The organism is Lentibacillus halophilus (assembly GCF_055395055.1).
Map to the genome: position 1 here is coordinate 57,672 of NZ_AP043750.1, position 230,686 is coordinate 288,357.

205 protein-coding genes, 1 tRNA gene, 2 pseudogenes and 4 riboswitches (2 of these 212 only partly in view) are annotated in these 230,686 nt (G+C 43.8%); of the genes and pseudogenes, 51 read left to right on the top strand and 157 right to left on the bottom strand.

The features are described 5' to 3' along the window. The 3 genes from ACZ5Q7_RS00265 to ACZ5Q7_RS00275 all read left to right on the top strand — a co-directional run. A protein-coding gene (locus ACZ5Q7_RS00265; RefSeq protein WP_343754055.1) for a metal ABC transporter solute-binding protein, Zn/Mn family crosses the window boundary here: on the top strand, positions 1-250 show its end. It extends 692 nt beyond the left edge of the window; only the last 250 of its 942 coding nucleotides appear in the window; its start codon lies beyond the left edge, outside the window; it ends in the stop codon at positions 248-250. Between the two features lie 162 nt (positions 251-412). Further along, entirely contained in the window at positions 413-1,459 is a 1,047-nt protein-coding gene (locus tag ACZ5Q7_RS00270) for an LLM class flavin-dependent oxidoreductase (protein ID WP_343754058.1), read from the top strand. 15 nt (positions 1,460-1,474) lie between these two features. Further along, complete coding sequence (locus tag ACZ5Q7_RS00275; RefSeq protein ID WP_343754060.1) at positions 1,475-2,398, top strand: NADP-dependent oxidoreductase; 924 nt, start codon at positions 1,475-1,477, stop codon at positions 2,396-2,398. A gap of 85 nt (positions 2,399-2,483) precedes the next feature. Here the strand turns inward: ACZ5Q7_RS00275 and htpG are convergent, their stop codons facing one another. Continuing rightward, entirely contained in the window at positions 2,484-4,367 is a 1,884-nt protein-coding gene (htpG, locus tag ACZ5Q7_RS00280) for a molecular chaperone HtpG (protein ID WP_343754062.1), read from the bottom strand. 286 nt (positions 4,368-4,653) lie between these two features. Here htpG and ACZ5Q7_RS00285 point away from each other — a divergent pair, with 286 nt between their 5' ends. Both ACZ5Q7_RS00285 and ACZ5Q7_RS00290 read left to right on the top strand, forming a co-directional pair. Further along, positions 4,654-4,980 (top strand): nucleoside triphosphate pyrophosphohydrolase, encoded by a 327-nt coding sequence (locus ACZ5Q7_RS00285; RefSeq protein WP_343754064.1) that lies wholly within the window; start codon positions 4,654-4,656, stop codon positions 4,978-4,980. Next, on the top strand, positions 4,977-7,403 hold the full coding sequence (locus tag ACZ5Q7_RS00290; protein ID WP_343754066.1) for a DEAD/DEAH box helicase family protein: 2,427 nt from the start codon (positions 4,977-4,979) through the stop codon (positions 7,401-7,403). The genes ACZ5Q7_RS00285 and ACZ5Q7_RS00290 overlap by 4 nt, the downstream gene beginning before the upstream one ends. A gap of 75 nt (positions 7,404-7,478) precedes the next feature. Here the strand turns inward: ACZ5Q7_RS00290 and ACZ5Q7_RS00295 are convergent, their stop codons facing one another. Further along, positions 7,479-9,659, bottom strand: coding sequence for a malate synthase G (locus ACZ5Q7_RS00295; protein ID WP_343754068.1), 2,181 nt, complete (start codon positions 9,657-9,659; stop codon positions 7,479-7,481). A 261-nt stretch (positions 9,660-9,920) separates the two neighbouring features. On the opposite strand from ACZ5Q7_RS00295, the gene ACZ5Q7_RS00300 reads away from it, so the two are divergent. The 4 genes from ACZ5Q7_RS00300 to msrA all read left to right on the top strand — a co-directional run bounded on the left by ACZ5Q7_RS00300 (position 9,921) and on the right by msrA (position 12,667). Further along, the gene (locus ACZ5Q7_RS00300; protein ID WP_343754071.1) at positions 9,921-10,802 is read left to right on the top strand and encodes a LysR family transcriptional regulator; all 882 of its coding nucleotides are present in this window, start codon (positions 9,921-9,923) and stop codon (positions 10,800-10,802) included. A 97-nt stretch (positions 10,803-10,899) separates the two neighbouring features. Beyond that, positions 10,900-11,229, top strand: coding sequence for a hypothetical protein (locus ACZ5Q7_RS00305; protein WP_343754078.1), 330 nt, complete (start codon positions 10,900-10,902; stop codon positions 11,227-11,229). Between the two features lie 37 nt (positions 11,230-11,266). Then, positions 11,267-11,911 (top strand): hypothetical protein, encoded by a 645-nt coding sequence (locus ACZ5Q7_RS00310; protein ID WP_343754080.1) that lies wholly within the window; start codon positions 11,267-11,269, stop codon positions 11,909-11,911. Positions 11,912-11,929: 18 nt separating this feature from the next. After that, positions 11,930-12,667 (top strand): peptide-methionine (S)-S-oxide reductase MsrA, encoded by a 738-nt coding sequence (gene msrA / locus ACZ5Q7_RS00315; protein WP_343754082.1) that lies wholly within the window; start codon positions 11,930-11,932, stop codon positions 12,665-12,667. A gap of 108 nt (positions 12,668-12,775) precedes the next feature. On the opposite strand, the gene uvsE is transcribed toward msrA, so the two are convergent. Both uvsE and ACZ5Q7_RS00325 read right to left on the bottom strand, forming a co-directional pair. Continuing rightward, on the bottom strand, positions 12,776-13,744 hold the full coding sequence (uvsE, locus tag ACZ5Q7_RS00320) for a UV DNA damage repair endonuclease UvsE (protein WP_343754084.1): 969 nt from the start codon (positions 13,742-13,744) through the stop codon (positions 12,776-12,778). A 119-nt stretch (positions 13,745-13,863) separates the two neighbouring features. Continuing rightward, positions 13,864-14,877, bottom strand: a complete 1,014-nt coding sequence (locus ACZ5Q7_RS00325; protein WP_343754086.1) for an NADP-dependent oxidoreductase — start codon at positions 14,875-14,877, stop codon at positions 13,864-13,866. A 197-nt stretch (positions 14,878-15,074) separates the two neighbouring features. On the opposite strand from ACZ5Q7_RS00325, the gene ACZ5Q7_RS00330 reads away from it, so the two are divergent. After that, complete coding sequence (locus ACZ5Q7_RS00330; RefSeq protein ID WP_343754088.1) at positions 15,075-15,521, top strand: hypothetical protein; 447 nt, start codon at positions 15,075-15,077, stop codon at positions 15,519-15,521. A gap of 97 nt (positions 15,522-15,618) precedes the next feature. On the opposite strand, the gene ACZ5Q7_RS00335 is transcribed toward ACZ5Q7_RS00330, so the two are convergent. Both ACZ5Q7_RS00335 and ACZ5Q7_RS00340 read right to left on the bottom strand, forming a co-directional pair. Continuing rightward, on the bottom strand, positions 15,619-15,999 hold the full coding sequence (locus ACZ5Q7_RS00335; RefSeq protein WP_343754090.1) for a VOC family protein: 381 nt from the start codon (positions 15,997-15,999) through the stop codon (positions 15,619-15,621). 100 nt (positions 16,000-16,099) lie between these two features. Next, entirely contained in the window at positions 16,100-16,531 is a 432-nt protein-coding gene (locus ACZ5Q7_RS00340) for an Lrp/AsnC family transcriptional regulator (protein ID WP_343754092.1), read from the bottom strand. A 117-nt stretch (positions 16,532-16,648) separates the two neighbouring features. Here ACZ5Q7_RS00340 and ACZ5Q7_RS00345 point away from each other — a divergent pair, with 117 nt between their 5' ends. After that, a complete protein-coding gene (locus ACZ5Q7_RS00345) occupies positions 16,649-17,221 on the top strand; it encodes a cysteine hydrolase family protein (protein WP_343754094.1) in 573 nt (190 codons plus the stop codon). A 288-nt stretch (positions 17,222-17,509) separates the two neighbouring features. Here the strand turns inward: ACZ5Q7_RS00345 and ACZ5Q7_RS00350 are convergent, their stop codons facing one another. The 4 genes from ACZ5Q7_RS00350 to ACZ5Q7_RS00365 all read right to left on the bottom strand — a co-directional run bounded on the left by ACZ5Q7_RS00350 (position 17,510) and on the right by ACZ5Q7_RS00365 (position 21,680). Beyond that, positions 17,510-19,183: an ABC1 kinase family protein gene (locus ACZ5Q7_RS00350; protein WP_343754096.1), complete on the bottom strand. Its 1,674-nt coding sequence runs from the start codon at positions 19,181-19,183 to the stop codon at positions 17,510-17,512. Between the two features lie 104 nt (positions 19,184-19,287). Next, on the bottom strand, positions 19,288-20,154 hold the full coding sequence (locus ACZ5Q7_RS00355; RefSeq protein ID WP_464432974.1) for an EamA family transporter: 867 nt from the start codon (positions 20,152-20,154) through the stop codon (positions 19,288-19,290). A 182-nt stretch (positions 20,155-20,336) separates the two neighbouring features. After that, the gene (locus ACZ5Q7_RS00360; protein ID WP_343754100.1) at positions 20,337-20,756 is read right to left on the bottom strand and encodes a hypothetical protein; all 420 of its coding nucleotides are present in this window, start codon (positions 20,754-20,756) and stop codon (positions 20,337-20,339) included. A 144-nt stretch (positions 20,757-20,900) separates the two neighbouring features. After that, on the bottom strand, positions 20,901-21,680 hold the full coding sequence (locus ACZ5Q7_RS00365; protein WP_343754102.1) for a Cof-type HAD-IIB family hydrolase: 780 nt from the start codon (positions 21,678-21,680) through the stop codon (positions 20,901-20,903). A 195-nt stretch (positions 21,681-21,875) separates the two neighbouring features. Here ACZ5Q7_RS00365 and ACZ5Q7_RS00370 point away from each other — a divergent pair, with 195 nt between their 5' ends. Further along, positions 21,876-22,703, top strand: coding sequence for a metallophosphoesterase (locus ACZ5Q7_RS00370; protein WP_343754104.1), 828 nt, complete (start codon positions 21,876-21,878; stop codon positions 22,701-22,703). A gap of 578 nt (positions 22,704-23,281) precedes the next feature. Continuing rightward, the gene (locus ACZ5Q7_RS00375; RefSeq protein ID WP_343754106.1) at positions 23,282-24,166 is read left to right on the top strand and encodes a fructose bisphosphate aldolase; all 885 of its coding nucleotides are present in this window, start codon (positions 23,282-23,284) and stop codon (positions 24,164-24,166) included. Positions 24,167-24,264: 98 nt separating this feature from the next. Here the strand turns inward: ACZ5Q7_RS00375 and ACZ5Q7_RS00380 are convergent, their stop codons facing one another. The 4 genes from ACZ5Q7_RS00380 to ACZ5Q7_RS00395 form a co-directional block, all read right to left on the bottom strand. Beyond that, a complete protein-coding gene (locus ACZ5Q7_RS00380; protein WP_343754108.1) occupies positions 24,265-25,653 on the bottom strand; it encodes an ABC transporter ATP-binding protein in 1,389 nt (462 codons plus the stop codon). Then, positions 25,653-26,720, bottom strand: a complete 1,068-nt coding sequence (locus tag ACZ5Q7_RS00385; RefSeq protein WP_425542390.1) for a FecCD family ABC transporter permease — start codon at positions 26,718-26,720, stop codon at positions 25,653-25,655. Before ACZ5Q7_RS00385 ends, ACZ5Q7_RS00380 begins: the two co-directional genes overlap by 1 nt. Continuing rightward, positions 26,683-27,681, bottom strand: coding sequence for an ABC transporter substrate-binding protein (locus ACZ5Q7_RS00390; protein WP_343754112.1), 999 nt, complete (start codon positions 27,679-27,681; stop codon positions 26,683-26,685). Before ACZ5Q7_RS00390 ends, ACZ5Q7_RS00385 begins: the two co-directional genes overlap by 38 nt. A 193-nt stretch (positions 27,682-27,874) precedes the next feature. Next, a riboswitch (cobalamin riboswitch) is annotated at positions 27,875-28,058 on the bottom strand. Positions 28,059-28,266: 208 nt separating this feature from the next. Further along, positions 28,267-29,214 (bottom strand): LCP family glycopolymer transferase, encoded by a 948-nt coding sequence (locus ACZ5Q7_RS00395; RefSeq protein ID WP_464432976.1) that lies wholly within the window; start codon positions 29,212-29,214, stop codon positions 28,267-28,269. A gap of 197 nt (positions 29,215-29,411) precedes the next feature. Here ACZ5Q7_RS00395 and ACZ5Q7_RS00400 point away from each other — a divergent pair, with 197 nt between their 5' ends. After that, positions 29,412-30,566, top strand: a complete 1,155-nt coding sequence (locus tag ACZ5Q7_RS00400) for an MFS transporter (protein WP_343754116.1) — start codon at positions 29,412-29,414, stop codon at positions 30,564-30,566. Between the two features lie 41 nt (positions 30,567-30,607). Here ACZ5Q7_RS00400 and ACZ5Q7_RS00405 read toward each other — a convergent pair whose 3' ends face one another. Next, positions 30,608-31,126 carry a YcxB family protein gene (locus ACZ5Q7_RS00405; protein WP_343754118.1) on the bottom strand — a complete coding sequence of 173 codons (519 nt, stop codon included), beginning with the start codon at positions 31,124-31,126 and terminating at the stop codon, positions 30,608-30,610. Between the two features lie 176 nt (positions 31,127-31,302). Here ACZ5Q7_RS00405 and ACZ5Q7_RS00410 point away from each other — a divergent pair, with 176 nt between their 5' ends. Further along, positions 31,303-31,917 (top strand): RraA family protein, encoded by a 615-nt coding sequence (locus tag ACZ5Q7_RS00410; RefSeq protein WP_343754120.1) that lies wholly within the window; start codon positions 31,303-31,305, stop codon positions 31,915-31,917. 278 nt (positions 31,918-32,195) lie between these two features. Here the strand turns inward: ACZ5Q7_RS00410 and ACZ5Q7_RS00415 are convergent, their stop codons facing one another. From ACZ5Q7_RS00415 to ACZ5Q7_RS00480, 14 genes are all read right to left on the bottom strand, one after another. Further along, positions 32,196-32,873: an ABC transporter ATP-binding protein gene (locus ACZ5Q7_RS00415; RefSeq protein ID WP_343754122.1), complete on the bottom strand. Its 678-nt coding sequence runs from the start codon at positions 32,871-32,873 to the stop codon at positions 32,196-32,198. A 2-nt stretch (positions 32,874-32,875) separates the two neighbouring features. Further along, positions 32,876-33,925 (bottom strand): ABC transporter permease, encoded by a 1,050-nt coding sequence (locus ACZ5Q7_RS00420; RefSeq protein ID WP_343754124.1) that lies wholly within the window; start codon positions 33,923-33,925, stop codon positions 32,876-32,878. Positions 33,926-33,999: 74 nt separating this feature from the next. Then, positions 34,000-35,382, bottom strand: a complete 1,383-nt coding sequence (locus tag ACZ5Q7_RS00425) for a sensor histidine kinase (RefSeq protein ID WP_343754125.1) — start codon at positions 35,380-35,382, stop codon at positions 34,000-34,002. Between the two features lie 17 nt (positions 35,383-35,399). Then, complete coding sequence (locus ACZ5Q7_RS00430; RefSeq protein WP_343754127.1) at positions 35,400-36,077, bottom strand: response regulator transcription factor; 678 nt, start codon at positions 36,075-36,077, stop codon at positions 35,400-35,402. 39 nt (positions 36,078-36,116) lie between these two features. Then, complete coding sequence (locus ACZ5Q7_RS00435) at positions 36,117-38,405, bottom strand: YhgE/Pip domain-containing protein (protein WP_343754129.1); 2,289 nt, start codon at positions 38,403-38,405, stop codon at positions 36,117-36,119. A 549-nt stretch (positions 38,406-38,954) separates the two neighbouring features. After that, positions 38,955-39,467, bottom strand: a complete 513-nt coding sequence (gene pilO, locus ACZ5Q7_RS00440; RefSeq protein WP_343754131.1) for a type 4a pilus biogenesis protein PilO — start codon at positions 39,465-39,467, stop codon at positions 38,955-38,957. Continuing rightward, a complete protein-coding gene (locus tag ACZ5Q7_RS00445; RefSeq protein WP_343754133.1) occupies positions 39,457-40,002 on the bottom strand; it encodes a hypothetical protein in 546 nt (181 codons plus the stop codon). The genes pilO and ACZ5Q7_RS00445 overlap by 11 nt, the downstream gene beginning before the upstream one ends. 13 nt (positions 40,003-40,015) lie before the next feature. Then, the gene (pilM, locus tag ACZ5Q7_RS00450) at positions 40,016-40,921 is read right to left on the bottom strand and encodes a type IV pilus biogenesis protein PilM (RefSeq protein WP_343754135.1); all 906 of its coding nucleotides are present in this window, start codon (positions 40,919-40,921) and stop codon (positions 40,016-40,018) included. Between the two features lie 388 nt (positions 40,922-41,309). Then, positions 41,310-41,789, bottom strand: a complete 480-nt coding sequence (locus ACZ5Q7_RS00455; protein ID WP_343754137.1) for a competence type IV pilus major pilin ComGC — start codon at positions 41,787-41,789, stop codon at positions 41,310-41,312. A gap of 28 nt (positions 41,790-41,817) precedes the next feature. Then, positions 41,818-41,901: riboswitch (cyclic di-GMP riboswitch) on the bottom strand. 55 nt (positions 41,902-41,956) lie between these two features. Continuing rightward, complete coding sequence (locus tag ACZ5Q7_RS00460; protein ID WP_343754139.1) at positions 41,957-43,156, bottom strand: type II secretion system F family protein; 1,200 nt, start codon at positions 43,154-43,156, stop codon at positions 41,957-41,959. Positions 43,157-43,222: 66 nt separating this feature from the next. Further along, a complete protein-coding gene (locus ACZ5Q7_RS00465) occupies positions 43,223-44,263 on the bottom strand; it encodes a type IV pilus twitching motility protein PilT (RefSeq protein WP_343754142.1) in 1,041 nt (346 codons plus the stop codon). A 15-nt stretch (positions 44,264-44,278) separates the two neighbouring features. Continuing rightward, positions 44,279-45,901 carry a GspE/PulE family protein gene (locus ACZ5Q7_RS00470; protein ID WP_343754144.1) on the bottom strand — a complete coding sequence of 541 codons (1,623 nt, stop codon included), beginning with the start codon at positions 45,899-45,901 and terminating at the stop codon, positions 44,279-44,281. 54 nt (positions 45,902-45,955) lie between these two features. Further along, a complete protein-coding gene (locus ACZ5Q7_RS00475) occupies positions 45,956-46,369 on the bottom strand; it encodes a hypothetical protein (RefSeq protein WP_343754146.1) in 414 nt (137 codons plus the stop codon). After that, positions 46,366-46,785, bottom strand: coding sequence for a type II secretion system protein (locus ACZ5Q7_RS00480; protein ID WP_343754148.1), 420 nt, complete (start codon positions 46,783-46,785; stop codon positions 46,366-46,368). The genes ACZ5Q7_RS00475 and ACZ5Q7_RS00480 overlap by 4 nt, the downstream gene beginning before the upstream one ends. A gap of 101 nt (positions 46,786-46,886) precedes the next feature. Between ACZ5Q7_RS00480 and ACZ5Q7_RS00485 the strand changes: the two genes are divergently transcribed. From ACZ5Q7_RS00485 to ACZ5Q7_RS00495, 3 genes are all read left to right on the top strand, one after another. Next, the gene (locus ACZ5Q7_RS00485; protein ID WP_343754150.1) at positions 46,887-47,900 is read left to right on the top strand and encodes a prepilin-type N-terminal cleavage/methylation domain-containing protein; all 1,014 of its coding nucleotides are present in this window, start codon (positions 46,887-46,889) and stop codon (positions 47,898-47,900) included. Between the two features lie 305 nt (positions 47,901-48,205). Next, complete coding sequence (locus ACZ5Q7_RS00490) at positions 48,206-48,544, top strand: DMT family transporter (protein WP_343754152.1); 339 nt, start codon at positions 48,206-48,208, stop codon at positions 48,542-48,544. Positions 48,545-48,546: 2 nt separating this feature from the next. Further along, positions 48,547-48,861, top strand: coding sequence for a DMT family transporter (locus tag ACZ5Q7_RS00495; RefSeq protein WP_343754154.1), 315 nt, complete (start codon positions 48,547-48,549; stop codon positions 48,859-48,861). A gap of 63 nt (positions 48,862-48,924) precedes the next feature. Here ACZ5Q7_RS00495 and ACZ5Q7_RS00500 read toward each other — a convergent pair whose 3' ends face one another. From ACZ5Q7_RS00500 to gabR, 7 genes are all read right to left on the bottom strand, one after another. Then, positions 48,925-49,374 (bottom strand): small multi-drug export protein, encoded by a 450-nt coding sequence (locus tag ACZ5Q7_RS00500; RefSeq protein ID WP_343754155.1) that lies wholly within the window; start codon positions 49,372-49,374, stop codon positions 48,925-48,927. Between the two features lie 141 nt (positions 49,375-49,515). Further along, positions 49,516-50,868, bottom strand: a complete 1,353-nt coding sequence (locus ACZ5Q7_RS00505; RefSeq protein ID WP_343754157.1) for a YjiH family protein — start codon at positions 50,866-50,868, stop codon at positions 49,516-49,518. 331 nt (positions 50,869-51,199) lie between these two features. Then, the gene (locus ACZ5Q7_RS00510) at positions 51,200-52,312 is read right to left on the bottom strand and encodes a class II histone deacetylase (RefSeq protein ID WP_343754159.1); all 1,113 of its coding nucleotides are present in this window, start codon (positions 52,310-52,312) and stop codon (positions 51,200-51,202) included. 224 nt (positions 52,313-52,536) lie between these two features. Beyond that, a complete protein-coding gene (locus ACZ5Q7_RS00515; RefSeq protein WP_343754161.1) occupies positions 52,537-53,343 on the bottom strand; it encodes a carbon-nitrogen hydrolase family protein in 807 nt (268 codons plus the stop codon). Positions 53,344-53,383: 40 nt separating this feature from the next. Beyond that, the gene (locus tag ACZ5Q7_RS00520) at positions 53,384-54,715 is read right to left on the bottom strand and encodes an APC family permease (protein ID WP_343754163.1); all 1,332 of its coding nucleotides are present in this window, start codon (positions 54,713-54,715) and stop codon (positions 53,384-53,386) included. A gap of 75 nt (positions 54,716-54,790) precedes the next feature. Beyond that, positions 54,791-56,125, bottom strand: coding sequence for an aminotransferase family protein (locus ACZ5Q7_RS00525; RefSeq protein WP_343754165.1), 1,335 nt, complete (start codon positions 56,123-56,125; stop codon positions 54,791-54,793). A gap of 214 nt (positions 56,126-56,339) precedes the next feature. Then, on the bottom strand, positions 56,340-57,743 hold the full coding sequence (gene gabR / locus ACZ5Q7_RS00530) for a MocR-like transcriptional regulator GabR (protein WP_343754167.1): 1,404 nt from the start codon (positions 57,741-57,743) through the stop codon (positions 56,340-56,342). Positions 57,744-57,932: 189 nt separating this feature from the next. Between gabR and ACZ5Q7_RS00535 the strand changes: the two genes are divergently transcribed. Then, complete coding sequence (locus ACZ5Q7_RS00535; protein ID WP_343754169.1) at positions 57,933-59,363, top strand: APC family permease; 1,431 nt, start codon at positions 57,933-57,935, stop codon at positions 59,361-59,363. After that, a complete protein-coding gene (locus ACZ5Q7_RS00540) occupies positions 59,299-60,690 on the top strand; it encodes an NAD-dependent succinate-semialdehyde dehydrogenase (RefSeq protein ID WP_343754171.1) in 1,392 nt (463 codons plus the stop codon). Before ACZ5Q7_RS00535 ends, ACZ5Q7_RS00540 begins: the two co-directional genes overlap by 65 nt. Before the next feature lie 397 nt (positions 60,691-61,087). Here the strand turns inward: ACZ5Q7_RS00540 and ACZ5Q7_RS00545 are convergent, their stop codons facing one another. From ACZ5Q7_RS00545 to mmgD, 4 genes are all read right to left on the bottom strand, one after another. Next, a complete protein-coding gene (locus tag ACZ5Q7_RS00545; RefSeq protein WP_343754173.1) occupies positions 61,088-62,413 on the bottom strand; it encodes an Rpn family recombination-promoting nuclease/putative transposase in 1,326 nt (441 codons plus the stop codon). Positions 62,414-62,580: 167 nt separating this feature from the next. Beyond that, complete coding sequence (gene prpB, locus ACZ5Q7_RS00550; RefSeq protein ID WP_343754175.1) at positions 62,581-63,492, bottom strand: methylisocitrate lyase; 912 nt, start codon at positions 63,490-63,492, stop codon at positions 62,581-62,583. A 15-nt stretch (positions 63,493-63,507) separates the two neighbouring features. Continuing rightward, positions 63,508-64,944, bottom strand: a complete 1,437-nt coding sequence (locus tag ACZ5Q7_RS00555) for a bifunctional 2-methylcitrate dehydratase/aconitate hydratase (RefSeq protein ID WP_343754177.1) — start codon at positions 64,942-64,944, stop codon at positions 63,508-63,510. Positions 64,945-65,035: 91 nt separating this feature from the next. Further along, a complete protein-coding gene (gene mmgD, locus ACZ5Q7_RS00560; RefSeq protein WP_343754179.1) occupies positions 65,036-66,142 on the bottom strand; it encodes a citrate synthase in 1,107 nt (368 codons plus the stop codon). Positions 66,143-66,319: 177 nt separating this feature from the next. Here mmgD and ACZ5Q7_RS00565 point away from each other — a divergent pair, with 177 nt between their 5' ends. Further along, a complete protein-coding gene (locus ACZ5Q7_RS00565) occupies positions 66,320-67,189 on the top strand; it encodes a LysR family transcriptional regulator (RefSeq protein ID WP_343754181.1) in 870 nt (289 codons plus the stop codon). An 80-nt stretch (positions 67,190-67,269) separates the two neighbouring features. Here ACZ5Q7_RS00565 and pdxR read toward each other — a convergent pair whose 3' ends face one another. Continuing rightward, positions 67,270-68,679: a MocR-like pyridoxine biosynthesis transcription factor PdxR gene (pdxR, locus tag ACZ5Q7_RS00570; protein WP_343754183.1), complete on the bottom strand. Its 1,410-nt coding sequence runs from the start codon at positions 68,677-68,679 to the stop codon at positions 67,270-67,272. Between the two features lie 126 nt (positions 68,680-68,805). On the opposite strand from pdxR, the gene ACZ5Q7_RS00575 reads away from it, so the two are divergent. Further along, positions 68,806-69,717 carry a DMT family transporter gene (locus ACZ5Q7_RS00575; protein ID WP_343754185.1) on the top strand — a complete coding sequence of 304 codons (912 nt, stop codon included), beginning with the start codon at positions 68,806-68,808 and terminating at the stop codon, positions 69,715-69,717. Positions 69,718-69,919: 202 nt separating this feature from the next. Here ACZ5Q7_RS00575 and ACZ5Q7_RS00580 read toward each other — a convergent pair whose 3' ends face one another. The 3 genes from ACZ5Q7_RS00580 to ACZ5Q7_RS00590 all read right to left on the bottom strand — a co-directional run bounded on the left by ACZ5Q7_RS00580 (position 69,920) and on the right by ACZ5Q7_RS00590 (position 73,112). Then, positions 69,920-71,035 carry an NAD(P)/FAD-dependent oxidoreductase gene (locus ACZ5Q7_RS00580; RefSeq protein ID WP_343754187.1) on the bottom strand — a complete coding sequence of 372 codons (1,116 nt, stop codon included), beginning with the start codon at positions 71,033-71,035 and terminating at the stop codon, positions 69,920-69,922. 214 nt (positions 71,036-71,249) lie between these two features. Continuing rightward, on the bottom strand, positions 71,250-71,840 hold the full coding sequence (locus ACZ5Q7_RS00585) for a ribonuclease H family protein (RefSeq protein ID WP_343754189.1): 591 nt from the start codon (positions 71,838-71,840) through the stop codon (positions 71,250-71,252). A 339-nt stretch (positions 71,841-72,179) separates the two neighbouring features. Next, positions 72,180-73,112 (bottom strand): aldo/keto reductase, encoded by a 933-nt coding sequence (locus tag ACZ5Q7_RS00590; RefSeq protein ID WP_343754191.1) that lies wholly within the window; start codon positions 73,110-73,112, stop codon positions 72,180-72,182. A gap of 267 nt (positions 73,113-73,379) precedes the next feature. Here ACZ5Q7_RS00590 and htpX point away from each other — a divergent pair, with 267 nt between their 5' ends. From htpX to ACZ5Q7_RS00605, 3 genes are all read left to right on the top strand, one after another. Then, the gene (gene htpX, locus ACZ5Q7_RS00595) at positions 73,380-74,297 is read left to right on the top strand and encodes a protease HtpX (protein WP_343754193.1); all 918 of its coding nucleotides are present in this window, start codon (positions 73,380-73,382) and stop codon (positions 74,295-74,297) included. An 88-nt stretch (positions 74,298-74,385) separates the two neighbouring features. After that, positions 74,386-75,840: an aryl-sulfate sulfotransferase gene (locus ACZ5Q7_RS00600; protein WP_343754195.1), complete on the top strand. Its 1,455-nt coding sequence runs from the start codon at positions 74,386-74,388 to the stop codon at positions 75,838-75,840. A 36-nt stretch (positions 75,841-75,876) separates the two neighbouring features. After that, positions 75,877-76,002, top strand: coding sequence for a hypothetical protein (locus ACZ5Q7_RS00605; protein ID WP_343754197.1), 126 nt, complete (start codon positions 75,877-75,879; stop codon positions 76,000-76,002). Positions 76,003-76,161: 159 nt separating this feature from the next. Here the strand turns inward: ACZ5Q7_RS00605 and ACZ5Q7_RS00610 are convergent, their stop codons facing one another. From ACZ5Q7_RS00610 to ACZ5Q7_RS00670, 13 genes are all read right to left on the bottom strand, one after another. Beyond that, a complete protein-coding gene (locus ACZ5Q7_RS00610) occupies positions 76,162-76,899 on the bottom strand; it encodes an IclR family transcriptional regulator (protein ID WP_343754199.1) in 738 nt (245 codons plus the stop codon). A 251-nt stretch (positions 76,900-77,150) separates the two neighbouring features. Then, complete coding sequence (locus ACZ5Q7_RS00615) at positions 77,151-78,713, bottom strand: BCCT family transporter (RefSeq protein WP_343754201.1); 1,563 nt, start codon at positions 78,711-78,713, stop codon at positions 77,151-77,153. A gap of 345 nt (positions 78,714-79,058) precedes the next feature. Next, positions 79,059-80,522 carry an aldehyde dehydrogenase family protein gene (locus ACZ5Q7_RS00620; RefSeq protein ID WP_343754202.1) on the bottom strand — a complete coding sequence of 488 codons (1,464 nt, stop codon included), beginning with the start codon at positions 80,520-80,522 and terminating at the stop codon, positions 79,059-79,061. A 36-nt stretch (positions 80,523-80,558) separates the two neighbouring features. Beyond that, complete coding sequence (locus tag ACZ5Q7_RS00625) at positions 80,559-81,365, bottom strand: DUF3726 domain-containing protein (protein ID WP_343754204.1); 807 nt, start codon at positions 81,363-81,365, stop codon at positions 80,559-80,561. Continuing rightward, a complete protein-coding gene (locus tag ACZ5Q7_RS00630) occupies positions 81,347-82,366 on the bottom strand; it encodes a membrane dipeptidase (protein WP_343754206.1) in 1,020 nt (339 codons plus the stop codon). The genes ACZ5Q7_RS00625 and ACZ5Q7_RS00630 overlap by 19 nt, the downstream gene beginning before the upstream one ends. Continuing rightward, entirely contained in the window at positions 82,363-84,078 is a 1,716-nt protein-coding gene (locus tag ACZ5Q7_RS00635) for a hypothetical protein (RefSeq protein WP_343754208.1), read from the bottom strand. Before ACZ5Q7_RS00635 ends, ACZ5Q7_RS00630 begins: the two co-directional genes overlap by 4 nt. A gap of 585 nt (positions 84,079-84,663) precedes the next feature. Further along, entirely contained in the window at positions 84,664-86,070 is a 1,407-nt protein-coding gene (locus ACZ5Q7_RS00640; protein ID WP_464432720.1) for an IS4 family transposase, read from the bottom strand. 116 nt (positions 86,071-86,186) lie between these two features. Then, positions 86,187-87,251, bottom strand: coding sequence for a M24 family metallopeptidase (locus tag ACZ5Q7_RS00645; protein WP_343752551.1), 1,065 nt, complete (start codon positions 87,249-87,251; stop codon positions 86,187-86,189). Positions 87,252-87,269: 18 nt separating this feature from the next. After that, positions 87,270-88,487: a diaminopropionate ammonia-lyase gene (gene dpaL / locus ACZ5Q7_RS00650; RefSeq protein ID WP_343752552.1), complete on the bottom strand. Its 1,218-nt coding sequence runs from the start codon at positions 88,485-88,487 to the stop codon at positions 87,270-87,272. A gap of 294 nt (positions 88,488-88,781) precedes the next feature. After that, positions 88,782-90,389 (bottom strand): sodium:solute symporter family protein, encoded by a 1,608-nt coding sequence (locus ACZ5Q7_RS00655; RefSeq protein WP_343752553.1) that lies wholly within the window; start codon positions 90,387-90,389, stop codon positions 88,782-88,784. A gap of 126 nt (positions 90,390-90,515) precedes the next feature. Further along, positions 90,516-90,618: riboswitch (SAM riboswitch) on the bottom strand. A 109-nt stretch (positions 90,619-90,727) separates the two neighbouring features. Continuing rightward, complete coding sequence (locus ACZ5Q7_RS00660; RefSeq protein ID WP_343752554.1) at positions 90,728-92,083, bottom strand: MFS transporter; 1,356 nt, start codon at positions 92,081-92,083, stop codon at positions 90,728-90,730. A gap of 526 nt (positions 92,084-92,609) precedes the next feature. Then, positions 92,610-93,566 carry an alpha/beta hydrolase gene (locus ACZ5Q7_RS00665; RefSeq protein WP_343752555.1) on the bottom strand — a complete coding sequence of 319 codons (957 nt, stop codon included), beginning with the start codon at positions 93,564-93,566 and terminating at the stop codon, positions 92,610-92,612. A gap of 281 nt (positions 93,567-93,847) precedes the next feature. After that, a complete protein-coding gene (locus ACZ5Q7_RS00670; protein ID WP_343752556.1) occupies positions 93,848-94,801 on the bottom strand; it encodes a hydroxyacid dehydrogenase in 954 nt (317 codons plus the stop codon). A 644-nt stretch (positions 94,802-95,445) separates the two neighbouring features. On the opposite strand from ACZ5Q7_RS00670, the gene ltaS reads away from it, so the two are divergent. Then, complete coding sequence (ltaS, locus tag ACZ5Q7_RS00675; protein ID WP_343752557.1) at positions 95,446-97,506, top strand: lipoteichoic acid synthase; 2,061 nt, start codon at positions 95,446-95,448, stop codon at positions 97,504-97,506. Positions 97,507-97,715: 209 nt separating this feature from the next. Here the strand turns inward: ltaS and purU are convergent, their stop codons facing one another. After that, positions 97,716-98,588 (bottom strand): formyltetrahydrofolate deformylase, encoded by an 873-nt coding sequence (gene purU, locus ACZ5Q7_RS00680; RefSeq protein ID WP_343752558.1) that lies wholly within the window; start codon positions 98,586-98,588, stop codon positions 97,716-97,718. Positions 98,589-98,903: 315 nt separating this feature from the next. On the opposite strand from purU, the gene ACZ5Q7_RS00685 reads away from it, so the two are divergent. Beyond that, positions 98,904-99,830, top strand: a complete 927-nt coding sequence (locus ACZ5Q7_RS00685) for an AEC family transporter (RefSeq protein ID WP_343752559.1) — start codon at positions 98,904-98,906, stop codon at positions 99,828-99,830. A 107-nt stretch (positions 99,831-99,937) separates the two neighbouring features. Beyond that, positions 99,938-100,225 carry a 2TM domain-containing protein gene (locus tag ACZ5Q7_RS00690; RefSeq protein ID WP_343752560.1) on the top strand — a complete coding sequence of 96 codons (288 nt, stop codon included), beginning with the start codon at positions 99,938-99,940 and terminating at the stop codon, positions 100,223-100,225. Between the two features lie 466 nt (positions 100,226-100,691). On the opposite strand, the gene ACZ5Q7_RS00695 is transcribed toward ACZ5Q7_RS00690, so the two are convergent. Together ACZ5Q7_RS00695 and queF are read right to left on the bottom strand one after the other, a co-directional pair. Continuing rightward, positions 100,692-101,318: a queuosine precursor transporter gene (locus ACZ5Q7_RS00695; RefSeq protein WP_343752561.1), complete on the bottom strand. Its 627-nt coding sequence runs from the start codon at positions 101,316-101,318 to the stop codon at positions 100,692-100,694. A 98-nt stretch (positions 101,319-101,416) separates the two neighbouring features. Then, on the bottom strand, positions 101,417-101,911 hold the full coding sequence (queF, locus tag ACZ5Q7_RS00700; protein WP_343752562.1) for a preQ(1) synthase: 495 nt from the start codon (positions 101,909-101,911) through the stop codon (positions 101,417-101,419). A gap of 65 nt (positions 101,912-101,976) precedes the next feature. Beyond that, positions 101,977-102,023, bottom strand: a riboswitch (PreQ1 riboswitch). A gap of 303 nt (positions 102,024-102,326) precedes the next feature. Between queF and ACZ5Q7_RS00705 the strand changes: the two genes are divergently transcribed. Further along, positions 102,327-103,832: an IS5 family transposase gene (locus tag ACZ5Q7_RS00705; RefSeq protein ID WP_464432985.1), complete on the top strand. Its 1,506-nt coding sequence runs from the start codon at positions 102,327-102,329 to the stop codon at positions 103,830-103,832. A gap of 15 nt (positions 103,833-103,847) precedes the next feature. On the opposite strand, the gene ACZ5Q7_RS00710 is transcribed toward ACZ5Q7_RS00705, so the two are convergent. From ACZ5Q7_RS00710 to ACZ5Q7_RS00855, 30 genes are all read right to left on the bottom strand, one after another. After that, positions 103,848-105,629: an L-lactate permease gene (locus ACZ5Q7_RS00710; RefSeq protein WP_343752257.1), complete on the bottom strand. Its 1,782-nt coding sequence runs from the start codon at positions 105,627-105,629 to the stop codon at positions 103,848-103,850. A gap of 273 nt (positions 105,630-105,902) precedes the next feature. After that, positions 105,903-106,439, bottom strand: a complete 537-nt coding sequence (locus ACZ5Q7_RS00715; RefSeq protein WP_343752258.1) for a cupin domain-containing protein — start codon at positions 106,437-106,439, stop codon at positions 105,903-105,905. An 80-nt stretch (positions 106,440-106,519) separates the two neighbouring features. Then, complete coding sequence (locus ACZ5Q7_RS00720) at positions 106,520-107,287, bottom strand: IclR family transcriptional regulator (RefSeq protein WP_343752260.1); 768 nt, start codon at positions 107,285-107,287, stop codon at positions 106,520-106,522. 236 nt (positions 107,288-107,523) lie between these two features. Then, on the bottom strand, positions 107,524-108,165 hold the full coding sequence (locus ACZ5Q7_RS00725; RefSeq protein ID WP_343752261.1) for a hypothetical protein: 642 nt from the start codon (positions 108,163-108,165) through the stop codon (positions 107,524-107,526). 551 nt (positions 108,166-108,716) lie between these two features. Next, a complete protein-coding gene (locus tag ACZ5Q7_RS00730; protein ID WP_343752263.1) occupies positions 108,717-110,453 on the bottom strand; it encodes a GMC family oxidoreductase in 1,737 nt (578 codons plus the stop codon). Positions 110,454-110,468: 15 nt separating this feature from the next. Next, positions 110,469-111,293 carry a gluconate 2-dehydrogenase subunit 3 family protein gene (locus ACZ5Q7_RS00735; protein ID WP_343752264.1) on the bottom strand — a complete coding sequence of 275 codons (825 nt, stop codon included), beginning with the start codon at positions 111,291-111,293 and terminating at the stop codon, positions 110,469-110,471. Positions 111,294-111,516: 223 nt separating this feature from the next. Further along, complete coding sequence (locus ACZ5Q7_RS00740; RefSeq protein ID WP_343752265.1) at positions 111,517-112,257, bottom strand: amino acid ABC transporter ATP-binding protein; 741 nt, start codon at positions 112,255-112,257, stop codon at positions 111,517-111,519. A 401-nt stretch (positions 112,258-112,658) separates the two neighbouring features. Next, the gene (locus ACZ5Q7_RS00745; RefSeq protein ID WP_464432921.1) at positions 112,659-113,945 is read right to left on the bottom strand and encodes an IS110 family RNA-guided transposase; all 1,287 of its coding nucleotides are present in this window, start codon (positions 113,943-113,945) and stop codon (positions 112,659-112,661) included. Positions 113,946-114,087: 142 nt separating this feature from the next. Beyond that, entirely contained in the window at positions 114,088-114,783 is a 696-nt protein-coding gene (locus tag ACZ5Q7_RS00750) for an amino acid ABC transporter permease (protein ID WP_425542343.1), read from the bottom strand. 29 nt (positions 114,784-114,812) lie between these two features. Then, entirely contained in the window at positions 114,813-115,634 is an 822-nt protein-coding gene (locus ACZ5Q7_RS00755; RefSeq protein ID WP_343751320.1) for a transporter substrate-binding domain-containing protein, read from the bottom strand. Between the two features lie 268 nt (positions 115,635-115,902). Beyond that, positions 115,903-117,060 (bottom strand): aminotransferase A, encoded by a 1,158-nt coding sequence (locus tag ACZ5Q7_RS00760; RefSeq protein WP_343751381.1) that lies wholly within the window; start codon positions 117,058-117,060, stop codon positions 115,903-115,905. A gap of 111 nt (positions 117,061-117,171) precedes the next feature. Continuing rightward, entirely contained in the window at positions 117,172-118,140 is a 969-nt protein-coding gene (locus tag ACZ5Q7_RS00765; RefSeq protein ID WP_343751321.1) for a hydroxyacid dehydrogenase, read from the bottom strand. Between the two features lie 133 nt (positions 118,141-118,273). Beyond that, a complete protein-coding gene (locus tag ACZ5Q7_RS00770) occupies positions 118,274-119,695 on the bottom strand; it encodes an NAD-dependent succinate-semialdehyde dehydrogenase (RefSeq protein WP_343751322.1) in 1,422 nt (473 codons plus the stop codon). Positions 119,696-120,093: 398 nt separating this feature from the next. Next, positions 120,094-121,446, bottom strand: a complete 1,353-nt coding sequence (locus tag ACZ5Q7_RS00775) for an aminotransferase family protein (RefSeq protein ID WP_343751323.1) — start codon at positions 121,444-121,446, stop codon at positions 120,094-120,096. Continuing rightward, positions 121,415-123,040, bottom strand: coding sequence for an amidohydrolase (locus tag ACZ5Q7_RS00780; RefSeq protein WP_343751324.1), 1,626 nt, complete (start codon positions 123,038-123,040; stop codon positions 121,415-121,417). Before ACZ5Q7_RS00780 ends, ACZ5Q7_RS00775 begins: the two co-directional genes overlap by 32 nt. 20 nt (positions 123,041-123,060) lie before the next feature. Next, complete coding sequence (locus ACZ5Q7_RS00785; RefSeq protein WP_343751325.1) at positions 123,061-124,350, bottom strand: TRAP transporter large permease; 1,290 nt, start codon at positions 124,348-124,350, stop codon at positions 123,061-123,063. Position 124,351: 1 nt separating this feature from the next. Then, positions 124,352-124,843: a TRAP transporter small permease gene (locus tag ACZ5Q7_RS00790; RefSeq protein ID WP_343751326.1), complete on the bottom strand. Its 492-nt coding sequence runs from the start codon at positions 124,841-124,843 to the stop codon at positions 124,352-124,354. 114 nt (positions 124,844-124,957) lie between these two features. After that, positions 124,958-126,010, bottom strand: a complete 1,053-nt coding sequence (locus ACZ5Q7_RS00795) for a TRAP transporter substrate-binding protein (protein WP_343751328.1) — start codon at positions 126,008-126,010, stop codon at positions 124,958-124,960. A gap of 20 nt (positions 126,011-126,030) precedes the next feature. Next, positions 126,031-126,978, bottom strand: a complete 948-nt coding sequence (locus ACZ5Q7_RS00800) for a D-2-hydroxyacid dehydrogenase (RefSeq protein WP_343751329.1) — start codon at positions 126,976-126,978, stop codon at positions 126,031-126,033. A gap of 15 nt (positions 126,979-126,993) precedes the next feature. After that, positions 126,994-128,619, bottom strand: coding sequence for a M20/M25/M40 family metallo-hydrolase (locus tag ACZ5Q7_RS00805; RefSeq protein ID WP_343751330.1), 1,626 nt, complete (start codon positions 128,617-128,619; stop codon positions 126,994-126,996). Positions 128,620-128,878: 259 nt separating this feature from the next. Next, on the bottom strand, positions 128,879-129,832 hold the full coding sequence (locus ACZ5Q7_RS00810) for a hydroxyacid dehydrogenase (protein WP_343751331.1): 954 nt from the start codon (positions 129,830-129,832) through the stop codon (positions 128,879-128,881). 27 nt (positions 129,833-129,859) lie between these two features. Then, a complete protein-coding gene (locus tag ACZ5Q7_RS00815; RefSeq protein WP_343751332.1) occupies positions 129,860-130,552 on the bottom strand; it encodes a FadR/GntR family transcriptional regulator in 693 nt (230 codons plus the stop codon). 169 nt (positions 130,553-130,721) lie between these two features. Beyond that, positions 130,722-130,931, bottom strand: a complete 210-nt coding sequence (locus tag ACZ5Q7_RS00820) for a hypothetical protein (protein ID WP_343751333.1) — start codon at positions 130,929-130,931, stop codon at positions 130,722-130,724. Between the two features lie 69 nt (positions 130,932-131,000). Next, a complete protein-coding gene (locus ACZ5Q7_RS00825) occupies positions 131,001-131,930 on the bottom strand; it encodes an NADP-dependent oxidoreductase (protein WP_343751334.1) in 930 nt (309 codons plus the stop codon). 292 nt (positions 131,931-132,222) lie between these two features. After that, positions 132,223-132,819, bottom strand: coding sequence for a hypothetical protein (locus tag ACZ5Q7_RS00830; RefSeq protein WP_343751335.1), 597 nt, complete (start codon positions 132,817-132,819; stop codon positions 132,223-132,225). 554 nt (positions 132,820-133,373) lie between these two features. Next, positions 133,374-133,447, bottom strand: a tRNA-Pro gene (locus ACZ5Q7_RS00835). A 74-nt stretch (positions 133,448-133,521) separates the two neighbouring features. Continuing rightward, positions 133,522-134,928 carry an MDR family MFS transporter gene (locus tag ACZ5Q7_RS00840; RefSeq protein WP_343751336.1) on the bottom strand — a complete coding sequence of 469 codons (1,407 nt, stop codon included), beginning with the start codon at positions 134,926-134,928 and terminating at the stop codon, positions 133,522-133,524. Positions 134,929-135,021: 93 nt separating this feature from the next. Then, the gene (locus tag ACZ5Q7_RS00845; protein ID WP_343751337.1) at positions 135,022-135,882 is read right to left on the bottom strand and encodes a hypothetical protein; all 861 of its coding nucleotides are present in this window, start codon (positions 135,880-135,882) and stop codon (positions 135,022-135,024) included. 12 nt (positions 135,883-135,894) lie between these two features. Further along, on the bottom strand, positions 135,895-137,016 hold the full coding sequence (locus ACZ5Q7_RS00850) for a hypothetical protein (RefSeq protein WP_343751339.1): 1,122 nt from the start codon (positions 137,014-137,016) through the stop codon (positions 135,895-135,897). 145 nt (positions 137,017-137,161) lie between these two features. Next, positions 137,162-138,292: an FAD-dependent monooxygenase gene (locus tag ACZ5Q7_RS00855; RefSeq protein ID WP_343751340.1), complete on the bottom strand. Its 1,131-nt coding sequence runs from the start codon at positions 138,290-138,292 to the stop codon at positions 137,162-137,164. 325 nt (positions 138,293-138,617) lie between these two features. Here ACZ5Q7_RS00855 and ACZ5Q7_RS00860 point away from each other — a divergent pair, with 325 nt between their 5' ends. The 5 genes from ACZ5Q7_RS00860 to ACZ5Q7_RS00880 all read left to right on the top strand — a co-directional run bounded on the left by ACZ5Q7_RS00860 (position 138,618) and on the right by ACZ5Q7_RS00880 (position 144,027). Further along, complete coding sequence (locus tag ACZ5Q7_RS00860) at positions 138,618-139,319, top strand: DUF4396 domain-containing protein (protein ID WP_343751342.1); 702 nt, start codon at positions 138,618-138,620, stop codon at positions 139,317-139,319. Positions 139,320-139,855: 536 nt separating this feature from the next. Then, entirely contained in the window at positions 139,856-141,262 is a 1,407-nt protein-coding gene (locus ACZ5Q7_RS00865) for an APC family permease (protein ID WP_343751344.1), read from the top strand. Positions 141,263-141,811: 549 nt separating this feature from the next. After that, positions 141,812-142,402 carry a GbsR/MarR family transcriptional regulator gene (locus ACZ5Q7_RS00870; protein ID WP_343751347.1) on the top strand — a complete coding sequence of 197 codons (591 nt, stop codon included), beginning with the start codon at positions 141,812-141,814 and terminating at the stop codon, positions 142,400-142,402. Next, positions 142,362-143,045: a cysteine hydrolase family protein gene (locus ACZ5Q7_RS00875; protein ID WP_343751349.1), complete on the top strand. Its 684-nt coding sequence runs from the start codon at positions 142,362-142,364 to the stop codon at positions 143,043-143,045. The genes ACZ5Q7_RS00870 and ACZ5Q7_RS00875 overlap by 41 nt, the downstream gene beginning before the upstream one ends. 28 nt (positions 143,046-143,073) lie before the next feature. Further along, a complete protein-coding gene (locus ACZ5Q7_RS00880; RefSeq protein WP_343751350.1) occupies positions 143,074-144,027 on the top strand; it encodes a glycine betaine ABC transporter substrate-binding protein in 954 nt (317 codons plus the stop codon). A 254-nt stretch (positions 144,028-144,281) separates the two neighbouring features. Here the strand turns inward: ACZ5Q7_RS00880 and ACZ5Q7_RS00885 are convergent, their stop codons facing one another. The 8 genes from ACZ5Q7_RS00885 to ACZ5Q7_RS00920 form a co-directional block, all read right to left on the bottom strand. Then, a complete protein-coding gene (locus tag ACZ5Q7_RS00885) occupies positions 144,282-144,911 on the bottom strand; it encodes a class II aldolase/adducin family protein (protein WP_343751352.1) in 630 nt (209 codons plus the stop codon). Between the two features lie 25 nt (positions 144,912-144,936). Beyond that, positions 144,937-146,217: an NCS2 family permease gene (locus ACZ5Q7_RS00890; protein ID WP_343751353.1), complete on the bottom strand. Its 1,281-nt coding sequence runs from the start codon at positions 146,215-146,217 to the stop codon at positions 144,937-144,939. A 36-nt stretch (positions 146,218-146,253) separates the two neighbouring features. Then, positions 146,254-147,546 (bottom strand): amidohydrolase, encoded by a 1,293-nt coding sequence (locus ACZ5Q7_RS00895; RefSeq protein ID WP_343751354.1) that lies wholly within the window; start codon positions 147,544-147,546, stop codon positions 146,254-146,256. An 18-nt stretch (positions 147,547-147,564) separates the two neighbouring features. Next, on the bottom strand, positions 147,565-148,293 hold the full coding sequence (locus ACZ5Q7_RS00900; RefSeq protein ID WP_343751356.1) for a GntR family transcriptional regulator: 729 nt from the start codon (positions 148,291-148,293) through the stop codon (positions 147,565-147,567). 71 nt (positions 148,294-148,364) lie between these two features. Continuing rightward, on the bottom strand, positions 148,365-149,414 hold the full coding sequence (locus ACZ5Q7_RS00905; RefSeq protein ID WP_343751357.1) for a s-methyl-5-thioribose-1-phosphate isomerase: 1,050 nt from the start codon (positions 149,412-149,414) through the stop codon (positions 148,365-148,367). Positions 149,415-149,444: 30 nt separating this feature from the next. Then, positions 149,445-150,674 (bottom strand): NupC/NupG family nucleoside CNT transporter, encoded by a 1,230-nt coding sequence (locus tag ACZ5Q7_RS00910; RefSeq protein WP_343751358.1) that lies wholly within the window; start codon positions 150,672-150,674, stop codon positions 149,445-149,447. Positions 150,675-150,707: 33 nt separating this feature from the next. Continuing rightward, a complete protein-coding gene (locus ACZ5Q7_RS00915; protein WP_425542344.1) occupies positions 150,708-151,442 on the bottom strand; it encodes a nucleoside phosphorylase in 735 nt (244 codons plus the stop codon). Positions 151,443-151,999: 557 nt separating this feature from the next. Next, positions 152,000-152,881 carry a LysR family transcriptional regulator gene (locus ACZ5Q7_RS00920; protein ID WP_343751359.1) on the bottom strand — a complete coding sequence of 294 codons (882 nt, stop codon included), beginning with the start codon at positions 152,879-152,881 and terminating at the stop codon, positions 152,000-152,002. 171 nt (positions 152,882-153,052) lie between these two features. Here ACZ5Q7_RS00920 and ACZ5Q7_RS00925 point away from each other — a divergent pair, with 171 nt between their 5' ends. Beyond that, complete coding sequence (locus ACZ5Q7_RS00925) at positions 153,053-153,826, top strand: sulfite exporter TauE/SafE family protein (RefSeq protein ID WP_343751360.1); 774 nt, start codon at positions 153,053-153,055, stop codon at positions 153,824-153,826. Positions 153,827-154,011: 185 nt separating this feature from the next. Here the strand turns inward: ACZ5Q7_RS00925 and ACZ5Q7_RS00930 are convergent, their stop codons facing one another. The 6 genes from ACZ5Q7_RS00930 to ACZ5Q7_RS00955 all read right to left on the bottom strand — a co-directional run bounded on the left by ACZ5Q7_RS00930 (position 154,012) and on the right by ACZ5Q7_RS00955 (position 160,579). After that, positions 154,012-154,326, bottom strand: a complete 315-nt coding sequence (locus ACZ5Q7_RS00930; protein ID WP_343751362.1) for a hypothetical protein — start codon at positions 154,324-154,326, stop codon at positions 154,012-154,014. Then, entirely contained in the window at positions 154,298-155,746 is a 1,449-nt protein-coding gene (locus ACZ5Q7_RS00935; RefSeq protein WP_343751363.1) for a polysaccharide deacetylase family protein, read from the bottom strand. The genes ACZ5Q7_RS00930 and ACZ5Q7_RS00935 overlap by 29 nt, the downstream gene beginning before the upstream one ends. Positions 155,747-156,037: 291 nt before the next feature. After that, positions 156,038-157,273 carry an NAD(P)/FAD-dependent oxidoreductase gene (locus ACZ5Q7_RS00940; RefSeq protein WP_343751364.1) on the bottom strand — a complete coding sequence of 412 codons (1,236 nt, stop codon included), beginning with the start codon at positions 157,271-157,273 and terminating at the stop codon, positions 156,038-156,040. A gap of 1 nt (position 157,274) precedes the next feature. Then, entirely contained in the window at positions 157,275-157,628 is a 354-nt protein-coding gene (locus ACZ5Q7_RS00945) for a Rieske (2Fe-2S) protein (protein ID WP_343751365.1), read from the bottom strand. Positions 157,629-157,670: 42 nt separating this feature from the next. Continuing rightward, positions 157,671-159,134: a betaine-aldehyde dehydrogenase gene (betB, locus tag ACZ5Q7_RS00950; protein WP_343751366.1), complete on the bottom strand. Its 1,464-nt coding sequence runs from the start codon at positions 159,132-159,134 to the stop codon at positions 157,671-157,673. A 1,034-nt stretch (positions 159,135-160,168) separates the two neighbouring features. After that, positions 160,169-160,579 (bottom strand): nuclear transport factor 2 family protein, encoded by a 411-nt coding sequence (locus ACZ5Q7_RS00955; RefSeq protein ID WP_343751367.1) that lies wholly within the window; start codon positions 160,577-160,579, stop codon positions 160,169-160,171. A gap of 151 nt (positions 160,580-160,730) precedes the next feature. Between ACZ5Q7_RS00955 and ACZ5Q7_RS00960 the strand changes: the two genes are divergently transcribed. Then, positions 160,731-161,300: a CGNR zinc finger domain-containing protein gene (locus ACZ5Q7_RS00960; protein ID WP_343751368.1), complete on the top strand. Its 570-nt coding sequence runs from the start codon at positions 160,731-160,733 to the stop codon at positions 161,298-161,300. 391 nt (positions 161,301-161,691) lie between these two features. Here the strand turns inward: ACZ5Q7_RS00960 and ACZ5Q7_RS00965 are convergent, their stop codons facing one another. Both ACZ5Q7_RS00965 and solA read right to left on the bottom strand, forming a co-directional pair. After that, complete coding sequence (locus ACZ5Q7_RS00965) at positions 161,692-162,180, bottom strand: hypothetical protein (protein ID WP_343751369.1); 489 nt, start codon at positions 162,178-162,180, stop codon at positions 161,692-161,694. 482 nt (positions 162,181-162,662) lie between these two features. Further along, entirely contained in the window at positions 162,663-163,823 is a 1,161-nt protein-coding gene (gene solA, locus ACZ5Q7_RS00970) for an N-methyl-L-tryptophan oxidase (RefSeq protein WP_343751370.1), read from the bottom strand. A 525-nt stretch (positions 163,824-164,348) separates the two neighbouring features. On the opposite strand from solA, the gene ACZ5Q7_RS00975 reads away from it, so the two are divergent. The 3 genes from ACZ5Q7_RS00975 to ACZ5Q7_RS00985 all read left to right on the top strand — a co-directional run bounded on the left by ACZ5Q7_RS00975 (position 164,349) and on the right by ACZ5Q7_RS00985 (position 169,435). Beyond that, the gene (locus ACZ5Q7_RS00975) at positions 164,349-166,343 is read left to right on the top strand and encodes an FAD-dependent oxidoreductase (protein WP_343751371.1); all 1,995 of its coding nucleotides are present in this window, start codon (positions 164,349-164,351) and stop codon (positions 166,341-166,343) included. A gap of 788 nt (positions 166,344-167,131) precedes the next feature. Beyond that, the gene (locus ACZ5Q7_RS00980; RefSeq protein ID WP_343751372.1) at positions 167,132-168,433 is read left to right on the top strand and encodes a glycine cleavage T C-terminal barrel domain-containing protein; all 1,302 of its coding nucleotides are present in this window, start codon (positions 167,132-167,134) and stop codon (positions 168,431-168,433) included. 180 nt (positions 168,434-168,613) lie between these two features. Continuing rightward, positions 168,614-169,435 (top strand): methylenetetrahydrofolate reductase, encoded by an 822-nt coding sequence (locus ACZ5Q7_RS00985; protein WP_343751374.1) that lies wholly within the window; start codon positions 168,614-168,616, stop codon positions 169,433-169,435. Between the two features lie 202 nt (positions 169,436-169,637). Here the strand turns inward: ACZ5Q7_RS00985 and ACZ5Q7_RS00990 are convergent, their stop codons facing one another. The 8 genes from ACZ5Q7_RS00990 to ACZ5Q7_RS01025 form a co-directional block, all read right to left on the bottom strand. Continuing rightward, positions 169,638-171,308, bottom strand: a complete 1,671-nt coding sequence (locus ACZ5Q7_RS00990) for a formate--tetrahydrofolate ligase (RefSeq protein WP_343751375.1) — start codon at positions 171,306-171,308, stop codon at positions 169,638-169,640. Positions 171,309-171,588: 280 nt separating this feature from the next. Next, positions 171,589-172,290, bottom strand: a complete 702-nt coding sequence (locus tag ACZ5Q7_RS00995; RefSeq protein WP_343751376.1) for a LutC/YkgG family protein — start codon at positions 172,288-172,290, stop codon at positions 171,589-171,591. Next, on the bottom strand, positions 172,283-173,722 hold the full coding sequence (locus ACZ5Q7_RS01000; RefSeq protein ID WP_343751377.1) for a LutB/LldF family L-lactate oxidation iron-sulfur protein: 1,440 nt from the start codon (positions 173,720-173,722) through the stop codon (positions 172,283-172,285). Before ACZ5Q7_RS01000 ends, ACZ5Q7_RS00995 begins: the two co-directional genes overlap by 8 nt. Before the next feature lie 14 nt (positions 173,723-173,736). Next, positions 173,737-174,456 carry a (Fe-S)-binding protein gene (locus ACZ5Q7_RS01005; RefSeq protein WP_343751378.1) on the bottom strand — a complete coding sequence of 240 codons (720 nt, stop codon included), beginning with the start codon at positions 174,454-174,456 and terminating at the stop codon, positions 173,737-173,739. A gap of 31 nt (positions 174,457-174,487) precedes the next feature. Beyond that, positions 174,488-175,207 (bottom strand): FadR/GntR family transcriptional regulator, encoded by a 720-nt coding sequence (locus tag ACZ5Q7_RS01010; RefSeq protein ID WP_343751379.1) that lies wholly within the window; start codon positions 175,205-175,207, stop codon positions 174,488-174,490. Between the two features lie 84 nt (positions 175,208-175,291). Further along, entirely contained in the window at positions 175,292-176,872 is a 1,581-nt protein-coding gene (locus ACZ5Q7_RS01015) for an L-lactate permease (RefSeq protein WP_343751380.1), read from the bottom strand. 342 nt (positions 176,873-177,214) lie between these two features. Beyond that, positions 177,215-178,669: a group II intron reverse transcriptase/maturase gene (ltrA, locus tag ACZ5Q7_RS01020; RefSeq protein WP_464432992.1), complete on the bottom strand. Its 1,455-nt coding sequence runs from the start codon at positions 178,667-178,669 to the stop codon at positions 177,215-177,217. A 420-nt stretch (positions 178,670-179,089) separates the two neighbouring features. Continuing rightward, positions 179,090-180,007, bottom strand: coding sequence for a YitT family protein (locus ACZ5Q7_RS01025; protein WP_343752468.1), 918 nt, complete (start codon positions 180,005-180,007; stop codon positions 179,090-179,092). A 336-nt stretch (positions 180,008-180,343) separates the two neighbouring features. Here ACZ5Q7_RS01025 and ACZ5Q7_RS01030 point away from each other — a divergent pair, with 336 nt between their 5' ends. Beyond that, a complete protein-coding gene (locus ACZ5Q7_RS01030) occupies positions 180,344-181,363 on the top strand; it encodes a DUF3231 family protein (protein WP_343752470.1) in 1,020 nt (339 codons plus the stop codon). Positions 181,364-181,485: 122 nt separating this feature from the next. Here ACZ5Q7_RS01030 and ACZ5Q7_RS01035 read toward each other — a convergent pair whose 3' ends face one another. The 3 genes from ACZ5Q7_RS01035 to ACZ5Q7_RS01045 all read right to left on the bottom strand — a co-directional run bounded on the left by ACZ5Q7_RS01035 (position 181,486) and on the right by ACZ5Q7_RS01045 (position 183,451). Then, positions 181,486-182,283, bottom strand: a complete 798-nt coding sequence (locus ACZ5Q7_RS01035) for a VLRF1 family aeRF1-type release factor (RefSeq protein WP_343752467.1) — start codon at positions 182,281-182,283, stop codon at positions 181,486-181,488. 329 nt (positions 182,284-182,612) lie between these two features. Continuing rightward, positions 182,613-183,137, bottom strand: coding sequence for a hypothetical protein (locus ACZ5Q7_RS01040; RefSeq protein ID WP_464432993.1), 525 nt, complete (start codon positions 183,135-183,137; stop codon positions 182,613-182,615). A gap of 29 nt (positions 183,138-183,166) precedes the next feature. Beyond that, positions 183,167-183,451: a hypothetical protein gene (locus ACZ5Q7_RS01045; RefSeq protein WP_343752464.1), complete on the bottom strand. Its 285-nt coding sequence runs from the start codon at positions 183,449-183,451 to the stop codon at positions 183,167-183,169. Positions 183,452-183,661: 210 nt separating this feature from the next. On the opposite strand from ACZ5Q7_RS01045, the gene ACZ5Q7_RS01050 reads away from it, so the two are divergent. After that, complete coding sequence (locus ACZ5Q7_RS01050; RefSeq protein ID WP_343752463.1) at positions 183,662-184,033, top strand: winged helix-turn-helix transcriptional regulator; 372 nt, start codon at positions 183,662-183,664, stop codon at positions 184,031-184,033. A 188-nt stretch (positions 184,034-184,221) separates the two neighbouring features. On the opposite strand, the gene ACZ5Q7_RS01055 is transcribed toward ACZ5Q7_RS01050, so the two are convergent. The 11 genes from ACZ5Q7_RS01055 to ACZ5Q7_RS01105 form a co-directional block, all read right to left on the bottom strand. Then, positions 184,222-184,569, bottom strand: a complete 348-nt coding sequence (locus ACZ5Q7_RS01055; RefSeq protein ID WP_343752462.1) for a hypothetical protein — start codon at positions 184,567-184,569, stop codon at positions 184,222-184,224. Between the two features lie 345 nt (positions 184,570-184,914). After that, entirely contained in the window at positions 184,915-185,229 is a 315-nt protein-coding gene (locus ACZ5Q7_RS01060) for a phosphatase (protein WP_343752461.1), read from the bottom strand. Between the two features lie 77 nt (positions 185,230-185,306). Then, positions 185,307-185,456 carry a hypothetical protein gene (locus ACZ5Q7_RS01065; RefSeq protein ID WP_343752460.1) on the bottom strand — a complete coding sequence of 50 codons (150 nt, stop codon included), beginning with the start codon at positions 185,454-185,456 and terminating at the stop codon, positions 185,307-185,309. 37 nt (positions 185,457-185,493) lie between these two features. Next, positions 185,494-185,955 carry a hypothetical protein gene (locus ACZ5Q7_RS01070; RefSeq protein WP_343752459.1) on the bottom strand — a complete coding sequence of 154 codons (462 nt, stop codon included), beginning with the start codon at positions 185,953-185,955 and terminating at the stop codon, positions 185,494-185,496. A gap of 164 nt (positions 185,956-186,119) precedes the next feature. Then, positions 186,120-186,710, bottom strand: coding sequence for a hypothetical protein (locus ACZ5Q7_RS01075; RefSeq protein WP_343752458.1), 591 nt, complete (start codon positions 186,708-186,710; stop codon positions 186,120-186,122). A 335-nt stretch (positions 186,711-187,045) separates the two neighbouring features. Beyond that, a complete protein-coding gene (locus ACZ5Q7_RS01080) occupies positions 187,046-187,366 on the bottom strand; it encodes a YbjQ family protein (protein WP_343752457.1) in 321 nt (106 codons plus the stop codon). A gap of 358 nt (positions 187,367-187,724) precedes the next feature. Further along, positions 187,725-188,363, bottom strand: coding sequence for a DUF4064 domain-containing protein (locus tag ACZ5Q7_RS01085; RefSeq protein WP_343752456.1), 639 nt, complete (start codon positions 188,361-188,363; stop codon positions 187,725-187,727). Next, positions 188,356-188,685: a PadR family transcriptional regulator gene (locus ACZ5Q7_RS01090; protein ID WP_343752455.1), complete on the bottom strand. Its 330-nt coding sequence runs from the start codon at positions 188,683-188,685 to the stop codon at positions 188,356-188,358. The genes ACZ5Q7_RS01085 and ACZ5Q7_RS01090 overlap by 8 nt, the downstream gene beginning before the upstream one ends. A 264-nt stretch (positions 188,686-188,949) precedes the next feature. After that, a complete protein-coding gene (locus tag ACZ5Q7_RS01095) occupies positions 188,950-189,588 on the bottom strand; it encodes a lysozyme inhibitor LprI family protein (protein WP_343752454.1) in 639 nt (212 codons plus the stop codon). 21 nt (positions 189,589-189,609) lie between these two features. After that, on the bottom strand, positions 189,610-190,692 hold the full coding sequence (locus ACZ5Q7_RS01100) for a hypothetical protein (RefSeq protein ID WP_343752453.1): 1,083 nt from the start codon (positions 190,690-190,692) through the stop codon (positions 189,610-189,612). After that, entirely contained in the window at positions 190,679-191,239 is a 561-nt protein-coding gene (locus ACZ5Q7_RS01105) for an RNA polymerase sigma factor (protein ID WP_343752452.1), read from the bottom strand. Before ACZ5Q7_RS01105 ends, ACZ5Q7_RS01100 begins: the two co-directional genes overlap by 14 nt. Positions 191,240-191,424: 185 nt before the next feature. On the opposite strand from ACZ5Q7_RS01105, the gene ACZ5Q7_RS01110 reads away from it, so the two are divergent. Continuing rightward, positions 191,425-192,423, top strand: a complete 999-nt coding sequence (locus ACZ5Q7_RS01110; RefSeq protein ID WP_343752469.1) for an LLM class flavin-dependent oxidoreductase — start codon at positions 191,425-191,427, stop codon at positions 192,421-192,423. Positions 192,424-192,822: 399 nt separating this feature from the next. Here ACZ5Q7_RS01110 and ACZ5Q7_RS01115 read toward each other — a convergent pair whose 3' ends face one another. Both ACZ5Q7_RS01115 and ACZ5Q7_RS01120 read right to left on the bottom strand, forming a co-directional pair. Then, the gene (locus ACZ5Q7_RS01115) at positions 192,823-193,956 is read right to left on the bottom strand and encodes a 5,10-methylene-tetrahydrofolate dehydrogenase (RefSeq protein ID WP_343752451.1); all 1,134 of its coding nucleotides are present in this window, start codon (positions 193,954-193,956) and stop codon (positions 192,823-192,825) included. Further along, entirely contained in the window at positions 193,953-195,143 is a 1,191-nt protein-coding gene (locus tag ACZ5Q7_RS01120) for a hypothetical protein (protein WP_343752450.1), read from the bottom strand. The genes ACZ5Q7_RS01115 and ACZ5Q7_RS01120 overlap by 4 nt, the downstream gene beginning before the upstream one ends. Before the next feature lie 169 nt (positions 195,144-195,312). Between ACZ5Q7_RS01120 and ACZ5Q7_RS01125 the strand changes: the two genes are divergently transcribed. Continuing rightward, the gene (locus ACZ5Q7_RS01125) at positions 195,313-195,510 is read left to right on the top strand and encodes a DUF2188 domain-containing protein (protein ID WP_343752449.1); all 198 of its coding nucleotides are present in this window, start codon (positions 195,313-195,315) and stop codon (positions 195,508-195,510) included. 732 nt (positions 195,511-196,242) lie between these two features. Here the strand turns inward: ACZ5Q7_RS01125 and ACZ5Q7_RS01130 are convergent. The 5 genes from ACZ5Q7_RS01130 to ACZ5Q7_RS01150 form a co-directional block, all read right to left on the bottom strand. Next, positions 196,243-197,040 carry a sugar phosphate isomerase/epimerase family protein gene (locus ACZ5Q7_RS01130; RefSeq protein ID WP_343752448.1) on the bottom strand — a complete coding sequence of 266 codons (798 nt, stop codon included), beginning with the start codon at positions 197,038-197,040 and terminating at the stop codon, positions 196,243-196,245. 66 nt (positions 197,041-197,106) lie between these two features. Then, entirely contained in the window at positions 197,107-199,374 is a 2,268-nt protein-coding gene (locus ACZ5Q7_RS01135; protein WP_343752447.1) for an ATP-binding cassette domain-containing protein, read from the bottom strand. A 297-nt stretch (positions 199,375-199,671) separates the two neighbouring features. After that, a complete protein-coding gene (locus ACZ5Q7_RS01140) occupies positions 199,672-200,094 on the bottom strand; it encodes a pyridoxamine 5'-phosphate oxidase family protein (RefSeq protein ID WP_343752446.1) in 423 nt (140 codons plus the stop codon). 206 nt (positions 200,095-200,300) lie between these two features. Then, positions 200,301-200,423: a hypothetical protein gene (locus ACZ5Q7_RS01145; protein WP_343752445.1), complete on the bottom strand. Its 123-nt coding sequence runs from the start codon at positions 200,421-200,423 to the stop codon at positions 200,301-200,303. A 106-nt stretch (positions 200,424-200,529) separates the two neighbouring features. Next, positions 200,530-200,994 carry a DUF2306 domain-containing protein gene (locus ACZ5Q7_RS01150; protein WP_343752444.1) on the bottom strand — a complete coding sequence of 155 codons (465 nt, stop codon included), beginning with the start codon at positions 200,992-200,994 and terminating at the stop codon, positions 200,530-200,532. Positions 200,995-201,786: 792 nt separating this feature from the next. On the opposite strand from ACZ5Q7_RS01150, the gene ACZ5Q7_RS01155 reads away from it, so the two are divergent. After that, positions 201,787-202,212 carry a DUF3888 domain-containing protein gene (locus ACZ5Q7_RS01155; RefSeq protein WP_343752443.1) on the top strand — a complete coding sequence of 142 codons (426 nt, stop codon included), beginning with the start codon at positions 201,787-201,789 and terminating at the stop codon, positions 202,210-202,212. Between the two features lie 379 nt (positions 202,213-202,591). Here the strand turns inward: ACZ5Q7_RS01155 and ACZ5Q7_RS01160 are convergent, their stop codons facing one another. Beyond that, positions 202,592-204,040, bottom strand: coding sequence for a DHA2 family efflux MFS transporter permease subunit (locus ACZ5Q7_RS01160; RefSeq protein ID WP_343752442.1), 1,449 nt, complete (start codon positions 204,038-204,040; stop codon positions 202,592-202,594). Between the two features lie 166 nt (positions 204,041-204,206). Here ACZ5Q7_RS01160 and ACZ5Q7_RS01165 point away from each other — a divergent pair, with 166 nt between their 5' ends. Then, a complete protein-coding gene (locus tag ACZ5Q7_RS01165) occupies positions 204,207-205,514 on the top strand; it encodes a TolB family protein (RefSeq protein WP_343752441.1) in 1,308 nt (435 codons plus the stop codon). Positions 205,515-205,820: 306 nt separating this feature from the next. Here ACZ5Q7_RS01165 and ACZ5Q7_RS01170 read toward each other — a convergent pair. From ACZ5Q7_RS01170 to ACZ5Q7_RS01210, 9 genes and pseudogenes are all read right to left on the bottom strand, one after another. Then, positions 205,821-206,739: pseudogene (locus tag ACZ5Q7_RS01170) on the bottom strand (IS110 family transposase). Positions 206,740-207,075: 336 nt separating this feature from the next. Beyond that, the gene (locus tag ACZ5Q7_RS01175; protein WP_343752440.1) at positions 207,076-207,282 is read right to left on the bottom strand and encodes a helix-turn-helix domain-containing protein; all 207 of its coding nucleotides are present in this window, start codon (positions 207,280-207,282) and stop codon (positions 207,076-207,078) included. 9 nt (positions 207,283-207,291) lie between these two features. After that, positions 207,292-207,765, bottom strand: coding sequence for a DUF2975 domain-containing protein (locus tag ACZ5Q7_RS01180; RefSeq protein ID WP_343752439.1), 474 nt, complete (start codon positions 207,763-207,765; stop codon positions 207,292-207,294). A 262-nt stretch (positions 207,766-208,027) separates the two neighbouring features. Further along, positions 208,028-208,213, bottom strand: a complete 186-nt coding sequence (locus tag ACZ5Q7_RS01185; protein WP_343752438.1) for a hypothetical protein — start codon at positions 208,211-208,213, stop codon at positions 208,028-208,030. 161 nt (positions 208,214-208,374) lie between these two features. Beyond that, positions 208,375-208,545 carry a hypothetical protein gene (locus ACZ5Q7_RS01190; protein ID WP_343752437.1) on the bottom strand — a complete coding sequence of 57 codons (171 nt, stop codon included), beginning with the start codon at positions 208,543-208,545 and terminating at the stop codon, positions 208,375-208,377. A gap of 858 nt (positions 208,546-209,403) precedes the next feature. Then, complete coding sequence (locus ACZ5Q7_RS01195) at positions 209,404-209,481, bottom strand: putative holin-like toxin (protein WP_425542366.1); 78 nt, start codon at positions 209,479-209,481, stop codon at positions 209,404-209,406. Between the two features lie 175 nt (positions 209,482-209,656). Then, positions 209,657-210,187, bottom strand: coding sequence for a hypothetical protein (locus tag ACZ5Q7_RS01200; protein WP_343752436.1), 531 nt, complete (start codon positions 210,185-210,187; stop codon positions 209,657-209,659). Positions 210,188-210,292: 105 nt separating this feature from the next. Continuing rightward, positions 210,293-210,751 (bottom strand): hypothetical protein, encoded by a 459-nt coding sequence (locus ACZ5Q7_RS01205; RefSeq protein WP_343752435.1) that lies wholly within the window; start codon positions 210,749-210,751, stop codon positions 210,293-210,295. A gap of 75 nt (positions 210,752-210,826) precedes the next feature. Beyond that, positions 210,827-211,330, bottom strand: a complete 504-nt coding sequence (locus ACZ5Q7_RS01210; protein WP_343752434.1) for a hypothetical protein — start codon at positions 211,328-211,330, stop codon at positions 210,827-210,829. Positions 211,331-211,465: 135 nt separating this feature from the next. Here ACZ5Q7_RS01210 and ACZ5Q7_RS01215 point away from each other — a divergent pair, with 135 nt between their 5' ends. Further along, a complete protein-coding gene (locus tag ACZ5Q7_RS01215; RefSeq protein ID WP_464432995.1) occupies positions 211,466-212,872 on the top strand; it encodes an IS110 family RNA-guided transposase in 1,407 nt (468 codons plus the stop codon). 775 nt (positions 212,873-213,647) lie between these two features. On the opposite strand, the pseudogene ACZ5Q7_RS01220 reads toward ACZ5Q7_RS01215, so the two are convergent. The 5 genes and pseudogenes from ACZ5Q7_RS01220 to fdhA all read right to left on the bottom strand — a co-directional run. Then, positions 213,648-213,771, bottom strand: a pseudogene (locus ACZ5Q7_RS01220) (tyrosine-type recombinase/integrase); the annotation flags it as partial. Positions 213,772-214,350: 579 nt separating this feature from the next. After that, complete coding sequence (locus tag ACZ5Q7_RS01225) at positions 214,351-215,388, bottom strand: hypothetical protein (RefSeq protein WP_343751311.1); 1,038 nt, start codon at positions 215,386-215,388, stop codon at positions 214,351-214,353. Positions 215,389-215,462: 74 nt separating this feature from the next. After that, entirely contained in the window at positions 215,463-216,053 is a 591-nt protein-coding gene (locus ACZ5Q7_RS01230) for a hypothetical protein (RefSeq protein WP_343751312.1), read from the bottom strand. Positions 216,054-216,207: 154 nt separating this feature from the next. Further along, positions 216,208-216,399 (bottom strand): hypothetical protein, encoded by a 192-nt coding sequence (locus ACZ5Q7_RS01235; RefSeq protein ID WP_343751314.1) that lies wholly within the window; start codon positions 216,397-216,399, stop codon positions 216,208-216,210. 261 nt (positions 216,400-216,660) lie between these two features. Then, positions 216,661-217,878, bottom strand: a complete 1,218-nt coding sequence (fdhA, locus tag ACZ5Q7_RS01240) for a formaldehyde dehydrogenase, glutathione-independent (RefSeq protein WP_343751315.1) — start codon at positions 217,876-217,878, stop codon at positions 216,661-216,663. 647 nt (positions 217,879-218,525) lie between these two features. Between fdhA and ACZ5Q7_RS01245 the strand changes: the two genes are divergently transcribed. Then, positions 218,526-218,660 (top strand): hypothetical protein, encoded by a 135-nt coding sequence (locus ACZ5Q7_RS01245; RefSeq protein ID WP_343751318.1) that lies wholly within the window; start codon positions 218,526-218,528, stop codon positions 218,658-218,660. A 33-nt stretch (positions 218,661-218,693) separates the two neighbouring features. On the opposite strand, the gene ACZ5Q7_RS01250 is transcribed toward ACZ5Q7_RS01245, so the two are convergent. Together ACZ5Q7_RS01250 and ACZ5Q7_RS01255 are read right to left on the bottom strand one after the other, a co-directional pair. Beyond that, entirely contained in the window at positions 218,694-218,993 is a 300-nt protein-coding gene (locus tag ACZ5Q7_RS01250; protein WP_343751316.1) for a hypothetical protein, read from the bottom strand. A gap of 600 nt (positions 218,994-219,593) precedes the next feature. Further along, positions 219,594-220,713, bottom strand: a protein-coding gene (locus ACZ5Q7_RS01255; protein ID WP_464432998.1) for an IS3 family transposase whose coding sequence is annotated in 2 segments (ribosomal slippage) — positions 219,594-220,445 and positions 220,447-220,713 — 1,119 coding nt in all. Because the reading frame shifts where the segments join, the coding sequence is not laid out codon by codon here. A gap of 357 nt (positions 220,714-221,070) precedes the next feature. On the opposite strand from ACZ5Q7_RS01255, the gene ACZ5Q7_RS01260 reads away from it, so the two are divergent. Then, positions 221,071-221,136, top strand: a complete 66-nt coding sequence (locus tag ACZ5Q7_RS01260; RefSeq protein ID WP_464433193.1) for a hypothetical protein — start codon at positions 221,071-221,073, stop codon at positions 221,134-221,136. Positions 221,137-221,531: 395 nt separating this feature from the next. Here the strand turns inward: ACZ5Q7_RS01260 and ACZ5Q7_RS01265 are convergent, their stop codons facing one another. From ACZ5Q7_RS01265 to ACZ5Q7_RS01275, 3 genes are all read right to left on the bottom strand, one after another. Beyond that, positions 221,532-222,518, bottom strand: a complete 987-nt coding sequence (locus ACZ5Q7_RS01265) for an ABC transporter substrate-binding protein (RefSeq protein WP_343752568.1) — start codon at positions 222,516-222,518, stop codon at positions 221,532-221,534. A 114-nt stretch (positions 222,519-222,632) separates the two neighbouring features. Further along, positions 222,633-223,841, bottom strand: coding sequence for a quaternary amine ABC transporter ATP-binding protein (locus tag ACZ5Q7_RS01270; protein WP_343752569.1), 1,209 nt, complete (start codon positions 223,839-223,841; stop codon positions 222,633-222,635). Further along, positions 223,841-224,698 (bottom strand): ABC transporter permease, encoded by an 858-nt coding sequence (locus ACZ5Q7_RS01275; RefSeq protein ID WP_343752570.1) that lies wholly within the window; start codon positions 224,696-224,698, stop codon positions 223,841-223,843. The genes ACZ5Q7_RS01270 and ACZ5Q7_RS01275 overlap by 1 nt, the downstream gene beginning before the upstream one ends. 553 nt (positions 224,699-225,251) lie before the next feature. On the opposite strand from ACZ5Q7_RS01275, the gene ACZ5Q7_RS01280 reads away from it, so the two are divergent. Next, positions 225,252-225,806, top strand: a complete 555-nt coding sequence (locus ACZ5Q7_RS01280) for a TetR/AcrR family transcriptional regulator (RefSeq protein ID WP_343752571.1) — start codon at positions 225,252-225,254, stop codon at positions 225,804-225,806. Positions 225,807-225,867: 61 nt separating this feature from the next. Further along, the gene (locus ACZ5Q7_RS01285; RefSeq protein ID WP_343752572.1) at positions 225,868-226,527 is read left to right on the top strand and encodes an MFS transporter; all 660 of its coding nucleotides are present in this window, start codon (positions 225,868-225,870) and stop codon (positions 226,525-226,527) included. Between the two features lie 57 nt (positions 226,528-226,584). On the opposite strand, the gene ACZ5Q7_RS01290 is transcribed toward ACZ5Q7_RS01285, so the two are convergent. After that, positions 226,585-228,327 (bottom strand): GMC family oxidoreductase, encoded by a 1,743-nt coding sequence (locus tag ACZ5Q7_RS01290; RefSeq protein ID WP_343752573.1) that lies wholly within the window; start codon positions 228,325-228,327, stop codon positions 226,585-226,587. Further along, positions 228,328-229,131, bottom strand: a complete 804-nt coding sequence (locus tag ACZ5Q7_RS01295) for a gluconate 2-dehydrogenase subunit 3 family protein (RefSeq protein ID WP_343752574.1) — start codon at positions 229,129-229,131, stop codon at positions 228,328-228,330. Between the two features lie 251 nt (positions 229,132-229,382). Here ACZ5Q7_RS01295 and ACZ5Q7_RS01300 point away from each other — a divergent pair, with 251 nt between their 5' ends. Beyond that, positions 229,383-230,686 carry the 5' portion of an amidase gene (locus ACZ5Q7_RS01300; RefSeq protein WP_343752575.1) on the top strand. Its footprint extends 31 nt past the window's final position, so only the first 1,304 of its 1,335 coding nucleotides appear in the window; its start codon is at positions 229,383-229,385; its stop codon lies beyond the right edge, outside the window.

A 230,686-nucleotide genomic window follows, 5' to 3' on the forward strand; every position in this document is an offset into this window, starting at 1 on the left:
GGAGAACGGAACACCCGAGCAAATTAAAAATCTCGTATCCTTTGTTGAAGACAATGATGCACCGGCGTTATTTGTCGAATCGAACGTTGACCCAAGACCGATGGAAACCGTGTCCCAGGAATCAGGCATCCCGATTTACGACAAACCCATCTATTCCGATGAGATTGAGGAAGAAGGCGGAGAAGTGGACACGTACGTTAAATATTTGAACTATAATCTCGACATTCTCTATGATGGCTTGACCCGGTAAGACATCGACGCCTCTTTGCTGTTGGTATGCAGAGAGGCGTTTTTTAGTTGTTGGATGCGATCATTCTATGCACCAACTGAAACCATTTCTTTGACATTGTTCGGTGTGTTCTCTTTAATAGAACGTATCCTTATTTACATCCATTCCCAAGGAGGCCATCTTATGCGTGGACATACAAACGAGAATGGTTTAAAACTGTCCGTTCTCGACTTGGCAACGATTTACAACGCCGAATCGGTAACGCAAACATTAAATAACTCGGCAGAACTTGTTCAATTGGCAGACAAGCTTGGATACACGCGTTACTGGTTCGCGGAACATCATAATACAAAACACCAGATAAGTACATCACCGGACTTGCTGGCAGCGCACACAGCGGCATTGACCGAACATATCCGTATCGGTTCCGGCGGTGTTATGCTACCGAATCACAGCCCGCTTAAAGTCGTCGAAAACTTCTCTTTATTGGAGGGGTTGCACCCGGGACGAATTGATCTCGGAATGGGGCGTGCGCCGGGGACCGACGGAATGACCGCTCTAGCATTGCGTCGCTCCCGTGAGGCCGTCAACAGCGATCAATCCGGCGAACTTTTAAACGAGTTGCTCGCCTATTTTACAGGAGATTTTCGGGATGATCACCCATTTGCCAACATTACACCAACGCCTGATCGTTCACTGCAACCGGAGCTATTTATGCTTGGCTCGAGTGACGGTGGAAGGCAAATCGCTTCTCAGTTCGGACTTGGCTATGCGTTTGCCGGCCAGATCAATCCGGATTGGGCCGTTCCGGTTCTGCAAAACTATCGGAAACAGTTTCAACCGTCCAAATTCATGAGTGAGCCGTACAGCATCTTGTCCATTATCGTCGTATGCGCTGAAACGGATGAAGAAGCGGCTTACTATGCAGCACCGGCTGAGCTGCAATGGGTGCGTTGGGGAACCGGCCAATTTCAATATGCCCCACCAACGCTGGAAGAAGCTGCAGCTCATACGTACACGCAGGAAGAAGAGATGGTGCGCCAGCAAAATAAAGGACGGTTTATCATTGGTAGCGTGGATACAGTGAAAGAACAAATTATGCAGTTGCAAGAAGACGCACAAATCGACGAACTAATGGTTTTGAATATGATTACCGATAAAGAAGCGCGGCACCAATCGTTCTCCCTGCTTGCCGACGCTTTTCAATTGAGCAGCAACACATCCAACTGAAGGAGGCATACAACTATGCAAACGATGCAAGCATTCGTACGAACCAATGCCAGCAGCAATGACGTAGAAATCGCTGACGTTCCGATACCATCCGTTAACGATGATGAGGTCCTTATAAAAGTGGAAGCATTCGGTGTCGGTATTCACGATCGATATTTTATTCCGAGAGATATAGACTTTCCTTATCCAATCGGCACAGAGGGATCAGGCACCATTGTGCAAACAGGTCATTGTGTGAACGATTTTACCGTCGGGGACCGGGTCATTTTTACAACAACCCTGCAACCAAAAGGCGGTGCGTGGGCTGAGTATGCTGTTGCCCGTCCGGCGGCACTCATTCCCATGCCCGACCATCTCACCTTCCAGCAAGGGGCAGCGGTTCCTGTTGCCGGAAAAACAGCACTGGAAAGTATGCGCGCACTGGACCTTAACAAAGGCGATCACCTTTTTATCGCTGGTGCGTCCGGAGCGATTGGTACCTTTGTCATCCAGCTGGCAGCAGCCAAAGGCATTCATGTGGCCGGTTCCGCTTCCGCAAGAAATCATGATTATATGACATCGCTCGGCGCGGAAAAAACGGTCGATTACCATGATCCGGACTGGCAAAAGCAAGTCAATGAATGGGGAGATGGCGGTGTCACAGCAGCCTTAGCCATTCAACCAGGGACAGGAAAAGACAGTATGCCCGTTGTGAAAGACCGTGGGAAAATCATTACCGTATCAGGTGATCAACTCGACGGCGAACGAGGTATTACGGTTCAGCAAATGGGCCACCATGCCGATACCCAAAACGATGTCGTCAAGCTTGCACACGACATTGCAAATGAAAAAATCACGCTTGTTATTGAAAAGGAATACCCATTTGAACAAGGGTTGGAGGCACTTCAAAAAACCGAAACAAGGCATGCAAGAGGGAAATTAGTGGTAACAACGCCTTAAATTCAGACCAGGCGCCTTTTCCCCACCTTCCAACAAAAATGGGAACGGCAGCCGCTTAATTAGCTCCGTTCCCATCTCACATGATTTATGAAACCATGACTTTACATATATCGTTGGTAAAGGTGACCGGATCGTTTACCGGCAATCCTTCAATCAGGAGGGCCTGGTTGTACAATAAATTTGTGTACAATTTGAACGTCTCCTCATCCTGATTATATACCTGCTTTAATGAGTCGAATATATCGTGGTTGACGTTTATTTCCAACACTTTTTCCGCGTTTATTTGCTGGTTGTTCGGCATCATGTTCAACGTTTTTTCCATGTCCAACGAGATGTCGCCATCCGCTGTCAGACAGACGGGATGAGATTTCAATCGCTTGGAAACACGGACTTCTTTTACTTTGTCAGAAAGAATCGTTTTCATTTCGTCAAACAGCGCTTTATTCGCATCGGCTTCTTCGGTAGCTTGCTGATCGTCTTCGTCCAAATCAATGCCCAAATCACCACTGGACACCGAGCGGAATTCGATATCGTTATAGTTTGCCATCATGGTAATGGCAAATTCATCCACTTCATCCGTGAAATATAAAATTTCATACCCTTTATCTGCCACCAGTTCGGTTTGCGGCAGCTTTTCAATTCGATCGCGAGACTCCCCTGCAGCATAATAGATATACGGCTGATCCTCTTTCATTCGTGAAACATAGTCATCCAGTGTGACCAATTTCTTTTCCGTGGATGAATAGAACATTAACAGATCCTGCAACGTCTCTTTGTTGGCACCAAAATCACTGTATACGCCAATCTTTAACTGACGGCCAAAGGAGTCATAAAATCGTTCGTATGCCTCACGGTCATTCTGCTGCAGCTGCAGAAGCTGTTGTTTAACTTTTTTATTGATGTTTTTCTCAATCAGTTTAAGCTGTCTGTCATGCTGAAGCATCTCGCGTGAAATATTTAACGATAAATCCTCAGAGTCCACCATACCTTTTACAAAACTGAAGTGATCCGGCAGCAAGTCCGCGCATTTTTCCATAATCAGTACGCCATTTGAGTACAGCTGCAACCCTTTTTCATACTCTTGTGTGTAAAAGTCAAATGGTGCGGTTTCCGGAATGAACAAAATAGCGTTATAACGAACGTTGCCGTCCACTTGAAGATGCACATGCTTCAGTGGTTTATCATGGCCAAAACATTGTTCCTGATAAAATTGTTCATAATCCTCATCGGTCAATTCGTTTTTATTTTTTCGCCAAATCGGCACCATGCTGTTGACCGTTTCTTCCTCGGTATATTCAACGTATTCATCGCTTTCCTCGTCTTTCGGCTCGCTTTTTGTCACGTTCATCTTAATCGGATAACGGATGAAATCGGAATATTTCTTAATGATGGTTTGCAGCGTCTGCTCGTCCAGGTACTGGTCATAATCTTCATCATCCGTGCTTTCCTTCATTTTAATATAAATTTCCGTACCTGCTTCAGCTTTTTCGTACGGCTCAATCGTATAACCGTCCGTGCCTTGTGACTCCCATTTATAGGCATCATCACTGCCGTACGCCTTGGTGATGACGGTGACAGCATCGGCAACCATAAACGCAGCGTAAAACCCGACACCAAATTGCCCGATAATGTCGTGGCCATCCTTCATTTCATTTTCATTCTTAAATGACAATGATCCGCTTTGGGCAATAACGCCAAGATTGGATTCCAGTTCGTCTTGAGTCATACCAATTCCGGTATCGATGACTTTTAAGATCCGATTATCTTTATCAGCCTCAATCTTAATATAGTAATCGGCCGGGTCAAATTGGATAGAGTCATCGGTCAGCGCCTTATAATAAACTTTGTCGATGGCATCACTCGCATTGGAAATCAACTCCCGCAGGAACACTTCCCGTTGTGAATAAATAGAGTTAATCATCAGTTCCAATAACCGTTTCGATTCCGCTTTAAATTGTTTCTCAGCCATCCGTGATCACTCCTTTTGAAAATTATGTAATAAAAATGATTGCTTATATTGTACGCTCGTTTTCTGTTTCTGCTATTTAGCACTCTCCTTTTCCGAGTGATAATTCCCAATCTATTAAATACCATGTGAACTCTTCTATGTCAAATGACAGATCAAAACGGATAGTGAATGGTAATTATTGTCACGTCATAAACGTTGAGCCCAGAAAATTTCTCTTCCCCCCTACTTGCCCGCCCTCCGCCTTTTCTATACAATAAACTCAGAAATACCGGAAAGGATGTTTCTCATGCCGACTTACAATAAACTCGTACGCGACCGCATCCCGGAGATTATCAAAAGGGACGGAAAACAAGCTACAACTGACATTTTGGATAGCAATCATTACATAGCCGAATTGAAATCAAAATTACACGAGGAAGTGGCTGAATATCAGGATGCTTCAACCGATGCGGACTCCTTGGAGGAACTGGCGGATATTCTGGAGATTATGCATGCTCTTTCAAAAACGCATGGCGCTTCGATAGAAAACGTAGAAGCTATTCGTCAAGAAAAGGCTCGCAAACGAGGAGGCTTTGACGATAAAATTTATTTAATTGAGGTTGACGATACATGAGCGATATTTCCCTGCATACCAAACAGCTCCACCAACAGTTAAAACAAGATATTCAGAACTCATCCACCATTTATATTATCAGTTCCTTTATAATGAAAACCGGTGTCGATGTTTTATATGAAGCCCTTCAGGATGCGCTTGCTAACGGAGCTGATATCAAATTATTAACCGGAGATTATTTGTATGTCACACAGCCTGAAGCACTCAGCAAATTGCTGGAATTAGAAGGCGATACCATTGAAATCAGACTATGGCGCAGCAACGGCATCGCTTTTCATCCAAAAACATACATATTCAAGCATCGGGAAGAAGGCGCACTTATCGTTGGTTCATCCAATATGTCCCGTTCAGCTTTCACAAATGGTATGGAATGGAATTTGCGTATGCAGCGCAATGCATCTTTTGAGACATTTGAAACTGCGATGAATACATTTATCGAATCATTTTACGCCAGCCAAACCACTCGTGTTAATGCAGAGTCATTTAAAATATATAAACAGGAATATGATCAATTCCACGCCAATCATGCGAATCTTATCTCTAACTGGACCAGACAGGAAGAAATTGAACTTACTCTTCCTGATATGGATACAAGCGAGCAGCCGGATTACATACAGGAAACGTCCCCAGCTTACGAAACAAGGGTTGTTCCGCGGCAGGCACAAAAAGAAGCATTGGAAGCACTCCAGAATACAATCGAGGAAGAATACAATAAAGCCATGGTTGTCATGGCAACAGGACTCGGCAAAACATACATGGCAGCATTTTTAGCTAAGCAATTTAACAAAGTATTGTTTGTAGCTCATCGAGAGGAAATTTTATTGCAGGCAAAAAAGAGCTTTGAACGTATCCTCGGAAAATCCGGCGGCCTGTTTTACGGAGCAGAAAAAGAACTAAACCACGATATGCTGTTTGCATCTATTTTCACCTTGAGTATGCAAGAACAGCTACACCGGTTTGACTCAGATGAATTCGACTTAATAATCGTGGATGAATTTCATCATGCCGCAGCTAAAAGCTATCAGAACATCATAAACTATTTCGAACCCGCATTTTTACTTGGATTGACAGCGACACCTGAGCGGACAGACGGTCAGGATGTGTTTGCTCTTTGTAATGGGAATGTTGCCTATGAGATGTCATTTATCGAAGCCATACAACGTGGTTGGCTTTCCCCTTTTACCTATTACGGTGTAAAAGACACGGTTGACTATTCCGACATACGCTGGCTTGGCAACCATTATGATCAGCATGAACTAATGATGAGTCAATTAAAGACAGAACAGGCTAGCTACATTTATCATCAATGGATACAGTACAAACAATCACGCACACTGGTATTTTGCTCGTCCATCCAGCAGGCGGTTTTTTTAGCCAACTATTTTGAGGGTCAAGGAACACGGTCAATCGCACTAACGTCGGAAACGAAAACTATATCACGCAACCAAGCGATAAACATGCTGGAATCAAGAGCGATTGATATCATCTTTACAGTTGACCTTTTTAATGAAGGTGTGGATATTCCATCCGTGGATACCTTATTATTTGTCCGACCAACCGAATCCCTTGTTGTCTTCACCCAGCAAATTGGGCGCGGGTTGCGACACTTTCCCGGTAAAGACTCCTGCGTGATCATTGATCTTATCGGAAATTACCGGCACGCGGATACCAAACTTCAAGTCCTGGACCAAAACCAAACATCAAAAACGTCATCAGCCCGGAAAAATGTTGTACCGATTGTACCAGAGACATGCGGCATTCATTTAGAAACGGATGTTATTCACCTGCTGGAAGAGCTACGAAAAAAACGCAGTCCCCGGAAAGAAAGGGTCTTCAACGATTATATCGACGTCAAGGAACAACTGGGAAGACGTCCGACATACACAGAAGCCCACCTGAATGGCACCGTGAATGCTAAGGAGTATAATCAGGCTTTCGGCGGTTTTTTTGCATTTTTAAAGCAATATGGCGAACTGACAGAACACGAAACTAATGTGTACCAAAAACATTATGCTTGGCTAAAAAAAGTGGAAAAAGAACCCATGACCAAATCCTATAAAATGGTCATCCTGATGTATTTACTAGAAAAGGGCTCGGCTGAGTGGCTAAAACCCATTACACCAGTGGAAGTGGCGCCTTACTTTCACCGCTTTTTCATGACAAAAGAATACCGCAAGCATATAGACTTTTCCAGCAACAATACAAAAAAACTGTGGAATTATGATGAGAAAGGTGTTGCTCGCTTAATTGCTACCATGCCCATGGAAAAATGGGTAGGAAACGATGGGCTTTTATTCTTTGACGGCGAACAATTTGGTATTAATTTCAGCGTTAACGAAGCTGATCAGGAAATACTTCATGAAATGACAGAACAAATATGTACCTATAAGTTGCATGTCTATTTTGAACGGAAGAAGCGATAAGAAAGATAGTTCAATAGGAAACGTCTTAAATTAGGGAGAGGAGTTCTTCACCCCTCCCCTCCTTCGTTCTGATCATTATTTTTTAGTTGCAATGAGTGATTTCACTTCTTGACGACGACGGTGCAGGATTGGCTCTGTGTAACCATTCGGTTGCTCGGCCCCTTTGAAAACCAGGTCGCGAGCAGCCTGGAAAGCGACCGACTGATCGTAGTTATCAGACATAGCCCTGTAATTAGGGTCGCCTTCGTTTTGTTTATCGACCACTTTGGCCATACGTTTCAACGTCTCTTCCACTTGATCTTTGGAACAAATGCCGTGATGGAGCCAGTTTGCCATATGCTGACTGGAAATACGCAATGTCGCACGGTCTTCCATAAGCGCAACGTCATTGATATCCGGCACTTTTGAGGAACCGACGCCTTGTTCCACCCAGCGTACAACGTACCCCAGTATGCCTTGCGCATTGTTATCGAGCTCCTGCTGGATGTCTTCATTGCTCCATGCTGGATTTTCAACAATTGGAATCTGAAGCATCTTGTCTACGTAATGATCGGTTTCTCCTTTTAACTGTTCCTGGACCCCTCCTATATCAACTTGATGATAATGGAGGGCGTGCAACGTGGCTGCAGTAGGCGACGGGACCCATGCCGTGTTGGCGCCAGCTTTTAGATGGCCAATCTTCTGCTCCATCATTTCCTTCATAAGATCAGGCATTGCCCACATACCTTTTCCGATCTGGGCACGATTTTGAAAGCCACTGTCCAAGCCAGCCTTGACGTTTGATTTTTCATAGCTATCCAGCCATTGCGATGATTTCATATCTTTTTTCCGGATCATCGGACCGGCTTCCATAGAGGTATGGATTTCGTCACCGGTTCTATCCAGAAATCCAGTGTTTATAAATACAACACGATCTTTGACTTCCCGGATACAATTTTCTAAGTTTAATGACGTACGGCGCTCCTCATCCATCACACCGACCTTCAATGTATGTCTGTCCAGATCCAGCATATCTTCTACTTTCGAAAAGAATTCATTCGTAAAAGCCACTTCTTTTGACCCGTGCATTTTTGGCTTTACTATATAGATCGATCCTTCTGATGAGTTTTGATACGTCCCATTTTGAAGAAGGTCGTGTTTAGCAATTAAGCTTGTCATAATACCATCAAGGAGGCCTTCAGGTATTTCCTTGCCGTTTTCATCGATGACGGCGTCTGTCGTCATTAAATGCCCCACGTTACGGATAAGCATTAATGAACGGCCGGATAACGAGAAATGACTACCATGGGGGTCTTGATATGTGCGGTCCGGGTTAAGTGTTCGTGTTACCGTTTTACCGTCTTTCGTAAAGGTTTCACTTAAATCTCCTTTCATTAAGCCCAACCAGTTCCGGTAGACCTGCACTTTATCTTCGGCATCAACAGCGGTTACGGAATCTTCACAGTCTATTATGGTCGTTATAGCGGATTCGACGAGAATGTCTTTTACACCAGCTTTATCGGTTTTGCCGATGGGATCATCATAGTCAATTTGAATCTCCAGATGCAGATGATTATTTTTTAGCAAAAATGCGGTTGCATTGTCCGCATCACCTTGAAACCCGATAAATTGGGACGGATCGTTAAGACCAGTCGTTTCACCGTTACTCAATGCGGCCGACAATTGACCATTAACAATCGTGTATGCGTCAACGTCCTTGTGAGAAGCATCCTTCAAAGGAACGGCACGATCAAGGTAGTCTTTCGCCGTTGCGATAACCTTGTCACCACGTACCGGGTTGTATTGATTTTGAATGTCGGCCCCATCTTCTTCGCTAATGATATTGGTTCCATAAAGGGCATCATATAAACTGCCCCAACGCGCATTCGCTGCGTTCAGTGCATAGCGTGCATTCGTAAGTGGAACGACCAATTGCGGGCCAGCCTGTAATGCCATTTCTTCATCAATATTTTTGGTATTGATGGTGAAATCCTCTGTTTGCGATTCAATATAACCAATGTCTTCCAAAAAGGTCTTATACTGATTAATATTAAAGCTTCCCTTACTCGCTTTATGCCACGTGTCAATTTGCTCCTGTAATTTCTTTCGTTGTGTTAATAATTGCTCATTTTCCGGGACGAACGAACGAATGGTATATTCAAAGTCCTTCCAGAATTGGTCACTTTTTAAGCCGGTTCCGGGGAGGACGTCTTGATTAACAAACTCATACAATTCTTGAGACACCTGATAGTTATTCAATGTTACGAATTTTTCCATTGCGATGAACCTCCTATCAAATTGAAATGATGATAAGAATACAAAGACGAATGACCACGAAATAAGAACCATTATTCGATCGAGATATCTGAAATATGCCCCTCTTCTCGTGCCACCTTTCAAAATACATTTAAAAGTCTTCATATTCTGTTATTATTAGTGTACAATACATCCATGGCATAAATGAAATACATATATTGAATGTTTGTTATGCATTCAAGTTATAATAAACGGTTATTGGTTAAGGAGAGGGGAATCAGAATGGATATTCGTCATTTGGAATATTTTTTTGAAGTGGCCAAACATTTAAACTTTACGAAGGCCGCACAATCTTTACACGTGTCACAGCCATCGCTGAGTAAAACAATAAAGAATCTTGAAAATGAACTTGACGTTTCCTTAATCTATCGTTCAGCCAAACAAATTAAATTAACGGACGCCGGGGAAGCCTTTTTCATTAACACGAAACATGTGCTGGGCGCATTCAATAACCTGACGTCGGAAATAAATGAATTGATGCAGTTAAAAAAGGGAGAAATTAAAATTGGTATCCCCCCGATCATTGGGGCATCGTTCTTTTCAAAATTGATCAGTCACTTTAAAGACGCGTATCCATTAGTTGATATAAAATTGAGAGAAGTGGGTACAAAAACGATTAAACAAGAAGTTAAGAACGAATCGTTAGACATTGGTTTAATTTGTAATTTGCCTGCTGATACGGATGAATTCGGTCTTATAGAAATGGACAGGGATCCATTAATGGTTATTATTAATTGTGACAATCCTTTAGCTTCCAATAAAACAATGAAACTGTCGTATCTGAAAAACGAATCATTTATTTTGTATCGAAATGACTTTTCTTTATATGATCGGATTATAAGCGAGTGTTTGCAAAACCAATTCACCCCTGACATTGTCTGTGAAAGTTCACAAAAAGAATTTATGGTAGAAATGACCGGTGCCAAACTAGGAATAGCCTTATTACCGAGCAGAATATGTCAAGATATTACTCACCCTAACATCGTTTCCCTTCCTTTGGAAAATTCCGATCTTCACTTGGATCTCGGGATGATATGGAAAAAAGATAGATATTTGTCTTTCGCTGTACGTGAATTTATTTCCAAGTCAAAAGAAATCGTATAGATTGGATTTAAAGACCCATAAGAAAATAAAAACTGGATGAATCGGTATCAAATATGTAAAAATGACTATTAATGATTCATATCTTGGAGGAAAAATAATGGAAGAAACGGTTTCGTTACATGCCTTAAAGGCTTTAGTGGAAAAGAAAACAAAGAAGAAGATTCTCATTAAAGTGATCTGGAATGATCAGGAAAAAATGACGCTGTTCATTACACCTAATATGAACATCCATTCGTTTATTTTCGACAAAAACGATGGTTACATTTTTTACGATCAGGAAGGCAATCCTTTGACACGCGATATTCCCCTTGTCATTCCGGAGAAAAATTTAGAGGACGGGAAAGTGCTGTTGAGCGAGTCTTTATTACTAAACCATCAGCCCTTGTCCCATGAAGATCGATTATTTCTAAAAAACGATGCGTTATAGTAACATGAACAGAGATCAGTCATTTAAGGGGGGGCTTATGTTGCGTTTTCGATCTTTAGCTATAATGGTATATTTATCAGTATTTATGTTAGCCGCATGCACGGACACGGGTGAAAAGAAAGGCGATGCGGCGATTGCCCAAGCTGATTTAACGGATTTTGAAGAACAATTAATGGATCTGTCCAACGAGACATCATTTGCCTATGACATTAATCTCCATAACGAAAAAGCGAGACAGCTTGAAGTGATGGTGGAACACTATGAAGACGGCGAAAAAGTCAATGAGGTGGTCCATTTTGCATCCGACTTAAAAGGAACAAAACCATCCGATGACCTGAGAGTCGTATTCTTGCGGCAAATGATCGGTCAAGGAAAAGAAAAATGGGTGGCCTCGATTATGACGGAGAATGGACGAGCGAGTACTGAAAACATCGTGAAAACGCCGTCCGATGATTATACGAGCGTCTCATCAGGCGGTGTCGGTTCCAAAATACCCTTTAACATAGGGGAACAAAAGTATGCAGCAACCATTAAACATACGAATAAAACGAGTGTCACGCAGCGGACCAACATGGAAACAGAAGAAGCCATCAAAAAAGCAACGGATTATGAACACGTTTATCTGATGTCGGTGCAATTGAATGAACAGTTCGAGAAGCTGGAGGAAAAGAACGATAAATAAATGCGAGGGGGGTCACAGATGCAGCTCACATACAAATTGATTGTTGTTGTGCTGTGCAGTCTATTTCTTGCTGCGTGCGGCGGGCAGCCTCAGGGGACGTCCAACGATTCGAACAATAACCATCCCGATCCATCATCCGCTGCAAAAGAAGACGGATATATGCTGAAGTCAGACGTCGACAATATTAATGATCATCTTGATTACAGCGATCGCAAGCTGGACAAAATTTATTTCGCAGGCGGCTGTTTCTGGGGAGTAGAAGCGTATATGAGCCGCATTTACGGCGTGGCCGACGTTGTCTCTGGTTATGCCAACGGTGAAGGCAAAAATCCAAGTTACGCCGATGTGATCAAGGGAGACAAGCACTTTGCCGAAACGGTCGAAGTAACCTATGATCCCGAACGTGTATCACTCGATACACTCATCGACCGACTGTTTCAGGTCATCGATCCGACATCTGAAAACAAGCAAGGCAATGATGTTGGCGTACAATACCGAACAGGCATTTATTACACGAATAAAGCAGACAAAAAAACAGTGACATCAGCCGTGAAGAACGAGCAAACGTATTATGATGAGGAAATAGCTACCGAGGCCAAGCCGCTGAAAAACTTCTACACAGCTGAAGAGGAACATCAGGATTATTTGGAGAAAAATCCGAATGGTTACTGTCATATCAATTTAAATACCGCTAATACGTTTGCCATTGATCCGATTGAGATGGATGAGGAAATCGTGAAGAAGCTGAGTAAATGATCTGGTACCGTATTGAAGCGTTAGGTCCATTCGACGGTCCCAACGCTTCTTTTTCGTTGTCTGGGCTGTTTGAAAAGTTTGGACGACCATTCAGCTAAAATGTCGCGCTCATACATAAAAACGTGCGCCATCCATGATGGTTACTTCTGGATATTCTTGCAAATCCTTCATTAAGGTAAATAACGCATCATCCTTTTGCTTTGCTTCGATCATGCAGTCTATTTGGGCCACACTCCCTTTTACCGACCTTAAAAAATCCATCAGCATGCTGCTATCCACATAATCGGCATGCGCGCGAAATTTCTCTTCTGACCGCGGGCTTGAGATATGTACTTTCACAGGTAGTGTTGATTGTTTCCACGTATTAACCATTCGCGTCCATTCATCTTTCCAATTTTCATTGTCATCATGGTTTGCCAAATAATGATGGTAATCAAACACCATTGGTATAGCCAGTTTTTCACATAGATATAACGTATCTGCCGGTGTAAATATTTTGTCATCATTTTCAAGCATAATCATCTGTTGCAAATCGGTTGGCACATAAGCCCAATTATGAATGAAACTCTCAAGCGCCTTTTCTTTATCGCCATATCCTCCGCCAACATGCAGGACACATCGGTGTTTCGGATCTATTCCCATTCCTTTCAACAGTCTATAATGCATGCGCAGTGTATGAATCGCTTGCTGCAAGACTTCTTTTTTTGGTGAATTTAGCAACACAAAATGATCCGGATGAAAATCAATACGTTGTTCCGGATGATGCATTAGAAAATCTCCAATCTCCTCTAGCGGTTCTTGGATTGAACTCATATAATTCCATTCGTGAAGATCCGGATGTGTGGCAAGTGGAACAAGTTTGGACGAGAACCGGAAAAAGGAAATATCGTGCGCAACATTATGTTTTAGCAACCTAAGACAATTATGTAGGTTTGTTTGAGCGATTCGTTCCAGTTTATGAATGGCGGCTTCTTGATCCTCCATTTTAGAAAACGTCGCATAGGTCATCGTTTTAGACGGTGATGCATTCTGTAAGTGCACACTCATCGCAACATAACCAAGACGCACCAATGTCATGGACTGACCCTCCCTTTTTTTGCTTGTTTTAGGTTGCACATAATCATGATCGTTACTCTCAGACATCCAAAACCCTCACTGAGATAAAATCCGCCGATATTCCTTAAGGCATTAGCCGATCAGTCCGATAATTTCACCAATTGCTTGCCAAAGCTTTTACTTTTAAAAAGATCCATAAATGCTTGTGGAGCATTTTCCAATCCCTCAACAATATGCTCTTCATACGTTAATTCACCTTCATTCATTAAACGTGCCAAATATGACACAGCCTCGTCATTTCTATCGGCATAATCGTATACAACAAACCCTTTCATAAGTGCGCTCTTCTTGATAAGAAAATCAAAGTTACCCGGTATCATTGGGGGATGCTCCAAGTTGTACTGAGATGTCTGCCCACAAATGATAATCCGTGCATGATAATTTATTAGTGTTAGTGCAGCGTGAGTGATTTCACCGCCAACATTATCAAAATAAATATCAATGCCTTCGGGACAGGCTTCCTGCAGTGCCATTCCCATGTCCGTTGTTGTTTTATAATTAATGGTCGCATCAAAACCCAGTTCTTCTTTGAGGTAATGATTTTTTTCATTTGATCCGGCAATACCTATTACACGGCAGCCTTGATGTTTAGCTAGTTGCCCCGCTGCCATGCCCACAGCTCCAGACGCACCCGAGACGACAACCGTTTCCCCTTTTTTTGGCTGTCCTATTTCGAACAAGCCGAAATACGCACATAAACCAGGAACCCCCAGAACGCCAAGATAGCTCGAGATGGGCGTCAGATTCTGATCAACTTTTTGTGCGTTCTCTCCATCAGAAATCGAATAATCCTGCCAACCAAGCCGCTCATATACCATATCACCTATCGCAAAATTTTCATTTTTAGAATCGATGACACGGCCAATGGAACGGCCAGTTAACACATCATTCAATGAAAAAGGAGGGGTATACGATTCTTTATCTTCCATCATTCCCCGCATGCCGGGGTCAACGGATAAATATAAAGTTTGGATTAACATTTGGCCATTATTTAATGGTGGTACCGATGTTTCAGCCATCTTGAAATCATCTGGACTTGGTTCGCCTTTAGGTCTTTTATTCAAACGAATTTGTCGGTTTATTAATTCACTCATCAAAATCCATCCTTTTTTATCTAGTGTTACTTATGTTCCCCCTACATAAAGAGAATAAAACACAAACATGACATAAAAGCGCTTCTTTGATCTTCGCTACATGGCTTTAATGACACTTTCCAATTCTGTTATACAAACCAACCGGCAAGTGATACAATATAAATTAAATCTTAAATCACATCTGTCTTGGAGGTCTCATGCTTACATTTGAAGAAAAACTAGCTATTATTGAATCGTTTCCTGAATTGAAACGTAACGACATCTCGCTTGGTCGTGTCAACTTCCATTTTGAAGAAAGCGTCAAAGACAAAAAAATTGTCGTATATCGTCTTCATCCAAACGGCAATGGGTTTGTCTACGCTGAACAAATAGAAAATCGCAATTATGCAACGGATTCAAAAGGAATGGTCAACATACGTCATTTTACCGAAGATGAGCTCCGTGATGTCATACAACAATCCATAGCATCCTTATCCGAGTCCGAGCCTATTGCTGAAACATGGACGAATCGTGAAGGAGAGAAGCTTCACTTGGTGGAGGAATCGGGTGTTTGGAATATTTATACAGGCAACGTCTTGGAAGCAACACATGCTACGTATCACGCGGCCGCGGATTATCTGTATCAAGAAGGATTTCGGCTTTAATAAAAATGACCCTTACCTTTAAGGGACGTTGGCTTTAGCAAACAAAAACGCTCAGACATTAAAGACACCTGAGCGTTTTTTTAATTATACAACATAATTAAACTTCATTGGTCATGATCTCAAAAAGACAACCATCCACGTTAGTCCAGAACAACCCACGAGGCACAAAGTCATGGTCCGTGCGTTGATTATTTGTTTCATAAGGGCTACTCCCGAAAGCCATTTTCTTTTTTTTGAGACGTTTGAGAATATGGTCAAAAGAAGACCCGTCAACGTTGAAGGCGACATGTTGCTCTAAATTATTTTCATCCCTATCCATAAAATATATGGAGAGTTCAACATTAATACGAACCACTGTAAATTCATAGCCTACTCCTGCCACTCTTCCAAGTGGCAGATCCATCACATCGGCAAATTCGTGTGCAGCTTTATTATGATCTTTAGCATATACCACTAGATGATCAAGCTTAATCGTCATTTTAAATCTCCTTTCGTTTCTGTATAAGTAGTGGGCCGTTTCACATCTACGTCGATACAAGTATCTAATCGGTCATTGTATTGGCGGGTTCCGATAACTGTCATATGTATGTCGTCTGTTTAATCTTCTGGATTGATAGATTTAACGTGTAGTTGCCATGTTCAAGAAGTTGATTAAGAAAACGATTTAATTCATTTTGCGAGGAAATGGTTATTTTTAAATGATAACAGCCTTCCCCAGATACCCGATGAGCTTCGACGACCGCTTGATGATCGTTAATAAAACGAATAAACGCATCGTGATTGGCTGTTTTCATATGAACCATGACAAATGCAGTATACGAAAGCCCCAGTTTTGTTTCGTCGATAATGATGGAATAGGCTTGAATAACACCATTGTCCTCAAGTTTTTTAATACGATTTCCGACTGCTTGCCCCGTCATATGAATATGTCTACCCAAATCCCTCCATTGAATTCGTGAATTTTCAGTTAGTAACCGAAGAATCTGAAAATCAATGTGATCCATTTCCATAATAACCCCCCTTTCGCCGTGAAAATAATCGATATAAAAATGTTTCACCAAAGCATCGATAAAAATCAAATAATTATTTATCATTTATAATAATCCATTTTTTATGAGGTGATAAATATGAGTACAGCTTTAATCATGATCGACATTCAAAATGACTATTTTCCGAATGGAAGGATGGAATTAAGTAACCCAGGACAGGCAGCTGATAATGCAGCTAACGTTCTTGACTGGTTCAGACAAAATAACAAAGAGAATATTTTTCATGTCCACCATATCGCGAATGATTCGAGTTTAGGCTTCTTTCTCCCAAATACGGAAGGTGTTAACGTCCATGAAACGGTTTTACCATCAGAAGACGAACAGACGATCACAAAACGGGCTCCCAACAGTTTTTTCAATACCGAATTAGAAAGCAAATTAAAAGAAAAGGGAATAACCAAATTGGTCGTTGTAGGTATGATGACACATATGTGCATTGATGCCACAGTCCGCAATGCTGTGGAGCTGGGCTTTGACACAACTCTTATTGAAGATGCATGTGCGACAAGAAGCTTATCTTACAGGGATAAGGTCGTGCCGGCAGACGAGGTTCACTATGCGTTTGTCAGTGCACTTAATGATATGTATGCCAACGCCATTACCACCGAGGATTTCCTGCAACAAGAAGCTGACACCATCTTGAATAACTAATTATGCACTATTAATTATAAGGAAACGCCTGAGCTAACCAGACGTTATCGTTGTGCTCCGACACCATATGTCACACACTTTAAGGTGGATGGTGAGTCTCCTTGTGATCGTCACGTTGAAGGCTTTCCGGTAAAGCCTATCCCCTTCCACCCCGCAATCGTGGCTTATCGAAACGTTTTACGTTGTTACGGGCACACTGTGGAGCCTCACCTAGCCTTAAGTAAATCGGAGTTTCGATCTCGTTGTAAAATAAATAGACGGACGTTTCTTTCACCATGCATTGGCTGGCTACATGCGGCCGGAGCGGATAATGGTGATCACCATGAGAATGAACATGAGTGTTGCAACCACGGCGCCAATTTCAATGATCGGAAGTTTCCATATCACCGTGCTCTGGTCGGTTATGGCTGAGCCGATGATCAAACCGGCCATCAAAATGCTGAAAGCGAGCATAATGATACTGAAGGAAAGCCGGTTGCTGATTTTATCGAAACGATTTAAAAACCGCTCCGCCTGCTTTACATTAATGTCAAGACCGACTCTTCCCCGCTGCAGCGTCGACATCACTTCCTTCACATCCCGCGGCAGGTCCGATATAATCTCCAAATTTTCGGCTATGTCATTCATGGACCGTCGCAAAATCCGGCGCGGGCTATACCGCCGTTTCATCACCTTACGAGCATATGGCTCCGCCGCACGCATAATGCTGAATTCCGGATCAAGCCGGCTGATCACACCTTCCAGAGTCAAAATTGTTTTACTGAGCATCGCCATTTCAGACGGTATATCGATATAATGGTGGTACGCAACCTGAAAAATCTCGATAATAATTTTCCCGAGGCTCATATCTTTCATCATGACATTGGAATAACTTTCGTGCAGGGCTTCCAGGTCACGACGAAACGCATCCATATTGGTTTTTTCCCCAATCAGATCCATTTTCGAAAACGTCTTAATGAGCGCCTCGGCATTGCCGTTATGTAGATTGACAACAATAGATGCGAAATGATGCGTCATATCATCGCTGATCCGTCCGACCTCCCCAAAGTCAAGAAACGTTATCGTTGTTTTGGGCAAAATATACACGTTGCCTGAATGCGGATCAGCATGAAAAAATCCTTTATCCAAAATTTGGGTGAACATCGCATCCGCCAATCGTTTGGCAATAACGTTCCGATCGTACCCAGCCTGATCGAGCTTATTGACGTGAGATATTTTAATGCCATCGACTTTTTCCATAGTCAATACTTTTTTTGCTGTATATTCCCAATAAATAGCTGGGACATGGACAAATGCTTGTTGCTCAAATTGTTTGGCGATCCGTTCACCACTGCGTCCTTCGATCAGATAATCCAATTCACTTCGTAACGAAAGCGATAATTCATGAATAATATCCAGCACGCGGTACCGTTTTGCCCAATCCGTACGTTCTTCAAGTATTTGTCCAATCCTTTCAAGTATTTCCATATCTGTTTCCATAACAGGCTTCAGACCGGGACGCTGAATTTTCACTACAACCTCTTCTCCAGTAAAAAGCCTAGCGATGTGCACTTGCCCGATGGAGGCTGTTGCCATCGGTTCCGGATCCACATCGTCGAAAATATTTTCAAGTTCATCATCCAATTCCGTCTCAATCGTCTGTCGTACGTGGTCAAACGACAGAACTGTCACATGATCTTGCAACTTTTCCAATTCTGAAATAATCTCGCGTGGAAGAATGTCGTGCCTCGTGCTGGCAATCTGTCCAAGTTTGATAAACGTCGGGCCAAGTTCCTGCAACGTATAACGCAATCGGCGCCCGATACTCTGCATATTGATATTCGTATCGGACTGCTCATCTTTTTTGGATAAATCCCGGTCCGTCAGCCCGACCCGAAAAAGAACATACCCGAATCCATATCTGATAAACGTATTGACAATTTCACGGTATCGTTTTGTATGTCGAAATCGCCGTTCAAACACCCAATCAGCTCCTCCAAACTACAAGGGACTGGTTTATTGTCCAGTCACTCTTTCGTTTCAGCATAGTAAATGTGTCTCTTCCATTTAAGGATGACGATATGATTCTATTCGCCTGACAATGCCACTATTATCACACCTATAACCATAGTGCCAGCTGCCGCCATTCTTCGTAAACCAAATCCTTCTGAAAGCATCCGGCTACCAATAAACGCTCCGATGACTATGCTCATTTCCCGAACCGGAGCCACGTGACTGACTTGAGTAAATGTCATAGCGGTCAGTACCAGTATGTAGGCAAGTTGATTCAAAACACCGACACCGATGGCTTCGTTTCGATGCTGCCGCCATTCCCGACGTACATCCCGCCAGTTCCGTATTGCCAGTGGTGTCAACAACAGCACCTGGCCAATCATACTGCCGTATGTCAGTACTATCGGCGGTATCAGCACGACACTGACAGCGCCTTTATCAAGCAATGTATACGATGCAATCATGACGCCAATCAGCAAACCATACAAAAGCGGAACAAACGTGTCTGCATGTCTTATCGCCTGCAACCCGCCAGTAATGACGAAAATACTGATAGTGATCAAGCCTATTCCGACCACGCTGAGCCCTGTCAAACGTTCATCATAGATAAATATAGCCGCCACTGCCACAATTAAAGGACCTGTCCCGCGGCATACTGGGTATACAAGCGAGAGATCACCAACCGTGTATCCTTTCTGCAGTAACAACGAATAAGTCAGGTGTATCAGTGCGCTTCCACCCATAAACCCCAATTCCACCCATCCCAGCGATATGGGATTAATGAGCAGAACGCCAACAACAACCGGTGCATAAACAGCAATGCTGACCACCATATAAAGCCACACAAACGCAAAACCGCCTTCCGACCGCTTGGCTAAGTAATTCCACGTTGCATGCATAAACGCTGAAACGATAATGAGGATAAGTGCCACGATTGACATAAAAAGTCTCCTTCAGCAACGTTCCATAGGCTCTTGCTTATATAAGTTAACGTTATAGAATCTCGGAACAGCTTTCAACCGATAAACCACTGACATACGAACGGGCATATTACCAAGCAAAAAAGGAGCCCTTGTCAGTCAAAAGCTCCTTTTCGGGTCGGAATGATTATTTTTTGCATCAATCAGGAGGCCCTGTTTTTATCACCGATTGAATTGGAGTCATGCACATATTTAAATACGTTGACGATGAATATGATGACAGCAATCGTTACCATCGTTCCGCCGCCAAATATGAGCGTCTTTGTAAGGGCGCCCCATCCCGGAAATGGACCCGGGCGAACTTGAATCATAAACATGCTCAAAAGCAAAATCGGCAGTCCGATGTTATACAGCCAAAAATGCCATATGCCAAGTGTACTGTTGGCTGCTTTCGGATAAAGTGTATAAACGACTCCAATAATTCCGATGGATGCCCATCCGGCCAGGTTAACGTGTGCGTGTGCCGCAGCCCACTGAAGTTGAAGCGTTGATGACATGAACATGCCGACAACAATACCTAAAATAAAATAAATAACTGCAATTTTAATCCATTTAGCTCCCATTGCTCACACCCCCTGCATAATAATTATTCAAAATTTCAATGTTTATGACTTATATGAAAATTACCATGTTTTGGAGTGTCCGTCAATTTAACGACTTGACGTGTGGAACAATGATAAGCTAATCGTCAAAAGGCGATATAGGTGTTATTTTAACAGCCCGACCATGCGCAGTCCGTGCCAGAGACCATCATCATTGACATGCCTTGTTACTGCGCCGGCTGCTTTTTTTACCGTATCCGGTGCATTACCCATAGCGACGCTGTTTTTCACCGATTGCAACATGGCCATGTCATTCAGGCCGTCTCCAAAGGCGTAGATATGGTCGCTGGGCAGTTGCAAATGTTGAACCAATTGATCAATCCCCGTCGCCTTGGACGCGCTGGCAGGAATCACGTCCACAGAGTAGTCATGCCAGCGGATAAACTCCAAGTGATCAAAGGCACGCTTGTAATCCGCTTCGCCGCCATGCGGACAAAACAGCAGCGCCTGATAAACATCACCTACACGATAAAAGGCAGGGTCATACATCATTTCCCGCTTTATCTTGAGCGAATCAATCGCTTTTTGAATATATGGATGGTGTGTCGTATTGGAAAACCAATTATCGTGCCCAAGATAGATGAGCGGATGATCCCCGGCATCGGCATGGCGTTCCAGTTCATCCAACACATCCATATGCAGCGGACGTTGGTATACCACATCGTCACGGTAGACCACATATTGACCGTTGAGGCTGACATACGTGTTCATATCCAGTTCTTGCTGCAATTTCTTAAATGTGAATGGGGCTCGCCCAGTTGCAAAGGCCACGATATGTCCCGCCTGCTGTAATTCTGCCACCGCTTGCCTCGCCGACTCCGGCACGTGCTTTTCGTCATTAAAAAGTGTCCCGTCAATATCAAGTAAAATTAATTTTTGTTCCAATAACCATCCTCCCTATGAAGAGATGTCTTGAATACTATTATAGCACATATATCGGATTGAAAGGTGGGTTTTATCCGGCTTGTAATGGGGTCGTTATACTATAATGGACGAACGAACAAAGTGTTGCGGTATTTCCTCCGCTATGGAAACGTGCTACACTAAGCCTGTATAAAATTACTTATTGGACGGTGCATCATGAAAAAACGTTTGGTTGCTGTTATGACATTTATTGTAGGGTTGATAGCGGTTTTCACGAATATTTATCGTGATACATATGTATTTAAATGTAAAAAAAATACATTTCAAAGTCCGAAACTGCCAACAAACATGTCGCTGACCATTTTACAAATCAGCGACCTGCACAATCATGTGTTTGGAGCGAACAATGAGCGCCTACTCAGCGCTGTCACAGCTGCACAAGCGGATATTCTGGTGCTGACCGGTGACCTCATCGACCGGAAAACACAATCGTTTAACCAAGTCTTTTATTTGATTGAGAGGCTGACGGCGAGTCATTCCCATGTTTATTTTATAACCGGCAATCATGAAATAGGCAACAGTCAGACGAGTGCATTTCTACACGGATTGCACAGGCGGCATGTCACCATTCTGAACAATCGCAACGCAACAATCACGATTAATGGGCTGACGATAAACCTTGCGGGAGTGGCCGATGCCTCCTCGGGTTACGATCATCCTGAGGCGGCATTCCGAGCGTTAGACACCGATGATTTCACGATTCTTCTGTCACACACACCTGAAATTGTTGAATTGTACGCGCCTGAATCCATACCTGCCGATCTCATTTTGAGCGGACATACCCATGGCGGTCAGGTGCGTCTACCACTGATCGGTGCTATCCTGTCAGCCGACCACACGCTTTTTCCAAAATTGGTGAAAGGAACCTATTTGCTCGGACCGGATCGGTATCTTTACATCGACAGCGGCCTCGGAACGACCCGATTGCCTATTCGCTTTCTAAACCAAAGCCAGTTCAGCCTGTTGACGATAACCGGGAAATAGGTGTTGACATTAGGCGGAGTTGCGCGCGTTTCGGGGTGGGCTGCGCAAGTTTTGCTTTACGCTGCGCGGGTTTCGATCGCATCGCGCGAGTTTCACTATTATTGCGCGACTCTCGCTCTGAGTTACGCGACCTTACCCCATGACTGCGCGAGTTCCGGGCGGAGTTGCGCGAGTTGTATGGTTATTACGCGAGTTTCTACATGAACTGCGCGACCCATCTGAATTATCGCGCGAGTGGAGTGTGCAGTCGTTTTTATGGAATCGTTTACGACACAACAAACCGCATCACTGTAACTATTTCGACGTTATTTCCCGGGAAATACAATTTTTCTTGTCTTCTCCCCTTTTTTCATACTATGGCTATGGAACTTGCCAGTCCCCGACTACGCCTAGCGAAAAAATGGTACAAGCAACATGGCCAATAACTATAAATTCATCTCAAATCATGTGCAAGGCTATAGCCTTTTTTCCATTCATGCTACAATATAGCTAAGATAGGTCTTTTTGACTTTTGTAATGTACATTCCTTCCCCAACTTATGGGGGAACCTAATATTATGACGAAAAGGAGTGGAACTGTTGAATCAACATCAATTGGACAGAATGAAAAACGGCAAAGGATTTATCGCGGCATTGGATCAAAGTGGCGGAAGCACGCCAAAAGCACTGGCTGATTACGGTATAACAGAAGATGCTTATAACAATAAGGATGAAATGTTTGATTTGGTCCATCAGATGCGGACACGAATTATTACATCACCTGCTTTCGATGCCAATCATATCTTGGGCGCTATTCTATTTGAACAAACGATGGATCGCAGCATAGAAGGTATGTACACTGGGGATTACTTGGCCGAGCAGAAAGATGTGGTGCCTTTTCTAAAAGTGGACAAAGGCTTGGCCGAACAAACTGATGGCGTGCAACTTATGAAGCCGATTCCGGATTTGAACGATTTGTTGACACGTGCGAACGAACGAAACATTTTCGGCACCAAAATGCGTTCGGTTATTAAAGAAGCTAACTCGGAAGGCGTCAAGGCCATCGTCAACCAACAGTTTGAAATGGCCAAACAGATTATCCATGCTGACTTGGTGCCGATCATCGAACCGGAAGTGGACATTAACAGTCCGGAAAAAACCAAATGCGAAGAGCTGTTAAAAGCGGAAATCCGCAAGCATTTGGACAGCCTGAAAGACGATGAACTCGTCATGTTGAAGCTGTCTATCCCGACGGTTACCAACATGTATAAAGAATTGATTGATCATCCGAATGTCGTTCGTGTCGTTGCGTTGTCCGGCGGTTATGCACGCGATGAAGCCAATGAATTGCTGAAGCTAAACGACGAACTGATTGCCAGCTTTTCCCGAGCGCTGTTACAGGATCTTTACGCCAGCCAGAGCGACGAAGAATTTAATGCCGCTCTTCAACAAACCGTCGAATCCGTATATAACGCGTCCGTTTAATATCCGATCGGCGTGAGGACGAGTTTCTCCAACGCTGATGCACGACCGGTATGGTATATCAAACACCCGCGGGAACCATCCAGGCTTCCGCGGGTGTTTTAATCATCATTTGATTGCATTCGTTTCCAGAGCGCTTTACACACACAGTCATGAATCAGCTGTCCGAGATCTATTGTCATCCCTGCACCGGGCAGATTCGGCCCGTATTGCAACGCCGCGACGACGATACGGTCTTCAGGATACGGGCCAATGCTCGGGGTCCTGGTTACTCCAAGCTCCCGTAACGTTTGGGTTTTGGCTTCGGCGGCTGTCATCATGGCCTGCATAAACGCCTCGTCCGTCATTATGCCATTGATGAACAGCCACACTGAGATGGTTCCCTCCTGTCCGACAGTCACCACCGTCAAAAGCGACGCTGCTTCGTTTTCCCCAAAATAATAAACGGTATTGTCGATCGATCCGGCCGTCACCATGCCGATAGTTTGCGCAGGATCAAACCCGTCCCGGGCCAGATAATCACCCATAGTCTCTATATCAGCGGAACACGTCGCGTCAAACCATTGGACAACATAACGATTCCAGCCAATACCGGATCCCCAACCATGCGATGCAAACGTCCGGAGCGGCGCTGGGGAAATAAAAGTCACCCGCTCCGGCTGCACATCCAACATAGACGCATCCAACCGGAAGCCTTTCGTCACAGACGGATAGTCGCTCGGAATTAAATGCATTTGCGGCTTGGCCATAGACGGGTGCGGGTTCTTTTTCACTCCGGTCTGATATACATCGTTCACCACCGATTCTGTCAAAACACCATCCGGACGACCAAGTGCCTTCACTTGGCCGCCATGCATCAGTAACAGCCTATCCCCATACAAACTTGCCAGATTAACATCATGAAAAATAGCCACGACGGTAAGATGTTGTTCCCGTACCATGCGCTTCAACAAATCAAGCAAATCTTTTTGATATGCCAAATCGAGATGATTGGTCGGCTCATCCAACAGCAACACAGCCGGTTCCTGAGCCAACGCCTGTGCGAGAAACACTCGCTGCTGTTCCCCGCCGGAAAGTTCTTGAAGCAAATGATGCTGAAAGCCGGTAATATGTGTCTGCTCCATCACTGTCTCAACGACGCGCTCATCCTCGGCTGTCCACGTTTGAAACACCCCTTGCAAATGCGCATACCTGCCCAGTGCCACGGTATCTCTGACGGTATAAGGAAACGCATGCGACGTCAGCTGCGGCAAGACGGCCATTTTTCGCGCGAGCGCTTTTGTGGAAAATTGCTGGAGATCTTGATTATCCAGCTGAATCGATCCGTCCGAACACGGCAACAATCCGCTGATCAGTTTCAGAAGCGTTGTTTTCCCGCTCCCATTCGGCCCCAGAATACCAAAAAACTCCCCCGGGAAAACGGAAAAATTCATATCCTGAATGACTTGCTTATCGTCATATCCGCCTGCCACGCTTTTCAGTGTCAACATTACAAACCGCCTCGCATTCCTTTACGCTGTTTCATTAAAATTAAAGCAAACACGGGGGCACCAATTAACGCCGTGATCACGCCAATAGGCAGAACGGACGGCGAAATAATTGTTCGCGATACCAAATCCGTCAACATTAAAAAGCCGGCCCCCGTTATGATCGAAAGCGGCAACAAATGTCGATGGTCCGGACCCCATAGCCGCCTCATCATATGCGGAATCACCAGGCCGACAAATCCAATCGCTCCGGATACGGCCACCGCAGCACCTGTCAAGATCGATCCGGCAACAAGAATGATGATTTTTCGTTTTTGCACATCAACACCCAAATGCTTCGCCCGTGCTTCGCCAAACACGAGCGCATTTAATTCTTTGCTGTTCATAAGCAGAATCAGTGTGCCTATGATAAAAAATGGAAGAATAATACCGATATAATCCCATCCTCGCATCGACACACTCCCGAGCAGCCAACCCATAATTTGCTGCAACCGGTCGTCGGTAAGCGCAATAATCAGCGAAATAAACGATCCTAAAAACGAACTGAAAATAACGCCGGTTAAAATAATCGTCTCGACCCGCATGGCCCGGTCTGCCTGCCGCGCAAAAAACAGCACCACAAACATCGTCAGTAACGCAGTGACAATGCTAAGAACCGGCAAGGTATAAAGACCGAGGAGTGGGATGGATATATTAAAAAACAACGTGGCCACAGCCCCGACCGATGCACCGGAAGAAACACCCAAAATGTATGGATCCGCGAGCGGGTTTTGCAGCAATCCTTGAAAGACCGCTCCGGAAATAGCCAGCGAGCCACCGACAAGACCAGCCAACAGCACGCGGGGCAATCGGATATCAACGATAATATTGGTATGCATCGCTCCGATGTGGTCATCGATCGATAAATGAAACAACTGGCCACCGATAATATTCACGGTTTCAACCAGAGGAATGGATACAGTGCCGATGGAGACGGCCGTCAGCATCGAAAGGAAGAAAAACGCCACTGTCACCCCATAAGCGAGCACATATTTATTCGTCAAAGACGTCTGGGTAGACAACGTTTGCAAGCTCCTTTGCACCCTGTGTCAACCGTGGTCCCGGGCGGCTGACCAGATCGGAATCCACATTGTACACATTCTCGTTGGCTACCGCATTGATATCACCCCAGCCATCTCGATTTAAAACGTTGTCGACGGGATTGTCTTCCGCTGTTCCATACGTTGTAACAATCACATCCGGATTCATGTCGAGCACGGCTTCCGGGTCAATCGGGGTCCAACCATCCATGTCGGCAGCGGCATTATCGGCATGAATGACCTGCAACAAAGCATCGAAGAAAGTGTTCGTTCCCGCTGTCGACAGCTTAGGAGCCGGTGACACTTCAAAAAAGACCGATTTTCGCTCATCGTTATCAACTTCGTCCAATTGATCACGGATTGAAGCGAAGTCGTCTTTCATATCACTGATTACGTCGTCTGCCTTATCACTGGTACCTGTCACGTTACCAATCTGTTTGATCGTTTGATACGTCCCCTCGATATCCTTCGCTTCCGAGACAACAAACACCGGAACACCCGCATCGCGAATCTGCTGCAGACCTTCACCGGAACTTTCCGCACTGGAGGCATGAGCCAACACGAGGTCCGGTTTCAAATCGATGATCGCTTCTATATTCAATTCCAAACCACCGACCCGTTTTTTGTCCTCTACCTCTTTTGGATAATTATCATGGTCAGAAACACCAACTAATTTTTCACCCAATCCAAGTTTGAAAGCAATTTCCGTATTGCTCGGAATAACTGACACAATGCGTTCCGGCTTTTTCTCCAACGTCATTTCATTATCAAGCGCATCCGTTACCGTCACCGGAAATGACGACGCTTCTGATTCGCCATTATCCTCTGTCTTTTCCGTCTGATCATCGGTGCCATCATTTGCTCCGCCGGAATCCGATCCGCCTGCACCGCATCCGATTAACAGCCCTGCAGACAGCATAACCGCCAGTAACAGCAAAATGAGTCGTTTCATGTTTATCATTAACCTCCTATTTTCGATCGTTTTGAAACATAAAAAAACATCTCCACGACCAATGAAGATGTGTATGTAAAACAGCACTGCTCATCTGGATTGTATTTGGCATCAATCCGGAACAGACCCGTCCAATAAGTCGACTCTGTTCAATGGCATAGCCTTTTACACCATCCTATTTCCCGTAGGTTTGGTGCATCGATGGTATCAGGCAGGTCTCCTGGCTTATGGTCGACACGTCCTGCCCCTTCCCATACGAAACACGTACAGTGGCCTCGGCAGACCGCTCGCACATACAGTGACGGGATCGCGCTGGACTTGCACCAGCTTCCCTATTATGATTTCTCATTTGAAATCACCTGAACCATAGACACTATAAACTTATCACGACAATGAAAGTATACAAAATTCCGCATACATTGTCACCCATTATATAAAAAAGCAGACGCCGTATCTTATCAATACGATTGGCGTCTGTCTGAATCCCGGTATATGTTGTCTCACATACCAATAACCTCTTTGGCATGATATTCCTCGGTTTTTGAAGCACTCATGAACCATGTACCGATAACAGCCCAGGAGACATCATGATTCATTGTCCCTGGACCCAAATTCGGTTATCATGTCATGGGCTTTGGTTACTTCGTCATCGGACATGATCTGATAATACGTACCATCAATCATGGTGCCTCGGCCGGCCATTTGATACGTGCTGATATCGTTGCGGGCACTGCGGTAGTTGGATGCCAAATCACGCATATCGGCAAATGTCATATTAGTAGCCATATTATTGCCGAGAACGTCCATAATGCCCCCGATCTTATTCACCACATTCAAGCTGGCACCTTCTCTGATAATGCCTTCAATTACTTGGCGCTGCCGTTCGTTGCGGCCCAGATCACCTTGTGGATCCTCCTTGCGCATCCGGGCATAAGCGAGCGCTTCATCGCCGTTCAGCTGCAGCTCACCGGTTGGAAAGGTATGCCCGCCCTGGTCGAATGCCTGGTCGTTGTTCGTAACAGTAATACCACCGACAGCGCCAACTAACTGCTGCAGGCCTTGCATATTCATGCGCACATAATAATCCATATCAATATCCAAAAAGCTCTCCACTGTCGCAACCGCCATCTCACTATCTCCAAAAGCGTAGGAATGATTGATTTTATCCACGGTTCCATGGCCGATAATGTCTGTACGGGTGTCACGCGGAATACTTAACAGCTGCATTTGATTATGAGCTGGGTCAAGCGTCATAACGATCATAGTGTCGGAGCGCCCTTTGTCATACGCGCGTTCATCGACCCCGAGCAGAAGAATGTTAATGGGTTCTTCCTTTTCCACCTTTTTCTTGGTGAATTCGGGATCAATGCCTTCGATGGGCTTATGCAGTTCGTTGTCCACCGTGTTTTGAACGTTATGGAGGACGGAATAGGCATAAGGACTCCCGCCGCCAATGACAAGCAGGATCATCGCCATCGTTATCCATAGCCACTTTTTCTTCTTTTTCTTATGGACATCTCGCCTTTTCGCCACGACCTTCACTCCCACTATGGCTGCATCAGGGTACTACGGTTAAGCACTCCGACAAACCGTCCACGTTTCGTCTTCACAAACGATATTATAACATGTATTGTCCATTATTCTCTATGGACGTTTATGAGTCAAGCAACTTGTGAATAGGATTGTAAGTGAACAGATACGTCTTTCTATAACGTACAAGGGGGTTTGCCATGTCGCTGCTTGCAAGAGTAAAAGGGGAAGTTCCGCTGATTTCAATGGTGGGTTTGCTGGCGATGTCCATTGTATTCGGCTGGGTCCGATACGGCTATGGTCTGCTGCTTCCCGACTTTCAAGCGGACTTCCATTTATCAAAAACAACGCTCGGTATGATTTCTAGTCTTTCCTTTTTATCATTTCTCGTCGGTGCATTATTGGTCACCTTTTTTATTGCAAAATGGGGTCCGAAAATGTTTATCGTGAGCGGCCTTGCAGCGGCGTCGGTTGGTTTGTTGACGGCCGCTTTCGCACAAAGCGGGCTGTTGTTTTCGATTGGCTGTGTGATTGCCGGGCTATGTCCAGGGCTATGCTGGGCACCGTTTTCCGAGAGTGTCAGCAATTATGTCAGAGAGAGATTGCAAAAACGATCGTTAGCCGTTATTAGTACGGGGTCATCCATTGGTCTGGTGGTTATTTGCGCGCTGTATTTGGTTTTTCCCGAAGGAAGCTGGCGCTTGTTATGGATCATTGGTGGGATTATCGGTCTGGTTTTGCTGCTCGTCGTTCTCAAAACCGTTCCGTCTGGTGCTGAGTCGCCGTCGCCACACGACATTAAGCGCCCGAGGCTTCCATCTTTCCATAAACATTCGGTGCATTTGTTTACCGCGGCGATTATTTTTGGCGTCACGGAGGCTACGTATTGGACGTATGCTGCTGATTTTGCGGAGCAGTCATTTCATATGGATGCCTCGAATGCCCTATTTTTCCTGATTACAGGCGTTGGAGGCATTGCGGGATTATGGGCCGGCGAACTCATTAACTACTTGGGATTTCGCAAAAGCTTTTTTCTCACAGTACTGGTATATGCGTTAAGCATGTTCATCCTGTTTGTATCGCAGTCATGGGCGGCGATCGGTCTGTCCGGTTTTTTGTTTGGTCTCACGTTTATGATGTACGCAGCCTTTCTGCCGATTTGGAGCGCGGAAGTATTTCCGAATGCACCCGCTCAAGGATTCAGCATCAGCGTCGTCATTTTAAACATGGGGACGATTATCGGACCGGCATTCTTTGGCGGGATGCTTACAGTCACCGGATATAAATGGATATTTCTGCTCGCGGCTATGGTGGCCTGCAGCAAACTCTTTCTGGCCCCTACGGAGGAACGCTGACACGGCGTTTGCGGGACGCGTTCATCGAAACTAGTTGCACGTCAGTCAGGCAGATGGACGTGAGTTTGAATGTATGCTTGATAAGCAGCTACGTCTTCCGGGTGTTTATCAGACGGCCGCTTGGGCAGAATCAACCCCTGCAAGTCCGATTCATATAAAAAATAATGGTTACTGTCCTCGCCGCGTTTCATAAACTGTTCCCAAGTAAAATACGTGATCGTACCGTTGATATCGCGTTTTATCCCGTCCTCTGAGAACGTCATCTCAGTTGGACCGAGTATATGCGAATAATCTTGCTTTTGCATCCGGCTGTTGGCACGTGACAAGGCTACTTTCGCATATAAAGCCGGAAAAGTAAAAAAGTAGATAACCGTTATGACGGCACTCACCGCCGCAGAAAGCCAGGACAGCTGAAACAAATACAAGATGGCCAAAAAAAGGAGAATGGCCGTTATCCATTTCGTATACATTCGTTTAATATGATGTGTATTTGAGTGTTGGATAACATCTCTTTGCAGTGCGAGCACATCGTCATAGACAAGTTGGTAATGAATCGTCATAGATGTACCTCCCTTTCATCCTATGTTTCTGTATTATAGCACGTCTATCATAGCGATTGCTTTTCATCACTTTAAAAAAGCAAATCGTTTTTGATAAAAAATTGTTATTATACACAGTTCGAGCGATCATGTATACTGAATGCAAAAACTATCAATTTTCAAAAAAGGATGATTGTATGGATGATATGTTGCAGGCGTTTCAAAACATACCGACAACAAGCGCCTCGGATGCTTCGAATGGGTTGAATAATCTCGATCCGTCTATCAAGCCATTAAAGGAAACCTACCAAATGGCAGGACGGGCCTTCACCGTTAAACTGCCAGCCGGCGATAACCTGGCTGTGTTAAAGGCCATCAAAGAAGCGCAACCCGGGGATATATTGGTCGTCGATGCACAAGGCGAACAATACCGCGCCATTGCCGGGGATTTTGTAGCCGGCATGATGCAGACGATGGGACTGGGTGGTTTGGTCGTTGATGGGGTTATTCGCGATATTTCCGATATAAAAGCACTGGATTTTCCGGTGTTTTGTAAAGGTACGACGGTAGCCTCCAGCGGAAAAACCGGCGTGGGCGACGTTAATGAGACGATTGCCTGTGGCGGGGTATCCGTTCAGCCCGGTGATCTGATCATCGGGGATGCCGATGGTGTCGTCGTTGTGCCGCAATCGACGGAACAAGACGTGCTCGATAAGGCGACGGAGAAAATAGCTAAAGACAATGATCGTGATGAAAAGGTGTCCGGAAAGCCAGAGGAAATCCACGCTTATATCGACCGCATGCTTAAATGATAGAAAGGCGGACACATTGGGGTGTCCGCCTTTTATAGGGCGGATTTTCGGCGGCTGGCCGAAAATCGTCTTTTTGATATAGACAAACAGTGCGAGTTGACCATACTATTGCGCGAGTTTTGACCCGGATTGCGCAACATTACCCCATTATCGCGCGCGTTGGGTTTTGAGCTACGCGAGTTGACAGATGAGCTGCGCAACTTCCCGTTCGAACTGCGCGACTTGACACTCGAACCGCGCGCGTTGGACGACGTGCTCCTCGTCGTTCAATGAGCTGTTTAATGAACAGCTTCAGCTTCCATTAATTGACCGTCTTTCATCTCCAAAACCCGGTCACATAAGTCCAATACGCGTTCGTCGTGGGTTACCATCACCCCCGCTTTTCCGCGGTCATGAATTTCATTTGCAAGCAGTTCGACAACGTCCCTGCCTCGTGCGGAATCAAGACTCGCGGTCGGCTCATCAGCCAAAATAAGCTCAGGATCATGGACTAAAGCACGCGCAATAGCCACCCGCTGGCGTTCCCCGCCGGAAAGCTCACTCGGAAAATTTTTCATACGGTGTCCCAGTCCAAAGTGCTTTAGCAATTCTGCCTCATTGCCCGTGTGTTGATCATTTTTCGCTGCGACATAAATCATACGCAGCTGATCGGTTACGTTCAAATAAGGAATGAGATTGGCCGTCTGGAACACAAACCCTATCTTGTCTAAACGCAATGTCGTTTTTTCTTTGTTGGACAAATCCCCTACATTTTTTCCGTCCATTTCAATCGTTCCGGTGGTTGGTGACAATAGCGCACCAGCTGTTGATAAAAAGGTGCTCTTGCCAGATCCCGAAGGACCAATGACAGCAACAAATTCGCCGCTTTTCACGTCCATGGACACATCGTCGAGCGCTTTGAATTCATGGGGACCGTCTTTAAAAACTTTGGATACATGCGTCATCGTCAATGGCATGATTATTCGCCTCCTTCAATGGCTTGGATCGGATCAACTTTGACAACCTGGAACAGCGATATGAGCGAGCCGAGCACCGATACAACCAGCAATAAAGATGATACCTTAAGCATGTTGAGTGTGTTCATGATAAATGGCATGTCATCCGGAAGTATGAGTTTTACACCATACGTAATGCCTATGGCAACACCGATACAAACAATGGAAATAGCGACCATCTGGAACATGAGATTGCGAATGATATACGACGTCTGTATACCCAATGCTTTCAAAATACCGAACTGGGATTTTTTTTGCATGGTAATGACATAGAAGAACACTGCAAGAACGAATGCTGCAATCACAAACAGGAAGACAATCATCATGTTGAGTGATGCCTGCTCCTGGGAATAACTCGGTATCCCTTGCAGTACTTCACCCTTTGACAACACATCATACGATGCATTCAGGCCTTCTCCTGTATCGCCGTCTGTCCGAATGGCCACGGCTGTTATCTTGTCACGATTAATGGTCCGGTAAATCACCGGTGCATGGCTGAATCGCTGGTTTTGCGCAAAGCCTGCAATCGTATAGGCCGTATCATTCCCATTGAAAACGATGCGATCGCCCACATCGAAACCTTTCTGCTGCAATGATTCATCTGCCAGGACGTCATCCGGATCAGTCGGCTTGGTCCCTTGAATCACTTCGGGGATAAGCATCCCCTGTAAATCCGTGCCGAAAACCGCCACATCCGTTTGCTGATCCGTTCCTTGCTGAGACACGCCCGACATCCGGACAGTCAGTGGAGCGGCTTCGATAACACCGTCCGCCTGCTTCACGTCATCAGTGGCTGACTCCGGCAAAAATGATTTGGTCAATTGTTGCTCCACATCTTTTTCAATGACTAGTCGATCAGTGTGCATCGTTTGAATGGATCCTGCATTATCGGCCGACAATCCGTTCGCAAGTCCTGAGATGATGAAAATGAGCATGGCTATTAGAACCATGATTAAACCAATTAACATATACCGCAACTTCGTATGAAGCAATTCTCTTATCGCCAGAAACATAATAATCGTTCACTCCCTTTCCTTATCCAACGTCCAGTTTAACGATGGTATATGAACAGAGAATGAACGATTCGTTACATTTTCGGCAGCATCACGTGAAATTTAGACCCTTCGCCAATGGTGCTTTCTACCGTAATGGTACCGTCGTGCAATTCGATAATTTTTTTAACAATGGATAGGCCGAGTCCTGAGCTTTTTTCCGTTCTGGTTCGTGCTTTATCCGATTTATAAAACCGTTCGAACAAATGCGGAATATCGGTTTCCCGGATGCCGGCGCCGGTATCTTCCACAGTGACGACGACCGCGTTTTTATCCGTTTTTCCATGAATTTGAATCGTGCCTCCGGATTCGGTATAACGAATGGCATTCGTCAGCAAGTTGGTCCAGACTTGATGCAGCAGTTTAGGATAGCCATAAATACGTCCCGGCACGTGCTCAAGTTCCACAGCAACACCCTTCTCCCGCCAAAGCCATTCAGAGGCGGCAACAACATCCTTCAGTTGTTCGTTCAACGGAATGGATGTTTTCTCCGACGCTTTTGCATCGTCATCGAGAGAAGAAAGCGTCAGAAGCTGCCGACTTAGTTGTGACAGACGTCGGCTTTCGTTTTCAATGATGGATAAATACCGCTTACGTTCCTCTTCGGTCATCTCTTCTTCACGCAAAAGTTGGGAAAACCCTTGTATGGACGACAATGGCGACTGAATCTCGTGGGATACATTGGAGACAAATTCCTGCCGTTTCTCTTCCGTTTGTTCGAGATTATCACTCATTTGTTGAAAATCACGAGCAAGACGGCCAATTTCATCACGGCGACTCACATTCAACTTAATATGGTAATTACCACCTGAAATCTTTCGGGTTGCCTTGGTCAGCTTATCAATCGGCTTAACGAGAAAACGTGTACTGACGAGAACCATCAAAAAGCTTAATACAATCATCAAGACCAGCATAACCGATAAGAATAGACGCATCTCGCCAAACTGCTGTTGTGTGTTCTGTCGGAGAAATAACGCATAGGACGTGTCATTATTCGCCTGAATCGGAACACCGATTGTATTTGTCAATTTGTTATCAAAAAAACCGGTAATAAACGGTCTCCATGGAAACGTTTTAATGCCGTGATACGTGTTGCCGTTTAAAACATGATCAACGGTGTCCGGCGGTATATCCGTTGAATCAAACGGTTTACCGAATAACTGGGTGTTCCCCGAGCCATCCGCTAAATAAAACTGGTAACCCAGTTCGGTCATGTCATTTAAAAAACTCCCAATCGACTGCGACGCATTTTTTTCATAAATGGTCACAATATCATTGGCAATCCCCGTCACTTTTTCATCGTTCACCGGTTTTAAATAAAATTGATAATACCCATTCGTCACCAAAAATGCTGCCATACCGCTTAAAATCATGATCAACATGGTCACGACGATAATCCGCATATAAAGAGTCCGCATCAGTCACTGCCTCCAGATTATTGATCAGCGACGGTCAATTTATATCCTTTACCCCGCATCGTTTGTATACTGAAATCTTCCCCATTGCCGGCAAAACGTTCGCGCAACCGTTTAATGTGGACATCAACGGTTCGGTCGTAGCCGGCAAAATCGTAGCCCCAAACCAGTTCAATTAGTTCCTCGCGTGTGAAAATCCGGTCAGGGAAACTTGCCAATTGGGCCAGCAACTCAAACTCTTTTAACGGAAGAATGACCGTTTTGCCATGGGTACTGACTTCGTAATTTCGACGGTTGATCACCGTATGGCCCAGCTGAATCATGTCCTCGCTCGCAATATGAAACCGTCGCAATAAGGCCTTGATCCGGTAGAGAATTTCTTTCGGTTCAAAGGGTTTAACAATATAATCATCTGTACCGGCGTTAAACGCTTTTTCTTTATCGGTAATATGACCCTTGGCCGTCACCATCATGACGGGAATATCGTAATCGGTCCGGACGTCGTTGCAAAGCTCATACCCATCGACATGCGGCATCATAATGTCAACGATCGCCAACTGTACATGATCGGTTTCCAGTATCGTGGAAGCCTCTTCGCCATCAGCAGCTTCCAGCGTACGATACCCCTCTTTCTGCAAATAGAACCGTAACAGCTCACGAATATGTGGATCATCATCAACAACCAAAATCGTAACCAATCGTATGACACCTCTTCCTTGCGGGGAGAGATTTGAAACTTAATGAAACAGGCCGGTTTCTCTGGATTTTTTCATCATTTTTTCCGTTTGTTTATTAACGATATTTTTAAACAGCAGTCCGAACAGTAAACATCCAACCCCGATACATGTCAGTACCATGATATCATATATGGTTGATTCCCAAATAATGCCACCTACTGCTTCACGCATTAAATCAATCGCATAGGTGAACGGAAGGAATGGGTTGATGACTTGGAAAAACTCAGGAAGCAACGCCACTGGATAAGTACCACCTGATCCGGCAATCTGCAGAACAAGCAAAACAATCACTCCAGCCTTGCCGACATCACCAAAAAGAGAAACGAGCGTATAGATAATCAGCATGAACACGATACTGATCAATAACCCAAATATAACCAACCATACAGGATGCGCTGCGTAAACATCAACGAGAAATAGGTTTCCAAATGTTACAATGAATGTCTGCAGCAGGCCAAACGTCACAAATGTGAATAGCTTACCGGTGTATCGCTCCCTGCCTGTCAACCCTTCCCCTTGATGAACATCTGAGGCCAGCAACGAAATGAGGAGCAATCCACCAACCCATATGGCAAGAACCGTATAGAATGGTGTCATACCGGAACCATAATTCGGAATGGGAAAAACATCATTCTTATTGAGTTGAACAGGCTCGGAGAAAAAACCGCGCTCAGCTTCAGGATTATTTTTCAGCAGTTCAATCATCTCGTTGATGTCCGTTTCACCCTGAATATCACGTATCCTATCAGCAAGTTGATTGACTTTGTCATGGACATATGGATATTCTCCCAAGACTTTATTCAGCATTTCCTGTCCCTGGCCAATATGATCGTCTGTAGTGGCCAACACCCGTTTTACCTCGGGGATGGTTGATTGAATGCCGTTTAATATGTCCTTAGCATTGGCTAATGTTCCCTGTGCCTGATTAATATGTTGTTTCACTTCAGGGGCTATCGTTTCCTTATAGTCTTTCAGAAAATCCCCGATTCGGTTTGCCGTATCGCCGGACAGTTCCTTCATATCTGCAATGATAGAATCGACTTTCTGTTGCTTATTCGCAATGAAGAACGTTATCGTATTGCCGTTTTCCTTCGTTTCTTCCAGTGCCCCCCGCAGCGTTTCCAGTCGTTGGATCGCCGCATGAATCACTTGATCTTTTACGCTGTTACTTGGATCGGACGAGTTGTTACTTCCGTCTTGTTCCGTTTCGTTTGCGGCATCGCCATGATCATCCGATTCATTTCCGGTGCTGTCATCCCCATTTTCATTTTCGGATGGCACTCCAGGCTGTTGTTGCTGACTCATCTTTTGAAGCTTTTTCAATTTTTCTTCTATACCATTAATCCGACTGATGGCATCATTCAATGAAGCATTGATCGCCTCTTGAAGTTGCTTGCCTTTGCTGAAATCGATGTCCTGATTCTGCGCATCTTCCATCAGCTGATGAATATCCTTGGCCGTGCCCTGCGCTTTCTTCAAATCGTCTTTTACCTTTGGTGCCAGCTCATTCAGGCGATTTTGCGCTTTTGATAATAATTCAGCGGTATCGTTCACAGTGGAAAGCCCGTTCGCTGTTGTGCGCTCGGCCTTCGGAAGTTTCTTTTGTGCTTTATTGATAATGGACTGGGCATCGTTCGCATCCTGCATGCCATTTTTCAGTAAGTCATGAATTTCCGGCAGTTTGTCCTCCATAGTAAAGACGTATTCCTCAAACGTCTTAATGTCAGGCAAGTGTTTGTTCAGTTCCACACCGATGTCATTGAACATATCAAAAATAACGCCATTCACAGTGGAGGTGAACTCACTGCTGACCTGCTCCACTATCCTGCTTGCACCTTTATCGGTAATTTTCGGTGATATAGCGTTTATTTTTTCGTTGACGTAATAGTCGATCTTGCTTTTTTCAGGACTGCCGGATACAACGGTCGCCAATTTTGCCGAAAAATCTTCCGGAATGACAATAACAGCAAAATAATCACCATGTTTCAGTTTATTCATGGCGTCGTCACGGTTGGTAAAATGCCAGTCCATGGCATCACTTTGCTTGAGAGTATCCACCAAGTCACTGCCGACATCTATGTCATCTCCTCTGACTTGGGAGCCGGAGTCTTCATTCACGACTCCAATAGGCATTTGATCCGTCTGACCATACGGATTCCATGAAGCTTCAATATTGAACCAAGCGTATAATGATGGCAGAAGAATCAGACCACCGATTAATAGGATGGTTACCCAATTGCGTGTGATATTTTTCATGTCCTGAGAATAAATGTACCAACTGTTTTTCATGGCTGTGCTCCTTGTGATGCTACATGATATGTATAACAAACGCCTCTTTATTGACGTATGATATCATACCGTTACTGAAAAAGAAAAAACAACATATTGCACCATCAAACAGGAATAACTATACAAGTTGAAAAAATGAGGCTATCGCATGGCAGATAATGCTGATCAAAAATAGAGATCGAGAAGAACGGAGGAGGGATGCTGGTGTATGGAAAGTAAGAAACCAAATATCGGGTCGCGCGAATTTGGTGTAGCGTTGCGCGCGTTTGGCCCTAAGCTGCGCGACTCTGGCCTGGATCGCGCGAGTTGGGCCTTGGATCGCGCGACATCCCCCCTGAGTTGCGCGAGTTTTTACCCAAGTTGCGCGATATTTGCCCTGAGCTGCGCGCGTTTCTGCTCAAACTGAGCGATCTCCTCGTCTCGTTTTTTAATGGGGGTTGATTTTCGGCGGCTGCCGAAAATTGGCATTTTGATATGGGTGGGCTACTCGAGTTGAGGCGGTTCTTGCTCGGGTCGGGTATGCCGTCGCTCAAGTTCACCCCTCCTTTTTCACCCGCTATAAAACGTCGATAACGCAAGTGAGAGGTCTGCTGAGCCGTCCTGCTCAATCGAAATAGAGTCAATTCTCATGAAACGATCGCCCTTTTGAACGGCGTCGAGAAACGCATTGACGTCTTGAATGTTGGCGCCGGTCACGTCGAGGTTGTATCCGGCACTGTTCAGGTCACTATCATTATCACCACCGGCACCTGAGGAGGAGATCGAATCAATGTCGACATTCGTCTTGTCAGCCATTTGGCGAAGCTCGTTCAACACTGCGTCAGGCTTTTTGTCAGCCGGCACCTGTTCGGTGATTTGCTGCAACGATTCGTCCAAGCGCCCGTCCTGATTTTTGAGCTGTTTTACTTGTTGTTCGTATAAATCAACTTGTTCTTCGGTGGAGGCGAGATCACTCTGCATCGGCTGAATCATTGTCCGATAACCGGCCAAATAGATTAAAGCAGCAAGAGCAACGAATACAATAAGGATTAACGTATGGCTTCGGTTCCAGTTAGTCGGCATCGGTACTCATCTCCTCCCGCAACACATCCGCGTCAATAGTCACCGCGAACGACGCGTCATACCCATCGCCAGCCTTTGAAACATCCGCAAGTTTCACATTGAGCAAATAGGGTTGCTGCAGCATTTTATCCGTATAATCCGATACAGACGATAGCGAATCAAACGCCACCTCCAGCTGAAATAACTCGCCGCTCTCATATGTAAACGACTCCAGCTGCCCCGAGTCACCCAGCATGCCAAGCATCTGCTTATACAAGGCAACACGCGGAACCGTCCGGGTCTCGATCGATGCCAACGCTTCCTTCGTCTGTTTCAGCTGTTGCATATGACCGGTGTCCTCTTCCAGCTTTGCCATTTGATCTTCAAGCGCCGTCATCGTCGCTTTTTCCTGATCGATCGCACTCGCCAGCCCACCCCGCTGTATCAGCAGAACAGCAGCTACAGCGATAAGCAGCAGCAGGAACACCAACAAGAGAAAGAGCGGTATGCTCATACGCTTCGTTTCTTTTTCCAAAAAATTGATTTCCGTATTCATTGCACACCCACCTTCATCCGCCATTCTTTAAGCCCAGTCCCATCAAATCAACATACGTGGGGGACATATTTTCGTCGGGAAATTCATAAATCGGCAGCTCCAAACGGTCAGCGAGATGACGTTTAGCCGTGGACAAATAGGGAAAATCCCCGGATACAATCAGCTGCTCGATGCGCGATTCCCCCTTGGTGATCGAATACTGGTAAAAGTCGACCATCCGATTGATCTCTGTCATATAATGATCGATCATGCCCTCAGCCGTCTCCTGCGCCGGTTCGTCATCCATGGCGATTTTTATATGTCTATTGAACACGGCTTTATGGTGTTGAAAGGCGGTCAAAAACAGCGCGTCATGATTCCAATGAATGAGCAGTGTATGGTCGGATGCTGTTTCGGCTGTTTGAACATAATAACGGTACACCGACAAGGCCGTCAAATCGGCGATGATCGGATGAAGCCCCGCCGCTGAAAAAACGTGCTTAAACTGATCGATTTTTTCTTTCGGATACGCATACAACCGGACATCGGTCGTTTCCTCATCGTTTCTCAGCACATCAATAGCGAGCGCTGGATTGTCGAACGGCAAATAAAACGAATGGCCGATCTGCGTGCGGATGTAACCAATTGCCTCATCCTTCGATAGTGTTCCCGGAATGGACAAATCCCGGATAACGACCGTATCGTCCACCAAGCAGAAAGCGATTTTTTTCCGTCGCCAGCGGTTTTCCTGCACCAATTGCCGAATGACACGTTGAAACGCCTGTGCATCCGCTATGGTGCCGTTCTGCATCGTACCCACCGGCAGTTCGACGTCGCCATAAGTGACAATGCTATTAGGGGATGTATTTTTGTGAAAGGCATAGCGGATCACCCGGTTCGTGATCACCATATTGACCCTGCCGTTGTTGAGAATGTTCACACGACCACCTGCTTAGGTAAAAAGTTATGAATCTGATTGAATTTCAAAATTAGATATCTGCCTTTAAAATACGAACGATAGGTTATTGCTTTTGATTTCCACTTCAGGCGGACGCTTTCCGCGGGCGGCTGATGAGCCTCCTCAGGCTGACGCCTTGTGGGGTCTCATCTAGGCCTCTTATCCCGCAGGAGTCGTCCGCCTTCCGTTCCAATCTTCTAAGTTGAAGTATATATTCAACGAATGATTAAGTGTATTACAAGTTACATGTTCATATTAAACAGAAAAGCATTTAGCATTTATGAAATTCATTCGTAAAAACGCCCTGCAGCAAAAACGTGCAAGGCGTTTAGTTAGTGATTATGTTTAGCTCGGTTAGTTATTTTTATTATTAGTCCTTATTACCAGAGCCACCGGTTCCGTCATCGCCGCCTCCAGATTCACCACCGTCACTGGTGTCATCACTAATTTCTTCTTCCCCGTCACCAGGTACGTATTTAAACGTATAATCATCTACTTTAGAATCATCATCAGCCGCATTTGTCACTTTAACAGTACCATTGTAATCATTATCTGTATTAGGATTAGTAGGTTTTTCTTCAAGAAAACCCTCACTAACTAGATTGTCTAACGAATAAGTATCACCATTCTCACCTTTTGGATCAATGTCACTTGCATTCGCCAACCTGGCCGCATTCTCCATCAATTCTCTATTCGACTCATCAGCGTCGTCTTCCGAGCTACTTATAACACCCGAAACACTGGGAACGGCAATCGCCAACACTATCCCCAGAATGGCCAAGACAGCCAGCAACTCAACCAGTGTGAACCCTTCCTGTTGTTTAAACTTCCTTTTCATACGTTCCAACATAAGACCCTCTCCTTTTTAGTTAAATAAGGTAATAGAGCGTCGGTTGCACTAATTGCTCCTGACTGTCCAAGTGCCCATATACAGACAGACGTTCATCACACCACTGCTTTTCTTCTGGTACTAGTATACTAGATAATAGGTACCAATACCACATGTTACCAAAATGGTCACTGAATGTTTTCAAATAATGAGAACATCGGCAAAACCACAGATACAATAACACTTCCAACAATTACCGTCAATAGAATAATCATGATTGGTTCAATTAATGTTTGAATCCGATTTGCCATCTGATCAAGGTCTTCTTCGTAAAATTTGGCCGCTTTTTGCAGCATATGGTCGAGTGTCCCGGTTTTTTCGCCGATCTGTACCATCTGTACTACCAGCGGCGGGAAAGCCCAGTGATCCTCCATCGCCCGGGTCATCGATTCCCCGGATTCGAGCGACTCACGGGCGTCTGCTAAAACGTGTTGCATCACTTTATTGCCGACAACCCTCTCAGTGATTTCCAACGCCTGAAGAATCGGAACGGAGCTGTTGACGAGTGTAGAGAGCGTCTGTGTCATGCGAACGAGTACAGCTTTGTGTGCCAGCCTGCCGAGAAACGGACATTTCATTTTAAAATAATCCATCCGGTAGACGACAGCCGGAAACTGCACGGCATATTTGTACACGAGCACGCCTACAACCACGAGAACGAGCAACATCCACCAATAGGCACTCACCCAATCACTCAAGGACAGGACCAATTGCGTATAAGCCGGGATATCTTCCCCGAACGATTCAAACATACTGACAAATTGCGGCACGACGAACATGAGCAAAAACATTGTTAACAACAAAGTAATGATCCCGACAATGCTGGGATACATTAAGGCGGAGACGAGCTTGCGCCGGTTTGAGTGTTCTTTTTCATAGTAGTCGGCCATTTCGTTCAAAATCTCATCCAACTTACCGCTCGCTTCCCCGGCATGAATCATGTTGACAAGCAGCTCCGGAAAAACATCCGGATGACGATCGGCTGCCACAGACAGACCTTCCCCCCGTTCTAACTGCTTATCAATGTCTTCCAGCGCGGATTGGAGCGTCGCATTTCCCGTTTGCCGCCCCATCGTTTTCGTCGCTTCTGAAATAGAAATGCCGGCGTGAATCAGCGTCGCATATTGCCGGAGAAATACAACGAAGTCTTTGTTTTTCAACCGTCGATTCCATGAAATATCTTTGTTCCACGGTTTCGTCTCGGTAATGGAAACAACGATGATGCCGCCTTGTTCCAACTCATTCAGTGCTTCGTTTTTCGTTTCCGCCTCCATTTGCCCCTTCACCCGTTCACCGGAAAACCGTTTACCGCTATAGTCAAAATTCACAGGATGCCTCCTTTCATGCCGGTCCACAGCGGATCAAAAAGCGCCATGATGCGTGCGGCTTAGACGTTAGATTTCTCTCATTTCCAAAAATGGTGCAACGGTCTCATACGCTACAACATCCTCTCGAAGCAGCTTTTTTAAATCCATATCCATCGTGTGCATGCCTTGTGCTTTGGACGTCTGCAACACGTTCTGAATCTGGTGCAGTTTTTCATTGGTGATGAGATTTTTAACAGCCGGTGTGTTAATCAGCACTTCTGTGGCCGCACGCCGGCTCGTCCCGTCTTTCGTTGGAAGCAGCTGCTGGGCAATGACCGCCTTTAACATCGACGACAATTGAATACGGATTTGTGTCTGCTGCTGGGGTGGGAACACGTCGATTATACGCTCAATCGTAGAAACCGCGCTGCTCGTGTGCAGTGTGCCAAGGACGAGATGCCCGGTTTCTGCCGCTGTTATCGCCGTGGATATCGTTTCGAGATCACGCAGTTCCCCAACCAAAATGACATCCGGATCCTGGCGAAGACTTGCCCGCAGTCCGGTAAGAAAACTGGTCGTATCGAGGCCAACCTCACGTTGATCAATGATCGAATGATGGTGCGTATGTACATACTCAATCGGGTCTTCCAGCGTGATCATATGTCGGCGCATCGTTTGGTTCATAAAATCAAGCATTGCCGCCAAGATCGTGCTTTTCCCGCTCCCGGTCGGTCCGGTAACAAGCATCAGCCCCTGCCGTTCAGTCGTCAACTCGTGGGTAATGGGCGGCAAATGAAGCTCCTCAATCGATGGAATATGCCTCGGTACAATCCGAAAGGCAAGCGACAACGCCCCACGTTGGTAAAACAGATTGACACGAAATCGGGATACGCCGCTGATACCACAGGAAAGATCCATTTCCCGCTTATCATTCAACACGTGCCAATCGTGATCATTTAACAACGAACGGCTCATCCGCTCGGTATCAGACGGCTGCAAGACCGGCCAATCCTGTTCGAGAAGCAACCCATTAATACGACATACGGGAGGTTTGCCGACGGTTAAATGCACATCGGACGCTTGTTGATGAACCGCTTCTGTCAGCCATTGCTGCAATGTATCATCCAATATCTGTTTCCTCCTTTACAACGCAATTGACAGCTGCATCACTTCTTGAAGCGTTGTTTCGCCATTTTTCACTTTTTCCAACCCGTCATGAATGAGAAACGACGTCCCCTTATCGGCAGCATGTGTGTGTAAATCGGCCATCGACCCTTGGTTCAACAACAAGTGTTTCATCCCTTCATCCATCGTGACCACTTCATGCACAGCCAGTCGACCGCGGTAACCCAAGTAATGACAGCTGTCACATCCGTTTCCTTCATAGATATGATCGACGCTTACGTCATGGTTATGGAAAATATCCCGTTCCATCGGTGTCGGTTCGCGGCCTACCTTGCAATCCGGGCAAATTTTCCGGACGAGGCGTTGGGCTACCACACCTTTCAGGGAGGAGACGACGAGATACGGCTCAATGCCCATATCGATCAGGCGCGGGATGGCATCGACCGCACTGTTCGTATGCAACGTACTGAACACCAAATGCCCGGTGAGCGAGGCTCGGATAGCAATTTCCGCCGTTTCCTGATCACGGACTTCCCCGACCATGATGGTATTCGGATCCTGTCGCAAAATCGAGCGCAGTCCGGTTGCAAAGGTGAGGCCAACATTCGCATTCACTTGCACTTGGTTGACCCCTTCCATTTGAAACTCAACCGGATCCTCAATGGTCACCATATTAATATGGTCCTGGTTCAGATGATGGATCGACCCGTATAGGGTGGACGTTTTTCCCGACCCAGTCGGACCCGTAAGCAACACCAAACCAGACGGCCGATTCAGCAAATCCACGTATTTTTGCCTATTCTCCTCGGAAAATCCGAGATCATTTATTTTACGAAGCGCATTGGCCAAATTTAACACCCGGATGACGATTTTTTCGCCATTTACTGTGGGCAAACAGGAGATACGCAAGTCCACCGGTGTCACACCGATCGTCGTTTTAATCCGCCCGTCCTGGGGCAGGCGCGTCTGCGTGATATCCAAATCGGCAAGAATTTTGATACGGGCTACCAGCGGGTTCTGCAACTCTTTCGCGAGCGTTTTATCTTTGCGGAGCTGTCCGTCAATCCGGTAGCGCACATCGACATGTGTTTCCTGGGGATCCAGATGAACGTCACTTGCTTTCAATTGAATCCCGGTTGTCAAAAGTTGATCAAGCAGACTGACGACTGACGCTCCTGTTCCCTCCTCCGTTGTCGCCGCGTATTCATCTCCCTGTTTAAAATAATGTTTATTGATCGCATATAAAATATCATCTCTTGTAGCAATCACCGGATAAATGGTGAAGCCTGTCGACAGCTCCAAATCATCAATAACATAATAATCCATCGGGTCCTGCATTGCGACGACCAGTTCATGATCCTTGATTTGCAGCGGCATAACGTATTTATTCTGAGCAAATGCATGCGACACATAACCAAGCACCCGCTCCTCAATCGGATACTGATACAGTGACACATGTGCAATGCCGAGCTGATATTCCAGTACGTCGATCAGCTGTTTTTCCGTAATAAATCCGTGATCGAGCAGTGCGTCTCCTAATTTTTGATCCGGTTTTTTATGAGCAAGTACGTCTTCCACTTGCGCTTCTGTTATGATTCCTGCATCCTTCAGTAAATCACCCAGCCGTTTGCGTGGTGCCATAATATCCCCCTCCGCCTTTCGCTTAATAAGCTTCCATTCAGGAAATCTATATAACTATTCCAGCGTTATCGTTATGCTTTGTTCTATCGTCTCTGTGCGGCCGTGCGCCTTTCCTTCGCTGGTAAATTCAATCTCCGTTTTTTCCTTATTAGTATTATCCCGTTGGTCAATTTTAATTGAGAAAGTTCGATTGTCATCAATTGGGTAGTTCGTCGGTGTCTCCGGCCAGTCAATGTCCTGCACCTTTTCGACAGCCTGACCTTTGACGCGTTCATGCACGAGCGTCTGGTAGTAATCAACGCCCATCTCTGCCACCAAATGCGCGTCTATATTTTCATCCATTGTCGTTATTTGCCTGGTCGTATTGGTCACTTGATAAAGCAGAGTCAGCACGAATAAGAGAATGAGCGTAATCATCATCAGGGTCAGAACAAGTGCTGCGCCGCGTTCATTCCTCAGACGGTTCATCCGGACCCACCTGCCTCAATATAGGTGTAGGATTCAGCCAATTGGTCGTTGTCAGAAAGAATCTGAATGTTCGTTCGATATAAATCAACGGTCTCTTCTTTGCACACATTCAGTTTTACGCTATATGTATAGGATGGAAGGGCATTTAAATTTTTCGCCGGAAGTATTTTTTTACCGTCGGAACAAACGGGAACGTCGTCGAGCGGCAATCTTCCGGCATTTTCTTGCGCATCACTGGCTACGCGGCCTAATAGATTACTTGCGGTCAAATTCTCCTCCGACTGGGACGACCAGTTTAAAATCTGCGGAAAAATGGGTAACATCACAGCAATAATCATGGTCAAAAGCGCAATGGATGTTATAATTTCAATAAGCGTGAAACCATTTTTTTCATTAGATGACATTTGTTCAGGCATCGATCTCACTCCTGGCAAAAGAACGTTAGTAAAGAACGTCGGCGGGACTTTTTTCCATACTGGCTTTAAACTTATTATACCATGATAACGGACGTGATGATATGTTTCCATACCGATTCAACCATGAACAAGGCGTAACACTCGTTGAACTCCTCGCGACACTCGCCCTGCTTTCACTTATGATCGCACTGTCGACCGGTCTGATCGTTTCCATGGGACAGAACCAACAAGCCGCCAGCAATGACATCTCTCTCCAGCAAAACACGAACGTCCTGATCAGCGAGATGCGGCAGGCGTATTACGAACGATCGGGAGAGGGGGATCTGCCTTTTCAGGTGGACACGGATAAACTAAACATTGAAAAAATGACGGTGACGAATGATGGGGACAAGAACGATAGTGATGTTTCCCCTATCAGGGACGTTAATTTCGATAAACCCCTGACTATCCAGATGACCACCGAGTCCGATGACGGTCAGACTGTGAGCCTGGAAACAACGTGGCGGCCTACGGAGGGGGAGGAGATTGTGTTGGAGAAATGGGAAGAAGATGATGACGACGAGGAAGACGACGAGGAAGACGACGAGGAAGACGGCGAGGATGATGAAGAAGATTATGAATGGCCGGTAGAAGTTGACGTACTTCCTTGTTACAGTGATGGAAATGTTAAGTGGACTGGGGAAAAATACGAAAAAAAATGTGATGAAGATAACTATGACATTCAAGGCGCGCTGTGGATTACAGGGGAGATGGATCAGAAGGGTAAACAGAACGATTATTCCGTGCAAGTCGAACAGGATTTATTTGCTGACGAAAACGTTGCACTTGCAAATGGTGCTTCGATAGACATTGAAGAAACCGGAATTTTTAAAGGCAGCGTTGGTTTTAAGAATAGTGCTTCTATAACTATAGAAGGGAATGGAATGTTTGAAGGTGAAGTTGATGAATTAAAGAATTCAGCTTTTATATCGATAGAAGGGGATGGCACATTTGAGCGTAACGTTGTTTTGAAAAATAAATCATACATAAACATAGTGGGCGATGGCACTTTTAAAAGCACAGTTAAAAATAAGGGAACCATAAGCATTGAGGGAGATGAATCTTTTGAGAACTAGGTTACTTCGTGATTGTTAGACACGTTATTGATTATTCCTTGCTAATTGCTTCCGTTATTGTTTTTTAGCCGATTTAGTGTAAGACAGTCAAAAGTATACATTAACTAGGATGATTTTCGGCGGCTGCCGAAAATCGTCTTTTAGGTATGGGGGTGCTGCTTCTCGAGTTGAGGGTTGTCGCTCGAGTTCCCACCACCCCTCCCACAAATCGAAAACTGACAGACAACACAAAATATATGCTACAATCGAATGGATGATTTTAAACGGAGAAACTATTTCACATAAGTAGAAGGAGGCCATTTGGATTGGGTTGGCTTTACGTACTGTTTGCAGCGATTGTGGAAGTGTTTTGGGTCGTTGGCTTGAAATATTCCAATACTGTGTTGGAATGGAGCGGCACAACTATTGCCATCGTGTTCAGTTTCATTTTAGTCGTCAAGGCGTGTGAGATGATCCCATCCGGCACCGTGTATGCTGTCTTCACCGGGTCAGGTGCTGCCGCCATTGTATTGATTGATTTTCTCATATTCGGGGCTGGATTTTCAGTGATGAAAGCATTGTTTATCGCATTAATAATTGCCGGTGTGATCGGAATCAAAATGACGGATGACACAGAGGAAGCGGCTGAAGAAGGAGGGAAATGAGCATGGCGTGGGTATTTTTAGTCATTGCCAGTTTTGGGGAGATATTCGGCATGATGAGCATCAACCTGTTTCTCCGCCAAAAACATATCATCCGGGTCATCCCGATTGTACTCTCATTTGCAGGCGGATTTATATTTTTATCACTCGCCATGCGCGACATTCCGCTCGGGACCGCTTATGCCATTTGGACTGGTCTGGGAGCAGCCGGTGCCGTTCTCATCGGCATCCTATTTTTCAACGAATCGGCCGGTTGGAAACGAATCGCCTTTTTGCTGTGCATTATTGCCGGGGCGGTGGGCTTGAAGGCAATTGAATAAAATCGCTCTTGCCTATCAATGGGCGCGTCCTGTACTCTAATTTTCAATCAGACGACGAAACCCCTATATATTTTTCTTGAAAAAATCAAACCCGAGTGCGGTTGTCACGCCAAAAATAACGATCCATAAAGCAATGCTGATTCCAATCCAAACACTCATGGCCCGTTTCGATGCACCGAGTGCCATACCGATAAAAACGGCGATATGGGTACCGATTAGAACCGGACCCAAAAATGCCAGACCTATCAGCCCGTATTTGTGGAAAAACGTAACCGCTCGCCGGCTGCCTTTGGAAGGCTGTTTTCCTTTCGCTTCTCGCCGCCTGATATACCAACGCTTCAACTTATCGAACCCAACAATCACAACAAGTACGGACAGCATATTGCCCACAAACGCCACAACCATGACCCAGAACGGCGCCAGTCCCCAAACAATGCCTACGGGGACAACCGCCATCACTTCCAGCCACGGAATAGCTGCCCCCAAAAATACAAGCATATACTTATAAATCATCCAGCATCCCTCCTATTACAGCCATACGATGAGGATATTCCCTTTTGAGAATACACGATGTAAGAATGGTAAGGGAAGCCGACAAAACCTGAAATGGCAAACACACTTGATACAGATACGTGTGAAAATCATACGTCTGCGTCAAAATATCATATGTGCTATCAGCGCGATAATCGGCAGTGTAATCAACGTGCGCAATAGGAAAATAATAATTAAATCCTTCATATTTAATGGCAATTTGGAGCCTATTAATAAAGCCCCTACTTCCGACATATAAATTAATTGTGTAACAGATAAACACGCAATAATAAACCGGGTCATTTCACTTTCAATTCCACTTCCCAAAATAGCCGGCAGGAACATATCTGCAAAACCAACAACAACGGTTTGCGCAGCCTCGGTTGCTTCCGGAACTTGCAACACATTTAATAATGGAATAAATGGCGCTCCAAGCCAAGCAAAAATAGGCGTGTATTCGGCAATAATGGTCGCAATGGTACCAATGGCCATAACAACCGGTACAACTTCCAGCCACATTGTCAGCACATTTTGCGTTCCACCTCTTATGACCGGAACCACACTCGTCATACGTTTGGCACGATCAGCCGCTTGGTGCATCCCCCATTTAACCAACGACATATTCTCCGGATACGTCTCCTGTTCACGCGCTTCTGCTTCTTCATAAAAGGCATCCACTTTCCTGGATAATGGCGGAATACGAGGCATAATCAGGGCTGCAACGAGTCCTGCAATAATAATGGTCCCATAATATGGTAAAAACAAATGGCCTAAATCAAGTTCCAGTAAAACAACAATCGTAAAGTCGATCGATACGAGCGAAAATGTTGTCCCAATCACAGCCGCTTCCCGTTTTGTATAATAGCCTTCCTCATATTGATTGTTCGTCAACATAACGCCAATCGTCCCATCGCCCAACCAGGAAACGAGACTGTCCACCGTCGAACGACCCGGTAGCGTAAAAATAGGACGCATAATTTTTTTCATAATCGTCCCTATCAATTCCAATAATCCAAAGTCCAGCAATAACGGCAAAATATAACCAGCGAAAAAGAAGATGGCAACCAGGGTCGTCAGTAATCCAAATAAAATATTCCCGCCCGTAGCATCGGACCAAATCCATTCAGGTCCAATTTGAAAAAGAGTCAGTAACCCGAAAAACGTCGCTAGCCCTTTCGTCAAAAGGGCAATCGGACCAACGTAAAACAGCTTTCTTAGAAAATGATTCTGCAAAATAAATTGAGGACGTGTTGTAACAGTTATTAAAGCCATAACAAAAGACAGACTGATTAACGCTACTGCAATGGCGGGCATAGCAGTACCCAAATACGTTTGAATAAAATTATCCCAGACGGCAACAATTAACGTAACTTCCCCATTGACAGGTATTGGAACCATTAACAAAAAGGCACCCAACAACGATGGTATAATAAATTTTAAATAATTGCCGATGGTATATGAATGGTCATCGCTCATGGTTTCATCTCATCTCCTTCATAGTACAACGTCTTTCGTTGGTGAATTGATTGTTTAAAAGCATCTAAAAGTCTACCATTGTGACTGATTGATTGTAATTGATTACACTATCAAAACTATCCCCATTCCACGTTATCATACCAGATTCGGGCACATTTTTACATAGTCAAAATTGGTTTATAGCAGGCATAGGGGTTGTGTGGAATTGATATACATTTTTTCATCTTAACACAAAAAAATAACGGTTTAATGCATTAATCATTTCCAGCAATTAAACCGTTTTTACCATTTTACATTTCCTATTCAGAAACTATTAATCTATTGAACTTACTTACGCATTTCCAAGGTGCCAGTACGCTGATTGAACAGTGATGGCTTGATGAACAGCTTCCTTCTGATGCGGATAAATCGGTCCCTCGTGAAACCCTAAGTCGAACGGATCCTCGATTCGGCTTCTTTCTCCGCGCAGTGCTTCTATGATCCGCAATGTGCAAAACGGAACATAGGCTGTGCTGTATCCGCCTTCATGACAGGCAACTAGACGGCCATGACAATGCTTATCGGCTAACGATTTTATCTTGGTTGTCATGGTGTAGTAGCCTTCAGCAGTCACCAGCATCCGGCCCAACGGATCAAAGCGGCTAGCATCCTGACCCGCTGATATCAGAATCAACTCAGGCTGAAATTGGTCAATAATCGGCTCGATCACATGATCAAACGTGTAGAGGTAACCATCATCCCCGGTACCGGCGGGAAGCTCCACATTGACATTGTTTCCCTTGGCATCGCCTTCTCCAACATCTGTTATCACTCCGCGGCCTTTCGGAAAGATATTTTCTTGATGAATGGAAAGGAACAAAACGTCCGGATCATCATAAAAAGCGGTTTCGGTTCCATTGCCATGGTGTACGTCCCAATCTAAAATGGCGATGCGTTTCAAGCCAAATTGTTTACGGGCATAGTTAGCTGCAATCGCAACATTGTTGAACAGGCAAAAGCCAGACCCCTCATTCGGTTCAGCATGATGGCCCGGCGGACGAACCAATGCATAAGCGGTTTGCACCGTATCGTTCATTACCGCATCAACAGCGGTTATGGCCCCTCCTGCTGACTTCATGGCAATTTCATAGGAGTCCGGTCCGACAATAGCATGGACACCAGCATCACCACCGCCAGAATCACTCAATTGTTTCACATGGTCAATGTATTCTGTTTGGTGATTCATTTCGATTTCTGACCGGGTTGCCGATCGTGGCGCTATTTGCTCCAATGTATCCATCTCATCGGTCCGTTCCAGCAAATTTTTCACTCGTCGCTTCGTCTCTGGATTCTCAGCATGAGTGTCAGCCTGAATCGAACCCCCGGACCGCAAATTCAAAGCGCCACTTCCAGTTTGGTGCCAAAAATAACTTTCATGATTTATAAAACCTGTTTTTTCAGACATCGGTATCCCTCCCCTGATTAGATCGGAAATTTGGAACTATCATTTGACTACAACTATCCAGAACTGTTGGAATTCCTTTTTTGAAGCAATTTTCAATGTAAAGTAAAAATACACTCTCGTTCAAAAGAGGTTAAAAAATCATTATTTATAACGGTGAAACAGAAATTAACTTTTTGGACTTAGAAGTGGCTTATTACTGCGTCTGCTCACAAATTACAAACAGCTCATTCACGGTGCTGAGAGTCAGTCAATATTGAATACAAATCTTCCTTTCGACGGAACACATAGTCCATTTTAGAATCCATTACAGACGATAGTGGCAGCTTAGCCGTCTCAATCCCTTCTGAATCTTTCATTGATAATAATTCATTACCCCATGAATCAAGCACTAAACTATCACCACAAAAATTAAGATCATCTTCTTGGCCTAATCGATTACATATAACGACAGGGATTTCATTTTCCATTGCTCGGGATTTAGCATAAATGTAATGATGCTCCTTATAAGGATCCATATTAGCATTAACTATAACGAGAATATCAGCGCCCATAAGTTTTAGTGATCTTGCCACTTCAGGGAATTCTAAATCAAAACAAATCATTAAACCGATGTTCCCCATTGGTGTAGGAATAACTTCAAAATTAGAACCGGATTCAAAAAACTTCTGTTCCTGATCAAAAAGATGCGTTTTTCTATATAGCCCTAACAACTCTCCTTGATTATCTATTAAGGCTGATGAGATAAAATTGGTTTCGCCATCTCCTGACTCAGGAAACCCGAACACTGTATATAACGATAATGATTTACATAATTTCTTTATTTCGTTAATGCTGGGTCCATCAACTTTTTCCGCCTGCTCATTTAATTTATCCCCCACAGAATATCCTGTTAAAAATAGTTCTGGAAAGACGATTAGATCGGATTGATTCTTATTGGCTTCTTCCATAGCATTTTTTATTTGGGATAAATTATAGCTCTTATCCTTCAGTTTTGGAGTCATTTGAGCTAATGTGACATTAATCTTGTCCAAAGTAGTCATCCCTTTCAAAAGTTATCATGGTTTGTAAATATTATCCCATATCTAAGTCTGGTGGTCTCTGTTTAAAGAATTTTGTTAAGTACAGCAGATAAACAAAACCAATTACCACCCAAATGGATCCTAAAATCAAGGCATTGCTGCTTAGGTTTACAAACAAACCAATATCAAACCCAACACCAATTAAAGGTAAAATTAAATAAAGGATAATATTTTTTCCTGATCGTTTTTGTCCTTTAACAAAATAATAAGCAATCACTGAAACGTTAACCATAGTGAATGTTATGAAGGCCCCGAAATTTATAAAAGATGTTGACGTCGCTACGTCCATGGTTAAGGCCACTAAACCAATAATACCCACCATTATTAAATTAAACGCTGGAGTTTTTGTAGTCGAACTAACAAAGCCAAAGATTTTTTTGGGCAAAACGCCATCTCTTCCCATAGCATATAATAAACGTGCGGCACTGGTTTGTGCTGAAAGTCCCGAAGCAAATTGCGCAATTATTAAACCTGCCAAGAAAATAGCACCAAGGATATTACCTCCAATTTCAAGAGCAATTTCATAGGCAGCTGTGTCTGTATTCGGAAATTCACTGAAATTCGGATAAACTAAATCCAAAAAGTAAGAAGTGATTACAAAGATTAAACCACCGATAGCAGTGATTAAAAATATTGCTTTTGGTAAAGTTTTCTTAGGATTAATGGTTTCTTCAGATAATGTTGTTATAGCATCAAAACCCAGAAACGAGTAGGCAGCCACAGAAGCACCTGCAACTACTGATAATATATTTAAATCACTGCTTAAAAGTGGATCGATAGAAAAAATAGTTCCTGTTCCCATTCCTTGTAACAAACTAACAATGCTCATTATAATAAAAATGGCAAGAACAAGCAGCTGAAAAACCATCATTACTAAATTCACGTTTGTAGTAACATTAATACCAATTAAATTGATTACAGTTGTCACTAATATAAATGATACTATCCATACCCATGAAGGTACAACAGGGAATGCTGCATTCAAATATGCCCCCCCTATTAACCATATGACCATAGGTAAAAAGAAATAGTCCAATAAAACGGCCCATCCAACCATAAAGCCTAATTCAGGTCCGATGGATTTTCTTGTATAAGTGTAAGCAGAACCTGATACTGGAAATGCCTTAACCATTCTTCCATAACTGTAGGCGGTGAAAAGCATTGCAATAAGAGCTACTGCATAAGCTGTTGGAACAAACCCATTCGTTGTTTCAGCCAAAACTCCGTAAGTTCCAAAAACAATCATAGGAGTCATGTATGCAAGACCAAATAGCACAACTTGATATAACGTTAATGTTCGTTTTAATTTAGCTTCCTCAGCCATTATTTCAATGTCCTTTCAATATACTTAAAATTCCAACTTGGTATTTTGAGAATTATTGAATCATTCAATATTGCTTTACTTAATCTCCTTCTCCACTTCCAAAACGGCTTCCTGTACGTTTTCGATAATTGTATCAATTTGGTCTTCGTTGATAATCAATGGTGGTGAAAAACAAATGATGTCGGTATCATCGAATGCAACAGAGCGACAAATAATGCCTCGATTGTGTAACGCTTTAATCGCCTTGGACACAACCTTCCAATCGGCCGGGAAGTGTTCATTGGTTGCAGGGTCTTTAACGAGTTCCACGGCTCCCAGCAATCCAATGGCGCGAACATCGCCGACAATATTCGTGTTTTCTTTAACTTGTTGGAACCCTTTCAATAAACGCTCGCCCATTTTTCGTGAGTTTTCCGCGAGGTTTTCCTCTTCCAGAATTTCAATGTTTTTCAAAGCTACCGCACTGCTGGTCGGATGCCCGCTGTAAGTGAATCCGTGGAAAAGGGTGCCGCTTGACTGTTTCAGCATCTCATGAATAGCGTCAGAGATAATAACACCACCGAATGGTATATAACCGCTTGTCACGCCTTTGGCAAACGTCATCAAGTCAGGTGTAACGCCCCAGTTTTCCATGCCGAACATTGTTCCGGTTCTGGCAAAACCGGTAATGATTTCGTCAGCGATGAACAAAATCCCGTATTCATCACAAAGCTTACGAACTTCCTTAAAATAATCATCAGGCGGAATAATAACCCCACCAGCCCCTTGTACAGGCTCGGCTATAAACGCAGCAATCGTTTCCGGTCCTTCATCTTCAATCACTTGACGCATCGAATCAATGGCTTCCTTCGTGCTTTTTTCATATGGCGTTTCCGCGTGGATAAAATCAGGCATAAACGTGCCCGCCATGTCCCAAAATTCCGGAATGCCTGTTGCACTTGTTGAAGCAGCAGCCACGCCATGATACGCCTTTTTACGAGAAAGAATTTTGCGGCGTTCAGGCTCACCTTTTAGCCGCCAATAATGACGCGCCAGTTTGAAAGCGGAATCATTTGCTTCAGAACCACCTGATGTAAAAAACACCGCGCTCAAACTCTCGGGAGCTATTGACGCAATTTTTTCAGCAAGACGTATAGCCGGCTCATGACTGAATGTCGAGAACGCTGAACTAAAGGCCAGCTTTTCCATTTGGGCTTTGGACGCTTCAGCTAACTCGCTGCGTCCGTGGCCGATATTGACATTCCATAACGAAGACATGGCATCTATATATGTTTCTCCTTTGGTATCGGTTAAATAAATACCCTCGCCTTTTTCAAAAATGAAGGCCGGACCTTCCTGTTGTTGCTGTTGAACGGACGACGTTGGATGGATGAAATGCTTCTGATCCAAGTCAACTAATTTATCAGACATACAGTGATCTCCCTTCTTATTTGAACATCCTTTAAGTAATCGTTTTCTTTTCACAAAACAGTCACAAACACGTTGTTTAACTGTTATTATGATCGTTGATTGGTATGATGGAAAGAACCAGAAATAATATAATCATGGGACCAGATATATAATTTCATTTTCCGTTAATAAAAGACCACATGCATAATAGATAGATTGTTTCCTCATTGTTTGTCTACGCGTAGATCACCCGATATAGTCGGTCCACTGCTTCGGGGATCTCTTCTTCTTGAATGGTTGCAAACCCCAACGTTAAAATGACGATATTATCCATCTCCAGGGTGCGTTCCAGCGTAAACCGCCTAATAGTGTAGATTTCCAACTTCTCTTCTTTTGCCTTCTTCTCCACCATATCGTACGTTTTTGACGTTTGAAACCGCGCCAAAAAGTGCAATCCAGCCGGGATATCATCGATTGTTACATTACTCTCGAACCGTTGTTTCAGTTCCTGAATTAAACATTTGCGTTTTTTCTCGTAGTAATGATTCATCCGTTTCAGATGTTTGGTATATTCCCCTGATTCGATAAAATAATGCAATGTATACAGTTCTAATATGTTGCTGCTTTGCATGGCATCAATATGATAGTTTTGATAGGCGCGCAGGATTTCCGGCGGGAGAACCATATAACTGATCCGCATACCCGGTAGGATCGTTTTTGAAAACGTCCCAATATATATAACCCGTTGATGTTTATCAAGACTTTGCAACGATGGAATATGGTCTGTCTCATACTTAAATTCACTATCGTAGTCATCTTCCACAATGTAGCGATGGGGATGACGGGCTGACCAATTAAGCCATTCAATACGCCGGGATATCGGCATGATGTTCCCGGTTGGAAATTGATGGGACGGTGTTATGAACAAAAAGCGAATATCTTTTTCTTCCAGTCCGTTAACGTCGGCACCGTTATTGTCGATAGGAACCGTGTTGACATTGATGCCCATTCGCCTCAGTAACGTATAAAACCGTGAATAACCCGGGTCTTCCACAGCAGCTGTCGTTTGCTGCGACTGCATTTCCATTAACTGTCGTACCAGTAATTGACTTCCTGCTCCAACGACAATCTGTTCCGGCTCACAAATCACACCACGTGACAGCGCAATCATCCGGGCAATGCTTTCTCTGACCTGATATGGTCCTTGTGGGTGCGGTATCTCAGACAGCTCTTGCTTGTGATTCGCGATTGCTTTTTGACCGCATTTCATCCACGCCGAGAATGGAAAAGCCGACACATCTGCTGTCATGTGCGAAAAAGATAACCAATTGCCGTTAGCGAGCGGCGCTTCCTTTAAATCCTCAGGAAACGCATATTCCTCCATACCACTTCCTGCAAACTGAGTAATGGCTTCCACAAAATAACCTTTGCGTTCCTGTGTATAAATATACCCTTCCGCCAACAGTTGCTCATACGAATTGGTGATGGTATTAATACCTACATCGAGTTGCTCAGCCAGCTTTCGTTTAGATGGCAACTTCTCGTCAGCTTTAAACCGTCCATCTAAAATCATCCGTTTAAATTCATTGTAAATGTTCTGATAGATATACTGTTGTCCTTTATATTTATCAATTGCCATGAACATATACACACCTCTATCTGGTCCCTAAAAAAGTTTTATCTGGTCCTTTTCATTATACCAGATCATTGTGATACTGTTTACTATGATTTGAAACATGGGAGGTCTATTGTCTGATGGCCAGTTTAAAGGTCTGAGCATATTGGAAAAGGCTTTCATTAAATCGTTTATCAAAAAGGAGTTGAGCAGATGAGCAACCAATTTTCGAAGTCCATGTCAATTATGGACGTGCTCTTTCTTGCCATGGGTGCTATGCTCGGGTGGGGATGGGTCGTCCTCTCTGGTGAATGGATTATAAAAGCTGGATTTATTGGTAGTACGATCGCATTTGTCATTGGCGGTTTATTAGTTATCTTTATTGGCTTAACCTATGCGGAACTGGCTGCGGCCATCCCAGAAACCGGTGGCGGCCTCATTTTCGTATTGAGAGCTTTTGGAAAAAGAAGCGGTTTCATAGCAGCATGGGCTGTTCTATTTGGTTATGTTTCCGTTATAACATTCGAAGCAGTCGCATTGCCCACTGTCATTGACTACATTTTACCCATGGACCATCAAGGGTATTTATGGACATTGGGGGGCTGGGACGTATACCTGACATGGGCTTTAATCGGTTCGATCGGTGCCCTATTAATGGCAGGATTAAACTACTTTGGTATTAAACCGGCAACCATTCTGCAGACCATTTTTACCATTGTTATTGTAGCAGTTGGCCTGTTGCTCGTTTTCGGAGCTTTTACAAGCGGGGATTTTGCAAATGTCAAACCTTTATTTAATAATGGAATGGGTGGCACCATGTCCGTACTGATTATGATCCCCTTTCTATTTGTCGGCTTTGACGTCATTCCTCAAGTGGCTGCCGAAATTAAGTCGTCACAGAAGATTATTGGAACGATCCTTGTTGTATCCATTATTACCTCTGTTATCTTTTATTTGCTGATTGTATTTGGTGTAACGACTGGTCTAACACAGGAAGAGCTCGGGATCACCCAATTAGCTACGGCAGATGCAATGGTTAATTTGTTTAACAGTCAGTTATTCGGTACCATTCTTGTTCTTGGAGGAGTAGCAGGCATCATCACGAGCTGGAATGCTTTTATCATTGGTGCGAGCCGAATCTTGTATGCGATGGCTACGCGTGACATGATACCGAAGTGGTTTGCCTATGTTCATCCAAAATACAAAACACCAACCCACGCCATTATGTTTCTTGGCATTCTCGCCTTTTTAGCACCATTACTTGGGCGTCCAGCTTTACAATGGATTGTAAATGCCGGTGGTGTCGGTATAGTTGTTGGTTATCTGATTGTCTCATTATCATTTTTACAGCTCCGGAAAACGGAGCCGGCATTACCACGTCCGTACAAAATTAAATACGGTAGAACCGTTGGGGGATTAGCAATCATTCTAAGTATAGCGTTTATATCCCTTTATCTTCCTGGCATGCCTTCATCGTTGGCTTGGCCTATGGAATGGTTTATTCTTGGAGGATGGTGCCTCATCGGATTAGCACTTTATGTGACACAGGTTAAACACTACAATAAAGGAGCGAATACACATGTCCAATCAATTTACGGTAACGAATCCCGCAACCGGGGAAGCTATTCAGGAAGTCAGCAATAACTCGGAGGCAGAAATCAAACAAGCTTTGGAAAATGGACACGAGGCTTTTAAAGAATGGTCCAGCATCAATGCGCACGAGCGGGCGAGACGCATTCGCCAATGGTCCGACTTGGTAAAAGAAAACAAAGAAGAAATTGCTCACCTTATGACATTGGAAAATGGCAAACCTATGAAAGAGTCCCGGGGCGAAGTTATTTATTCGACGGACTACTTGGATTGGTACGCTGAAGAAGCTAAACGGGTCTACGGCAAAACCATTCCAGCCAACAAAGAATCCAAGCGTATCATTGTCAGTCATCAGCCAATCGGTCTGGTTGCAGCTATCACACCATGGAATTTCCCAACAGCCATGATGGCACGAAAAGCTGCACCGGCTCTGGCAGCAGGTTGTACCTTTATCGTTAAACTGGCTTCAGAAACGCCGCTATCAGGTATGAAATTCATCGACCTTGCTCATGAGGCTGGTATACCAAAAGACGCCATTCAATATGTCCATGGTGGTGGACGAGTTGTCGGCAATCTATTTACTGGCAGTGATTACGTTCGAAAGATTACGTTTACCGGGTCAACGCCTGTCGGTAAAACATTGATTAAAGACAGCGCCGACACCATCAAACATGTCACGATGGAACTGGGTGGTCATGCGCCACTTATCGTTGCAAACGATGCCGATATCGATTATGCGGTTGCCCAGACGGTTGGTGCGAAATTCCGCAACGCTGGACAAACCTGCGTGTGTGCCAACCGCATTCTTGTTCACGACAGTATCGTGGACGAATTTGCCGAAAAATTGACGAAAGCAACGAAAGAGCTGACGGTCGGCAACGGTATGGAAGACGATACGGATGTCGGTCCGATTATTAACAAACAAGGGTATGATAAAATAACGGCACAGATTGAAAATGCTGTTAATGAGGGTGCTGAAGTTCTAACAGGCAACGAAACCGATGCCGACGAGAAAAAAGGTTACTACTTTATCAAACCAACGGTGTTGAAAAATATCAACATGGACATGACCATCATGCATGAAGAGACATTTGGTCCGGTTGCTCCCATTATGAGTTTCTCCACATTGGATGAAGCGATAGACATTGCCAATGGCACGCCATATGGACTGGCAGCCTATTTCTTTACGAACGACTACCGCAACGGCACGTACTTGCATGACCATCTGAACTTCGGCATTGTTGGATGGAATGACGGCGGACCATCTGCGGCACACGCTCCATTCGGCGGCATGAAAGAAAGCGGCCTTGGGCGTGAAGGCGGGCAGGAAGGTATCGAACCTTACCTGGAAACGAAATACCTGTCGATCGGGAATTTGTAGTTACGAGAAAAGATATAAACAGGGGCTGGGACATAACTAAACAAATTACTTCTAAACACGAACAATATAGTTAAGACGTAGTCACCGCTCCGGAAAAACACTACGCTTTCACCTTGCCAGGCACAAGCGCGACATCTGTTCAAGCTTCCTTTGGTCGCTTTCACAGTGTCTTCTTTGCCGCGGGCGCTGATAAGCCTCCTCGTGCTTATCGCACTGCGGGGTCTTATCTAGGCTTTTCATCCCGCAGGAGTCTCCGTGTTTTTCCTACGCTAAATGAAAAATCCGAACTGATTCAGATCTTTTGCGAATCATAGTTCGGATTTTCATTTGGCTAAACGTCTTTTATCCCAGCCTTTTTTGTGATGCAAATAAATTTGGAATGAAAAGAAGCACTGGCTTATTTTTTCATGCCACGTTCGATATCTGTAATGGTATCCCAGCTCAAACCTGTGGAATCTGCAATGAACGTTAAGTCCATTCCTTGTTCAAGCAGGTTACGGGCGATGCCTTCTTTTGTGCTTTGTTCTGCCGTTCGGTCGTGTTGTTCTATTGGCCCTGCTTTCTGTTTCCTTTGCAGCTCTTGTTGCTTTTCTCTCAGTGTTTGTTCCTTTTCCTCCAGCTCTTGTTTCCTTTGTTCTGCTTCTTGTTTACCCCGTTCGAACTCTTGTTTTCTTTGTTCTGCTTCTTGCTTACTTTGTTCTGCCTCTTGTTTTCTTCGTTCTGCCTCTTGCTTGCTTTGCTCTGCCTCTTGCTTGCTTTGCTTTGCCTCTTGCTTGCTTTGCTCTGCCTCTTGCATCCTTCGTTCTGCCTCTTGTTTCTCTTGCTCTGCCTGTTGCATTCGCAATTCGTGTTCACGCTTTGCTGCTTCTTCATCCATAATCTGTTTTAACCGCGAATCGTACTTTAGGCGCTGTTCCTGTGTCGAACTCAGCTCTTCCCAATTATGGAACGTTTCCCGCAATGATTCATCCGTCAACGCGATCTCCTCCAATTCATGGTAAATATCATCATAGATTTTCCCGTTTCGGTGATCAACCATACCAAGCAAAAGCAGCCATCTTGCCAGTACACTGTTCCATGGATCCAATTCATCCCGTTTCCAATCGTTTATTAATTTACTCATTTCTATAAAATGAAACTCCATCACATTAGTCAATTTGACTTGATGCTCATCGTCGTACAAATGATACGAGGTATGGAAGCGCTCCGTCTCACGAAACAGATTAAAGTTTAAAATATTGATGGCAATGACAGGACGTAACTCCGAATAAGCCATGCCTTTTTCCAAGGGATGAACGTACGCTTTGGACCAATAATACAGCGATCGTTTCACCATATCATACTGATTGGTGAATTGAATCTCTACGTTTATCCACTCGTCTGCTTCGGTCACAACCAACAGGTCCAATCGTGATTGCTTATCATCCATGTATTCCCCGGCGATTTCCGTATTTTCAAAGGATATGTCCTTAATTCGATTCCGCCCCGTTTTCTGCAAAATCGCGTTCAGGAAAATAACGGTCAAGTCTTTATTTTTTTCATTCCCGAAAAGTTGCTTAAAAGCGTAATCCACCTTTAAATCCATGAGTCGTTCCAGCGGGATGCGTTTAAGCACCTTTGACTGTTTCCTACCGTCATTCTCCTTCCTTTCCTTAGCGTAGTGGTTTTGGTCCTCTTTTACGTGGCTTGCGCTTCCAGGATTGTACAGGGCAACTCGTGTCACTCGATCACGTCCTTATATATGATAGGAGCAATACAAGGATGTATGTCTAACTTGATTGTAACATGAAACAATTTGGCAAACAAATGTTCCTGTTTAATTTTTAATAACGGAAAACATATTCAAACGACGCAGCTGCTATGTTGGAGAGCAACTACGCCGTTTAAAAATTACTTATGTTCATCATCCAGAACGGTTCGGGCAATCGTGTCATCAAGGGCTTCAAATTCGGCCAATGAATTGATCTCGTACAATTCCTCACGCGTCTGCATGTCGGAAAGCCCGTTTTTCTGAGTGCCTTCGTCCATGATGAGCTGGAATATGCGCTCGTACGCTTTGGCCGCCACACGTAACGAGGTGACTGGATAAATGACCATGCTGAAGCCCATATCCTCAAATTGTTGTGCCGTGAAATACGGTGTCTTGCCAAATTCGGTCATATTGGCAAGCAGCGGAATATCCAGCTTCTCGGCAAATATACGAAACTCGTCTTCTGTCTTCAGGGCTTCCGGGAAAATGGCATCAGCGCCGGATTCCGCGTAAAATGCCGCCCGTTCAGCGGCCGCGTCAATTCCTTCGATCGCCTTCGCATCGGTGCGGGCAACGACCACCAACGACGGTGCCGCTTTTTTGATCGCCTTGATTTTTTGCGCCATTTCTTCTTTCGTTACCAGTTGTTTGCCGTTGAGATGACCGCATTTTTTCGGGAGCTGTTGATCTTCAATCTGTACGGCTGCGACTTTGGCCTCCACCATTTCCACTGCCGTGCGGGCGACGTTCAGGACTTCCCCGAATCCGGTATCAATATCAACGAGAACCGGCAAATTGGCAGCCCGGACCAATTCCTTGGCACGTTCGGCCATTTCAGTAGAAGTAACGATGCCCAAATCAGGCAGTCCCTGGCTAGCTGTGTAGGCACCACCGGATAGGTACAGCGATGAAAATCCGGTCTTTTTGGCGACGAGCGCGGCCATCGCATCATGGGCGCCGGGGATTTGTAAAATCGATTCCTGTTTGATTAATGTTTTGAATTGATTGGCCAGTTCTTCCTGTGACGATGACTGATCGACAATCCATACCATATTGCAGCCTCCTTGTTAATGGACGAACAAATCCATAAAATTATGAACATGCATTGCTGTCAGTTTTTCGTAGTCAACGCTTGTTTCCTGGATATCATCCAATTGCTTTTGCGCATATATTGTGGACAAATTGTATGCAAATTTTTCCCGTATTTTCGGTAAGGCTTCTTCCCGGCGAAAACGATGCCCCAATGGATACTCAATGGCAATATTTTCGGTAGCCGTCCCATCGTTAAAATGAACCTGAACCGCATTGGCGATGGAACGTTTATCCGGATTCAAATAATCGTTCGTATAGGCCTCATCTTCCTGCAAAACCATTTTCTCCCGTAATGCATCGATTGCCGGGTCAGCGGCTGCTTCAGCTTCATAATCATCCGCTGTTAAATCGCCCTTTAACAAACCGATGGCTGTAATATACTGGATGCAGTGATCACGGTCCGCCGGGTTATGGAGGGGGCCTTGTTTATCGATGATCCTTATGGCCGATTCATGCGTGGTAATGGTGATCCGCTCAATATCATTCAAGCGATCTTTCACGTGCGGATGCAACTGTATAGCGGCTTCAGCAGCTGTCTGCGCATGGAATTCCGCTGGGTAAGATACTTTGAATAGAACATTTTCCATCACATAGCTATCAAGCGGCTGACTGAGTGTGAGGTCCTGCTTGTTAAAGAGGACATCCTGAAAGCCCCAGTCCGGTGCTGTTAAAGCTGTTGCATAGCCCATTTCCCCATTAACCGCCATCATAGCGAGACGGACACCTCTGCTGGTGGCATCTCCGGCAGCCCATGATTTGCGGGAACCGGCATTCGGTGCATGACGATACGTACGCAGGCTGGCATTATCAATCCAAGCGTTGGATATCGCATTAATAATTTCCTGATACCCGCCACCGAGCATCTTCGTGACCATGGCCGTTGTCGCCACCTTAACAAATAATACGTGATCCAGTCCGACGCGGTTCAGACTGTTTTCCAAAGCGAGAATGCCCTGGATTTCATGCGTTTTGATCATCATCTCCAGCACATCTCTCACCTTGATCGGCACCTGACCTCTAGCAGCACGTTCCCGGCTCACATAATCCGCAACGGCCAGAATACCACCGAGATTATCAGATGGGTGCCCCCATTCTGCGGCCAGCCACGTATCATTATAATCAAGCCAGCGAATCATGGTGCCAATATTGAATGCCCCCTGTACCGGATCAAGGACGTGCGGTGTCCCAGGCACACGTGTCCCTTTAGGCACTACTGTCCCCGGTACAATCGGCCCCAGCAGTTTTGTACATTCCGGATAATTCAGCGACAGAATACCACATCCCAATGTGTCCATCAGTACATAATGAGCTGTTGAAAACGCCTCGTCGCTCGTAATATTTTTGTTTAACACATAGTCAGCAATCTCTTCCAATAGAGCATCTGTTGTCTGTTTTTCTTTTATTTCTGCCATCGTCAGCTTCCTTTCTCCAGGTGAGTTGATCCCTAATTCAGTGCACCTCACTGGTCTTCTCATTGTTTGTAAATGGGAATCTATGTCTCTATCAATTCCGTTCGCCAGTGTATTTCACCCTTGGCCGGAACAGCCGATTGTTTTCATGTTGTTCCAAAATGTGCGCACACAGCCCGGCCGTTCTCGAACTGAAAAAGATGGGTGTGTACAACGGAATCGGAACACCAAGCATCCAATAGACCGGCGCAGCGTAGTAATCCAAATTCGGATACAGCCCCTTTTCCTGGGCCATGAGCTCTTCGCCGGCTTCACACATATCCAAGAGCAGCGAGTCGCCTTGTTGATCGCACAGCTGCTTCAGCGATTCTTTCATTTTCAGCGCACGCGGGTCCATTTTTTTCATATACACACGATGCCCAAAGCCCATAATCTTTTCCTTGCGCTTCAGTTTTTCCTGAAGACGATGGACAAAACCATCCACCGATTCAGCGTCACGAAGCATCGTCATCACTGCCTCATTGGCGCCGCCGTGCAAATCGCCTTTTAATGACGCGACCGCTCCCGTCAGCGCCCCATACATATCGGAATGCGTCGATGCAATGACCCGGGATGTAAATGTGGAATTAGGCATCTCGTGCTCACTATATAATAGAAGCGATCGGTCAAATATAGACGCTTCCAAAGCTGTCGGTTGTTTACCTGTGATCATGTATAGAAAATTGGCGCTGTATGGAAGGGTCGGATCCGGATCGATTGGTTCCATTTGATTAAGAATCCGGTAGCTGTTCACGGTTATCGCCGGCAGCTGACCCAAAATATCGTAGGCCCGTTTCTTATTCGCCTCGAGCGAGCGGTCATCAAGTGTCGTGTCATATCCGGCCGAGACCGATATAGCGGTACGTTGCCCGTCCATCGGGTGGGTTCCTTTCGGTAGCAATTGCAGAATGTCCGTAACCGTGTCAGGCACCTTATAATTGGCTTTCAACGTTTCTTCCACCGCCTGACGCTCAGCATCCGACGGCAAGGTTCCCTCGAGCAGCAAATACACCAGATCTGCATATGTCTTTTGTGCAGACAAATCAATCAAGTCATGACCCCTGATAATAATTTGCTCCTGTTCCGTATCCAAAAGCGAAATAGCTGTTTCCGACGCAATAACGCCTTCCAATCCTGGTACAAAAGCATCATCTTTTTGCATGATGAACCTCCTCTATTTATTGTTGCACCCCTTTTCACGTCACAAAAAGAAACCCCAACTGTTACGGCAAATAATTGTTGAATCTATTATACAATTGAAATAGCAATCAGAAAAATATATAATTTTAATTATTAGCCATTATGTTTTTCTATACCTGTGAAGCCAAGGGGGATTAACATGAAACGTCAAGATTGGGAAATGCTCGATGCGCTATATACGACAGAAAATATCACACAGGCCGCCAGACATCTGTTTTTATCCCAACCTACATTAACGTCACGAATTCGAAACCTTGAGGAATACTACGGGGTTAAACTCGTCCTCCGGAAACAAAAAGGCATTGCCTTTACCCCCGAGGGAGAAGTGCTTGCCCGTCACGGGAGACATATGCTTCAGGAACAAATGAAAATCGAGGAAAAACTGAACAACATGAAATCGCATGTCGCCGGTACGTTAAGGGTAGGGGTTTCCAATTTTTTTGCACGAAATAAAATGCCCAAGTTGCTGCGTCTGTTCAAACAAACGTATCCCAATGTCGAGTTCGAAGTCGTCACCGGCTGGAGCAGCGACATGTACCGGCTCATTCTGAATCATGACGTCCATATAAGCTTCATCAAAGGGGATTACAGCTGGAAAAGCCATAAAGATTTGTTGTACGAAGAAGATATATGCATCGCATCGCCGTGGGAATTTACATGGGAGGATCTGCCCCATTTGCCGCGCATCGACTATGACACCGACGACAAAATGCGGCATATCATCGACAGCTGGTGGTACAACACCTATAAGCAGCATCCCAATATCAACATACAGGTCAACCAGGTGGAAACGTGCAAAGAAATGGTTATCAACGGGCTTGGCTATGCGGTATTGGCCAACCTTGTTGTGCGGCCCTATCCGGAATTGGTCGTAAAACCGCTGCATCATCCGTCCGGCAACCCAATCACACGCAAAACGTGGATGTATTATCATGAAGATTCGCTGCAAATGAATATCATTAACGCTTTTGTCACCTTTATCCGCACGTTGGATGTGAAGGTGCTGTAACAAGGGAAACAAACGGATGGCGAGGTCTTAATCAACCGCGTGCCGGGCCCTTATCCGACGACATCCTGCGATAGGTTCGCTCACCCCTGTTTCATCAGCTGTCCCAATTGGTAGATGCCTTCCTCCAATTCCTCGAGCCCGGCGTTTGCGTAAGACATTCGTATGTACTGCCCGTTTGGGGCGGCATAGATGCTTCCGGGATTAAGAATGATCCCCCTGGCATAGGCCTTTTGGAATAAGCGGCCGGTGTGATGGGCTGCGTTGAGTCGTACCCAAATGAAAAAGCCGCCTCGGGGAATCTCCCATTCGGCATCATCCCCCAAATAGGTTTCCAGCGCTTCCAAAACAGCGCGACGGCGAATGGTCAGGTCGTTTCGTACATGACCGAGGTGATCATCGTAAGCACCACTGGCCAGCCATTCCGCTGCAACGAGCTGCGATAAGGTGCTTGACCCATAATCCGATTGCATTTTCAAATCCGCCAACCGGGAAATGACAGATTCCGGGCCGACCACCCAGCCGATGCGCAAACCGGGACTCAACGTTTTCGACAGACTGCCAAGATGCAGCACATTGCCATAGTTATCGTTGGATTTTAATGATGGCGGTGGTGGCGCATCGATCCATAAATCACGGTAAACGTCGTCCTCGATAATGGGCAGCTGTTGTTTTTCACAAACGGCCATAAGTTCCCGCCGCCTTTGTTCAGGCATTAGGGTACCGGTCGGGTTATGGAAAGTCGGATTCGTGTACAAAACGTGTTTGCCTTTTTGCTTGACCGGTGAAGTCATGTCCAGACGCAACCCTTCCGCATCCATTGGTATCGGCTTCAAGGTCATTCCCGCCGATTGGAAAACAGACAGAGATTGCACGTACGACGGTTTCTCCAAAAACACCGTTGAGCCTTGCTGCAGCAGACCAATCGAAATGAGATGCAGTGCTTGCAGCGCCCCTGATACGACTAGAACGGACGACGGGGATACATCCACCCCTCTCTCGCTCAAGTAATCGGCAATCGACTCCCGCAGAAATCGATTTCCTTGTGGTTCCTCATAGCCAAACGGGATGAGCTTCTCTGAAACGTTCCGAACAATCGATTTCATTGTTTGCAATGGAAACATGTCCGGGGACAGCTCGCCTTTGCTTAACTGGATAAAATGTGGATCCGATTCCGCCTCATTGATTTCCTGTACCATGTTCATGCTGGCTTGATGAATCCCTAAGGCAACATTGTCATTCCAGTTAACAGCAGCGTGGCGCCCCATCAGCGTCCACGTATTATTGGTAATAATAGTTCCTTTACCGGCCACTCCTTCAATCAGCCCGTCAGCCATCAATTCGTCCAGGGCCGTAATGACCGTGCTCCGGTTGACTTGAAATTGGCTGGCAAGTTCCCGCTGACTCGGGATTTGACTGCCAATCGCCCATTCCGCTTTCGCAATTTTATCCTTAATATACTCGACAATGACGGCGTATTTCGGCTTGCTCATATGTGAACTCCCTTTGGTAACTGGTTGGGTTTTTACGTATTAACTGGTTGCAGACATTTTACCAAACCCGCCCTAAAATGAGAAATATCTGAATAAAGTGGTTGCTAAAAGAGGGAGGTCAATCCGATGCAGACGACATTTCGATTCAATATTATCATCGCCCATTTGCTCATTATTATCCTGTGGGCTTCGGCATTTCCCGGTATCCGAATGGCGCTCACAGCTTATACACCAACCCACGTTTCTCTGCTGCGCTTACTGGTTGCGTCGCTTGCTTTACTGGTGGTTGCTTGGTTTATAAAAATTCCTCTACCGAAAATAAAAGACGTTCCTATCATTCTATTGCTCGGCTTTTTAGCATTTGCCGTTTATCATGTCGCGCTAAATTATGGCGAACGAACCGTCAGCGCCGGGCCAGCGAGTCTGCTCGTTTCCACAACACCGATTTTTACGGCGATTATGGCGGTTATCTTTTTTCGGGAACGGTTTAAAATGCACGGATGGATTGGCGCCTGTATTGCCATCATCGGCGTCGCGTTTATTTCTTTGGGCGGTTCTTTGGGTGACTTGTCGTTTAATACAGGCGTCATTCTCATCTTGATAGCTGCTCTGTCCGAAAGCATCTATTTCGTTTTCCAAAATGCGTATTTAACAAAATATGGCTTCTTCCCGTTCACCATGTATACCATTTGGGGCGGCACGATTTGTATGCTAATCTTTTCCCCTGGGCTTGGCTCGGAAATCATCCAGGCTCCCTTGGACGTTACGATGGTCGTTGTTTATTTGGGCCTCTTTCCGACGGTGATACCGTACTTTGCCATCGCGTATGTGACATCCAAAACAGGGGCCGCCGAAGCCACAAGCTCCCTGTACCTAACGCCAGTGTTTGCCTTTCTCATCGCTTGGTTTTGGTTAGGGGAAACACCTGCTGTATCGGCTATCGTAGGCGGCATTATTACATTGCTGGGCGTATTTGTATCCAACATGCCTAGTGAGCAACAGATGGAAAATGAGGAGCGGGAAGCGGTTTCTGATTGATAAAGATAACCTTCTTGCCGCCTGATTACAGGATATTTGGTTCGAGCCTCTTATCGAAAGGGGAGAAGCTATTCCATTAAAAGGAAATCTGTTGAAGGAATGGATACTCACTTATATCATCGTCTATTGAATTAAAAAAGTGCCATACATCATCCGGTTCGACACATGGCACTTTTTACAAATAGCAATGAAATAATCTTTTCTAGCCAAATGCGCTTGTCACGTCATAATCGTCTAAATCCAAATCGGTCGGCTGGCCGAGTGCTAACTTAGCTAACTCCAGTCCCAAATAAGGGCCGCTTGTTAAACCGGAAGCACCAAGGCCATTGGCGATCAGTAAACCTTCCGTATGGGGAACCGGACCAATAATCGGCAAATGTCCCGGCGTGAATGGTCTGAATCCCACTCTTGTTTCCACATACGTACTTGACGATAAACCGGGCGCTACCTTTAACGCTTTATCAAACATTTCGTGCACCGCCCCCATGGTCACCCGTTCATCAAATCCTGCATTATCTTCCTGGGTAGCACCGACAACGACTTTTCCGCCTCCAAATGTGAGCATGTATTGGTTATAAGGAGGCATCAAAACGGACCAAGATGCGGTATCGGTATGCGGTATATTCAAATGGACGATCTGCGCTTTTTGCGGGGTTACTAACACGTTTTTACCAAGAGGGGTCAGTAAATCTTTGGCCCACGCTCCACCGGTTACGATCACCTGATCAGCATAATAGTTTTCGCCGTTTACTGTTGCCCCCGTTATTGTCGACCCCTGAGACATGAGCGAAGCATTGCCACGAATAACAGAAGCTCCGTTTTTCTCAGCACCGCGGATCAGGGCATCACACAGAGCACTTCCATTGACCCGGGCGGCACCACTTATGTGCACGGCCCGATAGCCGTCGGACACTGGTGGAAATAATGCCTTGGTTTCAGCGGGGGATAATGCCGTGACATCGCCCATTTCCGGTGTGTTCGCTTGGCGCTGACGGGCTAGATCCATTTTATTATTTAACTTTTCTTTCGTGTCGAAAATATTGATCGCTCCAACCCTGGCATACCCCGTTTCCATTTCCCCATCGTTCTCTAATTTTTGTATTAGCGCGGGGTAATACTTGGCGCCTTCTGTTACCAAGCGATACCAAGGTTTGTTGCGGCGATTGGTCAGCCACGGGCATACAATCCCGGCCGCAGCAGCTGTTGCCTGAGACGGATCATTCCGGTCGATTAATGTCACGTCTGCTCCTTGTTTTGCTAAGTGATAGGCCGTAGAAGCACCGAGAATCCCCGCTCCAATGATAATAAATGTTGGCATAAAATAGCACCTTTTCCGTTCATGATTTTTTGTTTGGTCACTCTACTATCGAAAAAAAGGAGGGAATTGGGGCTACTATACCCTCATATCGAAACATGGGGTGACAAGGAAGGAAAATACGTTCACGATTCGTCCGGTGCCTCCTGATACAAGGTTGTTATAGCCGAGTACAATTTCTCATAGCGTTGAAAGATTGACTGGTACTGGTATGCGATCAAATCCCAAGTGCTTCTCTGGCTAACCGATCAGCGAGTTCATTGCCTTCCACACCGGTATGTCCGGCAACCTTGTTAAAGGATACAATATCACGGTAGTTGGTCATAAACGATTGATACGCTTGTGTCATATCATTTTTTGCCCGCCACGATCCGTCCACCCAGCTGGAAATTCCTTGATAATCGTGATGAATCACAATGGATTTATCGTTGGATCTGGCCCATTTGGCTGCACGCATGGCTGCCGCTAGTTCCCCTGCGACATTATTCATTGATCCGGCTTTCGCGTCGGTCCCTATACCGGCATCACTATGAATCAGCCCGTCCTTGTCATAGACAGCTAACGCCCAGCTGTAGCGTCCTTTTGCATAACTGCCATCGACATAAACATCGATTTGATCTTTAGGTGCGGACGATGGTTGCGCTTCAGACTTCCCAGAGCCACCACGCAAATAATCCTCGGCCGCTTCTTGGGTAGGAAAACGCTTGTACTCGGCCCCCTTATACCCTTTCACCTGGGCTTCGCATTCCGCCCACGTCGTAAACACGCCCGTTTGTCTGCCGGCACGAACGGCGTAAAACTTTGCCATTTAATAACCTCCAAATTAGATTTATATGGCTCATACTGGTTGCTTTAGCAGTCGTTGTCTTTACAAATTGATATAGAGTGAGTGGTTTGCCTATTGTTATTACAGGTGAAATTCCAGTAAACTCCGTATTAAGTCGGGAAAAGTATACCACGCATAATTATCGTGGGCAATTAGACAAATTCTCTTACCATCCCGTCAAAATGCCTTTTTAAGCAATTATTGATCATCTAAAATCACCCGTTTGCGTGCGTCTATTTAAAATCCATCCATATGTATCCGGCCAACATTTAAATGTTTATCTGATGCTAGGCACATACACGTGTACCTAGCACCGATCCATTAGCTGAATAAACGATCAATTGTGTTTATCGTTTCCGGTGTGAGCTGAATCTCTCCGGCACGTTTATTATCGATCACCTGGCTTGTCCGTTTCGCACCAGGAATCACGACATCCAGCGACGGGCGGGAGAAGTACCAGGCGAGCACGATATGAGCCACCTCTTCGCCATAGTCGTTCGCAATCTCACGCAGTTTATCCACTTTTTTCAAGTTTTCCTTGAACACCTTTCCCTGAAAACTCGGCTTGTTCGCCCGAATGTCAGTGAAGGTGGACGAAGTGTCATATTTCCCCGCTAACAACCCGGATTCCAATGGGAAATACGGGATGAATGTGATACCTTTTTCAGCGGTATAAGGTATCATCGCATCCTCGGCTTCCCGGTTCAGCAGATTATACTCCGCCTGCACCACATCGACGTAACCATCCTGATTGGCTTCTTTCAGTTCATCCAGAGAAAAGTTGGACACACCAATTGAGCGGATCTTACCTTCATCACGTAATTCTTTTAACACCCCAACCGCTTCGTATTTCGGTGTATCGTTATCCGGATAATGAATATAAAACAAATCAATATAATCGGTCTGCAAGCGGCGCAAACTCTTCTCCACCTGCTGTTTTAAAAACGTTGGACGGTTATTCATAATGACGTCTCCACCGACGAATTCATGTGCGGCTTTCGTGGCCAAAACAGCATCTTCCCGTTTATATTCCGTCATAACATCACCGATAAGCTCCTCGGAACGTCCAAACCCATACATATAAGCCGTATCAAGCATATTCATCCCCTCATCAAGAGATGCCCGGACCATATGTTTCCCTTGTTCTTCATCCAGCATGTCGGGATATATGTTATGACCTCCAACAGCATTCGTACCGAGACCTACCGGAAACACACGGATGTCTGATTGACCCAGTTTAACCTGTTCACGCATGTCAACGTCTCCTTTCTCTTTCTATCTCCTATATCAATTTCCCACTTTTTCTTGTTTATCAAACGTATGGTGTGAGGCTAATCCTTCCATATAAAAGACACCTATGAATAATGCAAAACAATTTCCTTCTATATGACCGCCCAATCATGTATAATATAGAATGAGGGTAAGTTCGAATCATGCTTTTAAAACATAGACCGGATAATCCATTCGGCTAAAACGTTTCTTTATATCTTGCCTAAACAATAAACAACGAGGAGGAAACCAATGGCTAAACGAATTCTTTTATTTCTACTAACCAACATTCTCGTTTTAACCACCATTGTCATCGTGTGGTCGATTATTACATCGGTCACAGGAATCAGTGGTTCCTTTGAAAACGGCGCTGGCGGCCTGGAGGGCATTAATTACGGCACGCTGCTTTTATTCAGTCTGCTCGTCGGTTTTATTGGATCCTTTTTCTCACTGGCGATCTCACGCTGGATTGCCAAAAAAATGATGAACGTCAAAGTACTCGATCCAAATGCATCCCTTTCGCAACAGGAACGTGCTGTTGTCGACAAAGTGCATCGCTTATCCCGTGCTGCGGGACTTATGCATATGCCGGAAGTCGGGATTTACAAGTCAGGAGAGGTTAATGCGTTTGCGACCGGCCCGACGAAAAAACGGTCGCTTGTCGCCGTATCCAGTGGGTTATTGCAGCAATTGGATGATAACGCGACCGAAGGGGTTATCGCTCATGAGATCACCCACGTGGCCAACGGAGACATGGTGACGATGACGCTTCTGCAAGGCATTGTGAACACATTCGTCGTCTTTTTATCACGTGTGGCCGCCATTCTCGTGTCACGTCTGGTGCGCTCCGAGCTGGAGTTTGTTGTGCGTTTCGCTGCGGTCATTGTTTTCCAAATTCTCTTTTCCATACTGGGAAGCATCGTTGTCAGCGCATTTTCCCGATACCGGGAATACCGTGCCGACCATGGCGGTGCCGACTTGGCCGGCCGCGATAAAATGATTCACGCGCTTGAGTCGTTAAAATCCCGCACTGGGGTGGCTCAACTTAACAACCAGAACGATGATGCGGCTGTCCAGACTATGAAAATCAATGGAAAAAGCGCGCTTATCACGCTCTTTTCCTCGCATCCGGACATTGATGACCGCATTAAGCGTTTGGAACAAAAATAATTCTCGTGCCAGGCACCTGCCAAAAATAGGGTGCTTGTGCCTGGCATTTAACCTACAACAACACCGATACATTTAAGGAGGGGATATAATGGCCATTTCGCAGCGCAACACGCCAACTATGCATAAGCAGCTGCAAATAAGAAAACGATTAAAACGAACATTTAATCACCGGTCCCACACATTGGATAAACCGTTTGTCCAATTGAATCCATATCAGGTTGCGCCATTAACGGCACTCATTCAATTCACCACACCAAAGCCTGCGTCCATTACGCTAACCATTCATGGCGATACACCGATTGAAAAAACGTTCCCAGGCTATCATACCATTCACCGGATTCCAGTTATCGGGTTATACGCGAACAAGAAAAATCGGATTACCATTACATCCACCACCCATTCTGGGAAAACGAAAACGAACACCATTCGGTTAAAAACGCAATCATTGCCAAAAGACTTTTTGCGTGTCAATGTTAACAAAGCAGATACCGAAAGAATGGAAAACGGGCTCACGTTTATCGTGCCGAGCGCCCATTATCCGTTTGCTATTGATCACGAAGGAAACGTCCGCTGGTACAGCACGATCAATGTGCGACAACTTTTCAAGCCACTTGCGGGTGGAAATGTATTGATCTATGCCAAAACGAATAAAGAGACGAAACATAACCGTATCATGGAGATAGATTTCCTCGGTCAGATTTACAATACGCACACCATCTATTCCAAACCGAACATTCCAAAAACGGCAATTAATACGGATGCGGTGGAACTTTCCAACAACAACCTGCTTGTTACCACCCATGAAGAAACGGCCGATTCCGTGGCGGACAAACTGACCGAAGTCGACCGGGAAACAGGTCAACACGTACGCAGCCTTCATTATCAATCGCTCTTTCCGGGTACGTTGTCGCAAAACGGAGGTGACTGGCTGCATAACAATTCCATATGGATGGATGTGAATGACCATACCATTATCATGACAGCAAGACAGCAAGATATGGTCATGAAACACCGTTTTCCGGAAGGCGACATAAATTGGATTCTTGCCTCGCCTGAAAACTGGCCAGCGTCATGGGAAAACCATTTGTTGACACCGATAAGCGATTCTTTTAAATACCCGGGTGGACCTCATGCGGTTATGACACTTCCTGATCAGGACGGCAATCCGGAAACCATTGATATTTTGCTGTTTGACAACAATAAAGTCCTCATGCGGGGAGATCAGCACGTCAGTGAGACATTCAGCCGTGCCGTGCAATACCGCATCCATGAAACAAACAAAACGGTTGAAGAAGTGTGGACGTATGGAAACGAGCGGGGCGGAGCATTCTTTTCACCCATTGTGGGGGATGCGGATTGGCTGCCGGAAACAAACAACCGCCTGATTACGTCCGGCTATATCAAAACAGGCAACGGGCGATCGTCGAAAGTGGTCGAAGTAACCAATAACCAGCCGGGAGAAGAGGTGTTTGAAGCCACCATCTCCGGTTTTGCACCGGAAAGCAAACAACACGTATTCCGGGCGGCAAGACTGACCATTTAATCAGAAGAACGGACATGTGCACCAGGGGCACGTCGCATGAGTTGGACGAAAAAGCTGATGAGCCAACAGGACAGAGTTGGTCATTTTACTGACAACCCTATGTACCGTAAAAAAGCTGCCGGAATAATGAAACCAGCAGCTTTTTTAGTGGATTCGGCCTGAAAGACCATCTATCGGACGTGCCTGTTAATTCTAAGCAGGCTTTTGGACTTGAAAAGTACGTTGTCAGACTCAAATATCGCTCCTACCCTCGGGCTAGCTTCGATCGTTGACATCTCGTCCTGCCTGAGTCATCCTCATTCGATCACGCATCTGACACCACTATACCAGCGCGTTGGTTATCGCGGTCGTCGCATGAAGCAATGTCGGAATATGCTTTTCAACCATTTCATCGTTAAAGCGGAATGTCGGCCCCGAAACGGAAACAGCACCAACCACTTGCTGCTGCCGATCAAACACAGGTGCCGATAGCGCAGACACATTCGCATTGATTTCTTCGACGCTAATGGCATAACCGTGATCCCTTGTCGCCTGCAATTTTTGCGCCAATGCATCCCGTTCTTCCAGCGATACCCGTTCCAGCATACGTTGTTGCATGTCTTCCGATTGAAAAGCAAGAATCGCCCGACCTGTCGCACCAGCGTGGATCAGGTGCTGATTGCCTACCCCAACAGAGCGCCGTATCTCCTGCTGACTTTCGTATTCCATGACACATACACGTGTATTGCCGCTCGGTATATAAAACCCTGCTGTTTCTCCGGTCCTATTGCGTAAATGACTAAGCCACGGCTCAACAAGAGGAGCAAATGGCAAATCCGTTAACAATTTATTCGCATATTCCAAAAAAACAGCACCGAGAGAATACTGTTTGGATTGGGCATCCTGAAAAACAAACCCTTCCGTTTTCAAGGTTGTCAATAAGCGATGAACAATGGTAGGAGACAGGTCTAATGCATTGCTGATATAACTGACACTTTGCGGCCCGGGGGTATCCTTTAAATAATTTAATATACGAATCGCTCGCAATACTGTTGCAGAAACATCTGTTTTGGCTGTCATAGCATCCCCCCGTTTATTTTTTACAATTGTAACATAATAACATGACGCGTCTTCCCTATTAGAACGAATCTGGATTGGTAGCGTGTAGCGGCTCGTTTTATGCATGATAAAAGTAAGCAGCGCACAAGACTCCGATACAACCTTATGCACTGCTTATGCAAGAAATTTATTTACGTTTGATATACAGGACCGAATGCTTCCTGCTGAGCAATCATCATAAATGATTTAACACTACTATCGATCAGGCAGTGTTATGCCGCATAGTCCTCATCTTTTTTTGATTTGTCAATGCCTTGTTCCTTAGCCAGTATTTTGCACACATGTGGCGCCGTCCAAAACGTGGTCAACAGCAATAATGAAACCGGTACAGCTGTTACCACAATAAAGGATTGCAACGCACTGATACTGCTTTCGCCAATCGCTAATAAAACAGTCGCAACCATACCCATTAAAATCGCCCAGAAGACACGCAGATATCTTGACGGATGACCATGCCCGGAGATAGCCATGGAAATGGTCAGCGACATCGAGTCCGTTGTCGTAAGCACAAATACAATGGTTGCGATAAGGAACAGAATTCCTAGTATCGTACCAAATGGCAATTGCTGTGTAATAGCTACCATAGCTGCCGGTGCACCGTTACTGGATAACGCGTCCGAAACCGATCCCGGATTTGCCATTTCCTGAAAAATCCCAGTTCCGCCAACAACCGTAAACCAAATGGTTGTAACCACCGGTGCTATGACGGCAACCGCTGTTACGATTTCCCGTATAGTACGGCCTCGGGAAATGCGACCGACAAAGATGGCCATCATCGGTCCATAACCTAAAAACCATGCAAAGAAAAAGACCGTCCAACCACTCAGCCATGCTCCGTCACCGCGAAAAGTACTCATGGTAATGAAATTTTGCACATACATACCAAATGACTCCAGGTACGAATTAAATAGAAACAACCCAGGTCCCACGACCAATACAGTACCTACCAAAAATAAGGCTAAAATAACATTATAACGGCTCAGAAATTGAATACCTTTATGAATACCGGTTACGGCGGAAATAGCAGCAATAGCCACTAGAACAATAATGATCAATGATTGAACAAAGAATGTATTTGGAATATTAAACAGAGCATTAACACCGTAACCTGCCTGCAACCCTAAAAATCCAATCGGGCCAATCGTGCCTGCTGCAACCGATATAATCGAAAACGCATCGACAAATGTCCCAAGCGCACTATTCTTCATGATTTTATTCCCGAAAAACGGATATAACAAGGCTCTCGGTTTAAGAGGAGCCCCTTTGTGATAATGTGCATACATAAATACGAATGTTCCAAGTGTGCCGAGAATCGCCCATGCCAGAAATCCCCAATCAACAAAACTTGTTGCCAAAGCCGGTGTCACAGCTTTTTCAGATCCGGCAGAGATATCGCCAAAATGGGGTGGTACCGTCAGAAAATGATTAAGCGGTTCCGCGGCCGCCCAAAACACGCCTCCGCCGGCAAGCAATGTACACATGATGATAGACACCCATTTAAATGTACTCATTTCCGGTTTATCCAAATTCCCAAGCTTGATGCGCCCATATTTGGAAAAACCAAGATATAAAGCGATGAAAAACGTGCCAATCATAACCAACTGATAAACCGGTCCAAAATATTTTACCGAAAAGCTAAATGAGCTATTGACGACGTCGGTAATGAATTGTTGATTAATCAGGGCTGCCACAACAAAGATCAGCAACAACCCTCCACTAATCACTAGAACCGGCAAATCTACCGACTGTTTTTTATGTTGCTTTTCATTCTCCAATAACCTTCCTCCTCACTTAATTTTTAAGGCTGTATGAATCGTTAAATAAACGTTCACACAAATAACGATAGTCAGATAGATAACGTATAAATCCTAATTAAAGCGGTATGCCGTTTATCGGAATCATATACCGTTATTCTATGCAGAATAACTTAAATAAAAACCATTGTCAATATTTAATGTATAGCCACTTTTCTGACCATTTGGGATCCATACGACATTAGAGGGATCATTCATTTCGAAGAATGTCGTTGCTCGTTGATCGCTCCGACAACCTCTGTTTGGTAAAAAGCAGCGCACAAGACTCCGATACAGCCTTATGCACTGCTTATGCTAAAGAATCATTTACTTACTTTTGATATAGTGGGTTTTGTACTGGCAGTAAAAGTCCAGTGCTTCGCTGCCAAGTTCTTTAAAGGTTCCTGTACTTGATTGCTTATAACCGCCGAATGGGGCTTGGAAAAACGTACCCGTTGTTGTTAAGTTCACTTTGATAACGCCTGCTTCAATTTCGTCAAGCGCTTGGTTCATATATTCCAGATTTTTGGTGCATATAGCCGATGACAATCCATAATCCACGTTATTGGCAACCGCAATCGCTTCGTCTATATCGTTCACTTCAATGATATTGTTGACCGGACCGAATACTTCCTGCTGAGCAATCGTCATGGATGGCTTCACACCACTGATGACCGTTGGCTCGACGAAGTAACCGTGTTCTGTTTCTGGTGTGTCCGGCGCTTTTCCACCGGTTAAAATGGTGGCACCCTCGTCTCTTGCACTCTGAATTAAATCCAGGGTGGATTGTAGCTCGGACTGGTTAACTTGTGGTCCAATGTCGATGCCTTCTTCCAATCCATTTCCTATCTTCAATTCTTGGGTTCGCTTAACAAGCTTATCGGTGAATTCTTTCGCTATCTTTTCGTGAACGATGACCCGACCTGTTGCGGTACAAGCCTGTCCTGTCTGGCCATAAGCACCCGCTACGGCCAGCTGCACAGCTTGATCGACATCCGCATCATCCATCACAATCAGCGGATTTTTTCCACCCATTTCCAACAAGCAACGTTTCATGCCTTTCGCTGCTTCTTCGTAAATCGTTTTTCCAACAGAATTTGATCCTGTAAAGGTGACAGCTTTTACGGCCGGATGATGAACCATTTCCGGGACAAGCTTGCCTGGCGCCGTTACTTGGTTGACAACGCCTGCTGGTACACCGGCCCGTTGAACAATATCCATAAATTTCATCACGGTTAACGGTGTCTCAGATGAAGGCTTCAAGACCACTGTGTTCCCACTGGCGATGGCCGGTGCTGTTTTCCAGGCCGGAATCGACATTGGGAAGTTCCAAGGTGTGACAACGAGTACGACACCAAGTGGGTCGGGTTTTGTCTCGATTTGGACGTTCGGCATATCCGCTTCCTGCAATGTCCCTTTCAGGCGGCGGCATTCCCCGGCATAATACTTGACGATTCCCGCTGCATAGCCGACTTCTTTGGCTGCGTCATTGTAGGTTTTCCCTTCTTCCTGCACGATGGTTTTCGCAAGATCGTCTTTTTCTTCTTCCATTAATGCGGCGATTTTAAATAAATAGTCGCCACGTTGTGGAGCGGGCGTGTTCCTCCATGATTGAAATGTTTCTGAAGCTGTATCGATCGCCTGTTTGACGTCTTCGGAAGTAGACTGGCGAAACGATGAAACAACTTCCCTTGTATTGGCTGGATTTACCCCTTCTTTCAGTTCACCGGATGGTGTTACCCATTCCCCATTCACAAAATTTTTCAATGTTGTCGCTGTTTTTGTTGCCATGATACATCCTCCTTCAATTATGTTTATCTATATTATTTACTGAGCCATTTCGCCTGCACCGCGTTGTCTGGATGCCTCAGTTGCTTCAACAAGTGTTTGATCGCCGATGTCACCCAGTTCTTTCCACGCCTGATCATCCACTTCCAGACCGTTGTTATAATTTTTGTCAAAGGTTGCTTTTAATTTGGCGGATTCAGTTAAATGAATGGCCCCTTTTTTAGCTTCGTGTCTAAGATTTCGTATGCATGACGTAATTAAGTTCGTTTCGGTCGTGCATACAAGCCAGAAATCATCAGACTTCAAGTTGGTTGTTTCATACTGCCCAAGTTCCGCTGTCAGGCTATGCTGTACCATTTCCTCGGCGCTATTTCCTTCTGCAAAAACCGGATACGCAATCTCCGGGGTGGATAAAATCCACATCGGCTCGCCATTCTTTGTTTTGTAATTAATGAGACACCCCCTGTTTCGTGATGCAATGTAATGGGCGGGCTGTGCCAACAGATGCGACCTGGTCGTGTTTGTCATGTGCACACGGACTGTCTCCCTTGTTTCCGCCAGCGCGAGAGCATAGTCAGCCATTAATTTCCCGAGAATAATGGCGCTTTGTTTGTTGCCATCAAAACGAAACAGCCCATTATCATCTTCCAGAAGCAAATCCACACTTCTCATGCCCGGTGGGTACATATTTGGAATTTCCTGCTGCAATACGTGCATGCCTTTAAGACCAATAAATTCACTCCATGTGACTACTTCCGCTCCATCATCAGCACAGCCATAGGGAATGCCGCATGCACGGAACACCTTTTTACAATGGATAAATAATTCTACAAAGGATACACGCATTGTTCCGCCTCCTTTTCGGCTTTGAAACCATCCGTGAAGAAGCGCAACCAGTTTCCTCCCATCACTTTGTCTACCTCGTCGCTCGTCAGTCCTTTTTGCGACAACCCCTTCGCAATATTCGGGAAATCCGCCGGTGTCTTGAACCAGGACGGCCATTCCGGCCAAGACGGATTATCTTTGGATCCGGCGCCATAATCAATTTCATGTGTCCAACGGCCCATTCGCATCCAGTGCAGGAAGTCGATCGACATGTTCAACGTCAAATCAGTTCCCAAGCCGACCTGATCAATGCCCATAAAGTCAATGGTACGTACAATCATGTCGGAGAACTCATCAAGTGTTGTCTGCTGACCGTTGACCAAGTGCGGGTAGGCACACAAACCGAGAACACCACCATTATCCCGCAATGCCGCGAGCACCTCGGGGGATTTATTGCGTTTCGTCGGATAAATCCAATCCGGGTTCGCATGGGTAATAGCAACCGGTCTGGTTGAGGTATGGATAGCATCGAGCGACGTCTGCTCACCAACGTGGGAAAGATCAACGACCATGCCCACCCGATTCATCTCCTCAACGACGAGCTTACCGTAACGCGAAAGACCAACATCGCGTGCTTCATAGCAACTGCTCCCGACAAGGTTTTGATTGTTATAGGTTAGTTGCATCACTTTAATGCCAAGCTGATTAAACACCGAAACGAGAGACAGTTCATCTTCCAGAGCTGACGTGTTTTGCGTACCGAGAACGACACCAATTTTCCCTTCTTTTTTTGCTTGCAAAATGTCATCACCATGATGAACCTGCATCACCAAATCGTCGTTTTCTTTGAAAAATTTATGCCACGCTCCTACTTTACTAAGCGTTTCCCGGGCATTTTCCCATAAACCGCAACACGCATGAACACAGGTGACACCACCTTGTTGCAGTAAATGCAGGAAGTCGCGGTCCCAGTTGCTTAACTCCAATGCATCGATAACGATTTGTTCGTGTTGATAACTCATGATTTATCTCCCTCCATCGTAGGTAAGTGTGGGAAAACCCAGTTATCCGGGAATGTCTCCCCGATTTCTTCGACAAGTGGTGCTCCTTGAAACAAGGTAATGCGCACCCAGCGGTTGGATTTCGGATTAAACCGCTCAGCTCCGAAAAACGATAGCTTGCATCGTAATAGGTGAAGCGGCATGAAATCTTTGCTCAATAGGTTTGCCTGGATTTCCCCGTACTCATATCCGTCAAGTGATTGAATGCGCTGGATAATTCCTTTATAGCGCGGATGTCTTAAAATGAACGTGGCAACCATCTCGGTCGGCGGTGCATGTTGTATCATTTTATAGAGCCCCTGCACTTGTTCGGCAATATTCATAGGCATTTCCAGATCTTCGCCCGGTTCTTCGCCGCGTACGCCTAAACGTGGTTCCTCTTTTTCCTCCGAACGATACCAGAAGTAATATTTTTCATCTGGATCGGTGAAATTGTACTGGAACGCCCATTGGTACTGCCGGTTAATCAGGTCTGTCAATTCCTGAATGGTCATGCGGGGTACGATTTGATACGTCTCCTCCACGTTCATGCATTCCTCAAGGTCAATGACATGATCGGCGTATATTTCAAGCAGGACAGTATGCAATAATTCCTGCATCTCAATCGAAACCGTTTCAACGGCTGTTTCGGATAATCCTTCCCATACATCGGTCACTGGAAGGCCGGCAAACGTGCCAATCTCCAAATATTCCAACACACGCTGTTTAAGAAAGCGGCTTTGCTCAGCTAATTTTTCCGGTTTGACATATATTTGTCTGTCGATTAACCGGGACTCATCGAAATAGTTGGCAACACGGTCCAGCCAATGAATCAGCAGCATCAAATCATCCTGCGACGGTTTGATATCCTTCACTCTGGCAATCGCCTTCTCTCGCACATAGATCCACTGATGGATCAACCGGGGGTGAGATATGAGAAACGGTGCCATCCCAAGACCTGTCGCATTGCCGGTTCCGATAAAACGTTTCACTTCCGGATCAAGTGAAACAGCTTCCGGTTGTTGCCGCTTGGCAATATGCTCAACCAAATCAAAGCTGAAATGACGTAGCATATACACGGCAAACATTTGCGCCTGAAACGGACCATTGAATGGGTGTTTTTCCTTCAATTTTTCATACGGGGCGATCCCGAATTTTCCGTTGCCATAAACCGCTGTCGTCCGCAGCAAATACCCAACCTCATTCAGGACTTTCGGATCCGGTTGTTCTCCAGCTGTTAAACAATCGATCACATAATCAAAGATACGATTGCTCTTGTTCGCCCGTGACCAGACGAGGTCAGAGGCTTCTCCGCGTCCGGCTTCTTGTTTTGGCAAATTGGTTTTCATTCGGTTCAATTTCTCTTCTGATATGGTGCCTTCACTTAGAGCAAACGTCACATCCCATTGTTTCGAAATGACGCGGTCGCTTCGTTCCTCATCACTGATATTGGATGAAATGGTCAGAAATGAAAACTCGTGTGTCGGTGTTTGAATACGGTAAATCGCGTGACCGTGCCCGTCATCATCCAATTCAAACGCGGTGCACTGAATGGTCCAATTTTCCCGCATCATATGCCGCATCAGAATGCGCAAAAAACTTAAGCTGGTTAGTCGGAATGCCCCAATGCGTTCCAGTTTCATCACTTCTGAAGCCGGGCGTAATGGATGCTCAATATTCTCTACCGCCATCATGCTGTTCACCTCCCAGAAATCCCCTTAAGACTGGCAATCTATTATCGAATCACTGTTAATCAGGCCATGTCATGCCGAAAAAGTCTTCATCTTATTTCCACTTTTCAATTCCCATTCGTTTGATTTGTAATAAATCGTTAAGTAAACGTTTACACAAATAACGATAATAAAACGGAAAACAAATGAACCTAGGAAATAAACATGTTATACCGTTTATCGGAATCCTATACCGTTATTTGTCTTTATCATAAATTAAATAAGGACCATTGTCAATATTTTATTTACCATTAATTTTCTGATTTTTTAAATTCCATGTTACATAACAAAAGCCGCCAGTTTGGTGAAACCGGCAGCTTTTCAGAAGGATCATTCATTTTGGAGAATCGGCATCGAGCGTTATACCGAATGCAGCGCTCTGCTTCCGCCGGACAGGAGTTCACAGCCATCGTCGGTTATAGCTAAATCCTCCTCCAGTGTGAACACACCTAATTCGTTAATCACCCCAGGTTCCAAATTAATAACTCAACTTTCGCACCGCAGAATGAGCCTGTAACCCTTGATATGCCTTGATCTAAACCAAACTGACTATGCTGCTTGTGCGTTAAATTCCTCATTGCCAAGAAATGTTTTCTTTAAAAATTGCGGGAGGTTATCAAATAGCTCATCGATGATGGATTTGACTTTTTCTTCTGAAAGCACTGGTTCATTTGAAAGTGTTGACTTTAACGCATCTATGATCATCATGAACGCTTGGGCAAACCGAATGTCTTCCATTTCATCGCAGCACAAATAGAAGAGCTGTCCAATCGTTTTTGGATCTTTCTCTTCACGGGAGCTTATCGCAAGCATGATATAGCGTGTGAAGACGATTGTCGTATGGGCTACGAGCGCATCATAATGACGTGACTGGCATTCTTTCGCTAAACGTAGATGGGATTTGGCGACCTTGAAAAAGCACTCGATATCCCAACGCTTCCCATAAAGGCGAACAACTTCTTCTTCCGGCAAATCCAGATTTGTAGAAAGAAGCGCCAACCATTGTTTAGAGCGGTTTCGATCCCGTACAAAAACAATACGGGCTTGTATATCCTTACCATTGTCATCTAATCCCAGGCTGACAACAACAGAAGCAAGAATCTTAGCACGTCCCCGTTTTTTTCGCACTTTTTTATAGAGTTGGTTCAAGGTATATTTCTCGCCTTCGTAGGTGTAGTAAACCCGATGCATGCTTTTGAGCATACAGATGACATGAAGAGGATAGTCAGAAACAACGCGCTTAATCACTTTAGGAAAGGCAAACCAACTGTCAAACAACAAGGTTCTGGCACAAAGCTGTAACGGATTAACGTCATCCAAGAGATCAAACATCGCTTCAGTTGATTTTTGCAGGGCTTCCTGACGTCGCTTGTAGCCAACCGTGCGCTTGTCAATTTTGGAGTTTATCTCCTGAAACCGGTTCTTGCGCTGTTTGGAGCTTAATAACGAGAAAGCCAATGGAATGAACGTATTCCCATCTGACCAGCCAAGTGTAAGCATTCGAAACCCTTTGACAAACTGCCCTGTGGTATGGTCATGCACACGAGCAAGCAGTTCGACGGTCTTACTGCGAGCACGGCTGTATAAAGAATCATCGAAAATAAGGACGCGTTCACGGTCACTTGAGACCAGAGACAACAGGCTGGTTACAATCACATTCCTGCTCAACAACACAAGAAACTTTCGCCAGTTGTATCTGGGATTGTTGAGAAAACGGTGGACTGCATCTTTTCTTGGAGCATCTGAAACACGGTCCGAATCAAGAATTCGAAAAAGGTTCTTGCCGTGCAGGACAAGCGAAAAAATAAACTGGAGAAGGAACACGGGAGAAAATCCATCTTCTTTTCGAATGTTCGCCTGATTAAGCAGTGACCCCAGTTTATTTTCCTTGAAAAAGCGTGAAATATAAGAATTAGCCTCGTTTTTTGGTTCAGAATTTGGTAAAATAGTAGCCATAAATACATCCCTTTCTGGTTTTAGTTGTGGTGACTATATTTTACCAAATTGGGATGTATTTTTGTGTGATTTTTTAATATTGTTTTCCGGATTAGCTCAGTCATATCAAGGAATTATTAGCGTTTTTTAGATGCGAAAGTTGAGTTAATAATCATACCAGATTCCAAAATCGTATCATCATCGAGTGTAATCGACGGCGGCTCCGTGCTCATGAGGCCCATCCCATGCCCTAGCCGGCCGCATTCAAAATTAGCACGAAAGCCGGCCCGCTCCATTTCTTTGTTACACGCGTTCGCCACTTCCGCTGCCGGAATACCCGGACGCATGATCTCCGCTGTGCGCATCGTAACGTCGTGGATTTTTTGCTGATATTCTTGACGCTTTCCGCTTACCGCTCCTACAACCCCTGTACGGCAAAAATCGGACCAGTACCGATGATATCGTGCCCCGGCATCCACAAAGACAAAATCACCATCTCTGAGAACGCGATCGGTGGCTGTTTTACTTATGCGGTCGTAGTTGCCTTCGCCTGAGGTTATAATGACAAACCCGGGGTAATCCGCTCCCCCTTCAAGCATAAAGGTTTGCATCATCCGGGACACATCCCATTCGGTCATCCCTTCTTCCATCGCGGCAAAGGTTTTATCCAGTGCGTAACTGGTGGCCTCGCAAGCTTTTCGTATACACGCGACTTCTTTCGATGATTTAATCATACGCTGGCTCCAAATTAATGACGAAGCATCGGCAAAGGTGACGTTAGAGACATGAGCTTGCAATGCTTCATAACGACTCACTTCAAATCCAATCCGTTGTTCGTAGCCTTTTTCCAAGCCTATGGTTCCGGTAGTCATTCCGAGTTGGTGCATCACGTCTTCTATTTGCGCTGCGGTTGGTCCGTACAGGCTATCAAAACGACGCACGTCGCAGCCTTTCGCAATCACGTCAGCATCCGGGGCGTGAAAGACATGCACATACAAGACCGGTTTGCCTTGACGCGGAATGAAGAGAAAGGCAGGCCGGCTAAAGGTGCTCCACGGTGCATGGGTGAAAAAATGACTGTAATAATTCAGATTGCTTTCAGATGAAAGAATGAGACCCTGAAACCCGTGGTCATCTATCTTTTGCTGACATATGGCTACTCTTCCCCGGATATCTTCCTCAGTAAATATATAATGCGTCATGCCATCATCCCTTTCGCTTCATTGGTTGGCCACTGGATACATCCCTTTCCATACAATGTCGCGATAATGGTGCTGATCCGTATCGCCTTCTGTATTAATAACGAGCACGCGGGCCTGTTCATCAAGACCGATGGCTGCACACGCTTCTGTTTCAGGAAACGAACGAAGGTAATGCACGAGTCCCAACGGCGCCGCTCCCGATTCACCGGCCACAATGCGTGGATCGTCGCCGAGTGGATTACCGAGCACACGCATACCCAGCGCTGCAATGCTGTCGGAACAGGAAAAGGACGCTGATGCATACTGACGGAGGATTGGAAAAGCCCGGTTGTTCGGTTCGCCGCAAGCCAACCCCGCCATGATCGTATCCATATCGCCAGTTACCGCCGTCATCTCCCCCGAAACGAAGGACCGGTAATAACAATCCGCCTGGTCCGGTTCCACCACAATGATTTGCGGTGCACGCGCCCCGTAATGCGCTTGCAAATACGCAGCGATCGCCCCGGCAAACGACCCGACACCAGCCTGCAGAAACACATGCGTCGGTGCTTGGTCCTGCTCCTTGTTCAGTTCGTCGATGATTTCCTGTGCGATCGCCGCATAGCCTTGCATAATCCAGAGCGGAATATCCTCATAGCCTTCCCATGCCGTATCCTGTACCATCACCCAATCATTTTCCTCGGCCATCGCCGCAGACATCCGGACAGTGTCATCATAATTTTTATCAGTTATTTCCGCGAACGCACCTTCGTTCCGGATAGCATGAAGCCTTTCAGGAAGCGAGCCCTTCGGCATGTAAACAACCGCTCGCTGCCCCAATTCCCGAGCAGCCCAAGCGACGCCCCGACCATGATTGCCATCGGTTGCGGTAATAAACGTGAGGTTGCCCATTTGCTCCCGAACCTCAGCAGACTGCCATTCAGCAAATGACAAATCGTTGACGTTTCGATTCAGCCTTTCAGCTAAGATTTTAGCAATCGCATAAATGCCCCCCATCACTTTAAAGGCATTTAATCCGAAGCGATAAGACTCATCTTTGACTCTTATGTCGCTGATCTGTAAGTGCTGTGCTAAGTTGGGCAGACGTTGTAATGGTGTGTTCGTATAGGATGGATGCGTCCGTTGAAATCGCAGCACATCCTGTATATCCGTTTCGGTAAAATAAGCTAATTCGTTGTCATTGAATTCAGCATTATAATGATCGTTTCTCACCCATTGAATATTGGATCGCTCCATTCCATTCCCTCCCGTTACAGTATAGTGGTCATATCTGTTATATGTAATGTACCACGTTGCGCATGCTTGTCAATAAGTATTTTGAATATTTTTAAATTTTTAATTCAGTCAGTTCACGGGATATTTCAATCGTATGAGGTATTAATTCGGTCAGTTTTGAACTCGGATCCGGTCACTTTCCACCCAAATTCGGTCACTTGGGATGATTATTCAGTTATCGTCGATGACGACGCTATCGTTCGAGTCACGACTTGAACGATAGCGTCAAATCATCCACGGTTATCCGCTAACCAGTTATGCGCCTTTTTCCCTGATCCTCTGTTTTTCCTCCACTGGACGGATAAATCGAATAACGGTGATAAAGAAACAAAGAATCGCTGCAAATAGAAATAGACCGAACAGACCGTTTTGATAAAGCGGAGAGAAATATATACCATTAATGACCGCACACACGATTCCTCCCGTTAAACCAATGTACGCCAGACGGTCTTTTTTACGCATAAACCAGTTTGCTTGCCGGTCCAACAAGGTAACCACGGTAATGCTGACGACATTCACGGAGCTTCCAATCCAAACGGGGTGGATATGCAAGAAGAACGCATTCGGATCCCAGTCACCCAGATAGTACCATAGCAACCCACTGCTAAATCCTGTGACTAATGCCACCGCGACGGCGCGTTTGGTAACGACAGGCCAGAACAAGGCTGCGATAACCGGCGCAAACGTGGCACTGTTGCGGATTGTCCAGGCGAGTACGTTCCACCACGCTGATTGTTCCGTGCGCATTAAGCCAAATGCAATCATCAGGACCGTTAAAAGCAGCAATGAGATTTTCGTATAGGTGATCAGCTGATTCTCTGTTGCCGCTGGTTTGATCGAACGGCTCACATCACGACCGAGGCTGGTCGCCCCGGAAAACTGACATGGTCCGCCCCATCCCAGGGCACATGCCCATACACCGAGGAAAAACAAGCCAACTAACGGCGCTGGTAGCACGTCCATTAAATACCGGGGAATGGCAATCAAACCTGTTTGGGCCTGAGGAATGGTGACGCTGGCTGATACACCAAATAACACACCACCGATGATGAATGGGATAGCCATGAACCCGGCCATAATCAATCCCTTTTGCCCCTCTTCCGGTGTCCGGGACGACAACGCCATCTGAAAAGCAGCCTGGGCAAGAATAACGTTGACAAGAAAGGTTCCGAACCAGGCAACAATCACCTGCAACCCCACGTTATCAAATGTGAACATAGCCGGTTGTTCGTCAGCAAACGCAACCAAACCGTCGATCCCTGGATGAATGAAAAAGGCAATCACCCCAATGACGACCATCACTGCAAATAAAATCATGTTCATCGACTGTGTAAAAGCCAGCGACCACATCCCGCCTGCCTGCAAATAAACGAACAGCAATATCGCCGTAAACGCAACCGAAAGAGCAAGCGAGATTCCCGTGAACACGTGCAGAGCTGAGGCAAATGCAATGGCCGTAGCAACCGACCACATCGGAAAAGCAAACGCCGTAATCGCCCCTGCGGCTCCTTTAGCCAAACGCCCATAAGTATCACCAATCAGGCCGGACACGGTAACCAGCATCTTTTTCCGGAATGGGCGAATGATCAAAAACGCAATAATAAAAATTTGCATCATTTCGGCAACCCCATACCATACAGCCGATAGGCCGCTTAAATACGACAACTCCAAAATAGAAATATAGGTGGACCCGGAAAACAATCCCGTTATGCAAAAAGCCACAATCCATTTATTAAATGTGCGATTGCCGACAAAATAGCTATCTTGATTGGACAGGCGTCGCTTCGCTATTTGCCCGGCGATAATCAAAGCAATCGTATACCCAACGGCCAGAATAATCATCCATACACCATACGCTGTCATTTTACTCAACTCCTTCTAAACAGATTTGTTTACTTATGATTGATTAAAAAAAGTTCATATTAAAATTGAAAATAAAAAAGCCCCCTTCCGACTATAAGAAGAGGACTGATACAGCTATGGTTCCTCTTCTCATCTGTCAGACATACGTCTGTTGGAGTTGGCACAGTACTCAAACGAGCCCGCTGCCGAGGTTTCACAGGGCCAATCCCTCCACCTCTCTGGATAAGAAGTTCGTTTATTCAAATGTTATACGGTATAATTTACAATGTTTTGACGATGGAGTCAATAGTAACATCACGTTTTTCTTTTATAACGACCCGAGCGGATACCTCGTCTCATTACTTACTTGACCGCAGCCTATTCCGCGCTGGCAGTTTTATCGCCAATAAAACAATCACCAAACAAAAAACAAAACAAATCAATGCTACCAAATGAAGATGAGCTGTATCCATATACGCGTTAAATGCAAGACCCAACAGACTGGATGACAAAATGGCCCCCATATACCGGCTTGTCTGATACAGACCGGATGCTGAACCGGTCTCTTCCGGATCCACATTGTCGTAAAGGGTTGTTTGCGTTGAAATATTATTAAACCCTTGACTCATGCCCAAAACTGACATAATAACCATCAACCATGCTAAAGGGGATGCTTCATGGTATGTTAATAGCAAACCGGTGCCGGTCAGTAACAGGGATGCACCGATCACAAGCGGCAGTTTGGAGCCAAATTGATCAATAAGCCGTCCAGCAATCGGCGCCGTCACGACCCCAAACCCTGCAAGCGTCAGCATAATCAAGCCTGTGTGCTGCTCGCTGTAACCACGCACCTGCTGCAAATACGTCGGAAACCCGAAAAAATAACAATAATATACGACATTGATACTCATAAACTGAATATAAACGAACAAGGCATTGCGGTTTTTCACCAATCCTTGCAAATCAATAAAAGGCTCATCCTGCTTGCGTTCATAACCAATAAAGGCGGCTGCTCCCAACAAAAATAGTGCAAAGGCCCACCAGCGAACACTGGTTTCCAGCGATAAAATAAACAAAATCAAACCGACCATGGCACTCATGAACAGGACAATACCGAGAAAATCTATCCGACTTAATTCGAATGTTCCCTGGCTGGCATTCGGCAGTATAAACTGGGCCAACGTAAACGATAGAATAATAAAAGGAAAATTAATCAAAAAAATGGATGGCCAATCCCATGCCGCAATCAGAAAACCGCCAATGGACGGGCCAAATGCAGCTGATGTCGTTGAGAACACCGACAATGTGGCCAACGCTCGTCCTTGTTTTTGGGTAATATAGGAGCGGACGATGCTCATACCGCTTGGAAATAGCGTCGAACTGCCAACGGCCTGCAACGCCCGGCACCCCAAAAGAAAAGGGAAATTGGGTGAAAATGGGGCCAGAACAGACGCTCCTGCCACTAATAGAAGACCGGCCATGAATAGGCGCTTTGCCCCGAACATGTCACTAAGTTTTCCCATGACAGGCTGACCGGCGGCACTTGCTAAATAAAATATGGAAATAAGCCATGACGCGTCCGCAAACGTTAAGGAAAACGTCTCCTGCAACCTCGTCAATGCAACGGATATCATGGATGAATTCAATGGATTAAGCAACGTGCCCAGACCAATGGTTAAAACGAGCAACCAGGGGTTACGTATGTGTATTGTCATCTTTATCCCTCAATATATGTCATACAATCTATTTAAATTCTTGCTACGTTATTATCATCGGTTACTATCTATTCTCTCAAATATATTCAACAGCGTCACTAATAGTGAATGATGACTATTTTTAGGTGACCGTTAATTTTCGGTAGTTGCCGAAAATCGTTTATTGGATATGGGAAAAGCTGTCGCTCGAGTAGGGAGCCGCCCTGAGCTGAGCGAGTTTTACCGCGGATTGCGCGACTTCGGGCCATTACTGTGCGAGTTGCATCCTGAGCTGCGCGAGTTTTGCCGCGGATTGCGCGACATCGGGGCTGGACTGCGCAAGTTGCGCTTCGGACTGCGCGACATTTCTAATTATTGCGCGACTTCAGCGCTAAGTTGCGCGGCCTCTGTCCTGAGTTGCGGTGAGTTGATTGAAGGCCGTTGATTTTCGGCTACGTCCGACAATCGTCTATTCGGTATGCTCGAGTGGCAGCGTTTGTCGTTCTTATAATCTATCTGCCTCCCACGCACACCAAAAAACCGGACACTACTTATTTAGTGCCCGGTCGACAAACGCACCCACGCGTTTCTTAAATAGTTTTGTTTTCATGTCAAATGCTTCCTTATGTTCGGCGTCAGGGATGATCCATAGAGATTTGTCCCCGCTGGCGGCATCATATATTTCCTTCGCCATATCGGTCGGGACCAGCTCATCGCTGCCACCGTGAATAATCATTAATGGACGGGTGTTCTGCTTCACCTGTTCCACAGCAGAGCCTTCACCCAGCATATAACCGGCTCGCACGTTGGTAATGAGGCTCGTGACATCCAATAATGGAAACGACGGCAAGCTATACAAGTGATTTAACTGGTGGGCCAGTTCAGCCTTAACAGTCGTGTAGCCACTATCGGCAACGATGCCTTTCACCTCGTCGGGAAGCTCTTCCCCACTTGCCATCAATACCGTCGCCGCTCCCATTGAGTTGCCGTGCAATATAATGTCGTCAGTGTTGTATTCAGTAATCATCCGATCGATCCAATCGATATAATCCAGCCGATCATGCCAGCCATACCCAATATAGTCGCCGTCACTGTCACCGTGCCCCCGTGCATCGGGCAGTAAAATGGAGAATCCCTTGTCATAGTAAAATTTCGCAAGGTCCCCCATCGCATCGCCCGTTTTCCGGAAGCCATGTGCGAGAATAGCAGTCTTGTCGCTCGCTTTTTCGTTCTTTATGTATTTGGCTTGTAGTGTTAGATCGTCAAACGACGTTAAGGTCAACGTTTGCTTGTCTTGATTTTCATACCAATTCTTAGCCTTGTTCAAAGGCTGTTTATTTCCTGAAACCGGGGACGTGTTGACTTCCTCAGTCGATCCCCGGTGAAGCTCGACATCCGTGCCGCGCTTAATTCCTTTTCCGTAAAAATAATTACCCGCAAACAACAAGCCGACCAGCAATACAACAATGACACTTGATGCCGTAATTAGTAACGTTTTCTTCATGAACGAATCCTCCGCTGGAATGGCTTCTGAGTTTATCGACCGGGTCGAGACAAATATCAACCAGATTTCGAGTTTATCAACCAGATCGTGGCAGATATCAACCAGATTTCGAATTTATCAACCGGGTCGAGACGGATATCAACCAGTTTTCGAGTTTATCAACCGGATCGTGGCGGGTATCAACCAGATTTCGAATTTATCAACCGGATCGTGGCAGATATCAACCAGATTTCGAGTTTATCAACCGGATCAGTATAGTCGTGACAGACGTCCCCTGTTTGTCACACGACGGCGCAAATTGATCTTCCACCATGAAGCACTCGATCAACTTCCTGGGCAACCAGCATGGCTGTACGGGACTGTGCTTCATCGGTCAAACCGGCGATATGCGGGGACAACCGGATCGATTCAACTTGTGCCAACGGTGAATCGGCCTCAACAGGTTCTTTTTCAAGCACATCAAGATAGGCGCCGGCAATGTCCCCTGATTCCACAGCGTCAACCAAATCCCGCTCGTGAACGATACCGCCTCTGGCTGAATTAATCACGTAAGCATGCGGCTTCATCAGTGAAAACTTATCTTTATTCATCATATGTTTGGTATCGTTGGTGAGCGGGACATGAATAGAGATAAAATCCGACTCACCAAGCAATTCATCAAGCGTGTTCGCAGCCCTCACCCCGGTCTCGGCCAGTATATGATCAAACGGCGCAACAAACGGGTCATAGCCAATGACATCCATACCAAATGCTTTGGCTCTTCTCGCTGTACGATTGGAAATTTCACCCATACCGACAAGCCCGAGTGTCCGTTGATTCAATTCATAGCCCGTAAAAAATTTGCGGTCCCAACTACCACGGCGCACGTCCGCATCAGCATCTGAGAGTGGACGGGACGCATCCAGCATGGCCGCCATCACATATTCCGCAACAGACGTGGCATTCGCATTTTTAGCAGAAATGACCGGAATATGCCGTTCCTTTGCCGCTTTCAAGTCAATGTTATCCAGCCCGACCCCGAGCCGTCCAATGACTCTCGCGTTTGTCGCGGCATCCAGCAATTCGGAATCGACCCGCGTTTCATTTCGGACGATCAAGGCATCATAATTCGGCACGAGCTCCAACAGTTCTTCCCGTTTCCGACTAAGCTCCATATCATAATCGACGGCGTATCCAAGTCGTCTAAGCTCGGCCAAACCGTCTTCCCACATCAGCTCGGTTACAAGAATTTTCATAAGCTTTCACTCCCCCGTCATAGTGATCATCCGGTCTTTTTAATCGATTCTTTATTAAACGTATGCAATGGGCGTATAAGGAATGCTTACCGTGAATGATTGGTTATCAATCGAACGTATTTTTTAGCAATTCCCATCTTTTACCTTCCTTCGTGATCATTCGCTATTACCAGTATATATCCGTTTTGTTAATATACAAAACATTATGACTTTAACCTTCATGTTTATAATGACATGGTACGAGTTCTCTTTAATCCACCCATGCCGGTGTCGAAGCGCTGTACGAAGGGAGACTCTGTTTGCTAAACGTTACAGAAATAAAACGGTTAACTAATGGTCAAATTCCGGGAGCGCTATTTGATCATCCTCCCATAGGCATATTTCTTCCGGCAAAGGCATATAATTCATCGTCTTATATGCTCGACTTTTCCCGGAAATTCAGAATGCGGATAGTTTAATAGACAAGCTAACAGGGTAAAACGTTCTAGGCCTTTTACCAAAAAAATAGGTCTTAACAAAATGACAAAACAGTTATATAATAGAATGTGTTTGAAATCAGAGCATTCTCCAAAAAAGATGATAATGGTGTAATGATAAGGTGAATGGGATGACGTTAAGCAAGTAAAAAAATTGAGGTGACGTTAATGGAAAAGCTTCAAAAGTTAGGAAACGTTAAAAATTTGAAATCGACCAAAATGGGGTTCTTTTTGCTTGCTCTACTTCTATTTTGGTTTAAAACATATATTATTTATATCACAGAATTCAATTTAGGCATTAATAATGTGCTGCAACACTTTTTGCTATTCATTAATCCGTTGAGTTCGGGATTGGTGTTGCTCGGTTTTGCGTTATTTTTTAAAGGGAAACGGTTTGGTATTTCCCTGCTGATTATCGATGCGCTGCTAACGTTGTTTATGTATTCAAATATCATATTCTATCGTGACTATGACACATTTATTACCATTCAGACACTCATGCAGACGGAGAACGCCGGCAGTATCAGCAAAAGTATTATCGGTTTGTTTGAATGGCATGATCTCCTCTATACGCTGGATCTGATTGGTCTGACCGCGTTGTTTGTCAAGTGGAAGGCGGGTTGGACTGTCACACGCCTGAGCTGGAAAAGGCCTTTTGCTGTATTGGCGTCAGGCGTCATCGTGTTCACAGTTAATTTAGGGTTGGCCGAAATTGATCGTCCGCAGCTGTTGGAGCGGGTGTTTGACAATAATTATATTGTTAAGTATCTCGGCGCTCCCAACTTTGCCGTGTTCAATACGATGCAAACAGTGAAAGCCAACGCAAAACGGTCGATGGCTTCTAGTGACGATATCAATAAAGTCGAAAACTACACGAATAAAAAATACGCCGAACCGAACGCGGAATACTTCGGAAAAGCAGAAGGCAAAAACATTATCAAAATTCATTTGGAGTCGTTTCAGTCATTCTTGATTGATTATAAACTGCACGGGGAAGAAGTAACGCCGTTTCTAAATTCCCTCGTTCATGATGAGAGCAAGAATTTTACGTACTTTGACAACTTCTTCCACCAGACCGGACAAGGGAAGACAGCGGACGCGGAATTTTTGATGGATAACTCTTTGTACGGATTGCCGCAAGGGGCTGCATTTGTCACGAAAGGCACGAATACGTATCAGTCCATGCCGGCCATTCTCGATCAAAAGCAGAACTATACCAGTGCTATATTTCACGGGGATGACAAGTCATTCTGGAATCGAAACCAAGTATACAAGTATATGGGCGTGGATAAGTTTTATGATTCCAGTTACTATGACATGAGTGAGGATAAAGTGATCAATTACGGGTTGAAGGATAAACCGTTCTTCAAGCAATCGATGCCAATGCTCAAAGATCTCGATAAACAAAATGGGCCGTTTTACGCGCATATGCTGACGTTAACGCACCATTACAATTTCAAATTGGATAAAGGGGATGCGTCCATAGCGCCTGCGAATACTGACGATGGCACCGTTAATCGTTACTTCCAGACAGCCCGTTATCTGGATGAGTCACTTAAGCAGTTTTTCCATGATTTAAAAGAAAAAGGCCTGTATAAAGACTCGGTTATCATGATTTACGGTGACCATCAAGGCATTTCACAAAATCATAATCAAGCCATGAGCAAGATTACCGGTGAAGAAATAACACCACTGAAAAACGCTAACTTGCAACGCGTTCCGTATATGATTCGCATACCCGGCGTTGACAGCCAGGGCATCAATCATGAATATACCGGTCAAGTGGATGTTATGCCGACGATGCTGCATCTATTGGGAATCAATGCCAATGATTATATCCAATTTGGCACAGACATGTTTTCCGAAGAGCATAGAGAATTCGTCCCATTCCGAAATGGAGATTTCATGACTGATGATTACAGCTATGTGCAAAACACCTTTTTTGATAATGTGACTGGCGAACCCATTGAAGAACCGACAGAAGACATGAAAGAAATGCGCAATCAGGTTCATTTCGAACTCAGCTTGAATGATGAAGTGCTGAACGGTGACTTGTTGCGATTCTATGAACCTACTGAAGACTGGAAACCGATTAATCCCAATCAATATCAGTATGGAAAGCCTGATGATGAGAAGGAATCTGGTGACGAAGATAAACCTGATAACGATAAGACATCAGCTGAAGACAACACGGATGCGAACATGAACAAAACGAAAAATAACAAATAGCAAAAAAGAAGCTGGGACAAAACGAAACAGATCAATTCTAAATACGAACACTATATTTAAGACGTCGTTTCCACTCTGAAATAATACTGTGCTTGTCCTACGCTAATGTCATCAAAAAATCCGAACCGATTCAGATTATGTATGAATCAGTTCGGATTTTTCTTTAACTCAATCTAAGTTGGACAAAGCCCTTTATATAGCGCTATTAGTCACCTGAAAACGATCGTTTTATTATCCTCCACAATGACTCTGTCCTCCAGATGCCATTTCACCGCTCGGGCAAGGACGCGTCTTTCCACTTTCCGGCCAATCTTTTTCAAATCGGCAACATGATCGCGGTGGTCGACTCGCTCGATATCCTGCTCAATGATCGGACCTTCATCCAATTCATTTGTGACGTAATGCGAGGTGGCACCGATCAATTTCACACCGCGCTCATAGGCTCGTTCGTAGGGCTTGGCACCGACAAATGCCGGCAAAAACGAATGGTGGATATTAATAATCCGATCTTGAAAACGCGCGACAAAATCCGGTGTCAAAATTTGCATGTAACGTGCTAAAACAAGCACATCGACATCGTATTCCTCCATCAGCCGGATTTGCTCTGCTTCCGCTTGTTGCCGGATATCCTTGTTTGCCGGAATATGGTGAAATGGAATGCCCATTGATTCGACTAGCTCGCGGGCATCGTCATGATTACTGATAACACAAGTGATATCCGTTTCCAAATCCCCGCTCTGCCATTCCCAAAGCAGCTCAAGCAAACAATGCGAATCTTTGGAAACGAAAATGGCTGTTCGTTTCGTTTCCCAGTGATAAGCGAAACGGTATTCCATGGAAAATCGCTCGGCTAATTGGATGAAGTCAGATTCTAGGGCCGATCGTTTGTCATCAAGATCCGCGCAATAAAATTCAATCCGCATAAAAAATGTTCCATGTTCAGGATCGCTCGAGTATTGATTGGATTCGATGATATTCGCACCGTGCTCCAGCAAAAATGTTGAAATAGCTGATACAATACCCGGACCGTCCGGGCATTGAACGAGAAGTCGGCAACGGTTGTCTTTAGAATATGTTGTCATGTCGATGTCTCCCTTATCTTTCTTTCATTTCGAATTGATGCCTACTATTTTACCAATTTCCGTCTAAAAAGTTAATAACGAATGACGTATAATAAAACATATCACTCATTTAAAATACCGTGACATATGGACGCATGGATTGTTTAGGTCAATCTCCTTCCGCTTTGACCCCGAGCGAAGTGGCCTTCTAAAAGCACACAACAGGCGCTTTTGTACGCTAACAGCTGTTTTTTGGATTTTTTAAATTGTTTTTGTTATTTTGAAATAGATTAGCATGTTCATAAACGGTACCAACGACGAAAGGAAGCCAGCAACATGTCGGAACTATTCACTATTTTATTGGATATTCTTATCCCCATTTTTATCGTCATGGGCATTGGGTATTTCATGCAGAAAAAATTTCGTTTGGACCTGCAAACCCTTGCCAAATTGAACATTTATTTTCTGGTTCCGGGATTCATATTTGTCAAACTGTACAACACTGAATTCTCGCCAACGATTTTTTTGCTAGTTGTTCTATTTTTCTTATTATATATCACCACATTATTCATTATATCCAAAGTAGCGATTAAAATGCAGCGATTGAATCGTGGAAAAGGGATAACGTTTTCCAATAGCATTATCTTTTTTAATTCCGGAAATTATGGCGTCCCTGTCAATGATCTCGTGTTTAGAGGCGATCCATTTGCCATGTCCATTCAAGTTATCATTCTGACTATGCAAAACATTCTGACGTTTACATACGGCATTTTTATATTGCAATCGGTTAACGTCGGCAAACTGCGCGCATTGCTCGGTTATTTCAGAATGCCGGTTTTATACGCAATGGCCGCCGGTATTTTTATGAACATCACCAACCTGTCCGTCCCCGATGTTATTTGGGAGCCGGCCACCTATATTTCCGATGCTATGATTGCCATGGCGCTTATTATGTTGGGGGCTCAAGTCGCCCAAATCGAATGGACATCGATATTATCGCCCGTTTATGTCAGTTTGCTGATCCGGCTTCTGATCGGTCCCGCCATCGCTCTTTTGATCATTTATATATTGGGGATCGATGGCACAGCAGCACAGGCCCTTTTCATTGCCTCGGCCATGCCGACATCGGTAAACAGTTCGGTTATTGCGCAAGAATATCAAAATCACCCTTATATGGCAGCACAAATGGTGTTGTTTTCAACCCTGTCCAGCGCTGTAACCGTTACAGGGGTCATTTACCTGTCCAGGCTCCTATTTGCCTAATCCGTTTCAGGTCATGTGAGAAGCCATGCGTGTTACCATGGGACCATCGCATGAAAACGCGTCACAATGAAAGCAATTCTCTACCATTACGAAAAGGAGCAAATTTCATGGATCATCAATCCCAAGCTTATATGAAAGCGAAAGAAAAGGTTGAGCGTTTAAAAGACTTTTACAGTCACCTTATTGTGTATGGGCTCGTTAATACTCTGCTTTTCGTTATTAACATGGTCACCAACCCGGATTATTGGTGGTTTCTTTATGCGCTCGGTGGCTGGGGAATCGGTATCATCATACACGGATTATCCATAAAGGACAATCATTTTTTGGGAGCCAAGTGGGAGGAAAAGAAAATCAAAGAATACATGGAAAAGGATCGAGATAATGATTCCCAATAACAGATGGATCTGTTTATGTACCGGAAAGAACAACCGCAGCGCTTATCAGACCTGGCATCCGTTTCGTGGTCGGTTGATCAGCGCCTCTGCCCCTTTATTCCTCGCAAAGATCAGACATGTGTCCCAACGTAATGTTGCCCCCTAAAAGCACACGACAGATGTGTTTTCCGTGAAATCCCAGTTCATGCGTCGTGGCAGCAGCGACGGTAACAGCAGCGGAGGGTTCGATCCGCTGTTCCAACCGTTCCGTGACAAACAACAAGGCGCGTTTAATAGAAGCAGCACAATCTCATCCACATACGTTTGCATGACCGGAAATGTCTGATCGCCCGGCTGTGATGCCCGAAGCCCATCCGCGATCGTATCGACGCAGTCAATCCGTAACAGTACCTTTTCAACAATTATCGCTATGCTAAACAACGATCAAATTCTGAATGAAATCTTCTAGAAATATCCCCGGCACACGTTATGCGCCGGGGATATTGACGTTCATTCTACTTTTTTGAGCCCATGTTACAAGCATATATACAACAGGGGTGTCCAACAATGCAATCAGCAGTTTGACCACATATTGCGAGACGAGCATGCCCATCAGCACACTGAATGGAACCGTCCCCCAGAACGCGACTGTAATAAAAATGGCGGTGTCAGCAAGTTGACTCGTCATCGTGGACACGTTGTTACGGATCCATAATTTGGAATCGCCGTGCCGGGCTTTCAAATAATGAAAAATACTAACATCAAGATTTTGACTAACCGCATAAGACATCAGACTGGCGACCATCACCCGGAAACTGCCGCCCAGAACCGCTGCAAATTCCGTCTGAAGACCAAAATCCGGAGCTGCCGGCAATTGAATGACAATAAAAATGAAAACCAGTGCAACCACCTGTGTTAAAAAGCCTGCCAGCACTGTCTTCCGCGCAGCATCCTTTCCGTATACCTCACTGATGACATCTGTAATAATATACGTGACAACATAGACGACCAGCGTACCGGGCAACACGACACTACCGATGCTGAACAATTTGACGCCCAACACATTCGACAACAAAAACAAGCCAATAAATAATGCATTTAAGTAAACAAACATGGTCTATCCTCTCCCTATGATTGGAAAAACGGCCCAATAACCGTTTTGAAATAGTCGACGGATTAACATGGAAGGAGAGGATCTCGCTCATCCCTCTTTCAGCGATTATCAACCTTTTCCGGATACAGATCATGATTCATCAAACGGTGTTCTGCCATTTGCTCAAACCGGGTATCCGGCTTGCCATAATTGCAATATGGATCAATGGAGATGCCCCCGCGCGGTGTAAATTTTCCCCACACCTCGATGTAGCGTGGATCAAGCAGATCAATCAAATCGTTCATGATAATATTAATACAATCCTCATGAAAGTCTCCATGATTCCGGAAACTGAACAAATACAACTTCAATGATTTGCTTTCAACAATTTTCTTATCTGCTATATAGCTGATATACACCGTCGCAAAATCCGGTTGCCCGGTTTGCGGACAAAGTGTTGTAAATTCAGGACAATTGAATTTGATGAAATAATCCCTGTCAGGATGCTCGTTGTCTATTGCTTCAAGCACATCCGGTGTGTAATCAAATGCATAAGTTGTTCCTTGATTTCCCAATTGCGACAAGCCCTGTAAACGATCATTGTGTTCAGTCATATCAAAACCTCCTCTCATTAAAAAAACCACGGCCCTAAGGCACATGGTTTTAAACGTCTCATCATCTGTCCTTAGTTTTTTATAGAGGGTTGAAGCTAAGAACCTCTCCCGTTATCGGAACGGACTATCCATTTATCCATCTATTATTAGTTAGTATATGCCAAAGATGCGGTTATGTCAAAGCTTGTGAGTGAGTCACTTTTTGGCAAGAGACACCAGTGGAAGGGTTGTAAGCATTCCGTCAATCCATTTTTTGTTCGATAGGTGTTTTTGGATACTTCTATTTGTTTAATTAGGGGCTGCTGAATAAATAAAAATGACTGATTGGACAGGAACTTTGCGTCTTTTTGTCGAAATAAGTTGCAAGGGATAGAGACAAATTCAACGAAAAAACCTTGCACCTGGAGGCCTGACAATGTACGAACATAATGAACGTCAAATGATCATGCCGGATGAATTTTTCCTCCCTTTTGGGGGTCGTTTGAACCCTAATAACCGCTGGGCTGTTATGGCCAATCTGATTCCATGGTCAAAACTTGAAGATGAGTACGTTCAACTCCTGAATGATTCAACAAGAGGAAACAAAGCCTATTCGGTCCGGACGGCGCTTGGCGCATTAATCATAAAAGAGCGTCTTGGACTGAGTGACCGGGAAACTGTGGAACAGATTACGGAGAATCCGTATCTTCAGTATTTTATCGGGCTTTCATCTTTTCAGGAAGAAGCGCCTTTTCATGCCTCGACCATGACGTATTTCCGTAAACGCCTGGATGCTTCCATCGTCAACCAAGTCAATGAATGGATAGTGGAAGAACAAACAAAGCGTGACCAGGACGATGATGATGATTCAGATAATGACCATAAAGGAACCGGCGGTTCACATGGTGACAAGTCCAATCAGGGAACGGCTGATAGCTTACCTAATCAGGGAAAGCTGATGATGGATGCCACTTGTGCCCCAGCCGATATCGCCTATCCAACGGATTTGAATTTGTTAAATCAGGCACGGGAAAAGCTTGAAGCCATGATCGATACGCTGCATGAACCTTTGAAAGGTGAGCGACGGAAACCACGTACCTATCGAAAGAAAGCCCGCAAGGCTTATCTGGCAATTTCCAAGCAAAAGCAACCGGGACGCAAAAACGTTCGACAAGCCGTTGGCAAGCAGCTAAACTACGTTCAGAGAAACTTAAAACACATCTCGTTCCTCGTGCAACAGGTAGGACTGTCACCTTTGGACAAGCGTCAGTATGGGGAATTATTGGTCATACAGGAACTAACCCGTCAACAGCAGCACATGTATGACCATAAAAAGCATCAAATCGACCATCGCATCGTCAGTATCCACCAGCCTCATGTACGTCCGATTGTACGTGGTAAAACAGATGCCAATGTTGAGTTCGGGGCCAAAATCTCCGTAAGCATGATCAATGGTTATACCACGCTGGATAAACTGTCATGGGACGCCTATCATGAAGGAGTCTATCTTCAGGACTCCATTGAGGCCTATTGTAGGCGCCATGGTACTTATCCGGAGGCGGTCCTGGCTGACCAGATTTACCGGACAAGGGGAAACCGACGCTACTGCAAGGAGCGCGGCATCCGGCTGAGCGGACCAAAACTCGGCCGCCCTTCCAAAAATGCTCAGGAGAACCGGCTTCAAAAACAAATTGAATATCAGGATGCCGCAGAACGAAATGCGATAGAAGGCAAGTTTGGCGAGGGCAAGCGTTCGTATGGACTTGGCCTTATTTCAGCATGTCTTCGGGTGACCAGTGAAACGGTCATTTCCATCCAGTTCCTGGTTATGAATCTTGAAAAGATCCTCCGGGATACTTTTTTATACGTTTTATATTTAATGGTCGAGAACCTTTTTTCGGTCCGAGATCGAAAGCCCCTATTATTCTTAGGTAAGATATAAATCATTCAGCAACCCCTAATTATTCATCTTCCTTTGTTTGTTATCCATTGGTGTCCATTTATTTCTATTATTCATCCATATAGCTACTATAACGGCTGCGTAAATAGCTATAACGACAAACGTTCCGATATTTAACCCAATTCCCATTAAGATAACAAAACCAATAGCACCTGTCAGAAGAATATAATAAAAACCAGGCAAAATAACTTTCCTGATAATCTCTCCTTCTCGTCCAACCAGACCGACGGCGGCTGCCGCTGTAATCACGTTATGAACACTGAACATGTTTCCAGCACCGGCACCAATCGCTTGAAGGGCTAACACCCATGACGGCTGTAACTGTGAACTGACAGCCATGTTTAATTGGAAATGACTAAACATAAGGTTACTGAACACATTACTTCCGGCAAGAAAGGCCCCTAATGCACCAACAACTGGAGCTATAAATGCCCACATATTACCTGATAGTATCGTTAATCCACTCGCCAACGTTTCAGGCATACTTTCAAATCCTGCAGCACCGCCGTCACTGTGAAGAAAGACCTGAACCATTGGAACGGCAAATATCAATGCTGCACCTGCTGACCCAATGGTTTTCACGGATTCTTTCAATGCGCTTTTAAATGACGTCCATTCCATATCATGCATCCAATAAGTCAAAATTGAGACGATTAAAAAGATGAATCCGGGAGACGTCAGTAATCCAAAATCAGTACCGAGTTCGCTCCCGAAAATGTGGTTAACGGCAATATCCGTTTTTCCCAACCAAGAAGAAATGGGCAAAAAGGGAGCATTGACAATAAAAAGCAAAGCAGCTGTGATAATATAAGGAAGCCATGATCGGAATGCTGAAAAAGAGGCTATCTTTTCACTCTCGATTTCAAGAATGCCACTCCATTCTTCTTTCCATTCAGACTTATCTTTAAATCGCCATACCGTATCTTTAGGCATAAACCAACCTTTTTTCGCGGCTATGACTGCAATGACAATTCCTATGAGCCCACCGAGCAAGGAAGGAAATTCAGGGCCTAAAAATACGCCTGATAAGACATATGGTACTGTTAAACTAAGTCCTCCAAAAAGAGCAAATTTCCACGCTTTAAAACCTTCTCTAACGGATTGGCCAAAGAATCCAGTAAGAAGGACGACCATAAACAGAGGTATAAGGGTGCCCACAATACCGTGAACCAACGCAATCTTTCCGGTCATTTCCAAAAGAAATGGACCCCACGTATCTACTTGAAGCGCAGAATTGACATCGGCGAGTTTGCCGTCTCCAAGACCCGAACTGAGACCTATGGAAATGGGCGCACCAGCTGCACCGAAAGTCACAGATGTACTTTGAAAAATCATAACCATAAGAGCTGAAGCCATGGCCGGAAAACCAAGCCCGACCAACATTGAACCAATCACAGCTCCTGTCGACCCGTAACCGGCAGCGCCTTCCAAAAACGCTCCGAAAATCCATAGAATAAGTATGACTTGTATACGCCGATCGTCTGTCACACCGGAAATACTATTTCGAATGACACCCAATCCACCGCTCTCTTTTAGCATGTTCAACAGAAGCAAGGCACCAAACACAATATACAAAATACTGAATGCGGTTTCAAAACCAATGAAACTGGCACCAGCGATTTTGTTTGCAGGTACTTCCCATACAGTTGTTGCCAAAACTAAGACGGATGCAAATGCCAAGATCATCGATGTTCTTGCTGTCCACCGTAATATGATGAGGAAGAAAAAGAGAATCAATAATGGGACGATTCCTAGAAAAACAAGCAACCCCAAACTCATTGCTTTCACCCTCCTTAAACGCCTGCGTCACTATTTCTATAATTTGCAAGTTGTGTCTAGATTTGTTACTATTATTATAGACGAATATACTTCATTATTTGTCTTACACTTACAACACAAGGTGGACACGACACCCTTCAGCCCAAGGAGGCACCCTTGGACTCAGGTTTAATGGTGATCGTGTCCGCATAAGCCCATGTTAAACCACCACAGTTGTTTCCACTTATTGAGTTGATATCCAGTTGTTTTTAACACGCGACATACCAATGGTTGTTATTTATCAGGAATGATATCGCTTTTATCGGTTCCTGATACGACGTGTTTTGCACCTGATCCAACGGGTTCTTCCAAAAACCATGCTCCCATACCGGAGACAGAAGGCACATCCTGGATGGTATAAAGAATGGCATCTTCATTATCAGACGTGTTGCAATGTTCGTGTGCCAGCCATGCAGGAGCAAAAAACACATCTCCCTTTTCCCACTCATACTTTTCGCCTTCAACGATGCTGTATCCTTCTCCCTGGAAAACAATGAAGATGGCCATGTTGCTGTGTCGATGCGGCTCATTATGTTCTCCCGGCTTTAGTACTTGCACCAATGCGTTTACATTGGGAGACACACCCTGGGCATCCCCTGTGTCTTCATTGATCAGTGATACAGCGCTTCTGCCTTCACTTAAACTTGACCCTGTTCCATATAAAAATTCATTGATATCCTTCCCTTTCCAAAGGCAAGGACGAATATTTGGCTTCGTACTTTTTTGAAGAAAATCACTGTAACTAATCATATTTGCTGCTGACTGACTCATAATTATCCTCCTTAGCTATTTTTTAGTACACGTTATTTTAGCTCACATTTACACGACTCTGAACAAATCACCCCCCTTTATTATTTATAAGTAAGCTGATCGGAAATTTCTTTGGTAATCTCTATCAATCTCTGAACATCATAGGATTGGGCATCCGTATTTAAATCGTTTGCAAAACCAATCATACAAATAGCAGCAATCATTTCGCCGGAGTGGTCAAAAATCGGGCTTGAAACAGCATGTCCTCCGGGCAAATCACCGAATTCTTGATCTCTTGACGCAAAACCAGCTTCCCTCACACGATTTAAATCGTCCTCAACTGCTTTTCTGTCCAAATGATAGTCCTCAATGTCTCTATTCATTATGTCCTGTATAGATTGATTCGGCAGAAATGCAGCGAAACACCTTCCGACCGAACTCATAAGAAGCGGAGGGTAATAACCTATTTCTATCCCAACATTAATCGATCGACCACTGCTTTGATACTTGGAAATCATCGGGCCATTATCCGTCCAGACGGCAAGGGCTGATGAATGTTTGATTTCCTTTTTAATCTTTTGCATAAACGGATCAATGATTGAAGAGATGCTGAATTTGTTTAACGTATATAAGCCCAGTTCGATCAGTTTAGATCCCATGTCATACGTTTTTTTGTCATCATCAAACGTTAAAACATCAGATTTAACAAAGCTGACAAGATACTTTTTTAAATTATTTTTAGACATACCTACTTTGTGCGACAGCGCCGTTAATGTTATCGGACCGTCATTGTTTTTTATTTCATCCAAAATCAGTACTGCGCGTTCAAGCGCCTGTATGCCTTGACTGTTCGAAAATTCCTGATTCACAACCTCACCACCAATTTGCGAACTATTAGTGTACCTAGTGAACTATTGGTTGATTACTTGTATAGTAACACTGGATACTCTAAAGTGTCAATGTTTTTTCACAATTCATAAGAATAATCACTCAATCTTGTATCATCCCAAACAGATCCTTCGCCGTAAATGCTACCATTAATTAAAGCAACCATAAGTCATACATCAATCTATTGAAAGCCTATTCACCTTTGCAAAACGGATCATCAGTCATCGCTTAATACCGGATGCTGCCACCATCTATCCGCTTGTTGCTTTAGATGGTCCATGTCGATGTCAGAACAGTGATCGGCCAACTTATTGATGGTTGCTTCACTAAATTCGGATTTGATGGCGAATTGGTCCTGTTTTTGCTCATTCGAATCGCCCGATGGGTACATCACATTGATTCGGACAGTCGCGAAATCATAATCGGAATCGCTCACAACGCAAACGGTTTGTAAAATCGCTGTTTTCATATTGGTCACTGTCGCGTGTTTGGTTGACCCTGCGACACCGCGGAATATGACTTCCATGGTATAAGGTTCATGATCAAACCTGCCTTGCACACGCACAGAGGTCGAATCAGGCAAGGTTTCCAAATCGTTTTGCAATTGTTTTTTTATAGCCCCTCTTGCTTTGTCATCTGTATCATGTTTGTTCTGATCTTGATGTTTCTGTTTGTCTTCTTCTTCTTTTAATTCCTGCTCTGTTTCTTGCTGTTCTTTTTCTGTCTGCTCGGTGTCTTGCTGGTCCTGTTTTGCCTGTTCGTCCACGTGCTCAATCCGTAGTACCAGCAACCCTATAACAATAATCACAACCGTCACTATAATGACCCATTTTTTTTGATAAAATTGTTTCTCAGCCATCTGCAACTCCCCTGCTTGCATCCTGAAAATAATTATTCCCTTGGAACCGCGAATACCGCCTCATCCATCCTTTTTGCCAAACCGTTATACGAAAAAAATCAGGAACCCGAAAACCGTTATTCGGATTCCTGATTCATTTGTTGGTTTGGACATGGGCTGGTCTTCGCATTGTCTTCAATAGTGATTTACCCGCCTTGCAAATAAGTTAAACATCGATATTGGGTTTAACTTAAAAAATAGGAATATGGTTGCCAAGTCGATTAAATGGGAGGGGGTAAGCTGCGCGAGATTCGATATGAATTGCGCGAGTTTCACTCCAAACCGCGTGTGTTTCCCCTTGAGTCGCGCGAATTTTCCTTCAAGCTGAGCGATCTCAGCCTTGAATTGCGCGAGTCCCCCTCGAACTGCGTGAGTTTCTCCTGGAGTTGCGCGACCTCGGGCTTGAGTCGCGCGAGTTTTTCCCCGATCCGCGCGATTAGTCGTCCTTACCTATCGCTCGAGTTAAACGGCACCTCATTTGACCGCCGCAATGGGAAGCGGCAAACTCCTATTTATGCTTTCTGCTTAGGCTGGACCAGCTGCCCGCCTTCTTTTAGATATTTTTCAATGCCTTCTGCTGCACGGTAGCCCAATGATCCGATGGTTAACGTCGGATGATGCCCCGGGAAATGCGGAAATGCGGATCCGCCCACAACAAAGAGGTTGTCCACATCCCACATTTGCAAGTAATTATTAACAGCAGATGTCTCTGGATCGTCGCCCATAATGACACCGCCGGCATAATGGCCGCCTTGATAAATATGGTCAAATTCGTCCGGCACTTCATCGACGTCAACCGTATCCGCACCCATGTTTTCCATAATTTCCTTACATTTTTCTATACCGAATTTGGCGATGTTCCGATCCTGGTCGGTATACTTATTGGTAATACGGAGCAACGGATCACCGAAGTCATCCTTATAGGTGGGATCCAAATCCATGTAATTGTGATACCATGACATGATGGCGGACGTATACCAGATGGTCAGGTTCCGGTTCGCATAAAAGTTGGCGTTTTTCTTAAACTCCGATCCCCAATTTGGCGTGCCTTTTGGAACTCTGTTGCTTTCTATAGCACCGCTGCCATACTGTCTGATTTCGATAGCACCGCCATTAAGGAAATCGACATCCGAGTGGTCAAAATTATCAGCCGCAAAATCATTCATGGTACCGCCCAGTGCGCCGGCACCCATGTAAAGGTTGAATTTGCGTTCGTCGAAAAAGCCTGTGGCACCAAGAAATGTAATATTCATCTGACCATTGAAATTTCGTCCGATAACGCCTTTTCTCGTTTCCGGATTATATTGTTCACCTATGTCCGACAACATGAGCAACCGGTTATTCGTGAACGTGAATGCTGCTAACACAACGACATCGGCTGGCTGTTCGAATTCCTGGCCAGTTTCGGTATCGGTATACATAACCCCGTTTGCTTTATTGCCGTCATAAAGCACGCGGCGTACGTAGGATTGCGTCCGCAATTCAAAGTTGTCGTGTTTTTGAGCGGTCGGAATAACAGTCATCAAAGGATCTGATTTTGCACCGAAATCACACCCATAATAGTGACAAAACGCGCAGTACTGACAAGCGTTCAGCGTTTCGCCATCCGGGTTTTCATACTGCTGTGAGACGTTGGCCGATGTCACTTGATATGGATGATACCCCATGTCCTTCGTCGTATTTTTGAACAACCGGATAGGTTCGGTTTCTTTCAGCGGCGGATTGGGGTAATCATCCGAGCGTTCCGGACCAAGGGGATCTTCTTCGCCCGAAATACCGGCCGTTTTTTCAAAGCGATCATAATATTTCTCCATTTCATCGTATGTGATGCCCCAATCCTGAATGGTCATGCCGTCCGGTATTTTGTCTTTTCCATAACGCTCGACCGTCTTACTGTATATTTCAAAATCATACGGCGGATACCGATAGACGGCACCTGCCCAATGGACACTGCCACCACCGGTATCGGTTCCGGCATTCATCTCATCCTGTGTTCGGACCGGCAACGCCCGTTCCCCGATGTTGTTCCGGGACGTAATGGTTTCATTCGACAAATCCTGCATCATTTGAAAACGTTCGATGTAACGCAGCTCATCTTTTTCACCTGTATAGTCTTGTAAATTTTTCTTGTCCCCTCGTTCCAGGGCTACCACTTTCTTGCCGGCCTTAGCCATTTCAGCTGAAATGACCCCGCCGGCCCAGCCGGTTCCAACAACAACGACGTCTACTTTATCCAATTTTTTAGCCATGATTGATACCCCCGATCATGATTGATAATCCCGTAAGCTTTTCGGTTCTTTTTTGATAAACTCTTCACTTTCAATTTCCTGCGTATAACCCAATCGCGGACCAGGGAATTCCTTCATTTTCCACCCCGCCATGTTTTTATTGCCGCCATAGACCGGATCGGAAAACGCACCCTCCAGCGTCATTTGCCGCAGAAGATTAAAAAATGTGACACCTGCAGCACCTCTCATCATAATTTCACCATTATCAAACGCCTTAAGTACCTCATCCTTCTGGTCTGTTTCAAGGTCAAAAAACTTTTTATCGAATTTATTCTGACTCACTTCATTCATCCGTCGTAATCCCCGAATATAAATCTCGCCCCGGTTCATCCGTGTTTGATATCTTGGAACACTTGATGGCGCCTGCGAGCTTGTATTCGGTCCTGATTTATGCTGCTTGGTATCCTTATGTTGATACTCATAAGTTTGGTTGTCCTGAAAAAAAGGATCCTTCATGTATGCCTTATCGTTCGTTCCCCATGACCCGCTCAATTGCTTATCAATGAAAAAGGGAACACCCAATTCAATCGCGCCCGGACCATCATCGTCTTCCGGCAAAATACGCTCAGTTGCTGCACTCAATGTTTCAAAGTCTTCTTTACGACTGAAAAACGTTCGTGCTTCCTGCAACGTTTGGGTTGTTTCTTTTTCTTTGGTTTGAGTATCCGGTTCATCCTGTAGTTGGCTCGTTAACAGACCGCCAAACAGCGACCCGCCAACAACACCGCCGGCAACCCATCCGGTATTCTTAATAAACCGGCGCCGGCTTTCATCAGTCTTTTCGTTATTATCGTCAGCCATGAGATTCGCCTCCTAACTATTTTAGTGACTTTTCCTTTTATCTATATCCTTTCCAAGTTTTCCAAAAGAATGCAAAAAAAGACGAGTGGCTTCGGTATGCGAAGCACTCGCCTTCTCTATTTATACTAATCGCACATTTTATCACTAACATGTAGGGTCGCAGTTCATTTTCGATGGATACTGTTCTAAGGATTTATCCTGCTTGTTTAAGCACGCCACATAATCACAATACTTTACTTAAAAATTCCTGTGTACGTTTTGCCTTGGGTGCATTGATTATCTCATCAGGTGGTCCTTGTTCAACAATACACCCATCGTGCAAATAAAAAAGCCAGTTTCCTACCTCACGAGCAAAACCCATTTCATGGGTGACGACTATCATGGTTTTCCCTTCATCAGCAAGTGTCTTCATAGTCGTTAGTACCTCCCCTACCAATTCTGGGTCGAGAGCAGATGTTGGTTCATCAAATAACATTATATCCGGTTTCATGGCCAATGCTCGAGCAATTGCTACACGCTGTTTCTCACCACCTGAGAGCCTTGAAGGGTAAACATCATATTTATCACTGAGCCCAACTTTATCAAGTAATTCTTTCCCTTCTTTAACAGCTGTTTGTTTGTCCATAGATTTTACCTGTATAGGTGCTTCAACGACATTTCCGAGAGCTGTTTTATGAGGAAATAAATTAAAATGTTGAAAAACCATCCCGACACGTTCGCGAATTTTGTTCAAGTTATGTGTATCCGACTCTATCGGATCTCCTTCAATTAAAATCTCCCCACTATTTTTTTTCTCTAAAAAATTCATACAGCGTAATACTGTGCTTTTACCTGAACCACTTGCGCCTACTAGCACTACAACATCACTTTCATATATTTTCATATTAATATCCTTAAGAACACTCAAATCTCCAAAAGATTTATTTAAATTTTTAATTTGAATCATTTCCTGTTTTTCATCCATACAATCCCTCCCTCAATAAATTAATGTTTTCTTGGAATTCCTTCGTTTTTCTCCCGATTTCTTTTGATTTATTGAAGCTCACAATGGTCGTGTATCCTTTATATTACAATTAAGGATATATATGGAATCAGTAAGTTATGCCGAGTACGCTCTAACAGGGTAATTTCCATTAAATGGATAACTAATCTTATGATCGCACCTTGGATCTCCACGTTTTCATGGCGGTGGACCCTCCCATGTCTCTCGGCGTCTATGCGCGCAAATTCCTTCGTTCAACCTGACCATGGTGGATGCCGGAAATGCTCCTAAGGTGGGTCTATGCCCTAACGGATGGAATATCGACCGGCTAATCCGTGCTTCAATTGTTAAAAGATGGTTCAGAACGATAGCTGTGTGCCTTCTTAAGCAACGTCCTGTAACGTCGACATCATGGGGATGTCACGAATCATGCGTTCTTCTTGGAACGTACACTTTCGTGTCCCTAATACATAAAAGATTTTGATGAGTTTTCGGCTTAACGCGATAAATGATTGTTTTCCTGTTAACGGATTATCGGATCGATAACGATAATAACGGTATAGTTGCTTGAATCCTTCATTGTGCAGGGATAATGGGCGTGCCACTAGATAGAGTAAGCTTCGCAATCGTTTGCGTCCTCGTTTAGTTATGGTTGTTTGGCCTTTGAACATCCCTGATTGATTCATCTTTAGATTGAGTCCCGCTAATTTAATGATTTGGCGTGGATCCCGATAATTCGATAAATCACCAACTTCGGCGAAGAAACCGGCGACTGTTATGGCACTGACACCTTTAATGGCTATCATCTGATCAGCTCCAGGGATGTGACGAACAAGGTCTTCCAGTTGTGCTTCAAGAGCTATAAGACGTGCTTCAAGAGCTTTATACTGATCAATCAAATAACGCATTTCCTGACGTGCCATTTGTAATCCCACTGTGAGGCCAATGCTGCCTTCAGCCGCCTGTTTCAAATCCTGAATGCGTTTGATGCCCACACCGCGTTTGGCGGCCTTCTTGACTTCAAGAAGCAAATCTTCTTCCGAAGCTTTACGGATATCTTCCGGTAAATAGCCTCGTTCCAATAGATGGAGGGCAGCCTTTCCAGTCCAGTCTTTAAAGACATCGAGAAACTCTGGAAAGTATCGGTCTAACGCATTATGCATTTGGGCTTTGACCGAGGACATATCCTCTTGGATCATGTCATAGAGTTTCATGCCTTCACGCAATTCAGCGTACACATCCTCCGGTAAGGTCGGTTCATGATAACGGCCATCACGTATGATCTGAGCAATAACTTTGGCATCTTTGGTGTCATTTTTCGTTGGTGAATCGTCATCCATTTCCTTGGACCGTTTAACCTTCATCGGATTGACGACAACCACTTGAATACCCCGGTCTTTCAAGTAATAGGCTAGATTCAGCCAGTAGTGACCGGTTGGTTCCATTCCAATGATAATGTTGGGGCGCTTGTGGTCACTGGACAAGTTATCAGCCCATTCAATAAGGTTTGAAAAACCCTGCTGCGAATTGGTAAATACCAACCGTTTAACGAGGTCTCGGCCCCGATCATCTATCGCTCGAGCCACATGTTTGCGTTTGGCTATATCAATCCCGATAATTAATGTTTGGTCATTGATTTGCGCTAAGCGATGATTTTGTGTAGAATCCATGGTAGAAGTCCTCCTTCGGTACTAAATTCGAGGTCATTGCAATGACACTCTCCATCGTACCAAGGGGGACTTTTTTATGCATTTGGCGTTTTCGTCGATTTCACATCAAATTTTTTCATTACAGGAATGCTCCTATATCCAATTAATCACCTGTAGACATTTTTTTCTCAATTCTATTAACAATAAGAGTTAGTATTAACACAACAAACAGATAATAAATGGCTACCACAACGTAAAAAGTTAAAAAGTCAAAATTATTAGACCCTTGAGTGTTAGCCACACCGAAAAGCTCCTGCATTCCTATGAAGGAAATAAGTGAAGAATCTTTCAAAGCTATAATAAATTGATTTCCAAGTGGAGGTACCGCACGACGAAATGCCTGTGGCAAAATAATTCGACGCATGGTAAGCATTCTGCTCATACCCAATGAATTTCCGGCTTCAGATTGCCCATTGTCGATTGACTGAATAGAACCGCGGAATATCTCAGCAATGTAAGCTCCGTTATGAAAAGCTAAGGCTGCAGTTCCTGCAGTAAATGCAGATAGCTCAACAAAAGCTGTCAGACCATAATATAGAATGAAGATTTGTACAATGAGTGGGGTTCCACGTACTGCCCATATATATATATCTGCTATCCACTCCAGAATTTTCGAGTTTGAAATTTTCAGTAAAGAGAAAAAAAGCCCAATGACAAGAGCAACAACGAGCGAAACGAATGTGAGTTCAACTGTTAATAATAATCCATTTAAAAATAAATCAAAGCTTCCAGTGAGGACATCGAAAAAATGAAATATAGATTGCAAAATGTTCAACCCCTTATATTCAGATGTGCACATTTAAATGTGCACATCTGAATCTGTATAACTTAATTATTTAATTCCTCAGGTGGTTCTGTAACATCTTCACCTATCCATTTCTCGCTGATTTCCTTTAATTTCCCTTTCTCTCTCAATTCATCTAAAGCTTGATTGATCTTTTTTAATAAATTGTCATGTTCTTTGGCAACTGGAATTCCTAATTTTGAGATTTTCAATTGCTTCTTAGCTTCTATATCCAGACCTTCTTTAATAGCCGTTTGTCCTGTGGTAGCATCTGTAACAACAGCATCATGATGCCCTTTTGCTAGAGACTGAAGCGCAACGACATCACTGTCAACCTGTGGAATATTATCCGTGTACTCTTTAACCATGTTTACATACGTTGTGCCTCTTGCGACTGAAACCTCCTTACCATCTAAATCTTCAGCCTTCTTTATATTGCTATCGGGTCTAGTAAAAATAACTGGTCCATTATAGTAGTAAGGGTCAGTAAAATTAACTTGTTTTTTACGTTTTTCTGTAATGGTATGATTAGCCACAGCAGCATCATAACGATTTTGTTTTACACCAGTTATGATGCCGGAGAACTTTGCTTTTTGTGGATTTGGTTCTAATCCAAGTTCTTTTGCAATAGCTTTACCGACATCTATATCAAATCCAACCATTTTCCCATCTTTCATAAAGCTAAATGGCTCAAGTTCTCCGGAAGCGGCAAATGTAAATTCACCGGAATTAACGAGATCCAACTCGTCTTTATCATTATTTTTCGTTCCACTCGATTTTTCAGATCCATCATCGGAACCACAGGCAACCAAAAAAACCATTAAAATCATCGTTATAAGCAAAGCGACAAATTTAGTTCCGCTCATTTTTTACGTTCCCCTTTCATTTAAATAGAATTGTGATGGGTTGAATCAATTGGGACTGACATCGTTAGAGCATAACCATGAAAATTAATCCAATAGACTTCGGTTAGTTTACAGCCACCTCCTGTGTCCTTCGACGTTTCATGCATACAAAAACCCTTTGATCAGCTTAACCATATTAACCTTCAAGAATATTACTAAACCCTTTTAACGATAGATTGCTATATTGCTTCATCTTAATGTATTCCTTCACTCTTCTCTAATAAATATTTCAATTTAAAGCGCTTACAAATTGCTCCATTCGATTCATGCCTTCCTCAAGAACATCCATTGAACTTGTAAATGATATACGAATATAATTTTCTCCGATTGATGAAAAAGAGGAACCCGGTACAACTGCGACATGTTTTTCTCTCAAAAGCTTATTTGCAAATTCTAACGATGTCATTCTAAATTTTTGAATAGAGGGAAAAATATAAAACGCCGCCTGAGGTTTTATGGCCTCAATCCCCATCGAGGTTAATCGTTCATAAACATAATTCATTCTTCTTTCATATTCTTTCCTCATAGCAATAGGATCATCTAAACCATTCGTTAAAGCTTCTATTGCAGCCTCTTGACTGATCGAGCAAGCACACGTTGTATTAAACAAATGGACTTTTAACAATTCATCTATTAGAAATGATGGTGCGAATAACAACCCAATTCTCCAGCCTGTCATTGAATGAGACTTTGATAATCCATTAATTACTACTGTTTGGTTTCTCACTTCTGGGAAAGATCCGATAGAGGAATGGTCCCCGTCAAAAATTAATTCACTGTAAATCTCATCTGAAACGATAAATATATCTTTTTGTTTTAAAAGTGTTGCTATGCTTGCTAGTTCTTCTTTTGTAAGAAGCGTACCAACTGGATTTGATGGATAAGAAAGAAGGACACATCGTGTTCTTTCAGTTATATGCTGCTTAATTAAATCGGCGGTCATTTTAAAATTATTTTTTGTCGTGTCAACAAATACAGCCTTAGCTCCGCACATCTCAATCAATGGATAATAACCCGGAAAAGCCGGACCTGCAAGAATAACTTCACTCCCTTCTTCCAATATCGTCCGGAAAACGGTATCCAAAGCTTGTGTAGCTCCGTTCATTACCATCGTTTCAGTTTCCCACGAGTACGTTAATCCATGCTTCTTTTGTACAAATTGACATGCCACTTGACGAAGTTCAGGTGTACCAGCTTTATTGGTATAGCCTGTTTGATTTGCATCAATCGCAGCTTTTCCGGCATGTTTAACGTGTTCAGGTGTGGCAAAATCAGGTTGGCCAAGCGTCAAATTGATACCATCATCTAATTGTTGTGCAGCCTCAGCAAAGTCTCGTATGCCTGAATTTTTTAAATGTTGTACACTGTTATTTATTAAATCTTTCAACATAACCAAACATCCCTCCTTTACAATAATATTTAATTAACACAATTTTAAGACTTATCTTGTTATAAATACCGGACGAATGAAATCTTCATTTTGTTTATCAGAGTGATTTTATACCTCAATAATTTCCTGATTAATACAGTTGCTGGGACCATTGCCTTCCAAAACATGTTTAATTTCTTCAGCAGCACCAGTAGCCATGAAGAATAATGCCTCTTCCGTAGTTGCTCCTATATGTGGTGTCAGGATCACATTTTCTAAATGCAATAGGTCGCTGTGACTTGAAGGCGGCTCTACCTCATATACATCAATACCCGCTCCAGCAATATCCCCATATTTAACAGCTTCAGCTAATGCTTCTTCATCAACCAACCCCCCTCTCGCACAATTAATTAAGCATGCTGTCGTTTTCATTTTTTCTAAAGAAGACTTATCAATTAAATGGTGTAACTTTTGGTTATAGGGCAAATGAAGGGTAACAAAATCAGAATGTATTAAAATATCGTCCATCGTTTGTACCATCGTAAGATCTTCAGTCAGACTTGAATCGACATACGGGTCAAAAACAAGAGCTTCCATATCAAACCCATAAATACACTTTTTTGCTACCAACTGACCAATTCGACCGTAACCTATAATGCCAATCGTTTTCCCTCTCAACTCTCTACCAATCGATGTATTTCTAATATTAAAATTTCCTGTTCGAACACCCCGATCCATTGTCAAGAACCTGCGAGATAAATTCATTATTAAACCTGTGACATGCTCTGAGACTGATACAAAGTTTGCATCCGGAACATTACAAACATATACATCGTTATCTGAAGCAGCTTGAATGTCAATATTATCAACGCCTACACCACACCTCGCAATAATTTTAAGATATGGCAATGAATCAATAATTTTTTTATTAATTGTGGCCCCTCTTACCATAATTGCGTTACATTCTTGTAAACGGGAATTTTCTAATATATCATTAGGATTACTCACTTTGAGTAAATCATAATTTGAACTTTCCAACAATTTTATTCCTTCTTTTGGAATATGCTCATGCCCTTCATAAATAATTGCAACTTTCAAACTTTTTATCCCTCCTTGACTCCTATAACAAGGATTGTAATTCCTTTCATTGCCTGACACGTCAACTATTTAACTTGACATGGTCAGACAATGAGATAGATAAAAATCTTAAACTAAATGGTACCGTAACATGCTATTGTTTGATTTGCGTTGAAAATAACTTTTCAACAACATATTCATCAATCCCCTGGTGTCCGCCTTCCTTTCCAAACCCGCTTTCTTTAATTCCTCCAAATGGAACGGAAGCTGTGATGGGAAGAGAATCGTTTAATCCTACAATGCCGAAATCCAACTGCTGTGCCACTCTATGGCCTCTGGATAAATCATTTGTATAGAAATAGGATGCCAAGCCAAAAGGCGTGCTATTGGCTTTCGATATCACTTCTTCTTCTGTTTTAAATGAAAAAATCGGAGCTACCGGTCCAAACGTTTCCTCGTAAGATATGAGCATGGTTTCATCAACCTCTGTTAAAACAGTAGGTTCATAGAAACTCCCTTTTTGAAAGGTCTCACTTTGCGGCCGTTGTCCACCAACAACAACTTTTGCTCCTTTTTGAACCGCATCAGTGACTTGCTCTTCAACTTTTTTGACACCACTCTCATTGACTAAAGGACCAACAAAGGTTTCGGGATCCAGTCCATCCCCCATTTTTACATCCTTCACTTTTTCTTCAAGTTTTTGAACAAATTCATCTTTAACAGATTCCTGAACATAAACACGGTTCATACTCACACACGTTTGTCCTGCGCAGCGAAACTTACCTGCCACCAATTGATCAACAGCCAAGTCAAGGTCCGCGTCTTCAAATACAATATACGGGGCATGACCTCCTAATTCCAGCGATAATTTTTTCACTGTTTTGGCTGACTCTGCCATTAATTCTTTGCCTACTTCAGTAGAACCGGTAAAACTTATTTTTTTAACTTTTGAGCTGTTTAACAACGTATCAGAAATTTCCCCAGCACTTCCCGAAACCAAATTAACGACACCCGATGGCATTCCTGCTTCTTCAAACATTTCAAAAATGAGTTTGGCTGACAACGGTGAATTGGATGACGGTTTTAAAACAACAGTACACCCGACAGCAATGGCCGGTGCGATTTTTCGAGCAATCATAGCAACAGGAAAATTCCAGGGCGTTATTGCTCCAACCACACCAACTGGCTGTTTGATAACATTTACGACTTTATTCGCTTTCGATGGGACCGTTTCCCCATAAACGCGTTGTGCTTCCTCTGCAAACCATTGAATATAATCGATTGCCATTTGGACTTCACCATTCATATCCTTCAATGATTTACCCATTTCCAACGTCGCCGTACGCGCAAGTTCTTCTTTTCTGCCTCTCATTAATTCTGCTACTTTGTACATATAGGAAGCTCGCTCTTTACTGGATAGTCCAGACCATGTATTAAAAGCTTCGTGTGCCGAGTCAATTGCTTCATTAACGTCTTCTTTTTCAACACGGGGAACTGTCCCTACAATGTCCCCATTGGCTGGATTTTTTACTTCCATCTCTTTTTTCCCGCTAAGCCACTTCCCATTAATAAACACCAAAACATCTCCTTTATAAAAATTGTCCTAAACACTTTTTACCAATCGCAACTGCCTTTTTTAAAACTATGGTTCATAAAAAAATAAAAAGGCGTGGAAAAAGTTTTTGTGTCTCTGGGGAAAGTTATTTTCCTCTCCACTCACCATGCTGCTTTTGTTTACTGTATCAATCATATGTCTGCTTCCCCCTTGACATTGTCTTAAAGTGAAACTCTATATAAAAACCTAATGTTATAATTGTTCAACCGGTATCACCAGCTAATGTATAGTTTACTACTAATTGATTAAATTTTCAATATATTTTTAAATTATTTAACCCTTTTATATTGTTCTTTATCTACATTCGAAAAAGCATCCATGATACTCGTCCCCCCTTCATCATGGAAGGGGGAGTTGGTTTATATATTCTTTTCTCTTCGTACTTCGAGTATAGAATCATAAAGAATTTCAATCATGTTATCAATTTGTTCTTTATTAATAATTAACGGTGGAGCAAACGTAATGATATCTGTACTATCATAAGTGACCGAACGACAAATCATTCCTCGTTCAGCCAATATTTCAACGACTCTGGGTGCTACTTTTAATGAAGGTGAAAATCGTTTATTAGTAGATGGATCTTCGACTAATTCAACAGCACCTAACAACCCTAATGAGCGGACATTTCCAATAATATCGATCTTATCTTTTATTGAACGGAATCCATTTAACATTTCATCCCCCATCTCTTTTGAATTTTCCACGAGATTTTCATTTTCAATGATTTCAATATTCTTCAATGCTACTGCACAGGCTGTCGGATGTCCGCTGTACGTAAAACCATGAAACAACGTTCCTTCTGACTTTTCCTTTAAAGTTTCATGAATCTCATCGGAAACCATGACACCACCCTGTGGGATGTAACCACTTGTGATACCTTTAGCCAACGTCATCATATCAGGCACAACACCCCAGTGCTCCAAGCCAAACATGGTTCCTGTTCGACCGAATCCCGTAATAACTTCATCTGCAATAAATAAAATACCGTATTCATCACAAAGTTTACGAATCTCCTGGAAATAATCATCAGGTGGAATAATAATACCGCCTGCTCCTTGTACCGGTTCTGCCACAAAAGCAGCAATCGTTTCGGGACCTTCATTTTCAATGAGGTTACGAATCGAAGCAATTGCCTGCGCAGTTCCTAATTCATAAGGCGTATCCGCATGTATGAAGTCCGTTGACAATAAACCAGCCATTTCCCAAAACTGCGGAATTCCAGTAGCACTGGTAGAACCAGAAGAAACGCCATGGTAGGCTCTTTGCCGTGAAATGATTTTCTTACGTTCAGGCTGATCTCTCAATTTCCAATAGTGACGTGCCAATTTAAAGGCGGAATCATTAGATTCTGATCCACCGGATGTTAAAAAGACTGCGTTTAGTCCATCCGGAGCCAATTCTGCCAGCTTTTCTGATAGGCGAATGGCTGGTTCATGACTAAAAGTGGAAAACGCTGAACTGAATGCCAATGTATCCATTTGCTGTTGTGCCGCTTTCCCCAATTCTTTTCTTCCATAACCAATATTGACATTCCATAGTGAGGACATCGCATCAATTAATTCCCTGCCATTGTTGTCTTTGAGGTATATACCATCACCTTCCGTAAAAATAAACGCCGGGCCGTGTTCTTGTTGTTGCTTAATAGAAGATGTTGGATGAATAAAATGTCTTTGGTCCAATTCAGTTAAACTCTTTTTCACGTTGTTTCTCATTAAAATCCCTCTCCTTTTCATAGATAATCTCACCGCCAATAATGGTCATATCTATTTCAGTATTTTTTATCTGTTGCGGTGAAAAATTAAGAAAGCCCTTCGGCAGAATAGTTAAGTCTCCCAATTTTCCCACCTCGAGTGTCCCTTTTTCGGTCTCTTCAAATGATGCATAAGCTGCATGTTTGGTGTACATTTTTAATGCTTCATATAAACTCACCCTTTCTTCCGGAATAAAACATTTTCCATTTTTGGTTTCGCGACTTACAGCCGTATATATGCCAAGCATTGGTGAACACGGAGTTGCAGGAGAGTCCGAGCTTCCCGCAGGTGTCAATCCATACTTACAAAAGCTATTAATAGCAAAAACGTGATTAATGACATCATCTTGCAGGTTCTCCATGTATACGTCGCCGGCTAAATGAATAAGCGACGGTTGTGGAACAGAAATGATTCCTAGTCTGCTCATTCTCTGAAGAAGGTTTTTATTTGCAATACTGGCATGTTCTATTCTGTGACGACAATCAGAACGTGGGAATTTTTCCAAGGCATTTTCATAAGCATCCAACACTTGTTTCACAGCATGATCCCCTATGGCATGAATAGCTATTTGCCAACCTGCTTTATGCACCTCAAGAACACTTCGGGCAAGGTCTTCGTACGAATGCACCAGTTGACCATAACCGTTGTTATCCCGGTATGCCTTTGTCACCGATGCTGTCATCCCACTAATTGTTCCATCAGCAAACATTTTTATCGGACCTATTTTTAGACGATGACTTCCTGAACCGGGTTTTAAATTCATGTCACGTGCATTTTTATAAAACCGATTTAAAATCATTCCGTTCATACGCACATTTAACGATTGGTTTTCAACCATATCATTAAACACTGTATATTCTTTAAATGAACCTGTTATGAAACCAAACCCAGCTTCATGAACCGCTGTAATACCGTGTTGAACATAGTATTTATCAGCGAGACGAAGTGCCTGTTTCATTTGTTCTGTTGAATACGGTGGCATTTTAGCTGTTACCAAATCCATTGCTTCTTCTTTTAAAACACCCGTCAATTCTCCATTGTTATCTTTTTTCAATTCCCCCGTGTCCACTGTTGACTCTTTTGTTACACCTGCTGTTTTTAATGCAGTATCATTCACCACAGCTGCATGTAAACAGTAACGGGAAATAAAAATCGGGTTGTTAATGTCAACAAAATCATCTTTAGTTGGGAGACGTTTTTCTGTAAGACTAGATTCATCAAATCCCCAACCTATAATCCATTCTTCCGGATCACAAAATTGGGCACGTTCTTTTACTCTTTCAACCATCTCTTTAATAGATGTCACCCGGCAGTCAACGTTTTGTAAATTAAATCCAGTTGAAAACATGTGTTGATGAGCATCAATTAAACCGGGGACAACCGTCTTTCCTTCAAGATCAATAACTTTCGTGTCCTTTCCAGTATACTGTTGGACATCAGAATTATCTCCAAGAGCAATGATTCTCCCATTTTTAATGGCTATCGCTTTGAAATAATGATGATCATCATCCATTGAAACGATGACACCGTTTTGCAAAATCGTTTCCGCTTCCATCAATATTCCTCCCTCGTAAATTAATTCATAAGATTAGGTAGAAACATCGTTAGTGGTGAAACGTAACTAACGATCAACAAAGATAAAAGCATTGCTAAGAATAAAGGAATAGCTGCTTTCGCAATTGACTCGATAGGCCTCTTGCTAATTGCAGAGGCAACAAACAAGTTGACACCGAGCGGCGGAGTAATGTAACCGATTGCTAAATTCAATATCATGACAACTCCAAACTGCACCGGCTCCATTCCAATTTGTGTTGCAATCGGCAACAATATCGGAGTTAAAATTACCAATGCAGCAATCGTATCCACAAATGCTCCAACAATGATTAAAAAAAGATTAATGAGCAATAGAACAACAATATCACTGCCGGAAAAACCGATAATAAAGTTAGCGATTGTTTGTGGGATCTGTTCCAAATTCAATATATAAGCAAAAGCTATGGATAACCCAATCATATATAAGGTCGATCCCATAATAGAAGACGTTTCCATGATGCAACTATATATATCTTTCCATTTCAGCTCTTTGTGGATAAATGCACCGACAATGTATGCATAAATGATTGCGACAGCCGCAGCTTCCGTCGGGGTAAAGATACTGCCATAAATTCCACCAAGAATAATCACGGGGGCCAATAGTGCCCATTTGGCATCATAAAATGTTTTCAGCACATGTTTAATATCAATTTTCTGTGTGGTCGGATCTACTTCTATACCTTTTTTCCTCAGAAGAAGATAAGATGTAATCATTAAAATGATACCGATGAGAATGCCGGGTAAAATTCCAGCCATAAATAAACTTCCTATTGATACACTTCCCACAACACCAAATAATACTAATGGTATACTTGGGGGGATAATGACTCCGATAGAGCCAGCAGTCGCTGTAATCGCTGAAGAAAAACCTTCCCCATAATTTTTCTTCTCCATAGCAGGAATCATAAAAGACCCAATTGCGGCCACAGTAGCGGGACCGGACCCTGAGATTGCTGCAAAAAACATACACGTAAGTACTGTGACCATTGCCAAACCACCGACTAGAAAGCCGACAAGAGCTCCAGCAAATTCTAATAGTCTTTTGGAAACCCCACCCTTTCCCATTAACAATCCTGCAAACATAAAAAACGGAATAGCCATTAAGGGAAAGGAGTCTAAAGATGTAAAAGCTTTTTGAGCCACTGTGAGGAGTGGTATATTATCACTTACAAAAATAATAGTTATTAAAGTGGACAAACCAATTGAGATACCAATTGGAACACTAATAAAAATAAGTATAAACAGGCTTCCGAAAAGAACTGCTGATGCCAATTTATCCCCCCTTTTGCTCACTCGGATCTGTTTTAAATACAAAATAGAACTGTTGAATTAGACGCATGATCATTAATGCTCCACTTATTGGAACGACCAAATAAACAATCCACATAGGAATACCAATCGAGGGACTTGTTTGTCCGGTCAGTTGAACTTGCTTAACAAACTGAAATCCTAAATAGGCCAAAAATACAGAAAAAGTGACCCATAGCACCAGAACGATAAATTCAATTATTAATTTAAATCTATCTGAAAAAAGCTTTTTTACAACTTCAACCCGAATATGTGCATTTTTCCGAATGGCTAGACTAACACTTATCCAAGCCAACCAGATTAATACATATCGGGAAAGCTCAGCACTCCAGCCAAGGGATGAATTAAATACATATCTGAATACAACTTGGGCGAAAACTAAAAGGACAATGAAAATAAAGCCCGAAGCTATAACCCACTCTTCCAGTTTTTCATCTATTATCTTCTTGAAATTCATTTGGAACCCCCAGCTTCACGAAAGATCCAGATAGTTCTCAGCTCCCTGCTTCATTCGTACAATGATTTCGAGAAAAGCTGAGAACATCCGATTTATTAGCCGTATCATTTCAAATCATTCGGGTTTTGCAAGTTTAATGAGATCTTCACCTATAACATCTTTATACTTGTCATATACTGGCTGTACCTTTTCTCTTAGTTTTTCCTTTTGTTCAGCAGTCAGTTCATTGATTTCCATCCCTTTTTCCTTTAGAAGTTCTATATTTTCAGTATCCTGTTTCTTCGCCAGTTCTCTTTGTCTTTTTGACATTTCCTTACCCGTTTCTTTTAAAAGTGTTTGTAGGTCATCAGGCATACTTTGAAATTTTTCTTTGTTAATGAGCGTTATAACAGGAGCGTAAAATTGATCCGTCATTGTAAGATAATCCTGGACTTCATAGAATTTATTGGAGGTAATTATGGAAATGGGCATATCTCCCCCATCAAACGTTCCTTGTTGCAATGCGGAATACAGTTCCCCAAAAGCATGTGGCGAAGGATTGGCCCCTAATTCATCAAATGTATCTTGATACAATTCATTTTCAACAACCCGCGTTTTCAAACCTTTGAAATCTTCAATTGACTCAATAGGATGTTCACTGTTCATGAACTGGCGAAATCCATTTTCGCCGTACCCGAGTCCAACCATGTCCATATCAGGTAATTCCTTCAATAGTGTTTCCCCAAGCTTTCCATCCATGGCCTTATGTGCTGTTTCCCTAGACTTAAATAAAAATGGCAAATCAAAAACCATAAATTTTTCATTAAAACTAGCTAACGTAAATGTGCCAATCATCGTCATTTCTATATTTCCCAACTGCACAGCTTCTGTAGCCTCTGCATCCGAACCATACAGTTGACCATTCGGATAAATTTGTAAGTCAATTCGGCCATTCGACTCTTCTGCTAATGTTTCTTTCCATTCTTCTAAAGCAATATTAGAAGCATGATCTTCGGGTAAAACGTGTGTTATTCGTAACTCGTATGTTTTACCATCGCCATCTCCGCCATCGGATCCATTTTCGTCATTGGTTGCACTCGTGTTTTCATTTGACGAGCATGCTGACAATATCACAATAAATCCAGCACAAAAGATTAAAAGTAACATAGATTTCGTATGCGCTTTCATTTTTCTGCCTCCCTCATAGATTAATAGCCTTTATCCAGATCCACCTTATCAATCATTGTTTCTCCCTTTTGATAGCGACTAAAATTCATTTTGAACTTTTCAATGCAACGATCATAAAAATGGATAGTCTTTGCAGAAAGATGTGGTGTGATAAATACATTATTCATATCCCATAATGGGTGATCTTTCGGTAACGGATCCTCTTCAAATACATCAAGTGCAGCACCTTGAATTGTTTTTTGATTAAGTTCGTTAACAAGAGCGTTCGTATCAACAAGTCCACCGCGGCCAATATTAATCAGATAAGCACTCTCTTTCATTAACCGAAGCTCATTTCGACCGATACAGTGAAACGTTTTTTTCGTTTCAGGCAACAGTAATACAATGAAATCTCCCTCCTTTAAAGCTTTTTCTTTATTATCTAATGTAACCATTTCATCAAAATGAGGTCGTAACTGCCCGCTTGTATTCACACCTAAAACGTGCATACCGAACATTCTTGCTTTTTCAGCAATTGCCGTCCCAATCGTACCAGCACCAAAAATAGCTATTGTCTTTCCACCAGCCTCATCAACCAACTCCTCTCGATTCCATATATGCTGTTGTTGCTCTTGAATAAACCTTCTTAATTGCCTTGTATAATACAAAATCATACTCATGACATATTCTGACATTGGAGTGCTATAGATCCCCTTCACATTTGTTAATAAAATCCCCCTTTCTTCCAATTCTTCAATCGGAATATGTTCTACCCCTGTTTGAAAGACTTGAACCCATTTCAAAGAAGGCATCTGCTCCAACGTTTCTTTTGTCAGATCAAACCCAAATGTGATTAAAACTTCAACATGATTAAGCAATGTTGAATTATTTTTTATATCAGGTTCAAGATGGACCGGCATCGGTGAGCAAATATCCTGTAAATATTGAATTTGGTCCTTTGAAAATTCATCAATAGTCATTACGAGCATATATATCCCCCTATTTTAATAAATCATCTTTTTACAAAAACGTTTGATAAACAAAGGTAACGTGTTAAAGGTGTAGGGTTTATAGACACGCTCAGTCATTTTATGTGCGTCCTTTCCCCAAGTACCAATGTTAATCGCCGGTATGTTCAATGTACGAATTTTGTCGATAGGCACAGGATACAATTTATCCATTTCAGGGAAGTTTTTCTCCAAACCTATGATCTCTTCGTCCGAATCATCCAGTGCGAGATAGCTGCTGTCCGTCAATGACGGGAAAAAGTATTTAATGGGGAAATCATCGTCAAATCCATTGGTTATTTCCTGCAAATTGTCAATGATTTTTTTTTCATTGTTTGTTTCGCCTTTTACATAATTATGTGGAACGAAAGGAGGAGCAAAAAATATAACAACAACAGGCTCTATTCCCCCTTGCATATAAAGCAACTCCTCAACAATACGGGCACCGATTTCCCTCAGATCTGATTCTTCATTCTTTTTAACCACCTGATTCAGATGTTCATTCACCTTTTCTCCATATAAATCGTAGACTGATTGGTAAAGCTGTTCATATGTCAGAACTTTCGACTCCCACGGCAATGGCTGAAAATTGAAATCGGTTCGATCACAAAACAAACGATATTGGTGATTCAGATCGTTGATCACTTGTTGAAAAGCTTCTTCGGTAATCCCCTTTAGTTGTTCCATTACCCGATCCGGTGACATACCGTGAACGAAATAATTAAAATACACGAAGGACGCTAGAGGTGTTTGGACATTATAGCTAGGCTTTAAGTCTTTTGCCTTTAAAACAGAGGGCGGTTGCGGTATTTCACCATGTTCTTCATCTGCCAGTATGGTCTGATGATCAATACGACGGACGAGTTCAGACGTTATTAAATTCGGATTCAACCCTTCAAACATTTGACCAACATGAGTTTCACTGCCTTTTATATAAAAACTTGGAAGCAACTTACCAACTGATCCCAAGTAAATGTAACGACTATGGTCACCAGAAAATAATGGACCGACAAAGTCGCTGTTAATGGCCGTCACGAAATCAAGATGCTCTTCTGTTTGTAAACGTTCTAATTCTGTTAAAGCATCAATAATACCGCCATGTGTTGTCTCTTCAATCGGATTAGTCATGAATAAAAGATTTCCATCAAGTTCATGAGGGTGTTCGCAAAAGTATTGTATGGTCCATAATTGTGCTGCCAATCCGCTTTTCATATCGACTGATCCTCTGCCGAACAACCAGTCGCCCGAATGAAGATCATCTTCAACTCCCGAGGGCAATTCAACTTCTTTTAACTTCTCCATTAATTCATAAGGTTGGACAGCATACGCCTCAAGTTGACCATAATCATCTGTGGGTACGGTATCCGTATGACTATGAAGAATTATCGTTTTGTTTGAATGACCACCCTTTCCTCTTAAAAGTGCAAACACACTTTTTCTGCCTAAATGATCATTTTCAACTTGTTTTGACCAGATGAGTTCAGGGTGATGTTGAAAGTATGAAAAAGAACGAAGCTTGCTTTCCACAGCTTCAGCCATCCGTACCTCACCTTCTGTCCCATTAACACTTGCAATATTAACAAGCTCTACTGTTAACGCTTCCATTTCCTTTTCAATGTTCATGTTATCCCTCCCTTCCAACAATTTATTGGTAATAGAATATGAATATAAGGTCACGAATTTATTTTTGTATACAAATTATTAATATAATCGTTATTGTATTCATTTACCATTAAAGACAATTATAACTTTCTTTCACCGGTCATATTCTAAGTCATTACAATATGTTCAACCGGTAGGACCTGTTACAATTAATTTACTACAAAGTAATGTAATTTTCAATATAATGTGTTAATTTTTTAAATAAAAAATTTTAAATAAATTAATTAATGGTATTCACCGGCCAAGAGGGAGTATATCCTTTCAAAACTTGATCGATCTGTTTCGCAGCATGCAAAGACATTTTTCTAGCCCCTTCTTTGGATAAAGCAGCACTATGAGGAGTAACAATAATATTCTCCAAAGAAAATAGCTCATTGTTTGTATTTGGTGGCTCTTGTTCAAAGACATCAATACCTGCACCTGCAATGGTTTTGTTTTTCAATGCAGACAATAGAGCTGACTCATCTACCGTCCCACCACGAGAAGCATTAATGAAAAATGCATTTTTTTTCATAATATTAAATTGTTCAGAGCTGATAATATGTTTGGTAGACGTCAGTTTAGGCAAATGTAAACTAATAAAGTCTGATTCTTGTAATATATCTTCTAACTCATTCTTATGTGCAACAAACTCTGGTACCTGTGTAACATATGGATCGTACCCCAGCACATTCATATTAAAGCCATAATGCGCTTTTTCAGCAACGAGCTTCCCAATTCTCCCCAAACCAATCACGCCAACATTTTTTCCTTCCAGATCATCACTATACACCTTTTGACGAATGTCGAAATTCCCGGCCTTCAATGCTTCATCCATAATTGTAATCCTCTTTGAAAGCGCTAGCATAAATGCTAATACATGTTCTGCAACGACATTTGCATTGGCTTCCGGTGTGCTGGTAACATATATACCTTGGTCTGTCGCGATATCGACATTGATGTTATTAATCCCAACACCGTATTTCGAAATAATTTTTAAATTTTTCCCGGCCTTAATTACATCTTCATCGATTATGGCATTAGACCTTGTCAAAATAGCATCACAGTTTTCCACATCTTTTATTAATGTGCTTTTATGAACATCTTCAGCAAACTTTAAACGGTATCCATTTTTTTCTAAATAGTCTTTCCCTTCCTTTTCAATATCCAACGGAATGTAAATGGTTGAATTCATAGCATGCTCCTTTACCTATACATACATTTAAAGCAGATTTTGTTTTTTCAGCAAAGTAACTTCATTTCTGAGTAAATCCATATGATTTTTGATTACACTTACACCAAGACGCTCATCCATCGTCTCTATTGCTTGGATTAAATCGCTATGATGGTTTTGAGCATCATCAACACTATACGGTAACAACCGTGTCAACGTAAAAATGGAACCTTCAGTAATATCAAACAACGATTGTATTAATAACGGATAAATATTATTTTGTGTTGCCTTTGCCAATGTAATATGAAAATAAGAATCGTCTTTGATAAACTGGTTAACAAATGATCTATTTTTTTCCATTTTGTTATAGATGTTTTTCAATGCTTGAATATCCTGGACTTCTCTTTTTTGTACAGCTTTGCGGATAATCGCTATTTCAAGGTCTTCCCGAACTTCCAAAATTTCCTCGCCGGTCGGATCATCGGATTGAAGCATCCGTTTTAAAGTTTCTGTCACAACAATATTATTCAATTTGGTTATATATGCACCTTTACCAGGTTTGACAATCGCATAACCATGTTCACGTAAAGTACCAATAACTTCACGAATGACATTTCGACTGACACCATATTCCTCAGCCAACTCTCTTTCTGAAGGGAGTTTATCTCCCTCTTTATATACGCTTTGATGAATTTGATCTTCAATTTTTTGTGCAATATCTTCATAAAGCAATTGATACACTTGTTTTTCACCTCATTTCATAATGAATTTATTCCGAGGCAACTGGTAGGACCGGATAGTAATTAACAGTATAATATCTTTAATATGAAAATTCAATACAATTGACAAAAAATTATTAAAAGTGACCATAAAAACCAGGGTGAAAAGTCTCTGTTGGTCACCCTATCCTTTAAAAGAATGCCAAAAAGGCGAGTGGCTTCGGTATGAGAAGCTCTCGCCTTCCGTTCAGGACGACTTCAGGGAAAATACTATTCAAATCGATTGTTAAGCCATCTAATACATGGACAGGTACAACGTCTTCCTTGTCATATACATTAGATAGTTTCAGCGAATGGTTATTTAACAGATAAACTTCGACAATTTGATTGGCTGGATCCATGATCAAATATGATTTATATTAATTTGAGCATTCGATATCTATGCGGACCTTCTCATCTAAACTATATCCCTATTGAACCTTCAGCACAATCTTTCCACGAGCGTGGCCGGTGGCGCTGATGCGATGACCCTCTTTCACGTCTGACAGGTTCATCACGTGTTCGACGACTGGCTTAATTTTTTCGGCTTCGATCAGTTCAGCCATTTTTTGCAGGGTCTCGCCGTCCCGTCCCATGGATACTTGATAGGCGTTCACACCATAGTCTTTCGCCAATTGTTCATCCGGTGCCGTTGTTGTGGATGTGAGGCGCCCGCCCTTTTTCATTACCTTGAAACTACGGTTTTGAACGTCACCTCCTATGGTTTCCAGAACGACATCCACGGGGGAAAGAACATCCTCAAAATTCTCCTCTTCATAATTAATGACTTGATCAGCGCCAAGCTGCTTTAAGAAATCAGTGTTTTTGCTGCTGCCCGTTGTTGCGACCCAGCAACCGTAAGCTTTGGCCAATTGAATGGCGAAACTGCCGACACCGCCAGCACCTCCTTGAATCAAGACACGCTCACCTTCTGTTATTTTCGCAACATCCACAAGACATGTCCACGCCGTCAGACCGGCGAGCGGAATGGAAGCGGCTTCTTCGTAGGTCAGGTTGTGCGGCTTTTTCGCTACCATATCTTCATTCACCGCTACATATTCCGCGTAGGTGCCATTGCGCATCATATCCGGACTTGAATACACGTCATCGCCAACTGAGAATTTGCTGACATTCGATCCAATCTTTTTCACGACACCTGCTGCATCCCAGCCGATAATCAATGGAAATTCATAAGGAATCATTTGCTGCAGATAGCCTTCTCGTATTTGCCAGTCGACCGGGTTGACCGACGTCGCCTTGATTTCAATCAATATATCGTTTGGCTTCAGCTCTGGCTCGTCAATCTCAGTATAATTCAATACATCTGCATGCCCGTATTGCTGCATCACAATCGCTTTCATGTCATTTCCATCCTTTCTTCTTTCAAGAGATTTGATGAACAATTCAAAAAAATCATCAAGTTCTAGTGTAATGATTTCTCATGAGACTTTCAAATGTTGGAACTCGAGAAAAAAAGTGTCGTTCGAATGGGACCGGGGTAGGCCGCGCGACTGCACGAACGGCGCGACCTCATGCGATTATTGCGTGAGGTCGTCGAAGGCAGTTGATTTTCGGCTACCACCGAAAATCGTCTATTGGTATGGTCGTCAGCTGTCATGCGAGTTCTCAGGATGGCCCATGCTCACCACAATATTACGATTTTCGTTTGGAAAGGCGGAACGATTGCAGTGTCATCACATGGCGCATAATTTTGAACACGTAAAGGATTTTTCCAGTAAATAAGATAATCGGAGTTGATTTATAGATCGCGATCGTTTTGCAAACCGCTTTTCCCCCAACGGTAGCCGCTGCAATCAAGCTCGTTAACACAACGGAAACGGCAATAAACACTAGTGATCCTTCTGACGTATTGATCATCCGACCTAATTGAAAAACGACCGATGTCGACGCTGCCCCGCTGACAATGCCTGCAATATCACCGACGACATCGTTAAAAAAACTGGAGAACAATGGGGCGTTTTTTGTAATATACGTTGCCTCTTTGGCGCCTTTGATTTTTTTGGATGCCATCGCATGGAAATGCGCTTCTTTAGCAGTGGCTGATGCCAGGCCGATGGTGTCGCCAATAATTCCAATCAAAATAAAAACCAATACAATAGCAAGACTGAGAACAAGTCCGGCTCCTCCCCGAAACCATGAGGACATAAATGAAAAAAACAGTGCCATGATAAATGTGGTCAACACGATTTTGCTGCTCCACGGAATCGATGAACGAATCAACTTCATCATTCCTTTACCTCCTCATAATCAATCATTATATCAAGCGAAACTTGAATCTGTGGACGTTCATGAGTTTAAAAATCACTCCCGAGCAAGCACCCGGGAGCATGGCAACCCATTTGAAAAGAACTACCATTAGTGTAAGCGAATTGTTTCATACAACAGAAACAATTCACTTACACTAATATTTTTGCATAAGGTAAATATATATCACTTAAGGCAAAATGTCAACGGATTTAGATATGCGTTCTATCAAAAAACGTAGACACACAGGGATTATGAGTTTAAGAAAAATGTCTGCTGGTCGATTGATTGATACGGTTGGATTTCGTTTATTGGTTTATCAAAGAGGGCACTGAGTCAGCGGAATGTTTACGCGGTTTACCAATTTGTTTGGTACAAGGGGGAAAGTGGAATTTGGCCACCGCTGAAAATCACCGATTGGATATGGTCACCGGCTGTCGGATTTACGGAGGTCTTTACTGGTGCACGTCGTCTATGGCAGATACATATAAAAAAACTTGAACCCCGTTGCGGATTCAAGCTTTTTTATATTTCCTATATCGGGATGACAGGATTTGAACCTACGACCCCTAGCACCCCATGCTAGTGCTCTACCAAACTGAGCTACATCCCGTTAAAATGTCCACTCTATATTATAGGAAAAAATCCATATGAAATCAATACATTTTTCCACACTTCAACAAAAAATCACTGTCTTCGTTTTGCAGGCTGTCCCCGTCGTTCCAAAAAAAGAGCAAGAAACAAACCGGTCACCGCAAATAAAAACGCAACGAAAAAGCTTGTTTTCACGCCGTTCAAATACGTATCGGGATCCATAGTTGCTGAGCCGGCTTGAACGCTACTAATAAACGAAATAATAAACGTTAAGCCGAGTGATCCCCCGAATTGGCGGGCTGTGTTAATAACAGCTGTCCCATGTGGAATCAAATGGTCCGGCAACGCATTGATGCCCGCTGTCATAATCGGCATATTAATCAACCCGACACCAGCCATGGCTACAATGAATAAAGCCATGGTTATGACAAATGGCGTATTGAGATCAAGGATGACATAAAAACCGATGGTGCTGACACTGAGCAAAACAAAACCGATAATCGCAATGACTTTGCCCCCGTATTTATCGAACAATCGGCCTGCATACAGGGACATGAAGGCAAGCGTTAAAGCGCCGGGCATCACGATTATGCCACCAAAAAAAGCCGAATACCGTTGTGCGTTCTGGACATACAACGGCAAAATCGTCTCCGTTGATATAAGTAAACTGAACGATAAAATCGAAATAATGGCTACAAGAGCAAAAACGGGTACTTTAAGCACACGGAGCTCCAAAATAGGCGTGGAAAGCCGCAATTGTCGACTGATAAATAAAACCAATGCCACCCCGCCTGCTATCAGACCGATAAGTGTTGCTGGTTCCGTCAGCCCACCATCTTCCAATTGATTGAAGGCAAACAGCATACCACCAAACCCAACCGTTGACCATAGTATGGATAACGTGTCAATGACCGTTTCGCGCTGCTCGGTCACATTGCGCATGTACAGAAAAACCAAAAGCAAAATACATGCTGCAATGGGAATAATCAGCAGAAACAACGCACGCCATCCGAAATACTGGGTGAGCGCCCCGGATATTGGCGGGCCAATCGCAGGCGCCACATTAATCACCAGCCCGGCCAATCCTAGCGCAAATCCTCGTTTTTCTTTGGGATACATCAGAAATAATATCGTTTGCATCAATGGGATCATAATGCCGGAGCCCATCCCCTGAAAAACGCGGCCCACCAGCAAAATGGGAAAAGAAGGCGCAACCAAACCGATGAACGTCCCTGCCAAAAATAACACCATCGCGGTCATCATTAATTTCCTTGTTGGAAAGGCATCAATGAAATAAGCTGTTATGGGAATAAGAACGGCCATCGTTAGCATATAGGTTGTTGTCAGCCATTGCACATCCGTCGAGTTAATCGCAAACTCCTGCATGATTTTTGGAAAGGCTGTAATGAGCAGAAATTGTGTCAGAACGGACAAAAATGCTGCCGACAATGTAATGCCCACAATGAGATATCTATGAAAACGGGTAAGATTCGTTGGCATTATTCCGCTCACCTCCTACAAACCCTTCACCAGCCATCTAAAACAGCAAACGACACGCCGTATGTCGCTCCATTCAGCATGAACCGATCTTCTTCAAAACGTTACTAAAAGGCCGGTCTTATCATCGCTTGGCTTTAGTCGCGGATAGATTCGGCACTGCTCATCGGCCATTTCCCGCTCTTCTACGGCATGCAATAACCCGTCGATTCCGTAATCAAATGCGATGCTGGCCGATTGCAACCATGCATTATCGTCATTCAGCTCGGTCGGCAAAAGCAACCCGTCACTCAATAGAAGCATGTGTGTAACCCGTTTAAGCGACAGCCTCCCATATTCCAGATGATCCATCGCCTCATCACTGCCATCAATCACGCCATACCCGTTCATCGTGTTCAATTGATTTCGATTGTGCAGTAATATAGGATTAATTTCGTTTCTCAGTTCCGTGATGTCAAGGTTATGATCGTTGTTCTTTTGCCTCTGCTTAACCAGCTCAGTAATGGCCTGTTGATCGAGGTATTGGATCAAATCGTATGTAACGGGGCGTATGTCCCCATTTTCATATTTTAAAAACAACATGCAATCGCCTGCGTGAATATAATGAAAATGATGATGATCCGGGTGCAATTGAATGGCTGCCAACCCAGTGGAACTTCTTTGGTTTTTGGGGATGTCATCCAAACGTGCAATCGATTCACGAATATGGGTCTGATAATAGCCTATCGTTTCACCGTTGACAGCTTTATTGGCATCTGCAATGCTCTCCCATAATCCATGTGATGGCGTCATCGCTTGTAAATGCGTTTGCACTGTATGCGAAGCCAAGTGACCGGGGATCCCATCCAATCCGGTCGCGCCATCAATGGCAGCAAGCACACCAGCCTGTTCATTGATGACATAGGCATCGTCATTACTACCTGTACCGCCTTGTTTATACACTGTATTTATGCGCAAGATTCCACCCCTCTAAAGCCAACCTTGTTGATATGTGATTAACGAACACACAATCAGCCCTATTCCGAGGCTGATAACAATCATAGTTTTGCCGGAATGTCCCGCTTTATCATTGGTAAACATTAAAAAACTGAAACCTGCATAGGCGACGAGCAGAATACCACCCAATACCAGCAATAACAGAACAGCTGCTGTAAACGATTGCCCCTTGATGATCTGGATGGAGCCCACCGTAAAGGAAATAATAGCTGTAAAAAACCCAAGCATTTGCAAATTTTGCTGTCGCATGCCATCGATCATTTCCTGAATCCGCTCATGGCTTTTTTGGTTGGCCGCTTCCTGTTCCGCCAACTTGTGATCAATCGTTTCATTGGCGGCATTCAGCTTTGCTTCAACCTTGGCAATATAATCATGCTGTTCCGTTTTTTGATCAGCTAACTCCTCTTGCACCTGGACGTTGCTCAGCAGCTGATAATATCTGGCGATGCGTAACTGATAGTCATTCCCTTTCTTTTCCAAGTCGATGGCCGTCCGAAGTGCATGCTTCGCGTCTTTAAACTGCTGTCGGTGGGCAAAGAACCGTGCTTTGGTCGCGTAAAATTTAGCGTAATGCTGATTTTCTTCAATAGCCCTTTCCAAATCACGGAATGCCCGCTCTTCCAATTGATTCATATCATCGAACGACACCTGTTCATTGTTTTCGATCAACGTAATCACACATTCCGCATAGCTATGTAAAATGCCGCTATGGTCCGCCAATTCCGGATTTCTGAGGGCTTTGAGCGAATCAGCGATACTTCTGGCCAGATTTCCATTCGACGTATGTTTTAACGCACGATAATGCAAAAACAGCGGTTCGTCTTTAAACGCCTCTTGATAATCATCAAACAGGATATTTAAGTAGGAGACCTCTTCCAGGCGTCGATACAAGGTCGCCAACGAAATAAACGCAATGTATCTATGAAAATAGTATGAACCGGATTGAACCATATTGTGCAAAAACTGCTTTAATTCAACGATGTTCTCATCTTTTTGGTCAATGATGTAATCGGTTATCGTTAATTCAAATGTCCGGTTCTGTTTATCGGGCAGGCGTTGGATTAATTGCTCGAACGTATCCTTAACGTCTGACATAATGCACCCCCATTGATGACGACCGTTTCCGTTCATGAAAGCTCTATTATACCAGATGGGGACCGCCGAGACAATTTCCAGTCCACCATTCAAATGAGGCTAACAACCAAACGGGCGGTGGTTTCCCGTAACCGACCAGCCTTGTCTATTTAAACAAAAACGTCAGCCTGCGAAAGAGCCATGATTTCGGTACCAGCGGAAAAACAGTATTCCGGAATCCGATCAATAACGGATGCTGCCATTGAGCGGCCCGCCCTATTTGTCTGGAGAGTGTGATAACTTTTTTGGTTTTCGTCACACGTCGTCTGTCATAACGCGACAAAGCAGCTTCCATGGATGGTTCCTCGTCGATGGCGCGCATGAGTTCATAAGCATCTTCAATCGCCTGGCCGGCACCCTGGCCCATGTTCGGGGTTGCCGCATGAGCCGCATCGCCTAGTAAACCAATGCGCTCATCGACAAAGGAATGCATTGGCTTAATATCATATATATCACGATGCAAAAAGTACGCATCATCGGTTTCACGGATCAATCGTTCCACCACCGGCGAAAAATGTGCAAACAACCGAGCAACCTCATGTTTATCCAAACGCGCATAAGTCGGATCGCCCTCATGCGCGTTAATGCAAGCAAACCAGTACACACGCCCGTCCTGAAGCGGTGCCCAGCCAAATCGCCCGTGTTTTGACCACGCTTCGGATGATATATGAGGCCTGACATCCCCCTTGTTGAACGTAATCCCGCGCCAACATGTATACCCGGCATAACGCGGCTCGCTGTCAGGCTTAAGCGTCTGGCGAAAAATCGACTGCATCCCATCTGCTGCGACGACGTAATCAACATGCTGTGTGTCGCCATCCCGGAATGTCAGATTCACGTGATCGTTGTGCTGTACAAAATCAACCACTTCTTTGTCAAAATGAAAATGAGCCGGATCGACCGCACGATGCAACGCTTCGTGCAAATGGGCCCGGTGGATCGTCACCGTCTCTTCCCCGAATCGTTTCTTTAATAAGGAAAAGTCAATGCGATTCATGACGTTGAACGCGCCATTTAAAAACCGCTGTTCCCGAAGCGGCATACCGGCTTGGACCACATCATGTGCTACCCCGATTCGATGCAGGGCAAGCATCGCATTGCTTCCGATTCCAAGACCGGCCCCGATCGGTTTGAACGAACGGGCCCTCTCAAATACGTGCGCGTCGATCCCCTTTTTATGCAACCCAGCCGCTAACGCAAGCCCGCCAATACCGCCGCCGATAATCGCCATCCTCATCGAACCCACCTCCAATGCGTTTCTCGGTTATAAAATGAAATGTCTCAATAGGGCTTCTTTCGCTACTGATGCGGGACAAACGGGTTACATGATGCGGACCCTCCTGCATTCATTATATCAAACACCCCGGGGAACGAAAGAATGACAAGCTCCAAAAGCAATGGCCATCTCACATGTATAAATAAACGGTGAAAGGAAATAAATAACGTTTAATACATATGGTCGTTGGTTATATGTCAAACTAGCGGGCGTTACAAATAGGTCGTTGAACTCCCCGCAGGCAAAATGCGATGAAAGCAATCGTTTGAATCAGGAGGGTAATTGAGTGACATGGTTGGAAGTCGTTTCATGGATCGCGATTGGCATTGGGTTTTTACAGGCCATCATCATTGCTATTGATGTGATCAGACATCCGCAAAGAATGATGCCGGTCATGACCGTCGTTTGGCCATTGACCGGCCTGTATTTCCCTATCGCCGGAATATGGGCCTACTATGGCCTGGGGAGAGCCAAGGCTGTGAGCACGGACGAAAAAAAAGGTGATAAAAAGAACGGGGATCACCACGATCATAAGGAAAAGCCGTTTTGGCAAAGTGTGTTTGTGTCGACCACGCACTGCAGCAGCGGCTGCTCACTCGGTGATATGATCGGCGCTCCCCTTGTATACGTCACAGGCTTTACCATAGCAGGCATCACGTTGTTTGCGGATTATGCTGTCGAATTTGTCCTGGCTTATCTGTTTGGCATTGCTTTTCAATATTACGGAATGGGATTCAAAAAACATGAAAATCCGGGAAAAGCGTTGAAAAATGCCATCAAGGCAGACACGTGGTCGCTTATTGCGTTTGAAGTTGGCATGTTTGGTTGGATGGCTCTTGTCCATTATGTGTTCTTCGTCACCAATGTGCCAGATCCGGACACAGCACTGTTTTGGTTTATGATGCAACTCGCGATGATGGTAGGCTTCTGCACCAGTTACCCCGTCAATTGGTGGCTCGTCAAAACAGGCATAAAACATGCTATGTGAACCGAGTTGTTATGGAACAACAGGTCGCATACCGTTGATTTTCGGCCGCCGCCGAAAATCGTCTATTGGATATGGAGATCAGCTGTGGCTCGAGTCGAGAGGCACGTTGCTCAAGTGCGGATCCGGAACGGTTTCGATTGGATTGTGCCCTTTTTCGGTCGGTTTGTGTCGATATTCGGTTGGATTGGGTTGCATTTCGGTTGGATTCGATCTTTTTTCGGTCAGATTGCTTCTTTTATCGGTCAAACAGGTTGCGAGCAGACGTTCACTCAAGTTGCTCCGCCCTGCTGCAACCTTATGCGCCACCCCCTCTAACGTTGATACATACGCCCCCTTCTCATCTAGTACCATAATTTTTATAATTCTGTACTTTTCATTATACGAATCATCTCTTATACTAGTTTAAAAGATATTCCTAAATAAGCAGTGGTATTACAATGATTTGAAAGCGATTACTTGAGAAAGGAGAGAGTACCATGTCATAGCATTTAGCATGAAACGAAATACAGACGGACCAACCATGAGGAGGAATAAAATTGAATGACCAAAAATTGTTGAAAGTTTTAGGGAATAAAGAAGTTATCGCTCTCGCTTTTGGTGCCATGATTGGTTGGGGATGGGTTGTCACAGCTGGATTATGGGTGACAGAAGCAGGATCCCTCGGTGCTATACTGGCATTTTTGCTCGGGGGCTTGCTCGTCGTCCTGATCGGTCTGACATATGCAGAATTGTCGGCCGCATTGCCTCTCGCCGGTGGTGAACTCGTTTATTCATTTAAAGCAATGGGACGAACCGCTTCATTCATTGCGACTTGGGCGGTCGTCCTCGGTTATGTATCCGTTATAGCATTTGAAGCTGTTGCACTACCGACCGTGTTTGAATACCTGATCCCTAATTACAGTCAAGGACATTTGTACACGCTGGCCGGATGGGATGTGACGGTGACATGGGCCGGGATTGGCATCATCGGCTCCATTATAGTGGCATGGGTCAATTACCGAGGAATTAAGTTGACATCATCGATAACAGCTATTTTGACCGGGTTGATTCTTATGGCGGGGGTTTTGCTTATCACCGGCGGCACGGCAAGCGGCAGCGTTGACACGATGCAACCATTTTTTGCTGCGGGCTCTGCCGGTATTATGACCGTCGTTATTATGACGCCATTTATGTTTGTCGGGTTTGACGTCATTCCGCAGGCAGCCGAAGAAATTAATATACCTCAAAAACGGATTGGGCAACTGCTGGTTTTCTCCGTGCTGCTTGCTGTCGTGTGGTATGTGGCTGTTATATTTGGTGTCTCCCGGATGCTCAGCCCAGCCGAACTGAACGAATCCAATCTGGTAACGGCTGATGCCATGGCAAAAGCCTTCAGCGACAGTCGACTAATGGGGAACTTTCTCGTTCTGGGCGGCATTGGTGGTATTCTGACGAGCTGGCTCGGCTTTTATGTTGGCGGCAGCAGGGCGATTTATGCACTTGCGCGAGCCGGTATGCTTCCCAAATCATTGGGCGAATTACATCCAACGTATAAGACACCTCACAAAGCGATTTTATCGATTGCTATTTTATCAACGGCAGCGCCACTATTGGGACGCCCGGCTCTTGAGTGGTTCGTTAATGCGGGTGGACTTGGTTTGGTTGTGGCATGGATGATGGTTGCGATCTCATTTATTATTCTTCGTAAAAAAGACCCCGGGATGAAACGTCCATTCCGACTTTCCGGCGGCACTTCCATTGGCTGGATCGCCGTTATTATGTCCATCGGGGTGGGTGTTCTTTATATGCCGGGCATGCCATCAGCACTTGTCTGGCCATACGAATGGGCCATCATTGGACTATGGACCATACTCGGCATCGTACTGTACAAAGTTTCCATGGCCAAATACGGCACGGACCATGCGAATAAACGAATGAAAGAAGAAATTGACCGGATCGCATAAGCAGATAATATCATATATAAAACGACCTGAAACAGCATTTCCTCATATGGAACTGCTGTTTTTTATGGTTTGATAACGTTGATTTTCGGCCGCCGCCGAAAATCGTCGTTTGGATATAGAGATCAGCTGTCACTCGGGTCGAGGTGCACGTCGTTCGAGTGCGGACGGGGAGCGGGGAGCGGATTCAGTTGGATGGCGCCCTTTTTCGGTCGGATTGGGTCGTTATTCGGTCGGATTGGGCTGCATTTCGGTTGGATTCGTTCGTTTTTCGGTCGGATTGCTCTTTTTTTCGGTCAAACAGGCCGCGAGCAGACACGTTCCCAAATGGCGACCGTGTCGATCGAGTCAAAGAGCACATTGGTCGAGTGCGGGTTCGCCCCGCTTTGTCGCCCGGGTTCAACCGCCGCTCACTCAAGTTACCCCGTCCTCCCCCATTTTTTTAAATAATAGTTTGACAAATTTTTGTTCGTTTTATATAATAATAACTAAATTGTTCAATATATTTAATACACATTGAACATCATCAGTCTTAAAAAGGGGGCATGATGAATGGACAAAAACTGTGATGATTTTGAGCGTATTGAATCATCGCGGGACATTTTAGGCAGTGCTATCGCCCAAACCATGGTCATATATGGGGTTACCCCATCCGTGGGACGTATTTACGGGACGCTCTATTTCACGGATAAACCACTTAACCTCGATGAAATCAAGGATGAAGTAGCGATGAGCAAAGGAAGCGTCAGTACAGGGTTGCGTGAGTTGCTTGATACGGAAATGGTCATCAAAGTTTGGAAAAAAGGCGATCGTAAGGATTATTTTATTGCGGAAAAAGATTTTTTCAGGAATTTTTTCGCCTTTTTTGTGAAAATGTTAAGGCAAGAGAGACATATTATTTCACGAGCCAATGAACAAGTGGTCGGCACGTTGCAGGACATAATAAACAATTCCGAATCGGATGAAGCAAGGAAGATGGCTCAAAAAGATTTGGCTGACATTGAGCAGACCAACATTTATTTTGATTGGACGCTGAGGTTGGCTAATACGATGGAATCCGGCGATATATTTAATTATATTCCAAAACACAATCAAGAAGGTGATGGCACTGGACTTAACAAAAACAGCTCTCATTATAATTGACATGCAGAAAGAAAGCCAATTTGGCATTCAAGGCGTTGATACCATCGTCGACGCCACCAGTAACGTAATTGCTGAATGCCGCAAACACGATATTCCTGTTATTTACACGCGGCAAATTAACCGCCATGATAACGTTGGATTATCGAAAGAAGAACCGTTGAATCACAATGGTGAACCGGTATTTTATCATAGTAACACAGACGCGATCGACATCATCGACGCTATTCAGCCTGAAAGCCAGGATATCGTGATTGACAAATATCGCTGGAGCGGTTTTTATCAGACAGATCTGGATTTAATGCTACGGAGCATGGGCATCGAACACATTATTCTGGGCGGCGTCGTTACCGATGGCTGTGTGATGACATCCGTTTTTGATGCCTATTTTCGGGATTATCAAGTCAACCTTGTTAAAGACATTTGCGGCGCATCGAATGAGGGCGCGCACATGAGCTCCATTTTAACCATGGCCAATTGGATTTATAACCTTGCCATTTTTGATGCATCCGAAATGATTAAATACCTTTCCGGACAAGCCTATACATCGTGGCAAGCGTCGTATCCGGATCAGTTGCCATTTACACCGGAAACAATGCGGGACGTTTTTGCCCGTCTCAACCAGCACACACAACCGCTTTATTAAATGAACAATCTAAAGGAGGATAACCATAATGATGAAGAACACTAAATATCTGGTATTATCAATTTTATTCATGCTTACTATGGTATTGTCAGCATGTGGTGGCAGCGATGAGTCAGCAGGAAATGGATCAGGCGATAAGGAGAATAATAACAGTGGCGACAACGGTGATAAACTCAAGCTCGGTCAGGAAACCATCACGATTCCCTACGTCTCCTGGCCATCTGCTATTGCGAGTTCGAATGTGATTAAAGTGGCGCTTGAGGAGAAAGGCTATGATGTCAATTTAAAACAAGTCAACTCCGGCGCTATGTATACAGGCATTGCTGATAAATCCGCTGATTCCTCCGTCTGCATATGGCTGCCAAATACAGACAAGGAATATTGGAAGAAATATAAAGAAGACATTGAAATGCTTGGTCCCAATGTGGAAGGAACCCCGCTCGGACTGGTCGTTCCAAAGTATATGGAAGACGTGAACTCCATCAAGGATCTGGCTAAAAACACCAATTCGGTGGGCGATGAAACAGAATTCACCATTACTGGTATTGAGCCAGGCTCCGGCCAAATGGAAGTGACTAAGCAGCAGGTTATGAAAGATTACGGCTTAGACAAGTGGACGTTACAGCCCAGTTCCTCAGCAGCCATGGCCACATCACTCGGTGAAGCCGTCGAGAATGAAGAACCAATCGTTGTAACGCTCTGGTCCCCTCATTGGTCCTTTTCAAAATGGGACTTGAAGTACCTGGATGATCCGCAAAATTCATACGGCGATTCGGATGATATTAATACAATCGCACGTCAAGGATTGGAAGAAGATGCACCAAGAGCGTACGAAATTCTCGATCAATTCTCTATGACCAAGGACCAGCTCGCAAGTGTCATGGTTAAGATTAATGAAGGCATGGATCCAGCAAAAGCTGCTCAGGAATGGACAGACAAAAATAAAGACGTGGTCAACAAATGGTTTAAAAATCTCAAATAAGTTTTAAACAACAGAATCAACCCCCTCTAAAAAACATTCGCCATGGAAGGCTTTAAAGATCTTCCATGGCGAATGTCGTTTGGGAATGCATTTGTCGATCGGATGTGTGAGCTCGATCGGGGCGCGATCTGTTTCGACCGGCGCTACGTTATTCAGTCGAATGGGACGCTTATTCGGTCAAAAGGCGCCGTGTTTCGGTCAAATCGTACCTTTTTTCGGCGATCACCTCCCGTTTCTCGACCGAGCCCAACAGCTTATCCGCTTACGTAGGATTCAAATCCTTTCTCTACGTCATCCAACTCTTCATTGGACAAGGGTTGGACACTGTTTAGTACGTAACTACCAAACGAAAGATGAGCGACTTCCTCAATCGTTTCCGCACGTCGATAAGCATCCTTTAGCGATGACCCGACAGAAACGACGCCATGATTGGCGAGCAGCACCCCGTTATTGTCGCCGAGGGTGTTGACGGCATTTTCAGCAAGCTTTTCCGAACCGAATAAGGCGTAGGGGGCAACCGGGACCTCTCTGCCTATATCCGCTATCGTGTAGTGCACAGGAGGAATAGGGATCTGGGCGCACGCAAAAACCGTTGCGTACGTGGAGTGGGTATGAACAATTGCCTTTATATCGGTGTCTTTCATATAAATATAACGGTGCATCGACGTTTCCGAAGACGCTTTACGTTCCCCTTCCAATACGTCGCCTGTTTCGATATCCACTTTTAATATGTCGCTTTCGATCATCTCATTATAAGGAAGAGCGGACGGTGTAATATACATAACGTGACCGTCCTTCAGGCTGACGTTTCCTGAAGTACCAATCGTCAGACCATTGTCGTAACACTTTTTCGCATGGTCCAGTACGTCTTTTTTTATATCCATGATGGGTTCAACTCCTTGTGCTTGTTTAAAAACCAATCGCCTTTAAACCTAAAATAATCAGAAACAGCATCGCGATGATAAGAAAAGGCAGTGAAAGATCTCTATATCGCCCCATGGCTGCTTTTCCAATGGCATATGCTATAAATCCAAACGCCATCCCATCCGCTATACTATAGGTGAACGGAATCATGACGATAATGAAAACAGCCGGTAATGCTTCCGACATATCATCAAGAGGGATCTCTTTTATAGTTTGCGCCATGATCACCCCGACAATGATCAATATAGCACTTATTGCTGTATTCGGGATCATGGATATCCATGGAAGTAAGACCATGGTGGCCAAAAACAACGCACTTGCTGTGAAGGCCGCTATTTTCGTTTTTCCTTTTGACGCAATGACGGCCGCATTTTCCGCTGCGGATACGGTTGGTGACGTGCCCAGAAAGGCACACATGAGCGAGGATAACGCCGTCACCTGATACGCTTTATGGAAGCTTTCCTCTCGTTCCAGCATGTACAACTGTCCATGCAGCAAGCCCATATTTTCAAAAACAAGGATCATCGTCAGTGGAAAAATCGCCATCCAGAACGACACATCATTCATGGCCGAAAACGATGGAATAAATAGAAAATGATCAACCTGGGCGGATGGTTGGCTCGACCCTGTATCCAACACACCGGCCATATAAGCAAGAATCGTCCCGGCCACCATCGTGATCAAAAAATGCCCCGGTACATTTTTAATAAATAAATATATCGCAACGAATAACGTGATGACGCTGACGATCACCCGCGGCGACGTAAAATCACCGAGGGCAATCAGCGTATTTTCCCCGTTGATTACGAGACCACTTTTTTCTAGCCCGATTAATATAAGAAAGCATCCAAGGCCTGCTGTAATGGCGTGTTTTAACGAGTCCGAAATGGCGTCTTTTAACACATGACCGAGCGGGGAAAAAGCGATCACAAGGAACAGCAAGGCGGCGATGAACACAACCGCAAGCCCTTCGCGAAAATCAAGACCCGTTTGGCTGATTATTGAGTAGGCGAATAACGCATTAATCCCCATTCCGGGAATGAGAATCAAGGGAAGATTGGCATAGCCCCCCATGATCAATGTAGCCGCAAAGCAAGCCATGATCGTTACCATCATGCCTTCTCCGAGTGTGATACCGGCTTCGCTCAAAATGGATCCATTGACGACAACAATATAGACGGTCGTCAAATACCCAATGATTCCGGCGGTCACATCTGTCTTCCAATTGTTGGTTGTCACCTTGCGTGTGTCTGTTTGAAAAGGCATGCCTTCCCCACCGTTCTCTCTCCTGGTTCTATAAAGTTATAATAATTTATCTTTTATAGCCGCAATATGCCAAAATACCTCGTCCTCATCAATCGTTGTCAGCTCCCGGTTCGCCATTAATAGGCGACCGTCCACAATGGTGTAAGCGACGTCTTCCGCTTTAGCGGAATAAATTAAATGGGATATCACATCATTGACTGGCAACACATGAGCCTGTGTAAAGTCAACAAGCGTTATATCGGCTTTTTTTCCGGGTTCAATGGTACCGGCCTGATCGTCAATCCCTAATGCTCGGGCACCACCGGCCGTTCCCATAGCCAATGTGTCATAGGCTGATAACGCTGTGGGATTCTCGAGATTCCCTTTTTGAAGCAAATTGGCAAAGCGCATTTCCTCAAACATATCAAGGCTATTGTTGCTTGCAGCACCGTCTGTTCCCAACCCAACCGTTATACCGTCGTTTAGCATGGTGGCAACGGGAGCAATACCGCTGGCAAGCTTCATATTGCTTTTTGGATTATGGATCACTCCAACGTTCCGGCTGCTTAAAATATGACGGTCCTCATCCGTCAGATAAACACCGTGGGCTGCGATAACATGCCGTGTGAACAGTCCGATGTTTTCCATTAAGGCAATCGGGGTTGTCCCATGCGAGTCGCGGACCATGCGTATTTCATCCCGTGTTTCCGCTAAATGCGTATGAATGGAACAGTCCAATTCGTGTGCACGATCAACTATTTTTTCAATCAGTGCGGGCGAGCACGTGTATGGCGCATGCGGCGATAATAATGCGTGGATACGACGGTTGGCCGCTTGATCCCAATTCTTCACAAAAGAAACGGACGCATCCAACTGCTCGTCACCACCGTCATTGCCTTCGATAATGCCTTGTGTGAGCAATGCGCGCAGACCAACCTGTTCAACACCGGCTGCTATCCGGTTCATCCCATAATACATATCCGAAAAGGTTGTTGTTCCCGACTTAATCATTTCGATCATGCTCAGCATGGAGGCCCAATACATGTCTTCTTCCGACAGTTGGCCTTCAACCGCCCACATCTGTTCCAACCATTCCATCAGTGGAAGATCATCAGCATATCCGCGCAACAGGCTCATGGGTGTATGGGTGTGCCCATTTATCAGCCCGGGAATCGCGACCATTCCGTCCCCATCAATCACCGTATCGGCGGAATAACGGGAATCGGGGGGCGAGCCACGGCCCACATCCTTGATCCGATCCGATTCGACATAAATATACCCATTGGTGAACCATGTTTCCACACCTGTCATCGGTACAATTGTGACATTTTTTATTAACAACGTTTCCATGTTGCCCAAGCACCCTTCTTATCGTCGTCGTATCAAATGGAAATTCAATACATCATTACGGATATAACTTTTCCCATAATAGACCGGCTTGTTCCCTTTCGTGTAATAGACTTGCTCCAACACCTGCAATGCTTTCCCCGTTTCGATATTTAATGTGTCCGCGAGCATTGGGGTTGCATTTTCAGCCCAAATATTGCAATAGGAATGCGTCAAATCCATATGTCTATCGTTTTCCAAGTGGTTAAATATCGATTCTCCTTGATCGTCTTTAGTGAAGTTTTTACCGATCATCGCCGGCGAGCCAATGGCAATGTCAAACGCAAATGGCTGTTGGTCAGCCGTTCGAACCCGCTCGAAATGGATAACGTCGTCGCCTTCATTCAGACCCAGGGAATCCGCAATTTGTTTCGTCGCCTGACCTTCTTTAATGGTTATTTTAATGGTGCCGGGTTCCAACTCGTTCATTCGAATAAAATCTGTAATACTTTCGAGTTTTTCCAGGCCGGCTGTCATTTGGGGCATAGCGGAAATGACGAATGTTCCAACACCATGCCGGCGATCAACACAGCCGTCCATTTCCAATTGTTGCAACGCTTCCCGTAATGCCGTCCGGCTGACATTCAGCATTTTCGCCAATTCCTTTTCGCCTGCCAGTTTTTCGCCGATCTCGAAATCACCACGTTTAATCATATCAAGTATTTTTTTATAAATGACGTCTGGCAAGGAAGGGTTTTTTTCAATATGCATATAACGACCTCCCCCTAAAGCTGTGCATAATGCCTTCATCGTTGCCATCTCATCCGTTTCCACTTGGAAAACTAGGTCAAGTGGGCACGGATATTTCTGGCTGCAAATATATCTTTGTTGGTGACGATGGCATCGACAAAGTTGGGAGTGACAATGTCAAACGATGGGTACAACCCTTCAATGCCTTCCACAGCTGTCCGGACTCCTCTGGCGAAAAATACTTCATCCGGATTCCGGTATTCAATTTCAATCTGACTCGTATCCGGAGAATTCTCATCCGGTCCTTCATAGCCCAATACAAAGAACGGGATATTATGATGCTGGGCCACCACCGCATATTGGTAGGTCCCGATTTTATTGCATACGTGACCATCCAACGTGATCTTGTCAGCGGCGGTTACCATTTTCGTAACCATACCTTGTTCCATCAGAAACCCTGGCATATTATCTGTCACCAATGTTACCTTCGTCCCCGTCTCCTGAATGGAATGGGCGGTCAACCGTGCGCCTTGTAAATACGGGCGGGTTTCGGTGCAATACATTTCGATGTGCTTATTTTGACGTTTCGCTTCCATTAGCATATGAATCAAAGCGGAATCAGCAAAACAATGCGTCAATACTTTATCGCCATCCTCCAGCATGTGGGCTGTATTCCTGCCACATTCAGCGGCAACGTTATCGGCGTGTGCCACCTCCTGATCCATGAACGTGATCACCTCATTGGCCAGTTCGTCGCCCGTCTTACCGTTGTCAATTCCTGCTTCGACTTCGTTCATACATTGATCCAAAATAACCTTCAATCGCTGGCCGGTCGGACGTGTGCTCAACAATCGGTTATAGACGGTTTTCGCATACGTTTTCAGATCGTCTCCCTTAGCATCGGGTTTTTGTTCAAAAGCCAGCCCGAATCCATAGCCTGCCGCATACGCAATGACAATCGCTCCCTGTATCGTCATATCTTCTATGGCAACGGCCACATCCTCATACGTGTGACACGATACGTATGTTGTTTCATCCGGGTAAAGACGGCGGTTTAATAGAATAACCTGGTGATCGTCGTATCTCACCGTGTTATTAATGTAAGCCAGTAACGGCGTATTGGTTTCATAGTCTGTATTCATAGGTGATGTCTCCTTTCATCGGCTGATTCATTAAGACATGAAGAACATTCCGGCTATCGTTGCACTGAGCATGGACGCCAATGCCCCGGCAAATAAACTTTTTAAGGATAATTTCATAAATAAGCCCTGTCGTTTCGGATTGATGGTGCTCAACGTGTTGGCCATCGTTGCCATGGAAGAAAAGTTGGCAAAACCACATAGCGCAAATGTAATGATCATGGCCGACTTGTCACTGAATTGCTTAGCGCTATCCATGAAATTGGTGAACGCGATAAATTCCGTCAGCACCAGTTTTTCACCGATTAACGATGCGGCCGCAACAGCCTGATCCCACGGAATTCCGATCGCAAAAGCCAATGGCGAAATGATATAGCCCAATATCTCCTGGATGGTTGTATCAACACCAACCAACCCACCGAGATAACCGATGAATCCATTCACCATATAAATCAGCGCAACAAATGCAACCAGCGTCGCACCAACGATCAAAGCAATCTGCAATCCGTTTCCGGCCCCTTTGGAGGCAGCATCAATAATGTTGGAGGCGTCATCATCATTGGTGATTTCAATTTCCTTGTTTTCATGAACCTCCTCCACTTCCGGATGAAATAATTTCGCTATGATCAATCCGGACGGAGCCGCCATAAAGGTCGCCGGTAATAAATATTGCAATTCCACACCCAACAGGGCGTAGGATGCGAGCATCGTTCCGGCAACTGACGCCAGGCCGCACGTCATGACTGAAAATACTTCCGAAACGGTCATCTTATGGAGGTGCGGTTTTACAACAAGCGGGGATTCCGTCTGCCCAAGAAAAATATTAGCGGATGCTACAACAGATTCCCGTTTGCTTGATCGAAACAACTTGGAAAACAAGCCACCGACATATTTGAAAATGAGCGGCATAATCTTCAAGTAATACGCAATCGCCACGAGTGATGCAAAGAAGATAATCATTGGCAACACATTAAATGCTACAACGAACGAAATGCCGGACTCTTCGGTGTACAACCCGCCGAAAACAAAGTCAATGCCCTCTTCGCCATAATTGATAATAGCATTGACAACATCCGTTATTTGTTGCAGGATGGTCTGCCCAATTCCGGTCGACAGCACGAACCAGGCAAAAACAATTTCAAAAGCGAGCGCACTCAGGATTAATCGGAAATGCACTTTTTTTCGGTTATTGGAGAACAAATATGCAATGCCGCATATAACCAAAACACCAAACAGTCCCCAAATAATATTCGTAAAACTCATATCGGGCTCCTCCCCGTTAAATATTGACAGATATTATTCCGCTATCGACACAAGAGCTTCAAGGGCAATATGAATTTCGTCGTCAATCGCTTTTGAAACAAAATCTTTATGAGGGTTATAATGCGTCATATCGTCATAAGCAAATCCGTCCAATGCCACTATTCCGCCGGCCTGGACACCCCGTAACCGGGCAATCGTATACAATGCTGATATTTCCATTTCCGCTCCGAGGGCCCCTGAATCCTTATACAATTTATGAGGAAATTCAACCGGCCCCGCATAAAACGCATCAAGGGTGACCACCATGCCGGTGCCAAATGTGACGCCCTTATCGTCAGCAGCTTTATTTAAAGCTTGGACAACCTGGAAATCGCCTACTGCAGGGACGCCGTCAGGAACCATTTGCTTGGTCAGCCCATCCGTGCGGACAGCTGAGTCAGCAACAATGATGCTTCCCGGCTGCAAATCCTCTGTATAGGATCCGGCCGTCCCAACGCGGATAATCACATTCGCGCCGGCCCTGATCAATTCTTCAAAACTGACAGCAGCCCCCGGCGTACCAATACCGTGACTCGATACAGTAACCTTTGTCCCTTTATACGTTCCATTAAATGTGCGATACTCCCTGGAGTAAGCAATTTCTTCCGCATCATCCAATTTACCGGCAATCGCTTCCGCACGAAATGGATTGCCGCAAACAATCACCAACGGCGAAATGCCATTAACCGGAACTCGGGTGGTCGGCATTCGCTCAACATGATCGCTCACATTCATCACCCCTTCTCTCATTTCAATGGTGTGGTTCCTAGAGGTATGACCTCTCTACAACTTTGATTCTATATTGGGCAGAAAATGCTGTCAATTACTTTTACGCATTTTTTGAAAAAATATACTGAAATGAGTCGACGAAGGGTCGATTTTCGGCAGCCGCCGAAAATCATCGGATGAGTGAAGAGGGCGTGCCAGCGGTTTTGAGAGCAGGGAGCGGCGTGTTTTGGGGTTGCGTTGGTTTAGCTTTTGGGGGGGCGATTTCTGCGCAAGGAGTGGTTTCACGAGGGAGGATTCGGTCGGTTTGTGCGCTTTTTCAGTTGGATTCGGTCAGAATTCGGTCGAGTTGGGCACGTTTTCGGTCAGATTTGGGCAATTTTCGGTCGGATTGGGTACTTTTTCGGCTAATTGAGGCGCGGACAGTTGCTCGCCGGAGTGCAGGTGCCCGAATGAATGATGGATTTTCGGCGGCGGCCGAAAATCCTCTTTTGCGAGTTGGGCCCGCGCCGCACGAGTTTCATCCTGAACTGCGCAAGTTCCGTCTCGAGTTGCTCAGGTCACGTCAGCAAAAATCCGGCAAAGGCCAGGACGATACCCTTTTCATACCGCCTGTTTTTCCGAACCATCCAGAGGTCCCTTGTCAAATGAAAGTTCTCAACCGGAATTTCAAGCAGTGTGTTGTACGTTAATTCATTCTGAACGGTGAGTTTCGGTAGAATGCTTGTGCCAAGCCCCTCTTCTACGGCACTTTTGATCGCTTGCATACTGCCAAGTTCCATAGCATTTTCCATTTTATCCAAAATGTGGTGATCACTCATTGCATTTTCCACAATTTCCCTTGTTCCTGATTCTTTTTCGCGCCAAATCATCTTTTCATTCGGGATGTCGTTTATTTGAATCGTCTCCCGATCGCCCCATCGATGGTCGGACGCTGTCACAAGAATCAATTCATCATCATCAAACTTTTGTGTTTTGTAGACATTCTCCGGAACAACGCCTTCCACTAACGCCATGTCAATATCGTTTTTATCCAATTTTTCAAGCATCAGCGGTGTATTGCCAATGGATAGATGAAATTGAACGTCGGGGTGCAGCTTTTTAAACCGGCGAATGAGCGCAGGCAACAAATACTCCCCAATCGTTAAACTGGCGCCGATATGCAATGCTGTTTCCTGTTCGCCGAGATGTTGTTGAATGCGTTCGTGCGCCTCACGGTAAATGGCGGAAAATTCTTTAGCATATGGGTAAAGCAGTCGTCCGGCTTCTGTTAATTTTAATGTCCCTTCCTCCCTGTCAAACAGGGCGGTGCCGTAGCTGTCCTCAAGTTGGCGGATTTGTCTCGTTACAGCAGGCTGGGTGACATAACCAAGCTCGGCGGCCCGGGTAATACTGCCCTCCTCCACCACGCGGCAAAACATCAAATAATGATCGATATTCAACGGTCCCACCTCTTTCATAAAACGCACGTTGTTTTTGCCTCTGCCTGTTATTCTATCACATGTCCGACGTTCATTCTTATTTGTTATAGGGGATAACAGATACTGATTTTATTTTTTGAATCTACCGTGGGAGAATGGAGCAGGAACGAACACGACAGGGAGGCGATCGAAATGGATATATGGACTGGAATACTGCTGCTGGCCATTGGCATCGTTGCAGGAGGATACGGAACGATTGTCGGAGCGGGCGGCGGTTTCATTTTTGTTCCGGCACTTCTTATTTTATTACAAATGGACCCGATCATTGCCGCGGGATCTGGGTTGGTTATCGTACTCATTAATTCCTTTACCGGCGTGATCGGATACGCCAAACAGAAAAAAATCGACTATAAAATAGCCCTGACCATTGGAATCAGTGCCTTTCCGGGTGCGTTACTGGGCGTTTGGCTGTTACGTGTCTACTCGTCGCAATACTTTTACGTTGTTTTCGCAACTATCCTGGTCGGACTGGGGTTATTTCTGCTCAGCAAAAATGGATCGACTAAAAGAAAGGACGCATCTACTGACACATCTACCCACAAACAGCCAGCCATTTATGATAAATGGTTCGTTCCGCTCGGCCTTCTCATGGGAGTATTGTCCAGCTATTTGGGCATCGGTGGCGGATGGCTGTTGGTACCGATCCTTGTGTACGTATTTAAAGTGCCCACACATCAGGCAACTGCGACATCGCTTTTGTCCCTGTGTCTCTATTCAACCGTGGGGGTCATTTCACAAATCTATTATGGCAATATCGATTGGATGGCTGTTGTTTTCGGAGGTACCGGTATCATTGTTGGCGCCAACATCGGCGTTATCGTATCAAAACGGCTCTCCAGCAAAATGGTTATGCAAATGCTCTCCGTCCTGCTCATTATTATCGGATTTAGGATGTATTTTCAATAGGATGCGTTTGTCCTTTTCTCAGCAAGTTGCGTACCCTGTTCACCGCGCTCGGCTTGGGGCAGAAATCGGTGTCAATTACTTTTATGCATTTTTTGAAAAAATATACGGAAATGGGTCGGTTGGGTCGATTTTCGCCCGCTGCCGACAATCATCGGATGGGGCTGTTATTCGGTCAAATGGTGTCGTTATTCGGTCGGATCACTTCTTTTTTCGGTCAACCGAGGCGCGGGTGGGTGTTCGTTCGCGTGGCGCGGTCTGTCATTCGAGTTAGGCGGTTTTTGGTGTTTCCAAATAAAAAAAGCCCCAATCGAGTGGGCTTTTTTGTTATTCAGCAGCGTCTGCTTTCGTTTTTGGTTGGTTGACGGCAATGACAAAACAGTACCGGGTAGAATCACACCAGCTGCACGGTGTTTAAACGGGGCATGTGCGCCGCTCGAGTTCTTAATAAAGTCGAAAGGACCACAAGCGCCCTTAACCAATTTTTCCGTAATACGGGCCAATGCCTTGTTCATCCCACAATTGAATGAGCTGGGATATGGTTACCATTTGATAGCCTTTCTTTTCCAACGAGGTTAATACTTTTGGTAATGCATCGGCGGTCGACGGATGAATGTCGTGCATGAGTACAATAGACTCTGATGCTGCGTTGTTCATTACTTTCTTGTAGACCGTATCAGCATTGCGGCTTTTCCAGTCGCGCGAATCAACAGACCACATGCCGATTGGTGTACCCATCTTTTCGGCAACCGTCTCCACCGTTTTATCTGATGCTCCGTATGGCGGACGGAATAAGGATGGTGCTTGTCCGGTAGATTGTTGAATTATGTCGCTTGACTGTTGGACTTCCTGTTTGATGGCAGATTTTTGAACGGTCGTCAAATCTTGATGGTGCATCGTATGGTTGCCGATTTCGTGTCCTGCCTCTTCGACTTTATTGGCAAGTTCCGGATAGTATTCGACTTGACTCCCCAGCATAAAAAAGGTTGCCTTGGCATCATGCTTGTTCAACGTTTTTAGTATTCGTGGTGTTACGTTGGGGTCCGGGCCATCATCAAATGTTAAGGCAATATACTTTCCATCCGGATCAAGGGCTGACTCGTGATGGTCTGTTTCCTCTTTATCCTGCGTATGATCTTTTTCCGGGACCGTGACATCAAGTTTTTCCGCAAATGTTTTGTTTAAATAGGGTTTTATGTCTTCCATTGGAATGTCTACCCTGATGGCGCCCGCTGCCCCAGCAGCAATGTCATATTGATCGAAAAAAAGGGTCATGTTTTTATGGTTGATGGACCACTCCCAGTCTTTCGGATCTTGCAGCGCTTCTTCGAGCAAATCATCCATGATATATGGCTTGACATCTTTATCACGATATAACATTTCTTTCGCCAATGTTTGGATGTGTTCGATGGTTTTCTTGTCCATATTCAGGACGTCTTCGAGCTTTAACATTTTGTTCGCGGTCAAATCAATTGTGAACGCCTTTTTTGTATTTGTTCCGTTGGCCCCACCAGCTATTTGATAGGCTGAGAACTCCAATGTGTATAATTTTTCGGCAACGTTATGTGTGTCAACTTGAATATTTAAATGCGCCTGGAAATCGTTTTTTTTAAGTGTTTGCTTATTCTGCTTTACATTTTTTGTGAACATTTCCTTTTGATTATTGATCCATTGATTAATAGGTTTATTAATAGATGAGACTTTTGTATATGGTTGACTGATGGATGTTGTATAAAGATCTGTTTTATTTGTTTTGGTTTGGATATTCAAACCGGGATAAACACTGGAATCTGTTATTTTTTCTTTCGGTTCGTTGGTTTCAGCAGAGGAATACTGAGCCAGAACCTGGTTAATGCCGAGAATAGCGCCAGCAATGACCAATAGCACTATAACCCATCCGGGCCATTTAATCCGTCTAATCATGGTGAATGCATCCTTTTCTATATGATTGGTTCATAGTCTATCATAGCACATTTTTGATAGCGGGCGAAACCGTGAGGATAATGCTTATTCCGTATAGTAGATCTTCAACGGCCGTCGATAGTCGTCTTTTGAGTGGAGGCGGGCAGGGATTGCGCGACTTTTGGCTTGAGTTGCGCGCGTTGGATCCGAGCTGCGCGACTTTCACCGGAATAGGTTACCGTTTACGTCCTATCAAAAAGGGTTGGCCATTCCAAACGAGAATAGCCAACCCAAAAAAATGGTTATTTGTTTTTATACCTTCGCGCGCTGTACTTTTTTCAGTGCGATGCTTTCGTCTGCCAAAGCTTCCGGATCAACGGATGATTGCTGTTGAATCATCCGCCTCACCGGCAAGGCGTTTTTCGCTTGATTGGAAAGAAACGCCGCTTTGACGATATTTTGATCATCCAGATAAAAATACGTGAACGCATTCGATTCGAACGATCCGCGTAAAACCGTCCGGGACCACTCTTTCGCATGACCGAAGTATTGGAAACGGCTGTCGTACTGTTCCGACCAAAAGTACGGTGTATAGGCATAAGGGACCGATTGCGGATTTATGACGTTTTGGGCGACCGTCTTGCCATGGTTGACGGCATGATCCCAATGTTCAACATGAATGGGCGTCCCGTTGTATGGCCATGACGTACAGTCCCCTGCCGCATAAATGTCAGGGAGCGATGTCTCACCGTATTCATTAACGACATAACCGTTTTCTGTCTGTAATTGCGGATGTGATACCGCTGTATTCGCCGTCACACCTACACCGATTATGGCCGCTTGGCATGGGATGCGGCGTCCCTCGGCTGTCACCGCTTCTTCCAACATCGTATCTCCGTTAAATTGAGCAACCGAATCACCTGTAATCACGTCGATACCGTTACTGCGATGCAAGTCCAGGAAATGTTCTGAAACATCCCGGCCAACAATCGGCTCCATTGGGTACGAAGAGCGTTCCACAATCGTCACGTTGATTCCCAGCTGTTTCAATGACGACGCCAGTTCAGCTCCGATAAAACCAGCTCCGATAATAACGGCATCTTTTACGTCTTGCATATGTTGTTTCATGGCTAAAGCATCGGTCATTCGTCGTAAGTAAAAAATGCCTTGGAGGTCATCCCCCTCGATGGACAAGGTCCGTAATTTGGACCCCGTCGCGAGTATCAGTTTATCCCATTCGTAGGAGGAACCATCTTTCGTATTGATTGTCTTACGCTCGGGATCGATGTCCGTTACTTCAACACCGAGTTTCAAATCGATGTCCAATTCGTCATAAACGGAAGGGTCCCGTAATAGAATACTAGTGTCATCAGTCTCGCCGGTCATTAATTTTTTTGACAGAGGCGGACGATCATAAGGCATCTGCTGATCGCTATCCATAAGTATAATTCGACCTTGATCCCCTTCTTTTCTCAGGTTCTCAGCAGCATGAACGCCCGCAATCCCGGCTCCAACAATCACTGTTGTCTTCATATCAACATCTGACATCTTAATCTCCCCCTTCATAGCTAACCCATACAGAGCCGTCAGCTTCAATAGCTTCATAGGATTTCAATGGTTTCTCAGCCGGCCCTTCCAGCACAGAGCCGTCACGAATATCGAAACAGGCAAAATGCAGTGGACATATTAAGCAATTTCCATCCAATGCGCCTTCTACTAACTCGAAATGCTCATGCGTGCATATTGCCTCAACGGCATAAACGTTGTCTTCTCCTCGGCCGACAACGATTCTATCCGAGCCAGCTTCACATTCAATGAGGTCACCTTCCTCAAGTTCAGAACTGGCGCACGCATAGATATAAGTATTGTCTGAAGTCGGATTCGTGTCTTCGGTATGTTGCATCGTTATCACCCTTTCATTTAATGATTGATTACTTGTTCATCCCTAAAACCAATGCGTTGGCTCAGGTTTGAGGTTTTGAAAAATATGCTTTGTTTCCTGATATTCCTCCAGCCCCGTTTTGCCAAGTTCACGGCCAATCCCGGACTGTTTATAGCCACCCCATGGCGCTTGCGGGAAATATAGGTTCACGTCGTTGATCCAAACAGTACCCATTCGCATTTTTGCGACACAGCGTTCAGCTTTGGCTATATCATTGGTGAAAACACCACCAGCCAGACCGTAAATGGAATCATTCGCAAGGCGGACGGCTTCCTCTTCGGTCGAGAACGTTTCCACCGTAATAACAGGACCGAAGCCTTCATCCTGAACGACGCTCATATCCGTCGTGCAATTCGTCAATACAGTCGGCAAATAGAAAAAGCCATTTTGCAGTTCCGGATCGTCAGGTTTTTCTCCACCGACAGCAACCGTCGCACCTTCTTTTTTGCCGTTTTCAACATAATTGACGACTTTCGTTAAATGTTCTTTGGAAATGAGTGGTCCCATTTGGGTTGATTCATTAAACCCACTGCCAAGCGTAATGTCTTTCACACGATCAACCAGAGCACTGACAAAGGGATCATGAAGACGTTCCTCTACAATCAGGCGGGTACCTGCTGAACAGATTTGTCCGGCATGGAAAAATACCGCATTCATCGCTTGGTCAACAGCTGTGTCAAAATCAGCATCGGCAAAAACAATCGTCGGATTTTTGCCTCCCAATTCCAATGCCAGATTTTTTACATTGGAGCTCGCCGCTTGCATAATCCGTTTGCCCGTTTCAATGCCTCCCGTGAACGAAATGAGATCGACATCATCATTAGCGGAGAGCTCGGCACCAACAGAACCGCCGGATCCGAGCACTAGATTGACAACACCTGCCGGAATGCCGGCTTCCTCCATTAACTCGAACACTTTGACCGATGTTAACGGTGTAATCTCACTTGGCTTCATAACGAGTGTGTTACCTGCCGCCAGTGCCGGAGCCAATTTCCAGGAAGCCTGCAGCAATGGATAGTTCCACGGTGTTATTTGGCCGCAAACGCCAACAGGTTCATGAACGACTCGGCTTGTCGAATTTGAAATTGGCGAATCGATTATCTCGCCGCCGTCCTTGTCCGCCATTTCAGCAAAGTAACGGAAAACACCGGCAATATCATCCATATCAACGCGGCTTTCTTCAACGGTTTTACCGGTATCAAGTGATTCGAGCTCGGCCAATTCTTCGCGATCACGTTCGATTAACGCCGCAACACTATGAATCTTTTTGCCGCGTTCGCGAGCTGGCCAATGAGCCCATTGACCGTGGTCAAAAGCCTCGCGGGCGGCTGCGATTGCGAATTGAGCTTCCTTTTCGTTACCCTCCGCCACCGTTGCAATGACATCTTGATTGTAAGGATTGATAATATCCCGTGTATCTCCAGAACTGGCTTTAACCCATTCGCCATTAATAAACATCGCTTTCATACGTTCACCTCATACATCAACGGGTTGTGTTGTAAAACGAATATGATCCAGCATGATGCGACTCGGCATCCGTTATACCCAAAGAATGTCATGACGACGTTTCTTATCCTGCTGATCTATTCTTTCATCAAATGCTGGGGAATGCGTAAAACCATCTATAATCATAACACAAGTCAGAGAACTTATCACAAAAATAGGGTGAAAATTTGGATTTTCCCACGATCTTGTGTCAAATTAAAAGCAGCTATTCCAGGATACATTCCGACCCGTTCAATCGCACGAACACGCCTGTTGTGGATCCTGCAATGCCATATGTACGGAACCATATAGACGGTCGTCTTTTTCCAGCAATTGTTAACAGACTGATTGTTAACATAACGGTTGTTAAAAAAAAAACGATTGTTCATTTTCATGAATTATCGAAATGAGGAATGAACGCAGCATAAGTCACTCTTTCATGGATATCTGTGTTGAAAATGTGACGTTGTTCCTTTCCATGTTCACTCGATTTTTGCGATATTAAGCATTGATCATTTTTTTGTTAAGTTTTAAATAGACATGGACAGAACTGAGTCCAGTATACAAGAACGACTGAATCCTGACAAATCTGATTTTGGGCATTCAGTAGCGTCAGTGACGTTCAGTGACGTTCAGTGACGCTCAGTGACGCTCAGTGACGCTCAGTGCGCAAAATACTTTAAATTTGATTCTTATAAAAAATGTGCTGAAAATAATCGTTGGTTGTTGTTCAAGTGGACCATTCTCGCTCCAGTAGCTGTTTCTTGAATGGGATATCTTGAGATGATGGATTTTCGGCGGAGGCCGAAAATCACCTTTGGATGATTAAGTGCTGCGCGAGTTGGGGCTGAGTTGCTTGAGTTTCACCTTGAGCTGCGCGAGTCTCGCACTGAGTTGCGCAAGTTTCGCGTTGAGTTGCGCGGGTCGGGGCTGCTGTCACGCGAGTTCAAATGAGCATGTCCCATTAAACCGCCCGACTTCCTCTTTACTTAACGAGGTGTCGGGCTGTTTTTTTACTAATATCGGCGTTCTGATTCGGATATAGGATAGTCATTGGCACTCATGTCGCGGCGCTTCATCAAACCATCTTCTGCAAATTCCCAATGTTCATTTCCGTGTGTACGCATTCGCTGATTGGTGTCCGCATCCCGCCATTCGTATTCGAAACGAACGGATATACAGTTATCCGTGTAAGCCCAAAGTTCCTTCATTAAACGATAATCCAGTTCTTTCGACCATTTGCGTCTGAGAAAATCTTTGATGGCTTCTCTGCCCGTGAAAAATTCAGTTCGATTTCGCCATTCTGAATCCGGTGTATACGCTGGTGCAACGGTTTCAGGATCTCGCGTATTCCATGCATCCTGTGCTGCTTTCACCTTTTGACGAGCGGTTTCCTGTGTAAAAGGGGGTTTAATGGATGAAGCCATTGCGATCTGCTCCTTTCATTAACTATTTAATGTAATATTTAATGGTTAGTATAGTTCCTTTTCACTAACCTGTCAATGCGTTATAATAAGGTTAATTACTATCTGAGGAGTCAAAAACTAGGCAACCCACACCCACCAGGAGGAACGAACCATGGCAGAACGTAACATATTCCCGCTCCTGTCCAATCATTTATCATTGAATTTGGTCAATACAGAAGTCGTAAAAAACAAAACCCGTCACGACTTGCTCCACGGACATTTCGCCCATTGGATCGAAACAATGCATCAATCACAGATTCTGATGGAAGAGCAATACGACAAGGAACAGGTGATCACGGACGGACTGGATACGCTTCTCGATCTGCGTGCATTTTTACGGGACGGCTTTGAATCAATAGCGGACGGCCATCCGCCCGGTGAGCAATGGCTATCACAACTGGAATCGATCATCGAAAAAACGCCTCTAACCTTTAAACGGATAACGGATAAACTGGTACCCATCCCTGTCACGACGTCGGTGGATGCCATTGTTTCCTTGGCCGCATTGGATGCGTTGCAATTATATACCACTGGTGATTTACAGACGCTTCATCGTTGTGTTAATCCCGACTGTGTTTTACTATTTATGGATAAAAGCGGACGGCGTAAATGGTGTTCCATGAAAATATGCGGCAATCGCTCAAAAGTCTCACGCCACCAACACCGACATAGTCATCAATAGCCCATATCCCTGTTGACGCGCGAATCAAAACAGCAATAGTCGGATGGGATCCGGTAAAATGGCGCTAACAACAGGATCCCACCGGGTATTCTTGCTGCATCCGGCGGGGTTACGGCTCGTTGCGTGTAGAGGTATGGCGGTTTTTGAACAAGACGTATTTACGAAAAAAAGAGCGTGTCAGCTGGGCTAACTCGTTTAAATGTACGGTGTTTTGAAGAATGGCATAACAAGGGAATCGTCATTCTACGATAAACAATGATCGGCAGTCATCGACAATCAATCGGTCGTTGATGACTACCGAATAAAGGACTATTTTGTTGATATCATTGAGTTGCGTAAGCAGGATGAGGGAGTGACACCTATGCCGAACGAACCCACCAGCTTATTTGGTTCACAAACATAACACCACTATTTGATAAGGCACCGTCTGGGCTGGAATGCTTTTGGTTGAAGGGCCATAGACAACAACCAAATGATGGTCACCGGGACGAGCCATAAACGCTTGCCCATTGGTTGTCACTATCCGGGTATAGGCATCCGGATGTAATACTAATCGATTGTCCTCGCTTACAAGGTCTTTATTAAAATAACTCACTTTCACGTGTCGGCCGGCGGTCTCTTTTACCATCACAAGGGCCGGATATTGGGGTGGATAAATCAATATCATCGGCGCGCCGGCATCGTAATAGCCAGTGACGATATCACCGGCCGACATCATCTCCTGCCCCAGAACATACGTATCCGGACTTACGATAAAGTGAGCCAAATCACCTTCATCATTTTGGAGTTCAACCATTTGCACACAGCCTTCCCGAACATTCCCGCTGGCAACATTTCGGATTCCCATAACTCTCCCCGTAAACGATCCAAACGATATCATGCTCCTCGCCCCTTTTCTTTAAAATGGTTCAGAAGCATGATATGCGTCTATTTCTGGAATGTTATATTGTTTTAGCTATGATAGGCGTTTGAAAGATAGCTCCACACAGCAAAAAGACTGAATTCCGTCTATTAAAAAGGGAGTCTATCATTCTTACTTTTCAAAACGACGATCCGATCTGTCGGAAAAGCTGGTTATCGGTTGAGTAGGAGTGCGCGTCGCTCGAGTGCGAGTGGTTGTCACGCGAGTTGGCGGGCCAAGCTGCGCGAGTTTTGCTTCATGTCGCGCGAGTTATCGCTCGAACTGCGCGAGTTTCATCCCGAATCGCGCGACCTTACCCGATTACTGCGCGACCTCACTCGATTTCTGCGCGACTTTTCTCATTATTGCGCGAGTTAGGCTCTGAGTTGCGCGAGTTGAGCGCTGAACCGCGCGAGTTCGTTAAAGGCAGTTGATTTTCAGCGGCGGCCGAAAATCGTCTATCAGCTTTTAGGCGCACGCCCTTGCAATGCGGGTCGTGTGGCTGAAAAGGGCGATATGTCATGCTCAGTCGCGCCTGATACCGTCAGCTGACTCAGAATCTCACCCACCACACTCGAAAATTTAAATCCGTGGCCGGAAAAGCCGGCAGCAATGGCGACATGAGAATGTTCGGGATGCCGATCAATGATAAAATTCTCATCTGGGGTGTTCGTAAACATACACGTACCACCAACATTTAATTGTCCGGCCGCCTGGGGCATAAATGCGTCCAAAAATTGGCGGAGATCGCCTTCATCGTCCGGAAAAACGCCAAATTCGCGGTCCATATAGGTTGGATTCACATCCTGGCCCGCATCAAAACGTCCGATTTTTAGTCCGTTGCCACTCATACTCGGAAAGCCGTAATAAACACCGGATGGGCATTCCACGAAAAAACCCGGGAACGCGTCGGATGAATAGAGCTCTTCATCTGCATCAAACCAGCCAAATGGTCTGCGGCTGGGCTGAAGCGGCAGATCAAGGTTTAGTGATGATAACAGCGTCTTATTCCAAGCGCCTGCACTGACGATGAGTTTATCCGCGCTGTATGTGGCTGTCCCGGTTCTCACGCTTACAGCATCATCGGAAATATCAATGTCTGCCACTGGTGTGTGGGGCATGAGCTCAGCACCGCTTTGCAAAGCCAGTTTCCGGTAGGTGCGAATGCAATTATCGGCAAACAGAACGCCTCCATTCGGTTCGTAACAGCCGTAATAGTCGTCCGGCACCGTATTTCCCGGCCAGCGCTCTTGAATGTCGTTGCCGCTAAGTTCTTCGACATGCAGCCCGTATTGGTTACCTCCCGTGATGACTTGATTGATAAACGCCGAGCCCTTTGGCGCGTAATTCACAACACCCGTCTTCCGAAAGATAGGATCACTCGTTTTGTCCTGCAGCTCATCCCACAGTTCCTGAGCCTTTATAGCGAGTGGGACATACGCGATACCCTCGCCACATGCATGGCGGATCAGCCGTGTGTTCCCGCTGTGGCTGCCATTTTCATGCGGCGGATCGAATGCATCCACAAGCAATGGATGGACTCCCTGCCGTGCCAGGTAATATCCCGCTGCCATTCCCATTGAGCCCGCGCCAACGATAATAACATCATAATCGGTTTTCATGACCCGCTCCCCCTCATTATTTGAAAATTGGATGACCGTTTGTTTAGCCTCCTGCTCAAACCGGACAACTTTTAAGCAGATATATCCGTCCAGATTCGCTGTGAGCTGCAAAATGGGTCCATTTTTTCATCGTATGACACGATAAATGAATGCGATTTCATAGAATAATAACATCTAACATATGACTATCATAACCGGTGTATCTTACTGGGTCAATTGACAAAAATAGCTTGGTAAGACAGCCGTTTCGCAACATATGCTCATATGGGACGAATAGACACCATTCGCTCTGTATGAGATCGTGCTTAAATGACCGATCCTCAACCATCAATCCTATCTTGACATCCATAAAGGTTTATAATACGCTTTCATTACATAAAATGCTAATTTTTAAAACATTATGATAAATGGCAGCATAACATGTAACACCAATTCCGTTTCAAAGAGTATGTCATCGCTTACCGTTTCGTCAATGTATCAGGTCCGTATTTGGCCGGAACCAACTTTTCAAGGGAGGTAAAATCGATGGCTACGGATCACTCAGCAAACGTAGGAAGGGATTTTAAAACGTTGTTCAGCCCCTTCCGGATTGGTCGCCGCGACGTGAAAAACCGGATCGTCTCAACGGCTCATGCGTCGGGATTTGATTCGGGTTTGTTAAACGAACGCCATGTTAACTACCTTGTACGCAAGGCAGCTGGCGGCGCTGGTTTAATCATGACCTTTGGCTCCGCAAGTGTGTACAAATATTCCTCAGCCTCATATGGATCCATCAGTTTGTGGAATTCTGATAATGAACCCTTATTAACGGATCTCGCGGATAGAGTGCATGCCCACGGTGGGTTGATCATGTCGCAAGCCACCCACATGGGCCGGCGTGGAGATTCAGCCATCAGCGGTCGTCCCCTGCAGGCTCCATCCGCTATTTCAGAAGGGATCCACCGTGAAACACCACATGTGTTGCGCATTGAGGACATATCGCCGATCATCGATGCCTTTGCTGATGCGGCGGCACGGCTGGAACGATGCGGCTGGGATGGGATTGAGATCACCTCATTTTCAGGACATTTGATTGAACAGTTCTGGAGCCCTACCATCAACAAGCGCACCGACCGCTATGGTGGCGATTTTGACGGACGCATGCGTTTTTCTGAAGAGGTGATTGAAGCTGTCGCTGAAGCCGTATCCGATGATTTTATTATTGGGTTTCGCATGACAGGCGATCCTGTGACGGATGACTTGGGGCTTGATCAGGACGATATGCTCGATATAGCCGAGAGACTTGATTCGCTGGGCCACATTGACCTATTTCATATCTCCGGTGGAAACGCTGCAACCTATGCGGCCCAATCAGCGGTTGTGCCAGGTGATACGTTTGCGCGTGGGACGTATAACCACGCGTCGCATCGAATGAAAAAACATCTCTCCGCTCCGGTATTGGTTGCCGGACGAATCCTTGACCCCCAACAAGCAGAAGATGCCCTAGTCAATGATGATTGTGATCTGGTAGGTATGACCCGGGCCATTATCGCCGACCCGGATTTGCCTCAAAAAACGATAGACGGAGACCTGTCTCACATCCGCCCGTGCAATGCGTGTACGGAAGGATGCATTGGCCGATTGTATAGTGGCATGCCGATCATTTGCACCGTGAACCCTGCCGTTGGTGACGATTCTTTAGACCATATCAAGCCGGCCGATCATAGTCGGCGCATCCTCATCGTTGGCGGTGGACCTGCAGGGATGGAAGCTGCACGTGTGGCTGCTGAACGCGGGCATGACGTCACGCTTTTGGAGCGTGGCGATCAGCTCGGGGGACAAATGACAGCCGCTGTATCTGCTCCCGAACGACCGCACTATGGCAGACATATCGAATGGCTTAAACGCGAACTCGAGCGATTAGATGTTGATGTACGGCTCAAAACGGAAGCGACGTCTGAGGCCCTCATCAACCCGGATCCCGATACGGTTGTGCTCGCAACAGGATCCTACCCGGACATTCACGCTGAAACCGGCGACGTCACAACGCGTTGTGTGACAGATATTGCCATTCTTGAAAACGACGTATCCATTAAACAAGGCGAGCGGGTTATTGTCTATGATCGTGAAGGAAAGTTCCGCGGAGCCAGTATAGCCAATGTCGCCGCAAATGCCGGTGCTTCTCAGGTTGAGCTGGTCACACCGTTGTGGTCTGTCTGTGAAGATCTCGACGCCATGCAAAAGCCTGAGCTGTATCGACTGCTTGGGGAAAATCAGGTCATTCTCTCACCAAACCAACAGCTTGCAGGACAAAGAGATGGTTATCTCCTGTTAAAAGACGTGTGGTCCGGAAACGAACGCCGTGTCGATGAGGCTGATCTGGCGATATTCGTTGGTTATCAAACGGCAGAAGATGCGCTTTACGAGCAATTGAAACAAGCAGATCCGCACCTTGACGTTCAAATGATCGGAGACACGATTGCACCCAGACGTCTAAGCGATGCCATTGCCGAGGGCGTCCGGATTGGCAGCAACCTCTAGTGATACCTGTGTGATGCATAACTATCTCCCGTTATCAAGACGATGACGCTGGCAAAAGCCTTTGTCCAACGTTCCATAACTGAAATTTTTTAGAAAAAACTAAAAACAACCTTTTACAACGCAACCATTATTACGATAAAATGAAAGTAGAACAAAAACAATACGGAACTACTTTGAAGCAGCTTCGCACCGATGCCTCCATTTTAATAATGACTAGCTCTTCCGACGAGCCTTGCAGACGATGCAGCACCATATAAACATGAGCAAACGTTTATATGGTGCGATCCAGCCTTGGAACACACCCTATAAGCATTCAAAATCCTTAGTCGATATACTCACAACGAGTATTGATTTTCATACGATATAATGTAAGCGCTTTATTAAACCGTTGATTGGTCCGTCAAAAATAAATGAGCCAATAAAGGGGGTATGATACGTGAAGTCATTGATAATAAGGGGTTAAATCATTAAACGGCCCACCACTTAGCTGACGTAACGCTTAAGTGGCGGATTCCGGTGAACACCAGCGTAACCGCCAAGCGATCTACCCCCCCACTTATGTTTAGACATTGCCCTTCACACATTGAAGCGGACGTCTTCTCATCAACATTGATAACGTTTTACACGAGGCGATTGCGGGTGGTCCGGGTTGTTACGAACGCTCTGATAGATCGAACGTTTGGGCTTCCGGCAGCAAGGGCTGGATTCAAATGCCGATCATCAACAGTCAAGTGCCTTTAACGACAATGGGAATCATATCCCTTTATAACATTAAGGAGGCAATCGGTATGACTATGGAAGGAAAACCTCTATCAGAGTTTAAAACGTCTAACGATCTCGAGGCAATGAACGTGCAACGACACGTTCCGGTCAATCTGCGTCAAAGCGGGGATAATGGCTCACGCATGCTGATATCGCAACGCGTACGCAAGTCCCCATACTGGCACCTTTCTGAAGAATCCGGGGCATGGTGCTATTCGGTTTATAACAATATGTACCACCCGCGCGCTTATGTCCCGATGGAGGAAGGCGGTCTCCTCAAAGAATACGAATATCTCACCGAACACGTCACGCTTTGGAATGTCGCGGTAGAAAGGCAGATCCAGGTGAAAGGCCCCGACGCTCCAAAGCTAGTGGACTTGGTGATCACACGCTCCGTCGAAAAAGTCAAGACCGGAAAAGGCCGCTACGTTATTTTATGCAATGAGGAAGGCGGTATCATCAATGATCCGGTTCTCCTTCGTCCGCATGAGGATGAATTTTGGTTCTCGTTATCCGACAGTGACACATCGCTGTGGCTTCAGGCGCTTAAAATGATGAAAAACTTTGATTGCACAGTAAGCGAAATCGATGTGGCGCCCGTGCAAATTCAAGGGCCAAAATCCAAAAAATTCATGATCCATTTATTCGGCGAACGCATTAATGACGTTCCTTACTACGGGCTGATGGAGGGAGACGTGAACGGTTGTCCCGTCATCGTGTCCCGCACAGGTTTCTCAGGCGAAGATGGCTTTGAAATCTATCTATACAATGCCAGCGCCAATGCCGAAAAGCTCTGGTATTATCTCCTCGATGAAGGGGAACCATACAATCTAAAAGTAATCGCACCGGGCCATATTCGGCGGCTCGAAGCAGGAATCCTTTCCTACGGGCAGGATATGGACCAGGAAACCAACCCATACCAAGTCGGCTTAGGCTGGCAAGTGGACTTGAGTAAATCCGAATTTATCGGCAAAGAAGCCCTGACCCGCATCAAGAACGACGGCGTCTCTGAAAAGCTTGTCGGGATGAAATTTGGCGGCAAGATGATTGACTGGTACCCGGCCGATTTCTACATGGCCTACGCGGAAAACGGTACGAAACCAGTGGGCTATGTCACCTCAGCCTTCTACTCGCCAAATCAGGGTTGCAACATTGGGTACGCCATGTTGCCCAACGCGTTCACGACAGTTGGAACCGAGCTCGAAATATACCTGCCCGAACCATATGCCGGCGGGCTTGTTCCGGCGGAGGTTGCGCAGACGCCATTCAAGGCTTCCGAAAACCCTGGGACGGGATATAGCCGGACCGGCCGAAAGCTTGAGACGTAATCATACGCGAGGCAGCGGGTCTGTTGGCAGACAGGCTCGCTGCACGGTTATATCGCTGTCTGATAATAGAATCATGTTTTAGACGTTTTGGCCATTGATTGTCAGAAGCATTGACACAATCATGACACCTATGACAGATGTCAGTGCCATAATCATATTTATAAGAAAGAAGGGATGACTATGATGGATCAGTCATCGTCAGCGACTCTGTTCAACCAAACCGGTGGCCCCCGCTTTGAAATCATACCCGCTGACAACATCGTTGAACGGGCCACGGCGGCGCTTCCTTCTCATGCCACGTTGACCATCACCTGCTCACCGACAAATGGGATTGACGCTACGATCGACAAGGCAATCGCATTAGCGCCTCATTTCGATCATGTTATTCCTCATTTGGCAGCGCGGATGATCCGGAGTGACGACCACCTTAACACAGTACTTGATCGCCTTGCTGAGCATGATATCAACGACGTATTTATCATTGGTGGCGATCAGGAAAAACCGCTGGGGCCATATCACCATGGCTCAGAATTAGTGCAGTCGTTGGCTGCAAGCGACAACAGGCCGCAGCGCATCGGTATCCCTGCGTATCCCGAAGGCCACCCGCATATCGATACCGACACACTTAATCAGGATTTGGCAACAAAAGCCTCGCTTGCCGATTATGCCGTGACGCAAATGTGCTTTGATCCCGATCAGGTTCTCGCCTGGCTGCAACAGCAGCGCGCATCCGGTCTGAAACTTCCGTGCTATCTGGGCATTCCCGGTCCCGTGAAATTGGACAAATTGCTTTGGATCGCACCCCGTATTGGTGTCACGGATTCACTCCGCTTCCTCAGAAAAAACCTGAAATTGTCGAGGAAACTGTTGCGCGGCTATGATCCCAGCGATTTGGTGAACGCCTACACCCCGTACTTAAACGAATCAGATTATGGTATCGCGGGCTTTCACACGTACACGTTTAACGAACTGGACACCCTTAAAAACGTGGGAGGTGACTAACCATACCACCTATGACGTACAAGCCGGGCCGCTTTTAAAACGCTGCGGTTATCCAACTCATTTCCAGCGCTCAAACGTTATGTGGGTTATTCCTTTTATGTCTCTGACCACACTAATCATCTCATACCATAAAATTTTGGTACGAGATGATTAATTTTATACGATTCAAACGAACACATGAATGCCTTCCATTGACTAACCATTAAAACAACCCGGTAACGTTTCCTTCCTCCGTTATATCCATTTTTAAAGCGGCCGGTTCTTTTGGCAAACCGGGCATTGTCAGCATATCACCGGTCAACACAACAATGAAACCAGCACCAATAGACGGGCGCAACTCACGGATGGTGATGGTAAATCCCTCAGGTCTGCCCAAGAGCGATGGATCATCCGATAACGAGTATTGTGTTTTTGCTATACATACCGGCAAATGCCCCCATCCCTGTTTCTCATAAAAGTGTAATTGTTTTTGTGCTTTAGCCGATAACGCAATATCGTCAGCACCGTATACGTTCTGGGCGACTTTACGGACTTTATTTTCAATCGAATCATTTGTGTCATAAACATATTGAACGTTTTCAGGCGTTTCTTCGGCTTTTTGGACAACCTTTTCAGCCAATTCCGTTCCTCCTGCACCGCCACTGGCAAACACATCGGTCAATGCGACATCAACGCCCCGTGCTTGACACCATGTTGTAATAAATTCCGTTTCCGCATCGGTATCTGTCGGGAATTTATTAATGGCGACAACATATGATAGACCAAACTGTTCGATCGTTTCGATATGTTTTTGCAAATTGGCCATGCCGCCATTTAAAGCATCGACATTTTCCTGCTTTAAATCGTCCTGAGACACGCCGCCATGCATTTTTAATGCACGGACAGTCGCTACAATGACGACGGTCGAGGTATCAAACCCACCAACACGGGACTTAATATCCAAAAACTTTTCCGCCCCAAGATCGGCGCCAAATCCCGCTTCTGTTACAACATAATCAGCCAGTTTAGCAGCTGTTTTTGTCGCCATCATACTATTACAACCATGAGCAATATTAGCAAAAGGCCCGCCATGAATAATGGCCGGCGTATTTTCAGTGGTTTGTACCAAATTAGGCTTCAAGGCATCTTTCAGTAATAGCGTTAAAGCCCCTTCCATGTTTAAATCGTTTACCGTTACCGGCTCCTCCTCACGTGTATAGCCGATAACAATACGAGCAAGCCGTTGTTTTAAATCGTCCAGGCTTGTTGCCAAACAAAGGATAGCCATGACCTCTGAAGCAACGGTAATGTTAAATCCATCTTCCCTTGGCACACCGCGTGTCGGGCCGCCAAGTCCCACAACCATTTGACGCAACGCCCGATCATTCATATCCATGACACGTTTCCACTCGACCCTTCTTGGATCGATATTCAATGAATTACCGCGGTGTATATGGTTGTCGATCATGGCCGATAATGCATTATTTGCCGTCGTAATCGCATGCAAATCACCAGTAAAGTGCAAGTTGATATCTTCCATTGGCAGCAACTGCGAGTAACCCCCACCTGCTGCGCCACCTTTCAAGCCCATAACCGGCCCCATCGAAGGCTCCCGTAATGCGATAGCGGCGTTTTTTCCAATTTTATCAAAGGCTTGCCCCAGTCCTACTGCTACCGTTGATTTTCCTTCCCCAGCAGGCGTTGGATTAATCGAGGTTACTAAGATAATTTTTCCATCTGACGTGTCATCCAAATCCTTCAAAAGGGAATCGGATAATTTCGCTTTCGTGTGGCCGTATGGTTCCCATTGATCCGTGGTCAAATCCAGCTGTTGCGCAATGGCCTCAATCGGCTTTAACGTCGCCTGCTGAGCGATTTCAATATCAGTCTTCATACAAATTACCCCTTTTTTAAAATCAACGATATAACGCTAAAATGAACACGCTAACATGTGCTACTAAAGGTATATAATGAAAGCGTTAAAAATATGACATTTTTATCTATCTTTACCGGTTTTCATGCATGGCGATTTTTGGTTTCACATTTTCTCTACCGCCCCTGTAACGAGATTCTTTTCTATGTCTATTGTATTATAATTTTCAAACAATTTCAATTAACAAGGTGCCTGGCACATAAACTATTCAGAATTGTTTGAGTGCCAGGCACTGGTACGATTACGCGTCTAACACGATAATATGAACAGCTTTAACTGGTCCATGCACACCAACAACCATGTTCATTTCGATGTCGGCGCTATTGCTTGGCCCGGTGATAAAGTTAATGTATGGGGAAATGTCCTGTCCATCCTCAACGTGTTTATGAACCTCGGCAGTCGCTTGAGTCATCCGGGGCACAATGGTTGACTTGGGTACGATAGCTGCATATGTTGTTGGAAGCAGGCTGACGGACCGGGCTTTATTCCGGTCGTTAAATTGGGTGATCGTTCCTGACTCGGCAAGGCTTGCGTCACTGAACAGAAAGCCAATAGTCGACTGCTTCGCTTTTTCGATGCTCATTGAATCAGATCCACCGTCCCATATATGCACGTCTCTCTTGATCATGACATCTCTTAGACCAAATGCATCAAAACGCTCATCATCCGTTGCAACCATTGGTGCGCCACCATAGGCTTCCATGACATACGCAATGGTTTGTTCAAGCTGATCCATCGTCGTCTCCAGGACATGTGTGCCTTTCTCTTCGCTATTCTCATGAAAAAGTGTACACAATTCATCAGATGAGTGGTCCTGATAAACCGCCCACTGCGGCTGATGCTCCCAATCAGGACGCGGTACATTCGTTTTTCGTTCCCGTCCAAGCTTATCAGCAATATGTCCCAAAAAGTTGTCCCGATTTTGAATGGTGCCTTTATTCATGACGGCTGCCTCCTTTTGTATGTTCCTTGAACCATTTCCTGAAATTGTCATGACCCGGCGCTGGAAATTCCCGTATTTTGGTCCAGAGCTTCATCGGGCCGAGTCCGTTTGATATGGAACCGTCCTGAACGAGCGGCTTGGCAAACGTCGGTACACCTTTTGTAGCTATTTTGAACAATGATGGTGTGCTCGCACCAATGCCAAAGGCTGTCATCGCTGCCTGTTCGCTTTTATCAGCATAACCTTCCTCAACATAAATTTCGCGATGTCGAATGAGCTGCTCATGCAATGGGATTTTGACCGGACAAGCTTCGGTACACGCAGCACAAAGACTTGATGCGTAAGGCAGTTCACCGTATTCTTCGTAACCGCCCAATATCGGTGAAAGCACAGCGCCAATCGGTCCCTGATAAATGGACCCGTAAGCATGGCCTCCAACGTGCCGGTACACCGGACAAACGTTCACACAGGCAGCACAGCGAATGCAGTGGAGTGCCGACTGAAATTCCGTTCCAAGCGCCTTGGACCGGCCGCCGTCCACAATGACAAGATGAAAGTCTTTTGGACCGTCAACACTGGCAGACCCAACTTCTGGCGTCACATTCGTGACATAGGTGGTGATTTTTTGACCGACGGCACTTCTGCTCAGCAGGTTCACCATCACATCCAGTTCTTCCCACGTCGGCACGAGGCGTTCCATACCCATGACACTGATTTGCGTTTCCGGATAACTGGTTACCATGTTAGCATTGCCTTCATTCGTTACCAGGGAAACCGATCCCGACTCGGCCACGCCGAAATTGCAGCCGGTAATGCCAATATCAGCATTCATAAATACATCCCGCAGCTGACTGCGCGCAAATGCTGTTAATTCCTCCGGCTGATCCGTTCCGGTATAGCCGGCCTTTTCCGTCAATGTATCCCGGATTTGTGATTTGTTCTTATGAAGTGATGGCACCACGATATGGGACGGACGATCGTCTTCCTCGGCCTGCAAAATGTATTCCGCCAGATCGGTCTCATGAACCTGACAGCCAACATCTGACAAAGCTTCATTCAGACCAATTTCTTCCGTCACCATTGACTTTGCCTTCGTAGCATTTTTGGCATTTTTCTCCTGGGCTACCTGCTGAATATAGGCATTCGCCTCTTCAGCCGTTTCCGCAAAAAACACATGCCCGCCGCGTTTGGCAACATTATCACTCAATTGTTCCAAATAATAATCAAGGTTTTCCAATGTATGCCGGCGTATTTCCTCGCCGGCATTGCGCCATTCCTCCCAATCACCAATCGCCTCATCGCCCTCTGTTGCAGCAATCTTCTTGCCTCTTAAGCCGTCCTGAGCATCGGCCATCGATTGACGCATAAATGTATCATCCAATGCATCATCCACTCGGTCAAAAAACGGCTTTTCACCAATTTTCATAGCCATAGCCATCGCCTCCTTTAAGAGCGTGAATTTAAAATTTGTGCAATATGTTTAACAGCAATCGGTTTTCCTTCGCGATCAATCCGTCCTTTTATGTTCATCAAACATCCGCCATCAGCCGTAATCAAAACATCTGCACCTGTTTCTTCGACGTGCCGGACTTTTTCGTCAACCATTTGCTCAGAAATCGGCACCATCTTCACCGCAAATGTCCCACCAAAACCGCAACAGTCATAACTATTTTCCAATGGAAGCAGCTCCAGACCTTCCACATTATTGAGCAATTTGAACGGCGATCCCGTTTCTTTAAGCAACCGCATCATATGACATGACGTGTGATAGGTCGCTTTCGCATGATACACGGCCCCAAGCTCTTCAACGCCGAGTACATTGACAATGAACTGGGTGAATTCATACGTTTTATCAGCTACGTTCTGCGCCCTCTCCTGCCAGATGGCATCATCCCGGAAAAGCCTGGGATATTCCTTAAACATACCGGCACATGATCCGGAAGGCGTGACAATATAGTCCGATGATTCGAACGTGGCAATCATTTGTTTCGCTGCTTTTTGCGCATCTTTTCGGTACCCACTGTTATAAGCCGGCTGCCCGCAGCAGATCTGCCCCCGCGGAAAATCTATTTCACAGCCAAGACGCTCCAGCACCTCCACCATATCTTTTGCCGCCTCCTGATAGAACAACTCACCGAGGCATGTAGCGAATAATGATACTTTCATAGTTATCCTCCCTATTAAACGTTCCCAAAAATTACTCCAATGTTTTGTCGATATACTCGAACAATTCCTTATTCACCTCATCTAAGTGCGTGTACATTTGTTCATGCGCTTCTTCCGGTTTCCTGTTCTTAATCGCGTCAAAAATCCGTTCATGTTCCATATATAATTTCTCAGAACGATTTTCGGAATACAGCAGCACTTTTCTTGTTTCACGTATTGTTTCTGAAATAAGTCCTGACACACTGGATATGAGATTTAAGAGCAGCTGATTATGGGCTGCATGTGCGATCGCCATATGAAAATCGGTATCGGCACTTGCAGCCAGTTCTTCATTCCCCATCGCGTTTTTCATGACAACAAGGGCTTTCTCAACTGATACCAAATCTTCTTCTGTATGAACTTTAGCAGCAAGGCTGGCCGTGCCGACTTCTAAAATCTTTCGAAGTTCGTATAATTCCTTGACATCATTTTTTTTCATCAAAAAGGCGATCGTTACTGGCAACGAGAATATGGAAGGATCGAAGGCCTTTACATAGGTCCCTTCTCCTTGTTTCATTTCGAGAAGACCCATGGAACGTAAACCACTTAACGCTTCTCTAATGGCAGAGTTACCAACGTCAAAGTTTATAGACAATTGATCTACGGATGGCAACTTTTCACCCGGCTTTAATTGTTTATTTCTTATTTTATCTATAATGGACGCGGCTACTTCTTCATAGATTTTTTTGGTTTGTATCTTTTCATATTCCATACCTGACTCACTCCTCATCATTTGACTCCATTTTACTGGAAGCAAATGAATTTAGAAAATAGCGCCCGCTGCAAGGATATGGATCTAACCCAGTTGCATGATGATAAATCCTGACAATCCGACCAGCAAACCATACAAAACAGCTGGAATCAGCGTTTTTCGAATAATGTCTCCTTCTTTGCCGGATATCCCCACGGCACCACTTGCTGCGACGACGTTATGAACACAAATCATATTACCAGCACCTGAGCCGATTAACTGTGCCGCTAAAACCGTGTTAACATCAAATCCTGTCTGCATGGCAACATTGTACTGTATTGGACTGAACGTTAAGGTTGAAACGGTGGCACTCCCTGTAATAAAAGCGCCTAGTTCACCCAAAAAAGGTGCAACAAAAAGCCAAACAGGCCCTAAAGATGTCGCTAATGATTCAGCGATATGCTGTGGCATGCTTGCAAAATCCTTCACGTTCATTCCTGAGTTCACAAATACCTGAACCATAATCAATGTTGCCCCCAAGGAGATCGCTGTCATCTTCATGGACGATAATGATTCCCGCGATGCGCTTGTAAATGGTTTAATTGACTTGCACTGAATGGCAATCGCACTTATCGCAGCAAGAACCAGGACGGTACCAGGTGAATACAAAAACTCCCAGTCAGACGTAATACCTTCCACCCCTAAAATATTGGACCACGAAAAGTCAATCGCTGAAGTGGTGAACGTTTGAAGCCAAGGGACAATCCGTGTAAGCAGAAGCAAGACAACAACAATTATGTAAGGTGACCAAGCCGTTATAAGACCTAAATTGGATGTTTCATCAGCCACTTGAAAATCATCCCTTAACGCTGCCTTCCATTCTGTCTTTGGCAATAACAAGCCTTTGTTAGCGGTATATGCAGCAACAATCAGACCGGTCAGTGAAGCCAAAATCGATACAAATTCATGGCCAAATAATGACGCATACAATAAAGCTGATCCTGTGTATACAATCCCAATCAATAAGGTCCAGGGCAACAGAGCAAATGAATCCCTTATTCCCTTACCAAAGAAACTGGTCAATATAACGATCAAAATAAATGGAATAAATGTTCCTGCTAGCAAATCCATCGTTGTAACTGAAACGGCAATGTCCTGAAAAAACCCTTCTCCCGCTATCGGGTTATTACTCAAACCAATGGCAATCGGAGTGCCAACAGCCCCAAACGCAACCGCTGTACTATCGGCAATTAGAGCAATCGTTACGGCGGCCAAAGGACTGAACCCTAATGCAAATAATAATGGCCCCGTTACCATAGCAGGAGCACCAAAACCTGCCGCCCCCTCAATCAGGGATCCAAACAAAAATGCCACGATAATAACTTGTACTCGCATATCACCGGAAATACTTTGGAAACCTTGATTAATTCGATCGACTGCCCCAGTGTTATTGAGCGTTTTTAATAAAACCAACGCACCAAACAATATCCATAGTATGGTTAATGCTTTATGGACGCCTTGTAATGTTGAGGCAGCAATAACATTGGCTTCCATTCCCCAAACGGTGAATCCTAATATGATAAGAATCACAGCACTGATACTCATTCCTTTAGCTGCAGGCATTCGTAAAATGACCAAAAAAAGAAATGGAAAGATGATGGCACTTAAAGCAATAAGTAAATACATCTTATGAACCCCTCTCGTTTTCTAAATTCTTAGCTACGGATATAAATCGCTTACAAAGTTATATAGTAATAAGGTCATCAGATGACCTGATTATAAAATACTACACGTTTTAACATTCTTCAATACATTCATAGAATTCAAACGATGACAATGTCACATTCACTTATCATTGATCAAAAAAATACTAAAGCAGGAGGCCCGAGCTGCCTTCCTGATTTAGTATTCAAACTTCTTAATTGGGTCAAGTAGGAGTGAACCTCTCAGCCTAACGGCTGATTGTGTATCACTCCCCTCTCAGAACCATGCGAGCGGTTTTCCCGCACACGGCTCCACCTATCATCTTCACAGAATGTAACTAATATGATCTCTAAGTTGGTATATATTCACTTTCACAGTTGGTCTTGGAAGTGGAAATTTCTTTAGAAATAAAACGAATTTCTCCCATGTAAAAGACTTCTTCTGGCTTCTTCGATTGAGCCATTTAAAGAGTAACGTTCTTATATTGTCACGAAACAAATCAACCGTTGGCGAATTGTCTGTAATACAATAATAATTATAGTATCCTATAAGTGACTTTCGAATTCTATCCATGATAAATTCGGCACCTTCGGTTCTGTTTTCTTTTAGCCATTTCTTAGTTTGACGCAACTTCGCTCTCATCTTCTTGTTGTCAGTTTTCCGTTTAACTCTGAACGTGCCTTTCTGACTTTGGCTGCAGTAATGCGTGAAACCCAGAAAATTAAACGTCGGGGGTTTCCTATTTCCATTCCGCCTACTGTTCTTTTCCGCAAATCTGCCAAAGGGAATAATGTTCGTCTTGTCCTCTGCAACTTCAAGGTTAAATTTCGCCAATCTCTGTTTGAGGCCTTCAAAGAACTTATACGCGTCCTGCTGATATTGAAAACAGCACACAAAATCGTCCGCATAGCGGACGAGGTACGCTTGTCCTTTACATTCTTTACGTACTTTACGCTCAAACCATAAGTCCAGGACATAATGGAGATAAACATTTGCCAGAATAGGCGAGACAACACCACCCTGTGGTGTGCCAAACTCCTCCTTATATCGCTTGGTTTCCTCCATGTATCCGGCCTTTAAGAATCTGGCTACGAGCCTCAGTATACTGGGATCTTTAATTCGATGTTCCAGAAATGCCAGCATCCAATCATGATCCACATTGTCAAAGAATCCTTTAATATCTACATCTACAATGTAGTTCGTGTACCTCTGTTCAATGTAGACATTAAGAATCTTCAAGGCATCATGACAATTTCTTTTGGGTCTAAAGCCAAAGGAGCAGTCGAGGAAATCATTTTCATAGATTGTGTTAAGAATTTTAGCCAACCCCCGCTGCACGATTTTATCCTCGTGCTCCGGTATCCCCAATGGGCGTTTCTTCCTTGAACCAGCTTTATCAATATAGGTTCGTCTGACCGGTTGGGGGCGATAGCTTTTCTTCTTCATTCTATGAACGAGGTTCTCGACATTATCATTCAATTCTTCACCGTAGTCTTCCTTTGTAACCCCCATAATACCTGCAGCTTTATTGCCGGGTAATTCATAGTGGCATTGCTTTAAAGACTCCTCATCCAACAAATGCGCCAGTGATGTGAATTGCATCCTGGGGTGAGATCTAGCTAATTCCGCTATTCTCGATAGTTTTGTTTCCATTATAATTCCACCTCTGTGTGTAGATAATGTGTCCCTAATAAGAAATGATAGGGGGCTTACCTTTCCTCCACCGGAATTACCCGGCTTCAACGGTACTATGTAGCCCTCCGACTTCCTATCAGACATTTGGTTTCCTCACTTTGTATCGCTTGTACGCCATACTCCCTGCTTCCGCAGGAAGACCCGATAGGACCTCCCGGGTTGCCGTAACATATCCATGTCTAGCGTGCCGTGGTCACCGACCCCGGAAAGGTCTTAATAAGCTCGCCTATTTCACTTATCAAGATGTTGCATTCTGGACTGGCAAAACCATCTGCCCTTTCATTGAGTATTTCGGGGCTCAATCCCTTCAACCGTCGTTTACGGCCCACTAGCTAACAGTTTACGCTTAATGATGGAAGTTACCTTCCATCATCCAAAACTTGCTACGAGCGAGTGGCTAACTCTTACTCGGCGGGCATCCCACCCACTATATGTTACGACCTAAGCCCGGTCGCTCTGCCAGGCACATACACATGAATGGTTTGTGTGCCTGGCAATGGCATTTCATTGGTTTTTTCCATCAATATTCCATAGATTTTTGTGTTCATCCAGCGAATATCCTTGAACGGACACCTCGTGGACGTCATTTACTGCTATAAATGCACTTGGGTCGATATGATTAACCGTATTTTTCAGTCGAAATATTTCATTGCGGTTCACTACACAGTACAAGATCTCTTTATGATCTCCTGTGTAACCTCCTATGCCTTTCCACAGTGTTACACCCCGGTTCATGTCATAGGCGAGATTACTTGCGATAACATCGTTTTTCTCAGAGATAATCGTTGCACCTTTTGCAGTATAGGCGCCTTGCTGGATAATATCTATGACACGGGAAGCAATAAATACGCTGACAATTGTGTACATCGCTTCACGGTAATTGAGATAAACGAGCGATGACGAGATAACCATAAAATCAATAACGAACAAAGTTTTCCCCATACTCCAACCAAAAAACTTATTCCCAATTCTCGCTGCGATGTCCGTGCCTCCCGTGGTTCCACCATACCGAAAAATAACTCCTACACCAACCCCTTTAAACACTGCCGCAAACAGGGCGGCAAGGATCATATCATCTTTCAGCATAATATCAAACATAAAATAGTGCCGGAAAAACGAAAGAAAAAAGGAAAAGGAAGCTGTTCCAATAATTGTATAGATAAGCATATGATGTCCCAAGAGTCGCCATCCAATTAAAAACAGGGGAACGTTAATCAAAATATTGCTCAGGCCCGGATCTATGTTAAACAGGGCAAATAAAATCAGAGTTAGGCCTGTTAGACCCCCTTCGGAAAGATCATTTTGAATATTCAAATTGACAACGCCAAAAGCATAAATAGCGGAACCTGCCAAAATGAAAAAGATATTTTTAAATTTGATGGAAGATAAAATGGTTTTAACCAGGTTACAATTACGATTCATAATATTGTTTGTACCCTCGCCTTAGTTGTTTTTTATATTTGCCTTTACTTTTTACATTACAACTTTTCGGCTCCTTTCAGACGTCATCGTTACAAATGGTACTGATATGTCTTATTTTATCAGATGATGCACCAATTTTGTTGTGCGATTTTATTGAATAGGGACAGATGTCACAATAAGAATCAAATACAAGTATTAATAAAACGGCGAATTTAGGTCATGCTAAGGGACAATGAGCGTGATGGAGGAATATAACATGTCCGAAAGTCATCGGAACTTGGGACGTTATGGCTTACTTACCCCACATGTTCTCAAGGAGGTTGCATAATGAATAAGGTGAATGAAAGGAATATCCCCCTAACATCCGCAGAAATTGGTTCTCTTTGGAATGGGTATATGAATGACAGCATGTCAAAGTGTATTTTGGGTTTTATGTTGATGCACATTCAAGATGAAGATATAAAATCCGTTGTACAATATGCTTATGATATATCATCGAACCATATGGACACATTAACAGCGATTTTTGAAAGTGAACAATTCGCCATTCCAAATGGGTTTAGCGAAGAACAAGATGTGAATATGAATGCACCATGGCTTTTTTCAGACACATTTTGTTTGATGTATGTAAATCATATGGCAAAGACAGGAATGTTAATATACAGCGGTTTGGTTTCAATGAGTTACCGGGATGATGTATGTAACTACTTTGTACAGGCGTTAAATGAAACCAGTAACCTTTATAAACAATCACTCGAAACGGGTCTTTCCAAGGGAGTCATTGCCAAACACCCGTATACTAACATTCCCAAAGAAACGGACTATGTTGACAGTAAAAATTATTTAAGCGGCTTAAACCCTTTCAGTAATAAACGACCATTAAATGTTGTTGAAATTTCCCATTTGTATCAGAACATCTTAACGAATTCAATAGGCATGCACTTATGCATTGCATTTGCTCAAACGTCCCCATCTGAGGATGTACAGAACTACATGCTGCGTGGAAAAAATATCTCAAAGAAACATATGAAAATTTTCACGGATACACTTTTGAAAGATGATATTGAATCTGGACAGACAAATGTAGGTACAAGTAACTCCACAACTCAAACCTTTTCAGATAAATTAGTGATGTATCACATGGATTTGCTCATATCCGCGGGAATGGGGAATTATTCTACGTCAGCATCGACAAGCCAACGAAGTGACTTAATGATTAATTATGAGCGATTGGCATTTGAAGTAGCTCGGCTTGCCAAAAGTGGAGCAGATATCATGATTAAACACAATTGGCTGGAACAACCACCTGGAACAAAGGATCCTAAACGATTAGCAAAGAACAAACCAAAAGGATAGCCGTGGATCAGTTGCTACAGAAATTTTCCCGTCATACAACGAGACAGCCCTCGTAAGAGCTGTCTTGTTTTTTTCTTAAACAGGTTTAGCGTTCCATTAAGGTTGTATATACTGAACTGTTCTTATTCCTCCGCAAAAACATCAGTTAAGATTTGGCTCGGGTTTTGATCCAACAAATTTCGCGGAATCATTTTATTGATTTCCCAATCAAAGTAATCTTTTAGTCGCTCAATCTCCTCTTTTTCACCAACCAGTTGAAGCTGTTCCCATCCTTGTTGTTTACCTTTTTTCTGTATCGTCTCAGCCAGGCTCTTGAACCAGCGCTGCTGATGGGCTTCAACACGCTCCTGATATTCATCCTTTTTGGCACCGCCCTGGGTCCAGTCACTTCCTTGTGGGCCCTGATGCTGCCGCCATTCGTCCGTATTCATATCCAGTTTATAATAGGTGGTGTCTAGCACCATATCGATTTCTGTTTCAATCAGCTGTGCCCGGTCCTGTTGAATAACGAGGACCCCTGAATGCGGATAATCGGAAACAAGATTTTGTAATTGTTCCGTGTGAGGCTGGTTGTCCCAATGATATTCGGTTGTAACAGGAACATCAAGCGCCTCGGAAAACCACAAGTCTTCATCCGACGTTGCAAATAAAATAAGACTGCGTTTTAGTTCATTTTCTTTGCCATATACGTCATTTTCGACTTTTTCGCGTATTGATTTAGCTTGGTTTTTTTCTTCATGCGAATCACTGTCTTTTGTCCGGTCAGCTAAGTCATTCAAAGCTTTTTTCAATTGTATTTTCCATTTATCTCCCTGTTGGTCAGGATCTCGAGGGTCAGTGTTCAGATATAAGGTGAACACTTTTTTCGGTTCGTCATACGTCGTGTTTTTCAATTGTTTCAAATAATCTTTTATCAGCATGCTATCTTCCTTTCTATCTGTTAATTGTCTCTAATGTGTAACACGTTCTTTATAAAATGTGGTTCAAGCCGCCACCAATTTGGAAAGAAGTACCGAGCAACCACAGGATAAATAAACCAACTAATTTTAGCCAAAGCATCTTCACATCACACCTTAATTGTTGTTATGATGCACAGTTCCTCCATTCCCTTGCATGTTTTAATTAAAACACAAGCGTTCATTCCATATAATTGGCCTGATTATGACGACCAAATGGTAATTTTACTTTATGACGATAGAAGTCTTTGAATATGTGCATGTTTTCAACTGCTTTCCGTTTCATTGCGTGATTAATAACTAACGCCGGTTATTTTCCACTGATTATCATAGGTGAATTCAATCTTTATGGTGTAAGTTCCATATAAATCGGTTTGATTCGTCTGGCTGATTTCCACTTTTTCAGTATTCTTCCGTATCATTTCATAGTCCTCTTGTTCATGAAACCATGGTGGTGTTTCCGTCGGTTTCACGTAAAGTCCGTCCGTTTGTTCATAGAAATAATAATCCACATATTTTGAGGCTACTTTCCTAGTCGATACTGTTTCAAAAGCCTTTTTAAATTCGTCCAACGTATCATACTTTACAACTTTATTGGTCTCATCAATCTTCGGTACGAGCAAATCCCGGAATCGCCCAGTCAATGCAACGATGCGTTCATGTGTCAAAGACTTGTCCACATTAGCATTGGTGGTGCGATTTTCCTTTTCAGCTGACGTTGGATGATGGACAGCTCCCTGCATCAGCATTAATGTAAGTATAATAGCTAGTCCGGTACTGATTCGTATAAATTGAAAGTAATTACGATTTCGCATCATAATCCTCCTGTCTATGTGATTTTTAAGAGTCATGAACTTACATGGTGTATAGCCTGTAAGTAATCCTTATAAAATCTTTTTATACTAAATTCTGACCACCCTTCTCGCTCAAGTTGTTCTTTAAAGTAACTCCTATCAATCTGAATAAAATCCATCTGAAAAATGTAATCTGGAACAGAATATGTTTCTCCTGACTGCCATTCACATAATAAAAACATAACGTCCTGAGTATTATCCCAACGGGCCCCATATCCTAAAAGCTTATAGAGCAATTGACTTTTATAGTTGTAAAAGATTTTAGTTTTGATATTCAACTAACCTCCCCTTGGTTTGCATTACCGCCATTCAACAAAATAAAGGATAAGAAAAAACTTAGATAAGCCCTGTTATTTTGAAAAGCATGATATGATTAAATATATGTTTTTTAATACTATAATAAGTATAATTATATTAAAATTCCTTTAGCAAGTAGGCACTTTAAAGTATTATAGTTACTAAAAAGATACTATTGGGAGGCAAAATAAATGGAAATTAGAATTAAATACAATCATCCCATTGAGGTAACTTTAGATGTTGTATGTGGAAAATGGAAAGGGGTGATTTTGTGTCTACTAATGGATCAGACGCTACGTTTCGGGGAATTGAAGAAGGAAATTCCTGCAATCACACAAAAAATGCTTACCCAACAACTTCGAGAACTGGAAGAAGATCAATTGGTAAACCGTGTAGCTTACAATGAAATTCCACCGAGAGTTGAATATTCGTTGACAGCCTATGGCGAAGATCTTAAACCAGCATTAGAAATGCTTAAAGAATGGGGAAACAACCACATTAATGTGGTCGCTGAATCAAAATTAGAGCAAAAACTAGGAGACCTACAAGAAGCGGATGATTAAAAACGCTCTTTCTAATAAACTATTAATCTGTTCAGATAGTCATTGGACTGCCTGACCTATTTTCATTGATTTTATGCTTGAGGAGCCGGGAGAGGATGGTAGCGCCCATGGGAATCGAGCCCGTTCGCAATACTCTCTCCCTTCCTTATAGATACATGTTCGAAGCCGGAACAGTATACATTAACATTCTAAAAACTGGAACCAGCCTGGTCAAACCCAACCGTTTGAGCAACGACATTGAGGATTTCTCCCCACAGAGCAAGATAGGCTTTTTGAGCTTCAAGCGGAAAAGACGTAACCGGTTCTCCTGTATGCTGAATTAAGGACTCAAACGTTTCACCGTCCGCTTCCCTAACGTTTATATGAAATTGTACGCTATCTTCAACCCAGTCTGTGTGATTCCGGTATATATCCAAAAGCATATCCTCATTTGCGAAATCCTGAGGCAACTGTCCTTCATCTTGCCATTTATCCATCCAGCGGGCCAATTCATGACGAGGCCGTCTTTGTTCTTCTTTTACAATAGTCGATATCATCAATTCCTGGAATCAATCTTCCAATTCAAGCTCATCGGCCGTCTCCTTCATTTTTTCTTTATAAATCTCCCATCTTTTCTCTTTCCTTTTACGAAACATAGATTCATCCCCTTCAGTTATATTTCCTTATATGGCTCTTTTGTCTTCTTCTCTGGAATATAAGATCCATTCCACATTTTAGCTGCTTGCCTTTTTCCTTCGTATTTCCAATAATAAAGTTCATTGATTTATTGCTTAGTACCAATTATTCCAAAATAAGTCATTCCATTCAATGATGTCACAAAATTAAGGCACCCAACTAATTCAAGACAGGAGCCCTTTCCTTGTGATTATTCCTCTTCATTCTCACCTTTTCATTTCTTTATTTTTTTCTGCCTCAAACTCTCTATTCCTTTTATTAATCTCTTTCTTTTGTTTTTGCCACCATTTAGTACCCGGAATGATAAGAATTATACCTATTACCCCTAACACAATGGCTATGACTATCGGGATAATACCCATTTCTCTCAGGGCAGTTCCAAAAACTCCGTATCTTCCATCCCAACCTTGGCCGTCAGTACCTACTAACGTTTGAGAATAAACGGATGCAGCTATTAAAGCCGCACCATAAATAATGGCACCCGATAAAAACAAAATCAGTCCTATGTTTGTATTTTTCATTCTCATCGCCTCCCCAACTTTTATGCGACAATATGGTTCTTCGATACTGACGCAATCAGGTAATCAGGTCCGTGAAGTTAAGATTTTTTGTTGTCTATCAATGTCCCCACTATTAACCCTAATAAAATATTGGTTATTATGATAGGATTTATAGGATGAAGTGCATTCATCAGAATAAAGGTTAAAACACCTGCGATAATAGCGAATAAAAAAGCATTATAAGACATAATCTTCCTCCTGCATAAACCTGCTTAGCCATTCCTGTTAATTTTCAACCATATCCATCAAATTCAATACGTGTTCTTTCACTTTTTCTTTCTCTTCCTTAGTCATATCATCTAATTTGAAATGTTCTATATTTTTATCTGGAATCAGGATTGTTGACGGTTTATGTATTACCTTCTTAAGATCGTCACCATCTTCTGCTTTGGTATTGTAAGATTTATTATAATTTGAGTGAATTATTTCCGTCCTTATGTAATTTCTTTCGGTATCATAATAATCTTCAACCGCTTTAATATCGGTTTTTATATCATTTGTACTTTCTTCAATATTGGTTATTGAATTCACCTTCTTGTAACCAGTTGTTTCAGAAAAACCCTCAGCATTCTGTTCTGATGTCTCTGTAACAAAGACCTCTATGTGTTGAGTTTTTTCAGCATGACTGCATGAACTCAAAACACAAACAGTTAATATAAATAAATGTAAGGTCAAAATTTTTTTCAAATCGAACTCCCCTAAATACCCAGTGCTGCAACGAAGTTTATTCTGAAATGCGCCCGTTTAATGAATGAACCAGTTATGTATAGTCATGATGTCTAAACAAGCGATTCAGGTACAGTGTTTATTCAACAACTGCCCCGTTTGATGAAGAAATATCGTATAAACGTTCATTTTATAGGTTTAGCTTTAAACAAATAAACAACATCATATTTTTTCATTTCACTAGAGTCTTTGTAAAAGTTTGATTGAAAGGACATTGACGTATTTTCGCTTTTGGACATAACAATCCCTGCCAATACTGCTTCTTCGTCTTCTATAGGTATATCATTTTCTTGAAAGCTTGCCACAGTCCCCTTTTTATTATTTACGTCATTATCCGAGACAATCGTCGACCCTGTATTACCGCCACTGCTGATGCCAATATTAAAAGTAGGGTGATTTACCTCATCACTATCTTTCTGAGACGCAATAATAATCGTCCCCTTACCATCACTAACCTCTAATGATAACTGGTTTAATGTATCATCGACCAGTTCTCCTTTTTTGTATTTCTCTATCTTCACTGACATTTCATTGTATTTGTTGTCTATATTGAAATTAAAGACAAATGAATCATCTGAAGTTGTATGAAGAATCGCGTTTTCCATTTTTGATAAATCGGTACTTGAAATAGTATTCGTATCGCTGTTGCTATCACAAGCACTTAATACAAAAGCAAATAAAGTGATTAATATTAAAGTGCTGAACCTTCTTTTCAATTCATTTTCCTCCTTTTTATAGCTATTTTGGATTTTCCTGTCATAGTCTCCCTTCTCGATCATTGCTTTATGATTCTCTAACTATATAGAACAAAATGGACTCATGGTGCCTGGCAGTGGCATTCCCAATGGAAAATGGGTGTTAAAGACTGAATTATTAATTAAAGTGACCGAATCATTAATTAAAGCGACCGAATTATGGTTTAAAGTGACCGGAATAATTCCAAAACCGACTGAATAAATTACTGAATCCGCTGAATGATTCAGCGATGGGGACTATCTCCAGGGCCTCGATTGCCCATAAGTCAGAAAATACTTAGTCGTTGTTTGGTGATTTAATTTTCTTTAATAGTGACCGCCGTTCCATAAGCCAAAAGCTCTGCTGCCCCGCTCGAAATTTGAGACGTTTCAAAGCGAACATTAACTACGGCATCGGCTTCTTGACTTTCGGCATCTTCAACCATTCGTTGCATTGCTCTTTGGCGGGAATCCGTCATTAATTCCGTATATTCTGTCATTTCGCCCCCTACGACATTTCTAAAGCTGGAAACAAGGTCCTTCCCAACATTCTTGGCACGTACGACATTTCCTTTGGCGATACCCTTAACTTCCGTGATTTCACAACCCGGTATGGACTCAGTATTTACTAAGATCATCTTGATTTTCTCTCCTTTTTTCCTGAATTCGATCTCGCAAAACACCAATAAAAATTAACAGAAAACCTATAACGCCAATCACAATCGAGCTTATAAAAAGAATAAGACTAACCCTTATATTGATTATAAAAAAAGATATTGCGTTTGATAAAACAAACAATAAGATCGCTGTTGGTAATAAAAGAACGCCAAACCGTATCATAATTTCTCCTTAATTTGATTAAACTTTTTCTAAAATTCCCAACCAAAAAAGGCCCATCCAATAAACCCAATAACAGCAGCAACAGCTATAATTGTCTTGAGTATTGGACCTCCTCCGAAACGCATCATTAAACCCTCCAATCCATAATGTCCAACCCTACTTAACTGCCACTGGCTCCAAATCCTTTGATTTTCGCACAAGTGCTATAATGCCACCGATCAATAAAAAGATGGCGCCAAAAAATGTAGCTTGCGAAACAACAAAACTCAAAACGGCTGCGATAATCAACAACCAGCCTCCCAGTTTCGGCTTTTTGTTCCCCTTTAGGAATACGATTGAAATAATAGCAAGAATAATACCAATCACGGAGGCTATAAGCAACATCATACCCGCATGGCCTAATGTATCCAAAGATTCATTGATTTGAGCCGAACTTAATGATGTACCTGCTTGCATAGCGTCAGCCATTCGTTGACGAATTTGATGATTGCTTTCAGGGTAAATCAACAAAAAGCCAAAAATCCCAGTGATAACATCAATGATCAGACCGATAACACTTAATACGATTTCCGCTGTACGCTTGATGTTAACCATCTTTCCTGTGTATTCAGGTTTTAGTGATTGCGCTACCATTTTGGGATCTCCCAGTTCTTTAGTAACTTGATGGTCACTTTTTCCTTCACTATAAGCCATGTGAAAGTGTTCTTCAAAATCTCTTACAATATCTTGGTATTCTGTGTATGGAATATCATCTAAGTACCTTTCTAACTCTTGAAAAAATTCATTTTTAGTCATTTTGTCTTTCCTCACCTTTGCCGACGATCTTTTCAACACTTTGAACAAGTAGCTCCCATTCATTTTTTAAATCGCGGGCGTATTGATCCCCTTTTTTTGTCAGCTTATAATACTTTCTTGACGGCCCCTGTTCTGACTCCACTAAATAGGTTGTCAAGTAACCATCCTTTTTCAACCTACGAAGAATAGGATACAGAGTCCCTTCAGATATGGGAAGGTTGGATCCAATTTGTTTAATCAGATCGTAGCCATACTGGTCTACAGTTTGAAGCAAATTTAAAACACAAAGTGTCAATACACCTTTTTTAAACTGTGGGTTCATCGTGTTATCAACTCATTTAGTATTTAATATTTAGTACTGTACATTGTATAATAGCTATTGATACTTTTCAAGAGCCATATTTTATTCAACAATGTGGCCCAAGAAACCATATCGACAGTCATTGGTTTTTAAAGGTCTTTATTTCTTTTTCAAAACTGTCGATTTGTTGTCTCTCTGTTCCGTTGTCACGGACGTTTGATGTTTGTGATGATGAGAGATGGCTTTTAATCAATTCGATCCGCTGTATTAAATGCTCAATGCTTCTTATTTCATATAATCTTCAACTAATTCAAAACATCTGTCTTTTGTGATATTGGCTTGCACGGTTACATATTCCAATTGTTCCTGTGTACCGCCTTCGTATTTTAACGACGCTTCTTTAGCCTGCTCATTTCTATTGGAAATCCATTCGCGCTGTTCTTGTCTTAATTGGTCCATCTGTTCGGTGGACAGTTGTTTTTCTAACGTGTCGTAAATGTCATTCAGATGGTCGTCCCAGGCGTCAGATCTGTTTCCTGCGACTGCTTTCAGGGCGTATGTCGAATTGTCTTCCAAATTGTTTTGCTGTTTTTTCATTTCGTTTTCTGTTTCATTTAATTGCTTAAGGTATGCTTGTTTCTTTCCTTTTGTGTTATTGGCGGATGTGCCTTTTTCCTCATCTGGTTTATTGTTTGACTCGTTGCTGTTGGTATCATTGGTATTCGTATCGGTGTCATTATCGTTTACGGCATTTTTAACGGCATTTGTCTTGGATTGGTCGTCGCTGGCCTTTTGAGTTGAATGCTGGTTTTCTGACTGAGCGTCTTCCGCGTCATTTGATGCGTCAGATGAGTTGCCACAAGCGGTGGATAAAACCAATACGGCTGCTAAAATCATGAATACAAGTAGATGATTGTTTTTCATTTGTTTAAAACTCCTTTGTACTTATTTAAATTGAACTGCAATGGTTAAGGATGTGTCTGGATCATTCGTTTGATCGATGGTATACACTGTTTTCCCTTTTTGCCATTTAATTCGGGTGCTGTTATTTTCGGGGTCAAGATGGGCAAAGCCATGCGGTTTCGGGATGGGCAGTGCTTTTTCATTAAGATATTGAACGGTTTTTCTTGCATATGCCAGACCAGTTTCCGAGTTATTCGTGCTGGTTTTGACTGACAGTGCCCAACGTCCTACATTCCAGCTGGTAAACAAACTGCCGGCTGCCCCGTCCTGATAACCGGTTGTTCCAGGGCCAAGATCCACCTCTTTGCCACCGGATTCGCTAAAAATTTCATGACCGATGGCTTCATCGGCTTTTGCCTGATTGTCGTATTGCTGAACCCTTAAGCGGGCAATGACATGAGCCGGATTCTTGTCACTGAAGAGAAGCTTGTTATTGATTGGAATCGGCTCGGTATGCTCGTAAAAGGTCACGTTATAGCTTGTTGCATCAGAGCTGGTAGTTGCTGTTAAATGGTTCCCGTCATTAAGCGGCAATGTTGAGGGCAGTGAAATATTTAGATCTGTATCCATTTGTCGCTTCACAACAGCCAGAATGTCATCTTGTGTCAATGTCTGTTTCTGGGATTCGGTATCATCTGATTGTGCGGAATCGGTTTTATTTGATTCGTTTGTCGCCGGCTTTTCCCCACCATTGTTATTGTGACGATGCTGGGTGGAATGGTCCGGTTTTGAATGATTCTGATCGTTGTTGTCATTTTCATCAGACGCGTTCTCTTGATCATCCCCCGATACGATATGGGTGGAATGTTGCCCATTTTGCCCAGAGTCATCAGCTATTTTCTGATCGGTCACTTCACTGAGTACAAGGGTTGTGATGATGGCGGCAAACAACAAAATTGAAAACGTCGGAATGAGCCATTTTTTAAAAAGCGAACGGAGTGGGTGTGTGGTCTGATTCATGTTATGGATAACTCTGCGCCGTACACGCTGCTGTCCTCGGGGGCTCCATTGAATGTCTTTATCCAGATTGCGCAGTTGCTCATCCATTTTGTTATGATTGTCCATCACCGACATCCCCTTTCTGGAGTTTTTCTTCAAGCTTCTGCAAGCCACGGAACAGGGTTGACTTGACTTTGCTTTCGGTCCAGCCAAGAATCTCGGCTGTGTCCTTGACAGAGAATTCTTCCACGCGCCGCAGAATGATCACTTGGCGGTAGTTGGCCTTCAGTGAGTATAAGGCATCAAACAGCTCTTGAGATGATTCCTGAATTTCGATCACGTCTTCAACAGATGGACCGGGGTCTTCCCTGTTATTAAAAAAATCTTTGATCATACGAATGGGTTTATGCTTGCGGATGTGGTCAATGGTTAAATTATGGGCGGTGCGATATAAAAACGTTTTGGGATAATCCACGTCTTTCCCTCTCATGAGATATGTATACGCTTTAATGAATGTATCCTGCAGCAGATCCTCAGCCTGCTGGGCATCATGGATCATTTTCAAAATATATTTGAATAGCGACAGGCTGTACATGTCATACCATTCGATAATTTGTTCCTGGTCTCCGGCATCCTTCTCCAATGATGTGCGCCCCCTGTAAAAATGACTCATGCTTTCCTCTTTCTATTGTAACGCTAGTGTTGAGACGATCAAGGTGTTGTTTGGTTGCAGTATTTTTTAATCAAAATAAAATGGTTGAGGAAGTTATACGTGAAATTCATTTGTTGCGTTTAGCTGTTATTGATGCAACAGAACAGTCATAATGGATGCAGACTGAACGGGAAGGGAGTTATCGCATCATGAAACTGAGTGTACTGGATCAGTCACCGATTTCGCGCGGAGATGATGCCGAAACAGCGTTGAATCATACAGTGAAGCTGGCACAAATAACAGAAGACCTCGGCTATACCCGCTATTGGGTGGCTGAGCATCATAATACCAACGGCCTTGCCAGTGTATCGCCGGAAATACTGATTACCCGGATTGCTTCTTGTACCACAACAATACGCGTTGGTTCCGGAGGTGTTTTGCTGCCGCAGTACAGTCCATATAAAGTAGCGGAAAATTTCAAAATGCTGGAGGCAATGTTCCCGGGCCGAATCGATCTTGGAATCGGACGATCACCAGGAGGATCGCATGATACACGAATGGCAATTATGGATGGCTTTAACAGAAGCATGACAGAATTCCCCCGCCAATTACGGGAATTACAGGGATTTTTACATAATTCACTTCCTAAGGACCATCCTTACCGTCTGGTTAAAGCCGCACCAAGAACGGCTACAGTTCCGCCGATGTGGGTGCTCGGGCTGTCGGAACGAGGGGCTGCCAATGCAGGGGAGCTGGGAGCAGGTTTTATGTTCGGCCATTTTATCAATCCCGACAAGGGGGAGACTGCCATGGATGCCTATCAAGACCAATTTCAGCCGTCACCCGATTTTGATAAGCCTGCCCGGGCAGTCTGTATTTTCGTCGTTTGCGCCGATACGGAAGAAGATGCAAAAGAACTGGCCATTAGTCAGGATAAGTGGCTGATCAACGTTGGCAAAGGGTCCGATTTAAAGGTCCCATCGATAGAAGAAGTCAACAAGCGCACTTACCGGGACGAAGAGCTTGATATCATTAGACAAAATCGCCGGAGAGCTGTCATTGGCACGCCTGAACAGGTGAAAGCGGAATTGGAGCGGCTGAGTGACGTTTATCAGACGGACGAGTTTATGATTATCACCAACATCTATGATTTTGATGCCAAAGTGCGCTCCTATGAGTTGTTGGCAGACGCTTTTGACCTGTGATGGGCCGTTGGGGGCTGTCAACCACGATGGGAGGTCTGCCCCCAGTGCATGTCCGTTTTAGTGTCTAAAATCCGATCGGGACAGATTTCAACCAGATTTCGAATTTATCAACCGGATCGCGGGCGATTTCAACCGGATTCTGAATTTATCGACCGGAGTGCGCGTAATATCAACCAGATTCTAAGTTTATCGACCGGAACGCGCGGGATTTCAACCGGATTCTAAGTTTATCAACCGGAACGCGCGGGATTTCAACCGGATTCTGAGTTTATCAACCGGAGCGCGCGGGATTTCAACCGGATTCTAAATTTATCAACCGGAACGCGCGTAATATCAACCGGTTTCTGAGTTTATCGACCGGAACGGGGCAGGCTTTGCCCGTTAGCGGTATAAAGAGCACTACCTATAATGGATTTGCTGGTACCGTCGGTTTTGCCTGTACCCATAGGTGGTACTGAGAACGAGCTCTTCATTTTCCAGGCCAGCTCCAATGGCACCGGCGACTGTTGAGATGGACGAGGCAAACCAGGCAATCCTCAAGTATTCGGTAACGCCTGCCGTCGTCTCGAACGATAATGTTTCCGTCAAAAAACCCGGTGGGATAAACACAAGCGACGTGCCAAAAAATAGCAGAAATATGACGGCATAATAGACGGTAATGGCAATCAGCAACGTCGTGACCGTTGTAAAATTGTACAGTCGCCGAACGCGTCTATGGTTGAACGTTGAAGGGGGTTCCCAGAGACCATGAGCAATAATCACCCATAGCATCATGCCGATAATCGCCACTAAAGTTATCTCGGTCAGACGTAACGTTGAGAACAAATGACTCAACTGCCACATCGTTGTAAAAATCATACCAAATGTTCCGGTTGTGAACGCAATGGCAATCACACTGGTCAGACTGGACATCATTTTGAATGGTTTGTTGGCAAACGTCATCCCCGACAATAAGCGGAGGCTTCCATTCATACGTGGTGTGACGATATAGCGGGTGTGCTTATTCCCTGTCTCCCTCATCCATGTCCGAACCTTTTGGACGGGGGATATCGGAAACTGTCCCCACAATCGTTCAGAGGAAACGATATCATCCTGTTTCTCACCATTACTTGTCGAATCTGCTCCTTGCGATTCTGTTGTATGCAGCATTTGATCAACGGTTTGTATAACGGCTGTTTGGATTCGTTTCAAAACAGGCATCCAGCCAAACGCAGGAATGGAAATAAGGCCGACACTTTTGTCTTCATTGATGTCTACCGCAACGACGTTCTTTTCATGAAAAACCGGTAAATCCGTCAGACTGATAATATAGTCCCACGGCTTTGTTTCCCGATAGGCCGCTGCTTCAGAAAATATGTCAACGACTGATTCAGCCGCTCCGGTCAACGAATCCACACGTGCCTCCACGTCCCACTCTGTGTCATTGGAAATACACGTCTTCAAAGTTTCCGGCAGTGTTTTCACCAGGTCTTGAGCCAGTTCGTCGGCAAGCTCGGGCGCTGCAATTAAACCGATGTTAACGTGCTGTCTCATTGCGCACCTTCCTCTCTGTGGCTTTGCTGGGTGCCTTCATATGATTTCTGCTGACTGTCTTCCCTGCCACTGCTTTCTGACTCTGGGTTGTCTTGTTCGATCTCGTAGTAACGTGTCAACTGCCGATAGGAATAGGTAATATGGCGGATATTCTCCTCCTTTTCAGCCGTTGCCCCGACTGCTCCTGCCAGCATCCCAAGGGACGTTGTCAGCCAGGCAAGACGCATAAAATATTGAATCGAGTCGTCAGCATTTACCTTTGTCCATGCCTCAAACAAATTTTGTGGCACGAACAGCGAAATACTCAGCATAAACGCAGCATACAGCACGACATAATGAATGACGGCAATGCTCGTCAGTGTCAGAACTGTCGTGATATTATACAGTATCCGATACTGGTTTTGTCCTTTTGACGAGGATTTTTCCCACAAATTATGGGCAAAAATGATCCATGTAACCATCCCCACCATGGACAGAAGCATCAGGACGATAAATCGCAGCGGAGAATAAGCGACACTTAACTGCCACGGGGTGGAAAAAATGGATATATACGTCCCAGTTGCAAACGCCAAAGTCAGCACTTTTTTAAATGAGGCAAGTGCCAGCCATGGCCGGTTGGCAAACGTCATGCCGGATAACACCCGCATCCAGCCAAACAGTCGTGATTGCAAAATGAAGCGCGTATCTGTGCTGGCGCCTTCTTGGGGAATCACCCGTCTTATTTTGGATAATAAAAAACGCCGTTTAAGCCGTTTGATCGATGATGCCGTTTTTTTTGATTGATCTCCTTGTCCATTGTGATATAGAAACTCAATAATGAACGTCAGCGCCTTTCGGATTCTTTTTTTGAGCGGAAAAGCGCCAAACGATGGCAAGGACATAAGTGCTGTCCCGCGCTGGATGCTCACATCAGTCGTTACCACTTTACGGCCCGAAAAGCTTGGCAAGTCGGTCAGGCAAATCGCATAGTCCCAATCGTGCTGCTTTTTGATACGGACAGCCTTTTCAAGAACATCATTTATATATTCAGCGGCACCCGCCAGCGGATCCACCGTTGTTTCAATCTGCCAGTCTATATCCTGACTAACCTGGTTCTGCAAATCGTTCACCAGCTGACCGGTCAATTTTTCAACAATGTTTGCGGGCACGTCTGGAGAAGGAATCAGTCCTATCGTCAATGAGGTCATTTCCCGTCCTCCTCTGATTCATGGTCCTTCCTTATTCCATTATACCCTCCAACAATATGTTGAAACGTGTTGAATAGATAAAGATCTGTCCATCTGTTGCTATGTTTCAGATAACCATTAACGTGAAATGATCACACTAGAACGTTGTATTAAAGGAGATTTGTTAATAATGAATATGTATAGTGTTGCACCAAGCAATGAAGTCATGACGTGGTTTGTTAAATTGGAAGACGTTGCCCCTGAAGAAGAATATGAATTAAAAGATGATGCCATCGCAGCAGCTGAACAAATGGCACAAGACAACCGTCCAAGCATGGTCAAAATTTTGGACAAAAATCATAATGTGCTGGAAAAAAGAAAGTTTTAAACATCGATAACCGGGACATTGTGGACATGGCAGTGTTCGAATTCTGCGACTACTAAGGTGGCACCAACCGCATCACGACATAAAGGTCACTGGCAGGGGGCTGTCGTCATTATTTGAACGATAGGGGGGCGGTCCCCAGTGCCTGAGCGCGCGATTTCGACCAGATTTTGATTTTATCAACCGGACCGCGCGCGGTTTCAACCGGATTTTGAATTTATCGACCGGATCGTGCACGATTTCAACCAGATTTTGATTTTATCGACCGGATCGTGCACGATTTCAACCAGATTTTGATTTTATCGACCGGATTGCGAGTAATATCAACCAGATCTCGAGTTTATCGACCAGAGCCCGCGCGATTTCAACAGATTCTGTACGCCCAAATAGGCACATTCGAAATGAAAGGGACATTGAAATATGTAACCAGTTCAAGAAGAGCGTATGCAAGACCACTGCCACCCAATATCAGCGCCATATGAAACGCCAGGACATCAATGGAGGACCCTAACGTCGTTTCTTTTCCAAAACTATTTTGCTTATTGGGATCCGTTTGAACGCCAACACGCTCTTCTTTCGGAAATCCACCAGTCCTGATAAAAATTTTGTATACCCTTTGCTGGCTGCATAATTAACCATGACAATCATTAGCACTGTTATTTATATGCTATTTTATTTGTTGTCTCTAGTGCTATTGATTTGAAGCGACAGGTATCTGTGACGTAATACGACATGCTACACATATTCCCGCAATAATTCCCTTCCTTCCCGAAGCTTGCGATAAGGCATAATCATGTTATATTCCAAAATGAACCGGCACTTGTCCGGCACATGTTGAAGGGCTTGAAAAACAGGTTTCCAGTCAATAGTACCGTCGCCAATAGCTAAATGGTTATCTGTCACGGCGTCGTTATCGTTCAAGTGGATCGCGAGCAGATGATCTTTTGCGTTATGGATCACTTCAGGGATATTCCAGTGATTCAAATGGGCATGCCCTGTATCCAAAACGAGTCCAAGCATGTCGTTGTCAGGGAAATGGTCCAACAGATTGCAAAACGCCTCCTGGTCAAAAAGCTCTGTGCCATTATGCCCGGTATTTTCAATGGCAATCGGCTGCCCATATTTTTTGGCATGCTGCTGCAATTCCATAATGGCTTCGATGGCCCGCATTTGTGCTTTGTGTTTATCAAAAATACGATAGAGGCAAACACCCGGATCAATAATCACATGATGCGCTTGTATGTCTGCTGCGATTTCAATCGCTTGCTTTAGTTCATTTAATGAGGTTTGTCTGACAGCTGCATTCTCACTGGCAAGGTTCAAATCGAACATCGGACCGTGCACACTGTATGTAAAAGGATACTGATTCAAGTGTTCCTTCACAGAAGAAAAGCCTGCTTGTTTATTATTCCATTGCGGTCCATCCAAAAACAATTCAACGCCATCCGCGTCATAATCAGCAAATGCTTGTAAATTTGTTGGAACCGATTTTTCCAATTGAACTAACCCAGAATAAAAAATTTTTCGCGACATTCGAATGCTCCTTTATGATCATAAACTCATTTTGTCACATCGATCTTGTCAGGCTAACATCATCCGTTACAAAACATCTGCTTTAAGCCATTTTGCTGTTATGGTTTCGGCTTTCAACATTTCTTGGGGCGTTCCTTCAAATAGGACATGCCCGCCATTTTTTCCGCCTCCTGGTCCCAATTCGATCACCCAGTCGCTCGCTGCTATAAAATCCAGGTTATGTTCAACGATCACAACGGAATTGCCTTTGTCGACAAGGGTTTGAAACACATCCAGAAGGGTTGCGTTATCTTTCGCGTGCAGCCCCAGGGATGGCTCGTCCAACAAATAGATTTGTCCTTCTTTTTTTAAGTGGCTGGCGAGTTTGAGACGCTGAACTTCTCCACCACTGAGCGAGCTTGTCGTCTGTCCCAATGTTAAATACCCCAACCCGACGTCTTTTAGTGTATCCGCTTGGTTTATAATCTTTGGCATCTCAAAATAGTTCAACGTTTCATCGATCGTTAATTCCAAAATCTCCACTATATTTTTACCCTTATAGCGATAAGACAGCGCCTCATCTGAATAGCGCGTACCGCCACATGCCTCACACCGAATGCTTACCGGATCTGCAAAGGCTACATCCGGTGTAGTGACACCTTTTCCGTTGCAGACGGGACATGCTCCCAAAGAGTTAAAGCTGAACAGACCAGCCGGCTGTCCTGTCTTTTTCGCAAATATAGATCGAATGTTGTCCATGATTCCCATATATGTCGCCAGTGTCGAACGGCTTGAAATGCCTATGGGGGCTTGGCTCACCATTATGGTTTCCGGATAATTTTCAGGAAAAGCTTCCAGTATCAACGAACTCTTGCCTGATCCGGAAACTCCACAAACAGTGACAAGGCCATGTTCAGGGATGCTGACGCTGACATTTTTTAAATTGTTGTGATTGGCTTGCTCTATGGTAAACCAACTGTGGATATCTCTCGGATGGTCATTTATGTTTCCATGGTGGTCCAAGGTTGTGGCAGCGGGAGAATCGTTGAGGGCTGTTGATGGTCCTTGAAAAACAACGTCTCCTCCGTCAGCGCCTGGTCCCGGCCCCATTTCTATGATCTCATCTGCTGCTTTAATGACGGATAAGTCGTGTTCGATGACGACGACAGTATTATGGTCATGTTTGATGCCTTTTAGCATTTGGATTAACATATCCACTTCTTCTGGGTGAAGGCCTGCGGTGGGTTCATCGAAAATGTACGTCATATTGTTCAGACTGCTCCCTAAATGGCGGGCAATTTTGACCCTTTGAGCTTCTCCGCCGGACAATGTCCCCATTTTTCTTGATAAACTCAGATACCCCAGTCCCATGTTAAGAAGTTGTTTAATATGTGGTATGATCTGCCGTGCGATAGACGCACCCAGTGTATCCGGTATCTTTTCCAGCTCATTCAATGTTTCTGTCATTTCTAACTGGCCATATTCCAAGATATTTAATCCATTTATTTTGCATTCCAGCACGTCTGGATGGAGCCCTGAGCCGTCGCACGTTGGACACAGAAAATGTGTGGATACCGCCAAAACATCATCCTGGGACACTTGTTTTAGCTTTGTGACATCACGATTGATATACAAACGCTTGAATCTTGGCAATAGCCCGTCCCACTCATGATCCTGGGGGCCCTTTTTCGTGTGAAACGGGGCAAAAACACGTTCACCTTCCGGGGGACCATACACGAATAAGCGGTAGTCATCCTCGGAATAGTCCTTTATCGGTTTATCCGGATCAAATAATCCGCCGGTCACCATCCACCATCCTTGCCATCCTGCGGGCGATAAGGGTTTAAATTGCACAGCATAGTCCCGGAGTGATTTATTATGATCGAGCAATTTATCAGGATCCGGTGCAATCACGCGTCCAAAGCCACTACACTCCGGACAGCTGCCAAAAGAACTCTCACTCGAAAAGTCCGTCGCCTTTCCGATCGGGGGATCGCCTATTCGTGAAAACAATAGCCTGATTAATGGATCGATATCCATATAGGTACCGACGGTTGAACGGGAATGACCGCCTGCAGGCCGTTGTTCTACGACGACAACCGGACTTAAGTTCTGCATCAGATCGGCATGGGGCCTTTCGTATCGCGGCATTTGATACCTGACATAGTGTGGATAGTTCAGAGTCATTTGCCGTCTGCTTTCTGTTGCCAACGTGTCGAAAGCGACCGAACTCTTTCCCGATCCTGAAACACCCGTTAATACATTAATCGTTCCTTTTGATATATTTAAATCTATATTTTTGAGATTATTGTCTTTAAGGCCTCTTAAAATAATGTCGTCTTTCATCCCCGGCATGCTGTCACCCTTTCTGTTCCAGATTGCCTGACATTGACGTTATTTATACGTGCGACAATAGGTTACTAGTTTGGCAAGCTTAGTGGCGAATGCTGTTTGAAGACGGAGGAGAACCGGAACACAATCAGAAATAGTTGCAGAAATGCATTAAAAACCTTGACGAAAAAGGGAATCACCCTGTAATGCCCTGGATAACTTGGCATTCGCTTTCCTTTAAGCGAATGCCTTGCTCCACTTATGCCGATGAAACCATGGGTCATTTCAAAATATCGTATCATAAAAGCTCCACGGTTCCTGTTAAAGTTCCAATACTTTTGGTTCAGCACCTGTTTTGTTCATGATTCTTATGCTGATCGGTGATATTTCCAGTACGATGTAATTCGGATCATCCGGCCCATTAAACCAATTTTCCATATAAGAATTCCACAATTCATTTTTCAAATCAGACGAGTTGTTTATATCAGCTTTTCCTTCATATTCCACATATTCATCGCCAAATCCTTCGCCTTCATAGCCCAACAAGATGTGGGTGTATGGGTTTTCTTTTATTTCCTCAGCTTTATGCGTTTCCGAGCTGGTTGCGGTATACAGTTTTAAATCCTTTCGAACAAAGGTCATATATCTTGAATGCGGCTTGTTCTGTTTAACTGTCGCCATCGTGCCAACAGCATTGTCATCTATAATGTTCTCCACAGTCTCTTTCATCTCCTGCTGACTCAATCGAGGCACTCCTTTCATTACGTAACATGTGTTTGTCCGTATTATTGACTTATAAAAGGAAATAATACGAAAAAAACTAAGGTCAAAGTAATAGCGGGCACAGTTATGACAGAACAGCATTCTTCCCTGAAATACCAACCCTTTCCTCCCAGCTTTAGAATGAAACGTTTTTTCGGTAAAACATGGTGAACGAAATCTACGACAATTTACTTCAATCGATTCTTCCTCTTTGCCATTTCTTTTTTGATGATCGGTACACCTTTTTCTTTAACCGCTTTTTTCACTTTAGGATGGTTCAGCAGTTTTGCAGCCTTCATCAATTTTGACATGGTTTTTACCTCCATAGTTATCATCACACGACAAAAACAAATCTGTTTGAATTTATTATAACCGATTAGATATCCGATATATATTGTGTTACTATCCGATCCTTTTTTATTCTACATAAGTGCTGTAACGCTTATTCACCATAGAAATAATAGGAGTGCCAATAATCGTAGGGATAAACCATAACAAGAGGGAAGGAATATGATTGATCAATGGAATATCCGCACCATTAACGACCAAAACCGCCGTAACAATCCCAATATAGGATCCCGCCATTCCCCCTATATGCATCGGCAACCAACCTCTCCAACGCATCTTTCTTGCCAGATATCCAAAAAGAGCTAAACCATAAGAAAAAATGGCAATGTAGAATAGATAGGCGCTTTCTGACCAATTAATGATCGCCATTCCAACAGAGGTTATGAAAACGACAAAGTAGCCGCTATGATACCATTCTCCAATCCTCGTATGATAACCTTTTTCTTTCTTGACCGAAAAATTGACGGCTCCTGTCAATAAGCAAAAACTACCCGCAATGATATGTATAATAAGCAGGATAGTATGGAAGTCCATTCAATCACCTTTTCACAAATTATTCCATTAACTGGTCCTGTTCTTCACGATTGGGTGTTAATTCTATTAGAGAAAACTTATGTTACCAGACAATCCAAATGGTGCTTGGTACTGCTATAAAAATGATTGGAGTTAGACACCCAAATAATAAGCAACCATCGGTAATATAATTAAAAAATGAAACAATAGGATTTTCTGACCTTTTCTTTTTGGAATCTTTGCTACTCAATTAAATTCCTCCTAGTTACCTCCACTTCCCTGTACGTTAATTCAATAAACGTTACAGCAATTTTACCCTATTCAGAAGGACGCACTTATTCGAATAGCGCGCTCGTTTGTTACACACGCCTTTAATATCAATGCCCTTTAAAAAATAAACGGATTAACGGAAAAACTGAGTGGGAATGATCTCGAAATTCAAAAATGAACTTCCACTTCGTATAATAGTATTAGCTTGTAGTAACTCTTCCCGAATCGATTGAATTCTTGGAAAGCGTCCATTTTTCTAGAAAGGGGGGACTGTCCCCAGTGCCTTCTCTCCCTTTAATTCCTAAGTGTTATTCAATTAACTGGCCCGTTAATGGCATAGTATCTAACACTTATTTTAACATAAAAGGTTTGGCACTTTAGAATAAATGGAAAATATTAAATTTATTATAAACATTTTTAAAGGGTGGGGACTGTCCCCAGAACCTCAACGCGCCCATTTCCGGAAGCATTATTCTTCCACACATAAACTTTTCTGAGAGGGACATCCTAAATTTAAAACATGTGAAAGGAACGAACGACGAAATGAAAAAAACCATTATTGCCATTTGTTTAACACTTGGAATTTCAATGACATTACAACCTTTTAGTTCTTTGGCAGAAGACATAAATACTGATGAACCGTCACAGGCGCTACTGTACCACGACATCGTTATTTCAATGCTTCTTCCCCGTGTTCAAAAACGGATAAATAAAACGTATACATCCATACTTACTGAAAGTCCAGATGTTTATCCCTACATGGTTTATGTTAAGAATACGGAAAGAAATCATTTCCGAGGTTTTAGGTTCACAATAACACTTAAGGTTATTCCTGTAGTCGGTCCACATATTTCAGTTGGAGCGGACAAAATGACTTTTAAAATTAACAGTTCAAAAGTGGAACTCACAAAATTTGACCACTTAAAAACCGAAGAACTCCCATCACATTGGCAACACATTGTTAAATAAAGTCATTCTTCAACAAAAGCGCCTGATTATTTTAGAGTACGGGTATAGAGCCTTCTATTGATGTATAATGATTTATTAGACGGGAAAGCCCGTTAACCGCCAATGTTCCAAAGGGCAGACTGAAAGGTAGTAAAGCCCCTTTTTATTTGTCATTACTACCCTCCCCCATTAAAACTCTTAAAGGTTTATAATAACCCAATTCCTGCATGCATTTATTGGACAAATGTCAGCAATAGGTAAGCGTTTGAAATTATCTCCGTGTAGGAACGGATAGGTTCGTTTGTCGCAAATAGGGGTAGGATCCTTATGATTCCTAGCCATCCGCTGCTTTGGTTTGAAGCGTCATTTTTACCGGACTTTTTGAGCCAGCTCTATAACTTCACATATTTCCCTCTTTGTTCTTTCCATATTCGGTTTCCACAGCTTCATATGCTTCATCACTAGGTGGATAGGTTCGTTTAACAAAAATAGATAAGATAATCCCAATAATCGATAAAACAGCAATCACTAGAAAAGCAACGTTTACGCCATAAATGTCAGGATTTGAGATCGACGGGGTTTGCTGGGCGTTTTGTGCCGTCATTGTCATAATCGTTACGAGGATCGCGGTCCCAACAGATGCTGCGATTTGCCGCATCGTATTATTCATAGCCGTACCATGTGGAATCAATTTTTGTGGCAATTGATTCAAACTGGCTGTCGTCACCGGCATCATTACCATCGAAAACCCGAACATGCGAACAGCATAAGCGATAATCAGGAACGATAACGTCGTTGTTGTGCCCAGGAAGCCAAAGACCAAGGTTGCGCCAGTCATAATAAGCAAACCAACAAGTGCCAACAAGCGAGCTCCAATTCGGTCAAAAATCCGCCCTGTAATCGGAGACATTAATCCAGAAATAATAGCGCCGGGAAGAAGAACGAGCCCGGATTCCATCGCTGTGAAATCTCTCATGTTCTGCATATAAAGCGGGATTAAGGTTTCCGATCCAATCAAACCAAGGAATGTAATCATGCCAATTACTGTTCCAATAGTAAATATTTTGTATTTAAACACCCTGAATTCCAACATCGGATGCCGCATGCGCAATTGCCGCAATATAAAGACGGCCAAACTTAGCGCTCCAACTGCGAGAATAGCAATAGTCCTTCCGCTATCCCATCCATAGTTGCCGGCACTTGAGAAGCCAAACAAAAGTCCGCCAAAGCCGACAGAAGATAAGATAATCGATGGAATATCAAGTTTTGGATACGTAAGTTCTGTGACATTCCTTAATATGAAATAAGCAATAAAGATAAGTAAAATAGCTAAAGGTAAAATAAGTAAAAATAAAAATCTCCACGAATAATGAGACGTCACCCAGCCGGATAAAGTCGGGCCAATAGCTGGCGCAAAAGAGATAACGAGCCCGATGTAGCCCATCGCTGCTCCTCGTTTATTGAAAGGGAAAATTAACAGGAAAACCGTCTGCATGAGTGGCAGCATAATCCCTGCTCCAGCTGATTGAATAATTCTTCCTACTAACAATAAGCCGAAATTTGGGGCAGTCCCTCCTGCAACTGTTCCGACAGCGAATACACTCATTGCCGTCATAAACAGCTGACGTGTTGTAAACCGTTCAATCAAAAATGCAGTGATGGGAATCATGACCCCGTTGACAAGCATAAAGACAGTAGTTAGCCATTGAGCTGTATTCGCTGAAATATTCATTTCATCCATAATTGGAGGAATAGCTGTTATCATAAGCGTCTGATTTAAAATCGCAATAAATGCACCCGCGAGCAGCAGAGCAGCCATTAATGTTTTATTATAAGGTTGCACCGTCATTTATATTCCCCTATTCTTTCAATAATCATGTAACTGTGAAATTATACTTGATATAAGGGCAGCTTACAATCATTCCACTTTTTCATCAATCTAACAGCCACCTACCTTCCTTTCCTCCCTTGTTTTCCTGTAAAATATTACCCAGAAAGAAGGGGGAGGGGATCCTTTGAAAAACAATCGCATTCTGTTAAGTATCACCGGCATTGTTGCTTTCCTTTTCATTGCTTCTGTCGTATACAGCATTATGAATGAAAACGATCCATATGAGTACTACACTGGATTAGGCGATTCTATTTCTATCTCACCGGACGATACAACCCTAGCTTTTTCATACTATATGAACGGAAATGAAGCCATTTACAAAGGGGATATAGAAAGTAAGAATGTAGAGAGAATAACAGATCCAGAAGAAGAAGATCATCGCAAGCCACTGTTCTCACCAGACGGCGAAGGTTTGTTATATGTAGCTTCCAATAGTGACGGGGTTCAAACAATGTATTACAGACCTGACCTAGATAAGGATAAAACCATACAGCTTACAAAAGCGGCTACCCATGTGTTCAGTGCCGCCATTTCTCCTGATGGCAGTAAGGTGTATTACGTCGCCATGCCCTCTGACGATTTTCTAAAACCTGAGGGAGAACAGGAGAATGGAGCAGATTTATATTCGGTAAATATAAATGGCAGTCAACCTCAAAAACTGACAGATAAAGATGCTTTTGCTATGACCGAACTTTCCATTTCTGATGATGGAACGACCCTTTATTATACCGCCTTTCACGATGGGAAACAGCAGCTATTCTCTTATAACATAGATAATGGAACAGAAAGCCTATTTTTGCAAGAACACACGTCAGACGGTATCTATCATCCTGTTCTTTCACCTGACGAGAATCGATTAGCTTATACGGCTGTAGCAGATAAATCAGAGAACGGTACCTTTCAGTATGAGCTCTTTTTAATGGATATTTCTAACGGGGATTCAAAAAGACTGACAGACTACAACGCATCTGTTACATCCCCATCCTTTTTTCATGATAATGATAAAACCCGAATTGCTTTTCTCGCGGAAACCAACTGGCCTAGTGAACCGTCAGCCTACCAGATCATGACTATCTCTTATGATGGCGAGGATGCAACCCCCGTAGAACTGGATCTACCTGAATCCAGCAACGACATTCAGCCAGGAGCTATTGCTGATAAATTAGTAAACGCGATAACAATGTCAGGTCTCTATGTACTATTGTTCAGCTTGTTAACCGTATATTACCATTCTGCATCCAATAAAACATACTTTCCAGCCATACTAAGTGCGATACTGACCGGAATCGTATTCTTAAGTTCCTTTGCTACAGCAGCTTTTTATAATGCCTGGGCAGGTATCGGATTATTTATGTTAGTAGTCATGTTAGTTGGCTGCACGACCGTGATCTTTATGTTTGCGCTTATTTACAGCAAGTTTGTTAAACGTTAACCCAATGTTGCAGCTATACTCTAATCGCGATGCTGTCATTAATTGTAGCCATTGTCGTTTACTGAATTAAAAGAAGTAACCGCTCCGTAACCGTAAAAGGGTGATTCACTTTTATCCTAGAAAAGTCGACAAAAAGGGGGCCGGGACAAGACTAAACAAATCACTTCTAAATACGAACGAACTGTCTGGTGCGGTCACACCAAACGGTTTAGTGCAATAGCCTTTAAGGGAAGGCAGCTTGCATAGATGCAGAAAAAATAACCACACCCTAATGCTTGCTAGGCTATGGGTGGGTTATTTGTTTTTTTATGTTTCTACAAATGCTTCTTTTCGTTTAAGCATGTAAAAAATCCAATGAATCAGTTTATTCATGCAAGCTCCCATCACGACTTTATGTGGTTTCCCTTCTTCTCGCTTGCTTTGATAATAAGCGATAAGTTTGGTATTACGTGATTTGCGCAATCCACATAGTACAGCGGTATATAAAGCTTGACGAAGCTTGCTTGAGCCGCGTTTAGTCATACGATTTTGCGTTGCTTTAAATTTCCCTGACTCATGGACTCTGGGATCAACCCCAGAAAATGCAGCTAATTTCTTCGGATGACAAAATCGTTCAATCTCACCGATCTCAGACAATATTGTGGCGGCAATTTTGTCTCCAACACCCGGAATGGATTGAATTAAATGATAGTCGTCCAATTTTTTTGCCTGATCATCTATCTCGTGTTTCAAGACGGAAAGGTGCTCTTGATATTCAAATAACAGTTTGATGTACATTTTCAGGCTAATAATCGGACTATGATAAAGCGCTTCTTGGAAAGGATCCATTAAAGCTGCTTCATGTAATCGTGTTGCCTTGTTTAATGCCCATGAATAGGATCTCGTATGGCAGTAAGATTTAATGGATTCCGCCAATTTTTCAATGCCTACACTTAATACGGATCCCGGTGTTGGGAAATCCAGAAGCATATGCAATGAAACATTGGAATAAATCGATCCAAATACTTTTTTATATTCGGGAAAGATAATGTCCTGTTGACTCCAGGATGATTGTCGGATAGGTTCCACTTGCTTGCTCAACCTCCCGATAAAAAGCAGATAGCCTTTCTAATCCTTGGGTATTATGCTTAAACTTGAAGCTCTTTTTGTAGGGCTTCTTTTTCCGTAAATAAGCTTGGACCTGGCTTTCTTCTTTCGCTACATCCAGCCCAATGACAGGATTCATCTATTAATCACTTCCCCTATCATATATTTACCGGCAGCCTCTAACTCCCCTACAGTGTCATATCTTCGCTTGTTATACGAGATCATCTGAAGATGTCCCAACCAGCCTCACCCATGTTTCTGTAAGTAGAGGGCGAACATTTTTGCGGACGGGATCAATTCAAGTCCCACGCGCCCGTGCGTTCTCCTCCGGCTACCTCTATTAAACCATTAAAATGATCAACCGGAAAATAAATTCCGATTGACCTCATAATACGAAGCGCCCGTTTCTGGAACGAGTACCAAAATTGTTTTCTGATAATCTTACTTAACGTACAAATATCAATTCAAATTGTCCTTAGTCATCTCTATGTTCCAGAATATCACCAGGTTGACATTCCAATGCTGTACATATTGCATCTAAGGTTGATAATCTAATGGCTTTAGCCTTGCTGTTTTTCAGAATCGAAAGATTAGCCATTGTGATTCCCACTCTCTCCGAAAGTTCGGTTACACTCATTTTTCTTTTGGCTAACATCACATCAATATTGATTATAATTGCCATCTCCTCACCTCAGACCGTCAGATCATTTTCTTCTTTTATTGCCAATGCACTTCTTATTAGTTCCTGTAGAATAGCAGCAAAAACTGAAATCACAATAGATCCAAAAATAATCGCAAAACCTAAAAGAAAAACTCCTGGTTGTACAGCGTCCTGTGAGAAAAGGAACAACAACCCCGATACATCACAAACCATAATTACAATTCCATAATACTTGATATGCCTTAAAGCGGCTACAGTACTTTTCGTGAAGGGAATTTTCTTCTCAATATAGCTCAACAATTTGACGGACTGATACAGTGCCAGAAAAAAGGGGATCATTGTCAGATATACACCCAAAAGAACTGGCAATTTTAAATAAGCATACTTAGGGTAGTCTTTTGCCATTTCCTCTGCCATCCAAGGCACTAAAAATATACACAAAACCAGAACAATGATGCCAATGAAAAAGACCGCCGCCTTTAAAAATGTTGTTTTCCACTTCATAATACAACCCACCTTTTCCGATTATCTAAATTTTATCAGTATTTTTATTGTAAATCAATAAATAAATATTGTTTTAAACTATACTTCTTAACCTTTCTTTCAAAAACATCAAAAAAATCCTTCCCGTTTTGTGTATATGACAAAGCAGGAAGGCATTTCTATTTATAAAACAGTTAACTTGTTTTTCAATTATCTGGCCCTTGTATGTAATATGGCACGGTTTTTATTAGATTACCGCGCCCTTTTGTAGTATAGTTAGTGTTTATAAAAAGCTAAATATAACTGGTAATATTAAAGCTATCCCTAAACAAATAATAGCAGCTGTTTTTGATTGCTTAGTAATTCTCTCATCATTTTTATGTAGACTCTCAATAAAGGATAGAGCAAAATAAAAACTAGAAATAGTTAATAATACCGAAATAATTGCTATCCAACCCATCACAGACATAATATCCCCCCTCTAATAGTTATGAAACTTCACCAATCTGGTCCGTTAATGGCATAGTATTTAACACTGCTAATGAAATAATTATTGCGATCCAAAATGACCAATCCATTTCATCGCCTCGTCTAAAATAACCTTAAGGATAAGCCCCCGTTAAGATAAAATTAATTGGTAATAAGTGAAATAAGATAGGCTCCTGCCGCAAATATGGCAGAAAGAAAAACAAGTATTGAGAAGTTATGTTTATACTGTTCATCAATAATAGCACGAATGGCATAAATGGCTGATAATACTGATAAGAAAGCACATATAACTCCGACAATTAAGACTAGCACTACATAACCTCCTACTCCAACGACCTTCAATAATATGGCCTTTAATGCAGCATTGGCGCGAATCTTTATTCCTGATTAGCGCCCGATTGCGTATAGTTAGATAACGGCTCGTAAGCCAAACGTATCCATTTATTGAACAATGATTTTATATTCCTTGTCAATAAATTAATAGAGAACCAAAAAGTTCTTCATTCATTACAGTATAAATGATAGCAATATGTTATATTAAAATATAATAGACTGGCTTCGCATGAGGGGTTTGGTGGCACTGTCGACCTGCCGTTAGTCTTCGTTGGGAGACTTCCCAGGGAGGGAGGTGCTTACCAATGGACATTGTTAGTGCACTGACGCTGATGATATCCTTCGGGATGTTGGTGGCGTTTATTATGTCTGACAAAAACCATAAAAAATAACCCCTCACATGCGTTCGCTGCGCGCCGAGGGATTATTTTTCCTTGTGCTGCCTAGCCCCTCTTGTTGGGGTTCGGTCTATTGGCCGCTCCATGTAACAGCATGGGCGGTCTTTATTAGTGTATGCACTTATAATTTTTCTATGTTCATTATACCACGAAATCAATATTTGTGCACGTTAATTTATTTTCACTTCTTTAGTCCTTCAACATCTTTTGAAGGGTGGGGACTGTCCCTAGTACCTGAAAAAGCTAACAAAAACAATCATATTTTTTGTTTGCAAACCGTTTTTTCGTGTTATAATAAACATAGAGACAAGAAAAAAGCATAAACTAATAAAGACTGAAGATACGATAATATCTTCGGTCAGCAATGAATCGCTACCCTTCAAGAGGGGTCAGCGCGAACAAGGAATAGACCTCACCCGGCTGCTAAACTCAGGGAGGTCTATTTTTTCTGGTCTGTAACCGTTAAAACGAGTGTTGCGAAAGCGATCATTAGAACCAGTGTCTCAAAAACAGACATGGGCAACACCCCCTTCCGTTATAGCGTATCGTAAAGCACTACAACCGACAGGAATGCGCCGACCTCCCTTGAGGAAAACGCGATTATTGCATGTTTCCATTATATCACTTGCCCGAGAAGTTAAAAGAAGTTTTTTACAAAGGGTGGGGACAGTCCCCAGTGCCCGATGATTTTTTCACTTTTCCCGAATTGGCATTTCTTTAATCTGGATTGTTTTTTCAAACGATTCCTCTGAATAACGATAATCTATCATTACCTTATGGATGGGTTTGTCATGCACGACGCTTAATCCATAAGAAACAATGTTTTCATTGGAATGATCTTTGTTAGATCGTTCCAATTGCTTTTGTGGCGACGTATGTGGTTGAAGTGTAACTTCTTTTACATTTTTAACGCCATATTTTGATTTAATTTTTTTGTCAAATGTATCTGTTATAATAAATCCTTTCCTCGGATCACTGACTTGCATTTTAACTGTCTTTGGCTGTTTATCATTATTAACGGATACATCATCTATTTTTATTTTTTCGGAACCTTTCGTACCAATAGCAATCACTACCCCTTTTTCACTATCAAGACTTCCAATAGTACCATACTGCAATGGTGAGTGAGGGTCTTGACCCGGGTCTGAATGAGTATCATCATTGGTACAAGCTCCTAGTAAGACACCGACGGTCAAAATTATTAAGAAAAAAATCTTTTTCATTGATTAACTCTCCAATGTTGTAACTTTTATTTAAATGTCAATATGATTTTATTTCGCAACCTGCCCTAGAAAGCATATAGATGATTGAATACCAACAATGTTACCTTACCCTTTATTAAGGAAATTCCACAGATCAGATGTGATTCTGTAGTATTCAGGTGGTCCTTCTCTCCCTGATACTTTAAATACTTTTTGTGTATAAACAAAAAATACACCTAAATTTTTTTGGTTACTTCTAATTTTTATCTTTGCAATCGGTGTGAAATTTTTACCTTCCTCTCCAATTGGAGCGATATAATTGTCATCCACATTGGCTTTAGGAGAATTTTTTAATTTCTTAAATATAAATGTAACGTCTTCTTGGTCAGTAAACTTATGCTTTTCATTTGTTTGTTGATTGTTAAATTCAATTGTTATAGGTTTTTTATAATGCCACCAAGACCGATTAGTTATTGCATCATTTTCAAAGGTTATTGGATTGAAAAAATAATTTGTTGTTATAAATATCGGGACAATTAAAATAGCTAATGTGATAATCGACAGTATTATATATCTCTTTTTCATTACAGGAATGCTCCTAATTCTTACGGTTAAAGGGTGGGGACTGTCCCCAGTGCCTCATAAAAAAATCAATTGTTTTTATTTATCTTCCCATATGTATCTATAAATATCATCCGGATGGTATAGTTTGGTTATCCATTTAATACCAGATAATTCTGGGAGGAGATTCTTGTACTGTCCCAGATTTAGAATATGTACATGTTCTAGTTTTGAATAATTAATAGTGTTAGTATTCATGGTATTATATGCTGGAGTATGAACATTGATTAATAAACTTTCCGCCAAATTAATTTCATCATCAGCCCAAATATCATCTGTTGAAGTATGTGAACCACTCAATCTCCCAACATAGATGGAAAAGTCATCTTCAAACCAGTATGAGTGTTGCTTGATTCTAGTTCCAAATGTTTGTTGATTAGACTGCCCTATATATAATAAGGCATTTTCACCATAGACAATGTGTTTACCATAAATCTGATAAATTCCATAATCTGTTTCTTCGTTCTGTAAAGAAGAAAGATCTTCAAAAGTATAAGGTCCATTCCATTGAATTTGAATCAAATATTCCTTTACTATTTCCATACACTATCTCCTTGAAGGGCGGGGACTAGTATGGAAAATAAACGATGCACGTTATTAAAAAAGACCACCATTTTCTAGTAAAATAGAAGAACCTAGCACAGAACTTCCAATTACTATTCCACAAAGGAGACGAAAATGATGGTATATTCATTATTTAATCATATCAAAGGTAAAAATGGAAGTAGATGGGCAGGTTTTATTAAGGAAACAGGTATAGATCATATGTTGATTGTTGCAATTGATGCAGCTAAATATACGCATAAAGCGATGATATGTAATTTTTATGGAGATGTGCTGGTTAAGCCTTTTGAATTTGATGCATCGGAAACGGGCTTTGAGTCGCTAAAATCATTTATTCAACAGGAGAAGCATGAGGATATTAAAGAAATTGTGGTCGGCATTGAGACAACGGGGCATTATTATGAAGATGTAGTCAGGCGTTGCCATCAGGAAGGTTATCAGGTACGCATTCTTAATGCAGCCACAACGGCACAAGAAAGACAAGGACTTTTGAATTGGTCCAAGACAGATAACCTGGATTTAATGGTGATAGTCCAAACCATTATAAATGGCAAAGGAACATTTGGAGAATGGCCTTCGGGAAATGGTCAACAGCTACAAAAGCTTACTCGTGCACGGCGCTCTTTGGTAAAAGAACGAACAGCTCTGCAAAATCTTATTCGTTCTCATATGGATCAAATATTTCGTGAGATGCAAGGGAAGAACATTTGGGTTGAAGGCAAGCGAACATACATGAAACCATTCTCTCAATTCTTTGGGAAAGCATCCCGTTATATCATGCGTTATTACCCTCATCCGTCTGATATTCTTACGTTAGGTGCCGAGGGGTTGCGCGACATTTCCATAAGGGAAAATTTAAAAATACGGGAAAATTCTATTGATATTCTATTAAAACTGGCGGAAAATTCTATCTCACAGCCCAAACAGGCAGTTGAAACAGAGATATTTCTGCTCAGCCAGAACTTGGATCAACTAGATTTATTAGACCAGCAGATCAGCAACCTGGAAGGTAAAATAGAAGATTCATTTATACAAACTGAAAGTGCCGTACTTCTTAGTATCACTGGCATTGGGCTTGTCACTGGAGCAGAACTAGCTGCGGAAATGGGGGATCTATCAGATTATGAACATGCGGGGCAATTAATTAAAATGGCCGGCACAAATCCCATTGTAAAACAATCAGGATGGCACAAAGCCTCCTATCACGGTGTTTCGAAACAAGGAAGAAAAACGTTTAGAGATGTTACGTACCAAGTTGGAAAATCTGTTGCCCATAATAACCCTGCCATGAATAACCATTATCAAAAGCTTAAAGAACGCGGTAAACACGTCAATCAAGCTTACATTGCATTAGGAAATCGAACCATACGACTGGCGTTTGCGATGATTCGTAAGCAGACCCTGTATCAAGCACAGCATAATAATTATGTATTATATCATGAACTTAAAAAGAAGCTGCGTATAGCTAATGTCAAAGAATTCTATGATCGATTTGTTTTAGCCGAGCAACCATCTGCCTAAAAATCAAGCGTACACAAGGTGCTTAGGATGAGCAAAAGACGATTCAAGAGTACCCATGAATGACATTATAAGTTAGACAACCGGTAAAAAAGTAGGGCTCCTCTAGGACGTTAGATCACATTGTACAAGGGGACTGAGGCTTATGACCTCGCGGGACAGCACTATGGATCTTGTCCTTCAAGTACGAATAATACGTAAAACATTAATTTGAATTTACTAGTCGGTATCCTCTGTTGGATGAAAAAGCAAGATCCACCTTTTCACGTCCTAGAGGGGCTCTAACATAAGGTTCTGTGTTAGTTGAACTTGTCAAAAAATGGTTTTGAGAGTTTTAGTTCAGTTTGTTCTTTTTTAAGTAAATTGGCGCCTTGACTTATTTGCCATTATACGCTGTCCCCAGTGCCCCAAACCTGTTATTCCACATAATGGCCCTTTAACGGCATAATCCTTATTAAAGAATCGCGCCCGATAAAGGAATAGAGCAGAGGAATACTACATTGCTAAAATAAATTCCTGCACATATGAAGTACACGTTCAAGATCATGCTTATGTAATGCACCTATCTGGCGTTTTAATTCAGATCCATGCACAGAAATAATTTTTGAAGTTCGTGCCACAGATGGCTTTAACAATCCGGCTTCATTCCAAATACTCCAAAACAGGAGTAGACATATCATGCACCTCCATTAATCTATACTCTTATTATAACCTATACCCGCGCCGACATAAATGTTCTGGCAAGATATGTTTTAATTTTCTTTAAAACAAATTCGAATTAATAATAAAAATACCTGCTATATAAATCATGTCTCACTGAGATGGGCATAAATCCTTGTTGTTTCACTCTTTTCATGACCGAGAAGGCTTTGTATTACTTCAAGAGGCGCGCCATTGTCTAATTACTGTGTATTCAAAGAATGCCCCAGCCAAGAATCGCAGTATACCAATAGCAACTATGTCAATTATCATAATCCATTTATAAAACTTGTAACTAATAATAATCCCTCTATCTTCCGTTCTTCATTCATTACAGTATAATTAATAGCAATATGTTATATTAAAATATAATAGACTGGCTTCGCATGAGGGGTTTGGTGGCACTGTCGACCTGCCGTGAGTCTTCGTTGGGAGACTTCCCAGGGAGGGAGGTGCTTGCCAATGGACATTGTTAGTGCACTGACGCTGATGATATCCTTTGGGATGTTGGTGGCGTTTATTATGTCTGACAAAAACCATAAAAAATAACCCCTCATGCGCCTTGGACAGTACGTGAGGGATTATTTTCCTAAGCTGCCAACCCCTCTTGTTGGGGTTCAGTCTATTATGACCGTTCCATGTATTTCATGGGCGGTCTTTATTAGTGTATGCACTTATATCTTTTCTATGTTTATTATACCACGAAATCAATATTTGTACACATTTCATTTATTTTAAGGGCGGGGACTGTCCCCATAGCCTAAAAGATCCTACCCTATCTTCTAGTCAACTTCCATACTATCTATTATTTTAATCAATTCATCTGCACCCTCATTATCGAGTGGTCTTTCAATACGCCTACCAGTAAATTTAATATGCACATCATTTTCTTCTAAATAGATGCTATTTTCTCTATCTTCTTCCACAATCTTTTTCGCTTTTCGACCACTTGGTAATTCAATGTCTTCGCTAATATCTTCATCATGAAAATTTTCAAAAGCAGGATCCGATTCATTTGATGTGAAATAAATAAGTTGGGAGTCTACTTCTTCATCATTATCCGTAATAAAATCCTCCTCATATCTGAAACTTATTGCTTCATCAGCCATGTTCATACTCTCTAAATTTAAATTATTCGCAAAATAGTTAGGCATAATAAAGTATTCGTTCACTGTATTTTCTAGTTCAGTATGCATCTTCTCATATAGATCATTTTTCTTTTCCATTTCCTCCATAATGCCTATTAGATATTCCTTAACAGCTTCTCTATCTTCTGATACAACTTCAAAACGATAATAAATACCATCTTCTTCAAACAAGGTTGTAATAAATTCTGTATCATACTTTCCTATTGTTACTTCTGTTCCGCTTGACAGTGTCTCAGTCTCTTTGTCATAAACGTCACCATAATCTATCCTCTTTGTGTTATTAGATATATATAGGTGTGTTTCTGCCAAAAGGTCATTGGAAGCTCCGTCATTATAAGTTAAATGAAGAAGATACATTGGTTCATCTTTCGTCGAAATAAATGATTTACTAAACAGGTAGTTAAAATCCTCTTCACTATCTAGTGTCATATTCGGTAGTTTTAATTGATCTAAAAAGGCGAAAATACTATCTACATTTTCTTTTTCACCTAAATCCTTCTTTTCTCCAAAAGAAATATCTTCTGCTTTTTCCTCCGTAACTTCACTACCTTGATTGTCTGTTTTCTCTGTTTGATTCTCAGCACTGCTACCCGTTTCTTTTTCATTACTGCATGATACAAAAATAAAACTACAAACAAGAAGAATAATCATGCCGCGCATATGTTGCTTCATCTAATATCACTCCGATTTATTCATTTTATTTTTGAAGTTTTGAAGATAAAGTAAAACTGCAATCAGGTGTTATATTAAGAATCATTTACCTTGTGCCATTTTAGATCGTCGTCTATAAATGCTGATGTATTTTTAGGATAGCCATAATAATAAATCTTTTTTCCTTTGTCACTAAATGCCCTGGCATTAAGCTTATCTATTTGTTTGCTGAAAGGGAACAGGAAAAAAATACGCTCTCCCTTTTTAATTTCTTTCCTCACGCGATTGGTTCCTGATCCTGCTATTATATAGTCGATATGGGCATCATTTGATTTTACGCTTAAAAACGTAAATGGATCTTGATCATCATCGGATACACTCATACCCCCAACGGTTACAAGAGACTCGTTTCTGTAAGGAATGTATGTGGAAGAATTACTTCGATGTAACAACCCTGATGTGTCAGACAAAACCGTTCGATACATTTCATCACTGTCACTTTTAAATAAAAAAACAGCCGATGAATCCATTTTATATTGATCGACTAATTGGTAGTCCTTCGTCACTTCACTATTAGCTTTTGCAGCATTCAATGCTGTAAATCTATATCCAGAGATAAAGAAAAAGAATACTAACGCTGCGATAATGAAAATTGAAACCGGAACCATCTTATTCCATTTCGCCAAACTTACACCTCCCTATCGTCTTATTCCTGCAAAAACTTAATTATCTTTTTATCATTATTCGTTTTTATTGCCACAACCTTAGTGTCAAAAGCAATAAAGACTGGTAATTCTTCTATTTTTATGAACGTATACTGTTTGTTAAACATCCTAGTGATTACTTTTTCACTAAATCTATAAGGTAATGAACTTGTGCAATTAAATAAGATAGAAAACATATATTTACTGCACCGATAGATAAAATGGTTGTCTCTAAAAGGTTGCTGCTGTTAAAGAATCCATTACCTATAAAAAAGATAACAAAACCGATAACTAATGTCCCGAAAAAAATTTTAATATACTTACTCATTTGATTACCTCCCCCCTTCAATAAATTGAGGTTTTATAATGTCTTCATTCTTCCAGTTTTAACCCCTTTTAAAATTAGCCAAATAACATACCTAATAGGTCCCCAGGCAGTAGCAGATAGAAATTGTGTGGGGGGGCTGTCCCCGTTGCCCCGCTGGTACTGCTCCCGTAAGAAAATCCGGCAGTAATACACGGGTATATACCCGCATATGTCTGCCGGTTTCTCAAATGATAATATCATTATAGTAAATTCATATGGCGTTTATTTCTTAAATACACCGTGCGGATCAATGACAAACTTCTTGGCAACGCCACTGTCAAAATCGGCATAACCCTGAGGCGCTTCGTCCAAGGAAATAACCTGGGCGTTGACCACATTCGCAATATCAGCTTTCTCATGCAAAATCGCGTTCATTAACTGCCGCTGATACCGCATCGCGGGCGTTTGTCCGGTATGAATGGAATGCGCTTTGGACCAGCCTAGTCCAAAATTGACTTTAAGGGAACCATACTGGGCATCCTTATCTTTTGCGCCAGGGTCTTCTGTAACATAAATACCAGGAACACTGAAAGAACCGCCAGCTTCCACAACGTCCATTGCTGTGTTTAATACTGTTGCGGGTGCGGCACCATAATCTGTACCAGGCCCGTAGGCTTCAAAACCAACTGCATCAATAGCACTATCGACTTCCGGCGAGCCAAGGATCTGGTCGATCTGTTCACCAACATCGGCATGCTCTTTCAGATTGATGGTTTCACAGCCAAAGCTTCTGGCCTGTTTCAGCCGCTCTTCGTTAAGATCCCCGACAATAACAACCGCTGCCCCCAGTAATTGAGCTGAATGAGCTGCAGCAAGACCAACCGGACCAGCTCCGGCTACATAAACACTCGATCCAACTGTTACACCGGCATTAATCGCACCGTGAAAACCTGTTGGAAATATGTCTGATAACATGGTCAAATCCAGCAGTTTATCCATGGCCTGATCTTTATCCGGAAATTTCAGCAGCTGAAAGTCCGCATAAGGAACCATCACGTATTCGGACTGGCCGCCAACCCAGCCGCCCATATCGACGTAGCCATAAGCACCGCCTGGTTTTTCCGGATTAACGTTGAGACAGATGTGCGTTTCGCCTTTCCGGCAATTTTTACACCTACCACACGCTACGTTAAAGGGGACGGATACAATATCGCCTACTTTCATATTTTCGACGTCACGTCCAACTTCCACAATTTCACCTGTAATTTCATGCCCCAGTACCATGCCTTCATCAACCGTTGTACGGCCTCGGACCATGTGTTGATCACTGCCACAAATGTTGGTCAGAATGTTTTTGATAATCACGCCGTGTTCACATTTACGGCCAACGTTCGCTTTTGGGACACCAGGACCATCATGTAATGTCAGATCCGGATATCCAATACTTTCCACTTCAACTTGACCGTTGCCTTTATAAACAACGCCACGATTTCCTGCCAAGCTAAGACCTCCCTCTTAAGTAAAGATAGCAGTGTATACTGCAATTACAGATTGACATTTCAATAGTAACTATTGAACTCTGTAGTATGTCGTTTTCCCGTAATTATCTAAATTAAACCTAACTTTATAATTTTAATAATATTTTTTAATATTAACGGAGGTCTGTCTCCTATAGTTCCGGCACTGTTTGTAGCGTTGGGGACAGTCCCCAGCACCCAGCCACCTACATTGGTGGAATTTGTCCGAAACCTCGGTATTTATTCTGGTCCTGCCTCAGCTCTTCATTAGACTTAGGGCGTTCTCCTTCCCACTGCTTTTTCGGGTTTTTATGCTTTATATATTTTCTCCAGCTAACAAACATGAAAAATACTACGACAAACATAGCAGACACGATGTTGCTAACCATTACAATCACCTCGTTTTCATTTTAACACAATATTATGTTTATTGACTTAATAATCAGAAAATGGATCCCTATATATTCCAAATTTATGACCCGTTATGTGACTTATCATCGTCGCCGGCGTCCTCGTCATTCAATTCATTTTTCTATTTATCTATCGCCGTCAATACTGACAGTGCACCATTCACATGAAGAATAAACAATAACACGTATTTTCGTGCTATGCAGCAGGACACAACCCGGCATGTACCGTTTTAAAGCAAACGAATCCAAACGGAAATCAACGACGGCGGCAGAAGATCACTTGGCGGCTTTTCAACGGTTGGATCAGTCTGATTTGACAGGGGCGATTGAGTGCCTTGCACCCACACAATTCTGAATTGTTTTTGTGCCTGGCACCCTCTATTCTTTGTTAATTATACAAAACCCCCATTACAAAGGGAGAGACAATCAGTAGTACGGAAACAGAAATAAGTGTGACGGAAACCGTTTTTGGTAATTTTTTCTTACCGCCGCCTTTATACCAGCCGAAAAATTGAAATTTGTTTCTATACAAAACAAAAAGCAAAACCAATATAGCTAATGCCCCAAGCCACGAATAAGATTCTGTTGTCTCATTGACTGTATAAATATTACCGATTACAGCCCAACCTAAAGCACCAAGTAATCCAAATATAAGAATAATACGAAATAGCTCTAACACAACTCTCACTTCTTACACTCCCTTCTAATTTTATTCCGTTATATGACCGATTCCGCAATACAGGAAGCATATCAAAGTCCTAATGTGATGTTATTTTATCATCAAATCAAAAGTACCCATTGGGTTCACGATAAACTATATACCCAACTTTTATTTGATTAAAGCGTCCCATTGTCTTAAAGCGACCCAACCAACTTAGTGAGATATAAATAACATAAAATAAGCTATTGCAGCGAAAATAGCTGAAATAAATATAAGTATTGAGTAGTTTTGTTTGTCCTGTTTATTTATAATGGCACGAATGGCATAAATTGCAGATAAGACTGACGCGAACGTACAAATTGCTCCTATTAGCATAACTGGCAACATCTTTTTACACCCCTCGACTCAGTAATAGCGTCCTTTGTTGAATTATTGTATGTTAGGTGGACCCCAGTGTCAAGACACATATTTTATGAAAATAAGGTGAAAGTTGGTTCATGCTTGTCGTCCTTTTCCATCTTAGAAAACGGGGTCTTTCCTATGTCAGGTTCTGTCAAGGGGCGCTTTTACCCTTGACGGGTTCTGACATGGGAAAGATAATAGCCTAAAGATGGAAAGGATCAACTCTTAGTGACAATAGACGGATTCAGGCGTTTTATAGTTTAATGACTGATGAGGGCGCTCATGGTTATAGGTTTTCATATACTCTCGTATATTGTTTCTTGCATCCCTCGGTGTGGCATAGTCTTTCAGATAGACCTCTTCATATTTGAGGTTGCGCCAAAATCGTTCGATACGGATATTGTCCAGGGCACGTCCCTTAGAATCCATACTGATTTGTATAGATGGGTGCTCCTTCAGTAGATTGATATAGCTGGAGCTGGTGAAATGACTGCCCTGATCGCTATTAAATATATCTGGTGTTCCGATTGCGAATGCACGCTGAACAGCTTCCAGGACAAAGTCCATTTCCAGTGTCTGATCCAACTCCCAGCTGATAATACACCGGGAGAACCAGTCGATGATGGCCGTTAAGTACATCCAGCTGCTCTGCAGGCGGATATAAGTAATGTCAATGCTCCAAACCTGATTGGGGTAGGTAATTGAACGACCTCTCAACAAGTAGGGATAAATCCGGTGCTGCAGATTGCGCTTGCTCAGGTTGGGGCCCGGATGGACTGCCTGAATGCCCATTTCGTGCATGTGGCGCTGAACCCTTTTGCGGTTAATATTTGTCCCTTCGCTCTTCAGCATTTGCGTGATCTTGCGTGAGCCAAAATAGGGATATTTCGTGTAGATCTTATCAATCCGGTTTTTTAAGTTCACCTCCTCCTGTGATGGCTGAACGGGCTTGTAGTAAAGACTGGAGCGATTGATGCCCAGCAACTTGGCCTGATCGGAAATTGAGAGTTCTGAATCAGCCCAATCGACCATTTCCATACGTTCCTGCCTAGTCGTCGTAGATGCCAGATTTTTTTTTGAGCCACGACAGCTGCGTGGTTAATTTCCCGACTTCGGAATACAGATTGTCTAATTGTTTTTCATAATCGGCTTTCATCTTTTCCTTGTCCTTATTTTGTTTCTCAAAAACCTGTGGCATCTCCTGCAGAAAATGTGTTTTCCATTTATGCAGCTGATTCACGTGAACCTCGTTCTCTGATGCGATCTGGCTCATGGATTTTTCTTCCTTCAAGATTTCCAACACGATTTGTGATTTAAATTCAGGTGTATAGCTTTTACGTTTCATAAAAGTACCTTAACATCTCCCTTTTTCGTGTCTAAAATCTTGGGTCCATTATATTTCCATTAGTTGTGGTTTTCTTTGGTGTTGCTGTGGTCTTCTTATTTATCGGATTGCAAATCTATCCGGCATAAAACTTTGTTCCTAGGCTAATTGAATGGTCTTTCTGCATTCGTCAGCCGTCGACAATCAATCTTTCTTTTAAAACCACAAAATAATAGATAATTTTGTTACAATAGCGTTGGGTTGCATAAGCAGGATGGGGCGGTGGATCCTTTGCTGCTCGTTGGTTGACATGGTCATGTCACAATGAGGTGGGAGGTGATGCCGCACATGATTACGGTATATCAAACGCTAATGCTCATGATCAGCTTTGGGTCTCTGCTCATGGCTGTCGTGACATTCATTGTTTTGATCATAAAAAAGTAATCCCCACCCTGTGAAAATGGACTGGTTGGGGATTACTCCTGCCGCTCCACCGCAACATCACGCGGCGCAACTCACCAGAACTCCGACATGCCACTGTCGGGGTTCTTTTTAGTATTATGTCTTCTAGTTTTATTATATGCCAAGAATCACTGTTTTGCAAGGCTGTTTTTACATAATATCCCACAAATATCGAGCGTTTAAACGTAGATGACATCCAACGCGCGAACACCAACTCATTCCCATTGTGATCAACTACCAAAAGTGATCAGTTCATCTCCCCCGTTCACTGACATAAAAGAAAAATTGGGTAAGGTAACGAAAATAAAAAGCCCCGCCATTCCGCGAGACTTTTTAAATTGAAAGATGAACACTGAGATAGCTCTCTCGTCAACGCATCAAAGTCCTTCTTTCACTTTAGAAGCTACGTCTTCGGGTACCCATTCCGTCCAAAGCGATTCTTTTTCATTTAGAAATTTGATGGCTGCTTCATGAGCTGATGCATCTTTATTTTGCATATAGTTGAGTGCTTCATTCGCTACTTTACTGGACGTTTGATAGTTTTTGAGAAATTCAGTGACCTTAGGTGCTCGTTCGGGCAGGCTTTTGTGCGAAACAATCTCGACATCCTGTTCTGCAACACCCGATAATGGCGTGTCTTTCTTTTCACGTAATGGCGTCATTTCGTATTCACCCATAACCCAGTTTGGTTCATAGTTATAGCCGACCCACGGTTCACCATTTTTATACGCATCGGCCAGCGACGCATTAATTGCTGCTTCGGAACCTGGACGGAAATAATTATACTGTTCGTCCAGCCCATATTCTTTCAATGTTTGGAATGTCAACTCACTGACTTCCCATCCTGGAATAGCTCCGATAATGCGGCCTTTGTCTTTATTTTCCGGGTCTTGAAATAAATCTTTATAGTCAGCTAAATCCGTAATATACTCTAAATCCGGTGCCATCGGTTCGATTCCTCTTTCCGGATCCCCCTCAATGACATATGTAGGCACATACAAGCCCTGAAAGTTATCATCAAAGTTGACCGACAGTTTAACATAATCGCCGCTTTCAATTCCCTCATTATATGCTTCTTGATTATTTTTCTTCCATAGTTCCATATGGACATCAATATCGCCTTCACGGAGCGCGGTTAATATGGCAGCCGCGGAGCCTTTCCGATGCTCAGTCTCATAACCATACCCTTTTTCAATGATGGTCCCGGCAATTTCATTATGGAAACGAAGGCTAGCCCAACTCTCATCCGCAAAAATAATCGGTTCTTTTTTGTCACCACCGGATGACTCACCGCTACATCCGCCAAGAATCGTCATGGCGGTTAGTAATAAAACTCCGATAAATAATAACGATTTTTGTTTCAACAAAAACGCCTCCTCTTGTTTTTGGTTCTTTTTTTAGTGGAGCTGCTATTACGCTAGTGTTCACACAGACACCCCACTTCAAGTGTTAACGAAATGAGAGGTTATTCGAATGGTTTATCCGTCATATTCTTCGGTTTCATCAACGTCATTCGATGCCAACCCTGACAGAACATGGACACGCAAAATAAAGCCAACCAATTTTTCTTCTTCATTCACGACGGCCAGCGGAAAACGTGACTCGAGTGATTTCGTAATCAGATCATTCACATATTCGTCGTTGCGCACAATCGTAATAGCCGTACGCATCACATCCGGCAGTGTTTCCTTTTCTTTAATCCCTTTGATCGCATCATCAATGGTGACAATGCCTTTCACATGGCGGCTGCGATCAATGACAAAAACACTGGAAATTCCATTTTCCTCCATTTCCTTACGAGCAACCTGCAATCCATCTTTCATGGAAACGAGCGCATTTGGTTTGATCATGATGTTCTCCGCTTGAAACACTTTTGATCGATCGATATCCCGAATGAAGTCGGATATATAATCATTTGCAGGATGTTCGATAATTTCCTCCGGCGTCCCGATCTGATTGACTTTTCCATCTTTCATGACAGCCACCCGGTCGCCGAGTTTAAATGCTTCGTTGACATCATGTGTGATAAAGATAATCGTCTTCTGCAATCGTTCCTGAATATCCAGGAGTTCCAGCTGCATTTCGCGTCGGATTAGCGGATCCAGTGCACTGAAAGGTTCGTCCATTAACAGGATGTCCGGATCATTGGCAAGTGCGCGTGCCAGACCAACACGTTGTTGCATACCACCGGATAATTCATCTGGAAATTTATTTTCATAACCTTTCAGACCAACGTTTTCAATATTCTTTTGGGCAATGTCACGCCGTTCTTCTTTTGAAATTTGACGTACTTCCAGGCCATACTCAACGTTCGCCATAATGGTCCGATGATTGAAAAGGCCAAAATGTTGAAATACCATGGCCATTTTTTTCTGTCGAACATCTTTCAATTGTCCACGGCTGGATTTAACAATATCTTGTCCATCAATGAAAATGGACCCGTCCGTCGGCTTGTTCAGTAAGTTGAAGCACCGGATAAGCGTTGATTTACCGCTTCCGGAAAGTCCCATAATGACAAAGATTTCACCTTCCGCAATCGCCATTGACGCATCATAAACACCAACAGTATGACCTGTCTCAGCCAGTATGTCTTCTTTCGACATGCCATTTTTTACTTGGGGGATTACCGACTTCGGCTTGTGTCCAAAAATCTTGGAGACATGTTCGAGTTTTATTTTTTCAGCCATTAACTTACCCTCCTATGCTTTTGAAATTTATTTGCCAAGCCACCGAAGACACGGTCAATAATAATGGCAAGAAACACAATACTGATACCAGCTTCAGCACCAAGCGCTATATCAATCTGATTAATCGAAACTAAGACTTGTTCTCCCAGTCCCTGTGCGCCAACCATCGATGCAATAACGACCATAGCCAGGGCCATCATCGTTGTCTGGTTCACACCTGCCATAATCGTGGGAAGCGCCTGTGGGAGCTGAATTTTAAATAGCATTTGCCACCTGGATGAACCGAATGATTCAGCTGATTCGATGACTTCCTTGTCAACACCCCTGATGGCTAATTCCGTAAGCCTAATAACGGGAGGAATGGCATAAATTAATGTTGCAAAAATAGCGGAAACGTTACCTAAACCGAAGAAAAAGATAGCAGGAATCAGATAAACGAACGTCGGCATGGTCTGCATCGCATCGAGAACCGGCCGCATAACAAATGAAAAAAGTTTGCTGAAAGACATCCATACTCCAAACGGAATACCGAGTGCCAATGAAATAATAACTGCCGTCATAACAACCGCAATGGTCGTCATCATATCTTCCCATAATTCGAACGTACCGACCAAAAACATAAATAGACCGTAAAGAATACCTGCTGACAGTGATTTGAAATACCAGCCCAGTAGTACAATAAACACAATGATGAGCCACCATGGCATGCTAATCAAAAAACTTTCAATACCGTTAATAAAATTAGATGAAACCATAAAGATAAAATCAAAAAGCGCACTCAACGTCGTGTTTAAATAATTTACAAATGATTCAATATAATCCCCAAAATTAAATGTTATATCAGGAAAACCATTCATATAATCCAACCTTTCTATTAAATTGGGAAAGCACCTATCCTGCAGACCAGTTGCTTCTTATCTATTAATCCATAGTGTCCTTGACGTTTTAGCTACATCTCTAGAATTCAACTCGTCCACACGTCTTCATCGTTGTTGATATCGTTGAATTAATATTGTCGTCTTGCTAAAAATACTCATGAATATTCAAAAGGTGACACAATTAAATGACAAGCAGTCGTACGAACCTGTTTTGTCAACAATGCAACAATATAAATTTTAATAGACCTAGTAGTTTACTTCAAATGGCAAATTTACCAATTTATAGCAATAAACATAGATATAACGTTATAAAACCAAAAGAAAACATTATTACTTGCATATATTCCAAAATAATATTCATATCTCTGAATATTCCGTTTAGCGGTGATAAGTGCCTGGCACTCGCACAATTCAGAATTGTTTGGGTGCCTGGCACTTTGTTGTGGTTTTCAATCGTTCTTGACGTTCTGATAATCGCCTGTTATTTTAACTATAAAGGTCGTTCTATCTACCTTAAAAGGAGAATAAACTCATGAGCCGATCTGTCAAAAAAGAAACTTTGCTTGAAGTGGCTGAACACCTATTTTATGAACATGGATTCCGGGGGGTCGGTTTAAAACAAATTATCAGTGAAGCCAATGTCGCGACGATGACGTTGTATAATCATTTTTCGTCGAAGGATAATTTAGTGGAAGAAGTGCTCAAACAACGGGAAGAACGCTATTGGTCGTATTTGGATGCGCATGTGGAAATGGATTCGGATTCGCCGTTCATACTTGCTGTGGAAGCACATGGACGCTGGTTGAACGAGTTGTCCTATAAAGGTGATATGTTTTTGCGGGCGATTGAAGATTACGCGGGAATGGATAACGAGATTGAAACGATTGCCCGAGGGCATAAATCAAAACTTCGCCGATACTTTCAACAGTTGGCGCAGAAGAAAGGCAAAACCAACGTCAAAGATTTAGCCGACCAATTCACGCTTCTTCTCGAAGGCACGACATCCATGACGACACTGATCGGTGCCGAGAAAGCGACAGACCATTCCATTGCGATGGCGCGGATACTTGTCCGACAGACATCGTAATTTTTTTGGTTTTAAAATAGAAAGGACGTTCTATCTAATATTGGATGTCAGGAGGGATATTATGCGATTTTCAAAACTGGTGATGCCGGGTGTCACTATGATTGCTGTGACGTATGGTTTGGCGAGGTTCAGTTTTGGCTTGCTTTTGCCTGATATGTCCACATCTCTTAATATGTCGGAGTCAATCTCAGGTATGGTCTCATCATTATTTTATGTTGCCTATTGTTTTACCATTGTTGTCTCCACCGTTTTAACAGCGCGAAAAGGGCCAAGAGGCATGATTTTGCTGGCCGGTCTATCAGCGTTTGTCGGCATGATGTTAATCAGCGTCACACCCCACGTATGGGGGCTTGTCCTGGGTGTGCTGTTGGCCGGGGGCAGTACCGGATTTGCTTCCCCGCCTTATGGTGCAGCTATTTCGCTTTGGATTAAGGAAGATAGTCAAGGAAAAGCCAATACATGGATCAACTCCGGAACAAGCTTCGGGATTGTTCTTTCAGGAGTAGGTGCCATACTGTTGACACCGCATTGGCGTCTGACGTATTTCATCTATGCTATTCTGACGCTGGCCATCTTGATATGGAATTTCCGGTCTATTCCAAAGCTGGAAAAGAGTTGGTTAACGTTTCAAAAAGGGAATCTCTCCTTGCGGGGAATGCAGGGATCTGTTGCGTTAATTGCGGCATCGCTCTTTTTTGGTATGACCACAGCTGCTTTTTAAAAATTATAAGTGCCAGGCACCCACACAATTCAGAATTGTTTTGGTGCCTGGCACTTTTTATGACGTTTTAGGTTCTGCCAATTGACCGCCGTCATTCATATACTTTTCAATGCCTTCTGCGGCACGATAGGCTAAGGCGCCGATGGTCGGTGTCGGATGGTGGCCGCCAAATTGTGGAAATGCTGATCCGCCTACAACGAACAGATTGTCCACGTCCCACATTTGCAAGTAGTTATTGACAGCCGATGTATTTGGATCGTCGCCCATCACGACGCCCCCGGTGTAATGGCCGCCGGTAAAGCTATGGTTGAATTCTTCCGGTACTTCATCATCTTCAATAATATCAGCGCCCATTTCCTCCATGATTTCATGGCATTTTTCCACGCCGAATTTAGCTATATTTCTTTCCTGATCGCCAAACTTGTACGTCGCACGCAGCAGTGGATCACCGTATTCATCTTTATAGGTTGGATCGAGGTCCAAATAATTATGCCAATAAGACATCGTTATTGCAGTATACCAAATTTGCAAGGTTCTGTACGCGTAGTGCAACGAATCGTTTTTAAATTTCTTGCCCCAGCGCGGCGTATCCTTGGGAACGTTCTCGCTGCTTGCGATCGCACCAAAGCCATATTGTCTGAGTTCGATTGCACCTCCACCGATAAAGTCCAGATCAGAATGGTCGAAATTATCAGCAGCATAATCATTGACCGCTGCGCCGAGTGCGCCGGCACCCATATACAGGTTGAATTTTTTATTCTCGAAAAACCCTTTTGCCCCATTGAATGCTGAATTATACTGGCCATTAAAGTTACGGCCAATGACGCCCTCTCTCGTTTTCGGGTCATACTGTTTGCCTATATTCGATAACATTAACAGACGATTATTTGTAAACGCAAAACCAGACAGAACGACAACATCGGCTGGTTGTTCGAATTCTTCGCCGGTTTTTTCGTCCACATACATGACACCTTTGGCCTTGCCGCTGTTGTCATCATATAGAACGCGTCGAACGTATGCATGTGTTCTGAGCTCATAGTTATCATGTTTTAAAGCTGTGGGAATAACGGTCGCAAGCGGATCCGATTTGGCACCGAAGTCACAGCCGTTTCGTGTACAGAATGAGCAGTACATACAGGCATTAAGTGTCTCCCCGTCCGGATTTTCATATTGTTGGCTCATATTACCCGCAGCAATTTGAAAAGGATGCAGACCCAAATTTTTCGCTGAATCCTTAAACAGCTTTAAAGAAGGGGTTTCCTTGAGCGGTGGATTGGGCCATTCGTTCTTCCGTTCAGGGGCCAATGGATCCTGTTCGCCGGAGATACCGGCTGTTTTTTCCCATTTGTCATAATACGTTTCCATTTCCTCATATGTAATGCCCCAATCCTGCAAATTCATGTCTTCGGGGATTTTATCTTTTCCGTAACGCTCTATTGTTTTACTGCGGATTTCAAATTCATAAGGCCAATAGCGATACGTAGCCCCGGCCCAATGGACACTGCCGCCGCCCAAATCCGTTCCAACCTGCATATTCGTTCTTGTTCGCACCGGCAATGCTGTTTCATCGAGATTATTTCGTGACGTAATGGTTTCGCCTGATAGATTTTGCATAATCTGATAGCGATTATCAAAACGAAGCTCGTCTTTTACACCAATGTAGTCACTTCTTTCCTTATGGTCACCACGCTCCAGTGCAACCACCTTTTTTCCGGCTTTGGCCATTTCGGCGCTTATAATACCTCCTGACCAGCCGACACCCACGATAACAACATCCACTTTATCCAGTTTCTTAGCCATTTATAGACCGCCCCCTTGATACGCTCGCAAGCTTTTCGGTTGTTTTGATAAAAATTTCTCTGATTCGATGTCGTTTCCCCAACCCATGCGAGGACCTGGGTACTCGATCATTTTCCAGCCTTGCATATCTTTATTGCCACCATATGCCGGGTCTGAATAAACGCCTTCTAATGTGGTTTGTCTGAGGAGTTCAAAGAAAGTATCGGCTTTCATTCCTTTGACATTAACATCGTCTGATTCAAACGTTTCGAGAATCGCATCCTGTGTCTCCCCATCAAGGTCAAAAAACGATTTATTATGTTTTTCCTGACTGACCTCCTGCATCCGCCTCAGCCCGAATAAAAACATTTCTCCGCGGTTGAGTTTTGTTTGCAATCCGTGCGTATCCGATGCCTGTGGTTTAAAAGGAGGGTGCATGTAATCTTTGCTGTTGGACCCCCAGAATCCAGCCAGTTGTTTGTCAATAAAGTAGGGCACGCCTAGTTCAATAGCGCCCGGCCCATTATCATCCTGAGGGTATATGCGTTCAGTTGCAGCTGCTAGTGTTTTAAAATCATCACTGCGGCTGAAAAATGTACGCGCTTGTTGCAAATGTTTTTGAGATGTGTCATCACCTGTGCTGGTTGCTTGTTGTGTTTCAAAAGGATTGCCGATCAATCCGCCTAAGAGCGTGCCTCCGACGACACCTCCTGCCGCGTAACCGGAGTTTTTAAGAAATTTCCGTCTTGAAACATCGGTATGACTACCATCTTGATCATGTTGATTCTGGTTGTCATTATTATTATCAGAACCATTGTTAGTCACTGGTTTTTCCTCCCTTACTAAAACGATTTTTTACCATTTATCGACAAAACTCGCAAACTATCGATAATAGTATAGTAACACTGTGAAATATTGTCAATTGAAAGTGTTGGAGTGCCAGGCACCCGCACAATTCAGAATTATTTTGGTGCCTGGCACTAGATCTATTCTGAATTGTTTCGGTGCCTGGCACTTTGTCGGTATGATAGAATGGATTATAAAACCGGGTCAGGAACCATAAGGGGGAACGTCTTTTGTATTCCATTCAATCGTTATTGAAAGGGTATGAGAAAAAGCAATTCTCTCCGGTCGAGATAACACAACACTATATTGAAAAGGCCAAACAAACGAGTGATCTAAACGCGTTTATTTCGATAACCGAGGATGTCGCACTGCAACAGGCAGCTATTTCTGAGAAAAAGTGGCAATTAGGCGATGCTGGGCGCTTGGAAGGAGTGCCGCTTTCCTACAAGGACAATATCCACACGAAAGGCGTTCCTTCGACAAGTGGGTCAAAAATTGATCACGATGTTATTCCGGAACAACATGCAGACATTGTCGAAGCGATGAACCAATCCGGCGGCGTTATGATCGGAAAAACCAACATGCACGAGTTTGCGTTTGGCATTACAAGCAACAACCCATTTTACGGTCCGGTCAAAAATCCGTGGAACAAAGCATTGACTGCTGGCGGTTCCAGCGGTGGATCAGCCGCTGCCGTTCTGGCGGGGGCAAGCGTTGCGTCTTTAGGGTCCGATACGGGCGGCTCGGTGCGGATTCCTGCTGCCAGTTGCGGTCTGATCGGGTTGAAACCGACACAGGGCCTGCTCCCACAGCAAGGCATAACCTTAATATCGCCATCCCTGGACCACCCCGGCCCTATCACGCGAACGATGTCGGATTTAATGGTCATGATGGAAGCGTTGACAGGAAACAATTATTCTGTCATCGATTCAAAAGCTGAAGATTTACGTGGCGTTAAAATCGGTGTCCCCATCAACGTCTTTAATGAAAAAATTGAAGCAGATGTACTGGATGGCTACCAATCGACATTAAAAACATTGGAACAGCTCGGTGCGCACCTCGTTGACGTTGAAATCCCGTTTGCCAATGAAGCCGCTCTCCGAAGTTTTACATTGGCAGCTTCAGAGGGCGGCTATGAACACCGTAATCGTATGCAACAAATGGATGATTACGGTGACGATGTCCGTCATGTGATGAAAGCCAGCACAACCATTTCTGCGTCAGAGTACTTGCACGCACTGAAGCGAAAACACGACATGACGGCGGCCTGTGATGCATTGCTGGAACACGTGGATGCGATAATAACACCGACCATGCCAGCGCAACCGAAACCAATAGGTCAAGAAATAGTCCATTTTAACGACGGGAAAGAACCGATTTTTGATTGCATGACCCGCTACGTGTCCTATTTTAATATAACAGGCCACCCCGCCATATCCTTACCGGTCGGTTTCGCCAATGACATCCCTGTCAGCGTTCAACTTATCAGCGGGAAATGGAAAGAACGACACCTCATCCGCTGGGCCAAAGTTTT

Excerpts from the sequence above, each read along its gene's own strand:
- ACZ5Q7_RS00620 (WP_343754202.1), bottom strand. The coding sequence starts at position 80,522 with ATGGCAACAAAAACAGCGACAACATTGAAAAATTTTGTGAATGGGGAA.
- ACZ5Q7_RS00305 (WP_343754078.1), top strand. The coding sequence starts at position 10,900 with ATGGAAGAAACGGTTTCGTTACATGCCTTAAAGGCTTTAGTGGAAAAG.
- ACZ5Q7_RS01015 (WP_343751380.1), bottom strand. The coding sequence starts at position 176,872 with ATGTATTTACTTATTGCTTTAAGTGCCATCATCTTTCCATTTCTTTTT.
- ACZ5Q7_RS00325 (WP_343754086.1), bottom strand. The coding sequence starts at position 14,877 with ATGAGTGAATTAATAAACCGACAAATTCGTTTGAATAAAAGACCTAAA.
- ACZ5Q7_RS01105 (WP_343752452.1), bottom strand. The coding sequence starts at position 191,239 with ATGAGTCATTTTTACAGGGGGCGCACATCATTGGAGAAGGATGCCGGA.
- ACZ5Q7_RS01290 (WP_343752573.1), bottom strand. The coding sequence starts at position 228,327 with ATGGCTAAGAAACTGGATAAAGTGGATGTTGTTATCGTGGGTGTCGGC.
- ACZ5Q7_RS00470 (WP_343754144.1), bottom strand. The coding sequence starts at position 45,901 with ATGGCACCACGCAAACGGCTGGGTGATTTACTGAAGGATGCAGGAATC.
- ACZ5Q7_RS01055 (WP_343752462.1), bottom strand. The coding sequence starts at position 184,569 with ATGATATCGACTATTGTAAAAGAAGAACAAAGACGGCCTCGTCATGAA.
- ACZ5Q7_RS01225 (WP_343751311.1), bottom strand. The coding sequence starts at position 215,388 with ATGAAGCAACATATGCGCGGCATGATTATTCTTCTTGTTTGTAGTTTT.
- ACZ5Q7_RS01200 (WP_343752436.1), bottom strand. The coding sequence starts at position 210,187 with ATGAAAAAGATTTTTTTCTTAATAATTTTGACCGTCGGTGTCTTACTA.
- ACZ5Q7_RS00405 (WP_343754118.1), bottom strand. The coding sequence starts at position 31,126 with ATGACGATTCATTACCAACTTGTCTATGACGATGTGCTCGCACTGCAA.
- ACZ5Q7_RS00725 (WP_343752261.1), bottom strand. The coding sequence starts at position 108,165 with ATGGCTGAGAAACAATTTTATCAAAAAAAATGGGTCATTATAGTGACG.
- ACZ5Q7_RS01065 (WP_343752460.1), bottom strand. The coding sequence starts at position 185,456 with ATGTCTTATAATGCTTTTTTATTCGCTATTATCGCAGGTGTTTTAACC.
- ACZ5Q7_RS00955 (WP_343751367.1), bottom strand. The coding sequence starts at position 160,579 with ATGGCTTCATCCATTAAACCCCCTTTTACACAGGAAACCGCTCGTCAA.
- ACZ5Q7_RS01205 (WP_343752435.1), bottom strand. The coding sequence starts at position 210,751 with ATGAAAAAGAGATATATAATACTGTCGATTATCACATTAGCTATTTTA.
- ACZ5Q7_RS00695 (WP_343752561.1), bottom strand. The coding sequence starts at position 101,318 with ATGTTTGTTTACTTAAATGCATTATTTATTGGCTTGTTTTTGTTGTCG.
- ACZ5Q7_RS01130 (WP_343752448.1), bottom strand. The coding sequence starts at position 197,040 with ATGTCGCGAAAAATTTTTTATTCTGGGTTAGTTCAATTGGAAAAATCG.
- ACZ5Q7_RS00940 (WP_343751364.1), bottom strand. The coding sequence starts at position 157,273 with ATGTCAGATGTTGATATGAAGACAACAGTGATTGTTGGAGCCGGGATT.
- ACZ5Q7_RS00630 (WP_343754206.1), bottom strand. The coding sequence starts at position 82,366 with ATGAGTTATCAACACGAACAAATCGTTATCGATGCATTGGAGTTAAGC.
- htpG (WP_343754062.1), bottom strand. The coding sequence starts at position 4,367 with ATGGCTGAGAAACAATTTAAAGCGGAATCGAAACGGTTATTGGAACTG.
- purU (WP_343752558.1), bottom strand. The coding sequence starts at position 98,588 with ATGACAACATATTCTAAAGACAACCGTTGCCGACTTCTCGTTCAATGC.
- ACZ5Q7_RS00895 (WP_343751354.1), bottom strand. The coding sequence starts at position 147,546 with ATGGAAACGTTGTTAATAAAAAATGTCACAATTGTACCGATGACAGGT.
- ACZ5Q7_RS00710 (WP_343752257.1), bottom strand. The coding sequence starts at position 105,629 with ATGAGTTTGGGGTTGCTTGTTTTTCTAGGAATCGTCCCATTATTGATT.
- ACZ5Q7_RS00750 (WP_425542343.1), bottom strand. The coding sequence starts at position 114,783 with ATGTGCACATCTGAATATAAGGGGTTGAACATTTTGCAATCTATATTT.
- ACZ5Q7_RS01060 (WP_343752461.1), bottom strand. The coding sequence starts at position 185,229 with ATGAAAAATACAAACATAGGACTGATTTTGTTTTTATCGGGTGCCATT.
- ACZ5Q7_RS00345 (WP_343754094.1), top strand. The coding sequence starts at position 16,649 with ATGAGTACAGCTTTAATCATGATCGACATTCAAAATGACTATTTTCCG.
- ACZ5Q7_RS00810 (WP_343751331.1), bottom strand. The coding sequence starts at position 129,832 with ATGAATTCAACCATTTACATTCCGTTGGATATTGAAAAGGAAGGGAAA.
- dpaL (WP_343752552.1), bottom strand. The coding sequence starts at position 88,487 with ATGGAGCGATCCAATATTCAATGGGTGAGAAACGATCATTATAATGCT.
- ACZ5Q7_RS00330 (WP_343754088.1), top strand. The coding sequence starts at position 15,075 with ATGCTTACATTTGAAGAAAAACTAGCTATTATTGAATCGTTTCCTGAA.
- ACZ5Q7_RS00590 (WP_343754191.1), bottom strand. The coding sequence starts at position 73,112 with ATGCGTGAACAGGTTAAACTGGGTCAATCAGACATCCGTGTGTTTCCG.
- ACZ5Q7_RS00830 (WP_343751335.1), bottom strand. The coding sequence starts at position 132,819 with ATGATGAAGTTGATTCGTTCATCGATTCCGTGGAGCAGCAAAATCGTG.
- solA (WP_343751370.1), bottom strand. The coding sequence starts at position 163,823 with ATGAAAACCGATTATGATGTTATTATCGTTGGCGCGGGCTCAATGGGA.
- ACZ5Q7_RS00390 (WP_343754112.1), bottom strand. The coding sequence starts at position 27,681 with ATGAAACGACTCATTTTGCTGTTACTGGCGGTTATGCTGTCTGCAGGG.
- ACZ5Q7_RS00900 (WP_343751356.1), bottom strand. The coding sequence starts at position 148,293 with ATGCATATTGAAAAAAACCCTTCCTTGCCAGACGTCATTTATAAAAAA.
- ACZ5Q7_RS01050 (WP_343752463.1), top strand. The coding sequence starts at position 183,662 with ATGGAAATTAGAATTAAATACAATCATCCCATTGAGGTAACTTTAGAT.
- htpX (WP_343754193.1), top strand. The coding sequence starts at position 73,380 with ATGGCTAAACGAATTCTTTTATTTCTACTAACCAACATTCTCGTTTTA.
- ACZ5Q7_RS00730 (WP_343752263.1), bottom strand. The coding sequence starts at position 110,453 with ATGGCTAAAAAATTGGATAAAGTAGACGTCGTTGTTGTTGGAACCGGC.
- ACZ5Q7_RS00455 (WP_343754137.1), bottom strand. The coding sequence starts at position 41,789 with ATGTTGGAACGTATGAAAAGGAAGTTTAAACAACAGGAAGGGTTCACA.
- prpB (WP_343754175.1), bottom strand. The coding sequence starts at position 63,492 with ATGGTATGGATTGTCGATCAGTCATCGTCACAGGAAGAACTGGCCAAT.
- ACZ5Q7_RS01185 (WP_343752438.1), bottom strand. The coding sequence starts at position 208,213 with ATGTCTGTGATGGGTTGGATAGCAATTATTTCGGTATTATTAACTATT.
- ACZ5Q7_RS00885 (WP_343751352.1), bottom strand. The coding sequence starts at position 144,911 with ATGGATATAAAAAAAGACGTACTGGACCATGCGAAAAAGTGTTACGAC.
- ACZ5Q7_RS00360 (WP_343754100.1), bottom strand. The coding sequence starts at position 20,756 with ATGGGAGCTAAATGGATTAAAATTGCAGTTATTTATTTTATTTTAGGT.
- ACZ5Q7_RS00870 (WP_343751347.1), top strand. The coding sequence starts at position 141,812 with ATGGACAAAAACTGTGATGATTTTGAGCGTATTGAATCATCGCGGGAC.
- ACZ5Q7_RS01010 (WP_343751379.1), bottom strand. The coding sequence starts at position 175,207 with ATGGAATATGAAAAGATACAAACCAAAAAAATCTATGAAGAAGTAGCC.
- ACZ5Q7_RS00285 (WP_343754064.1), top strand. The coding sequence starts at position 4,654 with ATGCCGACTTACAATAAACTCGTACGCGACCGCATCCCGGAGATTATC.
- pdxR (WP_343754183.1), bottom strand. The coding sequence starts at position 68,679 with ATGAGCAAGCCGAAATACGCCGTCATTGTCGAGTATATTAAGGATAAA.
- ACZ5Q7_RS01280 (WP_343752571.1), top strand. The coding sequence starts at position 225,252 with ATGAGCCGATCTGTCAAAAAAGAAACTTTGCTTGAAGTGGCTGAACAC.
- ACZ5Q7_RS01275 (WP_343752570.1), bottom strand. The coding sequence starts at position 224,698 with ATGAATGGTTTTCCTGATATAACATTTAATTTTGGGGATTATATTGAA.
- ACZ5Q7_RS00485 (WP_343754150.1), top strand. The coding sequence starts at position 46,887 with ATGTTTCCATACCGATTCAACCATGAACAAGGCGTAACACTCGTTGAA.
- ACZ5Q7_RS00480 (WP_343754148.1), bottom strand. The coding sequence starts at position 46,785 with ATGCCTGAACAAATGTCATCTAATGAAAAAAATGGTTTCACGCTTATT.
- ACZ5Q7_RS01175 (WP_343752440.1), bottom strand. The coding sequence starts at position 207,282 with ATGGCAATTATAATCAATATTGATGTGATGTTAGCCAAAAGAAAAATG.
- ACZ5Q7_RS00705 (WP_464432985.1), top strand. The coding sequence starts at position 102,327 with ATGTACGAACATAATGAACGTCAAATGATCATGCCGGATGAATTTTTC.
- ACZ5Q7_RS01235 (WP_343751314.1), bottom strand. The coding sequence starts at position 216,399 with ATGAGTAAGTATATTAAAATTTTTTTCGGGACATTAGTTATCGGTTTT.
- ACZ5Q7_RS00605 (WP_343754197.1), top strand. The coding sequence starts at position 75,877 with ATGAGTTGGACGAAAAAGCTGATGAGCCAACAGGACAGAGTTGGTCAT.
- ACZ5Q7_RS00475 (WP_343754146.1), bottom strand. The coding sequence starts at position 46,369 with ATGAACCGTCTGAGGAATGAACGCGGCGCAGCACTTGTTCTGACCCTG.
- ACZ5Q7_RS00340 (WP_343754092.1), bottom strand. The coding sequence starts at position 16,531 with ATGGAAATGGATCACATTGATTTTCAGATTCTTCGGTTACTAACTGAA.
- ACZ5Q7_RS00825 (WP_343751334.1), bottom strand. The coding sequence starts at position 131,930 with ATGAAAGCGATTGTGATGCAGCAATACGGGCATGCAGATGTATTGAAT.
- ACZ5Q7_RS00655 (WP_343752553.1), bottom strand. The coding sequence starts at position 90,389 with ATGACAGCGTATGGTGTATGGATGATTATTCTGGCCGTTGGGTATACG.
- ACZ5Q7_RS00685 (WP_343752559.1), top strand. The coding sequence starts at position 98,904 with ATGTCGGAACTATTCACTATTTTATTGGATATTCTTATCCCCATTTTT.
- ACZ5Q7_RS00795 (WP_343751328.1), bottom strand. The coding sequence starts at position 126,010 with ATGAAAGCGCATACGAAATCTATGTTACTTTTAATCTTTTGTGCTGGA.
- ACZ5Q7_RS00990 (WP_343751375.1), bottom strand. The coding sequence starts at position 171,308 with ATGAAGACTGATATTGAAATCGCTCAGCAGGCGACGTTAAAGCCGATT.
- ACZ5Q7_RS01040 (WP_464432993.1), bottom strand. The coding sequence starts at position 183,137 with ATGATGCGAAATCGTAATTACTTTCAATTTATACGAATCAGTACCGGA.
- ACZ5Q7_RS00575 (WP_343754185.1), top strand. The coding sequence starts at position 68,806 with ATGCAGACGACATTTCGATTCAATATTATCATCGCCCATTTGCTCATT.
- uvsE (WP_343754084.1), bottom strand. The coding sequence starts at position 13,744 with ATGACATTGGTGCGTCTTGGTTATGTTGCGATGAGTGTGCACTTACAG.
- ACZ5Q7_RS00495 (WP_343754154.1), top strand. The coding sequence starts at position 48,547 with ATGGCGTGGGTATTTTTAGTCATTGCCAGTTTTGGGGAGATATTCGGC.
- ACZ5Q7_RS00310 (WP_343754080.1), top strand. The coding sequence starts at position 11,267 with ATGTTGCGTTTTCGATCTTTAGCTATAATGGTATATTTATCAGTATTT.
- ACZ5Q7_RS00275 (WP_343754060.1), top strand. The coding sequence starts at position 1,475 with ATGCAAACGATGCAAGCATTCGTACGAACCAATGCCAGCAGCAATGAC.
- ACZ5Q7_RS01120 (WP_343752450.1), bottom strand. The coding sequence starts at position 195,143 with ATGACCTCATTGACGATAGGACTGATTCCTTCTCCAGACGTGCCCGCA.
- ACZ5Q7_RS00540 (WP_343754171.1), top strand. The coding sequence starts at position 59,299 with ATGTCCAATCAATTTACGGTAACGAATCCCGCAACCGGGGAAGCTATT.
- ACZ5Q7_RS01035 (WP_343752467.1), bottom strand. The coding sequence starts at position 182,283 with ATGCTGATAAAAGATTATTTGAAACAATTGAAAAACACGACGTATGAC.
- ACZ5Q7_RS00850 (WP_343751339.1), bottom strand. The coding sequence starts at position 137,016 with ATGTCAGACGTTAAGGATACGTTCGAGCAATTAATCCAACGCCTGCCC.
- ACZ5Q7_RS00890 (WP_343751353.1), bottom strand. The coding sequence starts at position 146,217 with ATGCCTTTTCAAACAGACACACGCAAGGTGACAACCAACAATTGGAAG.
- ACZ5Q7_RS01155 (WP_343752443.1), top strand. The coding sequence starts at position 201,787 with ATGAAAAAAACCATTATTGCCATTTGTTTAACACTTGGAATTTCAATG.
- ACZ5Q7_RS00505 (WP_343754157.1), bottom strand. The coding sequence starts at position 50,868 with ATGAGCGATGACCATTCATATACCATCGGCAATTATTTAAAATTTATT.
- ACZ5Q7_RS00425 (WP_343754125.1), bottom strand. The coding sequence starts at position 35,382 with ATGCGGACTCTTTATATGCGGATTATCGTCGTGACCATGTTGATCATG.
- ltaS (WP_343752557.1), top strand. The coding sequence starts at position 95,446 with ATGGAAAAGCTTCAAAAGTTAGGAAACGTTAAAAATTTGAAATCGACC.
- ACZ5Q7_RS00905 (WP_343751357.1), bottom strand. The coding sequence starts at position 149,414 with ATGAATACAGACTATGAAACCAATACGCCGTTACTGGCTTACATTAAT.
- ACZ5Q7_RS00555 (WP_343754177.1), bottom strand. The coding sequence starts at position 64,944 with ATGGCAGAAATAAAAGAAAAACAGACAACAGATGCTCTATTGGAAGAG.
- ACZ5Q7_RS00820 (WP_343751333.1), bottom strand. The coding sequence starts at position 130,931 with ATGGATCCAGCCAATCAAATTGTCGAAGTTTATCTGTTAAATAACCAT.
- ACZ5Q7_RS00565 (WP_343754181.1), top strand. The coding sequence starts at position 66,320 with ATGAAACGTCAAGATTGGGAAATGCTCGATGCGCTATATACGACAGAA.
- ACZ5Q7_RS01095 (WP_343752454.1), bottom strand. The coding sequence starts at position 189,588 with ATGAAAAACAATCATCTACTTGTATTCATGATTTTAGCAGCCGTATTG.
- ACZ5Q7_RS00945 (WP_343751365.1), bottom strand. The coding sequence starts at position 157,628 with ATGCAACATACCGAAGACACGAATCCGACTTCAGACAATACTTATATC.
- ACZ5Q7_RS00640 (WP_464432720.1), bottom strand. The coding sequence starts at position 86,070 with ATGGCTACTATTTTACCAAATTCTGAACCAAAAAACGAGGCTAATTCT.
- ACZ5Q7_RS00735 (WP_343752264.1), bottom strand. The coding sequence starts at position 111,293 with ATGGCTGACGATAATAACGAAAAGACTGATGAAAGCCGGCGCCGGTTT.
- queF (WP_343752562.1), bottom strand. The coding sequence starts at position 101,911 with ATGACTGAACACAATGATCGTTTACAGGGCTTGTCGCAATTGGGAAAT.
- ACZ5Q7_RS00645 (WP_343752551.1), bottom strand. The coding sequence starts at position 87,251 with ATGACGCATTATATATTTACTGAGGAAGATATCCGGGGAAGAGTAGCC.
- ACZ5Q7_RS01215 (WP_464432995.1), top strand. The coding sequence starts at position 211,466 with ATGATGGTATATTCATTATTTAATCATATCAAAGGTAAAAATGGAAGT.
- ACZ5Q7_RS01270 (WP_343752569.1), bottom strand. The coding sequence starts at position 223,841 with ATGGCTGAAAAAATAAAACTCGAACATGTCTCCAAGATTTTTGGACAC.
- ACZ5Q7_RS01150 (WP_343752444.1), bottom strand. The coding sequence starts at position 200,994 with ATGGACTTCCATACTATCCTGCTTATTATACATATCATTGCGGGTAGT.
- ACZ5Q7_RS01000 (WP_343751377.1), bottom strand. The coding sequence starts at position 173,722 with ATGGCTATGAAAATTGGTGAAAAGCCGTTTTTTGACCGAGTGGATGAT.
- ACZ5Q7_RS00600 (WP_343754195.1), top strand. The coding sequence starts at position 74,386 with ATGGCCATTTCGCAGCGCAACACGCCAACTATGCATAAGCAGCTGCAA.
- ACZ5Q7_RS00380 (WP_343754108.1), bottom strand. The coding sequence starts at position 25,653 with ATGTTGACACTGAAAAGCGTGGCAGGCGGATATGACGATAAGCAAGTC.
- ACZ5Q7_RS00295 (WP_343754068.1), bottom strand. The coding sequence starts at position 9,659 with ATGGAAAAATTCGTAACATTGAATAACTATCAGGTGTCTCAAGAATTG.
- ACZ5Q7_RS00935 (WP_343751363.1), bottom strand. The coding sequence starts at position 155,746 with ATGATTAGACGGATTAAATGGCCCGGATGGGTTATAGTGCTATTGGTC.
- ACZ5Q7_RS00875 (WP_343751349.1), top strand. The coding sequence starts at position 142,362 with ATGGCACTGGACTTAACAAAAACAGCTCTCATTATAATTGACATGCAG.
- ACZ5Q7_RS00670 (WP_343752556.1), bottom strand. The coding sequence starts at position 94,801 with ATGAAAATTCTTGTAACCGAGCTGATGTGGGAAGACGGTTTGGCCGAG.
- ACZ5Q7_RS00500 (WP_343754155.1), bottom strand. The coding sequence starts at position 49,374 with ATGATTTATAAGTATATGCTTGTATTTTTGGGGGCAGCTATTCCGTGG.
- ACZ5Q7_RS00745 (WP_464432921.1), bottom strand. The coding sequence starts at position 113,945 with ATGGATTCTACACAAAATCATCGCTTAGCGCAAATCAATGACCAAACA.
- ACZ5Q7_RS00715 (WP_343752258.1), bottom strand. The coding sequence starts at position 106,439 with ATGAGTCAGTCAGCAGCAAATATGATTAGTTACAGTGATTTTCTTCAA.
- ACZ5Q7_RS00975 (WP_343751371.1), top strand. The coding sequence starts at position 164,349 with ATGGCTACGGATCACTCAGCAAACGTAGGAAGGGATTTTAAAACGTTG.
- ACZ5Q7_RS00400 (WP_343754116.1), top strand. The coding sequence starts at position 29,412 with ATGTCGCTGCTTGCAAGAGTAAAAGGGGAAGTTCCGCTGATTTCAATG.
- ACZ5Q7_RS01145 (WP_343752445.1), bottom strand. The coding sequence starts at position 200,423 with ATGTCAAAATTGATGAAGGCTGCAAAACTGCTGAACCATCCTAAAGTG.
- ACZ5Q7_RS00580 (WP_343754187.1), bottom strand. The coding sequence starts at position 71,035 with ATGCCAACATTTATTATCATTGGAGCGGGGATTCTCGGTGCTTCTACG.
- ACZ5Q7_RS01080 (WP_343752457.1), bottom strand. The coding sequence starts at position 187,366 with ATGATCTTAGTAAATACTGAGTCCATACCGGGTTGTGAAATCACGGAA.
- ACZ5Q7_RS01100 (WP_343752453.1), bottom strand. The coding sequence starts at position 190,692 with ATGGACAATCATAACAAAATGGATGAGCAACTGCGCAATCTGGATAAA.
- ACZ5Q7_RS01115 (WP_343752451.1), bottom strand. The coding sequence starts at position 193,956 with ATGAGACAGCACGTTAACATCGGTTTAATTGCAGCGCCCGAGCTTGCC.
- ACZ5Q7_RS00270 (WP_343754058.1), top strand. The coding sequence starts at position 413 with ATGCGTGGACATACAAACGAGAATGGTTTAAAACTGTCCGTTCTCGAC.
- ACZ5Q7_RS00415 (WP_343754122.1), bottom strand. The coding sequence starts at position 32,873 with ATGCCATTGACGATGACGCATGTATCCAAAGTTTTTAAAGACGGTCCC.
- ACZ5Q7_RS00525 (WP_343754165.1), bottom strand. The coding sequence starts at position 56,125 with ATGTCTGATAAATTAGTTGACTTGGATCAGAAGCATTTCATCCATCCA.
- ACZ5Q7_RS00690 (WP_343752560.1), top strand. The coding sequence starts at position 99,938 with ATGGATCATCAATCCCAAGCTTATATGAAAGCGAAAGAAAAGGTTGAG.
- ACZ5Q7_RS00290 (WP_343754066.1), top strand. The coding sequence starts at position 4,977 with ATGAGCGATATTTCCCTGCATACCAAACAGCTCCACCAACAGTTAAAA.
- ACZ5Q7_RS00335 (WP_343754090.1), bottom strand. The coding sequence starts at position 15,999 with ATGACGATTAAGCTTGATCATCTAGTGGTATATGCTAAAGATCATAAT.
- ACZ5Q7_RS00420 (WP_343754124.1), bottom strand. The coding sequence starts at position 33,925 with ATGTTTCTGGCGATAAGAGAATTGCTTCATACGAAGTTGCGGTATATG.
- ltrA (WP_464432992.1), bottom strand. The coding sequence starts at position 178,669 with ATGTCTGATAGGAAGTCGGAGGGCTACATAGTACCGTTGAAGCCGGGT.
- ACZ5Q7_RS00775 (WP_343751323.1), bottom strand. The coding sequence starts at position 121,446 with ATGAGAAACAACGTGAAAAAGAGTTTAACTGAATTGGACCAAAGACAT.
- ACZ5Q7_RS01085 (WP_343752456.1), bottom strand. The coding sequence starts at position 188,363 with ATGACTAAAAATGAATTTTTTCAAGAGTTAGAAAGGTACTTAGATGAT.
- ACZ5Q7_RS00510 (WP_343754159.1), bottom strand. The coding sequence starts at position 52,312 with ATGTCTGAAAAAACAGGTTTTATAAATCATGAAAGTTATTTTTGGCAC.
- ACZ5Q7_RS00445 (WP_343754133.1), bottom strand. The coding sequence starts at position 40,002 with ATGAATACGGAAATCAATTTTTTGGAAAAAGAAACGAAGCGTATGAGC.
- ACZ5Q7_RS00965 (WP_343751369.1), bottom strand. The coding sequence starts at position 162,180 with ATGATATCGTTTGGATCGTTTACGGGGAGAGTTATGGGAATCCGAAAT.
- ACZ5Q7_RS01160 (WP_343752442.1), bottom strand. The coding sequence starts at position 204,040 with ATGACGGTGCAACCTTATAATAAAACATTAATGGCTGCTCTGCTGCTC.
- ACZ5Q7_RS00535 (WP_343754169.1), top strand. The coding sequence starts at position 57,933 with ATGAGCAACCAATTTTCGAAGTCCATGTCAATTATGGACGTGCTCTTT.
- ACZ5Q7_RS00635 (WP_343754208.1), bottom strand. The coding sequence starts at position 84,078 with ATGATGGCGGTAGAGAATATTGAGCATCCATTACGCCCGGCTTCAGAA.
- ACZ5Q7_RS00585 (WP_343754189.1), bottom strand. The coding sequence starts at position 71,840 with ATGGCAAAGTTTTACGCCGTTCGTGCCGGCAGACAAACGGGCGTGTTT.
- ACZ5Q7_RS00660 (WP_343752554.1), bottom strand. The coding sequence starts at position 92,083 with ATGACAATACACATACGTAACCCCTGGTTGCTCGTTTTAACCATTGGT.
- ACZ5Q7_RS01245 (WP_343751318.1), top strand. The coding sequence starts at position 218,526 with ATGTACCGTTTTAAAGCAAACGAATCCAAACGGAAATCAACGACGGCG.
- ACZ5Q7_RS01210 (WP_343752434.1), bottom strand. The coding sequence starts at position 211,330 with ATGGAAATAGTAAAGGAATATTTGATTCAAATTCAATGGAATGGACCT.
- pilO (WP_343754131.1), bottom strand. The coding sequence starts at position 39,467 with ATGCCGACTAACTGGAACCGAAGCCATACGTTAATCCTTATTGTATTC.
- ACZ5Q7_RS00790 (WP_343751326.1), bottom strand. The coding sequence starts at position 124,843 with ATGAATTTCAAGAAGATAATAGATGAAAAACTGGAAGAGTGGGTTATA.
- ACZ5Q7_RS01025 (WP_343752468.1), bottom strand. The coding sequence starts at position 180,007 with ATGAATCGTAATTGTAACCTGGTTAAAACCATTTTATCTTCCATCAAA.
- ACZ5Q7_RS01125 (WP_343752449.1), top strand. The coding sequence starts at position 195,313 with ATGAATATGTATAGTGTTGCACCAAGCAATGAAGTCATGACGTGGTTT.
- gabR (WP_343754167.1), bottom strand. The coding sequence starts at position 57,743 with ATGGCAATTGATAAATATAAAGGACAACAGTATATCTATCAGAACATT.
- ACZ5Q7_RS00925 (WP_343751360.1), top strand. The coding sequence starts at position 153,053 with ATGGATATATGGACTGGAATACTGCTGCTGGCCATTGGCATCGTTGCA.
- ACZ5Q7_RS00410 (WP_343754120.1), top strand. The coding sequence starts at position 31,303 with ATGGATGATATGTTGCAGGCGTTTCAAAACATACCGACAACAAGCGCC.
- ACZ5Q7_RS00840 (WP_343751336.1), bottom strand. The coding sequence starts at position 134,928 with ATGCCAACGAATCTTACCCGTTTTCATAGATATCTCATTGTGGGCATT.
- ACZ5Q7_RS00300 (WP_343754071.1), top strand. The coding sequence starts at position 9,921 with ATGGATATTCGTCATTTGGAATATTTTTTTGAAGTGGCCAAACATTTA.
- ACZ5Q7_RS00740 (WP_343752265.1), bottom strand. The coding sequence starts at position 112,257 with ATGGATGAAAAACAGGAAATGATTCAAATTAAAAATTTAAATAAATCT.
- ACZ5Q7_RS01005 (WP_343751378.1), bottom strand. The coding sequence starts at position 174,456 with ATGAAAGTATCATTATTCGCTACATGCCTCGGTGAGTTGTTCTATCAG.
- ACZ5Q7_RS01180 (WP_343752439.1), bottom strand. The coding sequence starts at position 207,765 with ATGAAGTGGAAAACAACATTTTTAAAGGCGGCGGTCTTTTTCATTGGC.
- ACZ5Q7_RS00435 (WP_343754129.1), bottom strand. The coding sequence starts at position 38,405 with ATGAAAAACAGTTGGTACATTTATTCTCAGGACATGAAAAATATCACA.
- mmgD (WP_343754179.1), bottom strand. The coding sequence starts at position 66,142 with ATGCAAAAAGATGATGCTTTTGTACCAGGATTGGAAGGCGTTATTGCG.
- msrA (WP_343754082.1), top strand. The coding sequence starts at position 11,930 with ATGCAGCTCACATACAAATTGATTGTTGTTGTGCTGTGCAGTCTATTT.
- betB (WP_343751366.1), bottom strand. The coding sequence starts at position 159,134 with ATGAAAGCGATGTTTATTAATGGCGAATGGGTTAAAGCCAGTTCTGGA.
- ACZ5Q7_RS01090 (WP_343752455.1), bottom strand. The coding sequence starts at position 188,685 with ATGAACCCACAGTTTAAAAAAGGTGTATTGACACTTTGTGTTTTAAAT.
- ACZ5Q7_RS00755 (WP_343751320.1), bottom strand. The coding sequence starts at position 115,634 with ATGAGCGGAACTAAATTTGTCGCTTTGCTTATAACGATGATTTTAATG.
- ACZ5Q7_RS00610 (WP_343754199.1), bottom strand. The coding sequence starts at position 76,899 with ATGACAGCCAAAACAGATGTTTCTGCAACAGTATTGCGAGCGATTCGT.
- ACZ5Q7_RS01285 (WP_343752572.1), top strand. The coding sequence starts at position 225,868 with ATGCGATTTTCAAAACTGGTGATGCCGGGTGTCACTATGATTGCTGTG.
- ACZ5Q7_RS00995 (WP_343751376.1), bottom strand. The coding sequence starts at position 172,290 with ATGAATAAAGGCACCATTCAAAATCGGGACAACTTTTTGGGACATATT.
- ACZ5Q7_RS00855 (WP_343751340.1), bottom strand. The coding sequence starts at position 138,292 with ATGAGGATGGCGATTATCGGCGGCGGTATTGGCGGGCTTGCGTTAGCG.
- ACZ5Q7_RS00625 (WP_343754204.1), bottom strand. The coding sequence starts at position 81,365 with ATGCGTGTATCCTTTGTAGAATTATTTATCCATTGTAAAAAGGTGTTC.
- ACZ5Q7_RS00980 (WP_343751372.1), top strand. The coding sequence starts at position 167,132 with ATGACTATGGAAGGAAAACCTCTATCAGAGTTTAAAACGTCTAACGAT.
- ACZ5Q7_RS00520 (WP_343754163.1), bottom strand. The coding sequence starts at position 54,715 with ATGGCTGAGGAAGCTAAATTAAAACGAACATTAACGTTATATCAAGTT.
- ACZ5Q7_RS00780 (WP_343751324.1), bottom strand. The coding sequence starts at position 123,040 with ATGGAAGCGGAAACGATTTTGCAAAACGGTGTCATCGTTTCAATGGAT.
- ACZ5Q7_RS00880 (WP_343751350.1), top strand. The coding sequence starts at position 143,074 with ATGATGAAGAACACTAAATATCTGGTATTATCAATTTTATTCATGCTT.
- ACZ5Q7_RS00355 (WP_464432974.1), bottom strand. The coding sequence starts at position 20,154 with ATGTCAATCGTGGCACTTATCCTCATTATCGTTTCAGCGTTTATGCAT.
- ACZ5Q7_RS00960 (WP_343751368.1), top strand. The coding sequence starts at position 160,731 with ATGGCAGAACGTAACATATTCCCGCTCCTGTCCAATCATTTATCATTG.
- ACZ5Q7_RS00805 (WP_343751330.1), bottom strand. The coding sequence starts at position 128,619 with ATGAACATTGAAAAGGAAATGGAAGCGTTAACAGTAGAGCTTGTTAAT.
- ACZ5Q7_RS01195 (WP_425542366.1), bottom strand. The coding sequence starts at position 209,481 with ATGTCTGTTTTTGAGACACTGGTTCTAATGATCGCTTTCGCAACACTC.
- ACZ5Q7_RS00370 (WP_343754104.1), top strand. The coding sequence starts at position 21,876 with ATGAAAAAACGTTTGGTTGCTGTTATGACATTTATTGTAGGGTTGATA.
- ACZ5Q7_RS00910 (WP_343751358.1), bottom strand. The coding sequence starts at position 150,674 with ATGAGTTTTACGAATATTATTTGGGGACTGTTTGGTGTTTTGGTTATA.
- ACZ5Q7_RS00665 (WP_343752555.1), bottom strand. The coding sequence starts at position 93,566 with ATGAAGAAAACGTTACTAATTACGGCATCAAGTGTCATTGTTGTATTG.
- ACZ5Q7_RS01135 (WP_343752447.1), bottom strand. The coding sequence starts at position 199,374 with ATGCCGGGGATGAAAGACGACATTATTTTAAGAGGCCTTAAAGACAAT.
- ACZ5Q7_RS00800 (WP_343751329.1), bottom strand. The coding sequence starts at position 126,978 with ATGCTCGTAATGACTATTGATGAATTTTCAAAGGACCAAATTCAATAT.
- ACZ5Q7_RS00985 (WP_343751374.1), top strand. The coding sequence starts at position 168,614 with ATGATGGATCAGTCATCGTCAGCGACTCTGTTCAACCAAACCGGTGGC.